The sequence below is a fragment of the Flavobacterium chuncheonense genome (assembly GCF_042686145.1).
In the GTDB taxonomy this organism is placed as follows: domain Bacteria; phylum Bacteroidota; class Bacteroidia; order Flavobacteriales; family Flavobacteriaceae; genus Flavobacterium; species Flavobacterium chuncheonense.
This window is the reverse complement of sequence record NZ_JBHUPC010000012.1, coordinates 115343-346028: the sequence shown is the minus strand read 5'-3', so window position 1 is coordinate 346028 and position 230686 is coordinate 115343. Positions and strand designations below refer to the sequence as shown.

The window sequence follows — 230686 nt, the reverse complement described above, 5'->3', positions numbered from 1 at the left end:
TGGTTTGTGTTAAGTGAAGCGCAACAAAAGGCATATGATGCTATTTTGGAACGTTTTGAGCAGTTTGATGTTACCTTGTTTCATGGTGTTACGGCTTCTGGTAAAACGGAAATCTATATCAAATTAATGGAGTCGTTTATTGCAACAAAAAAGCAAGTATTATTCTTATTGCCAGAGATTGCGCTTACGACGCAATTGGTACAGCGTTTAACAGCGTATTTTGGAAACCAAGTGGCAGTTTTTCATTCAAAATATACCAATGATGAGCGTGTTGAAGTTTGGAATCAGGTTTTGAATGCTTCTGAAAAGGCTAAAGTGGTAATTGGAGTGCGTAGTGCGTTGTTTTTACCGTTTTCCAATTTAGGTTTAATCGTGGTCGATGAGGAACACGAACAAACATTTAAACAACAAGATCCAGCGCCGCGTTATCATGCTCGTGATGCTGCAGTGGTTTTGGCTAATCAACATAAGGCTAAAGTTTTGTTGGGTAGCGCTACGCCAAGTTTGGAATCCTATTACAATGTAAAGGTTCAAAAATACGGTTTGGTGACGCTAAAGGAGCGATATGGGAATGTAGTTTTACCAGAAATTGAATTGGTTGATTTAAAAGATAAATATTTCCGAAAGAAAATGAAAGGTCATTTTTCGGATGTCCTTTTGGATAATATCAATGAGGTTTTGACTCAAGGCGACCAAGTGATTTTGTTTCAAAACAGAAGAGGATATTCGCCTTATATGGAGTGTATAACCTGTGGTCACGTTCCGCATTGCCCGAGTTGTGATGTGAGTTTGACATATTATAAATTTAAAAACCAGTTGCGCTGTCATTATTGTGCTTATACCATTGCGAGTCCAACACATTGTCACAGTTGTCAATCGGTTGATTTAACGACCAAAGGTTTTGGTACGGAGCAAATTGAAGCAGAATTAAAAGCGCTTTTTCCAGACAAGCGAATTGGTAGAATGGATCAAGATACAACTCGTGGTAAGTTTGGGTATGAAAAGATAATTGATGCGTTCAAAAATCACGAATATGATATTTTAGTGGGGACGCAAATGTTGGCTAAAGGCTTGCATTTTGATAAGGTTACGTTGGTTGGTATTCTGAATGCGGATAATTTATTGAATCAGCCAAATTTTAGGGCCTATGAACGTGCGTTTCAAATGATGACACAGGTAGCAGGAAGGGCAGGACGTAATGAAAAGAAAGGAAAGGTAATTATTCAGACCTATAATGTGTATCACAATACTATTCAGCAGGTTTTGGATAATGATTACGAAGCGATGTTTAAGGAGCAGATTTACGAACGAAAAAATTTCAATTATCCGCCATTTTATCGTTTGATAAAAGTAACGTTGAAACACCGAGAATTTGAAAAATTAAAAGAAGGCTCGTTGTGGTTGTACAATGTATTGAAGCAAAATTTAAATATACCGATTCTTGGACCAGAGGAACCGGCTATTAGTAGAATTCGAAACGAATACATTCGAACGATTTTGATTAAAATTCCAACAACAATGCATCTAGGAAATACTAAAACTACGATTCAAAAAATCATAACTAGTTTTGAAGCGGTTCCCAATTACAGAGCAATAAAAAGTGTAGTTAACGTAGATAATTACTAAAGCGCTTCGATTGCTTTTGTAATGGTATCTTTTTTGTTACGGCTTATAGGGATTTTTGTGGCTCCTATTTCGGCAAATTTACTATTGAATTTTTCTACTCTTTCAAGATTTACAATGAATGATTTGTGAACTCTTAGGAATTTTCCTTCGGGTAGTTCTTTTTCAAAGGCTTTCATAGTTGAAAGCACTAAGTGGTTGTCGTCTTCTGTGATTACTTTAATATAGTCGCCAAAGGCTTCTATCCATTTTATCTTTGAAGCGTAGATTTTTAATTTTTTCAGATTACTCTTGATGATAATTGCTTCTCCTAAATCTTCATGCGAGTCGTTTTTGAGTTGATAAAGGTCAATGGCTTTTTTTACGGCTTTTAAAAAACGATCTTTGGTGATGGGTTTTTGTAAAAAATCCGTTGCTTCATAGTCGAAAGCTTTTACGGCGTAGTCGGCTTTAGAAGTTATAAAAATAATCTGAGGTTTGTTTTTCAAACCATCCAACAAGTCAAAACCATTAATTAAAGGCATTTCAATATCTAAAAATATTAAATCTACCGTATTATGGTTAATGCTGTTTTTAGCTTCAAGTGCATTGGCAAAGTCGTTTATTAAATGAAGGTTAGGTGCTTCATTTACAAGCTTTGTGATTGTCATTCTTTGAATGGCACTATCATCCACTACAATACAGTTGAGTTTCATAGACAAATAAATTACTTGTTAAATATACATTAAAAAGTGGTCAAATGCAAGATTCAGCGTTAAAAAAATAAAATAACTAGTTTGTAGTTTGATGGTTTCGAATTTATTTGTAGTTTTGCACCCAATTTTAAATAATTTAAAACATTATTATTATGAATCATTATGAAACTGTTTTCATCTTGAATCCCGTTTTATCTGAACAACAGGTAAAGGAAACAGTAAGTAAGTTTGAAGATTTTCTTACTTCTAAAGGGGCTGAGATGGTATCTAAAGAGGATTGGGGCTTAAAAAAATTAGCTTACGAAATCCAACACAAAAAAAGTGGGTTTTATCACTTATTTGAATTCAAAGCACCAGGAGAAATCATCGCTGCTTTTGATACAGAATTCCGTCGTGATGAAAGAGTTATGCGTTTCTTAACAGTATCGTTAGATAAGCACGCTATTTCATGGGCAGAAAGAAGAAGAACTAAGTTAAAAGCTAAATCAAACTAATTATGTCAACTTTAGAGCAATCTGCAAAAGGGAAAAAAGAGGGAGATATCAGATATCTAACTCCATTAAATATCGAAACTAACAAGCAAAAGAAATATTGCCGTTTCAAAAAATCAGGTATCAAATATATCGATTATAAAGATGCTGATTTCTTATTGAAGTTTGTCAATGAGCAAGGTAAAATTTTACCTCGTCGTTTAACAGGTACTTCTTTAAAATATCAAAGAAAAGTGTCTGTAGCTGTTAAAAGAGCGCGTCACTTAGCTTTAATGCCATACGTGGCCGATTTATTAAAATAATCTAATAATCTAGTTGTTGGTTTTCAGTAAAATGAAACCTAACTTCTAATAAACAAGGACAACAACATGGAACTTATTTTAAAACAAGACGTTCAAAATTTAGGATTTAAAGATGATATCGTAACAGTTAAAAACGGATACGGTCGTAACTATTTAATTCCTCAAGGTTTTGCTACTTTAGCAACTCCATCAGCAAAAAAAGTTTTAGCTGAAAACTTAAAACAAAAAGCACACAAAGAGCAAAAATTAGTTGACGATGCAAACAAAATTGCTGAAGCGTTAAGAGCTCTTGAAGTGAAAATTTCTGCTAAAGCAGGTGGTGACAAATTATTTGGATCTGTTACTAATGCAAACATTGCTGAAGTTTTAGCGTCAAACGGTCATTCAATTGATAAAAAATTCATCACTAGTGGAATCGTTAAGCGTGTAGGTAAATATTCTGCATCTGTAAGATTACACAGAGAAGTAATTATTGAATTACCATACGAAATTATTGCTGAGAAAGCTTAATTTTCAATTAAATAAATACTAAAGCTCTGCATTTTTTGCGGAGCTTTTTTTTATATTTACACTTATGAAGTATACGCGTTTAACAAAAGAACAACTGGAAGAACTTCATCCAGAATTTGTAAATTTTTTAGCAACTCAATCCATTGATAAAAAGGAATGGGATGAGTTGAAGTTGAATAAACCCGAAGTAGCGGAGCAGGAAATTGATGTTTTTTCTGATCTTATTTGGGATAAAGCAATTTCAAACGTAAGTTATATTGATCATTTTTCGAAAAATTATATTTTCTTATTTAAGTGTGTTGATACAACGGTTTATTCTTATGTGATTAATTCTTCAAATAATAATGTGGATTTTTTAAGTACAGAAGGGATTAACTGGTTAAGTGAAAATATAGCCTCTCATGAGGTGGAAATTCAACGTGGAAAAAAGGATGTTTCGAGTGATCGCAACGGTTCGTTGTTTGAAATTATTAAGCAAGGTGGAATTATTAGCAAAGGAGAATTGTTTACCAAATTAGAATTACTGTTAAATCAATAATATTAAAAATGGATGTTTTGGCAATCATCACGGCTTTACGTGAAGAATTAAATCAACATAATTACAATTATTATGTTTTGGATAATCCTACAATATCAGATTTTGAATTTGATGTTAAATTAAAGGAATTACAAGATTTAGAAGTAAAACATCCTGAATATTTTGATGAAAATTCACCTACACAACGCGTAGGTGGTGCAATTACAAAAAACTTTGAAACGGTTCCGCACGAGTATCGTATGTTTTCTTTGGATAATTCCTATTCAAAAGAAGATTTATTAGACTGGGAAGTTCGTTGCCAGAAGATATTAGGGGATGTTCCTTTGGAGTTCACTTGTGAGTTAAAATACGATGGAGCGTCTATTAGTATTTTATATGAAAACGGCGTTTTAAAACGTGCGGTAACGCGTGGAGATGGTTTTCAAGGGGATGATGTAACCAATAATATAAAAACCATAAAATCGGTACCGATAAAGTTAAAAGGAGATTATCCAGATAAATTTGAGATAAGGGGAGAAATTATACTTCCTTTTGCAGGTTTTGAAAAGATGAATCAGGATTTAATTGAAATAGGGGAGACACCGTATTCAAATCCTCGAAATACAGCTTCTGGCAGCTTGAAATTACAAGATAGTTCAGAAGTTGCAAAAAGGCCACTTGAATGCTTGTTATATACTTTGGTAGGTAATAATTTGCCAATTCGGACACAGTTTGAAAGTTTGCAAAAAGCCAGGGATTGGGGGTTTAAAGTACCGAATCAATCTGTCTTGGCTAAGAATATCGATGAAGTTTTTGAATATATCAGTTATTGGGATACACATCGCCATACTTTACCTTATGAAACGGATGGAGTAGTGGTTAAGGTGAATCAAGTGCAATACCAAGAAGAATTAGGTTTTACAGCCAAATCGCCACGTTGGGCTATGGCTTATAAATTCAAAGCCGAACAAGTAAGTACGGTTTTGAATTCTATTTCGTATCAAGTAGGTCGTACAGGTGCGATTACCCCTGTAGCCAATTTGGAGCCTGTACAATTGGCTGGAACCATTGTAAAAAGAGCTTCATTGCATAATGCGGATCAAATTGAAAAATTAGACATACGAATAGGAGATACTGTTTTTGTTGAAAAAGGAGGGGAAATTATTCCTAAAATTGTTGGGGTTGATTTATCGGAACGTAACGGAGATTCTCAGCCAACAGCTTATATTACCGATTGCCCTGAATGTAATACGGAATTGGTGCGTTTGGAAGGTGAAGCCAATCATTATTGTCCAAATTTTTACGGTTGCCCTACTCAAATTATTGGAAGAATTCAGCATTTTATTACCCGCAAAGCAATGGATATTGAAGGGTTGGGCGGTGAAACGGTTGCGTTATTATTTCATGCCGGCTTAATAAAAAATTATGCGGATTTGTATGAACTTAAAAAGGAGCAAATTGTGCCTTTGGAGCGTATGGCAGAAAAATCGGCTGAAAACTTGGTCAATGGAGTTGAAAAATCGAAATCAGTTCCTTTTGAACGAGTTTTGTATGCTTTGGGTATTCGTTATGTGGGAGAAACTGTGGCTAAAAAGCTTGCTAAGCATTATAGAAATATAGATGCTTTAGCGAGTGCATCGTTGATGGATTTAGTTTTGGTTGATGAAATTGGTGAGAAAATTGCGCAAAGTGTTGTTCAATATTTTGAAAATCAAGAAAATATAACTATTATTGGACGATTAAAGGGATATGGTTTACAACTTGAAATTGTAGAATCGGAAAACCAATCCCAATCGAATAAATTGAAAAATCAGGTTTTTGTAGTTTCTGGAGTTTTTGAAACGTATTCTAGAGATGAATTAAAGAATGCTATAGAACAAAATGGTGGTAAAGTAGGAAGTTCTATTTCTGCGAAAACTAACTATGTTGTAGCTGGTGCTAATATGGGACCTGCAAAACTCGAAAAAGCTTCAAAATTAGGAATTCCTATTATTACAGAATATGATTTTAATACGATGCTAAATGATTGAGAATAAAGCTGCGCTTAATGTTTATTTGTTTTCAGGAATTCTGTTTTTGTTTTCAGTAGTTTTTGAAAGTGAAATGGTAGCTTTGATTTTCAAACCGATGATTATTCCTTCAATATTTTTTTATTACATCAAGGCGACTAGAAGAGGGGTAAGTATTCCTTTTTCAATATCGTTATTGTTGTTTTTTTTGGGCGATATGCTTTTTTTAATCAGTCAAAATGACTTTTACGAATTGGCAATGTTATTTTTTTTGGGGGCTTATATTTTTGTTAACTTCTTTATTTTTCAGGACTTATTCTATCTTTATAAAACAAAAGCATTTAAGAGAATAGACTATTCTTTTTTAATTATTTTCGGAGCATTAGTATTGTTAGTAGTGACAATTTTAGAATTGCTTGAAACTAGTTCTTTTTTTGAAGGTTTTGCTTTTTTGTTGTTTGGATTGGAGCTAGTTTTAATGGGAGTTATGTCGGCGATTTTGTATTTTAACTCTAAGCTTTTGTATAATAAAATGAGTTTGTTTTTGGTGCTCTCAGTAGCGGCTTTTATTACTTCTGACTTGTTTTTTATACTGGATAATAAATTTTATAGTCTTCCTGTTTTCGAATTGATTAATGCATCGGCTCAAGTAGGTTCATATTATTTATATGTGTGTTATTTTTTGGAGCGTTCACGGCAAATAGTGAGTTATGATTAAGGTTATTTTTAATTGCTGTTAATTGAGATGTTTTCGGAGATGATGTTGTTGTAATTGTTGGTGAAATAAAAATCTATTCTTCCTAGGTTAATTCCGTAGCACCCAACCTGATTTATTAATACAGGTTTACCTTCACTATTGGTTTCGGTAACGGGTTTGTCCAAAAAAGTGTGGGTATGGCCACCTATAATAAGGTCAATATCTTTGGTTTTTTGAGCTAAGATTACATCGCATACTTTGTTTGGAAGATTGCTGTATTTATAGCCTAGGTGCGACAAGCAAATAATCAGATCACATTTTTCTTGGTTCTTTAGTGTATTGGTAATGTCTTCTGCAATTTCAATGGGATTGTTGTATACGGTTTCCTTGTAAAGCTTTTTGTCTACCAAGCCATCAAGCTCTACTCCTAATCCAAAAATACCGATTTTAATACCATCTTTTTTAATGATTTTATAGGGTTTTACGATTTCATTAAGAATAGTGTTTGAAAAATCATAATTTGCAGATACAAAATCAAATTTTGCATGTGGTAATTGTTTGTGAAAACCTTCTAGACCATTGTCAAAATCGTGATTTCCCATAGTCGCGACATCATATTTGAGCATACTCATCAGTTTAAATTCTAACTCTCCTCCGTAATAATTAAAATAGGGAGTTCCTTGAAAAATATCTCCAGCATCAAGTAATAAAACATTTTTCTCTTGCTGTCTTATTTGATTGATAAGTGTAGCTCGTCTGGTTACTCCACCCATATTAGCATATTGAGGATGTTCTGCATCAAAGGGGTCAATGTGACTATGAGTATCGTTGGTATGTAGTATGGTGATTTTTTTGATGTTTGTATCAATAAAGTTTAAATTATCCAAAACTAAATTGCTGCCTAATGAAACTAAAGCGGTACTTTGTAAGGTTTTATTTAGGAAGTCTCTTCTTTTCATTATGCGGTTTATTTGATGATAATTTGTTGAGTGGTAATATTGGGAATAGTGTCTTTTTTACTGAAATAGTCCAAAAGTAACCGTCTAAGTTTGTAATCTAAATCATATCGAACGTCACTTTCTTTAAAAAAAGTCATATTATCGCCTCCATTTGCCAGATAATCGGAAGTAGCCACATAGTATGTTTTGTCTCTTTCTATTGGTTTATTGCCGATTTCAATATTTAGTACTTCAGTTTCATCTTTGTTGATGTAAATTTTTATGCCTGCTAAAGGATGTGGTTTTCTGTCAGCTAAAAGATAGCTTGTTAGTTTGTACACTTGATTGCCTGATAATCCTATTACTATAATACTGTTTTCGAAAGGCATAATGTTGTAAGCGGTTCGGGTAGTTACATTTCCTTTTGGGATTATGGCTCTAATTCCACCATGATTCAATAAGCAAAAATCGATATTTTTATTTGTTCTGCTATTGAAAATGGGATTGCATAGTTCGAGGGTGCTTGTTGCAAATAGATTGCCAATATTAGTTTGCCATTTACCAATACTTTTATCTTGAGTTATGGGGTTGTATGCCAAAATGCTATCCATATCTTTAGCGATATGATTTCGGTAAGGTGTTATGTAATGTTCTATTTCATTATCAGGATTATAGCTGTTATTTATGTTGAATAAAGCGGTGTCTGTTTGATTAATCTTTTTAAAATTTGAACTGCAGCCGGTAATACCTATAAATGTTAATAATATAACAAAATATAGGTAATTACTTTTTTTCTTTTTTACATTTACCATGCTTTTGGTAGATTTAAATACTTTAATTTTGTTCAATTACGTAAAATTACTATGTTTTATAAAACAACTAAGGATTTTTTCTTAAAAAAAACGGTTAACAAAAGGTTGCTAAATAGTCAATTAGGGCTATCTCAAGGAAAGATTAATTCGATAGGGATTGTTGTAGACGAAAAGTATTTTACGAACAGAATGGACTTGTTGCAAGCTATTGCAAGCAATGGGTTTTCAAAAGAGCATATAAGTGTTCTAGTTTTTAAGGATCGTATTAAGAAAAATGATGCAATTCCAGAACCTTTTTATAGTTATAGTGATGTGACGTTTTTTGGTGCTGTAAAAAAGCAAAGTGTTGTTGATTTTGTAGCACAACCATTTGATCTTTTAATCAGCTATTACGACATAGAAAGGCCTTCTTTGACTTATGTTACTACTTTTTCAAATGCAAAGTTTAAAGTTGGATTTGAAAGTGTGAATAATCAAATGAATCATTTGTTGATTGCAACAGAAACAAAAAACTATAAAACATTTGTAAGCGAGTTGTTTAAGTATTTGAATATATTAAATAAAATTTGAAAATGAATAAATTTGTAGGAACGGGAGTTGCTTTGGTTACCCCTTTTAAAAGTGATTTTTCTGTAGATGTTGAGGCATTAAGACGTATTGTTTCTTTTGTTACAGAAGGAGGAGTAGAGTATTTAGTAGTTTTGGGAACTACTGCAGAATCGGCAACGTTAACAAAAGAAGAGAAAGAATTAGTTATTTCAACTATTGTTGAAGCTAATAATGGAAAATTGCCTTTAGTTTTAGGTGTTGGAGGAAATAATACTGCAGAGGTAGTTAACGAGTTGAAAACGAGAGATTTTTCTGCATTTGATGCTATTTTGTCGGTGTCGCCTTATTATAATAAGCCAACTCAAGAGGGAATTTACCAACATTTCAAAGCTGTTGCAGAAGCGTCACCAATACCTGTAATTTTATACAACGTTCCAGGCCGTACTGCAAGTAATATGTTGCCTGCTACAGTTGCGCGTTTGGCAAATGATTTTTCAAATGTAATTGCAATCAAAGAAGCGGCTGGTGATATCGTTCAAGCGATGAAATTAATTGAAAGTACACCAAAAGACTTTTTAGTAATTTCTGGTGATGATATGATTACATTGCCAATGGTTTTAGCTGGAGGAGCTGGGGTGATTTCTGTTATTGGGGAAGGTTTTCCAAAAGAATTTTCTGAAATGGTTCGTTTAGGATTGAATAGAAAAGTAGATGAAGCTTATGCTTTACATTATAAATTAGCAGATGCTATTGATATGATTTTTGAACAAGGAAATCCTGCTGGAATTAAAGAAGTGTTCAAAGTGTTAGGTTTGTCTGAAAACACAGTGCGTTTACCATTGGTAGGTGTAAATGAAGATTTAGCAAAACGCCTTCAAGTGTTTACCGATAACTTGCGATAAAAAAATATTTTCGTAGTATATAAATTATGCCTAATTTTGCAGTTGCTTTTTTAGGTACGTTTTTGAATTTAAAAAAGAAATATAAAAAACAATGATGGGTAAAGTATTAAGTTTTCTTTTAATCGTGCTTTTTTTTGCTTCGTGTAGTGAATATCAAAAAGCTTTAAAAAGTGAGGATGTTGCTGTTAAAGCAAAAGTAGCAAACGAAATGTATGAAAATGGAAAATACAGTAAAGCCCTTCGTTTGTATGAGCAACTGGCACCTGCATATAAAGGAAAGCCTCAGGCAGAACGTATTTTTTATTTCTATTCAAAATCATACTACTTAACAAAACAATATTATTTGGCAGCATATCAGTTTGAAAACTTTGCTGCAAGTTATCCAAAAAGTGAAAAACGAGAAGAAGCTTCTTTTTTAGCAGCAGAGTGTTATTACCGTTTGTCACCACGTTTTAGTTTGGATCAAGTAGATACCGATAAGGCTTTAACAAAATTGCAAAAGTTTATCGATCTTTATCCTAATTCGGAATATTTGCCTAAAGCTAATGAGTATGTCAAAGAATTGACGGATAAGTTAGAAGAAAAAGCATTTAAAATAGCAAAACAGTATCATGATATTGCAGATTACCGTTTTGAATACGCAACTGCAATAAAGGCATTGGATAATTTTATTTTGGACTATCCAGGTACTAAGTATAAAGAGGAGGCAATGTATTATAAGTTCGATTCGGCTTACAAATTGGCTATGAATAGTATACCAAGTAAAAAAGAAGAGCGATTAAATGTTGCTAAAACTTATTACAATAGTTTAATGAAATTTAAAGCTGATTCAGCTTTCAAAGATAAAGCTGATGATAAATTGGCGATGATAGATAAAGAGTTACAACAATATTCTAAACAATAATTAAATCATGGATTTAAAAAAGACAACTGCTCCGGTTAATACAGTTACTTACAACAAAAGTAAAATTGAAGCACCTACAGGGAACATTTATGAAGCTATTACTATAATAGCTAAAAGAGCAGGTCAAATTAATAGTGAAATCAAAAAGGAACTTATCGAGAAGTTGGAAGAATTTGCTACTTATAACGATAGTTTAGAAGAAATTTTTGAGAACAAAGAACAAATCGAAGTGTCTAAATTTTACGAAAAATTACCAAAACCTCATGCATTAGCAGTACAAGAGTGGATGGAAGATAAAATTTATCACAGAGAAGCAAATTAATACATGACGATGTCTTCTGTTTTAAGCGGTAAAAAAATTTTACTAGGAGTTTCTGGCGGAATAGCAGCTTATAAAACAGCACATTTAGTTAGACTTTTTATAAAAGCAGGTGCTCAAGTACAAGTTGTAATGACACCTGCTTCTAAAGATTTTGTTACGCCCTTAACATTATCTACATTGTCCAAAAATCCTGTTTATTCTTCTTTTTTTGATGAAGATCAAGAAAATGGTGTTTGGAATAATCATGTGGAGTTAGCGCTTTGGGCGGATTATATGGTTATAGCGCCTGCTACTGCAAATACCTTGTCAAAAATGGCAAATGGTAATTGCGATAACCTCCTTATAGCTACCTATCTTTCTTCAAAATGTCCTGTTTACTTTGCACCAGCAATGGACTTGGATATGTACAAGCATCCTTCTACATTGGATAGCTTTTTCAAACTAAAGAAATTTGGTAATACCATAATTCCTGCTGAATCGGGTGAGCTTGCTAGTGGGCTTTCTGGTGAAGGAAGGATGGCAGAACCTGAGAATATTATAGCTTTCCTTGAAAATGATATTTCGGGCAAATTACCGTTGAATGGGAAAAAGATCATGATTACTGCGGGGCCTACTTACGAGGCTATTGATCCTGTGCGTTTTATTGGGAATCATTCTTCAGGAAAAATGGGTTATGATATCGCTAAATATGCTGCAGAAAATGGAGCGGAAGTAATTTTGGTTTCCGGGCCCTCTAATTGTATTATAAGCCATAGTAATGTTACTTTAATTAAAGTTGTATCAGCAGCAGAAATGTATGCTGCCTGTCATAAGTTTTATAATGACGTTGATGTGGTAGTTGCTGCAGCTGCAGTAGCAGACTATCGTCCAAAAAATGTAGCGAGTCAGAAAATAAAAAAGAATGATGCTGCGTTTACTATAGAACTGGAAAAGACAAAGGATATTTTATTGTCATTGGGTGAAATCAAAAAAAATCAGTTTTTAGTAGGTTTTGCGTTGGAGACGGAAAATGAAATTGAACACGCTAAGCAGAAAATTCAGAAAAAAAACTTAGATTTGATTGTTTTAAATTCATTGAATGATGTAGGTGCTGGTTTTGGTCATCCAACTAATAAAGTAACTTTTATAGATAGAAATGATGTAGTTGAACCTATGGATTTGAAAACGAAAGAGGAAGTAGCTCAAGATATCATTCTTAAAATAATTCAACATTATGGTGCGTAATTGGTTAGTAGTTTGTGTGTTTTTAATAACTGGTTTTTTGAGTTATGCTCAGGAACTTAATGCTACCGTTACGGTTAATGCGGATAGAATGACTGATGTCAATCCGCAAATTTTTAAAAACTTAGAGACTAAGGTTAAAGAGTTTTTAAATAATACCAAATGGACAAATGAAAATTACGATCAAAATCAACGAATTGAATGTAATTTTTTTATCAATGTTTCGGAATTTAATAGTAACAATATCAAAGCTACTTTACAAATTCAATCGACGCGTCCTGTTTTTAACTCAACATATTCATCACCTGTTTTAAATTTGAACGACAGAGAATTCGATTTTCGTTTTGTGGAATTTGAACAATTGGTGTACGATCCGAATAGTTTTAATTCAAATTTAATTTCTGTTTTAGCCTATTATGTCAATATTATTATAGCTGCAGATATGGATACTTTTAGTTCGTTATCAGGAACTAAATATTATGAAGTAGCTTCAAATATTGTTAATATAGCACAATCAAGTGGGTATAAAGGTTGGTCACAGTCAGAAGGAGGAAACAGTAACCGTTATTTTTTAATTTCAGATTTGTTGTCCAATACTTTTGTAGCGTATCGTAAAGCCATGTATGAATACCATTTTCAAGGGCTTGATATTATGAGTGAGGAACTTAAAACTGGAAAAGAAGGAGTGTCTAAAGCGATTGCGACTTTGTCAGGTATTCAGAAAGTGCGACCAAATGCTTTATTAACGCGTACTTTTTTTGATGCAAAAACAGATGAAATTGTTTCAATTTATACAGGAGGTCCTATGACAAATAATGCGGATTTGATTGAAACGCTAAACAGAATATCACCACTTAATTCTGTTAAATGGAATAAAATCCGTTAACTTTATCGCATAAAATTTCAATATGCTTTTATCGCTTACAATTAAAAATTACGCTTTAATTGAGTCGTTAGAAATTAACTTTTCGAACAAGTTCTCAATTATTACTGGTGAAACAGGTGCGGGTAAATCAATTTTATTAGGCGCCTTAGGTTTAGTATTAGGAAATAGAGCGGATCTAACCTCTTTAAAAGATAAAGAGCAGAAATGTATTATTGAGGCGCAGTTTTCGCTTTCCAATTATGATTTAAAACCCTTTTTTGCAGAAAACGATTTGGATTATGAAGATGATACAATCATCAGACGTGAAATTTTGCCTTCTGGAAAATCGAGAGCTTTTGTAAATGATAGTCCAGTAAATTTAACAGAACTTCAGTTGTTAGGGACTTATTTGATTGATATTCATTCTCAGCATGAAACACGTTCGCTTACCAATGAAGAGTATCAAATTGGAATTTTAGATATCGTAGCACAAAATAATGCTAATCTAATTACATTTCGTGAACATTTAAAAGCTTTAAAAGCCGCTCAAAAGGAATTGGATATTGCTATTGCGACTCGTGCTGCTTTGGCAAAAGAGCAAGAGTATAATTCTTTTTTATTACAGGAATTATTAACTGCGAATTTAAAAGAAGGTGAACAAGTTCAATTGGAAGAAGAGTTGGAACAATTGAGCAATGTTGAGCAAATACGTGAAAACTTAGATAAAGTTTTGGCTTTAGCGCATGAGGAAAATGTAGGGGTGCTAATCTCAATGAATGAAATACGTTTGGCTTTTCAAAAGTTGGCTAGTTTCTCAAAGGAAAATTTAGCATTATCAGACCGTTTTGAAAGTGTATGGATTGAGTTTAATGATATTGTAACCGAAAGTCATGAGCGTTCTGAAAAAGTAATTAAGGATCCAGAACGTTTAGAATATGTAAATGAAAAATTGCAAGTCATTTATAATTTGCAAAAAAAGCATCAGGTAGGAACAATTGAAGAGCTTTTAGTTATCCAAGCCGATTTAGATGCTAAAGTGGTTAAGGTTGATGATTTGCAACATGAAATTGAAAAACTCAATCAACAAGTAGAAAGTCTTCGTCAAAAAGTTGAAACTTCAGCTGCATTAATTGCTGAGAAACGTACTACTGCGGCCCCTGTATTGTCAAAGCAGATAATGGATATTATAGCGCAATTGGGAATGCCAGATGCGCAATTGATGTTTGAGATACAACGTTTGGATAGCTTTAATAAGTTTGGAAATACTTCGGTTAATTTACAATTTTCAGCTAATAAAGGCTTAGCACTTGGAGAAATTAAGAAAGTAGCCTCAGGTGGTGAAATGTCGCGTATTATGCTAGCGGTTAAAGCTGTTTTAGCAACGTATTCTAAATTGCCAAGTATAATTTTTGATGAAATTGATACGGGTGTTTCGGGTGAAATTGCCATCAAAATGGGCGAAATTATGAAGCAGATGAGTGATAATATGCAAGTTTTTGCCATCACACATTTACCGCAAATTGCTGCAAAAGGAGATCAACATTATAAAGTTTTTAAATACAACCAAGAAGGGACAACTATTTCAGAAATTAAACTACTTCCTACAGAAGATAGAATTGTAGAAATTGCCGAAATGTTATCGGGTAAGAGTATTACCGATTCGGCATTAATTCACGCAAAAGCTTTGTTGAACTAGTTATTTAATTTTATATTTGTGTGTAAATTTAACAAGTAGTTTTTACTATTGCTTAAAACAAACTAAAACAAGATAAAGATGATTATAGAACCTAGAATGAGAGGATTTATTTGTTTGACAGCTCACCCAAAAGGTTGCGAACAAAATGTAAAAAATCAAATAGAATATGTTAAATCAAAAGGGAAAATTGATGGTCCAAAACGTGTTTTGGTTATTGGTGCTTCTACAGGTTTTGGTTTAGCTTCAAGAATAACAAGTGCATTTGGTTCAGATGCATCAACAATAGGAGTATTTTTTGAAAAAGCACCGGCTGAAGGAAAAACGGCTTCACCAGGATGGTATAATTCAGCAGCTTTTGAACAAGAAGCACATAAAGCAAGATTATACGCAAAGAGTATCAATGGAGATGCGTTTTCAAATGAAGTAAAAGAACAAACAATCAACATGATTAAAGAAGATTTAGGTCAAGTTGATTTAATTATTTATAGTTTAGCATCTCCAGTACGTTTACATCCAGAAACTGGTGTTTTACACCGTTCGACTTTAAAACCTATTGGAAGTACTTTTACAAATAAAACGGTAGATTTTCATACAGGAAAAGTTTCTGAAGTTTCTATTGAGCCCGCTACAGCAGAAGATATTGCAAATACAGTTGTAGTAATGGGAGGTGAAGATTGGTCGATGTGGATGGATGCAATGAAGGCAGCAGGAGTTTTAGCAGATGGGGCTACTACAATTGCGTATTCGTATATCGGGCCAGAAGTAACAGAGGCTGTTTATAGAAAAGGTACAATAGGAAGAGCTAAAGATCATTTAGAGGCAACTGCTTTTGAAATTACAGAAAAGTTAAAAGATATTAATGGTAAAGGATATGTGTCTGTAAATAAAGCATTGGTAACACAAGCAAGTTCTGCAATTCCAGTAATTCCATTATACATTTCATTACTATATAAAATAATGAAGGCTGAAGGTATACATGAAGGTTGTATTGAACAAATTCAACGATTATATGCAGACAGACTTTATACGGGAAATGCTATACCTACAGATGACAAGGGAAGAATTCGTATTGATGATTGGGAAATGCGCGAAGATGTACAAAGTCAGATTGCTAAATTGTGGGGTGAGTCTACAACAGAATCATTGGTAGAATTAGGTGATCTTGCAGGCTACAAGCAAGATTTTTTAAATCTTTTTGGTTTCGGATTTGAAGGAGTTGATTATTTAGCTGATACTGACGAAATGGTAATGGTGCCAAGTATAAATTAAGAATTGAATCTAAATATTTTTTAAAAGCTCTATCCTCACAGGTAGAGCTTTTTTGTGTTAATTCTCTGATTTAGAATCAAATAATTTTGTTGTCGATTAGTGGTTCTGTAAATAATTTAATAAATTAGTAAAATATTAACTAATTAATAATTAAATTATGAAGAAAATTACTAAATTTTTATTTGTGTTTTTTCTTGTTGCTAGTTGGCATGTAGGAGCACAAATAAGTGTTGTAGAGAATTTCGATTCCGGGACCAGCCTGCCTATGGGATGGACGCAGGCAGGAGGAACAACAATTGCAGCAGCAGATGCTTGTTTTGGAAATTCAATTAGGGACAATCTTTACGGTTCGAGTACCACAGGTACATTAACCTCTCCCAATCAAGTTGCAGCTTCAAATGCAACAGATTTAACTTTCAGTTTTGATTATAAAATTGAAAACTGGAATTCTTCAACCGCAGCTCCTGCAGGTTGGGGGTCAACACAATTACAATATTCATTAGATGATGGTACTACGTGGACTACTTTTCATACTATAGATGATACAAATCATGTGGTATCTAATGTTTGTACTACTGTTACTCAAATTATTCCATTGGCGAGTTTACCCGCGGGTTCTGATTTTAAATTTAGATTCTCGCACACTTGGGCTTCAGGTGATTGGGATATTTATATAGATAATATCACTGTTAATCAGGTTTCTACTAATCCGCCAAGCTGTACAGCCTTGTCTGTTCCAGCTAATGGTGCAACAGGGATAACTAATACTGTTATTGCATGGCCAATAGCTTCGGGTATACCAACAGGTTATAAGTTGAGTATTGGAACGACTACTGGCGGTACTGATGTTTTGAATATGGTTGATGTAGGGAATGTTAATACATATGATATGGTGTCTTTAGGTAGCGGTACTACCTATTATGTTACTGTAGTGCCTTATAACGCATTAGGCGATGCAACGGGATGTACAGAATCGACTTTTACATCATGTGGGGCTCTTGTAGCTCCTTTTTCTGAAGGATTTGAAAATTCTGGTTCAATCCCAAATTGTTGGACTATGAGTGGAGGTGAAAATTGGCAGTTTTCAAATACGCCAGGGATAAATCATATTGGAAATAATGGTAATATGACTGGTTTTACACCTTCTGGAAATTATTTTGCTTGGGTTGATGATTCGGGAACACCACCCAATGATGTTACTTTAACGAGTCCTCCCATTGATATTTCTGCTTTAACAACTCCTAGAATTGTTTTTTATGAAATTAGTGATAATGAGGGATCAAATGAAAATGCAACATTAAATGTTGAAGTTTGGGATGGTGCAGCGTGGAATTTAATGGCTACATACAACACTAATACAATCGGATGGGAGAAAAAGATAATTAGTTTAAACTCCTTAACATTTACTGGGAATTTTATCCAAGTTAGATTTATCATTTTGGGTTCACCATCTCAATTCTATGATGATATTGCTATTGATGATGTAAGTGTTCAAGAAACGCCAAACTGTGTTGAACCATCTAGTTTTGCAGGTTCAAACATTACAGCTACAACTATTGATTTAAGTTGGACCGATCCAACAGGACAACAATTTGATTTTGAATATACAGTTCAAGCACAAGGTACAGGAGTGCCAACAGTAAGTGGTACACCAATAGATCAAGAAACCGTAACCGCTGGTGCTCTAACACCATTAATGCCAAATACTTTGTATGAAGCTTGGATACGTGCAGATTGTGGAACAGAATATAGTGATTGGGTAGGGCCTATTTATTTTAAAACGCTTTGTAGTGTATATACTGCGCCTTGGACTTATGATGTTGAAACGGCTGTAGCGACTACAAATGCATCAATTGAAGATTGTTGGTCAACTATTCCTACAGTTACGACAGCATTGTTTAGATGGAATGTTGATGCGTCAGGGTCAACTCCTACAACAGGAACAGGACCTTCGGGGGCTAATAGTGGAACTAATTATTTTTATACAGAAGGTTCAAGTGGAGCAACTGGTGCTGTAGCAGAATTGTATTCGCCTTTAGTAGATGTGTCTGGTTTAACAACTCCGTCATTACAATTTTATTACCATATGTTTGGTAATAACATGGGTGATTTACACGTTGATGTTTTTGATGGCACTACTTGGATAAATGATGTAGATGTAATAATAGGGCAGCAGCAAACTGCCGAAGCTGATATTTGGGCATTACGTATTGTTGATTTGTCTGCATATAATGGAACAATTCAAGTTCGCTTTCGTGGTATAAGAGGGAATGGAGGAAATTCAGATATGTCTTTGGATGATATTTCATTTGTTGAAGCGCCTACATGTTTTCCAGTTACAGATGTAACAGTTGATTTTGTTACCGATACAACAGTACAAATAGGATGGACTGATGGAACGGCAACCAATACTTGGAATATTGAATATGGTCCTGTAGGCTTTACACCTGGTACAGGTACTGTAGTGGCAGCTGGAGTTAATCCATATCTTTTGGGGTCTGTTACTCCATTAACACCCAATACGACCTATGAATTTTATGTACAAGCAAATTGTGGAGCCGGGGATTTAAGTTTGTTAACTGGACCAATAAGTTTTAGTACACTTTGCGCACCAGTTTCTGCACCATGGACTTATGATGTCGAGACAGGCTCGGCAACAACAAATTCTTCAATAGGGGATTGTTGGTCTTCAAATCCTTCAAGTATAAATAACGCTTACAGATGGGATTTGGATGATAATGGATCAACTCCAAGTGGCGGAACAGGTCCTTCAGGGGCTTACAGCGGTACAAAGTATTTTTATACTGAGGCATCATCTGGAGTTCAAGGTGATGTTGCTGAGTTATACACTCCTTTAGTTAACATTTCTGCATTAACTGCTCCTTCACTACAATTTTATTATCATATGTTTGGAGTAACTATGGGAGATTTGCATGTGGATGTTTTTGATGGAACAGCTTGGGTAAATGATGTTGATATAATTACAGGACAACAGCAGTTAGCTACTTCTGATCCATGGATATTAAAGGTTATTAGTTTAGCGTCCTATTCAGGAATCATTCAAGTAAGATTTAGAGCTGTGAGAGGAAATGGTTTAACAGGTGATATTTCATTAGACAATATAGCATTTGTTGAAGCACCTTCATGTTTACCTCCAACGTCTTTTGCGGCGAATAACATAACAGATATTTCGGTTGAATTGAGCTGGGCTGATATGTCGGCGGTAAGTCAATTTGATTTTGAATATGTTATTCAACCGCAAGGGACTGGTACTCCTTCAGCTGCAGGTATACCTATAAGTAACGCGACTTCTGTTGTTGATAATACTTTAACACCAGTTACTGCTTACGAAGCTTGGATAAGAGCTGACTGTGGCAATGGAACGTATAGTTCATGGGTAGGACCAGTGAATTTTGCAACAACTTGTGCGGTTTATTCGGTGCCTTCTGTGGAAGATTTTTCAATTTTTGTTCCTGATTGTTGGGAAAAAGGAGATAATGGCGATTTGGTTGCTGGGCCTGCGGCTTTTGGAGCAGGAAGTTGGTTTGCTGATGGATTTTCAAATAATGGGACTACTGGAGCGATTAAAGTTAACTTTTACAATCTTTCTTCAAATGAATGGATGATGACACCATTGTATAATATTCCGGCAACGGGTTATGAAATGAAATTTGATGCGGCATTAACGCAGTGGAATCAAACTTATGCACCTACTACGCCATGGGATGCAGGAGATAGAGTGGAGGTTTTGGTGTCTACAGGGTTCACTAATTGGACAGTGTTGTATACTTACGATAACACTAATCCACCACTTGCATCAGGTAGTACAAATATCATTGATTTGGATGCTTATGCTGGGTCAATTGTTCGTTTTGCGTTTAGGGTAATATCGGGTCCTACGGATGGATCAGATGATACCGACTTTTTTGTTGATAATTTTGAAATCAGATTAACCCCTACGACACCTCCTACTTGTGCAGCTAATGTTGTGGGTACACCAGATGCTACGTGTGGTAACTTTACATCTACGCTTACTTGGGATGCTGTTTCAGGCGCAGATGGATATCTTATCACATTGGGTACAACTTCAGGTGGTAACGATGTTTTGGATAACGTTGATTTAGGCGTAGCACTTAGTTATGATTATATCGGAACTTTAAATACAACATATTATTTTACAATTACTCCGTATAATGCTAATGGAAATGCGGCAGGTTGTACAGAAGCTACATTTACAACAAATGCAAATGGCTGTTATTGTACATCTGTGCCAACAAGTATAGATAATAATGGAGTTACTAATGTTCTTATTGGTACAACAAACTATCCAAACGGTGTAGTGGCATATGCAGATTATACAACTACTGGCACACCTCAGGATTTAGAAAGAGATGCTTTAGCAAACTTACAAGTTACTTTCGAAACAGGGTTTACATATGGTACAAATGTCTGGATTGATTTTAATGATGACTATAATTTTGATAGTTCTGAATTAGTTTCTTCCGGAACTTCTTTGAGTACAAATCCAACAACATTAGATGTATCATTTACTATGCCAGCTGATGCAGCACTTGGGAATCATAGAATGCGAATTGGGACGGCTGACTCAGGTCAAGTTCCGCCAAATCCATGTTATTCTGGTACTTGGGGAGTTACACTTGATTTTACAGTTAATATTATTGAAAATTTGAGTACTGCTACATTCATGAATAGCAGTTTTAAAGTATATCCAAATCCAGTAACAAACATTTTGAAATTGGAATATAATACTGAAATAACTAATGTTAAAGTTGCAAATATGCTAGGGCAAATTGTAATAGATGTCAATATGAATTCAACGAATACGCAAGTTAACATGTCACACTTAAATGCAGGTACTTATATGGTGAATGTTACCATAGGAGATAGTATTAAGACAGTTAAAGTTGTAAAACAATAGTTGTTAAGTATAGATTTATATTTTTAAACCCGCTAGTAATAGCGGGTTTTCTTTTTAAATTAAACACAGAAATTGATAACTATTTATTGGTATAAAAATTGTTTAATTTTTAATTTAAAAAAACAACGTTAAACTAATTGTTATATAAATGTTTTTTAGTTAAAATAATTAGGTTTACATTTATAGTGTTAAAAAGTTAAAACGTTAAAAAATTATCATGAAAAAAATTACTTATTTATTTATTGCATTTCTTTTGAGTTGGATGCTCTCAGCTCAAATTGAAGTCGATCAAAAGTTTACATCACTATCCACTCCTACAGGTTGGTTTAGAACGTCTGGTTCGAGTTATATATCTTCTGCAGACGCTTGTGATGGGTATTCATTACGATTTAATTTAAAGAGTACTGTAACTACAAATGAGCTTGTTTCTGCTAATTTTTCAGGAAGTTCAAACGGAACAGATGTAACATTTAAGTTTGACTATAAGATTGAAGATTACAATTCAACAAACGCAACTGCATTAGGTTTTGGAACTTCACAAATACAATATTCAACTGATAATGGAACCACTTGGGTAACTTTTTACACTATTGATGATAATACTCATGTGGTATCTAACCAATGTGTAACCATTACACAAACAATTCCAGGAACTTCAGTTCCTGCAGGTTCTGACTTTAAATTTAGGTTTTGGAATAATTATACTACTGGTAATTGGGATATTTATTTTGATAATATTTATATTCAGCAAGTTCCATCTGTCGTGCCCAACTGTGTGGCTTTAACAACACCAGCGGATGCCGCTACTTCAGTTTTAAATTCTGTTATTTCATGGCCAGCAGCAACTGGTTTAGCTGATGGTTATAAATTGAATGTTGGATCGACTAGTGGAGGTACTGATATTTTAAATTTATTTGATGTAGGAAATGTATTAACTTATGATTTGGGAACACTTGTTCCAGGAGCTACCTATTACGTGACTGTTGTGCCTTATAACGTAGCGGGTAATGCTGCAACTTGTACAGAGTCTAGTTTTTCAACATGCGGTGTTTATACAGCGCCTTATCTTGAGACTTTTGAAAATACTGGTCTTATTCCTAATTGTTGGTTGTTAACTGGAGTTGGATTATGGAAGTATAATAGCTCTCCAACAGGAACTCAGGTAGGTTTTCAGGGGTCAATTATTGGGTCAACCCCTTCAGGGGGATATTTTGCTTGGGTGGATGATTCAGGCTTTCCAACCAATAATGTATCCTTAACATCTCCTTTTATTAATGTTTCTTCTTTAGCGGTTCCACGTTTGGTATTTTACGAAATAAGCGATAACCAAGGAGTTGCTAATGCGACTTTAAATGTAGAAGTTTTTGATGGAGCGAATTGGAATACAATGGCAACCTATAATACTAATACGGTTGGTTGGTATAAGCGTGTTATTGATTTGAGTTCGTTGACTATTACAGGTAATATACAAGTTAGATTTACAGTGTTAGGTTCTACTTCTTCATATGATGATATTGCTATTGATGATGTTGCAATAGAAGAAACGCCAAGTTGTGTTGAACCTGATAATTTTGTGGTGACTGGTTTAACAACTACTACAGTTGATTTAAGTTGGAACGACCCAACAGGGGGGCAATTTGATTTTGAATATATTGTACAACAACAAGGATTAGGAGTTCCAACTGTTTCAGGCACTGCAATAAGTACAACAACTGTGACAGCAGGAATAGTAACGCCATTAACACCAGATACATTGTATGAAGCGTGGGTACGTGGAGATTGTGCAACTGATGGATATAGCTCTTGGGTAGGTCCAGTTTATTTTAGAACGGATTGTGTTTTAGCTGTTGCACCATACAGTTATGATGTTGAAAGTGCATTTGTTGCAGCAGAGATTGTAAACTGTTGGTCAGCTGCACCAGTGTTCAACTCTACATTTGTTTGGAATGTTGCTTATTCTGTAGCGGCGTCATCAACAGGACCTGCAGTCCCACATGGTGGAGCTAAATTTTTCTATGCAGAATCATCTTATGGGGCAAGTTCACAAGAAGCGGAATTGTTTATGCCAGAAGTTGATATAACAGGTTTAACTGATCCATCAATTGAGTTTTGGTATCATAAATATAGCGATATGGTTAATCAAATGGGTAATTTGTATGTGGATATTTTTGATGATATAAACTCTACTTGGGTTAATCTAGATGTTATAACAGGAGTAACACAATCTGCAAAAACTGATCCATGGTTGTTGCGTCAAATTAGTTTAGTAGGTTATACGGGTGTTGTTAAAATACGTTTTAGAGCTTCTAAAAATGGGACTAGATCGGATATTGCTATTGATGATATTGCAATAGTGAACAATCAAAATTTGAGTACTTCAACGTTTATTAATGATTCTTTTAAAATATATCCAAATCCTGTTGAGGATATTTTAAACCTAGAATATAATACAGAAATCAAAAATATTAAGGTGTTTAATTTACTAGGACAAGTTGTTATTGATGAAAATATTAATGCAGCTTCTACGCAATTTGATATTTCTGAACTTGAAACGGGGGCATATTTGGTAAATGTTACAATTGGAAATAGTGTTAAAACTGTTAAGTTTGTAAAGAAATAAAACTTTATTGTGAAATAGTTTTGTAAACCCGCTAAAGAGGCGGGTTTTTTTATTTTAATATTTTAAGGAGAACAAATAAAGCATTAAATTTAATGTGTTAATAACTTATTGATTTAACAATTAAATAACTTGATGATGAAAAAAATTACTTTTCTTCTTGCTTTTTTTATAGCAAGTTTAGGTTTTGCTCAAGCACCAGTTGGAAATGGTGTAGATGAGTTGCAAAGTCTACCATTTGACCCTTTTTTCGGGTACACCTATTCACAGAGCATTTATTATGCTTCAGAAATTAATGCCAATGGAAATATCACTAGTTTACAGTGGTATTTTAGTGGAGCTGCTGGTTCAACTATGCCAGATAATCAAAATATTACGGTTTATCTTGGGCATACTACAAAGACTAGTTTTGCAAGTACTACTGATTGGGAGCCTTTAGCAGGCTTAACAGCTGTTTATACTGGAGGTATTCCAGTAAATGGCCCAGGTTGGGTAACAATTACTTTTACAACGCCGTTTGCCTATAATGGAACGGATAATTTAGTAATTGCGGTAGATGAAAACATGGCTAATTATGATGCTTCGTCAGATGATTTTTACAATACCGCGGTTTCTTCACCGCGTTCTATATTCTTTAGAAGTGATAGTGTAAATCCAGACCCTGCAAATCCTCCGGTTACAGGATCTACTCTTGCTACGGTTTCTTTTGTGCCAAATGTTATCTTACAAGGAATTACACCTGCGTGTATAGCACCAACTAATGTTGCGGTTAGTAATATTTCGACTCAGAGTGTACAATTGGATTGGGATAATATGTCAAGTGTGAGTCAATTTGATTTTGAATATGTAATTCAACCAGTTGGAACAGGAGCGCCTACGACTACTGGTACTGCGGTTGTAGGTAATACAGTCACAGATAATACACTACAGCCTAATACAAGTTATGAGGTTTATGTTCGTGCAAATTGTGGAACTTCTGGATATAGTACTTGGTCTGGTCCAGTTTCATTTTTGACGCTTTGTCCTGCTTTTTATACTGCGCCTTGGACATACAATGTTGAAACAGCAGCAGCTACAACAAATGCAACAATAGAAGATTGTTGGACTACAGATCCGGCAGTAACAACTTCTGCGTTTAGATGGAATGTTGATGCTTTAGGATCGACACCTTCTGCAGGAACAGGGCCTTCAGGAGCAAAAAGTGGAACAAAATATTTTTATACCGAAGGGACTAGTGGAACTACAGGTGATGATGCAGAATTGTATTCACCTTTAGTTGATGTGACTAATTTAAATATGCCATCTTTACAATTTTACTACCATATGTATGGTGCTAATATGGGTGAACTGCATGTTGATGTTTATAATGGTACAACATGGGTAAATGATGTAGATTTAATTATCGGACAGCAGCAAACTGCAGAATCAGATCCATGGTTATTACGAATAGTTGATTTGTCAACCTATACAGGAACAATTCAAGTGCGTTTTAGAGGAGTTAGAGCAAATGGCGGTCTTTGTGATATGGCATTAGATGATATTTTTATCTCTGAAGCGCCTACATGTTTCCCAGTGACAAATGTGTTAGTTAATACTGTTACAGATGCAACTGTTGGTTTGTCTTGGACATATACGGGGCCTGCAACAGCTTGGAATATTGAATATGGTCCGGTTGGTTTTGTACCTGGTACTGGTACTGTTGTGTCTGCAACAACAAATCCATTTGTTGTTGGCTTGGTTACTCCCTTGTCGCCTAATACGGTTTATGAGTTTTATGTTCAAACGGATTGTGGTGCTGGAGATTTGAGTTTTATTACAGGTCCAGTTAGTGCAAAGACACTTTGTAGTGCTTTCACTGCGCCATGGACTTATGATGTTGAAACGGCAGTTGCTAACACATCAGCAACAATAGAAGATTGTTGGTCTACTAATCCGGCAATAACTACTTCTTTATTCAGATGGAATGTTGATGCAGCAGGTTCAACTCCTACTTCAGGAACAGGACCTTCAGGGGCTAATAGTGGAACTAACTACTTCTATACAGAAGGATCAAATGGAGCTACTGGTGATGTTGCAGAATTGTATTCTGCATCGGTTGATGTGTCTAACTTGAATACTCCATCATTACAGTTTTATTATCACATGTTTGGTAGTAATATGGGAGAATTACATGTTGATGTTTACAATGGTACCTCATGGACAAATGATGTTGATGTAATTATTGGGCAACAACAAACTGCAGAAGCAGACCCATGGGCGTTACGAATTGTTGATTTATCAACTTATACAGGAACAATACAAGTTCGTTTTAGAGCACTAAAAGGAAATGGTAGTAATTCAGATATGGCAATTGATGATATTTCTATCAAAGAGGCACCTACATGTTTTCCAGTGACAAATGTGTTAGTGGATATTGTTACAGATACGACAGTTGGTTTGGCTTGGACTTATTCTGGCCCAGCAACATCATGGAATATTGAATACGGTCCTGTTGGGTTTACGCCAGGCACGGGGACTGTAGTTGCAGCAGGTTCTAATCCATATGTATTAGGTTCAGTTAATCCTTTAACACCAGATACTTCTTATGAATTTTATGTACAAACGGATTGTGGCGCAGGTGATCTAAGTTTGTTAACCGGTCCAATAAGTTTTAAAACATTTTGTTCGCCATCTAATGCACCTTATGTGTATGATGTAGAAACAGCAATTGCTAATACTGCTTCATCTATGTCAGATTGTTGGTCTTCGAATCCTTCTTCAACTTCAAGTTTATTAAGATGGGATATTGATGGTAATGGTTCTACGCCATCATCAAGTACGGGTCCAGCAGGGGCAAATAGTGGTGCAAAATATTTTTATCTTGAGACAACTTCTGGACAAATAGGGGATGTGGCAGAATTATATTCACCATTAGTAAATATTACGCCTTTAACTGTACCTACATTACAATTTTACTATCATATGTATGGATCTTCAATAGGAGAGCTTCATGTTGATATTTTTAATGGAACATCTTGGGTGAATGATTTTTATATAATTTCAGGGCAGCAACAAACTGCGCAAAGTGATCCTTGGGCTTTACAGGTTTTAAGTTTAGATGCTTTTACGGGTGTCATTCAAGTTCGTTTTAGAGGGATTAAGGCAGGTACTCTTGGTGATATTTCGTTAGACGATATTTCAATTATTGAAGCGCCATCTTGTTTACCTACTACGAATGTAGTAGTAAGTAATGTTACGAATACACAAGCGGATGTTTCTTGGGATGATATGTCAGCTGTGAGTCAATTTGATTTTCAATATGTAATTCAAGCAAGTGGTACTGGTGAGCCAACAGCTGCAGGTATCGATGTGTTTGGTGCTAATTCTGTTACGGATAATACTTTAACACCAAATACTGATTATGAGGTGTGGGTTCGTGCAGATTGTGGAGCTGATTTTAGTACTTGGACAGGACCAGTATACTTCAAAACGGAATGTGATGCATTTACAGTTCCTTATTTTGAGAACTTTGATGCTTATATAGCAGGAGGTACTACAAATCCTAACGTGCCGGATTGTTGGACAAATTATGATGGTGGTGCTGGTTCTTGTTATATTAGTTCTTCTTTTGCTTATTCAGCACCTAGAAGTTACTACATGAATAACTCGTCTGATGCTAGTGGAGATTATATGTTAATTTCGCCAAATACAATTTCATTGTCAAGTGGTTTAAATAGAACACGTTTCTTTGCTAGATCAGGTACTAGTGGATACGAAGTACAAGTAGGGACTATGACTGATAAAACAGATCCAACTACTTTTACGTTAATTTCTACAGTTGCTTTAACAAATGTACATACTCAATATGTGGTAAATATTCCAGCAGGAACTAATCAATATTTAGTATTTAGACATGGATTAGGTGGAACATTCAGAACAATTTATTTAGATGATATTATTGTGGAAGCTATACCAACTACATCTCCAACTTGTTTGACAGCTATTACAGCAACTCCTGATGCAGCTTGTGGAAACTTTGCAACATCTTTAGCTTGGGATCACGTTACAGGAGCAGATGGATACAAATTAAATGTAGGAACTACTCCTGGAGGAACTGATGTTTATAATGCCTTAGATTTAGGTTTTGTGACAAATTATAGTTTTTCAGGTTCATACAACACAACTTATTATTACACTGTAGTGCCTTTCAATGCTAATGGAGATGCAACTGGTTGTGCTGAAATGACATTTACAACGGCTACTAATGGTTGTTATTGTACATCAGTTCCAACATCTAATGATGGTCTAGGAGTGTCTAATGTACTTATAGGAGCAACTAATTATCCTAATGGTGATGTAATGTATGCAGATTATACTACTACTGGTACACCTGAGAATTTAATGATAAATACTACGACAAACCTTCAAGTAACTTTTGCAACGGGATTTGTATATACAGCAAACATTTGGATTGACTTTAATGATGACTACAATTTTGATAGTTCTGAATTGGTTTCTTCAGGAACTTCTTTAAGTACAAATCCAACTACTTTGGATGTGTCATTTACAATGCCGGCTACAACAAATTTTGGAAATCACAGAATGAGAATTGGTACAGCTTGGACAGGTCAAAATACTCCGAATCCATGTTATTCAGGTTCTTATGGTATAACACTTGATTTTACAGTTAATGTAGTTGATAATTTAAGTACTTCTACTTTCGTTAATGATACTTTTAAAGTATATCCAAACCCAGTTCGAGATATCTTAAAATTAGAGTATAACTCAGAAATAACAAATGTAAAAGTTATCAGCTTATTAGGTCAAGTTGTAATTAATAGCGATATTAATGCAACAACAACACAAATTGATATGTCACAATTGAATGCAGGTACTTACTTGGTAAATGTAACTATTGGCGATATTGTTAAAACTGTTAAAGTTGTAAAACAATAAGTATTTGTTGTTATAAAATCATTAAAACCCGCTTTTTGAGCGGGTTTTTTTGTTTTAATGTATTTTTAATAAAAAAAACGAATCTATATTTATACTGTTAATTTATTAAAAATTTAAAAAATTAAAATGAGAAAATTTATTCTTTTCTTTTTTGCTCTCATTCTGAGTTGGCAATTAAAAGCCCAAGTTAATGTTGTGGAAAACTTTGATGCAGGAATCGTTTTACCATCTGGTTGGACGCAGTACGGAGGTAAAACAATTTCTTCCTTAGGTGCATGTGCTGGTAAATCAATACGTGATAATTTGTTTACTTCAAGTCCAAGTGGCACGCTTACTTCTCCTAATCAAGCAGGTATGGTTAACGCTACTGATTTGACCTTTAGTTTTGATTATAAAATTGTGAATTATAATTCACAGAATGCTACTAATCCTGGATGGGGGTTTGTGCAATTACAATATTCAACTGATAATGGAAATACATGGAATTTGTTTTATACTATTGATGATTCAAATCATGTAGTTTCAAATTTATGTACTAATTTCACGCATATCATCCCAGCTGCGAATATGCCTCCTGTTGGGTCAGATTTTAAATTTAGATTTCAGTTTGCGTGGACTTCTGGAAACTGGGATTTTTATATCGATAATGTATCAGTTACTCAAGTCGCAACAAATTCACCAGCTTGTGTAGCTTTGGCTGTACCCGCAAATGGAGCGGTTGGTGTTGATTCTCCTATTATAACATGGCCGAGTGCTTCGGGTATTGTAGATGGGTATAAACTTAATGTGGGAACTACATCAGGAGGAACTGATGTGTTGAATATGTTTGATGTAGGAAATGTAACCTTATATGATTTAGGGTCGCTAATAGGAGGTGCTACTTATTATGTAACGGTAGTGCCTTATAATGCAAGTGGTGATGCTGTGGGGCCTTGTCCTGAGTCTACATTTACAGCATGTGGAGTGTATAATGCTCCTTTTGTTGAAGGATTCGAAAATGGTGGTTTTATACCGTATTGTTGGACGATGAGTGGGAGTGAACCTTGGCAATTTAGTAATACTGCAGGTGTAAATTTCATTGGCGATAACGGAAATATTGTTGGGTCAACTCCTTCTGGTGGTTATTTTGCATGGGTAGATGATTCAGGTCCAGCAACAAATGATGTAGCTTTAACTTCACCTCCGATTAATGTATCAGCTTTAACAGTACCTCAATTGGTTTTTTATGAAATAAGTGATGGTGGAACAGGAGGAAATGCTACACTTCAGGTTGAGGTTTGGGATGGAGCAATATGGAATGTAGTTGCTTCTTATAATACTAATACATCTGGTTGGAAAAAAAGAATTGTAGATTTGACTAGTTTAACTATTACTGGAAATATAAAAGTTAGATTTACTATTTTAGGTTCAGTAGGTGATTATGATGATATTGCTATTGACGATGTTAGTGTTATAGAAATGCCTACATGTGCTGAACCTGTGAATTTAGCCAGTACAAATGTGACGGCTACGACAGTGGATTTAAGTTGGAATTATCCTTCAGGAACGCAGAGTAATTATGAATATATTGTACAGGCTTTAGGAACTGGTTTGCCAATTGGAACAGGTGTGTCAGTTTCCAGTGAAACAGTTACTGCAGGTTTAGTAACTCCACTTGTTCCGAATACGATGTATGAAGTATGGGTGCGTACCAATTGTGGAACTGAATTTAGTGAATGGGCGGGGCCATTTTATTTTAAAACGCTTTGCAGTGTTTATATGGCGCCTTGGACATATAATGTAGAAAATGCATTACCGACTACATCTGCTGAAATTGAAGATTGTTGGACAACAAATCCTGCAAATACAACTTTGCTATATCGTTGGAATGTAAATACTAATGCTACAACTCCATCGACGAGTACTGGTCCTGCTGGACCAAATAGTGGTGCTAGATATTTTTATACAGAAGGCAATAGTGGGGTGGTTAATGATGTAGCTGAGTTGTATTCTCCAAGTATTGATGTTTCAGGTTTAACAAGTCCGTCAGTTCAGTTTTATTATCATATGTTTGGGTCTTCAATGGGAGAGTTGCATATTGATGTTTTTAATGGGACTACATGGACGAATGATGTAGATGTAATCGTGGGGCAGCAACAAGCAGTTGGAGCTGATCCATGGCGTTTAAGAATAGTTGATTTGTCTGCTTATACAGGTGTTATACAAGTACGCTTTAGAAGTTTAAGAGGAGTTAGTACTTTATCAGATATGGCTATTGATGATATAAGTTTTGTGGAATTACCTACGTGTTTACCTGTAGTAGATGTAATGATGGACTATGTTGGGGATACTCAAGTTGGATTGTCTTGGACAGAAGTAGGTTCTGCAACAAATTGGAATATTGAGTACGGACCTTCTGGTTTTACGCCAGGAACAGGGACAGTAGTTGCGGCAAATTCAAATCCATATATTTTAGGGTCGGTTACGCCACTTTCTCCATCAACAGCATATGATTTTTATGTACAAGCAGATTGTGGTTCAGGGGATTTAAGTTATTGGAATGTAGTGTCTACTTTTACAACTGCATGTACTGCGCAAGCAGCACCATGGTTGTATGGTGTTGAAACACAATCAGGTACTGTAAATTCAACAATTGTGGATTGTTGGTCGTCAAACCCTACAGGTTCTGTAAGTGTTTTTAGATGGAACATTGATGATAATGGGTCTACACCTACAAGTGATACAGGGCCATTGGATGCTTATGCTGGTGATAGATATTTTTATGTAGAAGCTACAAGTGGATCAACAGGTGATGTTGCGGAGTTGTATTCACCAATTGTAAATATAACTACATTAACAGCTCCTTCATTACAATTTTATTACCATATGTATGGTGCAGAAACAGGTGAATTACATGTTGATGTTTTTAATGGAACAACTTGGGTAAACGATGTAGAAGTAATCATTGGACAACAACAAGCAAATCAAACAGATCCTTGGGGGTTAAAGATTATTAGCTTGGTTAATTATACTGGGAATGTTCAAATTCGTTTCAGAGCTATTAAAGGAGCTGGTCAGTTTGGTGATATTTCTTTAGATGATATTTCTTTAATTGAAACTCCTTCTTGTTTACCACCTAATAATATAGTGGTTTATGATGTTGCTAATACACAAGCTACTATTAGTTGGGATGATATGACTTCATCAAGTCAGTTTGATTTTCAATATGTAATTCAAAATGTAGGAATTGGGATGCCAACAGCGGCAGGTATTGATGTAGTAGATGATATATCGGTAACGGATACTACTTTGTTGTCAAATACACAATATGAAGTTTGGGTTAGAGCAAATTGTGGTGGAACTGACGGTTTTAGTATCTGGACTGGACCAGTATATTTTACAACTCAATGTAACCCATTTGTAATTCCATATTCAGAGAATTTCGATACTTATGCAGCAGGTTCAGCTAGTAATATTAATAATGCTGATTGTTGGGCGTTTATTGATGGAGGTGTAGGTTCTGGTTATATAACTTCTACTTATGCAAATTCTGGTACCAAAACCTTTGTGTTAAGTAATTCAAATGATACAACTTCAGATTATATGTTGGTATCGCCTTCAACAATTGGGTTGTCGAATGGATTGAATAGAGTAAATTTTTATGCAAAATCTTCGGTTTCAGGATATGATTTACAAGTGGGTACCATGACAGATGTTACTAATCCTTCTACTTTTACATTGCTTAGTACGTTTACCTTAACGGATGTTTTTACACAATATCTGGTGAATATACCATCGGGTACGGATAATTATGTTGTGTTTAGACATGGTTTGGGAGGTAATTATAGAAATTTATATATTGATGATATTAATATTGAAGAGAGTTCGTTAAGTACGAATGTATTTGTAAATAATGCTTTTAAAGTCTATCCAAACCCTGTTAAGGATGTTTTGAATTTGGAGCATGATAGTGAAATTTCAAGTGTTCAAGTATTTAATTTGTTAGGTCAATTGGTTATTGAGAATAATGTAAATGCTGCCACAACTCAAATTGATATGTCAAAATTAACTTCGGGGACTTATATGGTGAATATAAGGAGAGGGAGTGAAATGAAGATTATTAAGGTTATTAAAGAATAACTTTATGTTATAAAAACTTACAAAAACCCGCTTTTTTAGCGGGTTTTTTTATATATTCTTATTTAATTATAATTTATTAAAAAAATATATAATATAGTTATTGTGTTTTTTTATACATAATTAATTGAGTATTTTTTATTTATTGTTAAAAATGATTATATATTTTGTAATTATTATTTTTTTGTTAAATTCGATAAAAAATAACTAACAAATATTAAGTGAATGAAAAAAATTACATTATTTTTTGTTTTTCTTTTTTCGTGTTTGAGCTTTGCTCAAGTACCGATAGGAAATGGGACAGATGAATTGCAGCGAATGCCATTTGATCCCTATTTTGGCTATAGTTATACCCAGAGTATTTACTATGCAACTGAGATAAATGCAGCTGGAAATATCACTAGTTTAAAGTGGTATTTTAGTGGGGCTGCCGGCTCAACAATGCCGGATAACCAAAACATCACGGTTTATCTTGGGCATACTACAAAAACAAGTTTCTCTGGTAATACAGATTGGGAACCTTTAACAGGGTTAACGGCTGTCTACACTGGGGGTATTCCTGTAAATGGTCCAGGGTGGGTAACCATTACTTTTACAACGCCGTTTGCATATAACGGAACCGATAACTTATTAGTTGCTGTTGATGAAAATATGCCAAGTTATGATGCTTCTACTGATGATTTTTATAACACAGCAGTTGCTTCCGCACGATCGATATACTATTTTAGTGATCCCAATAATCCTGATCCTGCGGCTCCTCCAACAGCAAGTGGTTTAGCGTCATTTGTTCCTAATATTGTTTTGGAAGGAATCGCACCACCATGTGTTACGCCAAGTAATTTAGTAGCTTCAAATGTTATGGCTAATACGGTTGTGTTGACATGGAATGATCCTTCTGGTACGCAATCTGATTATGAATATGTAATTCAGCCTAATGGTGCTGGTATTCCTACTGCAAATGGAACTCCAGTTTTAGGAAGTACAACTGTGACAGATAATACAATTCAGCCCAATACAAACTATGAAGCTTATGTACGAGCAAATTGCGGTGTTGATGGCTATAGTACTTGGCATGGTCCAATAACATTTTTAACGCCTTGTGTTACAGCAAACGCGCCATGGACATATGATGTTGAAACAGCAGCAACTACAACGAATTCAAGTATATCAGATTGTTGGACTTCTAATCCAACCGCAACAACTGCTGGTTTTAGATGGGATGTTGATGGAAGTGGTTCAACTCCAACAACTTCTACAGGTCCTTCAGGAGCACACAGTGGGTCGAATTATTTTTACACAGAATCGTCAAGTGGAGTTCAAGGAGCTGTTGCGGAATTGTATACCCCTATGGTTAATATATCTGCATTAACAGTACCTGCATTAAAATTTTATTACCATATGTATGGAAATACTATGGGTGAATTACACGTGGATGTATATGATGGTACCGCTTGGGTTAATGATGTAGACGTTATTACTGATCAACAACAGACATCAGCCGGTGATCCTTGGACTTTAAAAGTAGTTAACTTAGCTTCTTACACAGGAACTATTCAAGTTCGTTTTAGAGCAATCAGAGGTTCTGGAGGTTTTGGAGATATGGCTCTCGATTCTATTGCTATAGTAGAGGCTCCATCATGTTTACCTCCAGGTAATATAACCGTTAGTAATATTTCAGCTCAAGGTGTTCAAATAAATTGGGATGATATGTCAAATGTGAGTCAATTTGATTTTGAATATGTTGTACAATTGCAAGGTATTGGTATGCCGACAACAAATGGTTCATTAGTTTCTGATTTTACTGTAATAAATAACACTTTAACATCTAATACTTCATACGAAATATTTGTAAGGGCTGATTGTGGTACGGAATACAGTGATTGGGTTGGGCCAGTTGGTTTTAAAACATTGTGTGATTCATTTACAGTTCCTTATACTGAAAATTTTGATGCGTATCCTTCAGGTTCATCAACGAATCTTGTTACTCCAGATTGTTGGTTTAATATTGATACTGGTGTAGGTTATGGTTATGTTTCATCAACGTATTCAAATTCAGCGCCAAGAAGTTATTACATGTATAATAGTAATGATACTGCAGGAGATTATATATTGGTTTCTCCACAAACAACTGCTTTGTCAAATGGCTTAAATAGAACACGCTTTTTTGCTAGAGGTGGAAGTTCAGGATATCTTTTAGAAGTTGGAACTTTAACAGATCCATCAAATCCAAGTACTTTTACATTAATTAGTACAATAACACTTACTAGTGTTTTAACAGAGTATACAGTATATATTCCTACTGGTGCAGATTTGCATCTTGGTTTTAGACATGGTTTAGGAGGAACACTCCGTTCGGTTTATTTAGATGATATCGTGGTTGAAGCAATACCATCATGTGTTGAGCCATCAACGTTTGAGTATTCAAGTTTAGGTAATTCATCAGTAGTTTTAACATGGGGTGATCCTTCTGGTGTGCAGTCAAATTACGAATATGTAATTCAAGCACCAGGTACAGGAGAGCCAACAACGAGCGGTGTTGCTGTTTCTGGCACTACAGTTACGGATAATACTTTAACAGCTAACACAGCCTATGAAGCTTATTTAAGAGCTGATTGTGGAGCTGGAGATTATAGTGTATGGGTAGGACCAATTACTTTTACCACATTATGTAATGCTTTTACAGTTCCTTATTCTGAAGATTTCGATGCTTATAGTGCAGGATCAACCGCAAATAACAATACACCTGATTGTTGGTCGTATCAAGAGCCATTTGGAGGTGTGGGTTATGGTTTTATTTCTTCTACAACTCCAAATTCTGGAAGCAGAAACTTTTATTTGTATAACAGTGGCGATTCAACAGGTGATTATATGTTAGTTTCTCCTCAAACAACAGGATTAAGTAATGGTTCAAATAGAACACGTTTCTATGCCAGAACGTCAAGTACTAGTCCAGGTTATACAGTTGAAGTGGGTACAATGTCAGATCTAACAGATCCTTCAACATTTACTTTAATAAGCTCAATTGGATTGACAAATGTTTACACGCAATATGTAGTAAGTATACCAACAGGTACAGATACATTTCTTGTTTTTAGGCATGGTTTAGGTGGAACATATCGTTCTATTTATCTAGATGATATTATAGTAGAAGCAATACCAATAACTCCACCTACGTGTGTGACTAATTTAGTTGCAACTCCAGATGTTACTTGTGGGAATTTTTCTACTTTAATTAATTGGGATCATGTTTCTGGTGCTGATGGTTATAAAATAACTATGGGTACTACTACTGGAGCTAATGATGTACTTAATGCGGTTGATTTAGGATATACTTCAACTTATTCACATATAGGAATGTATAATTCAACATTCTATTATACTATTGTTGCTTATAATGCAAATGGAGATGCAACAGGTTGTTCTGAAGGCACATTTACAACAGCAGCAACCGGGTGTTATTGTTCGTCTGTTCCAACGAGTAATGATGGGCAAGGAGTTTCTAATGTACTTTTAGGAGTAACTAATTTTCCTAATGGTGATGTGATGTATGCAGACTATACAGCTACGGGTACACCTGAGAATTTGCAAAAAAACGCACAAACTACACTACAAGTTACTTTTGCAACAGGTTATGTTTATACAGCAAATATTTGGATAGACTTTAATGATGACTATACTTTTGATAGTACTGAATTGGTGTCAACTGGAATTACTCCTTCAAATGTTAATCCAACAACATTAGATGTGTCATTTACTATGCCTGCAACGGCAAATTTAGGTAATCACAGAATGAGAATTGGTACAGCCTGGACGGGTCAAAATACGCCAAATCCATGTTATTCAGGATCATATGGTATAACGCTTGATTTTACTGTTAATGTTATAGAGAATTTAAGCACTTCAACTTTTGTTAACAATACTTTTAAAGCATATCCAAACCCAGTTAAGGATAACTTTAAAATAGAATATGATAACGCAATTTCGAATGTTAAAGTTATTAATTTGTTAGGTCAAGTTGTAATTGATAATTCGGTTAATGCAACAACTACTGAAATTGACATGTCACAATTAAATGCAGGAACTTATATGGTAAATGTTACTATAGGAGATGCAATAAAAACAATCAAAGTAATTAAAGAATAACAAATTGTTGTAATATAAATTAAAAACCCGCTTTTACAGCGGGTTTTTAATTTATATAAATTTTACATTTAATTTATATAAATTGTTTTTAATATTTGAATTATGTTTTTTTTATTCACTTTTAATGTGTAAACATTATTTTATGTTAAATATGTTTATATTTTTTTGTTTTTATATTTTTTGTTAAATTCGCAAAAATTAACTAACAAACATTAACTAAATGAAAAAAATTACATTATTTCTATTTTTCCTATTTTCGTGTTTGGGTTTTGCCCAAGTGCCAATAGGAAATGGAACAAATGAGCTCCAAAGTTTACCATTTGATCCTTTTTTCGGTTACACTTATTCGCAGAGCATTTATTATGCTTCAGAAATTAATGCCAATGGTAATATCACTAGTTTGCAGTGGTATTTTAGTGGTGCTGCTGGTTCAACCATTCCGGATAATCAAAATATTACGGTTTATCTTGGGCATACTACAAAGACTAGTTTTGCAAGTAACACTGATTGGGAACCTTTAGCAGGCTTAACAGCTGTTTATACTGGAGGAATTCCTGTAAATGGTCCAGGGTGGGTAACGATTACTTTTACAACTCCGTTTGCCTATAATGGAACAGATAATTTAGTAATTGCGGTAGATGAAAATATGTCAAGTTATGATGCTTCGTCGGATGATTTTTACAATACCGCGGTTTCTTCACCGCGTTCTATATTCTTTAGAAGTGATAGTATAAATCCAGATCCTGCTACTCCGCCAACTACAGGTACACTTCTTTCTACAGTATCTTTTGTGCCTAATGTTATTTTACAAGGAATTGCACCTCCTTGTGTTGCGCCAAATAACTTAGTGGCACAAACTGTTTTATCAAATTCGGTTGCTTTAACATGGAACGATCCTTCTGGAACACAATCTGATTATGAATATGTAATTCAGCCTGTTGGTACTGGTATTCCTACTGCAAATGGTACTGCTGTTTCAAGTAGTACTACTGTGACAGATAATACTGTTCAACCAAACACAAATTATGAGGTTTACGTACGTGCTAATTGCGGTACTGATGGTTATAGTACTTGGCATGGTCCAATAACTTTTTTAACACCTTGTGTTACATCAAACGCGCCATGGACATATGATGTTGAAACAGCTGCTACAACTACAAATTCAAGTATATCAGACTGTTGGACTTCGAATCCAACTGGAACAACAGCTAGTTTTAGATGGGATGTTGATGGGAATGGTTCTACTCCAACAACAACAACAGGTCCTTCAGGAGCACATAGTGGTGTGAATTATTTTTACACAGAGTCGTCAACCGGAGTTCAAGGTGCTGTTGCGGAATTGTATACACCTATGGTTAATATATCTGCGTTAACAGTCCCTGCATTGCAATTTTATTACCATATGTATGGAAATACTATGGGTGAATTACACGTAGATGTATACAATGGTACTGCTTGGGTAAATGATGTAGATGTTATTATAGGTCAACAACAAGCTGCAGAAACAGATCCATGGACATTAAAAATAGTAAACTTAGCGGCTTATACTGGTACAATTCAAGTGCGTTTTAGAGGTATTAGAGGTTCTGGAGGTTATAGTGATATGGCTCTTGATGATATTTCTATAGAAGAAGCACCTTCATGTTTACCTCCAAGTAACATTGTTGTAAGTAATATTGCTGCTCAAAGTGTTCAATTAGGCTGGGATGATATGTCAAACGTGAGTCAATTTGATTTTGAGTATGTTATTCAAGCACAAGGAACTGGAATACCAACTGCAAATGGAATTTTGGTTTCTGACTATTCTGTAACAGATAATACGTTAACCTCAAATACGTTTTATGAAGTATATTTAAGAGCAGATTGTGGAACTGAATACAGTTCGTGGGTAGGACCGGTAAGTTTTAAAACATTATGTGATCCATTTACAGTTCCTTATACTGAAAATTTTGATGCGTATCCATCGGGTTCATCAACGAATCTTGTAACTCCAGATTGTTGGTTTAATGTTGATACAGGCGTAGGATATGGTTATGTTTCTTCAACGTATTCAAATTCAGCGCCAAGAAGTTATTACATGTACAATGGTAATGATACTACAGGAGATTATATGTTAGTTTCTCCTCAAACAACTGCTTTGTCAAGTGGCTTGAATAGAACACACTTTTTTGCTAGAGGTGGAAGTTCAGGGTATCTTTTAGAAGTTGGAACATTAACTGATCCATCAAACCCAAGTAGTTTTAGTTTAATTACTTCAATTACGTTGACTAATACACAAACGGAGTATACAGTATATATACCAACAGGGACAAATTTACACCTTGCTTTTAGACATGGTTTAGGAGGAACATATCGTTCGGTTTATATAGATGATATCGTAGTAGAGGCAATTCCATCATGTGTTGAGCCAGCTGATTTTGAATTTTCAAATTTAAGTAATACATCGGTAAGTTTGACATGGAGCGATCCTTCTGGTGTACAGTCAAATTATGAATATGTAATTCAAGCTCCAGGGACAGGTGAGCCAACATCAAGTGGTCTTCCAGCTACTGGAACTTCAGTTACAGATAACACTTTAACGGCTAATACTACTTACGAAGCTTATGTAAGAGGTAATTGTGGAGCTGGAGATTATAGTGTATGGGTAGGGCCAATTACTTTTACTACATTATGTAATGCTTTCACTGTTCCTTATTCTGAAAATTTCGATGCTTACAGTACAGGATCAACAGCAAATAATAATACACCTGATTGTTGGTCATATTTAGAGCCTGCAGGAGGATTAGGATACGGTTATATTTCTTCAACAACACCAAATTCAGGTAATAGAAACTTTTATTTGTATAATAGTGGTGATTCAACAGGAGACTATATGTTAGTTTCTCCTCAGACAACTGATTTAAGTAACGGATTAAACAGGGCGCGTTTCTTTGCCAGAACGTCTAGTGCTAGTTCAGGTTTTACAATTGAAGTAGGTACAATGTCAGATGTGACAGACCCTTCGACATTTACGTTATTAAGTACTATTGCATTAACTAATGTTTACACGCAATATGTAGTAAATATACCAGCTGGAACAGATACATTCGTCGCTTTCAGACATGGTTTAGGAGGTACTTATCGTTCATTATATTTAGATGATATTACTGTAGAGGCAATACCATCAACACCGCCTACATGTGTAACTAATCTTGTAGCGACTCCAGATCCTGTTTGTGGTAATTATGCAACTGTAATTACATGGGATCCAGCTTCTGGTGCAGATGGTTATAAAGTAACTATGGGTACTACTCCAGGGGGTAATGATGTTCTTAATGCGGTTGATTTAGGTTATACTACAACTTATCCTCATATAGGTGCGTATAATAGTACTTTATATTATACAATTGTAGCTTACAATGGATTTGGTGATGCAACAGGATGTACGGAAGGTTCTTTTACTACAGCAGTAAATGGATGTTATTGTCCATCGGTTCCTACTTCAAATGATGTAAATGGTATAACGGGAGGTGTTATTGGAACAGCTTCTTTTACAAATCCAGATGTAACGTATACTGATAACACTACATTAGGTACTCCTCAAGTTTTTGAAAAAGGGACCTTAGCAAATGTTTCATTAACATTTGATACAGGTGCTTATACTTATGATGTGAATATTTGGATTGATTTTAATGATGATTTCAATTTTGATAGTTCGGAATTAGTTCAAACTGGAATCGCTTCTTCAAGCAGTAGCCCAAATACTTTAGATGCTTCATTTACTGTTCCTACAACAGGAATAATAGGAAATCATAGAATGCGTATTGGTACTGCTGATTTTGGTCAAGCAACTCCGAACCCGTGTTATTCAGGTTCTTTCGGTGTTACATTAGATTTTACTGTGAATGTAATTGAAAATTTAAGTACATCAACTTTTGTTAACAATACATTTAAAGCATATCCAAACCCAGTTAAAGATATTTTTAAAATAGAATATGATACTGAGATTTCGAATGTAACAGTTGTTAACTTATTAGGACAAGTTGTAATTAATAATTTGGTTAATGCGACAGCAACAGAAATTAATATGTCACATTTAAATGCAGGAACTTATATGGTAAATGTTACTATAGGAGATGCAATAAAAACAATCAAAGTAATTAAAGATTAAGTTTTTTAATAAAGTTTTTTAAACCCGCTTATTTAAGCGGGTTTTTTTATTTCTAGATATTGTGTGTTAGTTCTGTATTAAAATATATTGCAGTACTCTGGATATAAATGAAAGTTATAATTTGCTATTTATTATTTTGAATTAATAATAATTATTGTATTAATGATTGAAAATGATGTAATCTTATCAAAACAGAAAGTATAGTAACAAATGAGTGATTGATATCGTGACTAAAGTGAAAAAGTGTTAAATGTTATTTTTTTGCAATGTAAATGTTAAAAAAAAACTGTTTTTATAGGTTTGTTGCATGTTTTATTTTTAACAATTTTCAAAAAAATAGATTATTTTTTAGGGTGTATTGTGTTTTGATAGGTTTAATTATAGGTTTTTGTATTATTTATAAAAAAAATATACATATTTGTTAATTAAAAGTTTTTTTTATTAAATTCGTCGATAATTAACTAATTAACATAAACTTAATGAAAAAAATTACTTTACTTCTAGCTATGTTTATAGCTAGTTTGGGTTTTGCTCAAGTACCTATAGGTAATGGTACAAATGAAAACCAAAGTGCTCCATTTGAACCTTTTTACGGGTACACTTATTCTCAAACCATTTATTTAGCATCCGAAATTAATGCTAATGGTAGTATTACTGGACTTCAGTGGTATTTTAGTGGAACCAGTGCTTTACCTAACAGTCAGGATTTGACCATTTATGTAGGTCATACAACAAAAACAAGTTTTGCTGGTACATCAGATTGGGAACCAGTATCAGGATTAACAGCAGTTTACACTGGAGGAATTACGGTTAATGGTCCAGGATGGGTAACAATTAATTTTACAACTCCATTTGCATACAATGGTACAGATAACCTGTTGATAGCTGTAGATGAAAATATGGTTAATTATGATGCGTCTTCTGATGACTTTTATAATAGTGCTGTTTCTGCACCGCGTACTATTTATTTTTATAATGATAGTACCAATCCAGATCCTGCATCTCCGCCTACTTCTGGATTTACTTTAGGAACAGCTTCTTTTATCCCAAATGTTATTTTAAATGGTATTGCACCTGCGTGTGTTACTCCAAATAATTTTGTGTCTGGTCCAGTTTTAGCAAATTCAGCTACTTTAACATGGAATGATCCTTCAGGTTCTCAAACTGATTACGAATATGTAATTCAACCAGTAGGTACAGGTGTTCCTACAGCAAATGGAACTGCTGTTTTAGGAAGTACAACAGTTACAGATAATACTGTTCAACCTAATACCAATTATGAAGCTTATGTTCGTGCAAATTGTGGTACGGATGGATACAGTACATGGAATGGTCCAATTACATTTTTAACGCCTTGTGTTACATATACAGCACCATGGTCTTATGATGTTGAAACGGCCGCTGCAACTACAAATTCAAGTATATTTGATTGTTGGACATCAAATCCAACTGGTAATACAAGTAGTTTTAGATGGGATATAGATGATAATGGCTCAACACCAAGTTCGCCTACTGGTCCTTCTGGAGCAAATAGTGGTACAAAATATTTCTATACTGAAGCATCAAGTGGAACACAAGGTTCGGTAGCAGAATTGTATTCGCCAATGGTTGATATTACAGCTCTTGCGGTACCTTCATTGCAATTTTATTACCACATGTTTGGATCTACGATGGGAGAGTTGCATGTGGATGTTTATAATGGTTCGACATGGGTAAATGATGTGGATGTTATTGTTGGACAACAACAAACAGCAGAAACAGACCCATGGGCTTTAAAAGTGGTTAGTTTAGCGGCTTTTACAGGAACTATTCAAGTTCGTTTTAGAGGTATTAGAGGTTCAGATTTTTATGGAGATATTGCGCTTGACGATATTTCAATTGAAGAAGCACCTGCTTGTTTACCTCCTAGTAATATTGTTGTAAGTAATATTACTACACAAAGTGTACAATTGGATTGGGATGATATGTCAAATGTGAGTCAGTATGACTTTGAATACGTGATTCAAGCACAAGGATTAGGGGAGCCAACTACAAATGGTGTTGCAGCTTCTGATTTTTCTGTAACGGATAACACTTTGACATCAAATACAAATTATGAAGTCTATGTAAGATCAGATTGTGGAACTGAATACAGTTCGTGGGTTGGTCCAATTAGTTTTAAAACACTTTGTAATCCATTTACAATTCCTTACACAGAAAATTTCGATGCTTATAGTGGTGGTTCCACAACAAATCCAAATACTCCTGATTGTTGGTTTAATATTGATTCTGGTGCCGGATATAATTATGTATATCAATATAGTTCAAATTCAGCGCCAAATAGTTTTTATTTGTACAACAGTTCGGATAATGCTGGGAATTATATGTTAGTTTCTCCTGAAACAACAAGTTTGTCTTCTGGCTTAAACAGAACGCGTTTTTTCGCAAGAGGAGGTGCTGGTTATCTTTTAGAAGTTGGAACTTTGACAAATCCATCAGATCCAACTACATTTACATTAATCACAACAATTAATTTAACAGCAACATTTGCACAATATGCAGTTTCTATACCAACAGGTACAGATTTACATGTTGCTTTTAAACATGGATTAGGAGGTACTTATCGTTCGGTTTATATTGATGATATTATTGTGGAGCCAATTCCTACTACACCACCTTCATGTGTAACGAATGTTGTGGCAACACCTGATGCTGCATGTGGAAACTATGCAACTGCAATTACTTGGGATCACGCAACAGGTGCTGATGGTTATAAAATAACTATGGGTACAACTACAGGAGGTAATGATGTTTTGGATGCTGTTGATTTAGGGTATGTAGCTACGTATTCATATACAGGTATGTTTAATACAACGTTTTATTATACTATTGTTGCCTATAATGCAAATGGAGACGCGGTAAGTTGTACGGAGTCAAGTTTTACAACAAATGCTAATGGATGTTACTGTTCATCTGTTCCTTCAAGTTATGATGGAAATGGTATTACCAATGTTTTAGTTGGAACAACAAATACAGCAGTACCGCCTCAGTCTTATTATGATAACACTGCAGCAGCAGCTATTAATATGAATCAAGGTATTTCGAATACTGTTCAAATTAGTTTTGCTACAGGGTATACTTATGATACTCATATTTGGATTGATTTTAATGATGATTATAATTTTGATTCATCTGAATTGGTTTACTCAGGAGTTTCTACAAATGCAAATCCAACGACTCTTGATGCATCATTTATAATGCCTGCTACAGCAACAGTTGGACAACATAGAATGCGTATAGGTTCTGCAGATTCGGGACAATTTATACCTAATCCTTGTTATTCTGGTGCTTGGGGTGTTACGATCGATTTAAAAGTTAATATAATTGTACCATCATGTTCACCGGCAGTAGCAGCTTCTACAACGGTAGTTCCAGATTGTACAAATAATAATTACAGTATTGAAGTTGATGTAACGGCTTTAGGTAATGGTACTCCTGCCATTTCTGATGGTACTACATCATGGCCTATATCTGCTACAGGAGTAGTAACAGTTGGACCATTTACATTCGGAACGAATGTTACATTAACTTTATTACATGGTTCAGATACTGCATGTGATCTACCATTAGGAACTTTTGCTTATGCTACATGTCCTCCATCTAATGATGATTGTTCAGGAGCAACTGCTTTAACGGTTGGTGCTAATTTTGCAACGAATTCAATTGTAGGTACATTAGTAGGTGCTACAGATTCTTCTATAGCAGGTCCTGGTTGTGCATTCTATCAAGGAAGTGATGTGTGGTATGCAATTACAGTTCCTGCTTCGGGTAGTATTACTTTTGAAACAGATAGTAATAATAATACAATTGCGGACATGGGAATGGCAGTTTACTCAGGCAGTTGTGGTAGCTTAGTTATGGTAGAATGTGATGACGATGACGGTAATGGTAATTTTTCAATGATAAGTTTAACTGGAAGAACACCGGGTGAAGTATTGTATTTAAGAGTTTGGGAATATGGTGGTGATATAGAAGACTCTTTCTTGGTTTCGGCTTTTGATGCTTCTTTAAGTGCAAATGCATTTGAATTAGATGGTTTCAAAGCGTATCCAAACCCTGTAAAGGATGTTTTAAACTTGTCATACAATACTGATATTTCAAATGTTCAAGTTGTTAATGTATTGGGACAAGTTGTTATCAATAAATCATTGAATACAACAAATGCTCAAATTGATATGTCACAGTTGAATGCAGGTACTTATTTAGTTAACATTGAAATTAATGGTTCTGTTAAATCAATTAAGGTGATTAAACAATAATTGTTTGTTAAATTTAAAATATTAAAGCCCTACTTAGGTAGGGCTTTTTTTTTGTTAAAATTGTAATAATTTAAAAAAAAGCAGATAAGTTTTGAATCTACTAAATGTAATTATTTAATTTTTAATGTTAAATTATTGTTGTGTAAATCAGTTTTTATGTTTAAAATTTGATATTTTAAACTCTTACATCTTGTTTTGGTTTGATTTAGGTAGTTTTGTTAAAATTAATGGTTTATTGATGTTTTTGTTATAAATAAATTAATTTAGCGCTTATTTTACTAACAAACTAACTAATTAAAATGAGAAAAATTACGCTTTTTTTTACTTTTTTCTTAAGCTTATTGTTTAGTAGTTATTTAACTGCTCAACATACTTTTACAACTATTGCGGGACCGACACTGGTAGCCAATGGTACTCCCGTTACCTTGAGTATTAACGATATTGCTAATACTTCGGGTGTTACAATACCTTCAACTTTTACGTATTCGTCATTTACAATTTCTGCCAATTGGGAAAATGTGAGTGGTTCATGGTCAAGTGAAGCAGATTTAAAAGTAGTTACAGCTGCTGGAACTGTAACTATTGATCCTCCAACTAGTGGGAGTGGTTCATCTTCTGTAGCGACAACTTTGACTTTTGATGGTGATTTTGTGGCCCCCTATGATCCGGCTACAGATGGTTCTTTGGATATTGTTTTAAATCAATCGTGGTCAGGTTCATCTGCGAATTGGTCAAACATTATTGTAACAATTAATCCAACTCCAGCTTGCATCACTCCTACAGGATTATTGACTAGTAATATTACAGATACACAAGTTCAATTGGATTGGGATGATATGTCAGGTGTGAGTCAATTTGATTTTGAATATGCAATTCAATTGCAAGGAGTAGGGACGCCAACAATAAATGGTGTTTTGGTTTCTGATGACATTACAGCAACTGCTACAACTGATTTAAGTGGAAATCCTTTATTATCAAACACTGCTTATGAAGTATGGTTGCGTTCTGATTGTGGTGTAGGTGCTTATAGCGAATGGTTTGGGCCGGTTAATTTTACTACTGCTTGTTCAGTTTATTCAATTCCGACAACAGAAGATTTTACAACCTATGTTCCAGGTTGTTGGCAAGAAGCTGATAACGGTGATTTATTAGCAGGACCAGATGATTTTGGTTCAAGTGCTTGGATTTCTGATGGTTTTGCAAATAATGGTGATTCTGGAGCGGCTAAGATTAATATTTACTCAACGGGTAAAAACGATTGGATTCTTTCACCGCTTTACAATATAGCAGCGTCGGGATATGAATTAAAATTTGCAGCCGCTGCAACGCAGTATGCTTCTACTAATGCGCCAACAACAGCTTGGGAAGCGGATGATTTTGTAGAGGTGTTGGTTTCTACGGATTTTACCAATTGGACAGTTTTGTATACGTTCAATGATACAAATACTCCTTCAAATATGGGTTCAGTTGTTATTGTTGATTTGGAGGCTTATGCAGGTCAAAATGTGCGTTTTGCTTTTAGAGGGGTAGAAGGTTCTGTTGATGGAAGTGCTGATATTGATTTTAGTATTGATGATTTTGAAATTCGCTTAACGCCTACGGCTCCTCCGGCTTGTGTCTCTAATTTAGTTGCAACTCCAGATGTTGCTTGTGGAAATTTTGCTAGTGCAATTTCTTGGGATGCTGTTTCTGGAGCAGATGGATATAAAATTACAATGGGTACAACTTCAGGTGGTAACGATATTCTAAATAATGTTGACTTAGGAGATGTTTTAAATTACAGTTATGTTGGATTGATAAACACTTCTTATTATGTGACTGTTTTGTCCTATAATAGTTTTGGTAATGCTACAGCTTGTTCAGAAATTACATTTACAACAAATGCTAATGGTTGTTACTGTACTTCAAATCCGTCTTCTATAGATAATAATGGTGTCACAAATGTACAAATTGTGACAACGGATTTCCCAAATTCTACTGTTTCATATACTGATAATACAAGTTCACCTGTTGATGTTTATCAAGGTTTGTCTAACAATGTACAAATTACTTATGAGACAGGTTATACTTATGATACTCATATTTGGGTAGATTTAAATGATGATTTTGTGTTTGATGCAACAGAATTAATGTATTCTGGTACATCAACTAATGTGTCTCCAAGCAATTTAGATGCTTCTTTTGTGGTGCCTTCTACTTTGTCGTTAGGGCAACATAGAATGCGTATTGGTTCTGCGGATAGTGGACAAGCTACACCAAATCCATGTTATTCAGGTTCTTTTGGTGTAACAATAGATTTTGTGATTAATGTAGTAGCACCTCCATGTGTACCTACAGGAGTTTCATCTACAACAATTGTTGCAGACTGTGTAAACTCACAATATAGTATTGATGTGGCGGTTTCTTCTTTGGGTGATGGTACTCCTGTTATTACAGATGGAACGAATACATGGCCAGTGACAAGTACTGGTGTAGTTACTGTAGGTCCTTTTGTAAGTGGAGCAACTGTGAGTTTAACTTTGTTACATGGTTCTGAATCTGTATGTGATGTTGTTTTAGGAAGTTTCAATTATGGTTGTCCTCCTTCAAATGACGAATGTAATAACGCTATTGCTTTAACAGTTAATGCAGATTTAAATTGTGCTGTTGTTACTGCTGGAACTAATTTCTATGCTACGGCATCTTCTCAAGCTGATGATGTAACAGGTACACCAAATAATGATGTTTGGTTTAGTTTTGTGGCTGTTGAAGCGGCACATACAATTGTTATTTCAAATGTTGTGGCTGTAAGTGGTTCAAGTGTTGATATGGGAATGGGAGTTTATGATGCAATAACCGGATGTTCAGCTTTAAGTTTTGTTGCGGATAGTGATCCAAATACTTTAGCGTTAACAGGTTTAACAGTTGGTAATACTTATTTAGTTAGGGTTTATAATTGGAGTAGTATAGTTTCAAATGCTAATACTTTTGATATTTGTGTTGGTACGCCTCCAGCACCACCAGTAAATGATGATTGTGATAATGCTATTGCTTTAACAGTAAATACAGATTTAAATTGTGGTGTTGTTACTTCAGGAACAAATCAAAGTGCTACGGCATCATCACAAGCGGATGATGTAACAGGTACTCCTAATAATGACGTTTGGTTTAGTTTTGTAGCTGTTGAAACAGCACACACTATTGTTCTCTCGAATGTTGTGGCTGTTAGTGGTTCAAGTACAAATATGGGGATGGGGGTTTATGATGCAACAGGAGGATGTTCTGCTTTAACGTTTTTTAATGACAGTGACCCAAATACTTTAGCCTTAACAGGTTTAACAGTTGGTAATACTTATTTAGTTAGGGTTTATAACTGGAGTAGTACAGCTTCAAATGCTAATGCTTTCAATATCTGTGTTGGTACACCACCTCCACCACCTTCAAATGACGATTGTGATAATGCTATTGCTTTAACAGTAAATGCAGATTTAAACTGCGGTGTTGTAACTACTGGAACAAATCTAAGTGCTACGGCTTCTTCACAAGCTGATGATGTAACGGGTACACCAAATAATGATGTTTGGTTTAGTTTTGTTGCAACTGCAGAAGCGCATACAATTGCTTTGTCAAATGTAGTTGCTGTGAGTGGATCAAGTACAGATATGGGAATGGGAGTTTATGATGCAACAGGCGGATGTACTGCTTTAACATTCTTTGATGATAGTGATCCAAATACACTTGATTTAACAGGTTTAACCATTGGAAATACTTATTTAGTTAGGGTATATAACTGGACTACTGCAGCTTCAAATGGTAATACTTTTGATATCTGTATTGGAACAGATCCAAACTTATCATCAGCTACTTTTGATCAATCAAGTTTAAAAGTTTACCCTAATCCAATTAGTGATGTTTTAAACTTAGAGTTTTCAGAAGAAATAAAAGCAATTCAAGTTGTAAATTTGCTTGGCCAAATTGTAATAGATCAGAGTGTAAATAACACAACTTTAAAAATTGATATGACTCACTTAAATAGCGGAACTTATATTGTTAATATTTTAATTAATGATGTAATGCAAACAGTAAAAGTGATTAAGAACTAATATTGTTTTTGAATTTGTTAAAAAAAAGCCGCTAATTAGCGGCTTTTTTTATAGTTTAAATTTTTTAATACATTTTGTTTGTTTTTTATGGTTTTGATTTTTTTTTAGTTTTTTAATAGTAATTATAGGTATATTGGTGATTATTTAACTGTTAAATTGTAATAATGAAAAAAAAATTATCGGTACTTGTATTTTTATTAGGATTATTGAGTTATGCTCAAGCACCAGTAGGAAATGGTGATAATCAATTACAGCATGGTCCTTTAGAACCTTTCTATGATTATTCTTACACTCAGAGTATTTATTATGCTTCTGAAATTAATGCTGCAGGAACTATAACAGGGTTACAGTGGTATTTTAGTGGTAATTCTGGATCTACTTTGCTAAATAGTCAAACATTAACAATCTATTTGGGTCATACTACTCAAACTAGTTTTCAAACGGCACTTCCAACTTTTGAACCTTTGTCAGGATTAACTAGTGTTTATTCCGGAAACATTTCTGTGAATGGTCCAGGTTGGGTATCAATAGTTTTTGATACTCCTTTTGTGTATAATGGTTTGGATAATTTGGTAATTGCGGTAGATGAAAATACAGTAAATCATGATTCTGGTTCTGATGATTTTTATAACTCACCAGTTGCAACTCCAAGAACAGTATATTTTTATGGAAATGGTTTAGATCCAGATCCAGCTAATCCACCAACATCAGCTTCTTCAACGACATACTTGGGTACAAGTTCGTTTATCCCTAATGTGATTTTAGATGGTTTGTCACCATTGTGTACTAAACCTGAAAGTTTAAGTGTATCAAATATTACACCCAATGGAGTAGATTTGAGTTGGACGACATCTTCTGGAAGTCAAAATTTTGAATATGCAATTCAACCAATAGGATTAGGAGCACCTACAGGTTCAGGAATTGTTGTAACTGGAAATACTTCTGTTTCTAATTCAACACTTCTACCAAATACTGAGTATGATGTGTTTGTAAGAACGAATTGTGGTACAAATGGTTACAGTGCATGGTATGGGCCAGTCTCTTTCGTAACAATTTGTGAAACTAATATGGCGCCTTGGACGTATGATGTAGAAACAGCTGCAATTACAACTAATTCAACAATTGAAGATTGTTGGTCTTCAACTCCATCTGGGATTACATATAGTTATAGGTGGAATGTACACGGAGTAGGACCTACAACAAGTTCGAATACTGGACCTTATGGAGCTTATAGTGGTGATAATTATTTTTATACGGAAGCATCTAATGGCTCATTAGGTGCCGTTGCAGAATTATACACTCCTTTAATTGATTTATCTACAATGGTAGCGCCTTCATTGCAATTTTATTACCATATGTATGGAGGTAATATGGGGAGTTTACACGTCGATGTTTATGATGGAACTGCCTGGGTAAATGATGTTGAAGTAATTACAGGGCAACAACATTCGACTAAAAATTCTCCATGGAACTTGAAGTTAGTTTCTTTAGCTTCTTATACAGGAGTGGTTCAAGTACGATTTAGAGGAATTAGAGGCTCTGGTTCAACGAGTGATATGGCCATTGATAGTATTGGTTTTGTGGAAATGCCTTCTTGTTTGCCTCCTACAAATATCGTATTAAGTAATATTACAACAAATGGTGTATCGGCAAGTTGGGATGATATGACAAGTATGGGTCAGTATGATTTTGAATATGTTATACAGCCTCAAAATTCAGGATTGCCTACCACTCCTGGAATATTTCTTGATAGTCAAACAAGTTTATTGGAGGATACTTTAAATTCTAGTACGGCTTATGAACTTTATTTAAGAGCTTATTGTGATACATCCTATAGTGTATGGGTAGGTCCTTATGTATTCAATACGCTATGTGATTATTTTACTGTGCCTTACACTGAAAATTTTGATGCTTATACTCAAGGGACATTTTTAAATAATAATGTGCCAGATTGTTGGACTTATTTAGAAACGGTTAATGGTCCAGGGTATGGATATATTGCAAGTACGACACCAAATTCTTCTCCTAGAAATTATTATTTAATTAATGGATCAGATTTAAATGGAAATTATATGCTTGTTTCTCCAGAAACAACTAATTTAACTAATGGTTTAAATAGTGTCAAATTTTTTGCGAGAGGAGAGGATAATGGATATGTACTAGATGTAGGAACATTGTCAGATCCAACCAATTTTAACTCATTTACATTAATTAGTTCTATAACTTTGACTGCTACAAATGCAGAATACACTGTAAATATTCCTTCAGGAATTGATGAGTTTTTGGTTTTTAAGCACGGTTTAAGCGGAGCTTATAATGGTATTTATATTGACGATATTACGGTTGAAGTGAATTCAAATTTAGACACAAAAGGCTTTAATACAGTAGACTTTTTATATTACCCTAATCCCGTTAAAGATATCTTAAACTTAGTTTATAATGCAGAAATATCAACTGTGAAAGTTGTTAATGTGTTAGGTCAAGTAGTAATTAATCAGATTGTTAATACTTCGTCAACTCAAATTGATATGGCGAAATTGAATAGTGGTACATATGTTGTGATTGTAACTATAGAGGGCGTTGATAATATGGTGAAAATTGTAAAACAATAAGTTGAAAGGAAACTAGTTTAAACTTTAAAAATAAAATTCATTTGCAATTATTAAAAGTCCTGCAAAAGCAGGACTTTTATTTTTATAACGATTATCTTTGTTAAAAAATATTTGAGATGCATTTTTCCTTTATTATTCCTGTTTATAATAGGCCTGATGAAATTGATGAATTGTTGTTAAGTTTAACTAAGCAAAACTATGTGCATCCATTTGAAGTAGTGGTAGTTGAAGACGGTTCTATAATTGATTGCAAAGCTATAATTGAGAAATACCAAGAGCAGTTGGATATCAGTTATTTTTACAAAAAAAATTCAGGACCAGGGGATTCTAGAAACTTTGGTATGCGTAACGCAAAAGGGAATTACTTCATTATTTTAGATTCCGATTGTATCATACCTCCTAGTTATTTGAGTGAAGCTGAAAAAGCACTTCAAGAAGATTTTGTTGATTGTTATGGTGGGCCAGATGCTGCCTTAGATTCATTTTCCGATATTCAAAAGGCTATTAATTTTAGTATGACCTCTTTTTTGACAACAGGTGGGGTAAGAGGCGGAAGTGAGAAATTGGACAAATTCCAACCAAGAAGTTTTAATATGGGACTTTCCAAAAAAGCATTTGAAGCATCAAATGGATTTGGGAATATCCATCCCGGAGAAGATCCCGATTTGTCTATTCGTTTGTGGAAATTAGGTTTTAAAACAAGGTTGATAAAAAATGCTTTTGTATACCATAAAAGAAGAATTGATTGGAATAAATTTCAAATACAAGTAAATAAATTCGGGAAAGCCCGCCCAATTTTAAATTATTGGTATCCAGAATATTCAAAACTAACATTTTGGTTTCCTACACTTTTTTGTTTTGGGTTAATTGTGTCACTATTATTTGCAGCACTAACCAAAAACATGTTTTTACTTTCTGTTTATGGTATTTATTTTCTTACGCTATTTTTTGTGTCATGGTTTCAAAATAGAAATATTAAAATTGCGTTATACTCTTTAATTGCGGTAATGATTCAGTTTTATGGTTATGGTAGTGGTTTTTTTAAAGCATTTGTCAATATTTTTCTATTGAAGAAATTACCAGAAGAAGCACACCCAGAATTATTTTTTAAAAAATAAAACATGTCAAAAATAATTGGACTTACCGGAGGTATTGGTAGTGGTAAATCCACAGTTGCAAAATATATCGCTAGCAAAGGGATTCCTGTTTATATAGCCGATTATGAGGCAAAAATGTTAATGGAAGATCCTTTGGTAATTGAAGAAGTACAGCAATTATTTGACGAAAATGTAATTTTAGAAAATGGAAAACTGGATAGAGGAAAGATAGGTGAAATTGTTTTTAACAATAAGTACAAACTTGACCAGTTAAATGGTGTAATTCATCCGAAAGTAAAGCAACATTTTACAAAATGGCTACAAAAACATAAAGAATTTCCATTTGTTGTAAAAGAAGTAGCAATCTTATTTGAATCTGGAGGAGACAAAGAATGCGACAAAGTTATTTTGGTAACTGCTCCTTTGCAAGTGCGTCTAAAAAGGACGATGGAACGTGATAATATCTCAGAAGAACTAGTGTTGGCAAGGATGAATAATCAAATGTCTGAAGAAGATAAAATTTTAAAAAGCGATTTTGTTGTGCATAATTTGAGTTTAGAAGAAACTTATTTATCCGTTGATAGTATTCTGAAAAATTTAAATAATTCTTAAAAATAGGCTTGAATGTTAATCTTTGGTTAATGTATTTTAACAAGAAATGTTAAAAAGTTAAATTTGTAGTGATGAATAAGACAAGATTCCGACTATTAGTTTTTTTAATGAGTTTATCATTAATAGGAATTATAGTAGTACAAGTGTATTGGATTAACACTTCGTTGCAAAATAATGAGGAGCAGTTTAAGTACCATGTACAGCAAGTTATTGGTAATGTGGCTGATAAAATTAACAGTAAGGAGTTAAAAACATTCATCAAAGAATATAATAAAATTAAAGATAGTATAGGTAAAGAACCAGCAACAAACGTTCTGAAAGAAATTTTATTTGTAGAAAAAGATATTAAAACAAATGAAACAATTATCTATACAAATACCATAATTGCAGAAAATTACGGTATTAATGGTTCGTTCTTTGATAAAAACGCTGATACAATAAGTGTTGGTAATATTGTTTCCAATAGGAAAACAGAGGTTTATAATGGTTCATTAATAGACAACCCTAGTGTTCAAATGAACAAAAAGCCTGATGTAACAGTTCAAAAATCAGGAAGTTTGTCGGCTTATGATAAAGCTAATTTTGAAGTGTTATACAAGGATGTTGTTTCGCAAAGAAGTATTCAGGAGAGAATTTCTAATGAGGAACTAAACGATATGCTTCATGTAGAACTGGATAAGTACGGTGTTAAAACACCTTTTGAGTTTGGAATTTATAGTAATGGATTGGCAACAAAAATTCGTTCGGATAAATTTCGTTATGATAAAAAGTTGACCTATGGTATTCCTATTTTTCAAGATAACGAAGGAGGTTCGCAATACCAATTGTTGGTTTCGTTCCCTCAAAAAAGACAGTTTCTTTTCTCTTCTTTATTAGGAATTACAACATTATCATTACTATTTACACTTGTTATTGTATTAACGTATTCCAATGCATTGAATCAGTTGATAAAGCAAAAGCAGATTTCGGAGATTAAAACCGATTTTATAAACAACATGACGCATGAGTTTAAAACACCTATTGCTACAATTAATTTAGCTTTGGATGCAATTAAAAACCCAAAAGTTATTGAAGATAAGGATAAAGTTCAGCGTTATCTTCAAATGATTAAAGATGAAAACAAACGGATGCACGCACAGGTAGAAAATGTATTGCGTATTTCAAAGTTAGAACGAAATGAATTGGATATATCGAAAGAACCAGCTGATGTAAGTGTTGTTTTGGAAGATGCTATTGAGCACGTGAGTTTGATTGTAGAAGATAGAAATGGAGAAGTGAACACACATTTCAATGCAGAGCGAACAACTATTTTATTGAATGAAGTGCATTTTACGAATGTTTTAGTAAACATTTTGGACAATGCTATTAAATATTCTCTTGAAAAACCGATTATTGATGTTTATACAGAGAACATAAAAGATTTTATTGTTATTAAAATTAAAGACCAAGGAGCAGGGATGAGTAAAGTTGCCCAAAAGAGAGTTTTTGAAAAATTTTACAGAGAGCACACCGGTGATTTACATAATGTTAAAGGGCATGGTTTAGGACTAGCTTATGTAAAACAAATTGTAGACGATCACAACGGTGAGATTTTTGTAGAAAGTGAAAAAGGAAAGGGAAGTACATTTATACTCAAAATGCCATTAATAAATTAAAAAGATACAAATTAAGAATATGGAGGCTAGAAAAATTTTATTGGTTGAAGATGATCCAAATTTTGGAGCAATATTGAAAGATTATTTAGTGATAAATGATTTTGAGGTGACATTGGCTAAAAATGGAATGGAAGGCTTTGAGAAATTTAAGAAGGATACTTATGATTTGTGTATACTAGATGTAATGATGCCTTATAAGGATGGTTATACATTGGCTAGAGAAATCCGTGAAAAAAATCAAGAAATTCCTATTATCTTTTTAACAGCTAAGACGTTAAAAGAAGACGTTTTAAAAGGCTATAAAGTGGGTGCTGATGATTATTTGAATAAACCTTTTGATTCAGAAGTATTGTTGATGAAAATAAAAGCAATTATTCAAAGAAAAGCTTCTGAAGTTAAGCCGGATAATACAAAATTCGAGTTTATTATTGGAAAATTCCATTTGAATTCAAAGTTGCGTTTCTTGTCTTATGCAGGTGAAGAACCAGTAAAATTATCGCCAAAAGAGTGTGAGCTTTTAAAAATGCTTGCTCTTCATGAAAACGATTTAATGCCACGTGAATTGGCATTGACAAAAATATGGAGAGATGATAATTATTTTACATCTCGTAGTATGGATGTTTATATTGCGAAATTGAGGAAATATCTAAAAAAAGATGAGAATGTTGAAATTTTGAACATTCATGGAGAAGGATTTAGATTGGTAGTTAAAAAATAAAAAAAGCGCTAGAAATAGCGCTTTTTTATTTATTCTTTCTTCCACTCAATCTGTAAAGCATAGACGTTTTTATTATCTTTTGTTATGCTGTAGTTTGAATACTGATTATTCTCTTTTTTATAAATTTTGGCTTCATCACCTAAATTTAATTCTCGCATAAAATTGATATCTAGGCTTTTAATTTCTTGGTTTATCAAATGCTTTGGATTATCCAAATCAAAACACCACTCCATGTATTTTACATTGTTAACATGATTCACAATATCAAGATCTGATAAAACTACTTTTTGGTTAGCTAATAAAATGACATTTTCGTCAATTTCTATTTTGATAGTGGGTTGGTTTGTAGCATCTATTTGAAATTTCTCAAAATGTTCATGCGGTAAGGCTAAGTTTTCAGGTCGTCTGCTAATGGTATTGATGACAGCCCAATAGCTTTCACAGCCTACTATTTTTTCTTCATTGAGGTACATTTCCATGCAACGTACAGAACGAGAATTTTCCAAACTCTTAATCCAAGTTTTTACCGTAACAGTATCACGCCATTTGGGTAATCTCGATATTTCTAGTCGCATTCTACTCATTACCCATGCTTGATGGTGTGCTTGCATATCAGAAAAACTAATTCCTCCTAAATCGGCATGGTTTCCCGCTGTTATTTGTAGAAGATTACATAATTCCGTGTATTTCAAATATCCGTTTGGATAACAATGTAAAAAGTTAAGGGTATATTTTTCTTCTAAAATTGAAGTAAAATCTTTTGCAATTGGCATTTTATCTCTGAATTTGTGATTCTAAGGAATCAATTATTGTTTTTATATTAGTCTTGTAATCAAACCAATGCGCATTATCGTTTCTTTTGAACCAAGTAAGTTGGCGTTTTGCAAACCTTCTTGTATTTTTCTTAATTTCTTCAATGGCAAAATCAAGCGTTATTTTGTTGTCAAAATAATCAAAAAGTTCTCGGTAACCAACCGTTTGTAAAGCGTTGAGGTTTTTGTGTGGATACAATTTCTCCGCTTCATTTAACAAACCTTGGTCCATCATTATGTCAACACGTTGGTTAATTCTGTCATACATAATTTCACGATCGGCTTCCAAACCAATAACTATTGGAATGAAATTACGTTTGTTTTGACGTTTTCCAAGAAAGCTTGAATAGGGTTTTCCAGTACCCAAACAAACTTCTACAAAGCGTTTCATGCGTTGTGGGTTGACTAAAGTTTGTGGGTTTTCGGTTTCAAGTTTTTGATAATATTCATTATCTAAAAGTTCCAATTGTTCTTGTAAGAAATTAATACCTTTTTGATTGTATTCGGTATTAATGGTTTCTCTTATTGATGGATCTATATCCGGAAACTCGTCAAAACCTTTTAAAACAGCATCAACGTAGAGACCAGAACCACCAACCATGATTTGGACATTGTGCTGCTGGAATAATTCATTTAATTTCGATAAAGCCTCTGTTTCAAAATCTCCAACACTATAGTTTTCAAAAATGGATTTGTTTTGGATAAAATGATGCTTTGCCGCAGCTAACTCCTCTTGGTTTGGAACCGCTGTACCAATGGTCATTTCTTTAAAAAATTGACGACTATCACAGGAAATGATATCGCAGTTAAAATGTTGTGCAAGTTGAATGCTTAATGCAGTTTTACCAATAGCAGTAGGGCCAATTATGGTAATTAAATAATTATTCATTGGATAAATTGTTTCCGCAATTGTAACAGAATATAGCTTTTGCAGTATGATCTTCTGTTCCACAATGCGAACATGGATTCTTGGTGCTTTTTTTCTTTGAACTATCGCTTTTAGCAAGTTCTGCCGTAACAATTCCGGTAGGAACTGCAATTATTCCGTAACCCAATACCATGACAAAGGAAGCTACAAACTGTCCTAAAGGTGTCGATGGGGAAATATCACCGTAACCAACAGTTGTTAACGTAACAATAGTCCAATAGATACTGGTAGGGATACTTGTAAAGCCATTTTCAGGGCCTTCAATTACATACATTATGGAACCTATAAAAACGGTACTGATGAGCACAAAATATATAAAAACAACAATTTTACTTCGGCTGGCCAGTAAGGCGTCTTTTAAGTGTAAGGATTGTCCTGTAAATTGTGGATGGTTTAGTATTTTAAAAAGGCGGATTAATCGAAATGCTCTTACAATTGTCAATACACTTGTTCCGGTTATAAAAAGAGATAAGTACATGGGTAAAACCGCAATTAAGTCGATAATACCGTAGAAACTAAAGATGTATTGCAATGGCTTTTTGATACTTATAATCCGAAGTATATATTCTATAGTGAAGAAAATGGTAATTAGCCATTCTAAGAAAACGACTTGAGTGTGGTATTTCGTATCAAAACCTTGTACGGTTTCAAGCATGACTAATACAACACTCAATAGGATAATACCCAAAAGGAACAAATCGAAAAGTCTGCCAGCAGCAGTATTAGTGCCGTAAATGATGACAAATGTTTGTTGTCTTAATTTCTCAAATGTTGATTTGTTAATTCCCATTACACAAATATACAATTATTAAAACTTCAATACTTTTTGGACTTTGTGTTTTCGTAGGTAACGTTGAATTATATTTTTAGTATCTCGATTACTTTGCATCGGAATAATAATGTTCCTTAAGATGTCAATGTTATTAACTTGAAAGTTTAAAGAATAAAAGCAATAGCCTTTGTAAATACCATTTTCAATTAGTGTTGCACTTCTTTCGTCATGTGAACGCCCTTTATCAATAATTACCATATTATTGTTAGCAAAACTGTTTTCGGTGATAAAGTTATCAACCCTTTTGTTATAATCTTCTGGCGATTCTTTTTCAATACAAGCACCATAACATTGTTTTGTGTCATACTGAAAACAACTTTTTTTAGTGTTGTATAGACCGTTTATTTTTTGACATAAATGATATTGCTCCGTCATTTTGAAAAGGATTTTTTTCCCTTCTTCAAGCGAAGTGAACGAAGTGATTTCTTTTTTTCTACCATCGGCTTTCTCTATTTTTAAACTGATATAGCCATTAGGTGTTTTTTGAGTGTACAAAGCCCATCCAAAAAGAGTTTTACGTTGTGCTCTGTTGTAAATGGGTTTGTTAATTTTAATTTCTTCACTTTCTTTTAAAAGAGCAATGAGTTCGCTACCGGTTTCTTCAAAAGTAACAGTGTAGACCTCGTTTTGTATTTTTTTGCTTTTACGTGACGTGCCGGTAAAATGTTGGTTGACTCTTTTTTTGATATTTTTACTCTTACCTATGTAAATAATATCTCCTTTTTCATTGTGAATGTAGTAAATACCTGTTTTTGAAGGCAATGACTCCACAATGTCCAATAATTTTGGTAATAAGCCCGACTTTACTTCAGTTTTGACGAAACTTTTTACAATTTCCTTTTCAACGTCTTTTGCAAGTAACAATTTAAAAAGTTTAACAGTAGCCATAGCATCCCCACTAGCACGGTGTCTGTCTGCAATGGGTATTCCTAATGAACGCACTAGTTTACCTAAACTATAAGATGGTTGTTCTGGTATAAGTTTTTTAGAAAGTTCAACGGTACAAAGTGTAGATTTTTTGTAATCAAAGCCCAATCGTCTGAATTCCATACGCAGAATTCGATAATCAAAAGAAGCATTGTGAGCAACCAAAATACAACCATCGGTAATTTCTACGATGCGTTTTGCAACCTCATAAAACTTTGGGGCAGAGCGTAACATGGCATTATTTATCCCAGTTAGATTAACAACAAAGGGCTGTATAGGTTTTTCTGGATTTACCAGACTGATAAATTGGTCAACAACTTCATGACCATCAAATTTATAAATGGCAATTTCTGTAATACCTTCTTCGTTGTATTGCCCCCCTGTAGTTTCTATGTCGAGTATTGCGTACAATTTTTGAAATACCTTGTTTAAATAGTGTTCAAAAAGAATTTGAACGTACTGTTATTATTTTCTTGAGCCAAAGATACTACTTCCTATTCGAACCATAGTACTTCCATTTTCAATTGCAATTTGATAATCTCCCGACATTCCCATTGATAATATGGATATTTGACAATTTTCAGCGGTATGTTGTTTTGTATTATCGAATATTTTTTTCAGGTTTGAAAACTCCTTGTTGATTTGCGCTTCGCTTTCCGTGAAAGTAGCCATTCCCATCAAACCGACAATTTTGATATTCTTCAGTTCCTTGAATTCATCAGAACCTAAAATGTCGTTTAATTCTTTTTCATCAAGACCAAATTTACTTTCTTCTTCAGCAATGTAAATTTGTAGTAAACAGTCAATAACGCGATTGTTTTTAGCGGCCTGTTTGTTGATTTCTTTTAGCAGTTTAAAGCTATCTACACCATGTATTAAACTTACATAGGGTGCCATGTATTTTACCTTATTGGTTTGTACATGACCAATCATGTGCCATTGAATATCTTTTGGCATTTGTTCCCATTTGTCGGTCATTTCTTGGATTTTGTTTTCTCCAAAAATGCGTTGACCTGCTTCATAAGCTTCCATCAAATCATGAACAGGCTTGGTTTTGGAAACTGCTACTAGAGTAACTTGTGGAGGAAGCGTTTTCTTTATTTCGGTAAGATTTTTAGCTATTGGCATGCGTTTAAGTGTCTTTATTTTAAATGTTTAACTAAAATATGGTAAACCTTTTATAATTCGTATACGACTAAGCCACTTCTAAACTTTGGTTCAATATAAGTGCTTTTTGGAGGCATGATTAAATCGTTGTCTGCAAAGGCTTTGATTTCCTCGATATTAGAAGGGAAAAGCATAAAACCAACAGCAAATTCTCCTTCATCAACTTTTTCTTTGATTGAAATAATAGATTGTTTACCAGAAATATACGCAATTCTTTCGTCATTTCGTAAATCGCCAATTTCTAATATAGGTTGAAGTACCGTATCATAAAGTATTTGCGCGTCTAATTGCTGTTTGATTGAAGTGTTATCAATTTCTTTTTTATACTTTAAAGTATAAAATATACCATCTAAATACATTCCAAATTCCCCTTTATTTTGTGGTTTCCATAGTTCTTGTTCTTTGGAAATAATTTCAAAATTTTCAGCAATTTTTTCTAGAAAATCTTCTTTTGAAAAACCATTTAAATCACGGATGATTCGGTTGAATTCATAAATTTTTACATTGCTTTCTGGAATCAAAAAGCTCATGAAATAATTTAAGTTGGGATTGTTTAAATCTTTGTCTTGTTCGAATAATAACTCTGCAGAAGCCGAACGATGATGGCCATCGGCGATATATAAATTTGGAATGGTTTCAAAATGATCTTCTAGCCAATCAATATCATTTTGAGTATCAATTCTCCAAAGCGTATGTTTTTCTTTATTGGTTGTTGAAAATTGATTTAAAGGGCGGTTTTTCTTTTTAATTTGAATCCAAGTGTTCAGTTCGTTACTGTCTGGATAAGTAATCAAAACAGGCTCTGTATTAAAACGAGTTTGATGTAAATAATCTTTAAACATTTCAACACGATATTGTAAAGTGTCTTCGTGTTTTTTTATGCGATTTGCTTGGTAATCTTCTACAGATGTTCCTGCAATGATTCCTGTAAAGCTTTGTGTTTTGGTTTGAATTTCATACAAGTAGAAAACGGCTTCCTCTTCCTGAATAAAAATATTTTCGTTTTTAAAATCTTTGTATTTTAAGGCAACACCTTTGAAACGTTTGTCCCAACTGATACTTTGAACATTAGCGTATGCTGGGTTGATAATGTGTAGAAAAGAGTAGGGGTTAAAATTTAACCAAGCGGCAAGTTCTGCTGCACTATAATCTTCATAGTTTCTACAAGTGACAAGGCCAACCTTATCCTGCGTGGGACGAACCGCTTTAAATGGAATTATTTTTGCCATTTTCGAATGATAAGAGAAAGTAATTGGCAAACAAATTTGTTTGCCAATTACCAATTACACTCTACTATTTACTAAATTGTTTTGAAACTTTTTCTGCTTTTTTGCTTTCAGAATAATCGTAGAAACCTTCTCCAGATTTAACGCCTAATTTTCCAGCCATTACCATATTTACTAATAAAGGACAAGGGGCATATTTAGGGTTTTTGAAACCATCGTACATTACGTTTAAGATTGATAAACAAACGTCTAATCCGATGAAATCTGCTAATTGTAATGGTCCCATTGGGTGTGCCATACCTAATTTCATAACCGTGTCAATTTCATATACACCACCTACACCGTTGTAAAGAGTTTCGATAGCTTCGTTAATCATCGGCATTAAAATACGGTTGGCAACGAAACCAGGATAATCGTTTACTTCTGTTGGAGTTTTACCAAGTTTAACTGATAAATCCATGATGATTTGTGTCACTTCATCTGAAGTGTTATAACCACGAATGATTTCAACTAACTTCATAATTGGCACTGGATTCATAAAGTGCATTCCAATTACACGCTCAGGATGTACCACATTCGCAGCAATTTGTGTAATAGAAATAGATGAAGTATTAGTGGCTAAAATAACATTGTGTGCACATACTTCACTCAATTGTTTGAAGATGTTGAATTTTAATTGCACATTTTCAGTAGCAGCTTCTACAACTAAATCACACCCTACAACACCATCTTTAATATCTGTGTAAGTAATGATGTTACTAATTGTTTTATGTTTGTCTTCTTCAGAAATAGTTCCTTTTGTAACCATACGATCAAGGTTAGCTGCTATAGTAGCCATACCTTTTTCTAAAGATTTTTCAGAGATATCGATTAATTTTACAGTGAATCCAGATTGAGCAAATGTATGAGCAATTCCGTTACCCATCGTTCCTGCTCCAATTACAGCTATTTGTTTCATTATGTATTTTTTGTATTTATTATTTCTTAAAACAGTCAATTATTTGGTAAGCAACACGTAATGCTTCAGTACCGTCTTCCAAAGTTACTATTGGAGTTGTGTTATTGTTGATAGCATCTGCAAAAGCATTCAACTCATCTAAAATGGCATTGTTTGCATGTACATCAGGGTTTTCAAAGTAAATTTGTTTTTTTACCCCTTCAGCATTTTGAAGAATCATATCAAAATCACCCGGAACTTCTGGAGCATCTTTCATTTTTACTACTTCACATACTTTGTCTAAGTAGTCAACAGAAATGTAGGCGTCTTTTTGGAAGAAGCGCGATTTACGCATATTCTTCATAGAGATACGACTAGAGGTTACATTGGCAACACAACCGTTTTCAAACTCAATACGGGCATTGGCAATATCTGGAGAATCTGAAATTACAGCTACACCACTAGCATTTACAGATTTCACTTTTGATTGTACCACACTTAGAATGGCATCAATATCATGTATCATTAAATCCAATACTACTGGAACATCTGTACCACGAGGATTAAACTCTGCCAAACGATGCGTTTCAATAAACATAGGATTTTGAATTTGATTTTTCACTGCAGTAAAAGCAGGATTAAATCGTTCTACATGTCCTACTTGTCCTTTAATATTATATTCTTTTGCTAAAGCAATGATTTCTTCAGCTTCAGCAACAGTATTTGAAATAGGCTTTTCTAAGAAAATATGTTTTCCAGCTTTGATGGCTTCAACAGCACAATCGTGGTGTGATAAAGTAGGTGTTACAATGTCGACAACATCTACAGCAGCGATTAACTCAGAAATGGAATCAAATTTTGTGTAACCAAATTCTGCAGCTACTTTATTTGCATTTTCTTCAAAAGGGTCGTAAAAGCCTACTAATTGATATTTTTCAGATTGATTTAATAAACGAAGATGTATTTTTCCTAAATGTCCAGCACCTAGAACGCCAACTTTTAACATAATTGAGTATTTTCAACAAAAATAGCAATTAATTGATAAAATTTGATTGATAATTGCCATTTTGTTTTCTATTTTTACGCAAAACAAAACAATCCAAAATTGAAAGATACATCAAAGCACCAAGGACTTAGAAATCAGTTGGCTAAGCAGCTCGAAGAAAAAGGAATTAAGGATAAAAATGTTTTAGATGCTATTAAAAAAATCCCACGACATCTATTTTTAAATTCCAGTTTTGAAAATTTTGCTTATCAAGACAAACCTTTTCCAATAGGTGCTGGACAAACCATTTCTCAACCTTATACAGTAGCTTTTCAAACGCAATTGCTTGAGGTGAAGAAAGATGATAAAGTTTTAGAGATTGGAACAGGTAGTGGTTACCAAACAGCTGTTTTGTGTACTATGGGGGCCAAGGTGTTTTCTGTAGAAAGACAAAATGAGCTTTTTAAAACCACTTCATTATTGTTGCCAAAATTAGGGATTCGACCGAAGCATCTTTCTTTTGGGGATGGATATAAAGGATTACCTAATTATGCTCCTTTTGATAGTATTATAGTTACTGCTGGTGCACCATTTATTCCACAACCATTATTAGCCCAGCTGAAAATAGGAGGAAGGTTGGTTATCCCTGTTGGGGAAAATGTTCAAATAATGACTTTGTTAATTCGTAAAAACGAAACCCAATTTGAAAAACATGAATTTGGTGAGTTTCGTTTTGTGCCGCTTTTAGAAGACAAAAATTAACTATCTCAAGTTAGTTAATTTTTGTTTTAAGAGTTCAATCTCGTCTAAGATTTCTGCAATTTGATTTTCTTTTTTACTATTACTTACATCTACACCTTTTTCTTGTAGAATTTCGGTAATGGCTTGTATAGCAAATGTATTAAAATCAAACACATGGTCGAGTTTTACTTTGTACCAGGCGACTAAAAGTGAGCGTAAATCAATTTTAAGAAGAGTCGCAAGGGTTTGAATTTGCTTTTTCGTGGGTATACGATATCCATTTTCAAATTTACTTATCAAGGCTTGGTCAATGTCGGCCATTTCCGCAAGCTTGCGTGTTGAAAGCCCTTGGTCCAACCTTCCTTTTTTAAGTAAATCTTTCATCATACTAATAGAATTGAAATATTAGAAACGTTTTTTTAAACGGTCTATGTCTCTTTTGGTGTCTTGCTCTTTTAAAGATTCTCTTTTGTCGTAGTTTTTCTTACCACGGCATAATGCAATGTCTAGTTTGGCTAGACCTTTTTCATTGGTAAACAAACGCAAAGGAATAATTGTTAATCCTTTGTTCTGACTATCTTTTTCAAGTTTGCGAAGTTCCTTTTTATTTAAAAGTAGTTTGCGCTCGCTTTTTGCACGATGGTTATAATGTGTTCCGTATAGATACTCTTCTATAGTAGCGTTAATTACAAAAAGTTCATTATTATGAAATTCACAGAAGCTTTCAGCAATGGATGCCTTTCCTAAACGGATGGATTTTATTTCAGTCCCCGTTAGAACAATTCCTGCAGAATATCTATCGATTATTTCGTAATCGAACTTAGCCCTTTTGTTTAATATATTAACTGTTTTTTGCATAGGAAGGCAAATTTAGAATAAAATGCGCAACGATAAAAAGTATTATATGAAATTAAATGAAATATTATGCCTTTCGCTATTAGTTTATGAATATGTATTAATTTTTTGTGGTTTCAGTTTGTGATTTTTTTTGTTGTAAAGTTTAAATGATAAAATATGGTTAAAAGAAAATTTTTTTATAAATTTTTTCTTAACTTTAAGAGGAATTAACCTAACTAATTTTATATGACATTAGATTATCAAGTTATAGATAAAGAAATGATAAGCTCTTTATCTTTTCCACATGACGAAGTTCTAGAGGAAATTCAGGATATTAAACAGAGACAACAAGACTTAGAAAGGGCACTTTCCTTGGGGAATTTGGAACATTTAAAAATGAAGATTTATTTTGAAGATGAAGAAGGAAAAAAGATGGTTGAAACTACCGTATGGGGGATTACCGATAGTCGGATTATTTTGAAACAAGGTGTTGTAATTCCTGTCAATCGAATTTTTAAAATTATATAATAAAAAAAGCCGAGTGAAACTCGGCTTTTTTTATTGTTTTATTTTATAAAGTCCTATTGCTTTTTATTTGTTACGAATAGTATAGTTTTTGTTTTGACTTTTTAAGATTTATGAAATGGATATCAACCATAAAAAATTATCGAGATTGATTTTAGGACTGTTTTTGCGTTGTATTTTAACATTTAAAGTAACTTAAAGGTGTTGTATTTGATTTTGACTGTTAAAGCTTACCAAACGTATAATTAATAACATGATTTTAACATATTGTAGGTTACTTATTAACACCTTTTTGGTTTTGAAATTAATACCTTTGGGTATCAAAAATAAAATTTGCAACTCATGTGTTTAAAAGCCAAATGTAAAATTGGGAATGAAATAATTTATTTTTAACAAAAAGGGGAAGTAAATGAAAGCCTTGTTTTAAATGTTTGATTCGTGATTTTATTTGTTATTGAGTATTAATTTTAAAACAAACAGTATGAAAACATGTATTTTATTTTTGTTTTTATGTATTTCAACTTTTTCGTATTCACAGTCACAAACGTCAAGCACGAGTGACGCTACTAAAGCAAATCTTGAACTCGAAATGTTACCTGAAATCGTTCTTACAAAAATAGGCGAGGATTTCTCGGTTTATTTACCAGACAAAAATCCAGATTTGAGTGTGCAACAATTACAAAAGTATTTTATTGCTTATAACCTAGGAAAAGACTATGAAGGATACGATAATTACTTAGTGATGATGAAAAATGAGAAAGGAACTTTAACGGCTACTTACAATAATGACGGAAAATTAGTAAGAGTTGTTGAAAAGTATGACGATGTAACCCTACCTAATGAAGTGATTTATTCTGTACTTAAAGCTAATCCAGGATGGGGTATTGTAGATGATAAATACCATTATACACAGGCGGACGGCGACATTAAAAAGAAAGTCTATTACGTAACTATAAAAAATGGAAAACAAACTAAAAAACTAAAAGTAACGCCAGCAGGTGAAATATTATAATGTGATAACTCATGCAAAATATTATGATTTAAAAAAGGCTTAATTATTAATAATTAAGCCTTTTTTTGTGTTACACGATATTGTATTATTGTTGATTTCTAAATACTAGTTTACCATCAAAGCTGTCTAATAAAATAACACTATCCGTTGTAATTTTACCTGAAAGAATTTCTTTTGACAATTGGTTTAAAACATCTCTTTGAATTACTCTTTTCACAGGTCGTGCACCAAACTCAGCATCGAAACCTTTTTGTGCTAAGTAGTCAATTGCTTCTAGAGTAGCATCCATTGTGACGTGTTGGTGTGCCAACATTTTAGCAACACTTTTTAACTGCAATTGAACTATTTGACGAATGTTATCTTGCGTAAGTGGTGTAAACATTACAATTTCATCGATACGATTTATAAATTCTGGTCGAACAGTCTGTTTCAATATTCCTAAAACTTCCACTTTTGCTGCTTCTGTAGCTGCTTCAACACTTCCTTTTAGGTTTTCAAATTTCTCTTGAATAATATGACTTCCCATATTTGAGGTCATTATTATTATGGTGTTTTTGAAATCTGCTAAGCGTCCTTTGTTATCAGTTAAACGTCCTTCGTCTAGCACTTGAAGTAAAATGTTGAAGGTGTCTGGATGTGCTTTTTCAATTTCATCCAATAATACAACAGAATAAGGTCTTCTACGTACCGCTTCGGTTAATTGTCCGCCTTCATCATACCCAACGTATCCTGGAGGTGCTCCTACTAAACGACTCACACTATGACGCTCTTGGTATTCACTCATGTCAATTCGGGTAATAGCATTTTCATCATCGAATAAATATTCGGCTAAAGCTTTTGCTAATTCAGTTTTACCAACTCCCGTTGTTCCTAAAAATAAGAATGACCCCAGCGGTTTTTTTACATCTTGTAAACCAGCGCGACTTCTTCTTACTGCATCTGAAATGGCTTCAATAGCTTCTTCTTGACCAACTACTCGTTTGTGTAGCTCTGCTTCAAGATTAAGTAGTTTTTCCCTATCACTTTGGAGCATTTTGGTAACAGGAATTCCTGTCCATTTTGCCACAACTTCAGCAATATCTTCGCTAGTTACTTCCTCTTTAATCAAGGAAACACCAGCTTGGTTTTCTTGAAGTTGTTTTTGAAGTGTATCAAGTTTTTCTTGTGCTTCTTTAATTTTACCATATCGTATTTCGGCTACTTTTCCATAATCACCATCGCGTTCAGCACGTTCTGCCTCGCCTTTAAAATCTTCAATTTCTTGTTTTATGGTTTGAATGTTATCTACTACATCTTTTTCTGACTTCCATTTAGTGAAAATTTCATTACGATCTTCTTTTAAGTTTGCCAATTCTAAACCTAAAGCTTTTAATTTGGTTTCATCGTTTTCACGTTTAATAGCTTCAATTTCAATTTCCAATTGCATGATTTTTCGATCCAAAACATCTAACTCTTCTGGTTTTGAGTTAATCTCCATACGTAATTTTGAAGCAGCTTCATCCATTAAGTCAATAGCTTTGTCGGGTAAAAAGCGATTGGTGATATAACGTTGTGACAATTCAACAGCAGAAATAATAGCATCATCTTTAATGCGTACTTTATGATGCGCTTCGTATTTTTCTTTAATTCCACGAAGAATCGAAATGGCACTTTCAGTATCAGGTTCATCAATATTTACTTTTTGAAAACGACGTTCTAAAGCCTTATCTTTTTCAAAGTACTTTTGATATTCATCTAAAGTCGTTGCTCCGATAGCTCTTAATTCACCACGAGCCAAAGCTGGTTTTAAAATGTTTGCAGCATCCATTGCACCTTCACCACCACCAGCACCAACTAACGTATGTATTTCATCAATGAATAGTACAATATCCCCTTCAGCAGAAGTTACTTCTTTTACTACCGATTTTAAACGCTCTTCAAACTCACCTTTGTATTTAGCACCAGCAATTAATGCTCCCATATCCAAAGAATAGATGATTTTATCTTTAAGGTTTTCGGGAACGTCACCATCTACAATTCGATGTGCTAAACCTTCTGCAATTGCAGTTTTTCCCACACCCGGCTCTCCAATTAGCATTGGGTTATTTTTAGTTCTACGTGTTAGGATTTGCAAAACACGTCTGATTTCTTCATCACGTCCAATTACTGGATCTAATTTTCCATTTCTGGCTAAATCGCAGAGGTTTTTAGCGTATTTATTCAATGCGTTATAAGTTTCTTCAGCTGAAGCTGAAGTAACGCGTTCACCTTTTCTGATTTCATTTATTGCAGCTTCTAGACCTTTTTCGGTTACGCCTTGGTCCTTAAGAATTTGTGCAACTTTACTTTTTGATTTGAAAATTGCTAAAATTAAATGTTCGATAGAAACGTATTCATCGTTCATTTTTTTTGCAATGATTGAAGCTTCATTTAAGCTACTACTTGCTTCTCTTGAGAGCATGAGGTCTGCGCCTGAAACCTTTGCAAAACTTTCTAATGTGCTGTTTAAAACCTTTTTGAAAAGGTCGATATTTACATTGAGTTTTTTTAGAATAAAAGGGGTGACATTTTCATCAACTTCTAAAATACCTTTAAAAATGTGTTCGTTTTCTATTTGTTGATGACCAAAACTTTGTGCAATTTGTTGCGCATGCTGTATGGCTTCTTGAGATTTAATTGTAAAATTATTTAAGTTCATGTTTTTAAAGTTGTGTTCGTTAATTTAAAGTTTAAGTTGATTAACTTTGTCGGACTTAGGACAATTTATGTTCCAAGGTTTAAAACAAGACAAATTGACTGGTTTTTAAGGGTTTATGAATTAAATTCAAGTCATAATGTCGTAAAATCTGACAGTAATGAGTTTTTTTGATCGATTATTAGGAAGTAATTCTGAGGAAGGAAATACTTCAAATATAGAATGGAAGTTTTTAGAAGAGGTAAATGAGCTAGATACAGTAATTGCTGATTCTTTTACGAAACCCGTTATTATATTCAAGCATAGTACAAGATGTAGTATCAGTAGGTTTGCTTTGAAACAATTTGAGCGTGAATTTTCATTTGAAGGAAAGTTGATTCCTTATTTTTTAGATTTGTTAAACTACAGGCAAATCTCGAATCAAATAGCAGAACTTTTTCAAGTTGAGCATCAATCACCGCAATTAATTGTAATTAAAGACGGAGTAGTAGTGTTTCATGAATCACACGGAGGGATTCAGGCTTCAGATTTAAAACGATTTGTATAAAAAAATCCCTATCATATTGATAAGGATTTTTAAATTTATTACTATTGAATTACATCAATTTGTTTAATAAACCGGGTAGCTTTTTATTTTGGATTTCATATATTGCTTTAATCCATAATGGAAACAACATTGGAATTACAATAAAACTTAATTTGTTGTATTCCCAAGCTTTTGTGAAATCAAAATGAATAAAGTGCATTGTAGCTCTTGTCATGCCACATGCATAGCATTCTATACCTGCTAAAGATTTCGAAAGGCAAATGCTATCACCTTTATCAAAAAAATCTACGGGTAGTAATAATAATACAAAAGGCGCAATAATAGTTATGATATTCCGGGTGTAAAAAACTACTTTTTTAACCATAATTACAGGGTTTTACTGTAAGAACCGTTCTTTGGTTGTAAGTCACCTGTAATAATTCTGATTAAGTCAATTAATGACCAAATACCACAAGCACCTAAAGTTAATAATTGTACAATACCTTGCCAAGTGTACCCTAAATAAAATCTGTGGATACCAATACCTCCAACGAAGATACATAATAACAATGCAGTTAATTGACTTTTTCCAGAAGCTGCTGCTGCAGGAGAAGATAAATCTTCATTTGTAGTTTCAACTACTGTAGTGTTGTTTGTTGTTGTTCTTTCAACTGGGAAAGAAGCGTAAGTTGCAGTAAGAGTTACAAAGAACAATGCAACTAGCGTGAAAATAAATTTTAATTTCATAGTAAAAAGATTAATTTCGCCAAATGTAATATTTTTTTTATAATTTGAAAACATGTTAAAATTAAAATTTGTCCTCTTTTTTATTACGTTTTGCAACTTTGTTAATTCGCAAACTAATTATGAATTTTTTGGAGTTATTAAATTGAATGGAGATGAAAAATCAATGATATCATATCGATTGGTTTTTGAGGAGAAAAATGGAAATGTTCAAGGATATTCCATCACGGATTTAGATGGAGTACATGAGACTAAGAATGTAATAGAAGGAACTTATAATTCAAAGAAAAATGAGTTAAATTTCAGAGAGAAAGAAATATTGTATACGAAATCTAAGATAAGTCCAACTTCTTTTTGCTTTATAAATTTTTTAGGAAAAGTTAAATTGGATAATGCAAACAGTAAGATTGATGGTGATTTTAAGGGCTTGTTTAAAAATAAGCAAAAGTGTATTGACGGAACTTTAACTTTGGCAGGTATTGTGAAAATTGAAAAGGCAGTACAAAAGCTTACAAATAAAATAGAAAAAACAAATAGAATTGATCAACAAACTAAAGAACGAGTTAATCCCATGAGAATGTTAGATAGTTTGAAAATTAATAAATTGAATAAAGGAGAGAATTTAAATGTTTTTTGGGATTCAGATGAGTTAAAATTAAGTGTTTGGGATGCGGGTAGATATGATGGTGATATAATTAATTTGTACCACAATGATATAAAAATACTTAATGATTATAAAATTTCTAGTAAAAAGGATGTTTTAAATGTTAAGTTAAATAAAGGAATTAATGTCTTTAAAATAGAAGCTTTAAATGAAGGTGATGTAGCGCCAAACACCTCTCATATTCGTTTAGAAGGTAATAGTCGAGTATTTGATTTAATGGCTAATATTAAAAAAGGAGAAACGACACAAATATCGATACTAAAAAAGGAGCATTAATGCTCCTTTTTTTATATCCTAAATTTATTTTTGGTGATTATAGTTTTCAATTTTGATTTCAAATCTTCGCCAGTATCATAAATCATTTGTTCATTAGTTGGAAATGGAACGGCTTTACGTTCAAAATATTGATAGTATTCTTCTTCACAAGCTCTCTTGTCTCCGTTGTAATTTGCATAAATGTAATCAAAAACAAACTCACTGGTGACTGGGAAAGCATTGATTAATTGGTTTGATCTAAAATCGATATAATCTACTTTAGCAGTAACTTGGCATGCTTTGAACTGAGTGTATTCATAAATGCTTACCGAAACAGTTTTGTAATTATCTACTTGTATAGCGTTGCCAAGACTATCTTTAACTGCATTTCCATTGCTGTCAAGAAGTGTTTTTGTACCATCTTTGATTTGTTTTTCTTTGATGAACTGCTTTTCTTTGATTTGTTCTGGTGAAATACTGATTTGACGAAAATTAACCATCATTCCAAAATCATAAGCAATGTTTTTTTGTTTGTTATTATGGTAAACGGTCCATTTATCATTAATTCCATAAGTGCTAAAATTTAATAAATCGTCTTGTAAACGTTGCGGTATCACCATTCCGGTTTCGTTTTTAGTATATACGTGTACAAAATCGGTACCTTTTAACTGAGCTTCATCCATTAAAGCCCTCACATCTTTAAAATTAGGATTCAATTGATCCAAATAGCGTAAATCATCATAGGCCTGACGGAAATCCATCTTGTTTTTAGAAGTCATCAATTTTTTTGCGTTGGAATACAAATAACCGGACAGACTATTTTTACTGCTAATAATTTCGTCGGAATAGTCATCCATTGGAAAAATAGCATTTCTATTTTCATAAATTAGTGGAAGCGGTAAAAGTGGTTTTATGCGCTCTTGTCTGTTGTTTAAGGTGTTGTATAAAGTAAAGACACGTTCGTAATTAGACGGATTGTTTTCTTTTATTAAAAGGTTTAAAGTCGATAAATCGCGCTCTTTGACTTTAGCAAAAGCTTCTTCTAATAAATAAATGTATTCTTGTTTGTTTTTAGATGTTTTATTGGTTCTAAGTGCATTAATTGCTTTATCAATTGCCGCATCATAGTTACCAGTGCTTAAAAGTGATTGTGTTTTTTTAACACCACTGCAAGAAACGATAAAAAGGAAAAGAAATAGTAAAGTAATTTTTCTCATAAATTATTGGGTTTAGGCAAAGATAAAATTTTTTAGAAGTCATGATTATTGATCTAGTATTATTTTAAGTAAAACAAATAAGATACCATAATCTCAAAAAAAAACTCCAAAATCAATTTTGGAGTTTTTCAGCGATTTATATAATTTATTTTATCTCAAGCGCAGGAAGAAGTTTACTTGAACATTCTCCAAAGCCTAATCTTGTTTCACCATTATCACAGTAACCTCTGATAATTACAGTATCATTATCATTAATGAATTTACGCTCGCTACCATCGTTCATTGGAATTGGATTTTTACCGCCCCAAGTTAATTCAAGCATTGAGCCAAAACTATCTTTTGTAGGTCCAGAAATAGTACCACTACCCATCATGTCACCAGAATTTACACGACATCCGTTTATGGTGTGATGTGCTAATTGTTGCGACATAGTCCAATACATGTATTTGAAGTTTGAATTTGAAACAACCGTTTCTTCTGATTCTTCGGGTTTTATAGCTACTTGAAGGTTGATATCAAAAGCATGATTTCCAGTTTGCTGTAAATATGGTAATGGCTTAGGGGTTTGTTCAGGACTTTTAACTCTAAATGGCTCTAGTGCATCTAGGGTTACAATCCATGGTGAAATTGACGACGCAAAGTTTTTAGCTAAGAAAGGTCCTAGAGGTACATATTCCCATTTTTGAATATCACGCGCACTCCAGTCGTTGAATAAAACCATACCGAAAATATAATCTTCAGCTTCATTGACAGGAACTGGTTCTCCCATTAAATTGGTGTCTGTTGTAATGAATGCCGTTTCCAATTCGAAATCTACCAATCGAGAAGGTCCAAATACTGGTACAGTTTCGTTAGCAGGAAGTGTTTGACCATTCGGTCTTCTTACAGGAACACCACTAGGAACAATTGTAGAACTTCTTCCGTGGTAACCTACTGGAATATGAAGCCAGTTTGGTAATAAAGCATTGTTAGGGTCACGGAACATCATACCAACGTTTGTTGCGTGCTCTTTGCTGCTGTAAAAATCGGTGTAGTCACCAATTTGAACAGGTAATTGCATTTCAATTTCCGAAACATCAAACAAAATAATGTCGCGGTGTTCTGCGTTATCTCTTAATTTTGGATTTTCAGCGTCAAAAAGTTCTGCAATTCTATTACGCACTAAACGCCATGTTTTTTTTCCGTCCGATATGAAGTCGTTCAAAGTATCTTGCATGAACATATCGTCAGTCAATTCAATACCTTCAAAATATCCAAGACGCTGTAAAGCGCCCATATCAATAGCAGTGTCACCTATTCTAGAACCAATTGTAATGTCGTCATTTTTGGTAATAAATACTCCAAAAGGGATATTTTGTATCGGAAAATCTGAATTTTTTGCTACAGTTATCCAGGATTTTCTTGTTGGGTCATTTGCTATATTTGGCATAAGATTTTGAATAATTAAGTGTTGAAAAAATATGAACCAAATATAAACTTTACTGCTTATTTAAAAAACCTTTTTCGTAATTTTGAACAAATTTTAACGAATTACTAAAGAAATGCAACGCGACGAACAAATTTTTGACCTGATTCTTGACGAACAAGACAGACAAATTCACGGAATAGAATTAATTGCTTCTGAAAACTTCGTAAGCGACCAAGTTATGGAAGCTGCAGGTTCAGTATTAACCAATAAATATGCAGAAGGATACCCTGGAAAGCGTTATTATGGTGGTTGTGAAGTAGTAGATATTGTTGAACAAATTGCAATTGACAGAGCCAAAGCTTTATTTGGTGCTGAATATGTAAATGTGCAACCGCATTCAGGTTCTCAAGCTAATACGGCTGTTTTTGCTGCGTGTTTACAACCTGGCGATAAAATTTTAGGATTTGATTTATCTCATGGTGGACATTTAACGCATGGTTCGCCAGTGAATTTCTCAGGAAAATTATACAACCCTGTTTTTTATGGTGTTGACCAAGAAACGGGACGTTTAAATTATGATAAAATTCAAGAAATAGCATTAGCTGAAAAACCAAAGTTGATTATTGCTGGAGCTTCTGCTTATTCTCGTGATATGGATTTTGCTCGTTTTAGAGCAATTGCTGATAGTGTTGGAGCTATTTTATTAGCAGATATTTCACACCCAGCAGGTTTAATTGCAAAAGGATTGTTAAGTGACCCAATTCCTCACTGTCATATTGTAACTACTACTACACACAAGACTTTACGTGGCCCACGTGGTGGTATGATTATGATGGGTAAAGATTTTGAAAATCCTTGGGGATTAAAAACACCAAAAGGCGATATTAGAATGATGTCTCATGTATTGGATATGTCAGTTTTTCCTGGTAATCAAGGAGGACCTTTAATGCATATTATTGCATCTAAGGCTGTGGCTTTTGGTGAAGCATTAACAGATGAGTTTTTCCGTTATGCTGTACAGGTACAGAAAAATGCACAAGCTATGGCAACTGCGTTTGTAGCTAGAGGGTATAACATTATTTCAGGAGGAACGGATAACCATATGATGTTGATTGATCTTCGTAATAAGAATATTACGGGTAAAGAAGCGGAAAATGCCTTGGTAAAAGCTGAAATTACAGTAAATAAAAATATGGTTCCATTTGATGATAAATCACCATTTGTAACTTCAGGTATCCGTGTTGGAACACCTGCTATTACTACAAGAGGTTTGGTTGAAGAGGATATGGAAACAGTTGTTGCTTTAATTGATAAAGTATTAATGAATCACACGGATGAAGCTGTTTTAGAACAAGTTGCTGAGGAAGTTAATGATTTAATGGGTGAAAGAGCAATGTTTGTTTTTTAATTGAATTATGCTCCAAGAATACTTCTTTAAATAAATAAAACTCCTAGTAACAACTAGGAGTTTTTTTATTTATATAGAATAAATTTATTTGCCGTCTCGGTCTACTTTTATTCTTTCAGGACGATTAGCAATTTCCCAAGCTAAGGCAAAAGCCAAACGCGCTCTTTTTGTTAAAGCATCATATTCAATTTTATCAGGAGTATCTGTAGGCATGTGATAGTCTTCATGTACACCATTGAAAAAGAAAATTGAAGGAATTCCTTTTTTAGCAAAATTGTAATGGTCAGAACGGTAATAAATACGTTCAGGATCATTTCTGTCATTGTATTTGTAATCCAATTCTATTTGCGTGTATTTTGCGTTCATTTCTTCGTTGATTTGGTGTAATTCCGTGCTCAATCGATCTGAACCAATTACGTAAATATAGTTGCTTGTGTCTGGATGAAGTGTATCACGACGACCAATCATATCAATATTAATGTCTACAACGGTATTTGCAATAGGGAAGAGTGGATGTTCTGAATAATAGCGCGATCCGTGTAAACCATGTTCTTCACCAGTTACATGTAAAAATAGAATAGAACGTTTAGGGCCATTGCCGTCTTTTTTTGCTTTTTGAAAAGCTTTGGCTATTTCAAGTACTGCAACAGTACCTGATCCATCATCATCAGCACCATTGTAAACTTCTTGGTTTTTCATTCCTACATGGTCGTAATGTGCTGAGATCACTAAAACTTCATCCGGTTTTTCAGATCCTTCAATATAAGCCCAAATGTTCTCAGAATCGGGTAATTTTGGTGCAAAACCACGCGCCATGAATTCAGCAGGAACTTTTTGATACCATCCGTCAGCTTTTGGAGGGTAAGAGATTCCACTTTCTTCGTATTGTTCAATTAAATATTTTCCTGCTCTTTTTTGACCTTCAGATCCAGTATCTCTACCTTCATTTTCATCAGATGCTATGAAATATAAATTTTTCTCTAAATCACCAGTTGAGATATAATCAATGTAAGGTTTTATATCAGAATTGCTTGATTTTTGATTTGAATTTGAAGTAGTGCTTTTTGTAGAAGAGCAACTACTTAAAATAAACAGCATTAAAGCTCCACTTAAAATAATTTTTTTCATGTATATACGTTATTTGAGCAAATATATTAATATGTAGTCTTATTTAGTATTTTGATACAATAATAGTGTTTTTTTAACATTTTTGAATATATGAAATTTCATAATTTTGAAAGATATTTTAAACTGTACTAACAGTTTGTCTTTTATTACTTAAATTTGAATTTAAAACCAAAAAAGAGTAGTGGCATATATTGATAACTGCTGACCATTTTATGATAAAACAGATAAAACTACTTTTCTTTTTGTTTTTCTTGTTTAATGCTTTTGCACAAAGTGATTTTAATCAAAAGGCATTATATAAAGGAATTGAAGAAAATATTTATAAGAACCCAGATCAATCTTTAAAAGTAGCCTCATATCTTGCTGAACGTCAAAATTTAACAGATGAAGAAAAAGACGTTCTAAACGTTTTGATGGCTAAAGCTTATATTATAAAAGGCGATTATGGTAATGCTTTATTGTGTCTATATTCCGATAAGAATCAACGCGGTTATGATGTTGTAGAAAACTATTATTTAAGAATTTTTATTCTCAAAAAGTTACAGTTGGAACAGCAGCAACTTGTTTACTTTGATGAACTTAAAAAGTTGTCAGAAACCGCTGGGAGTTCAGCTTTAAAGGAGTATACTACTTTAATTGATCTGGAGACTTTACTTGAGAAAGCGAAAAAGGATTACACTACAGAATCACTTAGAATGCATCAATTGACATTGGAAACTTCTGATTTTGTAGCATATGAGATTGATTATTTTTTGGAGTTTATCCGTTTGGATATTCGCAATAAACGATATGATTTAGCCGCTGAAAAAACCAATCATATTACTAATCTTGAATCGATTAAAACTCAGAATTATACTTATTATGAAATTCAATTATTGCTTTTAAAGGCGCGATTGGCGTTTTATAGTAAGCAATACATTCAGGCTTTAGAGTTTTTGAGTGAAGCAGCTACTAAAAATACATTTTTGGGAAATAAATATTTTATGGATGTGATTTTTAATCAACAAACTGTTAATTATTTAGCGGTTAATAATGTTGACGGTTATAAAGAATCCAATAAAAATTTTCAAAGCAATCATAATAATGTTCAACAGTTAGAACAAAAAGCGGTTAATACCGTTTATAATTTAATTATAGACGATAACAACAGGAAAGCATCAAAGCAAGAAACTATATATTTTAGACGTATTAAATTCATCTCGATTTTAGTTTTGATTGGTTTTATACTTTTTGCGAGTGTTTGGTTTAAGAATTACTTGAAGAATACTAATTTAAAGGAGATTATTAGTTATCTAAAAATAACAAAAGCGAATTTGGTTTCTTTTTATAAAGAAGATGCAAAGAAAAATTATTCTTCTAAAATTTTAATTCCGCAAAAAACAGAAGAATTGATTTTGAATAAACTCCAAAAATTTGAAAAATCAACAAAATATACCAGTAAAGATTTGTCATTAGCAGTCCTGGCCGGTCAATTTGATACTAATACAAAGTATTTGTCTGAAATTATCAATTCTAATTATAATGTAAACTACAACACCTATATTAATCAGTTGCGAATAAATTATATAGTAGATAAATTAAAAACAGATTCAAACTATATGAATTACAAAATTAGCTACTTAGCTGATGAGTGTGGATTTGCATCGCATAGTAGTTTTGCTACAGTTTTTAAGTCAATTACAGGAATTTCGCCTGTTAAATTTATAAATTTACTTAAGGCAGAACAAAATAAAGAAGAATAAGGAATTTATGAAAAGAGTAGTTGTTTTTTATATGATTTTGTTCTCTGTTTTATACGTTAATGTTTTAGGGCAAAAGACAAATAGCTTGAACGAATTATTGGATCAAAGTGCTTTGCTGATTTATGATAATCCAGATTTAGCTATTGCAAATGGTTTGAAAATTATAGAAGAGTCTAATAAAATTGATGAGCAAATAACCGCATACCGAATAATATCGGATGCCTATTCTTCTAAAAGAGATTATGTTAAATCTTTGGAGTATGTGATAAAGGCAAATCAATTATTACCGAAATCTAAAAATGCATTACTAAAGATAAGTGTGGTCATAAAAACAGCCATGCAATATCACCAATTGAAAATATACGATAAAGCATTACAATATCTTGACGAAGGAGAAAAACTTGCGTTGGAATATCCATCACCAAAAGCAGTTGCTCACGATCTAGGTATTTGTTATGCTGTTAGAGGTTTTATATATAAGGAGGAATTAAATTGTGATATTGCAATTGATCATTTTATTAAAAGCATTACTGTTTTTGAAAATATTAAAGTATCTGGAAATATATCGAACAGGAGTTTAGCCAATATAAGTATTGTACATTATAATATGGGGAATTGCTATCTAATGTCAAATGATATTGAAATGGCTAAGATGAATTTTGAGAAATCCGTATCAGAAGCTTCAAAAATTAAAGCAAACAGTTTGGAAGCATTTGCATTAAAAGGTTTAGCACAAGCTTATACATTAGAGGCAAGATATAAGGATGCGATACAAGAATTAGAAAACGCTTTAAAGATTTCATCAGATGTAAATGATTTAATCTTGAATCAAGAAATTTATAAAGGGTTGTCTGAAAATTATTTGGCGCTCAATCATGAAATTGAATTTAATAACTACCACATAAAATATTTAGATACACAAAATCAGATAAGATTAAACGAAAGAAAATCTGTAAGTGATTCTCTAATTGAGAAAAATCAAATTTTAAATTCTCAATTAGAACGTGTAAAGATTAAGTATATTTTTGTAACTTTAGCTTTAGTATTAATTTTTATTGGAGGGATGTTTGGGTTTTTAGTAATATTTAAAAAACAAAAAAAAGAAGCAATTTTCTTAAAAAGTAGTATTGAAACTCTCCAAAAACAGTAATTCAACTATTATAATAATTTTTCAATATAAGATAGTTTAATACCCTTAAAATCAGCCATTTTAACTTTTTCATAGCCTTTTGAAATTCGGTAAATTAGAAAGACAAGTCTATATATAATAGGTTTATTATATTTTATTTTACAATTCTAACCAATTTAATCAAATGAGATGAAAATGCTTAAAAAATTACAACTAAGCAATCTGGTTGATCTGGATTTGCTGATGATTAGTTTTCGACATTTTCTTTGTACCAAAGAGAAACAATATCTCACAAAGAAATTAAGTAAAACGTTTTTTGCATCTGTTTTGATGCTTTTATCCTTTAATGCTTTTGGTCAGTTACCAACCGAATCTTTTGAGAGTGGAGTTCCAAGTACTTGGACATTATTTCAAAATAGTTTTGGGGTGACCACTTGGGGGCCGACAACAGATGGTTACTCAGGAACAAATGCTGTTATGGTAAATCCAGCTCTGGATAATATCGGAGCAGGGAATACTGCACAGTATTTTTTAGTAACACCACAAGTGGCCGTTCCGGCAAACGGACAGATCCGTTTCTGGACGAAGCAAGGTAACCTTGCGGATTTAGGAACAACATACGAATTAAGAGTTTCTACGGCAAGTCAACCTGATATTAGTGGATTTACAATTGTGTTGAACTCTTGGACTGAGACAACTTTAAATGCCGTTGGAACAATTTATGAAGAGAAAGTAGTTACAATTCCTTCTAGTATTGCGCCTGGATTAAATGTTTATTTTGCTTTCGTCGCAGTTAATAATCAATCTGGAACTACTCCAGAAGGGGATAGTTGGTTTGTAGATGATGTTGAAGTGATAGAATCTTGTCCAAATGTTCTAACGGCTAATGTTACTTTTAGTAATTTGGCAATTGATGGAGCAGATGTTTCATGGACACATCCTACAGCGACTTCTTTTGAAGTACAATATGTAGCTCAAGGAGCTCCTCCTGCAGCAACTGGTGGGATTGTAAATGGTTTTACAACTTCTTTTTCAAGTTTGTCAGCTGATACAACTTATGATGTTTATATTAAAGCAACTTGTCCAAATTCAGAAGTGAGTGATTGGGCAGGGCCTTTTAGTTTTACAACTTTAGCACCTGGTGGGGCTTGTGCTACCGCTACTGATATTGGAGATTTATCAACTCCTTATACTACTACTGATAATTTAAATAATTATAATAATGGTGTGGTATTGACTACGCCAGGAACGGGATGTACTACTTATACAAATAATTATGCCAATGGTGGTAAAGCATTTTACAGTTATACTCCAACGACTTCAGGAGTAATCAAAATTACTTTGACACCAACAGCAAATTATTCGGGACTTTTTGTTTATGAAGGCTGTACAAATGTTGGAGTAACTTGTGTTGGTGGTGTTGCAAATTCAAACAGTACACCAAGGATAATTGATTTAACAGTAAATGCTGGTACGGAGTATATTATTTTAGTTTCTTCAAATTATGGGCCTACAACTAGTGTTCCTTATACTTTAACAGTTGAATCACCAAATTGTCCTGTTCCTTCAGGAATTATGGCTTCAAGTATATTAGATACTTCTGCAGTTTTATCATGGGGTAACTTAGGAAGTTTTGCAACTTCTTGGGAAGTGGCTGTTCAGCCAGCAGGTACTGGAGTGCCTACAGGAGCTGGTGTGGCAGCAAGTACTAACTCAGGTACTTTATTTACATCAACTTTAGGAGGTGCTGCTTTTGTTGCGGGTACAAATTATGAAGTTTATGTTCGTGCTAATTGTGGTACAGGTTTTGGAGCTTGGAGTAATGTTTATAATTTCAAAACTCAATGTACTGTTTTTAGTACACCTTATTTGGAAGACTTTACTGGGACATCGGCTTCTGCTCCTGAGCCTTGTTGGACTTCTTTAGATATTAATAATGATGGAGTAGTATGGAGTTATTTATCTAGTGCTGCATCTATCTTTACAGGTAATACATTAAATAATAATCATGATATGATTGTGTCACCTATGATTGATTTAGGTAACACTACTCAAAAACGTTTGCGATTTAAATATAGAAATAACTCTGGTAATATACATTTTGCAGTTGTTTTGTCAACAACAGGTATAGGTAATGATAATTTTACCACTGTTTTATTGCCAAATGCCGTATACAACTCAACGGCATATCAAGAAATAATTATTAATATTCCAACTTCAATTACTGGAGTGGTTAATATTGGTTGGTTAATCGATTTATCTGGTACTGATACTTCTTCTAGATTGTCAATTGATGATGTTATTGTTGAAGATAAGCCAGCATGTCCAGACCCATTAAATATTCAAGTGTCAAATATAACAGCTACTGATGCTGATTTTACATGGGTTGCGGGTGATACGGAGACACAATGGGAGGTAGTAGTTCAACCTCAAGGTACTGGAGTGCCAACTTCAGGAAATTTAGTGAATTCAAATTCAATATCTTACAGTTCAGTACAGCAATTAGACCCTGCAACTTATTATGAGTTTTATGTAAGAGCTTATTGTAATGCTTCTGAACAAAGTAACTGGATAGGGCCGTTAAATTTCACAACTTTATGTGGAACGTTTACTGTTCCATTCTATGAAAGCTTTGATGATACAGATCCAAACAATCATAAATTTTGTTGGGAGACTTTAAATGCAAATGGAGATAATGGACAATGGCAGATTTCTCCAACTGAAGTACGATTTAATAAACCTTTCTTTGGGACTATTAATTCATTTGACGATTGGGTAATTTCACCATCTATAGAAGTAATTGGAACAAAAGAATTGAAATTTAAGTATAAAGCGCAAACAACTCTTTTCTTCCCTAATCCTAGATTCGGTATAGAAGTATTAATGTCTACTACAGATAATAATCCGTCTAGTTTTAGTGTTGTGATGCCTTTAATGGAATTTACTAATACAGATTACATTGAAAAATCAATCTATATTAATGCAAATGGGCCAGTTTATATTGCTTTTAGAATTCCTCCAACATTCAGCCCAAATCCATTTACATCATTATTGTATTTAGATGATGTTAGAATTGATGAAGCGCCTGCTTGTCCAAACCCTAGTGCATTAGAAGTAGCTAATATTAGTCAAACTACTGCTGACTTATCTTGGACAGCTGGATTTATTGAAACACAATGGGAAGTTGCCGTTCAACCAGCTAACTCTGGAGTACCTACTTCAGGTCAATTGGTTTCTGCACCTAACTATAATGCAATTAATTTAATTGCAGATACTCAGTATGAATATTATGTAAGAGCGGTATGTAATTCAACTGATCAAAGTGATTGGATTGGACCTCTTGCTTTTAAAACATTATGTAACGCATTTGCTTCTCCTTTCTTTGAATCTTTTGATTCAGAATCAGCAACTGAGGGATGTTGGATTGTAAATGATTTCAATGCAGATGCAAATTCTTGGAATTTAAATTCATCTACTTTTGCATTTGAAGGTGATCAAGCTGCAGCTATGTTTACTGGAACAAATGGTGCAAATGACGATTATTTAATTTCTCCAACTATTACGGTAACGGCAAACCAACGTTTGCGTTTTTATTATAGAGTTAATAGTGCTGATTTCCAAGATGATTTGAGAGTATTGTTGTCGACTACAGGTATTACTCCTGCTGACTTTACAACGGTTCTTTTTTCAACTGATGATTCTGGTGTGCTTACAAATACTCAGTATAAGGAGATGATTATCAATCTTCCAGTTACTGGAGATATAAATATTGCTTTCCAAATACCAACTTATCCACCAAATCCATGGGGATATAGAGGTCAATTGTTGGCAATTGATAATTTTATTATTGAAGATATTCCTTCATGTCCACAGCCTTATAATTTAGTAGTAAACAATATTACAGATATTGAGGCACAATTATCATGGGATATTGCAGGAGCAGAAACACAATGGGAAGTTTATGTTGTACCTGTTGGTGTTAGTGATCCGAATGTAAGTGTTGATACTCAATATTTAACAACAGTTTCTACTAATCCATTCACTATTTCAGGATTAGACCCTGCAATTAAATATGAGTTTTATGTGCGTGCAGTTTGTGGTACTTCAGAATCAAGTGAGTGGTCAGGACCAATTGAATTTACAACTAAGTGTAGTTTTGCTAACTTATGTGAGTATACAATTACTTTAGACAATGGTGCGCCAAATAAACCGGTTACTTCAATAGATCTGATTCAAAATGGAGAAATTGTTCAACAGTTAGTATTCCCAACTGTGACATCTCCTGGAGTTACGCCTCCACCAGCTACATATACAGTGTTTTTATGTGATGGAGTAGAGTTTTCATTATTCTGGAATTCATTAGGATCTGCTCCTAATCAATATCCTAATGCTCAAGTTACAGTAACAAATGCTTCTAATGTTGTGGTATATCAAAGTCCATTAGGAATAGGTGATACTCAATCTACTATTTTTACAGGAGTTACATCATGTAGTACGGTAACTTGTCCTCAACCAACTGATTTAGCAGTCAACGAAGATGGTTCTTTAACTTGGACAGCTGGCGGATCAGAAACACAATGGGAAGTATTTATTCAACCATTAGGTAATGGAACACTTCCACAAACGGGTATTGTAGTAAGTACAAATTCTTATGTGCCTGTTGATGCAGATTTTAATGACTTACAAGCGGGGACTTATGAGTTTTTTGTAAGAGCTATTTGTGGTACTGATGATGAAAGTTTCTGGTCGGGTCCACAAGAGTTTGTAAGAAATGATAGTTCAGCTAATGCAATAGTATTAACAGTAAATGAAACTGAAGTTTGTGACAGTACTGGAATGAATGTTTCGTTCTATGGAGCAACAGCATCTTCGGAGGCTTCAACTTGTGCAGGAAGTAACAATGGTGATGTATGGTTTGAATTTGTAGCTACGCAAACAGCCCATATTATTGAATTGAATAATTTTTCTGGAAGTTATTATACAGGTTCAGGAGCACCAGCGCATCCGTTAATCACAATAACTTTATACAAAGATAATAATGGAATTTTAGAACAATTATCATGTTCAGATAAAAATGCGCTTTTAGCAGCTTATTCATCAGCTACAGAAATTGACGCAACTTATAAAGTTAGATTAACTTTAAATAGTGCAGCTCATAATGGGTATACATTTAATATTTGTATTAAAACACCTAATGATTTATGTACACTAGGTACACTAAATCCTGGGTTTGAAGCACCGGTTGCAGAATTTGGATTACTAAATAATTTTTATAGAGAAAATGTAGTTCCAACATGGAGATATAATTATCCTGGACATGACAGAGTATTTTATATTGATGCTTTAAGTGGTAGTACAGTTCCTTACGAAGGTAATCAATGTGTTCAAGTGTTGTCTCCTGCGGATCCTTATGATCCGACGGATTTTGTTAATGTCTACGGTTTGTATCAAGATTTTGATAGTTCTGAAACAGTTCAGTTTGACTATAGTTATGCGCAAAAAGGGCGTTTTACAAATTTAGAACTAGAATTATTGGTAGGGCCTCCAGCTGGACCATTTGTATTACTTGAAGATCACTTGAGTTTGAGTAATTGGCAATTAATATCAGGAACGTACGATGTTCCTGCAGGACAAGATGTTACACGTTTTATTTTTAGAGCAAAAAATAATACAATTGGAAACTTAGTTGATGCCGTAAGAATAGTTTCAAATAACAAGTTGCTTACAGAAGATCAAGTTCTGGATTGTACTCAAAATAGTGTAACAGTTGAAGCAATGGGTTACGGAGAGTGGTCTGCAGATGAAAACAATCCTGCTACAGTAACTATTGTTGATCCAACAGCAAATAGCACCGAAATAAATGGATTTACTGCTTCAGGTGATTACATTTTCTACTGGACTACGCGTTACTGCCAAGAAATTATCGTAGTGACTTATTCTGCGAATGAAGAGGTTCCATCGGTTATGAGTCCTGTTAATTACTGTACAAGTGAAACGCCAATGCCTTTAACAGCTTCTGTACCTGCAGGATACACTACAATGTGGTATACTACTGCAACAGGTGGTGTAGGTAGTACAGCAGCACCAACTCCTGATGCTACTGTTACTGGTACTTCATCTTATTATGTAAGTTCTATCAATCCTAATGGATGTGAGAGTGCTAGAGCTTTAATAGAAGTTAATATTGAATACGTATTCTGTAATAAAATTCCAAGAGGTATTTCGCCAAATGGAGATGGTTCAAACGAAGCATTTGATTTGACAGGGTTAGACGTTACAGAATTGAAAATATACAACCGTTACGGAAGAGAAGTATATTCTTTCTCTGGAAATTATACCAACCAATGGAATGGTTTAACGGATGGTGGTGAAGAATTGCCAGACGGAACATATTTCTACAACATTGTTACAGTTGATGGAAAATCAACAACAGGTTGGGTTTATATTATTCGATAATTAATAAAAAAAACAGTCTACTTGTTTAGGCAAGTAGACTGTAATACTAACAATAGCAATTAGAGCTTACAATGAAAAAATTATATATAACATCTTTATTCTTGATTGTTGCAGCATTTAGTTCGCATGCACAACAAGATCCGCATTATACACAGTATATGTATAATATGAATGTAATGAACCCTGCTTATGCTGGTTCAAAGGAAAGTTTGTCATTGGGTCTACTATACAGACAACAATGGGTAAATGTAGATGGGGCTCCTAAAACAGCTACTTTTTCTGGACATAGTCCTGTAGGAAAAAATGTCGGTTTAGGGTTGTCTGTTATTTCAGATAAAATAGGACCTGTTGAAGAAAATAATATTTATGCAGATTTCTCTTACACATTAAACTTGGGTGGTGAACACCGTTTGGCAATGGGGATAAAATCTGGATTGACTTTACACAAAGTTGGTTTATATAGTGATATTGGTAATGGGTTTGTACCAGACGGAAATGACGTAGCTTTTAGTGAAAACGTTAACAATACTTATTTTAATATAGGTTCTGGACTTTTCTATTATACTCAAAAATACTATTTAGCATTTTCGGTTCCGAACATGTTAAAAAGTAAGCATCTTGATGTAAAAGCAAATGATAATGGGTATGAATTTGGTTCTGAAACACAACATTATTTCTTAACAGGAGGGTATGTTTTTAATATTTCGGAGAATATGAAATTTAAACCATCTTTCATGTTGAAATCGGCATTTAAAGTATCACCATCATTGGATCTTTCTGCAAATGCTTTGTTCTTTGATAAATTTGAAATTGGAGCTACTTACCGTTTAGATGACTCTTTTGGTGGTATGGTAAACTACGCTATTTCACCTAGTATAAGAGTGGGGTATGCATACGATCATATTGTTTCAGATTTAAAAGTAACTACACCTGCTTCGCATGAGTTTTTACTTTTGTTTGATTTGAACTTCTCGAAAAAGACATCGATATCGCCTAGATATTTTTAATTTAAAAGCAATTACGTAATGAAAAGAAATTTTATAAAAATAGGATTGTTGTTAGCAATATCAACCTCCTTTGCTCAAAATAAAACTACTGAAAAGGCAGATCGTTTATTTGACAGCTATCAATATGTTAATGCTATCGAGGAGTATCTAGCTATTGTAGATAAAGATGCAGATAATGTATATGTAGCGCAACAGTTAGCAGATAGTTACTACAATTTAAATAATTACACGGATGCTTCAATGTGGTATGCTAAAGCTGTTAAAGGAAATAGTGTTGATGCTGAAACGTATTACCACTATGCGCAAACTTTAAAAGCTCAAGGTAAATACAAAGAAGCAAATGCTCAAATGGATGTTTTTGCAGTTATGATGCCGAATGATTCAAGAGCTATTGAACATAAAAATAATCCGAACTATATTCCAAGTTTAGCGAATAAATCAAAGATGTTTGAAGTTGCTGAAACTGCGATGAGTTCTAATGGAGCAAGTGATTTTGGAGCATTTTTAACAAATGATAATTCACTTTATTTTGCGAGTACTCGTAATTCTGGTGGAAAAACAGATAAATGGGATAACCAACCTTATTTGGATGTTTTTAAAGCAACTAGAAATGCTGATGGTTCTTTATCGGATGCGGCTGCAGTTAAAGAATTGAATACAGCTTTCCATGATGGACCTGTTACAGTTTCTGCAGATGGAAATACAATGTTTTTTGCTCGTGATAGCCACAGTGAAGGTAAATATGAAAAAAACAAAAAGAACAAAGTAAAAGTTGGTCAACAAGGATTATACAAAGCTACTTTAGTGGATGGTAAATGGTCAAATATTGAAGCGTTACCGTTCAATAGTACTACATATTCTGTGAGTAGTCCAAGTTTAAGCCAAGATGGTAAAACATTATATTTTGCTTCAAACATGCCTGGAGGTATGGGAGAGTCAGATATTTGGAAAGTTGCGGTTAATGAAAATGGTTATGGTGAGCCAGTAAATTTAGGAAGTGCTGTAAATACTCCAGATAAAGAGAATTTCCCATTTATAACCGATGAGAATGTGTTGTATTTTGCTTCAGCAGGAAGACAAGGTTTTGGAGGTTTAGATGTTTTTAAATTGGATTTAAACAAAGGACAAGAGGCTGTAAACGTTGGTAAACCAGTAAATACTGAAAAAGATGATTTTTCTTTAAGCTATAATGTGAAGCAAAAAGTAGGTTATTTTTCTTCAAACAGAAACGGTTCAGATGCTATCTATCAAGCAAAAGCAGTTTGTAATGCACAAGCTATTGTAAAAGTTACGGATAGTAAATCTGGAAATGTATTACCAAATGCGTCAGTTGCAATTTTGGATTCAAAATCAAATGTTATTGCTACACAAAAATCAGATGCACAAGGAAATGTAGTTTATGATGTAGTTTGTGGTGAGAATTATAATTTTAAAGTACTTTTGCAAAATTATGAAACAGCAGAAAGTGCTCTAAATAATGTAATAGAAGGCAATAATAATGTAAGTATTGAGTTAGTAGCAGAGGAAGTTATTATAACAGAAAAAGAAGTAATTCTTAATGATGTTTATTTTGATTTCAACAAGAGCAATATTACAGATCGTGGTGCTGCTGAATTAGACAAGCTTGTTCGTGTAATGCAAAAATATCCTGCAATGGAAATCTTTGTAAAATCGCATACCGATTCAAAAGGTAAAGCAGATTACAACAAGAAGCTTTCTGAAAGAAGAGCACAATCAACAGTTCAGTACATTATTTCCAAAGGAATTGCTAAAGAAAGAATTTCAGGTAAAGGATTTGGAGAATCTGAGTTGAAAGTAAATTGCACAACGTGTTCTGAAGAGGAGAATGCACAAAACAGGAGATCTGAATTTATAATTGTAAAAAAATAAGCATTTATAAAAATAGATTTTCATAATAGAGAATAACTGTACAATGGCTAATCCTTTTTTTAGGATTAGCTATTTGTCATAAATAATGATAATGAAATGAGAAGTATTTTAACCTTATTAATAGTGTTAATTTCAACAAACATGCTATTTTCACAGGAACCCAATGATTGTGTTGATGCTGTAGTAGTGTGTGGTAATGGTAGTTTTAGTTCAAATGCTACAGGTATTGGTGATATTCAAGAAGTATCCGGTTGTAGTGGATTTGAACATAATTCAATTTGGTTAAAAGTTAACATCGTGCAATCAGGTACTTTAGGGTTTGATTTAATTCCAGATGATCCGAGCATTCAAGTAGATTACGATTTTTGGGTTTTTGGTCCAAACAAAGATTGTTCAAATCTAGGGAGTCCTATTCGTTGTGCTACTACCAATCCTCAACAAGCTGGATTGACAAGTAATCTTACGGGAATGAATGGGTCTACTACTTTAACAACGACTGGTCCTGGAGCAAATGGTAATGGATATGTTAGGTGGTTAACAGTGACTGCTGGACAGTATTACTATATTGCAATTGATAGACCTGTTGGTGGAGGAGGTTTTCAAATAAATTGGATAGGTAGCGCTACAACTGGTACAGGAGCTTTTCCTACACCACCAGTGGCCAATCAAATTCCAGAATATGTAACATGTAGTAATACACCAGATGTTGGAATCTTTGATTTAAATTCTATCCGTGATGATATTAACCCTGATTTGACGAATAATACAGTATCATTTTATAATACATTAGCTGATGCAATTGATGGAAGTAATGCGCTTCCAAATATAATTAGCAACACAACAAACCCACAAACAATCTATGCAAAAGTGGTTAATAATGTATCGGGATGTTACAGTTTAACTGAGGTGGTTTTAAGAGTATATCAAGTTCCAGATGCAACAATTGCAATTTCTAATACTGATGTTTGTGAAGGGGAAACTGTTACGGTAACTTTTACAGGTACACCAGATGTAACCGTTGATTACTCTGTTGATGGAGGAGCAATGCAATCTGCTGTTTTAGATGCAACTGGTAATTTTACGATTACAACAGCAGTAACAGCTACTACAACTTATACTTTACACAATGTAAAAAGATTGGCAAGTGATAATGTAACGGTAATTTGTAATCAAGCAAAAAACGAATCGGTTACTGTAAATGTACAAGCATTGCCAACTGTTACAATTTTGAGCAATGTTACGATATGTGAAAATACTTCTACTACAATTTCATTCAATGGAACTCCTAATGCTGAAGTAACTTATACAGTTGATGGTGGATCCAATCAAACTATTACTTTAGATGCTTCAGGTAATGCAAGTTTGACTACACCAATTTTAACTACAACAAGTGTTTATGCTTTGGTAAGTGTTGCTTCTACCGGAACTTTAGTTTGTTCTCAGACCCAATCTGGTTCTGCAACAATTACTGTTGAACCTCTTCCAACAGCTACAATTGCTGGAGATACGGTTTGTAGTAATGCTTCTGGGACGGTAACTTTTACGGGAACGCCAAATGCTGTTGTTACTTATAGTATTGATGGAGGAGCAAATCAGACAGTAACATTAGATGCTAGTGGAAATGCTTCAGTAGCTACCCCAGCTTTAACAACCGATAGTGTTTATACTTTAGTTAGTGTAGTTATAGGGACATGTAATCAAGCGTTAAATAGTAGTGCTATAGTTAATGTTGTAGGTTTACCTACAGCAAGTATTGCAACGAGTACAGCGACAATCTGTAGTAATACATCAGGAATTGTTGATTTTACAGGAACTTCAAATGCTGTTGTAACGTATACAGTTGATGGAGGTGCTAACCAAACAATAACATTGGATGCAACAGGAAATGCATCATTAACAACACCAGTTTTAACTTCTAACAGTGTTTATACATTGATAAAAGTTGAGCTTGGAACATGTGACCAAACCTTAACGGAAAGTGTAACAATTTCAGTTTTAGCTTTACCTACTGTAACGATTTCAAATGATGTTACAATTTGTGAAAATACATCTACTACTGTAACATTTACTGGAACTCCTAATGCAGAAGTAACCTATACAGTTGATGGAGGAGTTAATCAAACTATAACTTTAGATGCTTCAGGAAATGCAAGTTTAACGACACCTATTCTGACATCAACGAGTGTTTATACTTTAGTGAGCGTTGCAACAACATCAGCTCCAATTTGTAGTCAAACACAAACAGGTTCAATGACAATTAGTGTGCAAACGTTGCCTACAGCAACTATAACTGGAGATACAATTTGTAGTAACTCGACAGGAACGGTTACTTTTACAGGTACTCCTAATGGCATAGTAACATATACAGTTGATGGAGGAGCCAATCAAACTATAACATTAGATGCTTCAGGAAATGCGAGTTTAACAACTTCAGTTTTAACGTCAGATAGTATATACACATTGGTTGATATTACAACAACATCAGCTCCAATTTGTAGTCAAGTATTAATTGATTCAGCAACTGTAAGTATTGTAGCTTTACCAACGGCAAATATTGCAACAAGTACGCCTACTATTTGTGCTAATTCAACAGGGATTATTGAGTTTTCAGGAACACCTGATGCATTTGTTACTTATACAGTAAATGGAGGAGCTAATCAAACTATAACATTAGATGCTTCAGGAAATGCAAGTTTAACAACACCAATTTTAAATACCAATACTGTATTTACACTTGTATCAGTTGCTTTTGGTAATTGTAGTCAAAACCTTTCTGAAAGTGTTACGATTATGATTGAAACTTTACCAGTAGCCTCAATAACAGGAGATATGATTTGTGTTAATAGTTCAGGAACTGTTACGTTCAATGGTACACCAAATGCAACTGTAGTATATACAGTTGATGGAGGAGCCAATCAATCAATTGTTTTGGATGCTTCAGGAAGTGCAAGTTTAACTACTCCTGTATTAACAGCGAATAGTACCTATACTTTAGTGAGTGTAACTAGTGCTAGTACTTTGTCTTGTTCTCAAAATGTTTCAGGTTCTGCTACTGTTGTGGTGAATCCTAAACCGATAGTAACATTTGTTGATAATTTTGGAGGAACTATTTGTTCTAACACTCCAACATCGATTGAGTTATTCAGTGATGTTGCAGGTTCTACTTTTTCATGGACGGTTGTTCAAGCTGTTAATGTTTCAGGAGCAACTGCAGGAGGAGGAAGCTCAATGATTACACAGTCACTTGCTTTAATTAATACTACAATTTCAGGACAAGTTGAATATAGTGTTACAGCTACAGCAAATGGATGTATTAGTGATCCTATTTCAATTGTTGTGAATGTTGTTGGGCGACCTATTATAACAGCAACGTATACTAGTACAATTTGTGATGGTGAAACAACAGATATTGCAATTAATAGTGATACTCCAGGAACAACATACACTTGGGATGCAACGATTACCAATATTGATAGTGCTATTTATAATGTTTCAGGAGATGAAACAAACATCAACCAAGCTGTTGATTTAGTTAATAGCATGTTGGTAGGTACAATCACTATGAATGTTACTCCAGTTTCAAATGGATGTTTGGGTGATCCTATTATGTTCATGATAACAATTCGTCCAATTCCAGTAATTTCGGATATAGTAATTTCAGAAACGACTATATGTACAGGTGAGAATGTACATGTTGAAATTTCAGGCGATCCAACAGGTACAACATACCAATGGGTAGCAGTTTTAAATGGTGTGAGTGTTGTAAGTGGTGGTACATCTGGTACAACAACCGGAGCAATAGATGTGGTTGTTGCTACAACAAGTGATACAAATCCTGGGACAATTTATTTTGAGGTAACACCTTTAAATGGAATTTGCACAGGTTCAATGGTTGCAAGTACAACTGTTACAGTTAATCCATTGCCAGGTACACCAATACCTTCACCTGATGTTACAATTTGTAGTGGAGAATCACCAAATATTATTATTTCGGTTACCGATCCTTCTATACCAGGAACAGAAGTAGAGTGGTTTGTATATGATGTAAATGGTGTTGCTGGAGCTAATGCTGGATCTGGTGTAGCACCATTACAAATTGATGAAGTGCTTACAACTACAGGTACAACTCAGGGATATGTCATTTACCGCGTTCGCGCAAAATTAGGTGATTGCCTAGGTGGATATACCGATTATACTGTTTTTGTAGACCCATTACCAATTCCAGTGTTAGAAGACGGCGCAATTTGTGTAGATAGTACAGATACGGTTTACCAAACATATTGGTTGAATGCAGGCGACTTTGGAACAGGATATGAATTTTCTTGGTATGAAACGACTAATCCAACAACGGCAATTGCAGTTACAAGTGAACCAACATTAGAAATTAGTCAAGCAGGAACTTATTATGTGGTGGTTGAAAATATTGCAACTAATTGTACTGGAACGTCAAATACAGTTACAGTTGTTGCAACCATACCAGCAACAAATATTAGTTATACTGTTACTGATGCGTTTAATGATAATGCAACCGTTACCATTGAAATAGATGAAGAGAACGGTACTTACCAATACCAAATGGATGATGATGCCCCTCAAGATAGTAATGAATTTACTGGAGTAAGTTCAGGTTCACATATCGTAACTGTTGTAGATACGCAAGGATGTACTTATTTGACAATTGAGGTAATGATAATTGATTATCCAAAATATTTCACTCCAAACGGAGATGGTATTAACGATACTTGGAATATCAATGGCTTAAACCAAGCGAATGCTAAGTTGTATATCTTTGATCGTTATGGTAAATTGATTAAACAAATTAGTACACTAGAGGAGAGTGAAGGATGGAATGGTACTTTTAATGGTCAACCTTTACCGGCAACAGATTATTGGTTTACTTTGGAATATGTTGAAGATAATGAACCAAAAGTATTCAAATCGCACTTTACTTTAAAGCGATAATTATAAATTAAAAAAAGCCACTCAATTGAGTGGCTTTTTTTATTTAATTATTTTTTTTAAGATCGTGGCTTATTCAAACCTCTATCGTACATCACAATACTTCCGGCAATAGAAACATTTATACTTTTTTCCGATTTAAACTTTACCAAGTAATGGCACTTTTCTATAGCCTTTTTGGACAAACCATGGTCTTCTGCACCAAGTAAATATACACAACGTCTAGGGTGTTCAAAAACTTCTAATTCTGTTGCACTCTCGTCTAATTCCACTCCAACTAATCGAGTGCCCTTGGGCATATTGTTATAGAATTCTTCAAAAGTTTCATAATGATAATAAGGCATAGATTTTACTGCATTATGAGTATCACAGGCTTGTTTAGCATATCGATTTCCAATTGTAAATATAAAGCTCGCACCCATATTTTGAGCCGAACGCCATAGCATACCTAAGTTTTCTGGAGTTTTTCCATTCTGAATACCAATGCCAAAAAACTCTGTTATAAAATTATCATTCATACTGCAAAAATACGAACTTGTAGCTAGAGGAGGTAAATTTTATTCTAAATGGTTAGATAAAACTTTTAAGAGTTCCTAAAACGTCCCCTAAAAATAACAAACCCTGTAAAATCAATTTTTTACAGGGTTTTTTGTGGAGTCGCCGAGAATATAACCAACCTCGAAACTTCATATTTTATAGGGGTTAAGAGCGACTACTTTTTTAGGGTAACCGATTTTATCACCTAATTTTTATTCAAATAAGTATATCAAATCGTATTGAACAAAATTAATGATAATTTATTGAATATTAAAACAATAAGACTAATAATTGAACTGGTTTTTGTACTGCTTGAGGGGTTAAATAATGACAATAAGAACTTTTATTATTTCTATCCAAAGATTAGAGGCTTTACATGTTCAATTTTTAAGCTTGTGTAATCACAGAATTCTTCGATTGATACAAGCTCGTTTTCTCCCTTTTTAAGGTCGGTTCGTAATTTCTGATATATTCTTGCACTTTGTCTATAACTCTTTCCTGTAACACGCTGTATATCCTTTGGATAGATACAGACTCTCTTTTTTTCAATATTCATACTTTATCCATGCCTTTGACTAGGCTTTGAGATACCTCATCCTAGTGGTTATTTTTCAATTTCACTTTTTAAAAATAACAAATAATTTCACTGATTCAGAAAGGATAAATGAACTAGTTGTGCTGCCATTTGTGTCGTTTTTGGACAAATGTGTCGATTTGTGCCATTTCAAACTGATGCAGCTTGTAAAACTTTAAACTTTGTGCGTGAAGCTTCAAAAAGGAATTATTAACGCTAATTTTTGAAAGTTATGGCTAGACAGAAGGGCATAATTAAACTGAAAGGTACTATAGGGGATATTACTTTTTACAAAACGCAAGATGGTCATTTGGCTCGTGAGAAGGGTGGTATTGATGCCAATAGAATTGCAAATGATCCTGCGTTTCAAAGAACTCGTGAGAACGGTTCTGAGTTTGGTAGAGCAGGGAAGGCGGGTAAGTTGTTACGAACGGCTTTGCGACCGCTGTTGTTGAACTCTGCGGATAGTAGAATGGTGAGTAGACTTACGCAAAACATGGTTAAGGTTATCCAGGCGGATGCGGTGAGTGAAAGAGGATTGCGTAATGTGATTGACGGAGAAATTGAATTGGTATTTGGTTTCGAGTTTAATGCACGTGGTAAGCTGGGTACTTCGTTGTTTGCTCCCTTTACCTCAGCGATTGATAGAGCTGCAGGAACCTTGGATGTATCGATTCCTTCATTTGTGCCGACGAATATGATTGCAGCTCCTAGTGGAACGACGCATTTCAAAGTGATTTCTGGTGGTGCTGAAATTGACTTTACTGCCGAAACGTATGTTGTGGCAACTAGTGAATCTGGGATTTTGCCGTGGGATGCTACCGCAACAGCTGTGATTGACTTGAGTAATGCGGTTACAGCTAACTCGACTCATCCTTTGGTATTGGCTTTAGGAATTGAGTTTTACCAAGAGCTTAATGGGCAAATGTACCCGTTGAAAAATGGCGCGTATAACCCATTATCGATTGTGAAAGTAGATGGCGGAGTGTAATGGTACTATGGCTCACTAGAACTTATTTCCCTGATGGAACCAATGGAAAACTTGAATGTGAAGGAAAGTTGATTTGCCATACTATTGAATTGCCTTGGCAACAGAATGCGAAAAGGGTTTCCTGTATACCGGAGGGGAAATATTTTATACAAAAGCGGTACAGCTCGAAGTATCAATGGCATTTGGAGGTAATGGATGTTGCGAATAGAAGTTTAATACTTTTTCATCCTGCTAATCATGCATTACGAGAATTGCAAGGCTGTATTGCCCCGGTTACGAAACTTTCTGGACCAGGATTGGGTTTGTACTCCCGAAAAGCTTTTGAGAAGCTTAAACGAGCTGTTTACAAAGCTTTGGACCAAGAAGAAAGTGTCGTGTTAATTGTTCATTCTTAATTTTTAGAAAATGAAAAAGATTGTAAATAGAGTTACGGCTCCCACGCCAAAGTTTTTTAAAGTGCTTCGAACTGTTGGTTTGGCTTTAGCGGCTGTAGGAGGAACTATATTGGCGGCACCTGTTGCTTTGCCTTTGATGGTAACGACTATAGGAGGCTATGTAGTAGTGGCAGGCAGCGTATTGACTGCGGTTAGTCAACTTACCACAACCGATGCTTCCGAATAATCAAACATTGGTGGGTACTGCTGGCGGTACATTTTTAAGCATTTTACCGAATCTGACTTCTGAAGATATCATGAAAACAGTTGTGTTGGCAGCTGTGGGTGCAGTAGTAAGTTTTATGATTTCGTTGGTGCTTAAAAGCCTTCATAAGAAGCACAAAAAATAGTTTAACCTTAGTTGTGGTGACCTTTGGGTTAAACAAAATGAAAGCCTAGTCGCAAGACCAGGCTTTTTTTGTATGAACTCTCATTTTAAGCATTTGATTATAACCTTTATTCAAGTTATTTTAGTTGTTTATTCATCTCACTTGGTAATATTGTTTGCGTTAATTTTGAATTTTCATAATAATTTTTTGTTGAATCAAGACCAAATGTTTTAAACAATTCATCCTTTATTTCTTTGTTTCTAGGGTTTCGTAAATCCCATTTTGCTTTGTAGTGTGTTGATTGGTCAAAATCATAAACTCCTTCATTTTGTACCGTTTTTAGTATATCAATACCATTGTAAGCTGGTCTGAATCCAATTCTATTATAAGAATAAGGATTTTGTCCTATCTGCATTTCATTAGTATAGATATATTTATTGTAGCTTTCTTTTGGGATTACTTGATGTATCAAACCCCATTGTAAAAATACTTTTCTACTTTGGTCAAAACTAACTCTATATGAAATTGGAAAATCAAATTCGTTATCATTAATTTCTCTATGACCAATTATTTCGTATTCACCATATAAAAATAAATTGTCCATCATGATGTCTGATGGCAGTTTAGGCTTTTTGTCTAGAGAAGCAATATCTATATTTTTTGAATTTGAAGTAAAAGCAAATAATTCAATCAAAACAGGTAAACTCATTATAAAATTTAGACCGTGTTTTTCATTAATAAGCTTCTTTTTTTTGATTTTGCCAATATCAAGAAGAATACGTCCAAAACCATAATTTATTCTATCAATTTTGAATGAGAAATAATCACCCGATTTGAATTTTATGTTTTTTCTTTTTAATCCTTTGAATTGTTCAATTTCAGTAAAATGATTTTGAGGTGAGGATATGATGAAATCATTTAAGATTTCAGATATTGATTTGTTTGACGGTTCTTCATTGTGCCAAATACTTGAATAGAAAGTTGTTTGAGAATTGTAATTTCCAATTGTCAAATATCCAAAACTTACATTTAAATAAATACCGGTAGGCTGTCTTTGTTCTAAAACTGAAGGAGTTAACTTTTTCTCTTTTCCTTTACTTGTTTTGGGTAAAAGTATAGCTCTGTTTTTTGTTAGTTCGTTGTAATGTTTTTCTATGTATTGGTTTTCAGTAGAAACTATATGTCTTTTAATAGTATCCTTTTCAAAATACAATATACTTTCAGGGCGGTATTTATCGCCTTTTAATACAACTTTATCCCAATGATTTTCAATAGGGTCAAGCCCAAAATATTTTCTTTGCTCGTTTGTCATTTTCGCATTGGTGCTAACGGTCTCGGCTATGAGTAGTTGCGTGGTTTAGCGGTTAACTTTTTCAAGTACACACCAAACTGAAAATTCGCGAGGATTTTCATAGGTAGGCGAGAACAAGCAATTACTTATAGCCAATGTTGGCAAATCGTTTTTTTATTTCAGTTTATATTTATTCAATTCATTTTTCAATTCCACGAGTGAATTCGGTTCGATAATTTGAGTGTCAATCACAAACTCATTTTTGTCCGTAATGAGTTTTAGGTCACCGGCAAATTCTCTTATCGACTTTACTTGGTTGAGTTTTATTTTTTTTGGGAATAGCGTGTTTTTTGTCAACTCTCCATTTACCATTGTCAAATATTGTTTTCTGTTTTCGAAATAATACAGAATGAGCATAAAAATTCCGGCTCCAAATTGACCAATACCAACTGATTGAATTGATATTTCTTTCCATTCTCCAATTACAAAAGAGAGTAAAACAAGAATAATTCCGATTGATATAAAGAACATTCCCATTCTTAAATTATTTCTTAATCGTTCTTTAGAATATCTGATTTTCTTCATTTTTTCTTAAATGTTTGCCAACTAGTAAATATGTTCAAATATATATAACTTTTGTTGATTTATATTTACTATTATTTAAATGTTATTATCTTACCTGTACGTTTTTTGTTGAAGATTTAATCTTATTAGATTTTTTTTTAAAAGGAAGTATTTTGAAATACATATTTAAAATTCCTAGGATTAAAGCGGTTCCAATTCCGACAAATAAACTTGAAAAAACAGCCTTACCAATGGAGTATGTTTCCTTGAATACAATTTCCGTAAATAGGTTATGCAGTAATAACCCAACTGTTAGACTAGTTCCAATGAATATAAAAGTAATTTTAAAATAATCGAATCGTTTCATGTTTTGTTTTATGTTTTTCTTTACTTTATTTAAAAAGTAGATATTCTCTACTTTTAACGGTCGGCGGCTATAAGTAGTGGCGTCAAACCAAAACCAAGCTATATCGAATATAACGCAAACTTTTGAATTTTTGGAAACCCGAGCACAAAGTGCGAACTTGCGCAGCAAAATTCGGAAGGTTGTCATAACCCGCCATAGCATAAACCCGCTTTTATGCGGGGTTGCGACTTACAAAGTGGGCAAGATTTGTTTTCGGCAACAATTTGGTAAAATATTTTCTATTAATTAAAAGTTGGGTTTTCCAATTTCTACACACAATTTTAAACTGTCAAAATCAAAATTCGCTACTTCTCAATTTTTTTGGTTTCTGTTTTTTGCTGATTTTCTTTAGAAGATTCATTTTTTTTTAAAGGTATATTTAGATATTAACGTCATAAAAAAACCAAAAAATGAAGCTCTAAAAATGAAATCCCACAATCTAAAACCTATTCCTTGTGAATAATCATAACCAGCCATTAATCCTGCAAAACCTAGTCCTGAAATTAAAAAGTCTATTATTGTTATTTTTATGATAGGTTTCATTTTTATTTTGATTGTGTTTTTTGATTTTTTTTGGAGTAATTACGTATAACGTTCCGGCGCTTGGCGAGGTTGCGAACTTCGGAACCGATTATTTTCTATCAAAGAAAAAATTTTTTGCGAAATGTAAACGTGAATTTACTACAAAATTCGCAATCTTGCCAAACGCCTGTTGTAGGCAGTATTATATTTGTTTTCTATATTTTAAGAAATCATATAGACAAATTAATTTTCGAACTTGTGTTTTTAAATCCTCTGTTTTCAGATTTTTATTTTTTAAATAATTTAACAGCTCATCTGAATTTATATTTTCAATATCAAGCATTGGGATATAAAGCATTGCATGTTCTTCTGTTTCCCCAGCGATTAAATTGTTTACAGAATTATATTTTTGATTTATACTTTCCTTTTTTGATAAGTATTGACTAACAGGATAAAAATCCTCTATTTTAATAGCATTAATTTTATCGATTAAGGCTGGTGATAATTCATTTGTTTCGTCGTTTATAGGAATATTACCATTTTCATCTAATAAATTAGCTAATCTTAAATATTTAAAATAAGGTAGGTATTTTCCTTGAATCGTGGGTAATGCAGCCTTACATAAAGCACCATGATCTATTTGTAAATCTTGATTTATGACATCCAATAGTAAATCTCGTGAACTCACACCTTTAATACCTAATGAGGAAAGATTTTCTTTAATTCCAAAACCATAAACAAATTGAACTTTTTCTATATCTAATAACCCAATATTCGTTTCATCTGCCAAATATACTTTACTTTTAGATTTTGTATTTTTCACAAAATCATAAACCATATGTTTCATATGTCGTAAAATTTTTATCGGTAACTTTCTATTATTGTTGGCTAAAATTTTATATACATCTTCTAAACTTTTATATCTAATTCTTTTAATAGGAAGATTAAGTTCATTAATTAAATAATTCCCATCATTTATTGTTGTTTCGGTTACTGACTCATCTCTTTCGCAAAAAATTAGTCGGTCTTTTAGCTTTTCTATAGTATGCTTATCTAAAATTTTAATTATTGAATTAAGGATTGAATGAATGTTAGTGTCGCCTATATTATATCCTAAAAATATAATTGGATGTTCCATAAAAATGGTAAGTAGTTTTGCAGCTAAATAGGGATTTTTCAAATGAAATTGTTCATAGTCTTTACTCGTAACAACTAAACTATTTGGCCTCGAAACGCATCCATGAATTTTGTAAATTTCTCCTACGTCTATAGAATTATTGAAAATTAATTTATCTTGCCCAATAAATGTGTTGAATTCAGGAAATGTTTTTTCCAATAACAAGTCCCAATTAGTGGTGATAATTCCTTCTACATTTATTTTTTTTAAAAGACGATATTCTTTTTCCATTTCAGCATTTATGATGCCTTCATTTTTTGATAAATATTGACATATTTCGAACTTTAATGGACTTTCCGGGTCTTTAACGTGCTGTTCAAATGACGCTCTACTATCAATAAATCTATCATCTTTCCACCAATCTTCAAATAAATCGTTTGCCATTAAACTTGCTACAGCGGTTAAATCGTTTGATGATTTTGAATTATAATAATGAAAGTTTGATTTTAATTTCAATTCCAAGCATACTTTAGACAAAAGTGTTCCCCAACCTTCAGTGTTAATATAACGAGAAGAAAGTCCAGAGCCAATAAACATAAATGGCGCAGTATTAAATTTTTTTAAATGTGATTCAAAATCTGTTTCAAAACTCATATTTGTTCTTTTTTAACGGATGGTTGTTAAATATTGCCTACAACTAGTAAATATCTTCAAATATATATAACTTTTTTTGATTTAAACTATCTAACTTTAAGATGACTAAAAGACTAATAATAAGGCTAAGCCTTATGTTTTTATACTGTTTATTTGGTGTTTATTATTAATTGGAAAGTACAAGTTCCATGGCTAAAGGCGAATATTTATTTTTATACCTTTTTAAATTAAGATCTTTTAGTTTACTTGTTTTACTCCATTTACCCATATAGTTTACCCAATTGGTATCTAAGGTATCACTCGCTATTGTGCCAAATAAAGGTTCATATCTCTTAGCTTTTCTTTTTTGATTTGAATTACTTAGGTGGTATTCAAATTCATATTTATTGTCTTCTATTAATAGTCCCTCAAGCGCGACAAAAAAGCCGGTTTTGGGATATTCAATGTTCAAATCCGCAATATCAATAGTAGTTTTATGACCTCCTTTTTTAGCAGTAACGATTATATTTTTATGGTATAGATAGCCTTCTGGTTCTCCTTTCTCATTTACACCATATAAACGTACATTAAACTTAGCATTTTCAATGGAACTATCGGTGTATACAATTATTTTTTTTACATAAGGTGTGCTTTCATACTCTTCTTGAAATGCGAAATAGCGTGCGTGCATCCATGGTACACTATGCAAACTGTAGAAATAATGAATTTTAGAGGGTTTAAATTTTCCTATACTTTTTTTTAGTTTCTTTTTACTGGACGAAACGACAACCTCATTTAAGTCTGTTACGAGTTGTTTTAGTGCTACTTTTCCAAAAATGGAATCGGAGTGTATTTTTACTGTTTCATAACCAATTGCAGAGAAAACTACATTCTTGGGTTGGTCCACTTCAAGTTCAAATTCTCCATTGGCATTTGAAGAGGTTCCTTTTTTTTCATTTTCGATACTGATGTTGACATACGGGATAGTTAGACCCGAATGTGAATCGATTACTATTGATTTTATTTGACTGAAGCAAGTGCAACTTATCAATGTTAAAAATGCAGTGAGGAGGGTTTTCATTTCTAAAGGAGATTTATTTTCAGATAATATATAATAAAATACCGATATGTTGATTTAGTTGATGTGCTTAACGTTATTAACGTATTCTAATGATATTTTTTTATTGAATATGTACTTTCATTCTTTCGAGACAACTAAGCCAATTGCAAGATTAAAATTTCTTTCTTTATATTTTTTAAAAGTTTTAGACAATGCGTCATTAATAATATTGATGCTTACGAATTCTGATGGCTTATTGTCAAATGTTCTTTTACTATAGCTATAGGCTATATAGTCATTTGAAGTTTCAGAAGTTATTCTAGGTCTTAAGTGAGCTTTATCAGTATATATATATCCATTATCATCAATATTACCAATCATTTCCAGGCTTACGTATATTCCTTTAGGATCGAGTTTTATTGATTCATTCCTTACATCTAAAAGAATTTGATCTCTTTCAGACATTAAAAATTTAATAATATCACTTTGATAAATCATTTCTAATTCATTGTTTGGTATTTCTTTATATATATTTACCCTGCAAATGCCTGTTTTTGGATTGTTTTCTAGTCCTTTTTTAAATAATTCATGACTACTATATAGCGGAATGAAAATTTCATCAACCTTTAAATTGTAATTAGCGGTATTTGGTATAATTTTAATTATCAATTCATGGTTTGGGGTAACAGGCTTGCTACCACAAAATTTGTCTCTTTTTAAATATCCTATTTTCATTGGTATTCTATCAGAAGTTACAATCACTTCTTTCAGTTCGGTAATTTTCGGATTTAAAAAAATAGTATCTAACGCTTTTGGGTTTATAATTTGTTTTGTGTAGTAATTGACATGAGTTATAGTTATTTTTTTGATAGTATCAGCATAATATATATTACCATTACCGTCAGAATATTGTCCAACTTCATCCATTAAAACATTGGCAAAACGTATCGGGGATTTTGTTAGGGAATCACAAACGGTTACATTTTGAGCCTGTGTTTGAATAGAAAATAATACAAAAATGATGGTTATTAAGTGTTTCATATATTATTATAAAGTTTATGTTTTCCAGAATTTCAAATTTACAATAACAATTATAATGATTATAATAATTATAACGTTTGGAGTGTTGTTTTTTTAAGATTAATTTAAGTTATTTGACCTTTAAATAAATCTATATGAATAAAATATTGTTTTTACTTGTTGTCGTTCTTTTTAGTTCATGTCACTTCTTTGGTCCAATTGATAGTAGTATTCAAACTAAGAATGTGAATTTAAAACAAGAAGATCTTGTTGGAAAATGGAAGCTGGATAAATTTTCATATGATTACTTAAAAAAGAAAGAAAATTTAGATTCCATATACATAACATTCAATGATGATAATACTTTTATTTTGAATAATTCAATTGATTTATTTAAAAACAAATATACTTCTCCTGGTCTTTATGATGTAAAAGAAATAGGAATATTAGACAACATTATTTCTAAGGGTAGATGGACAATTAAATATAATGATATTTCTAAACAATCAGAACTTGATTTAAATTTTGAAATTGGAGGTTTTATGTCAAATTTTCAAGTTTATAAAAAAGAAAATGATTATCAATTATGGTTTTTTCAAAGTGATCCAGATACAGGTGAGCGATTACTTTTCCTAAAGAAAAATTAAGTTATTGTATAAAGCCTCCTTATGGGAGGTTTTTTTTGAATATTGAAGGTTATATGAATGTATTAATCAAACAATTTTAATCCCTTTTGATTAGTATCTCTCTATAACTTTTATTAACCAACAATAAAGATACTTTTATGTTATAATTACATAACGTACTAAAGCTTGTTTTTATGATTTGTAATATTATTTTTGCGGCTTCTTAACTGGAAGAAATGTAATTTTTTTCGTTAAGTTATGTTATTAGTTATAAGCCTCCTTATGGGAGGCTTTTTTTGTTTGATTTAGTTTGTTTTAATTCTTCTTTAAGTTTATCATAAAAATTATCTAAGTCTTTGAAAAATAAATTGCTAATATTTTGATCGAAATCAAAAACATAATTTTTAGAATGCTCTATAGATTCTCTGGATTTCTTAAAATAGTCATCTAAATATTGTCCATTTAATATTATTCGATTAAATTCTTCACAATCAAAATCATAATTGAATAAATGACTATATCTCAAACTAAAAGAGTGTAAAAAGTCATAGAAATCCACAAAGTAATCATATTTCTGACATATTTCATTTTTAATATTTTCTAATTCATTTTCGCTTATACCTCTAAGCGTAAGAGCCGTCATTCGTTTATGAAGTCGTGAAATTTCATAAATAAATTTTTTAAGTCCTGGAGCATGGTTAGCTAAAGAATCATAAGCGTCTAATTTTCTTAACCAAATATTCATTCTTTCATTTTCTTCTATAGACTGCTTTCCAACTAAATAAGTCAAATATCCTAATACAATTAAACTTATCAAAGAAATTAATATGTTTAGCATACCACCGAAAAAGTCACCAAAAGTCCCCCAATCTGCAATATTATTTGAAATACTTTGATCTCTAAAGTAGTAAATAAATAGAAAAAGTGGAATCAAAGTAGAGATTAAGCACAATACAATAAATGCTATTAGTATTTTTGATATCAAGGGAATAGTTAAAGAAGATTTATTCATTTATATATTTTATATTTATTTAATACATTTTTTCAAATGTAACTAAAAGGAGTATTTAATTAAACTTTAGTTATAAACAAGCATTTTTTAAAAATAATCATAGTTTATTTGTGTTTCCAAATATGAAATACATTATCAAAATTTACTACATTTTAATAAGTTTACATTGTAAATGGCAATACTTTATTTATAAGCTAAGGACATCATTTTGAGACCTATTACATTAGAAAAGAAGATGTAACAGATTTTGAAATAAAAGGTTTTCCAACTACTGTTGTTGTAAACAATAATACGATTACTTTCAAAGGGACTGTAGAAACTTTAGATTTGCTAGCGTCGTTTATTTTAAAATGATTTTTGGATGTAAATGGATACATTATAAATGAATAAATTAATTATATATATGAAAAAAATCTCTTTTTTTATTTTAGCTTTTTTGCTGCCTTTTTTTGGTTTTTCACAAGAAGACGAAGGTATGGATATGGAACAAAATCTAAAAGAGCTTATTGATGGTATTGTAAAAGACAATACCGTTTTTCAAAATCATAAGCTGACCTTTTATTTGAATGGTGAAGAGCTGAAAGAAGTTTCAGATACGAAGATTAATCTTAATGATTTACGTATTACGGTTAAGAAAAAGGAAATTGAAAAAGATGGAAAAAAAGAGGATGAATTTGAAATCAACATTAAAACCAAGCCTTTCACTTATATGTAAGGTATTCTTAATCTTAAATTTTAAGGCTGTGTTTGTCAAAACCAGCCTTTTTTATTTGTCGCGTCTTAAAAACTCTTTATTTTTATTGTCATTATTTTCTGTGTTGTAAGCATTAGTTGATTAACGTTACTATATTTACAATAACTTTTAGCGTATTTATATTATGTTATATGTAAGTTTGAATTATATTTGTGATTGAATAACTATTATAATTAAAACTACATGACAGCTAGCAAAAACATTGTCTATAAAATTGTTTTAGCCTTTTTTTTAATCTTTAATTACAACCTTTTTTTTATTGAAAACCAAGAATTATTTGGTAAGATCTTTTACATTGTTCTATTATTATTTTTGGGGTTTGATTTGTTAGCGTACATATTTAACAATATTAAACGAAAAGCAGTAAAAGCGAAATAATTAAAGTTCTACTCGATTACATTTAGTCTTCTATCTATCATTTTATTTCTCTTTTAATTACTACCCTTCGTGTTGGTAACAATACCCGTTGGCATTTGTGGTATTGCGTTTGCAGCGTGTTCCTTTTTTAGTACGGCCGGAGCATTGTACCGAAGTGGCTCTTGAACCGGTAGCGGATGCGCTGGTTTGTTTTGATGGTATGTATAAGCTATTTGCAGTAGTTGTTTCGGAGGCAATTGTTGCAGGTTTGCAAACACTGCAAGGGGTATAGTCTCTGCTATTTGCTTCCTTAACTGTTAGGCTTGAAGCTGTAGCAGAAACGTAGCGGCAAGTTGCCTCGTGGTATTTTTTGCCTGATTTGGTTACGTATACGGTTTGTGCATAGGTAAGTGAGGTTACTAGTAAAAAGCAAAATAGCAGTAGTTGTTTTTTCATTATTTAACCGATTGATTAACAGTTTCAATATACATTAATATTGCTTATAATTATTACGCTTTATCAATTGATTCAATTGAAAATTGTGGAGCATTTCGGATAACAGGCTTTAGGATCAAATAGGATATTGGAAGAAAGAAGCCTCCGAAAATAAGTATTGACCAAATTAAGGAGCTTGAAAAACTGGAATTACCCTCTACGTCACTTACGCTTTCAGGGAAACTGAAATACGATTGGTACATACCCCAATAATTAATCAAAGCGTGTAGTGTTATTACAATAAAAATGTTTTTGAAGCGCAACAATAGTGATTGAAGTATTAACCCGATGCCTATAGCAAATATCACTTGAATTATTACACTGTATGAAGTAATTTTGAATAGATTGATAAAGTGTACTATTCCGAAAAGGAAACTGGTTAGAATCACTGATTTAAAAAGATTTTCTTTTTTATTGTTGAAATAGCTGAATACTAATGAAAAAGCTAAGACTCGAAAAAGCAATTCTTCATATACACCGACAGAAAAAGTACTCATACAATACAATATATTTTCAAAAAGACTAACGGACAAAATTGCATTATTTATTTCATCTTGAACATGTTGAATTGAAATGTACACTAATGGAACCAATATTATAGTTGTGATTAATGTATTTTTATATTGTTTTAAGAAAGTTCCGTAACCCCATTTGAAGATTAAGAACAAGACGATTCCAGTAAGAGCACTTCTAATTAAAATTTTGGAAATTAAATCATCATTTAAATTTTCTTCATTGAGTCCAAAAAATAGTAAAAGCTTTTTTAGGAGTAAGCCAATAAAGGGAATAGTTAACAGTAGTAGTATTCGTGTTATTTCTTTATTCATAATCAAATAGATTAAATATAAAATAGAGTATATTTTATTTCTTGTCCTTATAGAAAAATTTCTTTACCAAGTATGGACCTAATGCACCACCAATAATGGTTGAAACAATTATAATTAGAATATTTTCGGTCGATAGTATCATTAAGTTTTTTACTTTAAATTTTAAATGGTATTACATTTAGTTAATAAAGTTTCAAATATATATAAAAAGTATATAAACGTTATTGTTTAAATTTAATTAAAAAGCCTAGTCTTGCGACCAGGCTTTTGCTTTATTTGTTGCGATAGCTCAACATGATAGTGTTGCGGAGTTCGTTTATTAAGTGAATGTTTTTCTTGTGGTGGTCTTCTTGTTGGAGCAGTAGTTTCAACGCTTTGATGTTTTTTTGGTGTTGTTCGTAATCTTCCATTGCTCGAATTACTTTTGGGAAGAATTCTTTTTTGAATTCGGATAGGGCTATAAATGGAATCACAGAACCTCTTAAACAAGGGATCCAGAATTTTGATTTCCATAAACTGGAGGCTATACACATGACATCTTCTTTATCGGTTTCGTTTTGGAAGATGACCACAAAGGAATTGGTAAAAGGTTCGTCTTGTGGTTTGCCACTGTTTAGTCCTTTGTTTAACACAAAGAAGTGTGGGTTGGTGTAGGATTTTCCGGCTGCATGGCATTTAATGATAAAATTTTTCATAACTAAAGGATTAAAGGTTATACTTCCTTTTTCCTTTTTCTGCATGTCGTTTAGTACAACTTTGTTTTTCGCTTAATGTTATTGTTTCATTGGTTGCGAAGTACTTTGTTTCAAAAGAAAAAGGAAAAAAAGAAAGCCGACTCCTCCTGTGGAAGGTTTTAAAAAAGCAAGTTTTTCAAAGAAACCTGAAAGGCTTGAGCTTGCTTTTTTGAATACCTGGAACAAAACTTTGCTTTCTTTTTTTCTTTTTTTGAAATCATCATTTTTTGTGCTAGGACAAACACCCCCAAGCACCGCAAGCCGAAGGCAAAAGCGATAGCCGTAACAGTATGTAAAAAGCTTTTGCCTGAAGCGAGGAGCGCAGTGGCGGGGTTGCGGCAATTGCACAGCCACACTAGACCGGGAACGTAATGACGAAGGGCAATGGAGAGTAGGGCTAGTAGCGTGTAACGGCGGGCGAATTATAAGTACCGCATAGCGGTTACCTTAATGCCGGGCACAGCGACCGAACGAGTAGAGTGGTGATGCAATAATGGAGTTTACCGTGGGAGTAGGTTAATAATACAAAGGGAGCTCGCCAAGCCCGATGGCTGTGCGAAGGAGCAACCGCCCAAAACACCAAGGGCGGCAGCCACAAAATAGGGCTGGAATGTAGTGATGTGCTTTACCGAGCACTTCGACTCTGCACAGTGACCGATATAGCAACAGATTTACTATTAGTAATTATAGTTGTGAAGCACAGCGCGTAATGAAGCGCTATTGTGGCTGCAGTAGCCCTGACGAACGCAGTGAGCGCGCGTGTGAAGACGAGGACAAAGGAGGGGAGTGGCAGCTTGCCTGAAGAGGCGGGCTGACGCTACACTACTGCGTGGACTGTGGAATGGAAGGTGGTAGGGTTTGGGAATGGTGTTATGGTAATGAATAGTACGGGCACTTCGACTCCGCTCAGTGACCGCTAAACTTCAACCCGACCACCGACTGGAGCAGCCGAGCGGAACAAAGCAAGCGACCGGAGAGAGACCGCTTGATTGCTCGTAAAAAAACTAAATTTTATTATTTCGATAACGTATAGGATACTAAATAGTAAAATTCGTAGTTTTTATTTGTAGTTATATACTGTAATCAAATTGGAACTTATTTTTATGGATGAAATTAAAACTAAACGCGGTAAGGCAGAATTAAAACTTCGGCATCAAGGGATAGACAAAATTTTATTACGTAATCAATGTATTATCGATTGGAACCCGAATTCGAAAGGTCATTTACTGGTGTTGATGTTTAAGGATGGTAGGGAAACGATATATAAGCAATTTAGGAAAAAGCCTTATAACATTTATAAAAAGGTTCATCTGTTTTATGATTTTATAGAGGAAACATTTGCAAAAAGAACAGAGTAATTTTTACTTTATATATTTATAATTAAGTTCACTTATTTTTCTATCGAATTGAATTTTCTGAAGAAACGGGTACTTGATTTGTAATCATAGTGACTAGTCAAATAGACTTGGATGGATATTATCCAGATTGTGTGCTATTAAATTGGCTTGGTAAGGAAAAGCAAATTTTTGAATGGGTTCGTGTTGCAGCCATTTTCGTTCATCTTCGGGATGTAGGACAACCGGCATACGCTTTTTGTTATTGTGTATTTCAGCCATTAGTGGATTGGCTTCAGTAGTTAGAATGGCATAGGTATTACGAATTTCACCAGTGTAGGTATCGGTCCATTGGGAATAGATACCAGCAAAAGCGAATAAGTCTTCATTTGGTATACCGATTTCATATTTTGTTTTGGACTTTCCTTTAGCATCGTTCCAATGCCATTCGTAAAAACCATTGGCTATAACCAAGCATCTTTTGTTGATTGAATTTCTGAAAGAAGGTTTTTCGTCTACTGTTTCAATTTTGGCATTGAGTGTCATTTTACGTATTTCTTCATCTTTTGCCCAAGAAGGGATTAATCCCCAATTGAAATGGGTTATAACTTCAGGTGCTTCATCTATAATTATTGGGGTTTGAGGAAAATCAAAACCATTAATGTGAGTAGTAGGTTTAAAATTTTCAATATGGTCAATTTTAGCCTTAAATCGCTTTTCGACTTCTAATGCTAATTTTGTTTGTTTGGAATGAAAACACATAGCTAACAATTTACAAATTCAAGATGTATAAAGTTAATCAATTCCTTTTATTAATGTTCTTAATTTATTGGTTCGTATTGTTTTATGTTGTGTGAGACCTAAGAATTTCTAATGTTTTTTCGTCTTGTTGAGCATCAAAGAATTTACCTAATACTTGTTTGAATATTGGATCTGCATTTGGAATTTGCATGAATAAGGTCATGCATGCTTTTAGTTTTTTAATGTCCGGTTTGGGTAAAATATCTTCAATGCTTTTATTGTGTTGCACCAAAGCTTCACTTATGATAATAAGTCGTTGACCTAAAATCTTATCCTTGTAATATGCTTCAACCTCTTTTGTTGAATTGAGGGCATACAAAATGTTAAACGAAGTAGGGCTAAATCTGTCATGTATAGTAGGAAATATAAACCACATCCAATGGGATTGTTTTTGGCCGTTTTGAATTTCCTGTAGTGCAGTTGTAAAAGTGTTTTCCTGCGCGATATGATATCGGTTTAAAGCCTCCATTATTTTGCTACAATAATTATACGATTGCTACTATTTTAGAAACTAAATTTCTATTGTAAAATATTCTTGATTTTCTAACTTTATGTAATTATCTAACCAACTTTGGCGATTTAAAAGTGTTTTATTACTAAAATCATCTTTGATGCAATAGATGGTTTTGATACCCAATTTTTGTAATTCAGAAAGTGCTGTTTTCAAGTAAGGATTGTGTTCAATAGTGTTTTGATTTTTATGTTCCAGTACCTCATCATAATACAAATCGTAAGGTAGCTGGAGTTCTATGATATCATTGTAGAATACTTTTGCTTCTTCACCCATTTCTAATACAAACTGACTATAGGATGTTTCAATTTTAGCAGTATCATAAAGGGTGTTTTGAACATTGCTATCATTAACCTTTATCGTACCTAATTTTGAATATTGTTGGTTCTCATTCAACAATTTGAATTGGCCGTACTCAATATTTTGATTTAAACGAGTGGCTATGTCTTTGGCAAGATTTTCTAGACTGGTAGTGTCAAGATTATGCTTTACGATTATTTTAAGTTCAGCTTCCATTCTTATTTTTTTCTAACAGATAGGGTGAAGTTAGTAAAAAATATTAAGCAAAACTAGTGCTTTATAGTTTGGTTTTTAATGCTTTATAGAGACGTTGTGTTACAACTATTAAACTTTAATTGTTATAATTTCGTTTATGTTTGTTGTATATCGTGGCGAACGTTTTTCCTGGCGCATTTTCCATTGGCGTCCTAAGGATTGATTGCCAAATTTAATTTTATTTGTCCCATATGCTTGATTGAGTTTATCAATTACTGCCATTAAGGGTTGGTGTTTTGGGTTGGAGATGTTGAACAAACTCAATTGGGTTTTATCATTTGGGGTAATCCCCATAACAATAACTCCTGCTTTTTTATACTGGTATCCTTCTTGAAATATAGCTTTTAGGCCAATTTGTGCATAATGGTTGATTTCAATTGATGAATTGGTTGGGAAATCGGTTTTGATGACAATATTTTTTGAATACTGTGGTTGGTCTTTTCGAAAATAGTTGGTGTGCACAAAGACCATGATCATGTTGCAATGGCTGTTTTGTTTGCGTAATTTTTCGGCGCAAGAAGCTGAGAATGTTGCTATTCTTTCTGCAATATCTTTGTGTTCGGAGTACATTTTTTCAAAGGAGCGTGTAGTAGCAATACTTTTTTTGTTTTTTACTTCTTCCATTGCTAAACAGGGCTTTCCTTCTAATTCATGTTTGAGTCTTAGTCCAACAACCGCCATTTCTTTACGCACCCATTCGTCTGCCAATAGGGTAAATTGGTAAGCATTGGTAATGTTTCGATTTTTAAGTCTTTTAGCATGTTGACGACCAATACCCCAAACGTCTTCAATTTTTGTCCATTTTAGTGCTTTGATTCTTTTTTCTTCAGAGTCTATCGTATATACACCTTTTGTTCTCTCAGGGTATTTTTTGGCGATTTTATTGGCCACTTTTGCAAGGGCTTTAGTAGGAGCGAAGCCTATACTAATAGGGATACCGGTTCCTTTGGTAACGGTATATCTCATTTTGTTTCCTAATTCATCTAGATTGCAATAGTCGAATCCCTCAAATTTAAGAAACGCTTCGTCGATGCTGTAGATCTCGATTTCTGGCGTATAGCTTCGGAGTAAGTTCATTACCCGTGAACTCATGTCACCATATAGTGCATAATTGGAAGAGTACACAAAGACATTGTTATTTTCGAATAGTTTTTTGTATTCAAATGCAGGAGCTCCCTTGGGAATTCCTAATGCTTTGGCTTCATTTGAGCGTGCAATAACACAACCATCATTGTTGGATAGAACCACAACTGGTTTACCCATTAAATGGGGTTCAAAGACTCTTTGACAAGAGGCATAGAAGTTATTGCAATCGACTAAAGCGTACATGTTGACCGTGATTTACTAGAATGATTTGATACAATGTATAACGATGCCCCAAATAATAAGATTGTTTTCTGGCGTTACTTTTATAGGCTCGTAATCTTCATTTTCAGCAATTAGCCAGACTATGTCTTTTTCTATCTTAATTCGCTTTACTGTGAATTCTCCATCAATTTGGCAAATGGCAATTTTATTGTTTTGCGGTTCCAATGATTTGTCGATGATTAATAAATCACCGTCATTGATGCCTACATTTTTCATGGAATGCCCTTTGACTTTAGCAAAGTAGGTTGTTTCCTTATGTTTGATAAGGAAATTGTTGAGGTCGATACGTAATTCAATGAAGTCATCCGCTGGTGATGGAAAGCCAGCACTAATTCCAACATCAAAAAAGGGAATTTCCATCTCTGAAGTATATTCAGGGATGAAGAATTCTAATAAAGGGGTTGTATGCAGGCTTCTTAATTTCATTATCGTTTAATAGACTACAAAGTTAAGAAGCCTTGAGGAATGATTTGAGTAAAGTGAAAGGAAAAGTTTTGATTGCGTTATATATTATATATGCTTGGGGGTATAAAGCTTGTATTATACTTTTGAAACTGCTTGCAAATTCCAATGTGTTTTGAACGTGATTTGTTTTGAAATTATGCATCTTCACTTTTGTTAATTGTATCCATATATAGCTGCAATTCATATAATTCAATTAATTCTTCAGTAGCATTTGGTTGTTGCGGTAGTTGGATGAAGTTTAGGTTTTGGGATAATGGTTTTTCACCCAATAGGTCGTGTAGGATGATGTATAGGACTTGGTGCCATGTTTGGGTATTGCAACTGATGGTATAGTTTTTTAAGTAAACGACTATATCAATTTTATCCTCTGCGCTTAATGGCAGGAATTTGATTTCATTGGTTTTGATTGTTATTTCTGGGATGATATAGTGATCTGATAGTTCTTTTGTTACTTTTTTAATTTTTGTAGTGGGTTGGATGAAGGCTGTAAATTTCCAATGTCTTAATGCTGGCGCTTTGTCTATTAAATCGATTACTTGGTTGGAGTTTTCTGGATTTGCATTTGCTGTAATAATGAGTTCTGTTTTTTGTTTTTCATCTTTTGGGAATAGGATTATGAAATCTAAATCTTTAGAGTAATAGCCTAGATGTTTGGTAAACCAATAGGTAATATTTATTTGATTTGCTAGGGTTTCTTTTAATAGGTTTTTGATGGTTTGGTTGTTGTCTTGGAACCAGTTCCAGAAGGTGTTGATTTTTCTCATTTTGGTAGTGATTAATGAATGTTATATTTACTGTTCTTTTTGATGCACCAAAAAGAACCAAAAAGTGCTTTTACTTTTATGAGGTGTTTTTTGAAAAATCCAAAAGGTATTTTCAAAAACCGAAAAGTGATTTCCTAAAATCGCTACAAGGATTCGCGATTTCTTGACGCAAATCATTTTCTACACTGCATAAAAGTGGTGTATCTTGAATACAAGTATTTCTGCTTCTAATGCCGGAAACTTTTTTGCAATTGAAAGTCATTTGCATTTGTTTGATTTACTTTACTATTTCGTTATCATTGATTAGCTATTTTTTTATTAATGAGTATAAGGTCTCGACTCCGCTCGATCTGACAAGAATGGCTTGTCAGCGTTTGTCTGGGGTGGTTTTGTCGAAGGCGATGAGGTTGAGCATGGCTCGTAATCTGGAGCGGACTCGGTTGCCGTACATGGTTTCGATTTCTGAAGCGGATAGGTTGGTGGTGATATGGGTGATTACTTTTTTGGAGATGAATAGGTCGTATCGTGATAGGATTATTTCGGCCATTACATTGCATTCGTTGCCGTAATATTTTAAGTTGCTTTCAACTCCTAAATCGTCAAAGCAATAGTTTTTACAATCGGTTTGTGTATAACTACCACGACTGTATTTGTGGATTATTTCGTATCCTTCTTTGATGAATTCAAAACTGATGTCGCGGCAGGTTCGCATGTAGAATTTGTTGTCTTTGTGGTTGATGTATTTCATAATTGCCATTAAGGTTGTTTTGCCAGAACCTACGGGCCCAGAAAGTAGGATTCCTTTTGATAAGTCGATACCGAATTGATTTGCAGTTGCTTCATCCTTTAGGAAATATGCCATGAGCTTTGTTATGTTGGTTTTGTCTTCTTCTATGAATTGAAAACTGGAACCATACTCTTGTTTGGCTTTTTGCTCTAACCATGTTAGGATTTCTGGATAGTTGTAGTGTACGCTCATAATTTAGATTTGAGTTGTAAAAAACAGAGATCCTGAAACAAGTTCAGGATGACAAAAATGTCATAATGGTTCTGCATAATTTTTATCTTCGGAAACTTGTAATTGCTTGGCTCGTGGTTGTTCTTTTGGTATTGGATTTTGTGGTTGTTTGATTGTGAATTTGGCGGTATTCAATATCCAACTGCGTGCTGCAGCTTGCCAATCGATCATCTTTGTTTTTCCTCCAATGAGCCAACCGTTGCTGGTGTAATAATTGTAAAATCGTTCTGCTTCAAATTCTGAATATTCTTCTTGTTTGAAGTATTCTTTGATTTGTTCGATTGATGGATTTTCTATGTCTCTTTTTTTTGCGCAACTTTTTTTTGATTGATTTTCGACTTCTAAAAAATCATTTTTTTCAAAAAAAATGGAATCATTATCTATAGATATGTTTTTAATGTTTTTAGATGTTTTAGTATTATTATATATATTGGGTTCATTAACCTGTTCGGTAGGCTTACCATTGGCTTGGCTATTTATTGGTTGGGTTGGGGCAATAATTGAACGGGTTTGATTTTTAAAAACACTTTTTCTATCTGATAAATCGTGTAGGATTACTTCGGAACCGGTATAAGGATTATAGGATGGGATATAGTCTATGAATCCAAGGTTGTGTAATTCCTTAATGCATTTGTGATAGGTTGCTTTTGAAGCGATTCTGCTGGCTTTCATCATCTCATCTCGCGATATTGCAATTGGATTTTTAAAGCGGTTGATGTTCCAGCTTTGGAATAAGGCTAGGTAGAGGCTGATGTGTGTGGGGTAGATGGTTTCTTCTGTTGCGATGCGAATGAAGAAGCCGGTGAGGTGTTTGATGTAGTTCATATTTCATATATTATTTATTTATTCTTTTTTAAGGCACCAAAATGAATCAAAAAGTGCTTTTACTTTTATGAGGTGTTTTTTCGAAAATACCTCTTCGGAATTTTCAAAAAACCGAAAAGTGATTTCCTAAAATCCCTACAAGGATTCGGGATTTCTTTACGGAAATCATTTTCTACACTGCATAAAAGTTGGGAATTACTGCGAACTCTATGTCGCTTTTTTAGGTGTTATACAATTTTTAATTATTTTCCTGTTAGGAGTTTTTGGATGTCGGAGTGGTTGTAGTATAGGATGCCTCCGATTTTGGTGTATGATAGGGTTCCGTTGATGCGGAGGTTTTGAAGGGTACCAGGTGAGATGTTGAGGAGTTTGCGTACTTCGGCTGATTTGAGCCACTGTTTGGTTTGTATGGATTGGGTTTGGGTAGCAGACTGGATTTCGTTTAATAAGGCATTACCAAAATTTAAAAGGTCTTTTTTGGTTACCATTTGATGGTGTAGCAATTCGAAATTGTCGATTTCTGGGAATAGTTGTTTGGGATTTAAGTTCATTTTGTCTCTTTTTAAAAGGTTATGAGACAAAATTGTGGGTTTTGGTTTAGTTTGTTTCAGAAGTGAATCAGAAGTTCTGAAAGAAAAATAGCTTTGTAATTCTTTTTGAGGTCTAAATAGGGGATTATTCAGGTCATTTTTTTGCTTTTACAACTCGGTGTTTAATAATGTTTTATTAATCCTAGGTATTCAATGATACCAAAAGTGTATTTATATAAAACAACCATAAACACACCTGATACTATCACACTTATCAATATACTATTTGAAATTGCTTGTGTAATTGGTTGGTTTATAATTTTTAATATCATTCCTAAAACAAATGGAATCAAAATCATAAAAAATGGAAACATAAAAAAGGTTCCTAAGGCATAGGCGTTTTCACTGGATTTATAATTCAAGAAAATCATTGCGTAAATAGCGATTGTAATACTTGTTCCCAAAAGAAAGTTTTTTGGTTTGATTTCTTTCTTAACTAAGGGTTTATAAAGGAATATAATAGCAACAATGAATGCAATTAAAGTGATGAATAGAAAAGGTACAATTATAATTCCCATAGTACTTTGGCTTATTTTATATTTGTATTGTATAGTTTATTTTTTTTGGAACAAAACTAATTAATAACGGTCTCGTATAAGAATAGTAGCGGATTTAAACTCACTAACCTTTCAGATATACACACAGACCTTTCTTATATTACTTACTTTGGCTTTAGTAATTAAACCGCTATTATTTTTATACATTGTTGTGTGCTGCCTTTTATTTTTAATATTCTAATCTTCGTCTTTCAGCTTCATCATCCATTCTTTTGGCATCGAATAGATAACCATCAGATAGTCTTTTAAATATTTCAGCTACGTTAGGATATTTATTTTTAAAGTTTTTTTCTAACTTTTCAAAATAGGTAGCTTTCTCCCTTTCAATGTCTCCACCATCAAAAGCTCCTCTTGAAGAAGAGCCTCTTTTGTTAAACAATGCTGAAGAATAATTACTTTTTATGCTATCTGAATTTATCTCTTCTATTATCTTAAATATTGTTTCCTGTGGCCATTCAGGTATATTCTCAGGATATTGAGCTAACACCTTTCCAATTTGCATATCAGCAACTTCTAATCTGCTTACATTTTCAGCAAGTTCACGTACTTTATCTATCCAGCTTTTTAATTCCACTTCATTAATAGAATTATCGTCTTTCATTCCTGGTATTTTTTTCCAAGAGTTAAGCAGGTGATATGATTGTTTCGCTCTACTTTCAATGACTTCATCTGTAATTCCTTTTCTTTCCTCTTCTAATAAAGTTTTATCCTTAGGAAGATAAATCCACTTTAATACATCAATGAAAAAATCAGGATTGTTTGCTAATTCTTCTTCAAGGTTTATGGGGGTTCTTCTTGTGCCATATGAATCTAAAATAGGGAGATACAACCATTCTAACTTAATAAGAGTAGATTTCTCAATATCTTCTCGGTTATCTAATTCCTCAAATATTCTTTCAATTTCATAGCCCTTAAAGCGTATGGTCTCACTTGACTCTTCAGTTCCTGCTCTTAGGAGCATATCAGCAAGAAGGTTTGTTGGAATAACTTTAGGGAAATGTGAAGCAATATCAATTGCAGAAAAAAATCTTTTATGAATTAAAAGCATTTCTACCCCAAAAACTTTTTCAGCATCAGAAATATGATAAAAATGAGGCCTTACATTTTGCCAATATAGATTCTGAATTTCTCCATTTAAAGTGGAGATGAAATCCCAAAGTTCCCGATTTTGATTGATAGGAATTAAAATATTGGAGAGTGCTTGATGACTATAACCCTTTTCTTGCAAATCACTAAACAAAACTTTAACCCAATCAAAACCCACTTTAATTGATTTACGGTAAATAAAACTATGAACAAAGGTTATTTTACTTCCTTCATCATATAGACATTTACTGATGGTGAAAATATCTTCTTGTTTAGAAATCACATCTGCCAAAGCATAGCCAAAAGCCCATAATTGAGATATTTCATTTCTGAGTTCTAAGGTTTTGTCTAAACCTAATTCAGAAATAAAATTTATAACGGCATCCTTTCTTGCATCATCAACTCTTTTTTGCTGCTGTTCGTGACGTTTTTCAAACTCATTATCCTTATATACAAATCCTTCAGGAAATTCAGGCCAATGGTCATTAAACAACCAAATGTATTTCTCTAAAGTAGAAGTTGGTTTAAGTTTATTGTACAAGTCTTCCAACCTTTTCAATTCTGATTCAGGTAATGCCCAATCTGTATCGGGATGGGACCTATGATGATTTAATATTTTTCTTAAGGTAGCCCAAGTTGTGAAACTCTTTTGCTCCACTTTTAAGCAAACCTCATCTGCCCAAGTCAAAATCCTATTTCTGTCTTTAGGGCTCAGATTTGTAACATCATTTATTAACTGGGAGAACTTATTTTCATCATAATCAAAAAGCTCAATAAGCATTTCAATTATCGTTGAATGCGTATCCCAAATTTCCTGATACGTATATTTTAGATTGGTATTTTTATCAAACATTCTCCAACGCATTTTATGCGTAGGATGAGCAACACCGTGATGTTCGGGGAGCATACGAATAAGCAATGACCAACCTGTTTCTTGTTCTCGCTCTGTAATATATTTTAAGACAGCTATTCTTTCATCATAAGAAGCGAGAGTTTGATAATGCCACGGTTTAAAAATTTCCGTAATACTATTTAATGGTCTGTTCCATAAATTACCACCAGGGTCAAGTCTTGAGAGTTGTAATAAAATTAAACTTGTGTCTCTAAGGTACTCTGGTAGCCAAGCTAAATTTTCAAAAGCCCAAAGAAAACCTGTATGGTGACTTGTTTTGTGAAGAAAACCATCTTCTTCTTCAAACATTTCTATTATTTCAGGTTTTTCCTTCGCTAAGGAATTATTCACTGATTTTAGAAAACTATCTGGAGATGCTTCAGAGATAAGCGGTAACTCGTGATTTACGGAAACCCAAGTTTCTCCAGTTGCATTGTATAATAAATCAAGCACAATGCTATCTATCCAATTTTGAGGTTTATTAAGATTCGGTATTTTAATGCTATCGCCTAAGCGACCAACAAGAATTAATGATTGAGTTAAGCCTTCTCTTGACCAATTTGAATACTTTCTCTTTTTATTGAAACTGGCTGCAAAATCATTTTTATCCTTTGGTTCAATAATAGGATTTCCGTTTTTAAATGCTTGTAAAAAACATTCCTGAAGGTTTTTAAAATCATTTTCAGTAAGTTGAGCAGATAGATTTGTCCATAAATCTAAGGGAGAGGTTAAACGCCAATTTTCTCCAATTTGAATAATTGGTGATTCTTCAAAATTTTTCCATTTATTGAGAGTGATTAAATAATCGGCATATTTTTGATTTGATAGTTGTTCTATTAGCTCAACATCACCAACAAAAGTTTCATTCCATCTACCTAATAATAGTGCTGGTATGATTTCTCGAATATCCTCCTTAAAAAACCATTTTGCTTTATTATAAGGAAACCCAAGAAGTTTTTTAAGAATAGTAATATTTCTTCCTGATTCTCTTGAAAATTTCTCTGCTTCATCTTTTGAAACTCCACTTTTAATAAGTGAATTAATTTGACCGTCTCTATCAATTGTCGGAAGGGTGATTGTTTCTTGATTAAAATCATCATCTGCACCTAACGGAACTAAAACGTGATGCCCTCTAGATACAGCAGCGTAAAGTGGCTGTGCTTCATCAAATCTTGGTATGAGGTTTAAAGAAGTGTTTGTATTTATCCTAACACCTCTAAAATTCCCTTCGGTATCTATTATGAGAGCTTTAGAGAAAAACCTATCAGAGTCATCATCAGGGAAAGTTTTTGCAGCTGCTATAATAAAGGCAATTGCTTCATTTTTAGTAGATGCCTTTATTCCTTTAATTGTTGGCTCTCCTTGCAATGTTGTTAGTAATTGATTCTTTTCGTACTCCCTTCCTGCAATGATGCTTTCAGGTAAAAGAACCAAGCCTTTAGCTCCAATAGACCATTCTTCCCAGAATTCATCTGCTGTCATTATCCCATCAAAAGGATAAGTGCCTACACCATCTTGTGCTGCAAACCAACGAGAAACGGATAAAGCAATATCGAGCCATTGTTCAATATCTACAGAATCATATACAATTACATCTTTCCAGTGGTTTTCGGCTTTTTTCTCTTTAACCCAATCATCCTTTTTTGACCAAAGTCTCGGAGTAACAAATATGAATACAGAGTCCTTTGGAGTGAAGCCAATTGGATTACCCTTTCTTTTATTGTAATCGCCATCTGCCTTTCCTTTAATATCTGAATTTGTACCAAACTCCCATAAAGAAGTTCCTTTTGGTACGTAAGCCGTTTCAGACTCACAGTTAACGATACCATCCCACCCACCAATGTATGTTGCACTCCCTGAAGGTAAGTTAGCTTTTGTACTTGCAGGCGTAGTTGCCCTAACTAACCTTGAAATTAGATAAGGTAATGCAGCTTTTGAAAATGTAGTGACTGCCCAACTTTCTATATTGTCTCTGGTTACTAGTTTCATTAAATTTTATTGGTCTGTCATTTTTTAGGTTGCACTCAACTAGTAAATATATTCAAATATATGTAACTTTTCGTAATTTATATTAATTGAATTGCTTACATAACTTGAGCTTTACAGTTATTCAATTCTTGAATGAAATTTGAGGGTGAGCTATTTGTTTTGTTTTTGAAAGCTCGTGTGAAGTTTTGAGTGGAACCGAAGCCCGCTTCTTCAGCTAAGGCTTTAATGGTATAGTTGCGGTATTTGTTTTCGTTTTTTAATAGCTCTATAATGTGTTCGACTTTTAAGTCGTTGATGTAATCGATTGTTTTTTTGCCTCTGTGTTTTAAAATTGTTTTGGCTGCATATTTGGTGTTGGTTTTTAAGTATGAAGCAATTTTTGGCAATGTCATATCTTTTTGTAAATAGCGTTTTTGTACCTCAAATTTTTCGAGATTTTTGAGTATTGCTTCTTCTAATACGGGATTTATCTCGGTTTCTTCTTTATTGCTTTTTTGTTCTAAGGTTCTAGCATTTGTTGGATTGTTTGCTTTTATTATTAGGTGAGACACTTCTTTGTTTATGTATAGTTTTTTTTTGTATTTGATTCCTAAAAGTATAATAAAAGTTGTTAAAACAAGCGCTATTAAGAGCATGAATATGTTCTTTAGTTTTCCCTGTTTTTCTAATTCTGCTTTTGCTTGATAGAGTTTTTTAGTGTCGTATACTTTGAATATTTTATTGGACAGGTATTTGTAATTTGAATTGAGGATGCTATCTGCTTTCAGTAATTTGTTTGTATATATTAATTGCTTTTTCACCTCTTTTTTTATTTCGTAGTATTTGATGAGTAATTCGAAATTCTCTCTTAGATCGGGGCGTATGTAATTGTTTGTGCTAAAGGTATTGTCTACTTTTAGTAGGTAAGGCAATGCTTCTTCTTTTTGGTTGGTTTGCCAATAACTTTTTGCGATATAGAAATTGGCCACTGCTTCATTTGCGAAGTCGTTTTTTTGTTTTAAGAAGGGGATTACTTTTTGTAATTCGTTAATTGTAACTGAGTAGTTTTTTTTAAAATATTGATTGATGGCTTCTGAATGTTTGAAGTATGGTTCCATTTCTGAATTTCTCAATCGTTGACCTTCTTTGATACCTTTGGTGTTGTATAGCGTACAGGTTTCAAAGTCGTTACTTTTATTATAACAAAGCCCCAAGTGATGCAATACATTTAGATAGGCTCTATCATTTTCCGTTTCAAAATATAGTAGGCATTGCTTAAAGCTTTTTATTGCTTCTTCATAAAAACCTAAATAATATTTTGTTTGCGCTATTGCATATTCTATTTTGTGAATGGTATAGTAGTCGTCTGAATATTCAAAGTATTCATAGGCTATTAAGTAATTGTCTAAAGCTTTTTTTAACTCTTTTTTTTGGTAATGCTTTATTCCTGATGCTAAATATTGTTTACCCTTTTCAATTGCTTCTTTTGTTTCTGTAGTATTTTTTGTTGAAACTGAAGATTGAATTATAGTTGTCGTTAAATTGTTACTTGCTTGGGTTGCATCAGCACCAATTGTAATTAGTAATAGTAGGAAAAGAAAGCGTTTGCTCATTGTGTTTTTTGGGGGCTAATGTTTGGATTATCGTATCATATTTTATTTTTTAAAAGGTTATATAACAGTACGTAAACAAATTTAATAGAAAAGTATATTACTTTTACTTTGTCGTAATTTTTTTATAAAATTTTAGCCATCTGCCTGGTCCATTTTGTAGTTCAACTTATCTGATAGGGTATTTAAGAAGTTGGTTTTTTGAATTGTTTTACGACTTCTGATTTCATAAAAGATACGGCTGTGTTGGCTCAATTCGATATCGAAAACTTGTTCCATTTTTTGTGCGAGTTCGTTTAAGCTTATTTTACCATTATTGATTACCCCTTCTGCATGTAGTGCATATATCAGTTCTACAAATGCTACTTTTGGTGCTGTCCATTTCACTTTCTTTTTACTTTCATTTGTTTTTGCATTAGGATTACTTTTTGCTGAAAGGTATTGTAAGAGGGTTTCATAGGCTATTATTTTGGCAATGGTATAATCGTGGGTGGTATTAAAATTATCATCGTAGCAACTCTGTATGTTTTCAATTGTTAGTGTAATGTCGAATTTTTTGCGGATAAAAAAATTTTTGTCCAAACTGGTTTCACCTGTGCGGTAGTATTTATAGGATTCTTTATTTTGAATGAAGAATTTTTCTATTTTTTTTATTTCTTTTTTGTAGTATTTGGTCTGATGTTTAGTTGTTGATGGTTTATTCACTTCAATATTAAACATTTCATTGTAGTAAATGAGTTTGCTAATGAACTGTGGTTTTATGTTCTTAAAAAAATCTATTTCTTCTGATTTACTCGAAAATTCATAGGTTTCGCAATATTTTTTTAGTTCCAAAATTGTCTTTTGGGTTGTTATGATTGCTTGTTTTGCAAGTTGTAATTCACAGCTGTTTTGGTTGTGAATTTGTTTTAATTTTTTGTTTAGTTCTTGGTTCAGTTTTAAGGCAAAGTTTTTCATTTTTTTTGGGGGGTTTTCGGCCTTAAAAGTATTTGGTACCTTGTTATGAGACAAAGTGTTGTGGTTTTGATTCTTGAATTGAATGGTGTAATTCTTGAATTGGTAGGTTTGTTGATTAGGATATTATTTTGTTGGGTATGGAGTAGGAGATTTGTTGTAGTATAATGTATTTTTTTTAAGCTTAAATGCGAAGCATTCATGAATACAAATGAAAAACAATAAATAGGAATGAATAAAAATGCACCAAAACAGGCTTTGCTTTTACGAGGTGTTTCCCTAAAAAGGTGTTTTTAGGGAACCGCCCTTTTTTTACCGAAACTTTGTTTCTCCTCTTAATTTCAAATGCTCAGGATCCGGTTTTGATTTTCTAAAATCCTTACAAGGATTCGGGATTTCTTAACACAAATTATTTGCTACACTTTGTAAAAGGGATTTAGTAGTGAATGGGGAGTGTTTTTATTAATTTGGATTTGGAGGAGTAAGTTGATTGTGGAATAGTGTTTTGTACTTTGTCTTGCCACAAAGTACCAAAAGGCACAGCCTGATTCCTCAACGGTCAATCTACTTTTCATAACCTAAAAGAAAAGAACTCGGCTTTCAGCCTCAAACAGCTTTTCTTTCTTAACGGTTATTTCAAAGGATTGACACTCGTTTGCGGAATCTAAGGCTGGTTGAAAATTGTACTGAATAGAGACGATTGTGCTTTAAAAGGATATCATTTGCTACACTGCGTAAAAGTGATTTAGTAGTGAATAGATGAATTGAATTATTATGAGCTGATGCTCGACTGCGGAATCTAAGGCTGGTTGAGAATTGTGGTGAATAAAGTATCTTTTAAGGAACTGCTATAAATTATAAAAGGCCTCTTTTTTTAATTTCGATTATTAAATCGGTATCATTTCCATTGTTTGTGAGTAGCTGTTTTTTTATAGTAGCTTTTCTTTTTTCGATTGCGCTTAAACTTAGGGGTATATACTTTGTTAGATTTTTAGTTTTCTCTCCAGCAACTAATAGTTCTACTATTTTATAATCGTATTCATCCCAATCTAAAATATTAGCTGTAATTGTTTTTTCAGCTTTTACAATGCTACTGCTCCTGTATTTTCCATTTTGAATGAATATTGTATTGATTATTTCTTTAAAGGATTCGAAATTGACATCCGATTTTGAAATTAATCCATCTGGGTTTATTGCCTGTACTATACTTGAAATTATAGCAGGCTCGTTGTGCATTGTAATAAATACTATTTTACAGTCTTTAAATTTTTTCTTTAGAAATATTGAAAGGTCTAGACCATTGAATATTTTTTTATCTGAGTATGATGGTAAATTGTAATCTATAAAAGCATAATCGATTTTATCTTTATTCAAATTTTTAAATTTGATTACGTTGTAAGCTTCTTCACATGATGTGGCTTCTATAAAATTGAATTCTTTACCTTCTAAATTATGCTTCGTTAGGTTTTTATACGCATCAATATTTAATGGATGATCATCTATGATTAAAATATTGATATTAACTGAAGGTTTCATAATTGAAGGGGTATGGTAAAAAATTGAAAGTGATTAAAAAATACCGTTAGACTATACTATTCATAGTGTTGGCAACAAATATATAAAGAAATAGTAAAATGCTATAGTATGGTGGTATTTGGATACATTTCTCACAAACGGCGTTCTAGAACAATACTAGCTATTAATTGAGGACATCTTCATGTTTGTAGATAAAGAAAAGCATTTTAATTAGGTTGCTTTTTATATTTTTGGGCTCATGAAATACTATTTTATTTTATTGATTGTTCTTCTATTGTTTTCATGTACTAAAAGAGTTGAGGATAATAGCATTGAGGGTTATTTTATTTCCAAAGAATATACATCATTGGAAGCGGTACAGAAAAAGCAGAGTCTGGATTCTATATTTGAATTTGTTAAAACTCAAAAGAGGGATTCCATTGCTAACCATAATTTATTAGCGCTTTCAACAGCGTATTACTATATATCAGATTTTGCCTTTTCGAGAAAAGCAGCTAGGGAGTCTTATGAACTTTCACTTGATTTAAAAGATTCTGTTAATATGGCAAAAGCAAATTATTACATAGCTGAAACCTTTGACATTGACTCCAAAGATAGTATTTACTATTATTTCTCAATTGCCAAAAAAATTTATTCAAAGTTAAAAATGGATACTGAAGTAGCCAAAACGGAGTTTAAAAAAGCCTATTTGCTATTTTATGAGGGTAATTACATTGATTGTGAAACGAAAATGGTTGAAGCCATTAGGTTGTCTGAGCAGAGTACTGATTATATCTTTAGGTTTAGTTACTTTACTTTAATGGGTAATTGTCAAGAAAAACTAGGAAATTATGACTTGGCTTTACAATACCATCTCAAAGCAAAAGATGTGCTACCTAAAATTAGCGATATGGAAACACAACGTAGCTATAAGGTGACTTCAATTGTAAATATTGCTAATCTTTATGAAATATGGGGGGATTATGATACGGTAATTAAGAATTTGACAAGCGTAATTGATAATAAAGCGATTGAACCTATTTCTGATAGACTATACGCCTTAATTTTAAGCAATATTGCTTATGCTAAAATGAAAAAGGGAGATTTTAATGGCATTGAAAGCGATTTTCTTGAATCCTTAAGAATTACAGAAGCGATTAATAATAACACTGAATTACTGTATAGAAACGTTAGTTTAGGCGAGTATTATTTAACTGTTGGTAATTTTGAAAAATCTGAATTTTATTTAAAATCAGCATTACGTCTTTCCAAAACAATTGGGAACTATAATGAATATTTAAAGTCTTTAAAGTTCTTAAGTAAAGTAGATTTTCAAAATAAAGATTTTTACAATGACGAATATGTTCGCGTTAAAGATAGTTTAACAAACGTTCAATTGACCAATAGAGAAAAGTATTCCAGAATAGAATATGAAACTTCAAAATTGGAGGAGGAGAATAAAAAATTAACGGATCAAAACTTTATTTTGTTGATTGCCTTTGTATCGGGTGTCTTATTACTGACCATTTTGTTTCTTATTTATAGTTTGAAATCGCAACGTAAGAAAGTACAGTTGTTACTTCAAAAGCAGCATGCTGAAGCAGAAGTTTTTAAATTGCTAGAAGAGCATCAAAAGAGTGTTATGGATGCTAAGTTTACTGAACAGAATCGAATATCCAAAGAACTACATGATGGCATTATGAATAAGTTGTATGGTGTGCGTTTGAATTTAAGTTTTTTTAATGCTAGTACTACAGATGAAGCACTTGCAAAACGGAAGGATTATATTGATGAACTGTCGGTTATAGAAAATGAAGTGCGTACTATTTCTCATGATTTGAATACTGATTTTACTGCAGAAAAGTATGAACTTGATGCCTTGATTATCGCATTGGTTGACAATCAAAACAAGCTTGGAACTACTATTTTTAAAGCGACTATTGATACCTCTATTCAATGGGAATTGCTTGATACTGTTGTAAAATTCAACATTTACCGAATTATACAAGAAGCAATGCATAATGTAACGAAGTATGCTAGTGCAAGCTATTGTACCATCGATTTACATTTTATAGATGGTGTATTGCAGCTTCAAATAAAAGACGATGGAGTAGGTTGTGATTTGAAGACTATTAAAAGGGGTATTGGTTTGAAGAATATAAAGGATAGGGTTAGGGAATTAAAAGGTAAGCTTGATATAACAACAGCTCCTGGTGATGGTTTTGTATTGGATATAGTTTTTGGGGTTGCTGGTTGAGGATTGTTTTTGTAACGGAAATTGGTGATAGAGTAGTGTTATGTACTTTGTCTTGCCACAAAGTACCAAAAGGCACAGCCTGATTCCTCAACGGTCAATCTACTTTTCATAACCTAAAAAAAAAGAACTCGGCTTTCAGCCTCAAACAGCTTTTCTTTCTTAACGGTTATTTCAAAGGATTGACACTCGTTTGCAGAATCTAAGGCTGGTACAGGATTGTGCTGGATAGACGAATTGAATTATTGAGGGGTGATGCTCGATTGTTGAATTTAAGATTGGTTGATGAGTGTGCTGGATAGATGCTTTAATTTTTAATGATTTTTTGGGATAGTTTTTCTCCGTTAGTTGTTTCTATGAGAATGGTATAGATGCCATCGCTTATATTTTCAATGTTTATGTAATCACTAAATTTTGAAGTCCCTTTTTTTACATTTCTACCTGTAACATCAATAATATTATACTTGAAGTTTTCTGTAGTTGCTTTATGTTTTTTTATGGTTAGTGTGTTTTTTGTAGGGTTTGGGTAAACTGTAATTGTATTGTTTTCATTGAAGTTTTCACTTGAAAGTGGGTTGGGTTCAAAATGGGCAATAAAAATCGTGTAAGCACTTTGAAATGAGTTGTTAACTGTATCAAAAACTTGTTTTGTTTGCTGTAAACCATTTGTAGTTGCTATTTGTGTTAAACTCTGTGTTGTACCCACAATATAAAATCTATTTCCATTATCATATGGATGAAAATCAATGTCTTTTTCATCTAATTCACCTCCATAATATGTGCCCCAGGATTTAGTGTTTTGGTTTGTAAATTTGCAGACAAATGCATCTCCGCTATAGCTGTTGTTAGTGTTACTTAAGTAACCATCAGTAGTTGTAATACCTAATGACATCCCAGTAGAACCATAATTGTAAAAATTGGTTGAATTTTTATCAATAATAATATTAGATATTATAGGGACACTATTAGATAAATTGATGTTGTAATTTCCATTATAAGTACCCCAATCACGTGTACCAGTTTGATTAAATTGAACTATAATATTTGAATTGCTATTGCAATTACTTTGATAAGAGCCATAAGTTGCTATTTCTTGATTGGTATAATTTGGAGCACCTCCTGTAAAAAGTATTGCATTATCTTTAACATCAATACAATTTTTTTCTGTAACCCCTTCGTTTAGATTGCCTCCATAGTAGGTACTCCAATCGCGTTGTCCGTTAACGTTGAATTTTGTTAAAAATATCTCTCGGCAATTTTCTGGTAAAGGTTTGTGTGTATTAGGTGTTCCAAAATATGTATTATAGGAGAAATTAGGAGGGCAATCCATTGTGTGGCTCAAAGTGTAAACACCTTGTGTACTGGACTTTATATTCCATAAAGGTATGTTTTTACCATAGTATGTGGTCCATATTCTATTACCGTTTAAATCAAATTTTGAAATTTGATAACTTGAATCATTTTTATTTTGTTGAAAAACTCCTGGTGTAGCCATATTTGGGCTGAACATTGTGGTAGATATGTAAATATTATTTAACCCATCAAAAGAAATGTTTTCAGGATTTGGTGCATAATCATTTTCAGAACCACCAAAGTACGTACTCCATACTATAGTTCCACTTGCATTGAATTTAGAAATGAAAAAATCGCCACCACCATTTAAGGTCTCTTGGTGTGCTCCTGTAGTTGTAATGTTTGAACTACTTTGAGTGGAGCCAATAATGTAAATATTATCATTATTGTCGATATCAATTGCATTAATTTTATCGTTACTAAGACCTCCGAAGAAAGTGCCCCATAAGATTTGACCAGCATTATTAAATTTAATGATAAAACCATCATAATTTCCACCTGCGTAATATTGTTGATGTGAGGAAGCATTTGTAAAAGAGGTTAGATTCGTTAAATCAGTTCCTTTAACTGCACCCACAAGGTATATGTTTCCTTGGCTGTCAATTTTACTACTTTTTAATTCAAATCTCTCATCACCGAAATAGGTGCCCCAGTTGCGTTGGTAATTGAATTGCGCTTCAATAGTTTTTGCAAATAAGATAGTTGTTATAGCCAAAAGTAATTTCAATGTTTTCATAATTGGAGCTTGTTTTGAAATTTATACACTTTATACTAATAGTATTTTGAATCGTTTTTTATTTTCTTTACTAGATTTTCAAATGTATAACTTTTTGAGGATTATTTTTGTTATTTTAAAGAACTTTTATTTTCAACGCTTGTTCATTTCGCTCGTGTCCAATAATTGACGCTCGACTACGGAAGCTAAGGACGAGTTAGAGATGAGCTAGTTAGACGATTTGAGCTGTGAATTCGTAATGTATGTACTTTTTTAAAGCTTAAATGCGAAGCATTCATGAATACAAATGAAAAACAATAAATAGGAATGAATAAAAAAGTATCCAAAATGGCTTTTCTTTTACGAGGTGTTTCCCTAAAAAAGTGTTTTTAGTGAACCGCCCTTTTTTTACCGAAACTTTGTTTCTCCTCTTAATCTCAAATGCTCAGGGTCCAGTTTTGATTTTCTAAAATCCCTACAGGGATTCGGGATTTCTTTACGAAAATCATTTCCTACACTGCGTAAAAGTGATTTAGTAGTGAATGGGGAGTGTTTTTATTAATTTGGAATTGGAGGAGTAAGTTAATTGTAGAATAGTTTCTTCTTCTTCTTCTTTTGTCTTGATACAAAAGAAGCAAAAGATCAAGTCCCTGCTTCCTCGTCGGTCAATTTCTATTTTTAAAGGCTAAAATAAAAGAACTCACTTCGTTCAAACAACTTTTATTTTTACGCCTTTTTCAAATAATTGACGCTCGACTGCGGAAGCTAAGGACGAGTGAAAGGTGTGCTGAAAATGCGAATTGAATTCTTAAAGGGTTACGCTCGATTGCGGAGCGCTAAGCCGTTTTTAGAATTGTGCTGAATAGATGATTGTGTTTTTAATAAATATCATTTGCTACACTGCGTAAAAGAGCTTTGGTATTTAGTTTTTTAAAATTATGTTATTTTTTTAAAATTACTGTTTTTATCATTTTCTTGGGGTTGAAGAATGTTTTTAAAATAAGCTAGTATGCGTTATGTGTTGTGGTGGCTTGTTTTGCGTGTATTTTTATAATTGGATTGAATTGAATATTCTTGTATTATTGTTTCACACTGGTATTGTTTTTTGTTTTAAAAATATTTTTTTAACATATATTACGGTAAAACCGTAATATATTAGATTGTTGGTTGGTTATATTTGGTTCAATTTAAAATTAAGTTTATGAAACGAATTTTACTTATAGTAAGCCTTATTAGTGGTTTATGGTTACAAGGGCAGTGTTATGAAAGTGTACATTTGGGTGGTGGTCATACGGTAGCGCTTAAAAGTGATGGTACATTATGGGGCTGGGGAAGAGCGGTTGACGGACAATTGCATTCCAGTGTAACTCGTGAATATGTACCCAAGCAGCTGGGTGCTGATAATGATTGGGCCAATGTTTTTTGTGGTGGATTTAATACTTTTGCGATTAAGAACAATGGCACTTTGTGGGGAACAGGAGGTAATATTTATGGTTCTTTAGGAGTTAATTCAACGAATCAAACATTTTCGTCATTTCAACAAGTTGGAACGGCCAATAATTGGTTAAAAGTTGCGGGTAGTTCCGGTTTTACAATAGCATTAAAAACCGATGGTACAATCTGGGGCTGGGGGCAAAATGATTATTTTCAATTGGGACAAGGGAGTTCTTCGGCACAACAGCTTTCACCTTTACAGGTTGGTACCGCAACGGATTGGATGGATATTGCTGTGAGTACTAACAGGACTGCATTTGCTTTGAAGAGTGATGGTACATTGTGGGGGTGGGGGTTTAATCCTTCTTCTTTGCTTAGTTATGGCAATTCTAACATTAGCGAGGTTGTCCCAATTCAGGTTACCACAGTGAATACGTGGGTGAAAATGCGTGTAGGTGGTTCTCATATTTTAGCTCAAAAGGCTGATGGCACCCTTTGGGCTTGGGGGGGTGGTGAGCATGCAATAGGCCAAGGCGGTTCAGTAATTGTGACCAATACTCCTCAACCATTAGGAACTGATACTTGGAAAGATTTTGGTGCTGGCCCTGCAGAATCTATAGGCATTAAAAGTGATGGTACGTTATGGGTATGGGGAATAAATGATTTAGGACAATTAGGGGATGGTACTACTACAAATAGAAATGTGCCTACGCAAATCGGTACGGATAACAATTGGGAAACGGTACAGTATAGTTTGTCGTTTCATGCCATGTTAACGAAGACGGATGGTACGGTTTGGTACTGGGGACCTAATAATTATTATGCTACTTATGGTGGGAATACAACGGTTTCTACAGTAGCGGTGCAAATGCCAAATGTGTGTGTAGGGCCTACTTTGAGTAGTGAAGATTTTACGGCTGCAAGTACCATTGCGTTGTATCCTAATCCTTCTAAAGGGATGGTTACACTGGATTACCAATTGGAAACAGCTGCGCAGTTGCAGGTTATTGATGTTTCGGGGCGTGTAGTTTTGGAGCGAGAATTGGTTACAGCGGAGACTTCTTTGCAATTTGAGACTACTGCTATGGCAAGTGGGGTGTATGCGGTTCAGGTTTTGGATAAGAATGGTGGGGTTTGGAGGAGTAAATTGGTGATTGAGTAATGTAAGGTACTTTGTCTTGCCACAAAGTACCAAAAGGCACAGCCTGATTCCTCAACGGTCAATCTACTTTTCATAACCTAAAAGAAAAGAACTCGCTACGCTCAGACAGCTTTTCTTTCTTAACGGTTATTTCAAAGGATTGACACTCGTTTGCGGAATCTAAGGCTGGTTTAAATTGTGCTGAATAGACGAATTGAATTCTTATGGGGGGATGCTCGACTGCGGATTCCTAGGCCGTTTTTAGAAATGTGGTGAATAGACAAATTGTGCTAATATCGAATTCATTTGCTATACTTTGTAAAAGTGATTTAGTAGTGAATAGACGAGTTGCGTTGTTAATAGATATGTTATTTAAATATAAGAATATATGAAACGAATTTTACTTATAGTAAGCCTTATTAGTGGTTTGTGGTTACAAGGTCAATGTTATGAAAGTGTACATTTGGGTGGTGGTCATACCGTTGCGACTAAAAGTGATGGCACTTTGTGGGGTTGGGGACGAGCTGATGGAGGGCAGTTGATTTCGAATGTAACTCGTGAATATGTACCCAAGCAGCTGGGTGCTGATACTGATTGGGCCAATGTTTTTTGTGGTGGCTTGAATACGTTTGCGATTAAAAACAATGGTACGTTATGGGCGTCAGGAGGTAATAATTATGGGTGTTTGGGGGTTAATTCAACTATTCAAGCCTTTTCGACATTTCAGCAAATCGGAACGGATACTAATTGGACAAAAGTTGCAGCTAGTGCTTATTTCACAATTGGATTAAAAGCTGATGGGACACTATGGGGCTGGGGGCAAAATGATTATTTTCAATTGGGGCAAGGGAGTTCTTCGGCTCAACAGCTTTTACCTCTACAAATTGGTACCGCAACTGATTGGGTGGATATTGCAGTGAGTACTGATGCAACTGGTTTTGCTTTGAAAAGTGACGGAACGCTATGGGGCTGGGGGTTTAATATTAACGCGCTTATCATGCCTAATAGTAGCGCCAACATAAGTGTTGTTAGCCCTACTCAAGTTTCTACTGTATCTACTTGGGTAAAAATGCGTTTGGGAGGTGGTCATATCTTAGCTCAAAAAGCTGATGGTACCCTCTGGGCCTGGGGTGGGGGGGAAAACCCTATTGGACAAGGCGGTATTGTAAGTTATACGAATACTCCACAATCATTAGGTACTGAAACTTGGAAGGATTTTGGTGCTGGTAGTGGTTATTCTGTGGCTATTAAAAGTGATGGTACATTATGGGCATGGGGGAATAACCCAAATGGTCAAATTGGTGATGGTACGACTACTAGTACCAATGTTCCTATTCAAATCGGTACGGATAGTGATTGGGAAACTGTTCAAGTTAGTTTGTCAAGTCATACCATGTTAACGAAAACGGATGGTACGGTTTGGTATTGGGGACACAATAATTATTATGCCACTTATGGTGGGAATACAACGGTTTCTACAGTAGCGGTGCAAACGCCAAATGTGTGTGTAGGTCCTACTTTGAGTAGTGAAGATTTTACGACAGCCAATACTATAGCGTTGTATCCTAATCCTTCTAAAGGAATGGTTACGCTGGATTATCAGTTGGAGACTGCTGCGCAGTTGCAGGTTATTGATGTTTCGGGGCGTGTAGTTTTGGAGCGAGAATTAGTGGCTGCTGAAACTTCGTTGCAATTTGATACTACTGCTATGGCGAGTGGGGTGTATGCGGTTCAGGTTTTGGGGAATAGTGGAGGTGTTTGGAGGAGTAAGTTGATTGTAGAATAGTTTTTCTTTTTTGCCTTGATGCAAAAAAGAAACAAAAAAGATCAAGGCTGGAATCTTCGTCGGTCAAATATGTTCTCGCAAGCTAAAAGAAAAGAACTCGGCTTTCAGCCTCAAACAGCTTTTCTTTTTTACGCTTTCTTCGAACATTTGACGCTCGACTACGGATTCCTAGGCCGTTTTTACAAATGTGGTGAATAGACAAATTGTGCTAATATCGAATTCATTTGCTATACTTTGTAAAAGTGATTTAGTAGTGAATAGACGAGTTGCGTTGTTAATAGATATGATATTTAAATATAAGAATATATGAAACGAATTTTACTTATAGTAGGCCTTATTAGTGGTTTGTGGTTACAAGGACAATGTTATGAAAGTGTGCATTTGGGGGGTGGTCATACCGTAGCGCTTAAAAGTGATGGCACGTTATGGGGTTGGGGAAGAGCCGATGCTGGACAGTTGCACTCCAGCGTAACCCGTGAGTATATACCGAAACAATTGGGTACTGCAAGTGATTGGTATAGCGTTTTTTGTGGGGGCTTGAATACGTTTGCGATAAAAAATAATGGCACTTTGTGGGGAACAGGAAGTAATAATTATGGATGTTTGGGGGGTAATTCAACAACTCAAGTCTTTTCCACATTTCAACAAATCGGTACGGATACTAATTGGACAAAAGTAGCAGCTAGTGCTAATTTTACAATTGGATTAAAAACTGATGGGACTGTATGGGGGTGGGGACAAAATGATTATTTTCAATTGGGACAAGGGAGTTCTTCGGCTCAACAGCTTTTTCCGTTGCAGATTGGTACCGCAACGGATTGGGTGGATATTGCTGTTAGTACTGATGCAACTGGTTTTGCTTTGAAAAGTGATGGTACGCTATGGGGTTGGGGCTTTAATCCTTCTTCTTTGCTTAGTTATGGCAATTCTAACATTAGTGAGGTTGTGCCAATTCAGATTACCACAGTGAATACTTGGGTGAAAATGCGTGTAGGTGGTTCTCATATCTTAGCTCAAAAGGCTGATGGCACCCTATGGGCCTGGGGGGGTGGTGAGCATGCAATAGGCCAAGGCGGTGCGGTAATTGTGACCAATACTCCTCAGCCATTAGGAACTGGAATTTGGAAAGATTTTGCAGCTGGTCCTGCTGAATCTATTGGAATTAAAAGTGATGGAACGTTATGGGTATGGGGAATAAATGATTTAGGACAACTAGGGGATGGTACTACTACAAATAGAAATGTGCCTACGCAAATTGGTACTGCAAATGATTGGGAAACGGTGCAGTATAGTTTGTCGTTTCATACTATGTTAACCAAGACGGATGGTACGATTTGGTATTGGGGACCTAATAATTATTACGCTACTTATGGTGGGAATACTGTAGTGTCTACAGTAGCGGTGCAAATGCCTAATGTATGTGTGGGGCCTACTTTGAGTAGTGAAGATTTTACTGCTGCCAATTCTATAGCGTTGTATCCTAATCCTTCTAAATGGATGGTTACTCTTGATTATCAGTTGGAAACTGCTGCGCAGTTGCAGGTTATTGATGTTTCGGGGCGTGTGGTTTTGGAGCGAGAATTGGCTGCGGCTGAGACTTCTTTTCAATTTGAGACTACTGCTATGGCGAGTGGGGTGTATGCGGTGCAGGTTTTAGGTAAGGATGGTGGGGTTTGGAGGAGTAAATTGATTGTAGAATAGTTTTTCTTTTTTGCCTTGATGCAAAAAAGAAACAAAAAAGATCAAGGCTGGAATCTTCGTCGGTCAAATATGTTCTCGCAAGCTAAAAGAAAAGAACTCGGCTTTCAGCCTCAAACAGCTTTTCTTTTTTACGCTTTCTTCGAACATTTGACGCTCGACTACGGATTCCTAGGCCGTTTTTACAAATGTGGTGAATAGACAAATTGTGCTAATATCGAATTCATTTGCTATACTTTGTAAAAGTGATTTAGTAGTGAATAGACGAGTTGCGTTGTTAATAGATATGTTATTTAAATATAAGAATATATGAAACGAATTTTACTTATACTAAGCCTTATTAGTGGTTTGTGGTTACAAGGGCAGTGTTATGAAAGTGTGCATTTGGGTGGTGGTCATACCGTAGCGATTAAAAGTGATGGAACGTTGTGGGGTTGGGGAAGAGCTGATGGAGGACAATTACATTCCAATGTAACTCGTGAATATGTGCCCAAACAGTTGGGGACTGCAAGTGATTGGTCTAGCGTTTTTTGTGGCAGCTTGAATACGTTTGCGATAAAAAATAATGGAACTTTATGGGCTACAGGAGGTAATAATTATGGATGTTTGGGTGTTAATTCAACTATCCAAGCCTTTTCGACATTTCAGCAAATCGGAACGGATACTAATTGGACAAAAGTAGCAGCTAGTGCTAATTTTACAATTGGATTAAAAGCTGATGGGACACTATGGGGGTGGGGGCAAAACGATTATTTTCAATTGGGACAAGGGAGTTCTTCGGCTCAACAGCTTTCACCTTTACAGGTTGGTACCGCAACGGATTGGGTTGATATTGCTGTGAGCACTAACAGAACTGCATTTGCTTTGAAAAGTGATGGTACGCTATGGGGTTGGGGGTTTAATCCTTCTTCTTTGCTTAGTTATGGAAATTCGAATATTAGTGAGGTTGTCCCTATTCAGGTTACTACAGTGAATACATGGGTAAAGATTCGAGTAGGAGCTCAACATATTTTAGCCCAAAAGGCTGATGGTACCCTCTGGATTTGGGGGGGAGGGGTAGATACTCTTGGGCAGAATGGTACAGTGACAGTTACCAATACACCACAACCTATAGCAGGCAGTTGGAAGGATTTTGATGCAGGATCTAGTTACTCTGTAGCTATAAAAAGTGACGGAACATTATGGTCTTGGGGGGTTAACCCAGATGGGGAATTAGGTGATGGTACTACTACTAATAAAAATGTACCTACCCAAGTTGGTACATCAAATGATTGGGAAACGGTTCAAGTTAGTTTGTCGTATCATACTATGTTAACCAAGACGGATGGTACAGTATGGTACTGGGGACCTAATAATTACTATGCTACTTATGGTGGGAATACAACGGTTTCTACAGTAGCGGTGCAAATGACAAATGTATGTGTGGGGCCTACTTTGAGTAGTGAAGATTTTACGGCTGCAAGTACCATTGCGTTGTATCCTAATCCATCCAAAGGGATGGTTACGCTGGATTATCAATTGGAAACTGCTGCGCAGTTGCAGGTTATTGATGTTTCGGGGCGTGTGGTTTTGGAGCATGAATTGGTTGCCGCTGAGACTTCGTTGCAATTTGATACTACTGCTATGGCGCCTGGGGTGTATGCAGTGCAGGTTTTGGGTAATGATGGTGGTGTTTGGAGGAGTAAATTGGTGATAGAATAGTGTACTTTTTGAAGCCCAAAAAAGTACCAAAAAATGCTTTTATTTTACGAGGTGTTTCCCTAAAAAGGTGTTTTTAGGGAACCGCCCTTCGACTCCGCTCAGGGACCGGTTTTGATTTTCTAAAATCCCTACAGGGATTCGGGATTTCTTAACGCAAATCATTTGCTACACTGCGTAAAAGTGATTTAGTGCAGAATAGATGAGTTGAGTTGTAAGGGACTGATGCTCGATTGCGGAGCGCTAGGCCGTTTTTAGAAATGTGGTGAATAGTCGAATTGTGCTAGTAACGAAAATCATTTGCTACACAACGTAAAAGTGATTTAGTTGTGAATGGGGAATGTATTTATTAATTTCGGTTTGGAGGAGTAAGTTGATTGTAGAATAGTTTTTCTTTTTTGCCTTGATGCAAAAAAGAAACAAAAAAGATCAAGGCTGGAATCTTCGTCGGTCAAATAAGCTCTCGAAAGCTAAAAGAAAAGAACTTGCTTCGCTTCGAACAGCTTTTCTTTTTTGCTTCGCCAGTTCGCTTCGCTCGTGTTACGCTTTCTTCGAACATTTGACGCTCGACTGTGGATTCCTAGGCCTTTTTTAGAATTGTGCTAAACAGATGAGTTTAGTTTTTATACGACTGCGGAATCTAAGGCTGGTTGAGAATTGTGTTGAATAGACGATTTGAATTCTTAAGGGGGGATGCTCGACTGCGGAGCGCTAGGCCGTTTTTAATAGTGTGCAAAATAGACGAATTGTGTTTTAACGGAAATACTGTGTAAAGGGTTAGTAGATGGTTGGTATTTAGTAGTTTGTTGTTGTGATGTGAATAGAATTTTTAGCTTTGTTGCGATTTTAATTTTCTATTTACCTTGCACTTTATGAAAAGATACCTTTTATTACTTCTTTTTGCTTTTACTTTTACTGTAAATGGGCAGACTTATTTGTCTGCTAGAGTTGTTGCTATTAAGGATGGTGATACCGTTGTTGTTTTGGATAGTTTAAGAACGCAGACTACGTTACGGTTGGCTGAGGTGGATTGCCCAGAAAAGAGTCAAGCTTTTGGAGCGAGGGCTAAGGAATTTACTTCTGATGCGATTTTTAATACTACTATTGAGTATGTAGTTATTGATATCGACCGGTATGGTAGGGCCATTGCTATGGTTTATTATGGTGCTGACCGTAAGTATTTATCGGCTGAAATTATACGAGCTGGGATGGGCTGGCATTATAAACGTTATTCTAATTCTGAGGAGTTGGCTCAACTTGAAGAAGAGGCTAGGGCAGCACGCCGTGGTTTGTGGATTGATGATAATCCAATACCGCCTTATGAATGGCGCAAAAACTAATATAAGAATTGTAGTTGTGTATTAAAGTGCTATTCGTAAATAGTAACTTTATAAATCCATTAGTTTGAAAAATTCAGCCAACTTTAAATTTCTAGCTTCACATATTCTCATAATAGTAATTAAACTAATTTTATAATCACTATCATCTTTAATTCTTCTAACAGTTTTTTCGTCTAAGTTGTGTTCTGTTGCGAATAGGCTATTGTTGTTAGTTGGAACTACCCAATTATCACGTATATATTCAACTATTTTTTTATTTGCCTTGTCCATATATAGCAAATAAACCTCTTAAAGTTAAAAAACTTTCGGATTATAATCCGAATTAATAATTTTTTTATATATTTGTAAAGAGTTATATAAAATATATAATTTTGCGATTCTTCATATACAATATTGAAGCATTCGCTTTGAATCTCGTTTCAGAAAACTGGTAATTTTTAACACACGAGATGATAAGTTAAATGCTCACGTCTATAGGCGTGGGCTCACTTATTCGTGTGTAGGGTATACCAGTACCTCTGAAACGTATAAGCTGAGTTCCATGCCTTTTTTTATGCCAAAAGGAACTACGTTTGATTCTAAGCCTACTTCAGCATTATTTTACGATTCGCGGATTAAGTTAGTTAGTTAAATTAATGAGAAAGCACCGTTTATATGGTGTATTCCTTTGAATGGTGTTTTTCTTTTATCATTAAAAACTTTATTGCCTATGGTGTGAAAAAGACATAAAGGAGTAAGACGCTTTTGAGAGCAAAAGTGTGTTACTTACAATAGTAGACCCCCTAAACTTCTTGGCGGACGAGTAGAGGGTCAAGTCAATAAAACAATGTTTCATTTAACAAAACAAAATTATGAATAATATCTTGTTTGGCAAGTGTAGGAACGGTATTCCTGCTTATTTTGCTATTATGTGCTGTTATTTGTTGTCCCTTACTACTACATATGGTACAACGAGCACCAATTTTCTAAAGTCTGATGGACTTTTTACAGGTATGGTTAACGATTTTCCATCTCCTACGACACGATTGCAGGAGATGGTAACGGGGGTAGTTAAGGATTCTGAGGGACCTATGGCTGGCGTTTCGGTTTCTGTAAAAGGAGCCAACCGTGGTACGATTACAGATTTTGATGGGCGCTATATTATTACGGCAGCGCAATCGGATACTTTGGTTTTTTCTTATATGGGTTACCATACTGTAGCGGTAAAAGTTGTACAAAGTGTGCTAGACGTTAGGATGGAAGTATCTGCCCAACAATTGAAGGAAGTAGTTGTAAATGCGGGGTATTATACAGTAAAAGATAAAGAACGTACCGGTAGTATCGCCCGAGTAACCGCTTCAACCATAGAAAAGCAACCGGTAGCCAATGTTTTAGCCGCTATGCAAGGACAAATGGCCGGTGTTGCGATTACACAGGCTACGGGAGTACCAGGAGGTGGTTTTTCCATACAAATACGAGGTGTTAATAGTTTGCGCGCAGAAGGGAATCAACCTTTGTATATCGTAGATGGATTGCCATTTTCTACTGAGAGTTTGGGTAATATTGCTCTATCAGGTTCTATAATGGGTGGGGTTTTAAATCCGTTGAATAGTATTAACCCGAGTGATATTGAGAGCATAGAGGTGTTGAAGGATGCTGATGCTACTGCTATTTATGGTTCCAGAGGTGCCAATGGAGTAGTGCTGATTACTACTAAAAAGGGTAAACAAGGCAAAACACAATTTCATTTTGATAGCTATACAGGTGTTGGTCAAGTTACTCGAAAATTGGATTTGTTGAATACCGAGCAGTATATAGCAGTTCGTGAGGAGGCTTTTGCCAATGATGGTATTTCTCCGTTACCAAGTTGGGCTTATGATGTCAACGGCACTTGGGATCGTACACGATATACCGATTGGCAAAAAGAATTGATAGGAGGGAATGCTTTTATACGCAATGTCAGTATGGGTGTTTCTGGTGGAACAGGATTGACCCAGTTTATGTTGAAAGGTACACACTATAATGAAACTACGGTATTTCCTGGCGATTTTAAATATCGCAAATCTGCGGTTCATTTTTCTGTTACTCATAGTTCTGCTGATAAAAAGTTCAACGTTAACTTTTCGAGCAATTATGTAGGCGATTCCAATAATTTGTTGAGTACTGATTTGACCCGAACTGCAACCGTATTGGCACCTAATGCCCCAGCCTTGTATACTGAGGATGGGGAGTTGAACTGGGAGAACTCTACTTGGGATAATCCATTACGTTTGTTAGAGGGTACTTATGAAACCAAAGTTAAGAGTTTGTATAGTGGTGGCTTGTTATCGTATGCTTTATTACCTTCTCTTACCGTTAAGACTGCTTTTGGTTATAGTGCTACCAACGTGCATGAATTTAGTACTACACCTTCGACAATATACAATCCTGCTTACGGTTTAACGAGTGCCGTGTCTTCAAGTATGGTGAATACATCGGAACAGCAATCTTGGAATATAGAGCCCCAAATCCAATGGCAACAAGCAGTAGGCAAGGGGAAATTTGATGTACTGGTGGGCGGAACGTTTCAAGCTCGTGATGCTTCGCAATTGGCATTATATGGAATGGGGTATACTAGTAATAGCTTGTTGCATAATATTGCTGCAGCATCTTACACTCAGGTTTTGAATAATAGTAGTTTGCAGTATCGTTACAGTGCACTGTTTGGTCGTTTTAATTATAGTTTGAACGATAAGTATTTTATTAATGTAACGGGAAGACGTGATGGTTCTAGTCGATTTGGACCAGGAAATCGCTTTGCTAATTTTGGAGCCGTAGGTGTTGCATGGTTATTTGGCAATGAATTGGCAGTACAAAATGCGCTTTCTTTTTTAAGTTTTGGGAAATTACGTGCTAGTTATGGTAGTACAGGAAGTGACCAAATAGGGGATTATCAGTTTTTGAATACGTATACCCCTTCGGGAGTTCCGTATAATGGCGTAGTAGGTTTATCGCCAGTACGCTTGTTTAATCCTGATTTTAGTTGGGAAGTGAATAAAAAATTTGAAGTAGCCCTAGAGACTGGATATTTTAAGAATCGCATTTTATTGACGGCAGCATATTTTAAGAATCGTTCTTCTAATCAATTGGTGGGGATACCTTTGCCGGGAACAACAGGTTTTACTTCGGTACAAGCTAACTTAGATGCTACGGTGGAGAATAGGGGAGTAGAGCTTGAGCTGCGTACCGTAAATGTATCTCGACCTAATTTTAAATGGGTGAGTACGGTTAATTTGACGGTACCTCAAAATGAATTGATTTCCTTTCCTGATTTAGAAGGTTCTGTTTATGCTAATCAATTTGTAATTGGAGAATCGTTGAGTATTCGTAAGGTATATGAATTTACCGGAGTGGACCCAACCACTGGGATTTATACTTTTAAAGATTTCAACGGCGATGGATTGTTAACCGACAAAGAAGACCGTCAAAAAATAGTTGATACAAGTCCTGAATATTATGGAGGGTTTACCAATTCGTTGACCTATAAAAATATAGGTTTGGATTTTATGTTTCAGTTTGTGAAACAGGTTGGTGTTAATAGTAATTCTGTTACTGATTTACCGGGTACTGCCAGTAATATGCCTACTAGTATTTTGGACCATTGGGAAACTGCTGGCGATATTGCTCCAACGCAGGTTTATACTGCAGGCTTTAATGGCGATGCTGTGAATGCTTTTTATACTAATTTCATTCGAAGTGATGCCGCTTATAGTGATGCTTCCTATGTACGCTTGAAGAACGTTTCCTTATCCTATGCCTTACCGAAATCGGTATTGCCGATGCTTCATTGTAAACTTTATTTGCAAGGACAGAATTTGTTGACTATTACCAAGTTTCAGGGTGCAGATCCTGAAAATCAAATGCGCGGTCAACTCCCAACTTTACGTGTTTTAACAGCTGGTGTACAGCTTACTTTTTAATTCCAAATTACAACATTATGAAAACTATTATTATCACTTTGAATAAGAAAATAGCCTTATTTGTTTTGTTGACATCGGTGAGTATACTGTCGCAAAGTTGTGAAGATTTTGTGGCGGTAGATTTGCCGACAAATCAATTGACAGGGGCGACCGTTTTTGAGGACGTTACTACAGCTGATGCTGCGATGACACATGTATATTCCAGAATGCGTGATGTGGTTTTGGTTACTGGTACTTCTGATGGATTGAGCTGTTTGCTGGGAAATTATTCCGATGAGTTTGACTATTATAGCACAGGCGGTTTGAGTGCGGAGTATTTTTATCAGAATAATTTATTGCCTACCACTCCAAGTATTACAACGCTTTGGAATTCGACATATGAGTTGATTTATGCTGTAAATTCGGTAATTGAGGGTGTGACTACTTCTGGAGGTATAAGTGTAGCCGATAAAGAGCGTTTGCTAGGTGAGGCTTATTTTGTTAGGGCTTATTTGCATTTTTACTTGGTTAATCTTTACGGAGAAATACCTTATGTCCTTACGACCGATTATGAAATTAATACTAACATATCTAAGCTAAGTATTCCGGATGTTTATGCTGCTATGACAACTGATTTGCAACAGGCTGTAAGTTTAATGCCAGAAGCCTATAGTAGTTTTGACCGCATTCGACCTAATCGCAGTGTTGGGTATGCTTTATTGTCGCGTATTAAATTGTATAGTGAGCATTGGAATGAAGCCTTATTGTATGCTGATATGGTGCTTGCTAATTCCGCATTGTATCAAATGGAGAGTGATTTGAATCAAGTGTTTTTGAATAGCAGTACCGGTACTTTATGGCAGCTTTTGCCCCAATTTAGTGGTTCTAATACCCTTGAAGCACAATCGTTTATTTTTTCAAGTGGACCGCCACCGAGTTTTGCTTTAACTGATGCTTTTATTAATTCTTTTGCGATAGGTGATATGAGAAAAAACTTATGGATTGGTACTGTTACGGATGGTAGTCAAAATTGGTATTATCCGAATAAATACAAAGAACAAGCACCAACTGGTAGTTCTGTGGAGTATTCTATATTATTTCGTATTGAAGAGCTGTATTTGATTCGCGCTGAAGCAAAGGCGCAGTTGGGTGATTTGGATGGCGCTAAGCAAGATTTGAATTTGTTGCGCAATAGGGCAGGGTTGGCCGATACAGCTGCACTTACTACTACTGCACTTTTAGCTGCGATTCAAGATGAACGACGCTTTGAATTTTTTACCGAACTGGGACATCGCTGGTTTGATTTGAAACGTACCGGAACTGCTACTAGTGTTTTAGGCGTATTGAAACCGGGGTGGGATAGTAAGGATTTATTATTGCCATTACCATCCGGAGAATTGTTGTTGAACCCTAATTTGTTGCCCCAAAATGCAGGGTACTAGGATAATTTTAAATGAAAAAGCTATGCGGTATTTTATATTATTTTTAATTTTTATTGTTGAGGTTGGCTATGGGCAAATGACAGCCAAGCGTCAATTGACACCTGATGATTATAGGAAATGGAGTAGTTTTGAACAATCCATCATGAGTAAAGATGGTCAATGGGTTAGCTATAGCTTAAAGTGGGAGCAAAACGATACTTTGTATTTGTATTCAACCGTTACAAAAGAGCGGTTGCAGTTTGCGCATGCTCGATGGAATAGTTTTTCACCAAAGAGTGATTGGTTTTCTTATTATCAAAATGACAGTTTACGGTTACGTGATTTGAAACGTAAGAAAGAACTGTTTGTGAGTAAAGGAGTAGTGGATTATGGTTTTGTGGCTGGCGGGAATTATTTGTACTATGTTACCGCTATTGAAGGGACTAAAGTATTGCATTTGCGAAATATGAAATCGGGTAGCGCAACGCAAATCTCTTCTGTGGAGTCGTATCAATTTAGTCCAGACCAAAGCAAAATAGCGTATGTTACACGAGCAAATGGCCGTTCCACGGTTGCACTGTTGCAAATTGGAATTTCTGAACCCATTGTCCTCGTAAAAGGCAAGGAGGAAAGTACTTTTAAAGATTATACATGGGATGCTGCGAATGATGTGTTGACTTTTTTTGAATATGACACCGTTCCTTCCCAATATCCAAAACGATTGTATTGGTGTACAGGATTTGATAATAGGGTATTAGTAAAGCAGTTGGATTCTACTTTTGAGGGGATTCCTTCTGGATATAGAATGACCTATAATTTTTTGTATTTGCCTGAAGTTAAAGGAAAAGTATTGCTTTCATTAGAAGCTCTTCCGTCACCATCTGAGTTGGATAAGAAGGCAGTACAAATTTGGAAATCTACTGATTTGACGGTTCCTCCAAAAGCTTATAAAAAGCATAAGGGGCGTTCGTTATTTTGGTATTCGTGGGATGTTTATCAAAATACTCTTTTGGCAGTAGCAGATTCGGAACACGACAATGCAATTTTGACTTCCGATACGCAATATGCTTTGGTTTCCAATAATGATGAACTGGCACCATTGTACAAGTCGAGTGGAGAGATTATGGCATATTATGTAAAGGAGATGGCTACAGGTAAGAAAGTGTTGTTATCGGACAAGCAAAAGGCTTTTGAAAATCAAGTAATGCTTTCACCAAAGGGGAATTGTATAGCTTACTTTAGAGATGGTGAATGGTGGGTTTATGATATTGTGAAGCAAGAGCATCGCTGTTTGACTAAAGGAATGGAAGTGTCATTTGAAAGAAAGGATTATGATCAACTCGATATAGTACCACCAGCTTCATCTCCTTTTTGGCTAACTGATGGAAGTGGGCTTGTTATTAGTGATCACTATGATTTATGGTTGATTACAATAGATGGGCAAACTAAGCGGCGTTTGACTAATGGTGCTAAGCATAAAACAATCTATAGAATATATGAATCACTCCTAACTTCAGCACCCAATCCCTCTTATTATGGATTAAGAACAAAGGTTGTAGATTTTAGAAAATCACTTCTATTAACTATTGAAAACGAAGCTACTTTGTCTCATGGAATTTGTGTTTTAATGCCAAATGGTAAAATGAATACTTTAATCAATAGAGAGCGGACTATTCATGTAATTCAAGCAACTGATGATTTGAATCATTTTTTGATTTTGGAGTTTGATTTTGCGATGCCTCCACGCTTGTTGTATGTTTCTTCAAAAGGAGAAGAAGCAATAGTATGTCAAAGTAATCCACAACAAGCGCAATTTAAATGGGGGAAATCTAAATTGATTACTTATCAAAATAAGGATGGTAAATTATTGAAAGGTGCATTGTTTTATCCTGATGATTATGATGCACAAAAAGAATATCCACTATTAGTTTCTATTTATGAAAAGAAGTCGGGTGAGGTTTTTGATTATACAGCACCTAGCCAAGAAAATAACAATGGTTTTAATATAACTAATTTTGTTACAAATGGTTATTTTGTTTTGTATCCTGATATTACTTATGGGGTTAATACTCCGGGGGATGATGCCTTGGATTGTGTTACCGCTGCGGTTACAAGTGTACTAAAAGATTATCCTATTGCTAAACATTCGATAGGTTTAATTGGACACTCTTTTGGAGGTTATGAAACGTCTTATATCATGACCCAGAGTTCTTTTTTTAAAACGGCTGTTATTGGTGCTCCTTCTATTGATTTGACCAGTGGCTATTTGACGATGGATGGACATGGCGTATCGAATATGTGGCGCTATGAATTTGGGCAATATCGTACTACGGCACCTTTTTATGAGAAAACATTTTATCGTAATTCTCCTTTGTTGCATGTACAAAATGTGACATCACCTGTACTCATATGGACAGGAACAGAAGATTTGCAACTTGATTGGTTACACAGTGTGAAATTATACAATGCTTTATGGCGCTTGGGTAAAAAAAGTACTTTGTTGGTATACCCAGGAGAGGGACATGTTTTTGCAGATACTAAGAATCAACGGGACTTGACCCACAAAATAGAAGATTGGTTTGATTATTATTTGAAAGGGAAACTGAATGCGGAATGGATGGAGTGATTTTGATTTAGTTACAAGGTGTCGCCGAAGCGGCACCTTTTTTGGTTTTATTTGAAACTATGAATGTATCTTGTTTTTGAGTGGGCTGTTCTTTGTACTGAAACTTTGTTTTTCCTTGTATTATCAAATGTTCAAGAGCCAATTTTGATTTTGTAAATCTGCTGAAACGTCATTGGAATTTGATACTAGGGCTATGGCAAGTGGGGTGTATGCGGTGCAGGTTTTGGGTAAGAATGGTGGGGTTTGGAGGAGTAAATTGGTGATAGAATAGTGTACTTTTTTGAAGCCCAAAAAAGTACCAAAAAAGGCTTTTCTTTTACGAGGTGTTTCCCTAAAAAAGTGTTTTTAGGGAACCGCAAAGTGATTTTCTAAAATCCCTACAGGGATTCGGGATTTCTTAACGAAAATCATTTGCTACACTGCGCAAAAGAGGGTAGTAGTGAATAGGTGAATTGTGTTTTTATGGGCTGATGCTAAACTGCGGAATCTAAGGCTGGTTTAGTATTGTGCTGAATAGACGATTATGTTTTAAAGGGATATCATTTGTTACACTGCGTAAAAGTGATTTAGTAGGGAATGGGGAATGTATTTATTAATTTCGGTTTGGAGGAGTAAATTGGTTATAGAGTAAATTTTCTTTTTTGCCTTGATGCAAAAAAGAAACAAAAAAGATCAAGGCTGGAATCTTCGTCGGTCAAATAAGCTCTCGATAGCTAAAAGAAAAGAACTTGCTTCGCTTCGAACAGCTTTTCTTTTTTTACGCTTTCTTCGAACATTTGACAATCGACTGTGGATTCCTAGGCCGTTTTTAGAAATGTGGTGAATAGACGAGTTGTTTTTTTATACAACTGCGGAAGCTAAGGACGATTGAGAAGTGTGCAATAAAAGATATTATTTGCTATACTTTGTAAGGAGTAATCTTTTCGTTATTGAAGATTAAAGCTTTTGAATTTTTGATTTTAGGCGAAAGACTAGCGCAATTTTATTTTTTCTACACCAAGTGTAAGTTTGAAATGTTTTCGAAATGGGGTTTTCAACCAATTTTGGTTATTGCTATTTTTACTGATATAATAGGAGCAAGCCTCATCGTTATCGTTGTAACGTACATAGATATTGTCTTCCTTACCATCTGAGGTACTGAGCACTTCGAATCCTATAAAAATATCTGTGCATTGTAAATTTAGGGGAGTTAAATCAATACGGAATTTGCCATCATGTTCTTTTGTAACAATGAATTTAATTTGATTTTCACTAATTGCTTTACCAGGTTTACCATCTTCACCTATTTCATATATTAAAAGTCCAAGTTGGGTATCTTTATAGTTTATATTTAATTTTTTTTTAAAAAGATTTACAAGTCCAGTATTGAAATAAAAGTCTACATAAGATAAGCGGCCTTTGGGTATGTTTCTTATTGCACTGACCTCTTTTTTGACATAGTTTAATCCATTAAAAGCAGGAATTCCTTTCAGTTCTACTTTTGAAATGTATTTCTTTACTTTTTTATTATTCTTTATAATAACCTCCTCAAGATGAATAAGAGTGTCTTTTGGTAATTCATATTGTGCCTTACCAGACAGACTGAAGAGTAGTATTGTAAGTAGAAAAATTAATTTTTGATGCATATTTAATTAATTTTTAATTGCTTTACAGTTTAGCTTTTAGTTGGGTTAATACTTTTTCAAGTGAGCTTAGTCCATTTGTAATTTTTGTAATTTCATTACCATCATTGTCTACTAAAATAAGACAGGGTAAAGCATTTGATTGGTATTTGTTTTTGAAATGGGTGTACTCTTGCATGATTTTAGAGTTGTAATCATGGTATTTGGGTATGTTGATTTCATACGTAACATAATTTTGTTGTGCGAATCTTTTGTATTCGTTTGTACTTATAACGTTTCGTTCCATTTTAACACAAGGCTTGCACCATTCAGCTCCTGTTAAAATTATCAATATTGGTTTGTTTTCCTTTTTTGCTACGGATACCGCTTGGTTCCAGTCGGTGTATTTTTCGATTTCTTGAGCGATACTGATTTGGAAAAGGAATAAGCAGCATAGGGTATGGAATAGTTTCATGTTTTGGTAAATAAGAAAGGTTGTAAACATAATTTACAACCTTGGTTTTTAATTTGTTTAAGCGGTTTATGCTAAAGCAACAATAATTGCAATTATCATCATAGTTGAAATATCATCATCATTTTCATAATCCATAATGACTCTTTTATCGAATTTACCCATGCTAAGCATTATTAAATTCTCGGTTACTTCATTGGATTCGTCAATTTTTAATGTTATGTCGTATTCTTTTGCTTCTTTATTGAATGTATAATTGATTTCTAATATTTTCTCTTCGTTTGAAAAATAGGCCCAACCGTTTTTTGTTTTCTTTTCTGTAATACTGATATCTTTTGACGGGAAGTAGATTTTTTTATTTTTAAAAAAGGCAACAGTTTCACCGCTTTCATCAACCAATGTTTTACGATTTACAAGCTTGTAATTGCTGGTTCCTTGTTTAATTTCTTTTTCGCTATGATTGCGATTGAATGAAATGATACTGTCTTTTTCATTGTTGAATAATACAAATTCCTTTGCGTTACTATACTTGACGGGAATTTTAGCGAATAATTGTTTTTCTTGAGCAGATACTTTGAACATCGCTATTAAAGCTAATACAACTAAGGTTTTTAATTTCATGCTTAATAAATTTAAATTCGTTAATATTAAAATGATTTATTAGTGTTTTCAATATGAAAATATTAGTTCCAGCATGTTTTCCGTTACTTCTTCTTTAGGTTTCGCTATTATTTTGTTTTCTTTTTCATTAATTGTAAAGACTATATTTTTTTTACCGCTACTAAGCGTATAATATTTTTTTTGTTGGTCAACCTCTTCGTGCCCTTGAATTACATACTTTGACTTTTTTTTTTAATCGGAAATAATAATCAATGAATCGGTAATAGTTATTCTGGTTTTGCCTTTTGCAATATTGCCATATTGTGGTGATTCGATTTTTTTAATTTTATATTCTTGAGCGTATATTAAGCTTGTAAATAATAAGGCTATGGTTAAAATGATTTTATGCATTGAATTTTTATTGATATGAGTAGTGGTCTAAGTTAAGATAAAAGATATCGACTTCTGTTTTGCTTTTATTTATAAGTTGTTTGTTTAAATAATATAAGTATTTTGTATACTTAACATTCGCTTTATTTTTTGCCCATAAAATTATTATACAAGGTTTGTTTTCTTTGAAAGGGAAAATTGAATTTCCTTCATAATCAATTAAGTTATCTTTTATTAGTTCTAATGAACATACTTGATTATCTGGACCTTTTGTGATTAATTTGTTTTCGTTAAAAATTTCTGTATAATAATCACGTTCATTAAATATAGTACGATCAATATAACATCCTCCCAATGCATTTTCGTCAATCATTTGGCCGTTTGCATTGAATAGATATACGTCTGGCCTTAATAATTTATTTAATTTCTTTCTTTTAACATTATACTTTCTAAAAAAAGCAACTTCTTCAAAATCATCAAAGTTTTTTAGAAAAAGTGATTTTTTTAGTGGAATAGGAAGTTCTTCTTTTTCGATGTACTGTTTAAGGGAAGTATAGTTTTCCATTTTAGTTTCCTTTGTAACTTTATTAATAGTAGTAAAAGACATTATGAAAATAGCTAGTAGAAAAGAAGCGAAAATTTTAAGTTTCATTTAATTAATTTATATAATTTATGATAATAATTTCAAATACTATTTATTTTGACATCTTGTCTACAATAGCAATTAAAATAAAATTTTATTGAAATGAATAGTTATCAACATTAAGATAAAAGATATCGACTTCTGTCTTGCTATTTTTTATGAGGTACTTATTGTATTCAATTAGGAATTTTGTAGTTTTTACATTCGCTTTATTTTTTGCCCATAAAATGAGAATACAAGGAGTGTTTTCTTTGAATGGAAAAACTGAATTTCCTTGATAATCAGTTAAGTTATCTTTAATGAGTTCTAATGAACAAGTTTGTTTATCTGGACCTTTCGTTATTAGATCGTTTTCGTTAAGGATTGCTGTATAATAATCACGATTGTTGAATTCAGATCTATCGATATAACATCCTCCTAAAGCATTATCGTCAATAAGTTGCCAACTGGAATTGAAAAGATATACATCGGGTTTGAAAAGTTTGTTTATGCTTTTTCTTTTAACATTATACTTTCTAAAAAAAGCAAATTGTTCAAAGTCAATAAGATTTTTCAAGAAAAGTGATTTTTCTAATGGAACAGGAAGTTCTTCTTTTTCTATGTACTGTTTAAGGGAAGTATAGTTTTCGATTTTAGGTTCTTTTGCTTCATTATTGATTGTAGCAAAAGACATTATGAAAATAGCTAGTAGAAGAGAAGTGATAATTGTGGCTTTCATTAAGATGTAATTTGTTTTAAAAATATTACATTTTGTTTGTATACTACAGTATTTAACTTTTTTTTAAATAGTATAAAAGAAGATAGAACTCGTTTTAGGTTGTATAACTTTCTATGAATTATTATCCAATACCATATGTCCATTTAGCCAATCTTCATGTTTGATATGATTATTCCAATTGAGTTCGATTGTATCAAATTCAAATGTCCAATCGATCCAGCATACAATGTCATTATATTCGAAATATCCTCCTAATATACAGGTTTTATTGTTTTCGTCAATTTTATTTTCTGCAATGACATCCCAATATTCGAATAAGTTTTCGAAATATTGAATGTAATCGGGTTTCTTATTTTTGAAATTTGCTGTACCGGAGTAATTGATTCTGAATTTTTCATTCTTATATCCTTTTACTTTCATTTTTGTTTTTCCTAAAACGATACCTTCTTCAATACCTTTTTCATGATGATTTTTTAGAAATCCCCAATCGAATTCTATGATAGTGTGTTCTTCTGTTTCGTAAATATAGTCAATACCAGAATCGTGTAAACTGAGTCTGTGAAAGTCATTTGTTATACTGAACTCTGAATTCATAATCGTTTTTAATTTTAAATATTATTGATGAATTCAGCAAACTTAGTTGATTATAGTATTAAAAAATTACGGTTTATTGTAGGCAAAATTACGGTTTTGAATTTTAAAGGTTACTACCATTTGAACTCCTTGTTTTGAAGGCTACAATCTAGATAATTTTATAGATAAGTCAATTTGTTAAATTAATCATTTACGAGCCAATCAACTACATCTTTAAAAACGTTATCCCAATGAAAACTTTCACCTATAGGATTTCCTTCTTTATCAAATTCTTTTTTTAAAAAATTATGATTCAAATCTGGATAAATTTTTAATTCCAAATTATTTTTGTTTAATAGTAGTGGTAGAAGGTTATTATTATATGCCCTTACATCATCTGTTCCGTAGCAAATTAAAATAGGTTTTTTAATTTTTTTAAAACTTTCTATTGGTTGATTTTCGTTATAGGAAATAAAATTATTCATATCATAATCCTGCTTATTGAAATTTTGTAAGTTTTTATAATCTTTTAATTCTTTGTAAATTTTAGAAACACGGATGGAGTCATTATGCAAGGATGTGTTATCTATTTGAAGCCTAATAATATTTTCACTAATACGATTAATAGGGTCTGCAGATAAGCAAGCTATTTTTTTTATCAGTGTATTTTTTTCTGCGACTTTAGCAGTTACTCGGTAACCCTCAGAATGCCCAACAAGAAATATATTTTTTTTGTCTACCCAATTCTGTTTTTTTAGATATTTAATAACTTCTTCAGTTTGGAATACTCTATAATATAAATTATCATTTTTAAGGTAATCTAACGAAGGTTCTTTTTGTACGAATTCATATTCGTTAAATTCACAAATCAAAGATGCACCTTTCCGATTTATAATTACCAGATTAACATCCTTTATAAATTTAGAATAATCAAAAGGAAAGTTTACCCATAAATAGTCTTTTTCTTTTAGAATAACTGGATTGGGTAAGGAGCCTTGAAGAAAAATTATTGTTGGCTTTGGAGATTCATTAAAGGTTGAATGTAAGAATTGAATAGTGTCTTTTTTGGTTTTAATTTCAACTTTATTAAAATATTTTAATCCACTAATGTTTTGAGATATAGCAATCGTTGAAAGAAATAATAAACTAAATGTAATTAAAAGCTTTAGTTTTTTCATAGTATAATTTTTGGTTTTGTAAATTATCATGGATTTTATTCTGGAGTTACAAATCAACAGTATTAGTCAGTCTAATTTTTTTATAGAAACGAATTTATATTTTAAAAAAATATAGGATATAAAGAGCAAAAATAAATTATTATAATTATAATGATTACGGTTTTTTTATAGCGGTATTACGGTTTTTACCTTATGTTCCCGTGGTTTGTTTTGAATTGAAGCTAAATTTTTCCTTTAGGATTTTCATATCCTCACTTACTTTTCTATAAAGGACAATAGTGCTCTAATAATTATTTGCTCATTTCTAGGTACTCCATATATGTAATTTTTATATCATAAAACAAAACAGATAAACCGTAATATTTTAGCTTTATAACCGTAATTGTAAAGAAAAATATTATTGTAAAATTGCAGGAATAAAGTTTTATGTTTGATTTATGAAAAATATATTAATTGCATTTTTAGTTGTAATTATTGTTTCATGTGGAAACGATAAATTCTCAAATAATTGGAAAACATTCTATAAAGTAGATTCAATTCCAAGTCCATTAATTAAAAAAATGTCAGAATTAGAAAAAATTAATTTTGTTATTGCTAATCCAGGTGAGAATATTATTACTGGAGATATATATTCAGATTCACTACCAAATAAAGAGTTAATTTTTGTTTCTAACTCTAATAAAAAATGGAGATTAGTATATACTCAATTTGGTTTTATTAAACATAATGTTTTAGTTGAGTGCAACATTGAGAATGATTCTATTATCGAACTATTAAAGTTTAAAACGAAATTTAATATCTCAAATAACACTATAATAGACAGTTTAATACATCATAAAAAAATTCTATTTGAACAAAATAAATAAATTGTACGAGATTAACTTTTCAATATATCCTATACTTAATAGCAATAATTTTTTAAATTTTTAAGTATATCGATACAATAATAAATAACAATGATGAATTTAAAAAAGAACACTATTTTAATACTTTTTATTTTTATTTCAATACATTCATTTAGTCAATTACAGGTATATGACATTGTTAATAAATCACCAGTTGAAAACGTTTTAATTATTCAAGACCATTTACTCCGAGCGACATCTGATAAAAATGGTCGTTTTATAATTGATTTAACTAACAAAAAGGATTCAGTCAGATTTTATCATATGGGATACAAAGTTTTAAATGTATCAGTCAATGATTTGCATTATCAAAAAGATTTTTTTTTGGAGCCTATAGAAAATGAACTTAATGAAGTTACCGTTACTCAAAATTATAAGAGATTAGAAGTTTATCCGGTAAAAAGGAATATTAATTTTTTAATGATTAATCAACCAGCTAAAATTTGGTATTCATCACAAATTGCGTTATACGTTCCTCATACAATGGAGTTCAGTGAATATTTTATTGACAAAATTTTCATTCACACAATGAAAGGATATTGGGATAAAGATGATAGTTCTAAATACGCCCCCTTTAAAGTTAATATTTATGATGTTGATTCAATAACAAAACTGCCAGGGAAAAAGCTTTTTAAAGATAATTATGTTATTCAACGAAGCTTAGATGAAGATCGAATTGAAGTATCATTATTTGAGAGATTAGATTTTCCAATTGAAGGTATATTTATTGTTATTGAAACGTATAATCAAGATCAGAGTGACGTTAGACCGGCTTTTCGAAGAATTAAAAAAGTAAAAAAGAGTAAGTATGAATCATATTTTAAATCATTATTAGTTAAAGAAGGAAAATATAGTGAATGGACAAGTCATAGTGATATGAGTATTGAGGCAAACTATTATTTTGGTTTAGAATTGATAAAATTTGATAATTAATCCCTTATACTATATTATGAAAAAGATTGAAACATGTACTTTTTTACTGTTGTTTTTGATTAGTTTTAATTTTTATGCTCAGAGGAAAATACAATTTTTAGATAGTATTTCTAATGATCGAATTGGTTATGTATCCATTGACTTGTTAAACGGTAATGGGTACTATGGAAATTCAGAAGGTGTTACATACTTAGATACTGTAAATTTTAAATCAGTAAAATTCACTCATATATCTTATTATGATAAATTAGAATTAATCAGTACCATGAAAGATACTGTTTATTTAAAACCAAAAGAGATTGCTTTAGACGAGGTTGTATTAACTAAGTATTTTACTGGGAAAAAGGTTGAAATTACTAAATCAATTTCAAAAGGGAAAGATTCTATTTTTTGTGCATTTGGAACATATGGTTATCAAATTGCCCAATTTATTAAGTTCGATGATGCTAAAACGTATTATATCGATGAATTTTCGATTCCAATTAAACAGGACGATTTATATATGAAAATTAATAATATTAAAGAATTTTCTACATTTTTAGTTAAGTTATCTTTTCATGAAAATTATAACGGATTACCATCGGATAATACCATAACTGAATCAGAATATATATCAGTAGGAAAAAGTGAAATTAAAAAAGGTGTCATTACTTATAAGCTTGTGAAGCCTATTAAATTTGCTAAAAATGGAATATTTAGTATTATCACATTTTTGGGTCAAACAGATAATAATGGAGATTTATTATTAGAAAGTCCTCATAGAGTTTTAAAAGATAAAAAAGGAAAAGAAATTTTATTTGTCAAATATTTACCTATCAAAATTCCTTTGAAAGAAAGCAAAAGTGATACAGTCAATACTTTTTCAAAATTATTTTTTTCGAAAGAAAATATTTATACCAGAATAACTCCCCCAATATCAATACCTATGAATTTAGTAGGAGTTGACAAGAAAGAATATATAGAAAATTTAAAAAGAGATATGCCTATTTATTACATTGATTTCGGTTTTAAATATTTTTATTATGAATAAAAAAAACTATTTATTATGTTCTATTCCTATAAAAAAGCTGTTCTAATTATAAGTAATTATTATGTTTAACTTTTGTAAGATAGACTTTTAGAAGCTCTAACTTTTTTTTATATTACATTGGAGCATAGAACATTGTTTGCTATATTTCTTATGTTCCAGTAGTTTTCTTTGGGAGTATTGTAAACTTATCTTTTAGGATTTTCATATCCTCACTAACTTTTCTATCCAGGACTTTAGCATAATGCTGGGTAGTTCTTAGATTCTTGTGCCCAAGCATTTTACTTACACTTTCAATTGGGACACCATTAGTTAGTGTTACCGTCGTAGCGAAAGTATGTCGGGCAATATGAAAGGTTAGTTCTTTATTGATGTTGCATACAGCTGCAATTTCTTTTAAGTAGGCATTCATTTTTTGATTGGATAGAATAGGGAGTAGGCGATTTTCATTTGAACATTGTGGATGGTTTTCATATTTATCGATTATCATTTGTGTAACGGGAAGGATTGGTATTTTAGAAGCGCTTTCGGTTTTTTGACGGTGTGTAAATATCCATTTCTCACCATCAATACCATGGCTTATATGGGACTTTGTTAGGTTTTTGACATCTATGTAGGCTAGGCCGGTAAAGCAGGAAAACACAAACATATCCCTTACGATTTCTAGGCGCTTTATTTTAAACTCTATATTTAATAAAGATTCAATTTCTGTTTCACTTAAAAAAGTTCGTTCAATTTCTTTTACTTTACCTTTATAATTAAGGAATGGATCTTTTTCAATCCAACCATTTGCGTAGCATTGTTTTACTATTTTTCCGAAGTTTCGTATGTATTTTATAGTTGAATTGTTATTGCAGTTTTTTACATTTCTTAAAAAGTAATCAAAGTCGTTGATAAATGCCAGGTCAATTTGTTTGATTGAAATATCTGTAGTTGAATATTGGCTTTTTAAAAACTCTTTTGTGTGGTTTAGTGCTGTTTCATATTTTTTGTAGGTATTAATGGAGAACTCTTTACCAATTAATTCTTTCATACGTTTGTTATGATTCTCGAAAATTTGAATCAATTTTCTTTGATTTTCTTCGATACCTAAAAGTTTATTTTTGAAGGAATGGGCAGTTATTTCATGTTCATTATTGACCATCCATTTTTCTGTTTCATATACTTTTAATTTTAAGATATCGAGGTAACTATTGATTAGTCTGGCTTCTTCAGAACTGCCCTTTAATTTTCCTGCAGCAGCATTCCATTTTGATTTTACTACAAATTTTGAGGTACTTAATTCTATTCGTGTTCCGTTGATTGTTATCCTTTGATAAATGGGAAGTAGGCCGTTTTTTGAAGCTTTAGCACTTTTTACATAAAAAAGTATGGATATTTTGTGTTTCATTTTGTGGTGACTTTATAGTTATTCAAATTATATTATTTATTGTTTTTAGACAAGATGTTCATCTTCTGAACAGCTTGCTATCATTGGCTTAAGGAGAAATTCGGTTACCCTAATTTTGCTTTTTTTCGGGTAACCGATTTTACTACCTATATTTTGTGATTTAATAGATAATTTGAATAGTCAGAAAAACAAAAGTGCCTGTAAATCATACGATTTACAGGCACTTAGTTGATTTTGAAATTGTTTTAGTGGAGTCGCCGAGAATCGAACTCGGGTCCAAACAAGCAATCAAGAAGCTTTCTACACGCTTAGTTTTCATTTGGATTTTCGACTAAAAGCGAGGCTGAAAACAACCACTTTTAGCTTAGCTTTATTAATTTCAGAAAGGATTTAAAGCGTTACCTTTCCTAGGTTTACTTTTACGGTTCCCCTTGGCCAAACGCTATAAACCAAAGCTTTTGAGGAGAATCTAGCTTTCCAACCTTGTTGGAACTAGGCAAATCTTACTATAATTCAGATTAAGCAGCTAAAGCGTAATTATTTTCGCCGTTTATAAGTTTAGAACCTTTTATTAACGAGAATTGTCCCAGTTCTCGACGTGCTTACTTTTCAATTCCACTCGCTGTCAAAGCCAGTCGACCCCATTATTGGGTAGATAATTATTTAGTAATCAAAATCTAGGCCAAAAATAATAAAATTATATTATAAATACACCCTATTTCAAACAAATTCAAGCTAATTTTAAAATCACTATTAGATATTAAAATTCAGAAGTTATACATCAAAAATGATGGGTTGAATGCTAAAATTAATATTGCAAATAGCACGATCAAAGTGTATATTTGTGAGGAATATAACAACAAACTAACCTAACAAAATGAAATTCGGAATTATTAAAGAACGTAAGTGTCCTCCTGATCGAAGGGCTGTGTTTTCCCCTGATGAATTAGTAAATTTTAAAGCAAAATTTCCTCAAGCTGAAATAGTTGTGGAATCTTCAGATATCCGAGTTTTTACAGATGATCAGTATAAAGAAAAAGGAATTGAAGTAACTAATGATGTTTCAGACTGCGATGTTTTGATAGGTGTAAAAGAAGTACCCATTGACGCTTTAATCCCGAATAAAAAGTATTTTTTCTTTTCACATACCATAAAGAAGCAAGCGTATAATAGAAATTTATTGAAGACAATTCTGGAAAAAAATATTGAATTGTACGATCACGAAACAGTAGTAAATAAAGATAATCATCGTTTAATTGGATTCGGGCGTTATGCTGGAATTGTTGGTGCATATAATGGAATTCGTGCTTTTGGTTTAAAATATGAGTTGTTTAATATCGCAAAAGCAGAGACTTTACCAGATCAAAAAGCATTAATTGAGCGTTTGCGAAAAAATAGACTACCTAATATTAAAATTGTACTTACGGGTAGAGGCAAGGTGGCTTATGGAGCAAAAGAAATGCTGGATGGTATGAAAATTAAAGAAGTTTCCGTTGAAAATTATTTGAGCAAAACGTATGACCAGCCAGTTTATACTTTTATAGACGTTAATGATTATAATATGCGAGTTGATGGTAAACCGTTTAGCAGAGAAGAATTTTTTACCAATCCTATAGATTATGTGTCTAATTTTGAGCGATTTGCTGAAATGTCAGATATTTTCATTGCAGGACATTTTTATGGTAATGGAGCGCCTGTAATTTTGACAAATGAAATGTTACGTTCGCCAAAATGCAGATTAAAAGTTGTAGCTGATATTTCTTGTGACATTGACGGCCCTATTGCTTGTACAATACGACCAAGTACTATAGCAGATCCTATTTACGGTTATTTGCCAAGTGAGCAAAAAGAAGTAGCATTGTCACACCCTAGTGCAATTTGGGTAATGGCGGTAGATAATTTACCATGTGAACTTCCAAAAGACGCTACTGAAGGATTTGGTAAAGTCTTTTTAGACAACGTAATCCCAGCGTTTTACAATGGTGATGTTGATGGAATATTAAGCCGAGCAAAAATTACTGAAGCTGGTAAATTGACTTCGCGATTTGCTTATTTGCAAGATTATGTACAAGGAAGTTAGAAGATAGTTGTGAAAAAAACAATTTGAAGCAGAATGAATTATAAAATTAGAATATTGTTATTTAAAAATTAATTGTTTTAGTTGTCAAAAAATAAGAAACCGCAAATCAATATTTGAATTTGCGGTTTCTTATTTTTCGGTTTTAATTTCCAGCAAAAGGAGTTCCAAATATACCTACTGCAAGTTCTATCCAAATGAGTAAAAAGAAGAATATGATGACTAGTAATGCCATGAGTTTATGTTTTTTTGTTTTGACTATTCTTAAAGTAAATTCTATAGAAAAACTCAACCCCCATAATAAGATTGCACCAATAATGAAGTCAAAAGCTGTCCATTTTACTTCATTTGTAAACACCATAGCAATAAGAGGAATGAGTAATAGACTTGTTGTAGTTATTAATATACCGAAAAGGCGTTTGTTCTGTTTGGATTTGATTTCACTTTTCATGTTATTTGTTTTAAGTTAATAATTTAAAAAGGTAATAATTTTGTATATATTTTATTTTCTAATAAAAATTTATTAGAAAATGGAATATTGTAACGATCAATTATTCCAGTCAATTTTTCTTGAAAAATACATTATACTACCAAGTATAAGGAATAGCCCAATGCTTCCAACTAATAAAGCATAATCTTCTAACTGAATGATGATATAAATAAAGCTATATAGGAGCGTTAAGGAAGCTGTAATGAACAATGGAAATTTTTTGTTTTTTAGAATTGAAATAGAGTAGAGTAGCAGCATGATGATAACTGCACTTGCCGCTATAGCATAGGCAATACTAAAACTAGAATGTTCGGTTATGGAAATAAGTAGAGTATAAAACATGATTAGCGCTAAACCTATCATGGTGTATTGAAAAATGTGGATGTGAATTTTACTGATGGTTTGAATTAAAAAGAAAATCAAAAATGTCAAACCGATTACTAGAAATCCATATTTAGATGCTCTTTCATTTTGTTGATATTCATCAACAGTTTCAATTAGTTTTACACCATATTGATAATTCTTTAAAGCAGGTATTTTTGCTTTGAATTGTTGCGGAAACGGTCGGTTTACATGGATAATTTTCCAATCGGCATGAAAATTTTTAGTTGTGATTTTTTTTGTTGTGTCATTGGTTGCAAAATTTCCGATAAAAGATGGAGAGTTCCAGTCAGCATCCACTGTTGTTGCAGTTGTTTTTCCAATTGGAATAAATTGTACACTATTGCTGCCATTGTAACTTATTGAAAAATTAAAGTTTAAATCTTCCACGGGGTTATAGGTGAAAGTATTGGTCTCTAAAGTATCAAATCTCGATTCGTCATCAGATTTTGCTTCAAGGTTTAAAAATTTGTTATTTAACTTTATTCTTAAATCACTTTTTATGCTTTTCAAGTTTGTTGTTTTTATGATGATGCTCGCTTTGTCCCAAAGAATATTCTCAGGATGAAGGTCAAGTTTTGATATATCAACAGTACCAAAAGTACCATCTGATGTAATAGTAGCTTTGAACACTATAGGTTTGTATAATCCTAGTTGGATATTATCTATTTTGTTTATTGCTGTATTGTGGTTCAATTGATCCGGGAAAAAGTATGCATTTTCAGTATAGCTATATTTTTGAATGGTTTTCTGCTTTGTTTTTTCATCTATCACTTCAGTTTCTGTGATTACTTTATAAGGAATTTTTAAAATAGGCCCCATTAATTCGATGTCTTTACCCCATTTTTGAGTGACGATATCAGTAACTTCTTGCTTTCTATTTGAGCGCTCTGTTATTAAATCTTGAACAAGCGCCAACGGAATTAATAAAACTAAGATTAAAAAGCCTACCATTATCATTTTGGCAGTATTGCTTTGGAAAAATGATGTTTTATTAGGAATGTTCGGATGTTGTGTTTGATTTTCCATGATTGATTTTATTATTTATTATGTTCTTAAAGTACTTTGTATTTCAAAGTGAATGGTTAAAAAAAAGTCTTATGATTTTGAAATTAATTTTTCCAGGGCTTCAATATGTTCTTGAAAAGCTATTTTTCCTGTCTTAGTCGCTCTATAACTCGTATTGGGTCTTCTGCCTATAAATTGCTTTTCAACCGTAATATAGTTTTCGTTTTCTAAAGCTTTAGCATGACTGGCAAGATTACCGTCTGTTACCCCCAGAAGTTCTTTAAGAGTAGAAAAATCAGCACTTTCGTTCACCATTAATACCGACATGATACCTAAACGAATTCGGTGATCAAAGGCTTTATTGATATTTTGAATAATGTTTTTCACGATTGCTTTCGGTTTAAATTATTGCTGAATTAAAGTGCAAATGTAAAGGCCTTAGTTTCTATCGTATTTAAAATACATCATACTTCCATATACAATATGACAAACTCCAAAACCTAAAGCCCAAAACACTAAACCAAAATTGATAAACCAAGTAGCAATTAATCCTAGTAATATCATTGTTATTCCTAAATAACGTACGTCACGCAGAGTATATTTACTCGCATTTACACAAGCTAGTCCATAAAAAATTAAGGTAAGAGGAGCAACTAGGTTAAGTATTTCTTTTTCAATTAAAAAAAGAATAAAAACACCGCCACTTATTAATGGTATTGCAAAGTTTATAAGTAAACGTTTAGATGCGGCATTCCAAATCGTTTCATTTTGTTTTTTTGCCTTTCGTACACTAAATGTAATACCTGTAAGTATGGAAGCAACTAATACAGAGCCAGCTATTATGCATAGTTTTATGACAACAGATTGTGGAATAGAAATAGCGCTATGCGATGTATTTATTTTATATTCAACATAAATGGTTTTAAAGGCTAACCAAGCTCCTACCAAAGCATATATACCTGCTAAAACACCACTTAATCCGCTTAAAGAAAGGCATTGAGATGATTTGTTCATCAAATCTTTAATGTCTTGAATATCTTTTAAATATTTTGCGTTTTCCATTTTTAAAGTACTTTGAAAAACAAAGTAAATAATAAAATTTTATCTGAACAAGTTTTTTAGATTATTTTTATAGTATGAATCCAGTTAATGAATATATCTTAAAGCAACCAAAGCATTATCAAATAATGCTATTGGATGTTATTTCTATTATTGAAAAGGAGTTGGGAGAATCTCAATTGCTTCTAAAGTGGGGAATACCTTATTTTTATTTCAAAAAGAAACCATTCGTTTATTTAGCGCCAAATCATAAAAAGGAATTTTTAGATATTGGATTTGCAAGAGGTTTTCAATTAAAAGCACATCAAGATTATTTAATTGGTGAGAATCGTAATACTGTAAAATCATTGCGATATAAATCGCTCAAAGCGATTCAACCAGAAGTTTTAATAGCTGTCATTAAAGAAGCTGAATTACTGTATAAATAAAAAGATCGAGCCTAAACTCGATCCTTCATTTTGTTTGTATTTAGTTTTAGTTATAGTCGAAATATTCCTCCAATAGTAATGACACGTTGTAAAAACCAAAAATCTTGTGATGCTCTATCTGCACTATCTTCAGTGGTTCTAATGTCATTCATATTAATATAACCTCCTTTAAGTTCGGTTTGAATAAAGAAATGTTTAAAAAAGGTAAAATTCAAACCAGCTTTTGCAGATAAACCGTAACCAGAAATATGAAATTCGTCGTAGCGATCTTTACCTAAAAGTGTAGTATTTGTTCTTGGATATAAAAATCCAGCTCCTAAACCTTCGGTAATGTTGATTTGAAATTTGTCGGTATTCGGTAAGCCAAACCAATTTGAAATATCATCAACTCTTGAAAATTCCGTATTAATATAATTTAAACCATCAGTATGTTCGAATAATAAAAAGTTTTTATCCAAAGTTAATTCATCCTCTGTTGGATTTTCACTGTAAATACCTGGATTTGGGTAGTACCCGCTATAATTTACGGTTCTCTCGTTGTACATTACATATTTCATATGATCAAATCCAATCGAAATATTGTAATGATCTGATATAAAGTATCCCACTCTAAAGTTGGTTTGTGGAATGGTCATTCTTGCAGGATTGATATAATCAACATGCCATCCTTTTGGTTTGTCATGTGCTTCTACATTGTGAAGAGTAAAATCGTAATCATTACCTTTAAAGTGAATGTCAGATTTAGAGTATGTTCCTCTATTTCCACCCCAGTAGATATAGAATTTACCTTTGTTATGAGCCGTGTATTTTTCAGGATTTTCAACTGTTTCTTGCGAAAAGGTGTACTGTGAAAAAACACAAAAAGTTAGTACAACCATTAAAAATGATTGTTTCATTATAGAAAAATGGAAAAAAATTAAAATTGATTTATGGTTTTTCTAATGGCTACAAGTTTAGTCATTAAATCTTCAAAATAATCCAAGTGAAGCATGTTTGCACCATCGCTTTTTGCATTAGCTGGATCAAAATGTGTTTCTATAAAAATACCATCAACACCTACGGCAATACCTGCTTTAGCAATGGTTTCAATCATATCAGGACGACCACCCGTTACACCTATTGTTTGGTTTGGTTGTTGTAAAGAGTGTGTTACATCTAGTACTGTAGTAGCCTGTTGTTGCATGGTAGGAATACCACGAAAATCCACAATCATATCTTGGTAGCCAAACATTGTTCCTCTATCAGTTACCATAACATTTTCGTTATTGCTATCTAAAACTTTTTGAACAGCATGTTTCATACTTTCAGGACTCATAAATTGTCCTTTTTTCAAGTTGACTGTTTTACCAGTTTTTGCGGCAGCTACAACTAAATCCGTTTGACGTACCAAAAAAGCAGGAATCTGAAGCACATCAACATATGCAGCAGCCATTGCAGCGTCTTCATTGGTATGAATGTCAGTAACTGTTGGTATACCAAATTCTTTACTTACTTTTTCTAATATTTTCAATGCTTTCTCATCACCAATTCCTGTAAAACTATCTACTCTAGAGCGGTTTGCTTTTTTAAACGAACCTTTGAAAACAAAAGGAATTTCTAATCGATTGGTAACGGTTACCAAACGCTCAGCAATTTTCATGGCCATTTCTTCTCCTTCAATGGCACAAGGGCCTGCTAAAAGGAAAAAATTGTCGCTAGCTAAATGTTTGATTTGAGGTATATTTTTTAAATCCATTATATCTTGATTTTAAGGTGCAAAGATAAAAAGAAAAACCTTTTAAATCGATGTTTAAAAGGTTACTTACGTTACAAATACGTTAAAAGTTTTTAAGTATTAAAGGTCTTTTTTTATGGTAAAACCTTTCGGACACATGATTTGTCCTTTCTCGTAGATATTAAAATAAAGTATTTCTTTTTGGTTGCTACCATTAAAGGTTACTTCATATAAAACTAATGTTCCAGCCCCCATAGTGTTGTGTGCTGTAGGAAATGGACAACAAGTGTCAATCTTCTTATATTGAATAATTTCTCCATTCGGGCCTTCTAATCCGTTGAAAAAGTAACCGATGTAGATTTCTTCTTGGGGTTCTAAAATAAGACCAATATTAATAGGATAATCAGGTTCATAGCCATATTTTCTGTCTTTGGCTGTTTCGGTAATTACAAACGCTTTGTTCGTGATTTTTGGTTTTACAGCTGAATTGTCAACGTTTTTAATCGTTGATTTTGTACTAGTACAGCTATAAATAGCGACTAATAAAACCAAATAAAACAGTTTGTTCATTTTAAACTTTTTTAGATTTAGTGAAAAGGGAAACAATTGCAGCAGTAACAATTCCAGAAGAAAGTGCCGAAAAAGTACTACTGTAGATATAATTGTTAATATTGAAATAGTTTTGAGCAGCTTCCAACGTCATTTTTTTGTTTGCAACTGTTAATGCAATTAATTTATCAAAATATTCTGGAGAAATTACTGTAAATGTTATGTATTGCGTTAGCGGAATCATTAAAGCGACAAACAAGGATAATATTGAACCCGAAAGAAACCCTTGTTTCCAATCCATTATTCCGTTAAAAAAGTTTTTCTTTTTATCTAAAAGGGCTAAAACGTAAAGTATAATTGCTACTATACCAAAAAGCATAGTGTAAATTTGCTGCATTTCAATTTTTCCATCATGCCATCCCATTTGTTTTTCAAATATGGTCCATGCAAGTGAAGTGATGATAAATATCACGGCCCATTTGAATTCAATAGCAAACTTTTTCATTGAGTATAAATTTTTTATTCAAATTTATACATCCCAAATTACATATAAAAATAAATGAATGGCTACTTTTGTAAAAAAATAAAGAATATGGAATTATTATACGGAACTTGGCATTGGGCCATTTCGGGCTTTTTAATTGGTATTATCATGCTATTGTTGATTTTTTTTGGAAAATCATTTGGAATGTCATCAAATTTACGAACACTTTGTACTATTGCAGGAGCAGGAAAACATGCAGACTTTTTTAAATTCGATTGGCGCGAGCAAAAATGGAATTTGGCTGTAGTATGGGGGGCAATTTTAGGAGGTTTTGTAGCGTATAATTTTTTGAGTAATGGTACAGGTGTTAATTTGAATCCTAATACAATTGAACATTTGGCAGCGATGCATATTGATGCTCCGAATGGAAAATTGGTGCCGGATGCAATTTTTAGTATGGAAACATTGACAACGCCAAAAGGCTTTTTAATTTTATTAGTAGGAGGACTTTTGATTGGCTTCGGAACACGTTATGCTGGTGGATGTACGTCAGGACATGCGATTTCCGGATTAAGTAACTTACAAGTTCCATCATTAATTGCTGTAATTGGATTTTTTATTGGCGGATTGATTATGACGCATTTTTTATTACCCTTAATTTTTTAAGTATTAAACATGAAATTTTTAAGATTTATATTAGTAGGTTTTGTTTTCGGAATTGTTTTAACCAAAGCCGAAGCGGTATCATGGTATCGTATTTATGAAATGTTCCGATTTGAATCGTTTCATATGTTTGGAATTATTATGGTTGCTATAGCAACAGGAGTTATAGGAATTCAAATGATTAAACGTTCAAAAATAAAAGATATTAAAGGTCAAGAAATTGAAATTGTACCAAAAGAAAGAGGTTTTACACGCTACATTGTAGGTGGTACTTTATTCGGTTTAGGTTGGGGATTGGTAGGTTCTTGCCCAGGACCAATCTTTATTTTACTAGGAACAGGAATCTATGGTGTTGCTGTAGTTCTTGTAGGAGCTTTATTAGGAACATACATATATGGTTTATTAAAAGATAAATTACCACATTGATTGGAGATAAATAAATAATAAAAAAATCCCGAGTTTTAACTCGGGATTTTTTTTATTGTATTTCAGCACTTAAACCGGCATCAAGTAAACTTGAGCAAAGGGGTTTAAGTTCGTCATAGCTACCTGTTTTTACTGCGCATTTTCCTTTGTAATGTACTAAAATTGCACACTGTTCTGCTTGTATAGGTTCGTGATTGCAAACACGAATTAGCGTGTCGATAACATGATCAAATGTATTTACATCATCATTAAATAATATAATTTCATTGTTTAATCCAATTAATTCTTCAACTAAAACATCTTCTTGAAATTGTTCTATCGTACTCATCTTTAGTTCTTTAATTTTTTTGATAAAAGTAATTATTGTTTTAAATATTTCAAAGCAACCCAATTGTTTCTTTCAAATTTTTTAACATACTGTAAACCTTTCTCGGTACATGAAGCGTCTATGAAAGGTATATCTTCAGTATAGAATCCACTTAAAAATAAAATTCCATTTTCGTTCAAACAATCAACATATTGTTGCATGTCATTTAAAAGAATATTACGGTTAATGTTTGCAATGATTACATCATATTTTTTACCTGCTAGAAGAGCTGCATCACCTTCATAAACGGTAATGTGTTTACAGTTATTGCGTTCAGCATTTTCAATAGAGTTTAAGTAACACCAATTGTCAATATCAATAGCATCAATAGGTTGAGCACCTTTCATTTCAGCTAAGATTGCTAAAATAGCGGTACCGCAGCCCATATCTAGTGTTTTCTTATTGGTAACATCAGTTTCCAAAAGATGTTGAATCATCATGTGAGTAGTCTCGTGGTGTCCTGTACCAAAACTCATTTTTGGTTCTATCACAATGTCGTATGCTGCATCAGTTTTTTCATGAAAAGGAGCACGAACATAACATTTACCGTCAACTTCAATAGGTTCAAAGTTTTTTTCCCATTCTTCATTCCAGTTTACTTGTTCAATCTCTTCAAAAGAATAATCGATTTTGAATTCTGGATTGTCCAAAATAAAAAGGTCGGCTAAAATGTTTTCATGCCATAAATTTTTCTGAATAAAAGCAGAAAAACCGTTTTCTGTTTCAATAAAACTTTCAAAAGGAAGTTCACCTAATTCAGCAATTAATATTTCAGAACCTAATTCTTTTGGTTCAATAGTAAAATGATACCCTATATATACGTTTGACATTGTCTGTTTTTTTGCAAAGGTAAAGGTTTTCTAAATTAAGATTTAAATATATAGTAAAATAATGTTATGGTTTTTAGCTACCTTTGTGACCAATTTATTTCATTATGTTACATATAGGACAATACAATACTTTAAAAATTTTAAGAGAGACTAAAGTTGGTTTATTTTTAGGAAGTGAAGAAACACAAGAAGATGATGTTTTATTACCAAATAAATATGTACCAAAAGACTTTGCTATCGGCGATGATTTAACAGTATTTGTATATCTTGATCATGAAGAGCGTCCTGTGGCAACTACACTGAAGCCGTATGTGAAATTGAATGAGTTTGCGCATTTAAAAGTGAATTATATCAATAAGTTTGGTGCTTTTTTAAATTGGGGATTGGAAAAAGATTTGTTTGTTCCTTTTAAAGAACAAGCCCGCCCAATGGAGGAAGGGAAACGCTATTTGATTTACTGTTTTATGGACGAGAAAACCAATAGAATGGTTGCGTCAAGTAAAACCCAACAGTTTTTAAATAACGATGAAGTAACTGTAGAAAATGGTGAAGAGGTTGATTTAATAGTTTCGCATATAACCGACGCTGGAATAAATGTTATCATTAACGAGCAGCATAAAGGTTTGGCTTACAAAAACGAAGTTTACGACGATATTAAACCAGGGATGCGCATGAAAGGTTATATCAAAAATGTTCGTCCTGATGGGAAAATTGATGTTTCTCTTCGTAAACTAGGAGTAGAGGCTATTGAGCCGTCTTCACAAGTAATTCTAGATGAATTAAAAGCCAATAGAGGTTTTCTAGGATTAAATGATAATTCACATCCCGAAGATATTCGTACGGTTTTAAAAATGAGTAAAAAAGTATTTAAAAAAGCAGTTGGAAATTTATACCGTCAAAAGTTGATAGAAATAAAAGATAACGGTATTTACCTTATAAAATAATAGTACATATTCTATATTTAGTGATAAATAGATGTAAGTAAAAATGGCCTCGAAAGTTTTTTCGAAGGCCATTTTTCTTAACTTTGTATAGTACCCAATCGTGTAGTTGTAATTCCAAACATTATTTACGAATAGTTATGCCTTTTATCCAAGATTCTGCATACAATGATTTTGTACCTTTTGTTCATAAAAACAATCATGTTTCCACTATTTATGCTGGAAAATTTAAAAAATTCCCTGTTCCTGTTTATAAAAGAGAAAAAATTGAGTTGGCCGATGGTGATTTTTTAGCCGTTGACTACAATGTAAAGAATACCGATAAGGCTATTATTTTATGCCACGGATTAGAAGGTAATTCACAAAGAACTTACATAAATAGTTGCGCCGACTATTTTTTACAACGTAATTTTTCTGTTTTTGCTTGGAATAACCGCAGTTGTAGTGGTGAAATGAATCGTTTACCGCGTTTGTACCATCATGCTACTATAGATGATTTGGACACCGTTATACACTTTGCTTTAAAAAAAGTGAAAGAGGTTTATCTTATTGGGTATTCTATGGGGGGAGCACAAGTGCTGAATTATTTTGGACGTATGGATAATATTTCTGAAAACATTAAAGCTGGAGTAGCGGTTTCTGTTCCCATAGAAGTAAAGTCAAGTGCTGAGTCTTTAAAAAAAGGATTCAATAAGGTTTACATGAAAAATTTCACCATAGATTTATCTCGTAAACTTAAAGTTAAGGCGCAACAATTCCCTGAACTATTGGATTGGGCTAGAATTGATGATATTAAATCTTTTGATGATTTAGATAATAATTTTACAGCTCCTTTACACGGTTTTATTGATAAAGAGGATTATTATTATAGTGTTTCTCCAGCCCGAAGTATTAATAGTATTGCCAAACCAGTATTGATTATAAATGCTTTAGATGACCCTTTTTTAGGTGATGGATGTTATCCAATAGCTTTGGCAGAGGATAATCCCTTTATCCATTTGGAAACCCCTAAGTATGGTGGGCATTGTGCGTATCCGATGAAAAATTCTCCGTATTCTTATGCAGAAGTGAGATCTTATACCTTTATTCAGTCTTTATTTCCGGCTCATTAGTATTTTAAGCATTAAAAATAAGTTAAATATGAAGCTATTATTTGCAATTAATTGTACATTTGTATATACAACTGTTTGAATATGCAGCGTAGTGATTTTATCAAAATAATAGCTAGTGGTGTGGTGATGGGAAATATAAATCCGTTTTACAATTGGTCGAAAGACTTAAAAGAAGGAGATCTTAAATACCCCGTTTTGTTTATAGGTCACGGTTCGCCAATGAATGCAATTGAAGATAATGAGTTTTCAAAGCGATGGAAAAAGCTCGGGCAAGAAATACCAAAACCCAAAGCGGTTGTAGTGGTTTCAGCTCATTGGTTAACCAAAGGAACACACGTTACCGCTATGCCGAACCCTAAAACAATTCATGATTTTGGAGGGTTCCCAAAACCACTTTATGAAGTGCAATATAAAGCACCAGGAGCGCCGCAACTTGCAGATGAAATTAAACAAATGGTTTCATATCCAGTAATAGGATTGGACCATGAATGGGGGTTGGATCACGGAACTTGGTCGGTGGTAAAACATATGTACCCCAATGCAGATATTCCAATTATGCAGTTGAGTATAGATTATTCAAAACCTACAGCTTATCATTATGAAGTAGCTAAACAGCTATTGGCTTTGCGTAAAAAAGGAGTTTTAATAATTGGCAGTGGTAATATGGTGCATAACCTTAGGATGGTAGCTTGGGATAAATTGCTTGAGCCAGAATATGGTTTTGATTGGGCTTTGGAAATGAATGCTGTTTTCAAGCAAAAGATACTACTAGGGAATCACGATGAATTGATTAATTATGAAAGGTTGCACAGAGAGGCTTTAAAAGCTATTCCATCCCCTGATCACTATTTGCCTTTAATTTATTCGTTGGCTTTGCAAGATCAAAATGATGAAATAAGCTTTTTTAACGATAAAGCCGTTGGCGGATCCTTGACAATGACTTCTGTAAAAATAGGGTAATTCTGCCTTAGTAAATCAGATTCATTATGTCTAAACTATTAATTTATTTATAAGAATTTGAAATCATGAGAATTAGTCGTTTTCTATTTCAAAAGGATATTCACCAAATACAGATGATAACTTTTTTAGTTGGTAAACTTTTTTGTTGTAATTGTTTGATAAAGCAATCATTGTTACGGTGTCTTTTTTCAACGTGATATATGATGTTGTGCTTCCATGCCACCAACCATTATGGTAGCATAAAGTATTGTAATTGTCCCACTCGTTAAGTCGGATACCCAATCCATAATTTTTTACACCAGGTCTTTCGTAGCTGTAGCCTTTGAATATTTCTTCTTTTAGTTTCTTTGAAAAAAAGTTTTCAGAATAAGAGGCTAAATCAAATTTTAGTAAATCTTGCGGTGTAGAATAAATATTTTTATCTCCATATACTGCATCAAATTGATCAAAAGGGATAGTATGCCAATTGCTTTTGTAGGATAAACTAACAGTGTCTTTCTGTTGTTCATACTCAAATACAAACGTATTTTGCATTTTTAGAGGTTCAAATAAAAGTTGTTTCATGGCTTCTGGGTAGGGCAACTTGGTGACTTTTTCAATGATTAATGCTAGAAGGGCATAATTGGTATTACAATAGCTAAACCTTGTGTCAGGACGATATTCCATAGGAATATTTTTGGTGCACAATAAATCGATTATATCTTCATTGTGTAATATTTTTTTTCGACCCCAAATGTTATCCGGTTCTGTAAAATAAGCATAGTTGGGTATTCCACTTCGATGGTTCAAAAGTGTTTTTATTGTAATGCCATCGTGTGGGAAATTTGGAAAGTAAGTTTTAATATTTTGATTAATATCAAGTTTTTTCTCATCATATAATCGCATAACTACAGCAGCAGTTAATACTTTACTGACAGAAGCTAAATGCAAAGGTGTTGTTGCTGTTACTTCTTTTTTTGTTTTATAATTTGCAAAACCATTATAGTTTTCAAATAAAATTTCTCCGTTTTTAGCCACTAAAAAACCTCCACTAAATTTATTCTTTTTAATGGTTTCATTGTAAAAATTTGAAATTTCAGCCTGCTTTTCCTTTTTATATTTTTTAGAAACTTTAGAAAACTCAACTTCAAAAGGTTCTTTTATTACTATTTCTTTTTTTGGAGCAGGAGTAGTAGTCGATTCTTTACAAGATACAATGATTAAGACAAGTAAAATGGAAAAATAGCGGATACTCATGATTTTGGCAATGGAATTATTTGGATGTTGGGGTTTATGATTAATAGTTTTTCTAAAAATAGGGTTTCATTTTCTGGAGAAATGTAAATATCATCATAATTGTTGTAGGTAATAATTAATCCGATATGACTTAAAGCGGGTTTCCATATCACAGGAACATAAATTCCTTTATGGTGTTCGATTTTCTTTATTGTTTTAATGTCAATTTTACTAAAAAAAGGCCCTGATTTACAAAGGAGAAGATGATTATCAACGCTGTAATAAGTTTTAAAATAAATCCAAATTAATAAAGTCAAAGTAAGCCCATTTATGGAGAGCAGAACAGCTCCTGCAACAAGTCCTTCACTTCCAAAAACAGGAATTGTGGTGCCTATCAAGACAAGGCACACCATTCCAATTAAATATTTATTTAATGTACTTATAGCGGATTTAAATATCATCTTATAAATTTAGGTTCTTTTTTGTTTTTTTATTCAAACCATCTTTGTGTACGAGAACAGAAATTGCTTTTAATTTCATGTATGGAACACTCATATAAATATAACCTCCGTTCGAAACTCTTTTCTCATCGGTCCCCCAAGAATTTTTTACTTTGTAATAGATATTCCCTTTTTGGTCTTTTACTTTTCCAACAATATGCATTAAGTGATCGTCTGTAGTATTGAAGTTTTCAAACTCCTGTAAACGGAACTCTGGAGTGATCTTTTTTTCTGTAATAATTTCAGCTAAACCAGTTTTTGCATCTGCATCATTTTCGGGGATAAAGGCTACTCCATATTTTGCAGAAAAAGTAGGTTCCGAAACATCTGCATCTAGTGCTAAAGAAAAGCCACTTTCTAATGCATTGTCAATAACAGCGATAAATTCTTCTAAAGGGACATTGTACATGCTTCCATTTGAAAAGTTGTCGGGAATGTTTAATACAAAAGGGAGGTAATTTTTTTGATTGGCAAAGCTGGTAATCGTCACATAATTTTCAGCTTTTATCTTCGTCATGTCACGGAAGCCAGACGGAGTATAACTTTTGCCATCGAATTTAAATTCAGTTGGAATTTCACCTAAATATGCATCTAATACATTATTTACAGCAGCTTTCCATTTTGTTGATAATTGTTTTCCGGGATTGTCAACATAAGTTTTTACCATAGCTTCGAGAACAGCTACTAACTCTGCGTGGTTGTGAATCTTTTCATTCTCAGTAAGTCCTGTGTAAGCACTTAATGGAACCAATCCATATTCAGCAACGCTATTAATTACATCATGGTTTAATCCCCCTTCGCTAAATTGAGCTTTCCCTTGACGCATAATGTAATTAGCTGCTTTTTTGGGGTAAGTTGTACGCACTTGGTACATTTCAGACAAATCAATATGTTTACCAGTTAGGCGTATTATTTCCGATTCTAAAAAAGAAGAAGTGGAATAACTCCAACAAGTTCCGGTTCTATCTTGTGAAATAACGGGTAAACATTCTATATTAGTAACTTCTTGAAATTCATAATTTTGAGCATTTAGGGATACCATTCCAAAAGCCAAAAGTATTCCTGTATAGGTAATTTTCATGCTAGTAATTGATTTAAACTTGCAATATAATCTAAAAAAATGCTTTATTTTTACTGAAATTTAATTTTAACAAAATTTAGAAATCAACGAATAAAAACATATTGAACATGAGTGCGATTGACTGGGTAACCGTAAGAGAGTTTGAAGATATAACCTATAAAAAATGCAATGGTGTAGCACGTATTGCATTTAACCGTCCGGATGTACGTAATGCATTTCGTCCAAAAACAACTGCAGAATTAATTCAAGCGTTTTATGATGCACAAGAAGATACCTCTATTGGAGTAGTTTTACTTTCGGCAGAAGGTCCTTCTTCAAAAGATGGAATATGGAGTTTTTGTAGCGGAGGTGATCAAAAGGCTCGTGGTCATCAAGGTTACGTAGGTGATGATGGTTACCACAGATTGAATATTTTGGAAGTACAACGTATGATTCGTTTTATGCCGAAAGCAGTAATTTGTGTAGTACCAGGTTGGGCAGTAGGTGGTGGGCACAGCTTACACGTGGTTTGTGATTTAACTTTGGCAAGTAAAGAGCATGCAATCTTCAAACAAACTGATGCGGATGTAACAAGTTTTGATGGTGGTTACGGCTCGGCTTATTTGGCTAAAATGGTTGGACAAAAGAAAGCACGTGAGATTTTCTTTTTAGGAAGAAATTACTCGGCGCAAGAAGCTTTTGAAATGGGAATGGTAAATGCGGTTATTCCCCATGCAGAATTAGAAGACACAGCTTATGAATGGGCTCAGGAAATATTAGCAAAATCACCAACATCAATTAAAATGCTAAAATTCGCTATGAATTTGACAGATGATGGAATGGTAGGGCAACAGGTTTTTGCTGGAGAAGCAACACGTTTAGCGTATATGACCGATGAGGCTAAAGAAGGTAGAGATGCCTTTTTGGAAAAGCGTAAGCCTAATTTTGAAAAGAAATATTTACCATAATTAAAGCGCTGAATTATTCATATATGAAAATAATTAAAAGTTTAATTTTTCTTTTCGCATCAATTACAGTTTTTGCACAAGATAATATTGTTGACGATAATACTAAACCATCAAGATTTCAAATAGGTGTGCATTATGTTGGTAATTTGAGGGATAAAAACAACGTAGTAAGTGATGGTTTTAATGGAATTGTTGGCTTAGATGCACAATATGCTTTTTATAGCAATTCAACAATTAAAATTTCAGGGGGATTATCAGTTGATTATTTACAGTCTCGTGAAGTGTTTTTAACGGATGATACCTTTGTTTGGAACCCTAAAGCGAGTATTGAAGTAGATGCTTTCAATGCAAAATTAAAACCCTTTTGTGCTATTGGTTATGCTTTTTTTACCAATAATTTTGATCTTACACCAATTGATTATGTAGGAAATGAACCTATTTATTTTTCAAACCGAAATGTTAAGTTTAATTACAATGGTATTACCCTTCAGCCGGGTTTACGTTACCATTTGTCTAAGTTACTTTATTTGGAAGGAAGTTATAAATTCTATGCAGCTAAATCAGATGGTTTTGATGCCAATTTCCATTTTATTAATTTAGGTTTTGGATTTAAAGTATAGGTATGCAACATTTTTCAAATCAAGAAATTAATCTTTCAAGTTTGCCACAATTTGAAACGGTTGTTTTAAATAGAATAGAATCGAAGTATTACAAAGTAATCCTGATCAATATCGGGATTATTTTGCTTTTATTAGGTTTAGGATTAGGAACTCTTTGGACTATAAATGCTAAATTGTTTCCTGATATTATTTGGGTAATTATTGGTATTGTTTACGTTTTAGTTACGCTTACAAGTTTTATTTTTTCAAGATTGAGCTTTGAGCGCAGAGGGTTTGCTTTTCGTGAGCACGATGCGATTTATAAATCGGGTGTAATTGCACAAACTACGACTATTGTGCCTTATAAAAGAGTACAACACGTTGCGTTGCACCAAGGATTGTTTTCGCGTTATTTTGGGTTGGCTTCCTTAGAATTGTTTACTGCTGGTGGTAGTACTACTGATTTAGAGATTAAAGGGTTGAAACTGGAAGAAGCCCAACAATATAAACATTGGATTATTAAAAAAATTGATGATTTAGCTGAGGAAACAGAGGAAGAAACTGCAGAGTCAATTGTAGAAATAAAACCAAACTTGGATAATGAAGCTTGATTTTTCCATTCCACAACGCCAGTCGAAACTTGGGATTTCCATTTTATTTTTGGATTCCGTGCAGCGCTTATTACGAGCGTCTATCGGATTGTTTGTAGTTTTTGCTTTTAATTTTCAAAAATATAGTGGAAAATTAATCTGGATGGGGTTCATCATTTTGGCTTTGTCTATTTTAGGAACTTTTATACGTTATTGGTATTTTACTTTTCAAATTGATTTTTCGTCTAAGGAATTGATTATTCAAAAAGGATTTTTGAAAAAATCACGGATTAGTATCCAACTGCATAAAATCCAACAAATTAATTTGAATCAAAGTTTGTTGCATAAAATCTTCCAATTGTATGAAGTGAAAGTTGATACAGCTGGAAGTGGAAAAAAAGAAGTTGAAATTAAGGCAATTTCAAGTGCAGTTGCCAACCAATTGAAAGAAGTAATTGAAGTCTTAAATGAACAAGAAACTAGTGTAGTTACTGAAACCATTCAAACGGAAACGATACCTTCAAAATCAATAAAAATTGATTTTTTAACCTTAGTTAAAACTGGAATTACTTCAAAGTATGTCGAAACTTTTGGTTGGTTGTTTTTGGTATTAAATACGCTTTGGGAAAACGGGAAGCAAATACATCTTGAGGATAAAATTGACACCAACGCCGTTGAACGTTATTTTGATTACAATTCGGTATTGTTGTCAGTAATTACAGGTTTTATTTTTATTTTTATCTTGATTATTACTATAAATTTGGTTAGAACCATAGTCCGTTATTTTAATTTTGAGATTTCAAAAACCAAGCATTCATTGCTACTTTCTTTCGGACTTTTTACTACTCGAAAAACGATTATTAATCCGATAAAAGTTCAAGTTTTTAAAATTTCACAAAACTATTTTCAAGAGAAGTTAGATATCAACAATATCAGAATAGAACAGGCTTCAAGTGACGAAAATAACAAGCAAAAAAGAAAAGATAGAATAGAAATACCGGGTTGTTCAGAAGCTGTAAAAAAGCAGCTTTTTGACTTTATTTACAATAAGAGTATTTCAAACGAAGCGGTTTATTTTCCGAGTATTCGCAAATTTTGGGTACGTTCTATTTTTATGGTTCTTTTACCGATTCTATCAGTGCTATTGGGAAATTATTTTACCGATTTTTTAATATGGAATAAACTCTTAATTTTAGTTCTTTTGTATGGAATTATTGGAGTTTTTAGCTGTTGGCGATTGTATAAAAATTACAAGTTAATGGTTACTTCTCAGTTTATTATGGTGCAATCTGGATTTTGGGATATTGATACCGCAATTATTGAACCATATAAAATACAAGCCATTACAACTAGTCAATTGTTTTGGCAAAAGCGAATGAATATAGGAAGTGTGTATTTACATACTGCAGGAGGGCATATTTCGTTCACAACAGGTTTTTACAGTGAAATTACAACTTTGTGTAATCAATGGTTGTATCAGGTAGAAACGAGTACTAAAAAGTGGATGTGATGTTGTTTGGTGAAATATTTTTGAAATTGTTCGCCAAAAAGAAATAAACAAAAATTAAAGAATATTAATTTTATAATTACAAGATATATGGAAGGTATAAATTTTAAATTATTGGGAATAGTGACATTTTTCGTGTCCTGTATAGTAGGCCTTTATTGGTTTTTGGTAAATGTTGTAAATGTTTACAAAACTATTGTCACTGGGGCAGTAGCAGAGCTTTTTTGGTTTCCAATGTTGATTTTACTTTTTGTACTTCCCATTCTTACTATTTTTGTAATACTGCTACAAAAAGGAAAAGCGTCTAAACTTTGGTATTTAAGTTTAGTGCTTCAAATAATAACTTTAACGCTACGATTTTTAATCTAATATGAATATTAAACCCTGGATTCAAGCTGCTCGATTACGTACATTGCCGTTATCTATTTCTGGAATTATTGTAGGTAGTGCTTACGCATATTTTCAAGGCTATTCCGACTGGAGAATTGTTGTTTTGGCTTTATTAACCACTTTGGGATTGCAAATTTTATCCAATTACGCCAACGATTATGGTGATGGTGTAAAAGGTACAGATGCAAACCGAATAGGGGAGAAGCGTTTGGTGGCTGCTGGAGTAATTACAGCTAAACAAATGAAAAAAGCAGTATTGCTAACAGCAGGTTTAACTTTTGCTATAGCAATGTTACTCATTTACATTGCTTTTGGTAAAGAAAACTTTGCAATGAGTTTGATTTTTATTCTACTTGGAATTGGTTCAATAGGAGCGGCAATCAAATATACAGTTGGTAAAAATGCTTACGGTTATAGTGGTTTTGGAGATTTGTTTGTTTTTATCTTTTTCGGATTGGTAAGTGTTGTAGGTTCCAACTTTTTGTTTACACATTTTGTTGATTGGAAGATATTTCTACCGGCTACTGCTATCGGAATGTTGAGCATGGCAGTGCTAAATTTGAACAACATGCGCGATATTGAAAACGACCGTGTAGCAGATAAAAATACTTTGGTAGTTAAAATGGGCTTGAAATGGGCTAAAAATTACCAACATTTTTTAGTCATAGTACCATTTGTTTTGTTATTTGTGTTTTCATTAATGATACATACCCGACTTTCATTGAGTTATTTGGTGTTTGTTTTTTTATTGTTACATTTAGGAAGAGTAAGGGCAGCTAAAAAGTACGAAGATTTTGATCCCGAATTAAAAAAAGTAGCATTAAGCACCTTTGTATTGAGTCTTATTTTTTGGTTAGCTATATTGATTAAAGATTTAAATTTTTAAAAGATGAAAATTACATTTTACGGTCACGCTTGTTTAGGAATTCAAGTTAATGATGTTCATATATTGGTTGATCCTTTTATTTCTGGAAATCCCAAAGCAGCTCATGTTGATATTAAGACTATTAAAGCGGATTTTATTTTATTGACACATGCTCATCAGGATCATATTTTAGATGTCGAAGCTATTGTAAAAAGAACCGATGCGGTTATTGTTTCCAATTATGAAATTGCGTCACACTATGGAGCTAAAGGTTTTCAATTTCACCCGATGAATCATGGTGGAAGCTGGGATTTTGAATTTGGAACTGTAAAATATGTGAATGCAATTCATACTTCTTCTTTTCCAGACGGAAGTTACGGTGGACAACCTGGAGGTTTTGTAATTGAAAGCGAACATAAAAACATTTACATTGCTGGTGATACAGCTTTAACGATGGATATGAAATTAATTCCAATGCGTACCAAATTGGATTTAGCGATTTTACCAATAGGAAGCAATTTCACAATGGATGTTGATGATGCCATCATTGCATCTGATTTTGTACAATGTGATAAAGTTTTAGGGTATCATTTTGATACATTTGGGTATATTGAAATTAATCACGAGGAAGCAAAACGTAAATTCTTCGATGCCAATAAAGATTTAATGTTATTGGAAATAGGAGAATCAATAGAATTGTAATTTGAAAGCAACGTACAAAAAATACATTTTAAAATTTAAGCGACCAAGTGGTACTTCTAGAGGTGTAATGACTGAGAAGGAAACTTGGTTACTTTTTTTAGAAAACAATGGAAAGAAAGGAATAGGGGAGTGTGGAATTCTGCGTACACTTTCCATAGATGACCGTCCTAATTATGAAGATAAACTAAAATGGGTTTGTGCTAATATTCATTTGGGTAAAGATAAACTTTGGGATGAGCTGATTGAATTCCCATCGATTCAGTTTGGAGTGGAAATGGCTTTCTTATCATTGGAATCTCAAACACCATTCGAATTGTTTCCTTCTGCTTTTACAGAAGGCACAGATGCAATATCTATTAATGGTTTGGTATGGATGGGGGATCAAGCTTTTATGAAATCCCAAATTGAAGAAAAATTAGCTCAAGGTTTTAACTGTATTAAACTGAAAATAGGAGCCATCGATTTTGATAAAGAATTAGAGTTGTTAGCTGCTATTCGTGAAAATTTTGATGCTGATACGATAGAAATTCGAGTAGATGCCAATGGCGCTTTTAAGCCAGAAGAGGCTTTGGGAAAATTAAAGCAATTATCAGTTTTTCAATTGCACAGCATTGAACAGCCTATAAAAGCAAATCAAATTGAAGCGATGCATTTGCTTTGTAGTGCTACGCCTTTCCCTATCGCATTAGACGAGGAGTTGATAGGTGTTTTCGGAAAGGATAATAAAGAAGCACTTTTAAAAGCTATTCAACCTCAATATATTATATTAAAACCAAGCTTAGTTGGTGGTTTTAAAGGTACTTTGGAGTGGATTACTATTGCAGAACAACTGAATATAGGTTGGTGGATTACTTCTGCATTAGAGAGTAATGTAGGTTTAAATGCCATTACACAGTTTACGTATACACTTGGTAATAAAATGCCACAAGGGTTAGGTACAGGAGGATTGTATACTAATAATTTTGATTGTCCTTTGTATATAAAAGAGGGGCAAATAGGGTATGATAAAAATGCCAGTTGGACTGGTTTAGAAAGGATATAAAAAAACCTGCATAATTGCAGGTTTTTTGTTTTTATTCTTGTTTTACTTCAGCGCCATCTTTTGAAATTTCAACTTCTGTATTCTCATCCGAATATTCTACACCATCTTCACTGATACTTATGGTAGTAGCTTCTTCTTCAGTTGCTTCTGGAGCTATTTCTACTTCTTCCATTGTTGGTTCAGTTGTTGGTTCTTCTTTAGTTTCTTTACAAGATACCATAAAGGTTAAAGCTAATACTCCTAATGCCAAACTTAGTTTTTTCATAATAATAGATTTAAGGTTATAAATTCGTAAGATTTGTTATTATAAAACGCAACTATTTAAGAAATAGTATGTTTAAAATTAAAATTATGAAATAAATGTAAGTTTTTAAATAAATTTGCTAATATAAAATCATAATAGGCTTAGGTAGACTACTATTTTAAGGATTAATTTAAAAAATGTAATTTTGCATTTCTAAAAGTCAAAACATGTTCCGATTAAAACTTCCTACCGACCCTCGTTGGGCAAATATTGCAGAAGGTAATTTAGAAGAAATACTTACAGATCACGCTTGGTGCGAGTTAAAAGCGGCTTCCAATGCTATGATGTTAATCAATCTATTACCTGAGTTTACTGAAATTACTACGGAATTAACCAGTATTGCAAAGGAAGAAATGGATCACTTTGAGCAAGTACACGAAATTATCAAAGCCCGTGGATGGGTTTTAGGACGTGAGCGTAAAGACAGCTACGTAAACGATTTGTTCAAGTTTATGAAACCTGGAAGTCGTAAAAACTTAATTGTAGAGCGTATGCTTTTTGCCGCAATGATTGAAGCCAGAAGTTGCGAACGTTTTAAAGTACTATCGGAGAACATCAAAGACGAAGAATTAGCAAAGTTTTATCGTGAACTCATGATTTCCGAAGCCAATCATTATACTTCTTTTTTACAATTTGCACATGAACTTGCAGAAGAAGGTTATGATGTTAAACAACGTTGGGAAGAATGGCTAGAATTTGAAGCAAAAGTAATTGCTAGTTACGGTAAATCGGAAACCATACACGGTTAGTTGTTTTTATTTTTCAATTCAATCCATCTGCTCATGAATTTGGTGCTTTGTAAGGTTTGATGTTGAAAAATTTGGCCTATGAAATTCTTATTTCTGTGTACTTTTAAATCGGTCTGTAAAAGAGCTATATTATTGATAAAATCATTTTCAAAAAGTTTTTTATCAAAACGCTGCTGCAGTAATCCAACCCCATTTTGTTGTGCTTGTGACCACCGGTTTTCATCTTTGTAGAGTGTAATAGCTTTTGTTATAAAATCTTCATCAGTATTGGTTATAAAGCCATTCCAGTCTTGGTTTCCATGCATGGCTTCTGCCCCCATAGGGGTGGTTACATTGGGTAGACCAAATTGCATACTTTCCAAAAGTTTGCCTTTTAAGCCCGCTCCATAAGGAATTGGAGCCAGTAATACCTTTGCATTAGTAAAAACATCAGCTACATTTTCAGCTCGTCCTTTTATTATAAAACCTTCTTTTTCATTATGCAATTGTTTTGCTTTTTCCGAAACATAAGCGCCATAAACATGCAATTCGGCTTCCGGAAGCTCTTTTTTAATAGATTTCCAGACCTTTTTTAATTGTAAAACAGTTTGCCAATTCGGTTCGTGTAAAAAGTTACCTATGCTTATAAAATGGTTACGTTGTTTAAAATCGGGGAGTACATTTATTGTTTCTTCTGAAATAGGAGCTACTAGAAAAGGTAAATAGTACAAAATGGAAGAATCAACTTTAAACGTTTCGGTAAGAAGTTGCATTTCAAATTCCGAAACTATTAAGCTGAGGTCACAGCGGTATATTGCTGCAAGTTCGCGTTTAAAAACATCTGAAATATAATCTTCAAAAAGTAATTCTTTTTTTTGTTTGAAAGCTGTTTCTCTTGCTTTTCGTAAAAAATGAAGGTCTTCTGTGTCTAAAATGCGTAAAGTATTCGGACAATTTTCAGCGATGCGCCAGCCATATTGCTCTTCCATCATAAAACGATCGAATAGGACAATATCTGGGTTTAAATTTGTAATTAGTTCATCAAAACTACTGTCATTTAGTTGAATTGAATGGATTTTGATGTTTTGGCTTTCTAAATCAAATGAATAGTCGCTTTTCCCTGCAGATGAAAGAAAAGTAATGCTATAGTTTTGCTTTTGAAATAAAGTAATCAGTTGAAGCATTCTACTTCCTGCAGCGGTTGAGTTCGGTTCCGGCCAAACGGCTCCTATGATGACTAAATGATTTTGCATGGCACAAAAATACTAGAATCATTCTTTTTTAGTAACTAGTTTCGTTATTTTTGTTCATCAATCTTAAGACTTTATGACTACTTTTTTCAAATATTGCCCTAATTGTCAATCGACAAATTTTGATTTTCCAAACAATGTTCGTTTTCATTGTAATGATTGTGATTTTACCTATTATCATAACATTGCAGCGGCAGTGGCAATAGTTTTTACTTTTGAAGATAAAATATTGTTTACAGTTCGAAATGTTGACCCTGACAAAGGGAAATGGGATTTGCCAGGAGGGTTTATCGATCCTGGAGAGAATGCTGAAACAGCGGCTTGTAGAGAGATTAAAGAAGAATTGGGAATTGATGTGTTTTCTGAAGATTTAAAATATATAACAACTTCACCAAATAATTATTTGTACAAAAATGTTCCTTATCGAACGATGGATGTTTTTTATGAATGCGAACTTCAAACCGATGTGATTTCGATACGAGCTGAGGATGAGATACAAGATTTAATCTGGGTAAAGCGAAGTGAAATTGATACCGATAACATTGGATTTGTATCCATTCGTAAAGTAATTGCTGAGCAGTATATTAAATAATTAAACGCACTCCACCCAATTGCTCAATTTTATAAGGAAACCGATTACCAGGTGAACCAATAAACATAAAGTTAACCGGTATTTTCCATTCTTTAGAAAGGTCGTTTATTAATTTAGGTCCAAACTGTGCCTGCATTTGTATGAATTCGATTTTAATATTAGGATATTCTCTGTCTAAAACGTCTAAATCAGAAAGAAATTGAGGTGTTGCACTTTCTCCTTTTTTAAAAGCGGCTACTATTTTAAGTTTCTTGGTGTGCTCGTTATTTTGAATGTAAAGCATGACACGATTTAAAGTAGCTACATCATCATCTTTTGTAAAATAAACAAATTCCTGAGAGTTTATTAGGTCAATCAGTTTCAGTATTTCGTCATTTGATTTTTTTAATAGATTCTGAATAGGGGATAAAAAATACTTGATAATTTTTAAAATTAATTTTAAAAGTGATGTCCTATTAAGCATAATGGTTACCACCAATATCGTTGGGATAAAATATTGTAAAAATACTCCAAAATAGGCGGGATTAAGTATCGTATTGCCAATTATTGCAATAATTACAGCTATAATAGCGATAATTAATGCTATCCAAGAAGATTTTTCAGGACGTGGTAAATGTTCCCTTCTTACTTTTAATAAAATATTACCGATACCGAATAAAACCATAACCGACAAAAAAGCAATGGTGTATACACCAGCAAGCGCACTAAGCTTACCTTTGGTGATTAATAGAATGGAAACACAAAGTAAAAAGAATACTATAGCAATTCGGTAGGAACTTCCTCTTTTGTTTTTTTTCAATAGGAATGGCGGTAATACACGATCTAAAGTCATACGCTCTACTAGTCCACTAACACCAACAAATGAGGTTAAAACGGCACCACTAAGCACTAGGGCTGCATCTATAGAAATTAGAATAGATAACCAAGAGCCTCCAGCCACATTTCCCATGTAAGATAATAAAGCTTCTTGGTTGTTTTCAATAGTTCCTATTGGAATAACGGCCAAAGCTAAAAAAGCCATTAACGGATTAAAAATGGTTACAACAATCCACATATTGCGTAAAGTTTTTGGAAAAACACCACGTTGCTGTTCTTCAACAAAATTGGCAGAACTTTCAAAACCGCTTATACCTAACATAGCAGCGGAAAAACCAAAAAATAGTGCAGTAGTAATGTTTCCTCCTTTGATTGGAGATTGGTGGTTTTCTATAAAGGTATCAAATCCATTATTGAGGAGATAAAAACCCGTAAAAGAAGCTAAAATAACTAATGAAGTCAGGTGAAATATAAAGATGAAAATAGCTACTTTTGATGATTCTCCAATGCCAATGATACTCAAACCCATGAAAACTGCAAGTAAGATAATGGTTGCTATGATGATTGGTAGTTGGTCAAAAACAATATGGGCATAGTGCATGGCTTCATTAGCTGAAATTACAGCGGTAGCCATATAGGAAAGTAAAGTCAGTGTGGCAGCTAATGATGCTATTGATTTACTAGTAGTATTTAATAGTGCATTATAAGCGCCTCCATTCAAGGGTAGAGCGCCAACTACTTCTCCATAAACCTTTCGAAACAAATAAAGCACTGCGCCTACAACTAATAATGCTAGCCACGCATATTGACCTGAATACAGTATAGCTAAAGCGGAAACATATAAACATGAAGAGCTAATATCATTTCCTGAAATAGCAGTAGAAGCAAGTTCGTTTAGTTTTTTGTGCGTTTTACTTTCCATAATTTACCTAAAATTTGCTTTTAGTAGAGAAATAGTATATAAATTTAAGATTAATTTTCTTATAATGAAATAGTTGTGTTGATATCTATGATGTTTTGTTAGCTTATTTTTGATACATTTTAAATTATAGGTTTCAATTTAGGAGAGAATTTGTTGAAGAAGAATTTTTATTACATGAAAAAGAGAAGTATTGGATTGCATCTTTTTTATATGTAAATTATTTATTTCTGTAACTTTTTCAAATACATTCAGTATATTGGTAGAAATCTTTTAAACTTTAATTGTTATTCTATTTTTTTAGAAGAAATATTAGGAATATTGTTCTGAAAATTTTAACGTTTTAATAACGTTTATAGCATTGCTTTTGTGTTAAAAAAAAATAAATTTGTATAACTAGTGATTTAGAAAATAATTTTTTTCATCATTAAGTTATTAACAACTGAAAACCTCCTTAGTGGAGGTTTTTCTATTATTTAAAGTATTGAATTAAAGAAATGTGGTGCTGCCACATTTGATAATTTGATTTGCCGAATAGTAAAGACATTGCTTCCAAAATTCTATAATTATTCAGGCAGTATATATCTTTTTACTCTTTGCTAACAACTAAGCCAATTGCAATATTAAAGTTTCTTTCTGTATAATTTTTATATATTTTAGTAAAGTATTCATTCATAATATTGCTGATGCTTGCTAATTTTGATGGCTTATTGTCAAAAGCTCTTTTACTATAGGTAGAGGCCATATAGTCCTTTGAAGTTTCAGAAGTTAATCCAGGTCTAATGTGAGCGTGAACTGTATTTATGATTCCATAATCATCAATACTACCAATCATTTCCACGCTTATATATAATCCTTCAGGATCTAGTTTTATAGTTTCGTTTCTTAAATCCAAAAGAATTTGATCTCTTTCAGACATTAAAAACTTAATGATATCACTTTGATAAATCATTTCTAATTCATCGTTTGCTATTTCTTTATATATATTTACCCTGCAAATACCTGTTTTTGGATTGTTTTCCATTCCTTTTTTAAATAATTCGTGACTACTATATAGCGGAATGAAAATTTCATCAATCTTTAAATTGTAATTCGCTGTATTTGGGGTAATTTTAATTATCAATTCATATTTTGGGGTAACAGGAAGATTACGTAGGTATTTATCTTTTTTTAAAAAACCTATTTTCATTGGTATTCTATCAGAAGTTACAATTACTTCTTTAAGTTCGGTAATTTTCGGATTTAAAAAAATAGTATCTAACGCTTTTGGGTTTATAATTTGTTTTGTGTAGTAATTTACATGAGTTATATTTATTTTTTTGATAGTATCAGCATAATAAATATTACCATTACCGTCAGAATATTGTCCAGCTTCGTCAATTATAACATTAGCAAAACTTATAGGAGATTTAGTCAAAGAATCGCAAATGGTTACATTTTGAGCTTGTGTTTGAATTGAAAATAATACAAAAATGATGGTTATTAAGTGTTTCATATATTATTATAAAGTTTATGTTTTTTCCAAAATTTCAAATTTACAATAACAATTATAATGATTATAACGTTTAGAGTGTTGTTTTTTTAAGATTAATTTAAGTCATTTGACCTTTAAATAAATCTATATGAATAAAATATTGTTTTTACTTGTTGTTGTTCTTTTTAGTTCATGTCACTTCTTTGGCCCAATTGATAGTAGTATTCAAACTAAAAATGTGAAATTAAAACAAGAAGATCTTGTTGGAAAATGGAAACTAGATAAATTTTCATATAAATATTTAACTAAAAAAGTACATCTAGATAGTATAGCAATCACTTTTAATACTGACAGTACTTTTGTTTTAAATAATTCAAAAAATTTATTTAGAATAAGACAAAGTTCTTTCAGTCATGATGATGTTACAGAAATAGGAGTTTTAGATAATTTGGTTTCTAAAGGAAAGTGGGATATATATGAATATGGAAATAACACTTCTTCAAGCATAAACTTAAATTTCCAAAATGAGGGAACTAATATAAATTTAAATGTGTTTAAAAAAGATGAAGATTATCAATTATGGTTTTTTCAAAGTGATCCAGATACAGGGTATAGATTAAGATTTCTTAAGCATAATTAATATAATGTTTATGCTATAGTTTAAAGCCACAGTGTTCGGAATTTTATCCAAAAATTCCGCGAGGAGTTTTGTACTTGATAACTTTTAATATAAATTTACGCAACTACAATAAGCGGCTGACCGTTAGTAGATATTATTGACAAAGAATCCAAGATATACAAACTAATGAAAACAAAAATTCTTCTTATTATTCTAGCTTTTACAACATTTTGTAAAGCTCAAATTGTTAACATCCCTGACAATAATTTAAAAACGGCATTGTTAAATCATATTCCTATGATTGATTTAAATTCAAATGGGGAAATAGAAACAATTGAAGCACAGTCTATAACGGATGAATTAATTTTAAATGGAAAATCTATATCCGATTTTACTGGGATTGAAACTTTTATTAATGTTAAAAAAATAAATTTGTCCGATAATAACCTAGCTTCAACAGTAAGTACACCATTAGATTTTAATTCTTTATTATTACTTGAAGAGCTTGATTTATCGGATAATAATCAAATTCTTGCTGTCAATTGTAATCAAGTTATTCCTTTGAAAGGATTGTTTTTAGATAGATATGTTTCAAGTGTTTTATTAAATTCTCAAACGCAATTACTAGAATTAAAATGCGCCTCAGCAACCTTTCAATCTTTAAGTGCTTATAACAAGATGCTTATTCAAAAACTAAATATTTATATAATTGAAACAGGTTATCCTGATTTGCCATTAGGAACATTGAATAATTTGACAGAATTATATTTAGATAGCTATTTTAATGGAGTATATTTAAATACTTTCACAGGGTTGGTTCCAAATTTATATAAAATATCATTTAATAATATTTCAATTTCTAGTTCGATTAGTTTTGCTTTTTTAAGTAACATACGAGAATTTAGTTTGACGGGATCTAGTAGTGATATGTATTTATATGACAAGATATATACTCTAGCTAATTTGAAAAAATTGACATTAAATCCTTCTTGGTCTACTTCTGCTCCACCAAGTAATGTATTAAACTTTTCAAACAATCCTCAATTAGAATACATTTATATTTATTTAAGCCCTTCCACAGCATTATATCTTCCGATAAATTTGACAAATAATCTAAATTTAAATCATCTCGAACTGTATAATTATAATTCAAATGCAATTTCATTAAATAACAATATTCAATTAGAAAATTTAAATATTTCAACTAGTAGATTTACAAGTCCAATAGACTTAACAAATAATATAAATCTCAAAAAATTAAGACTAAACAGTGTTGCTTCATCTACAATTCCTGGACCTTATACATTAAATTTATCTCAAAATCAACTATTAGAGGAAGTAAGTATTTTTGATGAGTATTTAAACAATATAAATTTTGGAAATGTTTATACTATCAATAAATTAGAAATTTTACAATCTAAACTTGAAACAATTGATTTTTCCTCATTTTTTAGTTTGATTGATCTAAACTTTAATTCAACAAAAGATATTTTAGAAATAGATTTGAATAATTGTACAAATCTTGATAATGTAATAATAAAATTAGCTACATCTTCAGGAAATAACATTTATCCTTCTAATTTTATAAAACTTAAAAATGGATCAATAGAGTCCTTAGTTAATATTGAAAAATATGATTCCGATTTAAAATTATGTACTGACGATGATGATACTACATCAAATTGGATATTTTCAACAAGTTATAATGCTACTAATTTTTTTAGCACTTATTGTAATTTTACGCCTGGAGGCTTTTATAATACCATTTCAGGAAAAATAAGTCTTGACTCGGATTCAAATGGTTGTGATATTAATGATATTACTGTTAATAATATTAAAGTAGTAATTGATGATACAACAGAATCAGGCTATACTTTTACAAATTCTAATGGTGAATATGAATTTTATACCCAAAGTAATACTGTAACGATTACTCCATATCCAAATATAAATTATTACATTCAATCACCTCAATTTTCTTCAGTTACTTTTTTAAATCAAGAGCAGCAGCAAGATTTTTGTGTTGTTTCTAATGGAATTCATAATGATTTAGAAATAAATATTATTCCAATAAATCCTGCAAGACCGGGTTTTGATGCAAAATATAAAATTATATATGTAAATAAAGGTACTCAAACTCAGTCAGGAACAATAGATTTAACATATGATGATAGTGTAATGGATTTTGTTTCAGCTATTTTAGCTCCAGATAGTCAATCTACAAACTCATTAAGTTGGAATTTTTTGAACTTATTACCATTTGAAAGTAGAGAAATTGAGGTAGTTTTTAATCTTAATACTCCAATAGAAAATCCTCCTTTGAATAGTGGAGATATTTTAATTTATTCAGCTTCGATTTTAGGATTAACAGATGAAAATCCAATTGACAATCAAGCAATTTTAAATCAAACTGTAGTAAATTCATACGACCCAAATGATAAAACTTGTATAGAAGGAACAACCATTGCACAAAATCAGGTTGGTGAATATGTTCATTATTTAATAAGATTTGAAAATACAGGAACTTTTGCGGCACAAAATATTGTCGTAAAAGATATTATTGATCAATCAAAATTTGAAATAAATTCGTTACAACCAATTTCTTCAAGTCATCCTTTAACAGTTAAAGCTGTAAATAATGTAGTAGAATTTATTTTTGAAGACATTAATCTTCCATTTGATGATGCTAATAATGATGGTTATGTAGCCTTTAAAATTAAAACAAAACCAGATTTAGTTATTGGAAGTACATTTAGTAATTCGGCAAGTATATATTTCGATTATAATTTCCCAATAATAACAAACAATTACACAACAGTAGTTCAAAATACATTAGGGTTACAAGAAAATAATTTTATTAGTGATATTACTATATACCCAAATCCTGTTAAAAATATTTTACAATTTAAAACTGAAAAGAAAATAACTAAAGTTGAAATTTACGATGTTTTAGGAAGAATTATAAGTTCAAATTGGGTTACTGAAAATAAAATTGATTTGAGAGAATTAAGAACGGGAAATTATATTCTAAAACTTTATACTGAAAAAGAGATGTTAAACGTTAAAATAATTAAGGAATAATGATTTGCCAACATATTTTGAAATAAAGAAAAATTTACTGAGCAATCTTTTAAAGTGTTTATATGATATAGTAACGTATATAACTTCTTAGTGAAAAGTTTATTCATTATGTGACTTTTTATATTAATAAAACAATCTAAAAGTAAATAGGTTGCAAATAAAAAAATAATAAGCGGACTGTTCAAAAGAATAGTCCGCTTATTTGATTAAAAACGATTTGTTAATAGAAATCGAATTTCTTCAGCTCTAGTTTCTGGTATAAGTTCTGAAATCATATTGAATAAAGCATAAGGACTAACATACTTAATGTTAAGATTCTCAAATTCTACCATTTCCCAAACAATCGGATTTAATGATACAATATGAACACTGTCAAGTTCCATATATTGTTTAAAATCAAAACCAACATAAAGTAGTAAAATGATATGTTTATCATCATTTTTTAATTCAATGTGGTAAGGATAAGGAGTAACTACAAATTCTTCATAGAATGTAAAAGTGATCATGTAGTCCAAAACTGCAGCAAAACGTTTGTCTTTTAAAAATTCCAGTATAAAGTTAGGTTCTAATTTTTCGTAATAAAATTGCATAATACTATTTTTAAGTTAATTATGCTTTAGGTTTTCAGACATCAAAAACGGCATGATGTTTTAAGAAATTTAAGTGATTTATTTTATTGATTCATTAAACTTTTGAGTACAAAAGAAAGTAACTTTAATTAAGAACAAAATAGATGGTTATTCTGTAGGAGTGATTTTGCGGGCTAAATGTAGGCTAGGTATTAGAATAAAAAAAACGCAATCAATTGATATTCAATATGATTGCGTTTTTAAGTAGTGACCTCGACAGGATTCAAACCTGTAACCTTCTGAGCCGTAATCAGATGCGCTATTCAGTTGCGCCACGAGGCCGTTTTGTAATCAATCAGTAATTGTGTTCCTGATTACGGGTGCAAATATAGGCATAAATGCGTAACTTGCAAATCATAATTATAAAAAAAACAAATAAAAATGAATGTAGAAAGTTATGTTCGTGATATTCAGGATTTTCCAAAAAAAGGAATTTCGTTTAAAGATATTACACCGCTATTAAATGATGCTGAAGCAAGGGCATTTTGTCTGACAACTTTGAAGAATTCGCTCTCAAATGTGAAAATAGATAAGGTGGTTGGTGTGGAAAGTCGTGGATTTTTCTTTGGAATTTTATTAGCACAAGAGTTCAATGCAGGTTTTGTACCCGTTCGAAAACCAAAAAAATTACCTTTTGATACTTTATCGGCTTCTTATGAATTGGAATATGGTTATGATACTTTAGAAATACATACGGATGCTATTCAAAAAGGCGACAAGGTGTTGATACATGACGATGTTTTGGCAACGGGAGGAACTGCTAAAGCTGTTTGTGAATTGGTAGAACAATTAGGAGGAGAGATTGTTCAAGTGAATTTCCTGATGGAGTTAACTTTTTTAAATGGGAAGGATAAGCTTGAAGGGAAGAATATCTTCTCGGTCTTAAAATATTAATCAAGACTCTTTATTGTAACGTAGTAGCGATAGGATAAAATTGCTTTTTGCCATTTTTTAGCTTTTGTAACATCCAAGCGTTGTTTGGTAAAGCTAGGTAAAAGCAGTTTGTTTAGTTTTGCTAATATTTTATACATTACTCAAAGTTTAGAGCAAATATAGATAAAAAAACAGCCCACTTTTGCGGGCTGCTTTTTTTATTTCGTTTTAACATCAATACGTTTTCCTTTTTTACTGTTGTTTTCCAGAGTTTCTTTATCAACAACTTTCATATAGTATATTTTTGAATGGTCCATTGTTAAAAAATCTTCAGGATTTGATAGTTTTTTACCGTTAACATAAATATCGAGTTTACCGTTTTCAATTTTTGTAGTTGGTTCACCTGGAATTTTAAGCATGTTGCCACCGAAAAGGATATTATGGTTACCATCTTCAGTAATAATCATTATTGGTTCCTTTTTTTGAGGAGAAAGACTGATAAAAGGTTTGCCTTTTTGCATTCCAATCAAAACATCTTCAATTCCGGTATTTTTTTCAATTACTTTTTCAACTTCCTCATCATTATTATCTAGTTTCAAATGAATTTGAGTAATTTCTCCTTTAGTGTTTCTTTTGATATTAAAATAAGTCATATTGAATCCACTTTTTTTAAGAATAGATTGGTAAAAATTTAAATCTTCGTTACTAGAATTTTTTGTAATAACAAAACTTTCATTTTCTCCATTTAGTTTAAAATCAACATCTTTATTGTCTGATAAAGTTTCAGATTTTTCCGATTTCTTATGTTCATTATCTTCAATGATGATTACACCATTCGAAGCTTTTTCACCATACTTTTTAATTACTTTTTCTGTTGGTGACAGTGTAATTATTGTAGCAATAGAATTAAAAATTATTTTATCAATTTCTTTACTATTGATTTCTTTATCATTAAAAATAATTAATGCCTTTTTATAGTCAATAGATTTATCTTCTTTAATTCTTTTTATATTATCTTCTGAGCTATGTGTTTCGTATGTTACTCCGTAACTAATGTTTTCATTAGTTTGTTTTTTGTTTTTAGTTTTGGTTGTATCGTTTTTAGGACTATGTGTTTCGTAAGTTACAGCAAAACCATTTTTTTGACTATTATTGGTAGCATTACTATTTTCGTATTCAGAATTTTTAACGGTTCCTGATTCTGAAATTTCCTTTTTTTGATTTATTTCATTGTTTACTACTACTGCATTAGTGGTAAGGTTGTCTTTTTTGACTTGTGCAATTGTTTTTACTTGAAATAGTAAAACATAAGTTACTACTGCAGGAATAATTAATGAAAATTTCCAAACATTTTTTTTGTTTGATGGATTGGTGTTTAACATAACGATTCGTTTTTTGATTAATGATTGATAAAATTGATTTGTAAAACTTAAGCTGTGTTGATGAGTCACAACTTTTAGTAAGGTTTTTTGATATTCATATAATTTGTTTGAGATTTTTGATGTTTCATAATCAGCGATATATTCTAAGTTCTCTAAGACTGCTTTTCGGTATAACCATACTATTGGATTAATCCAAAGCATCATACAGAGTAGTTTTGCTACCAATACGTCAATCGAGTGTTTTTGTTCAATATGTACTTTTTCATGTATAACGATTAGCTCTAATTCTTCAGTTGTGAAGTTGTCTTTATTAAAAATGAGGTAGTTGAAAAAGGAAAATGGATTTTGATTTTCTTTAGTTTCAACTAGAATTATATTTTCGTTTTTTGTTTTTGTGCTGTTTTTTATGATTTTAAAAAAGGATAACAACTCAATAGTTAATCGGAACAAGAATACAATTGATACACCAAAATAGCACCACATCAAGATTGTTTCCCAATTAAAGTTTGAAGGTTGTAAAGTAGTAGTAACTTCGACTGATTGTGTAATTAAAGGGAGATTCTCATAAACTAAAGTTTCTTGTTCTATCCAAACAGTTTCTGTAAAAGTTATTAAGGGTAAAATAAAGGAACTAGCTACCCCCATAAGCAAAAACCATCTGTTACCTTGAAAAAAGGTTTCTTTACGAAGTAAAAAGTGGTAGGATAGGAAAAAGAGGATTAGCAATCCGTTTACTTTTAAGAAATAGACTAGGTATTGTTCCATGTTATTTTTTTTTTTCGATTATTGCTAATATTTCACGTAGGTCATCTGCCGATATTTTCTCTTCTTCAGCAAAAAATGAAACCAAACTTTTATACGAACTATTGAAATAATTTTCAATAGCGGTATTCATGAATTTTTTACGATATTCTTCAATTGAAACTATAGGGAAGTATTGATGTGTTTTGCCATAGGCTTTATAAGTAACATATCCTTTTTCTTCTAGATTGCGAACTATAGTAGATAGCGTATTGTAATGCGGTTTGTCTTCTGTTATTTCTTCTAGAATATCTTTTACAAAAGCTTTTTTAAGCTTCCATAAAATTTGCATAATCTCTTCTTCTTTATTGGTAAGTTTTTGCATGACATTAAATATTATAATGTCAAACTTAAAACTATTTTTCTAGTTACACAACTATTTTTATAGTTATTTAACTAAAAAACAAGTTATGATGGTTTGTGGTTGCTTTTAAAAGTTTTGAAATATCTGTTTTCGGAAAGCTGTTAGTTTTTTATAGTACGGGTTTCCTTTTGCAGTAAATAATATACCAAATACCCAAATCCTGCTCCCATTAGACCAAGCGTCCCCATAAAAAGCCAGTTGAATTGATAACCGTACAGTTCAATGTTTTCCATACCAGTTTTAGCCGATAAAATATGAGCCAAACTATAACTCATGGTAAATATGGCCATGTATCTTCCTTCATGTCCTTTTGGAGCGCGACTCATAGCAAATGAGTTTGCAAAAGGGAACGCAAGCATTTCTCCGAAAGTCATGCAAAACATCATAATCCATAAAACAAATTCCCATTGGTTAAATAGTAGCATATACATGCAAATTGCCATTATAAAACATCCCAAAGTCACAAGCTTTACATGGTTGATTTTACGCTTTTCAATGTAGGTTACTAATGGCATTTCCATGAAAAAAATAAGTAAACCATTGAAGGTAAGTAGAAGTCCTGTTCTAAATTCGGTTAAATTAAATTGTTCTTTATGATATAGTGGAAGTGTAGTAAACAATTGAAAGAAAATGATGCCGGTAATTAAGCATGTAATTAAAAAAATCCAAAAAGGAATGTCTTTAAATACAGAAGCGGTTAAAATATCACCAGGGTTTTCTTTGTTGAGGTATTTTGATTTTTCTTTTTCTTTTACTTTCCACCAGAAAATTAAAATTGCCAATACACAAGTGGCACCATCAATCCAGAATAAACCTTTGTAGCCAATATTCATAATAATTAAACCGCCTAAAGCTGGACCAGCAGCAAAGCCCAAGTTAATTGCCAAACGAACTAAAGTTAAAGCTCTTGTTCTGTTTTCGGGTTTTGCATAAGCGGCTAAGGATACAAACATTGCCGGTCGAAACATGTCAGCAATAACCATAATTAAAAAGATGGCTACCAATAATCCGATATAAGAGGTTATGTGTTGTAAGCCAAAAAACATCAGTCCACTAGTCAGTAAACTAAATATCATGACTTTGTAAAAACCTATTTTGTCCGAAAGTTTTCCTCCTAGCCATGATCCTAACATGGAACCACAACCAAAACTTACCATAATCCAACCAACTTGACTATAGGAAAAGCCTAAATCTTCCTTCAAGTATTTTGAAAGAAACGGTAAAACCATTGTTCCTGCCCGGTTTATAAAGGTCACTAAGGTAAGTATCCAAATTTCTCTAGAAAAACCTTTGAAGTTGTTGATATATTTGAAAAAAGCGGTTTTTAACATTAGAATAGGTTGAAAAACAAAGTTAAGAAACACTGTAGGAAAATAATGTAAATCAAATTATATATTTTTGCTAAAATTTCAGTTATGTACAAACTATTATTTGTGTTGTTTTTTACACTTTCATTTTTTGGTCAAGAATCGGAAATTAAAATAGCAGAAACATTTCAAAATCATTTAAATAAAGAATATGCTGACTCACTTACTAGTCCTTTAATGGCTGAAGATTTGGTACATTTTAAAGGTTTGGATTTTTATCCTATAACATCAGATTATGTGGTTTCAGCCAAATTTGTAATCACTAAGAAAGAAAAGCCTTTTAAAATGAAAACCTCCACGGCTAGAACTCCTATGTATAAGAAGTACGGGACGCTTTATTTTGAATTAGAAGGGAAGCAATTGCAATTAAATGTTTACCAAAATATCGAATTATCAAAAAAGCCAGGTTTTAAAGATTATCTGTTTTTACCTTTTTCTGATTTAACTAATGGTAAAGAGAGTTACATTGGCGGTCGATATATTGATTTTCGTATCCCAAAAAGTGATACCGTTATATTGAATTTCAATTTAGCCTACAATCCGTATTGTGCTTACAATTACAAATATTCGTGTCCGATAGTTCCTCTGGAAAATGATTTGGATGTAGCAATTAAGTCAGGAGTTAAAAAATTTCACGATTAATGCAATTTATCAATTTACATACACACTCTTTTTCAAATGATGCATCAGTTTTAGAAGTAGTCAATCAATATCCTTGGGAGTTTGATGCTTCGATACCCAATTATTCCATGGGAATACATCCGTGGTATATTGAACAAAAACGACTGCAAGATGATTTAAATACAATTCAAGAAAAACTGAAATTAGAGGAATGTTTAGCGCTAGGTGAATGTGGTTTGGATAAACGAATTGCAACTCCATTAGCCAGTCAAGTAGAAGTTTTTCAGCAACAATTAGAGTTGGTACAGCAATGTCAGAAACCAATTATTCTGCATTGTGTTTCGGCTTATCAACAAGTGATAGGTATAAAAAAGGAGATGAATATTAAAAATCCGATGATCATTCATGGTTTTTCCAAAAATACACAAGTAGCCAAGTCGTTATTGGATAATGGGTTTATGTTATCTTTTGGAAAATATCTTTTACGAAACGAAGATTTAGAAAAGGTTTTTAACTTTGTACCCAATGATTTATTGTTTTTAGAAACCGATACTATTGACGAAACAATTGTAGAGGTGTATCAAAAAGCATCACAGGTAAAGGGACTATCTGTTGAGGAATTAAAACAGCAAATAGGGATTAATTTTAAAAAGAATTTTAAAGAATAAAGCGTTTTAGATATGGCACAGTGGCAAGAACGAGCAGTTCTATTATTTAAAGAAGAAGGAATGGATAGATTGACCAATGCTAATGTTTTGGTAGTTGGTTTAGGTGGTGTTGGTAGTTTTGCTGCCGAATTTTTAGCTAGAGCAGGTGTGGGAAGTATGACTATTGTAGATGGTGATACAGTGGATATTACGAACATCAACAGACAGTTGCCGGCATTACATTCTACGGTTGGACAGCCTAAAGTTAAAGTTGTAGGTGATCGTTTAATGGATATTAATCCTGAGTTGAAGTTGACACGTGTTGAGGAGTTTTTATCACCAGAACGCGCTTTTGAGTTGGTTTCTCCTGAGTTTGATTATGTGTTGGATTGTATTGATAGTCTTACGCCAAAATTAAACTTAATTCTTGCAGCAAAACGCAAAAAGGTAAGAGTAATTAGTAATATGGGAGCAGGGGGAAAGTATGATGCAGGAAAAGTACGTGTGCGTGATATCAGTAAAACAGAAGTTTGTCCTCTTGCTAAGAATATGAGAAAACGTTTGAAGGCAGAAGGAATCAATAAAGGAGTAAAAGCGGTTTATTCAGTTGAACAACCGGATACTACAAGTATCAAATTAACAGATGGAACGAATTTTAAAAAATCGTTTTATGGTACCAATAGTTGGATGCCAGCTTTATTCGGGTTGCATGCGGCTGAGACTGTTGTAAAACATTTATTGAAGAAATAAGAAGAAATAAATTGATAGAAATAAGAATAAAAAAATCCGAAGTTTTAACTTCGGATTTTTTTATTGTAAAGTATCAGGTGAGGCTTCTGTAGTAACTTCTTCAGTACTATTTTCTTCAGCTACCAGTTTTCGAACTGGGATATAAATTTCGGTTTGAATATCGGAAGGCTTTGCAACATTTATAGCCTTGTAAACTTCTATATAGGCTCCTTCTTCGTTTTGGGTATATTGTTCTTTTAGTATGTGGTCAAATGCTTTATCCCAAGCATTTTTTCTGAACTCTAAGCTTCCATTAAGTGTTGTTTTTAAAGCTAGGAACGATTCAAGTGTTCCTCCTTTTATTTCATTGTTTGATGAGGTTACAATTTCAAAGTTGATAGGAACACAAACTGAGAAAACTGTAAAATTATCTTTTTCATTCCATTTTTTAAAAATGGTAAAACTCGAACCCGATGGTTTGATTTGGTTTTCCTTTGCAAATGATAATAAACTCAATAAATCCTTCTGACGCACTTTGTCAAAATCCTTTATTGAACAAGAATCAGTAATATGGATATAGTTGGTGCCGTGTTTGGTGACAAATCCGTTTATTACGATTTGGTGTTTTGAATAATCATTGGATAAATTTTGTGCTATTTTATCCAAATTTTTATTCATTTGAGAACCAAATAAGGCTTCAAGACCACCAAAGAAAAAAGAACTGAATTTTTCCTTTAAAGAAAGATTTCCAGCTACTTTCCAAGTGATTAAAGTACTGTCTTTTTCGGATTTAAATTTCCAAGACAATTGGTTTTTAGTATCATTTAATTTAAACTCTTGATTGATACTATCATTAAGCACAAGATGTATGTTTTTTAAGGAAAAAGAATCTGTTTTCGTTTGCCATTGTATGCCTAAATTGGCATTATCTTTAATCGTAATGTTTAACGAATCTTCGTTCAAATATAAAAACCATTCTTTCCAATTTTCATAATTTGAAATATATTGATAAGCATTTTGTGGAGTTGCTGCTACTTTTCTCTCTTTACTTATTTGAAAATAACTGGGTTGCGTTGCTATGAATACTGTTAGAGCAACACCGAATAAAAGAATAAGTAAAAGAATGTATTTTGCAATTTTCATCAATAAAAGAGTTTGAGGCTCATCAAATATAGGTGTAATATTTTTTTTAACAAAATGTTGGGAATTATTCTTTCATGTATTGTTTAATTATGAACAATATACAGATGAAAAGTAGAAAACTAAATAAAATCCAATACGTTCCTTTGTAGTGTTTTTTTAACTGTTTCAAATCTTTTCGATATACAATTACCAAAGTAATTATGAAAGCAATAACAAAAAATAATGCAAAATATAATTGACCTGTTGAAAACATCATGATATTTTTTTTACAAAAATAGCAAATGAATTTAGCAAATGGATATTTTTATAACCTTAAAATAGTAAATATGAAAAAACAAATAGAAGCAGTAACTTTATTTCATAAGACATATGGGTTGGGTGTAAGTGAAGAGATGAAAGGAGATTTAGGTGTCTCAAAAAACAATTTGCGTTTTGAATTGATGAAAGAGGAAAATGAAGAGTACTTAACTGCAGTGCAGAATGATGATATGGTAGAAATTGCTGACGCTTTAGGTGATATGCTGTATATTTTGTGTGGGACTATTATTGAGCATGGTTTACAAGATAAAATAGAAGCGGTATTTGATGAAATTCAGCGCAGTAATATGAGTAAACTTGGGGAAGATGGAAAGCCGATTTATCGTGAAGATGGAAAAGTTATGAAAGGACCAAATTATTTTAAGCCCAATTTTGAAGCAATTTTAAAAGAAGAAGTATAAAAAAAGAGATTTCCTATGGAAATCTCTTTTTTGTTGTGTTGAATTATATTTTAACGGTCCAGCCAAAAGTATCGTCAGCTAGTTTGGTTTGAATTTTTGTCAATTTATCTTTCAAGTCCATTGCAATTGAATCTTCAACGTTTGGTAATTCAAAGTATTCCTCTTTATAGGCAAAACCTGAAATTGGACTTATTACAGCTGCGGTGCCTGCTCCAAAAATTTCTTTCAAGCTTCCGTCTTTTGCAGCATTTACCAGTTCATCTACTAATACTGAACGCACTTCTACTTTGATGTTTTCTCTTTTCGCTAAATCGATAAGGCTTTTACGCGTAATACCATCCAAAATTCGCTCACTAGTAGGTGCTGTATATAAGGTATCATTAATTCTGAAGAAAACGTTCATAGTTCCAGCTTCTTCTAGTTTTGTATGAGTTGCATCATCTGTCCAAATAATTTGTTGGTATCCTTTTTCATTGGCTAATTTAGTAGGATAAAATTGTCCAGAATAATTACCTGCAGCTTTAGCAGCTCCAATACCACCATTTGCCGCTCGGCTGAAATGTTCAGCAACCACAACTTTAACCGCTCCAGAATAGTAGGATTTTGCAGGAGAAAGTATGATCATAAAACGGTAAAACATTGCAGGTGCTGCTACAACTCCTGGGCCAGTAGCAATCATAAAAGGACGGATGTATAATGAACTACCATTTCCTTTTTTTACCCAATCTTTCTCTAATTCTAATAATTTTTTAAGTCCTCCTAAAAAAACTTCTTCTGGTACTTCAGGCATTGCCATACGTACAGCACTTTTATTAAAACGCATGAAGTTTTCTTCCGGACGAAACAACCATACATCGTCTTGCTCATCCTTGTAGGCTTTCATACCTTCAAAAATTGCTTGTCCATAGTGAAATACTTTTGCAGATGGATCAATTGTGAATGGTGCATATGGTTGGATGATTGGTTTTTGCCATTCGCCATTTGCATAATCACAAATTAACATATGATCAGTGAACGTATTGCCAAACGAAATGTTGTCAAAATCCACTTCATTTATTTTTGTTGTACTTGATTTTACAATATCAATATTTTCAATTGTTTTTAGTTCCATTGCTTGGTTTTTAAAAGGTTGGTAGGGTAATTTTTACTGTAAATTGTACCCCTTTTAATTTACGGTGCAAAATTAGCAAATTTTACACTTGATTTTTAGTAAACTTTTAAAAATATTAAATGGATTATTAACAAAATAAAAAGGTGTTAATTGGATAAAAAAATTATTTTTGTATCAAATCAAACAAATAAATTTAAAATATGAAAAAAATAGTAGGTTTTGCTGCATTATCTATGATTTTATTTAGTTGCGGTGATAAAAAAGTTGAAAACAATACAGAAGTGTCAGATATTCAAAATGTTAAGGAGTATGTTGTGTTTGGAGATTCTATTTCTTCTGAAGGAGCATTGTCAAGTGCAGAAATGATGGATAAATTTTCAACTTTAAAAGAAGGTGATACTATTGCAGTAAAATTTAAATCTTCGATAAATGATGTTTGTCAGAAAAAAGGATGTTGGATGACATTGAGTCTTGGAGAAGAGCAGCAATCATTTGTGAAATTTAAAGATTACGCTTTTTTTGTTCCTAAAAATGCTCAAGAAAAAGAAGCTATTGTAAATGGTAAAGCTTACGTGAGTGTTGTAAGTGTTGATGAGCTAAAGCATTATGCGAAAGACGAAGGGAAATCACAAGAAGCAATCGATAGCATTACAGCTCCAAAAGTAACTTATGCATTCATGGCTGATGGTGTTTTAATTTCAAAATAATGAAAAAAGCATTATTGTTTATAACGGTTTTAGGGTTGTTTAGTTGTAAAAATCAGTCTGAAGCAGATTGCAATACTGAAACAGCTGCAAAAAATGAGGAAGGGTTTGAGATGTACGAAATGTCAGAAATGGCCGCTTTAATGGAGCAAATGTATGTCGATAATCAGCGTTTAAAAGAGCGTATTATTAAAGGAGATACTATTGGACAGTTTCCGCAACATTTCATGCGTATTCACAGTGCTGTGCTAACCGATGAGACGGATAAAGATGATTTCTTTAAGACACAAGCGGCTGTCTTTATTAAATCACAAGAGATGATTTATAATGACCCAGAAAATGCAAAGGAGCATTTTAATAATGGAATTAAAGCTTGTATTGCTTGTCATGAGGTGAAGTGCGGTGGTCCTATTCCTAAGATTAAAAAATTATATATCAATCAATAATTAAATCAACTCTTTTGAAAAGAGAAATTATTATTACTCAAGATGGTTCTACAACCATTCATTTACCGGAATGGAATGAAAGTTATCATTCTAAACACGGTGCTATTCAAGAGGCAAAACATGTATTTATAAAAAATGGTCTTTCGTTATTTAATGGGAAGCAAGTTTCTATTTTAGAAATTGGATTTGGAACAGGTTTAAATTGCTTTATTACTTTTTTAGAAGCACAAAAAAAGAATCAATCTGTGCATTATGTTGGAGTAGAGGCATATCCAATTGCAAAAGAGGAAGTGCAATTATTGAATTATGTAAATGAATTAGAAGCGGTTGAATTCAGTTCAGTTTTTGATGTAATGCATACTTTAGATTGGGATATACAATCAAAGTTAACGCCTACTTTTGAACTTACTAAACGAAAGCAGTTTTTCAATGAAATTGATGATAGAGAACAGTTTGATTTTATTTATTTTGATGCTTTCGGATTTACAGTTCAGCCTGAGTTATGGGAAGAAGCAATTTTTAGAAAGATGCATACAGCACTTAAGCCTAATGGTGTTTTGGTTACTTACGCTTGTCGTACTGTAATTAAAAAAGCTATGGAAGCAGTAGGTTTTACGACCGAAAAATTGCCTGGTGCACCAGGAAAACGTGAAATGTTGAGGGCGGTAAAAATGTAATCGAGAGTCTTTTTTAATTATAAATAAAATGATTAAGTGTTTTATTTTTAAAATTTTAATAAATTTTTAGCAATTTCTTTAACATAAATAAAATTTTAGCGATTAAAAAAAATTGTATATTTACATCACGTTCTTATCCCAATGTCTAACCAATTTTTGTATGAGCATGTCTAGAACAATGTTTTCCTATACAAAAGCTATACTTGAAAGAGTAAGTTTTGACCCTAAATTATTTTGTAAAGAACTTGAAAAAGCAATTAAAGTGTTATTGCCTTATGAAATTGACCAATTAAGAAATTGGCTATTACAATTCACTGAAGAGAAACCAGAATTAAGGCAGTGCTTAATTTATATTAATTAATAAAAGGTATGCGAAAGCATACCTTTTTTATTTTTGTAATTTAGGGCTTATAATTTCAACATCACTAAAAGCAATTGCTCCTCTTACAACCCCCGATATGGTGTCACGTAAAGCATTGATGATTTGAATTTTTAATTCATTTTTAGGGTATATAAGGCTTACTTCTCGAGCTGGTTTAGGATTTGCAAATGGACGAAGTTTGTGTTTGTTGCTTTCATTTAAATCCAAAGTGTGTAAGTAAGGTAAAAGGGTAGTGCCTAATCCTTCATCAGCCAGTTTTATAAGGGTTTCGAAACTTCCGCTTTCAATTTGGAAGTGGCTTTCTGCTATAAATTTGTTGTTTTTGCAAAGATTCAGAATTCCATTTCGAAAACAATGTCCATCTTGTAACAAAAGAATATGATCAAGCTCCAGATCATCTATAGTAATTTCAGTTTTATCGGCACCTTTATGATTTTCTGGGATGTAAGCAACAAATGGTTCGTAATATAGAACCACTTCTTTTAGGTTGTCAATTTCGAGTGGAGTTGCAGCAATTGCGCAATCAAGATGTCCATTTTTTAATTTGGTAATAATTTCTTCAGTAGTAAATTCTTCAATAATCAAATTTACTTTTGGGTATTTATTGATGAAATTATTTAAAAACATTGGCAAAAGGGTAGGAGTAATAGTAGGAATAATACCTACTTTAAATTCTCCTCCTATGTATCCTTTTTGCTGGTCTACAATATCTTTAATACGCCCAGCTTCATTAACAATATTTTTAGCTTGTGTTACTATTTTTTCTCCAATTTCTGTTAGAAAAATAGGCTTTTTACTTCTGTCGAATATTAAAACACCTAATTCTTCTTCAAGTTTTTGAATCTGCATGCTTAAGGTTGGTTGGGTAACAAAGCATTTTTCAGCAGCAAGAGTAAAGTTTTTATGTTCTGCAACAGCTAAAACATAGTGTAGTTGCGTTATGGTCATTGTATCAATTTTTTTGATAAAAATATAAAAACTATCAATTTGATTTATAAATAGAGCGGTTAATTTTTCCTTAAATTTGTTTAAGAAATTTAAAAAACTACTATAATTATGAAAATGAACACATTAGGATTACCTGTTGTAGAGACAAAAGAATTGGTAAACGATTTGAATATTTTACTGGCTAATTTTCAAATTTATTACCAGAATTTGAGAGGTTTACATTGGAATATTAGAGGAAAACGTTTTTTTGATCTTCATGTTAAATTTGAAGAATTTTACAATGATTCCCAATTGAAAATTGATTTGATTGCAGAGCGTGTTTTAACACTTGGCGGTTCTCCTTTGCACACATTTGCAGATTATATTGAACATAATAGATTAACAATTGGAAAGAATATTTCCAGAGACGAAGAAGCTATTCAACTTATAATAGATTCATTGAGTGATTTATTGGGTATTGAGCGTAAAATTTTGGAAGCTTCTGGTAATATTAATGATGAAGGAACTAATTCTATGATGAGTGATTTTATTGCAGAGCAAGAAAAAACCATTTGGATGCTTAAAGCTTGGATGGAAGACGAAATATAAGTTGCTGCCTGATTTATTTATAAAAATTAAGGAAAGTAAATTTTAAAATTGGTACATTTGATCTATGCAATTGCGAGTAAAAATAGTATTAATTTTATTTCTATCTTTTTTGGCTACCCCTACCTTATTGAGTAGTATTGATAGCGATATTGACACGTCTTATTTTTACAATTTAGCAGAAGAGGAAGAAAATCATGTTTCATTTAATGAAATAAAAATGCTTCCCATACTTTTCTCTATACCAGAGGCTTTAAAATTTACTTTTCTTAAAAAAGACAACTTTAGTATATGTAATGTTTTGAAGTTTACCAATTGGACAAATAATATTTTCTTACCTCCTCCTGAACGTGTATAATATTTTCCATTTAGTATGGGGGTGTCCCCATAAAGTATTAATATTATATATCGTTTTATGAATAATCTTTTTTCTAACGTAAGAGGTGATTTAGCTTCTGGTTTAGTAGTTTTTTTAGTAGCATTACCATTGTGTTTGGGTATTGCATTGGCATCTGGGGCTCCCCTGTTTTCGGGGATTATAGCTGGAATTATTGGAGGAATAGTTGTTGGTTTTTTTAGTAATTCTAATTTAAGTGTTTCAGGACCAGCAGCTGGTTTAACAGCTATTATTTTAACAGCTATTACAGATTTAGGGTCATTCGAAATTTTCTTGGTTGCTGTAATACTTGCTGGTGTTATACAAGTAGTTTTGGGGTTTTTACAAGCCGGAGCTTTGTCAAATTATATTCCAACTTCTGTTATCGAAGGGATGTTAGCAGCAATTGGAATCATTATTATTTTGAAGCAAATTCCTCACGCTTTTGGTCACGATGTTGACAATGAAGGAGATTTCTTTTTCATTGAAAAATCAGGGCATAACACTTTTGACACATTAATAGAATCAATAAACTATATTCATTTAGGAGCTTTATTAATTGCATTGTTATCGTTGGGAATTTTAATTGTATGGGAAAAGGTACCTGTTTTGAAACGCTTAAAATTACTTCCAGGTGCACTTGTTGTTGTTATAGTGAGTATCCTTGCAAATGAATTGTTTATTCAAACCGGTTCTAATTTGGCCATAATTTCAAAATCACATTTGGTAAACTTACCTAGTTTTGATGAGATTCAAAGTGGTTTTTCTTTGCCAGCAGTAAGTGCCTTTACTAATGTAAAAGTATGGACAGTAGCTGTTACTTTGGCAATTGTAGCTTCAATTGAAACCTTATTGTGTATAGAGGCTACTGATAAATTAGATCCTTGGAAACGCTTTACGAATACGAATAGAGAATTGAAAGCTCAAGGAATTGGAAATATTATCAGCGGATTACTTGGAGGATTACCGATGACTTCAGTTGTGGTACGTTCTTCTGCAAATATAAATTCTGGTGGAAAAACCAAGTTGGCAACAATTTTTCATGGTATTTTACTTTTATTATGTGTATTAGCGTTACCTTTTCTTTTAAATAAGATTCCATTATCTGCATTAGCGGCAGTACTTTTAATGATTGGTTATAAATTGGCTAAACCAGCTAGTTTTATTCACTTATTTAATAATGGTATGGCTCGATTTGTTCCTTTTATCGTAACAGTATTAGCTGTAGTTTTTATTGATTTGTTAAAAGGAGTAGCAATTGGATTTGTCGTAAGTATCTTATTTTTATTGTACGAAAATCTTAAAATAGCGTACCATTTTAATAAAGAAAAGTATCATAAAGGAGATCTTATTGAAATTCACTTAGCACAAGAAGTATCATTTTTGAATAAAGCTGCAATAAAGAAAACTTTAAGTGAAATTCCTAGAAAATCAAAAGTAATAATCGACGCTTCTTTGACCAATTATATTGATTATGATGTTTTAGAAGTAATTAAAGATTTTAGAGATGTTACGGTAGATACTAAAGATATTGATTTAACGTTGATAGGTTTCAAAGACAAGTACAACATAGAAAACTCACAGGATGATAGAATTGAATACATAAGTGAGGCTAAAAATGAAGACAAAAACATAATTAATGAAATAAATGAGTAATTTTTACGAGAAAATTTTAGACAATAATAAAAAATGGGTTGAGGATAAGTTGAAAATCAGCCCTGATTATTTTAACAACTTAGCAGAAGGACAACAGCCACCTTTGTTGTGGATAGGATGTTCTGATAGCCGTGTACCGGCAAATGAAATTATAGGAGCAGAGCCAGGTGAAGTTTTTGTACATCGTAATATTGCTAATATGGTTATTCATTCTGATATGAACATGTTAAGCGTATTGGATTATGCGGTTAATGCATTAAAAGTGAAACACGTAATAGTTTGTGGTCACTATGGTTGTGGAGGAGTTAAAGCTGCTATGGGGAATAGTTCAATAGGTATTATTGACAACTGGATTCGTCATATAAAAGATGTTTACCGTTTAAATCAAGCAGAATTGGATGGTATTGCGGATGAGAATGCTCGATTTAACCGATTTGTAGAACTAAACGTTAAAGAACAGGTTTATGATTTAGCGAAAACATCAATTGTTCAAGCTGCTTGGAACAAAAAGCAAGATTTAACAATTCACGGGTGGGTTTACGGATTGAACTCTGGGTATGTAACAGATTTAGGCTTAAACTTTAGTTCGGATAAAGATTTAGATAACGTTTACCAGTTGAAATTCTAATCGTCTAGATTTTCATTAAAAGCTGAAGGTAATAATTGTGGAATGTATTTTATCAAAATTGGTAATAAAATTCCACCTCCTGGAAGTAAAAAAATAGTTAACGATGGTATGGTTTTACAGATATCAAGTAGCTGTTTTTTTACTTTCTTTTTTTCCTCTGCACTCAACTCTTTATTTGTTGATTTGGCTAACAAATACATCAATTCTTTACTTTCTTTAATTTCTTTTGTTAGCCTTTTTTTATTTCGGGTAATTAATTTGGTTACCGTACGATTGGTTTGATCGTAAAAATGCTTTACAGGATGCGAGTAGTTGAAATAAGGTATTTCATTTTTATAATTTGAAATAAACCAATTAATGGTACTTAAACTCTCGTGTAGTTTATCGTCTGATAATTTTGTTTTTCGAATGATATCATTTAAAAATTCTAACTCGGTATATTCCAGAGTTGCATCACTCCATATTGCCATTTCTGTAACATCTAACAAATAGAGTTTTTCAATATCGTATTTAAAATGATCAAAATTGATATTGTTTAATGTTGGATGTTCAATGGTAGCAAACTTGGTGTAACGAATTGAATTTTCAAATAACTTTACCAAATGAACATCATATTTGCTTTTGTTGGTCTTTATGTGAAAAGCAAGCGTAATTATTTTGATGCACGTAAGTTCTAAATCTTTTAAGTATTTTGGCGATAAAGTATTGTTTTCCAAAAAAGAATTAAAAGCCAAAACATCAATAAAAAGTAACGCATTGGTAAGGATATGTGAAAAACTTTTGCTGAAAAAATTATCATTCGTTTGGATACGATTGGCAAAAATAGACTCTAACTTACTTGTAGTACTACCACTAGGTAAAAAAGCTTTCAAAAAAGCATAATTGTCCAGTAAAATGGTATTATAAAATTGCTCCACTGTTTTCAAAAAAGCCTCTTTTGTAGGCTCTTTTTTAGCAATTCTGTAAATAGAATATAAAGCGTTAAGTAATGCCAATTTGGTAACTTCATCATTAGACAAACCTTCTAACGAAAATGGCTCTTTTAAATTTAAAGTAAGTGTGTGGCCATACACAAACCCCGATTTTCTGATGTCAAAGTAGAAGGAATCGTACTGATGATTATAATCAATAAAATTAGTTTTATTTTCTTGAAAAAACTTATCAATCCAGCCGTTTGCAGAAGGGTTTATCATGCTTCAAAAGTTGGAACAAATTTAAAAAAATATGAGTTCATTAATGTTAAATTACTAAAACTATTTCTATCTTGCCTAAAATATTTTTTATATGAATTTTGCTATAATTGTTACAATTTGCGTATTGCTTTTATTGGCATATGCGTTTACCATCACTTCTTCTAAAACCAAAATACCATCGGTAATTTTACTGTTGTTATTGGGCTGGGTGGTAAAACAAGTGACGGAAATTATTCATATAAAAATCCCTGATTTGAATCCGTTATTGCCTTTTTTCGGAACGCTAGGATTGGTATTAATTGTATTGGAAGGGTCATTAGAACTAGAATTGAACAAACGAAAATTACCCTTTGTTACCAAAACTTTAGTTACTGCAATTGTACCGTTAATCGTTACTGCTTTTGCAATCGGACACTTCTTTTATTATTTTCTAGATGCGAGTTATAAAGATGGATTGGTTAATGCTATTCCTTTGTGTATCATTAGTAGTGCTATTGCAATTTCAAGTGTTGGAAACCTTAGTTTATTCAACAAAGAGTTTGCCATTTACGAGAGTAGCTTGTCTGATATTGTGGGGGTGTTACTTTTTAATTTCATCGCTTTAAATTCAGTTATCAATTTTGAAACGGTTGGACATTTTGGGTTACAAATTTTGATAATGTTGTTGATTTCCTTTGTAGCGACAGCTTTTTTAGCTTTTTTATTAGGTAGAATTGACCACCACGTAAAGTTTGCTCCAATAGTACTTTTAATCATATTGATTTTTGCTGTTTCTGAAATTTATCATTTACCAGCATTAATTTTCATTATGCTTTTCGGTTTACTAATGGGGAATTTTGATGAATTATCCCGTTTTAAATTGATAAAGCAATTGAAGCCAATTACTTTGGAAAAAGAAGTTCACAAGTTTAAAGAACTTATTGCAGAAGCAGCCTTTTTGGTTCGTTCGTTGTTCTTTTTATTGTTTGGTTTTTTGATGAAAACAGAGGATATTTTAAACCCTCATACCTTTGAATTAGCGGTTGGAATTATGGTTGTTATCTATTTAGTTCGCGCCATTCAATTAAAAGTGTTTAAGGTTAAATTAATGCCTTTACTTTTCATTGCACCTAGAGGCTTGATTACTATTTTATTATTTTTAAGAATACCTGAAGATAGTAAAATTCCACTTGTAAACAGAGCCTTAATTATTCAAGTTATTGCTTTGTCTGCACTTTTTATGATGATAGGACTTATATTTAATAAAACAGATAAAAACGAACGTAAAACAAAGAAGGTTGAGGAAGAAAATGAAAATAATAACGATTTCTTCCCTGTTTAAATACTTTAAGTTAAAAATACAAAAAACCCACTCAAAGAGTGGGTTTTTTCAAACAAACTAAACCAAAACCTTGCTGTAAATTAGAAACAATATTTATTCTCGCTAATTAATTTAGCAGCAATTTTTTCTCTTAAGCCTACTACATTAGGCATATTAGTATATTTCGTAAATCGTTTTAATCCCATTAACATCATGCGTTGTTCATCACCTTCTGCAAATGAAACGATTCCTTCTTTTCCTTTTTGATTAATTGTATCAACAGCGTGGTATAAATACAACTGAGCCATAGCAATTTGTTCTTGAACGTTATCAGCTCCTTCTTTCTTCGCTAATTTTTCAGTTCTCAAAATAGTACTTTCAGCCATGTAAATTTCAATTAAAATATCAGCAGCAGCCATTAATAATTGTTGGTGCGATTCCAATTCTGGTCCATATTTTTGTACCGCAGCACCAGCAACCATTAAGAATACTTTTTTCAATTTGCCAATCATTTCTTTTTCTTCAGCAAAAAGCTCTGTATAATCAGGAATGTCAAAAGAAGGAATACCCATTAACTCTTCGGCTACAGCCATCGCTGGACCTAATAAGTCAACGTGACCTTTCATTGCTTTCTTAACAAGCATACCTACAGATAACATTCTGTTGATTTCATTAGTACCTTCATAAATTCTAGCAATACGAGCATCTCTCCAAGCACTTTCCATTGGTGCGTCTTCAGAGAATCCCATACCACCAAAAATTTGGATACCTTCATCCGTACAGTTTTGTACATCTTCAGAAACCGCTACTTTTAAGATTGAACATTCGATAGCAAATTCTTCAACCCCTTTTAATTCAGCTTCTTGATGTGAATTACCTTCTTGTGTTCTGATGTTGATGCGTGTTTCAATATCATTTGCAGCTCTATAAGTGGCACTTTCACCTGCATAGGCACTTGCCGCCATTTCAGCTAATTTAGCTTGAATAGCTCCAAAGCTTGAAATTGGAGTTTTAAACTGTACTCTTTCGTTGGCATATTTAACAGCACCAGAAATTGTTCTTCTTTGTGCTTCTAAACAAGCAGCTGCTAATTTGATACGTCCAACATTTAGGGCGTTCATGGCAATTTTAAAACCTTCGCCACGACCTGCCAACATGTTTTCTACAGGTACTTTCGTTTCGTTGAAGAAAACCTGACGTGTTGAAGAGGAACGAATACCTAATTTGTGTTCTTCATCACCTAATGAAATTCCGTTTGATGGATCATTTTCTACAATAAAACCTGTAATATTTTTGTCATCCTCAATACGAGCAAATACGATGAATAGCTTACAGAATCCTGCATTTGAAATCCACATCTTACCCCCTGTAATGCTGTAATACGTACCATCTTCCGATAAAACGGCTTTTGTTTTTCCTGAGTTAGCATCAGATCCAGCTCCAGGCTCTGTTAAACAGTATGCGCCAAACCACTCACCAGAGGCTAATTTTGGAACGTATTTTTGTTTTTGTGCTTCTGTACCGTATAAGGTAATTGGCATAGTTCCTATCCCTGTATGTGCTCCAAATGCAGTAGAAAAAGATCCTGTTGCACCAGAAATATAATCACACACTAAAACAGTGTTTGTAAAGCCCATTTCCATACCACCATAAGCAGCAGGTACGGCAACACTTAGATAACCCAAATCACCAGCTTTACGCATTACTTCTTCGGTAAGTGCGTAATCTTTCTTTTCAAAACGTTCTTTGTTTGGCCATAACTCTTTGTCTACGAATTCGATTACCGAATCACGCATCATAATTTGCTCTTCTGAAAAATCTTCAGGTGTGAAGATATCTTCACATTTTGTTTCCTTAACAAGGAATTGACCTCCTCTGATAATATCTGCCATGATTGTATTTTTATATTGTTATTTTAAAAATTCATAAATTCCTGCAGTACCTTGACCAGTACCAACACACATGGTTACCATACCATATTTTGCATTTCCACGTTTGCGCATTTCGTCAAATAACTGAACTGATAGTTTTGCTCCTGTACAACCTAGAGGGTGACCTAATGCAATAGCTCCACCATTTACGTTAACGATTTCAGGATTCAAATCTAATTCACGCATTACAGCTAAGGATTGTGATGCAAAAGCCTCATTAAGCTCAATTAAATCAATGTCTGATTGTTTTAAACCCGCTTGTTGTAAAGCTTTTGGAATTGCTTTTACTGGTCCAATACCCATGATACGAGGTTCAACACCCGCAGAAGCGAAGTTTACCAAACGTGCAATAGGCTCAAGGTTTAATTCTTTTACCATTGCTTCGCTCATTACCAATACAAATGCTGCGCCATCACTCATTTGTGAAGAGTTACCTGCCGTAACACTACCGTCTGCAGCAAATACAGGACGTAATTTTGCAAGAGCCTCTACAGATGTACCAGCTCTCGGCCCTTCATCTTTACTAACTACATATGAACGGGTTTCTTTTTTGCCATTTTCGTTTACGAAAGTTTCTTCAACTGTAATAGGTACAATTTGGCTATCAAAACGGCCTTCAGCTTGTGCTTTTAAGGCTTTCATGTGTGAGTTATAAGCAAATTCATCTTGATCTTCACGCGATACTTTAAATTGGTTGGCTACGGCCTCTGCAGTAAGTCCCATTCCCCAATAGTAATCTTCATGTCCTTCTTTGGCTACACGATAATCTGGTGTTGGTTTATAACCTCCCATAGGAATGTAACTCATACTTTCAGCACCACCTGCAATAATACAATCAGCCATACCGGCTTGAATTTTTGCTGTTGCCATACCGATAGTTTCAATCCCAGATGCGCAATAGCGGTTTACGGTTACACCTGGAACATCTGTTACTTTTAATCCCATTAAAGAGATTAAACGTCCCATATTTAATCCTTGTTCTGCTTCTGGCATGGCATTACCTACCATTACATCGTCAATACGAGCTTTATCAAGATTTGGAACTTCCTTCATGATATGCTCAATGGTTTCAGCAGCTAACTCATCGGGTCTTTTGAATCGAAAAACACCTTTTGGAGCTTTACCAACTGCTGTTCTGTATGCTTTTACTATATATGCTGTTTTCATAATTTTTTTAGTTTCTTAATGGTTTCCCTTTTGTTAACATATATTGAATTCTTTCCAATGATTTTCGCTCACCTGTAAGGGATAAAAAGGCTTCTCTTTCTAAATCCAATAAATATTGCTCTGTTACTAATGTAGGTTCTGATAAATCACCACCCGCCATTACATAAGCTAGTTTGTTGGCAATTTTTTTATCGTGCTCTGAAATGTATTTTCCAGCTTCCATACTATCAGTTCCTACCAAGAACATGCCTAAAGCTTGTTTTCCTAATACTTTAATATCTTTTCTTCTAGGTGCTTGTGTATAGCCTTGCTCTGCCATTTGTAATGCCACTTGTTTAGCTGTAGCAATTTGACGGTCTTTATTAACCACAACGATATCTCTTCCTTTTTGTAATACACCCGTATCAAAAGCTTCATAAGCAGATGTAGCCACTTTTGCCATACCTACTGTTAAGAAGTACTCTTGTAATACATTCAATTCTACATCGTTTTTACGGAATAAATCGGCAGCTCTTAAGGCCATTTCTTTTGAACCTCCACCACCAGGGATAACACCAACTCCAAATTCTACTAAACCAATATACGTCTCAGCAGCAGCAACTGCTCGGTCTGCATGCATGGTTAACTCACAGCCACCACCTAATGTCATTCCATGTGGAGCGGCAATTACTGGAATTGCTGAATAACGACAGCGCATCATGGTATCTTGGAACATTTTGATAGCCATGTTTAATTCGTCATACTCTTGTTCAACAGCCATCATGAAAATCATTCCCAAATTTGCTCCTACTGAGAAATTTGCACCTTGATTTCCGATAACCAATCCGTTGTATTCTTTTTCAGCAATGTCAATTGCTTTGTTGATTCCTTGCAATACTCCAGCTCCTATAGAATTCATTTTTGAAGTAAACTCTAAGTTGATGATACCATCTCCTAAATCGGTAATTACAGCATCGCTGTTATTCCATATTTTTTTGCTTTCGCGAATATTGTTTAAAATAATAAATGCATCCTGACCTGGAACTTTTTCAGCTTTTTTAGAAGCAGTAGAGTAGAAGTAAGTTGCACCATCTTTTACACTATAAAAAGAAGTGTTACCTGAAGTAATCATTTCAATAACCCAAGAAGCTGGTGTATATCCTTCTGCTTTCATCAATTCGATTCCTTTTTCAACACCAATAGCATCCCAAATTTCGAATGGACCGTTTTCCCAGCCAAACCCCGCTTTCATCGCATCGTCAATTTTGTAGAAATCTTCTGTGATTTCAGGAATACGGTTTGAACAATATTGGAACATGGAAGCAAAATTCTTTCTATAAAAGTCACCTGCTTTATCTTTTCCTTTTACGAGAACTTTAAAACGGTCAATCGGTTTATCGATAGTTTTTGTTAATTCTAAAGTAGCAAAAGAAACTTTTTTGCTTGGTCTGTATTCTAACGTGTCTAAATCTAAAGCAAGAATGTCTTTACCTTCTTTTTTGTAAAAACCTTGCCCCGTTTTACTACCTAGCCAGTTGTTTTCCATCATTTTGTTGATGAAATCTGGTAATTTGAATAAATCATGCGATTCATCATTTGGGCAATTTTCAAAAATTCCGTTTGCAACGTGTACTAAGGTATCCAAACCTACAACGTCAACAGTCCTGAAAGTAGCTGATTTTGGACGTCCAATTACAGGTCCTGTTAATTTATCAACCTCTTCAACCGTTAATCCCATTTCTTTTACCTGATGGAATAAACTTTGAATTCCGAAGATTCCGATTCTATTTCCAATGAATGCTGGAGTGTCTTTGGCAACAACTGAAGTTTTACCTAAGAATTTTTCACCATAACCGTTTAGGAAATTTAAAACTTCTTGTGATGTTTGTGGACCAGGAATAATTTCAAATAATTTCAGGTAACGCGCAGGGTTGAAGAAGTGCGTACCACAAAAATGTTTTTGGAAATCTTCACTTCTGTCTTCACTCATAAATTGAATAGGAATTCCAGAGGTGTTTGATGTAATTAAAGTTCCTGGTTTTCTATATTTTTCAACTTGTTCAAAGACAAGTTTTTTTATGTCTAAGCGTTCTACTACAACTTCAATAATCCAATCGACATTGGCAATTTTTGCCATATCATCTGTTGTATTACCTGTTGTAATTCTGTTGGCAAAACTTTGATGATAAATAGGAGAAGGTTTTGATTTTAAAGCATGGACTAAATGATCATTTACAATACGATTTCTAACTACTTTGCTCTCTAATTTTAACCCTTTTTTTTGTTCAGCTTCTGTTAATTCTCGCGGTACAATGTCTAAAAGTAAAACTTCTACACCGATGTTGGCAAAGTGGCATGCAATTCCACTTCCCATAATTCCTGAACCAATAACAGCAACTTTTTTAATATTTCGTTTCATCTGTTTGATTATTTATTTTCTAATGCGTTGTCGTTAAATATTTTTTTATCTGAAATTAAATCGTTGATTACTTCTGCAACCTCCATAAAGTGGAGTAATTTTTCATCGGAAACATGCTCACGTATGGTCTCGTTAAACTTTAAAACCGTGTTTTTTGATAGTTCTCTTTTTTCCTTGCCATCCGCGGTTAGATGAATTAAAACACCTCTACCGTCTGCTGGGTTTTTTTTTCGAACAATTAAACCTTTATCTTCCATTGATTTTAATGTACGTGTCAAACTAGTAGGTTCCATTCCCATTTTAGGTCCTAGAGCTGTGGAAGGTGTTCCTTTTTCTCTATCGATGCTAAGAAGGGCAAAACCTGTTGCCATAGTAGCACCATATTTAGATGCTTCTTCGTTATACATCCTAGCGACAGCTTGCCAAGTTGCTCGAAGGATATAATCAATTGTTTTGTCTTTCATGTTTGGTTTGTGTTGTTTGATAAATCAAATATAAAAAAAAATACTATGCACGCATAGTATTTTTTAAATTTTTTAATATTTTTTTTAAAAGATATCCAAATCTTATTCTAAAATTATTTCGGCAACTATAGAAATTTCACCAACTACTACATCAATGTCAGTAACAGTAACAGGTAAGAAAGGCTCTTCTGGAGTAATTGTTACAGAATAAGTATCTGCAGGTAAACCTAAAATTTTAAAAGTACCATCATCTTTTACGTTAGTGTAATATGTTTCACCTGTAGAAGAAGTAACTTCAACTGTTGCCATTGTACCTACTGGAGAAATAGTTCCTTCAATTGTTCCAGTTGTACTTAAATCGATTGTGCGTAAAACTGGTTTAAGGCTGTAGGTGCCATTTCCGTTTACAACGATTGATTTATTTGCATCAAAGTCAATAAGAATGCTGTTTTGTGCTCCAGGTTCTAAAGTTTGATTTACTAATAGTTTTAATCCAGATTGTTGTGCACTAGGTGTTTCAAGAGGGTAGGTTACTCCGTCTATTACAACTGTGTTTTCAGTTCCTAAGATTAAACGTACTTGATTAATTTTTGAACTAAATAAAGTGTCATTTGAGATAGTTGTTTCAACACCACTTGAAAGTTCAAGTAAATCGTAAATTCCTGTTGTAGTAGAAAGCATAACATTTCCACCATTACCTATAATTTCGACACCTTGAATATCGATATTAACTTCATCATAAGGGCCTGGGGCATCTGTTAAACGAACACTGTAAGGATAGCTTTTTTGTGTGTCATCGTTATCGTCGCAGGAAACAACAGCGATGGAAAAAGAAAATAATACAGCTAATAATAAAATTGCTTTTTTCATAATATTGGGGTTTAAATTAAAATTCTTTGTTAATACAAAGGTAATGTTTTAATAGTAAACGTATTATTAGCTGTATTATTGTTATTTAGTTGTTGTAAATTTTATCGTATAAATCGCTATACATTTCTTTAATTACTTTTCTTTTTAGCTTTAAGGTTGGGGTAAGTTGTCCGGCATCAATTGACCAAACGTCTGCAGTAAGTTCAAAACGTTTTACCTTTTCCCAATTTCCAAATTTTTCATTTGCACTGTCTATTTCTTCTTGTATACGTGCAATTACATCTTTGTTAGCAACTATTTCTTCATTGGTTGAGCCAATGTTTATTTTTTTAAGGTTCGCCCATTCTTTTACAAATTCAAAATTAGGTTGAATGAAAGCGGCAGGCATTTTTTGCCCTTCGCCAATAACCATAATTTGCTCTATAAAGCGAGATTGTTTAAAGGTGTTTTCTAAAAGTTGAGGTGCTATATATTTACCACCAGAAGTTTTGAACATTTCTTTTTTTCGGTCTGTAATTTTTAAAAAGCCTTCTGCGTCTATTTCACCAATATCACCTGTATGGAAATACCCTCCATTTAGCGCTTCGTTAGTTTTTTCTTCATCTTTGTAGTAGCCAATCATAACATTTGGACCTTTGCAAAGGATTTCACCATCTTCTGCAATTTTAACTTCAACACCGTCTAAAACTTTACCAACAGTTCCGATTTTGAATCCTCTATTGCGCATGTCGTTTACTGATATAACGGGAGAAGTTTCTGTTAGTCCATAGCCTTCCATAACGGGAATACCAGCAGCAGTAAATACTTTTGTAAGGCGTGGTTGTAAAGCGGCACTTCCAGTAACTAAAAGTTTTAATTCGCCTCCTAAAGCTTCCTGCCATTTTGAAAAAATGAGTTTTCGTGCAATCCCCAATTGTTTTTCATACCACCATCCATTTTCTTCATAAGGTTTGTATTGCATTCCTAAGTCGATAGCCCAAAAGAATAGTTTCTTTTTAATACCCGTTAATTCTGTACCTTTTGCATAAATTTTGTCGTAAACTTTTTCCAATAAACGTGGTACTACAGTCATTACATTTGGATGTACTTCTTTTAAATTATCGGAAATTTTCTCAATGCTTTCTGCAAAATAAATCGATACTCCATAATATTGATACAAATAGGTTAGCATTCGTTCAAAAATATGGCAAATCGGTAAGAAACTCATGGCTCTAAATTGTCCTGGTTCAAAAGGAACTCTTACAGCACTCATTAATACGTTTGAAACTATGTTTTCATGTGTCAGCATTACACCTTTAGGTCTTCCAGTAGTTCCTGATGTATAAATGATTGTGGCTAAATCATCTGATTTTATCGTTTCTTTTCTAGCAGTAACATCATCTTGATTGGATGTGTCTACTCCTAATGCTAAAACTTCATTCCAATTTTTACACCCTTCAATATCAACATAAGAATATATTTCTTTTAAGGAAGGTACATTGTGTTTTATAGCCTTTAATTTTTGAAAAATTTCTTCATCAGAAATAAAGCAGTAAGTTGATTCGGAATGATTTAAAATATATTCGTAATCTTCCGCTGAAATGGTTGGATAAATTGGAACTGTTTGTGCACCTGTCTGTAAAATACCGGTATCACAAATATGCCATTCTGTTCGGTTATTGGAAGAGATAATAGCAATTTTTTGATTTTTTTCAACTCCCATTCGGAGTAGTGCTCTGGATAATTTATTGGCTTCATCTACATATTTTTGAGTTGAAGTTTTAATCCATTGGCCATCATATTTTGTTACTAAAGCATCTTTTAAATTGTATTTTTCGAGCTGGTAGTAGGGAAAGTCAAATAAGCGTGTTATTTCGTTCATTGGTTTATTATTTTCGGTACTGCAAAATAATGATTTTGCAATTTAAACCAAAATAATTTAAAGAAATATAAAAATAATTAACGTTTTTTTTATTGTAATATCAATATACTGCTGTTGCTGTTGAATATATAAAATCTACAAAAATTAATTGTTGTAGATTTTATCATATAATTCGTTATAAAGTGCCAAAATTTGTTTTCGTTTGAGTTTTAAAGTAGGGGTAAGTTGTCCGCCTTCAATTGACCAAACATCTGGAGTGAGTTCAAACTTTTTAATTTGTTCCCATTTTCCAAATTTGGGATTAATAGTATCTAAAACTTGCTGAATGCGATCTTTTATATTTTGATTTTGTGCGATTTCTGCATTCGTGTTACCGATATTGATGTTTTTGCGTTTTGCCCATTCCTTAACATAATCAAAGTCAAGTTGAATTAATGCAGCTGGCATTTTTTGTCCTTCACCGACAACCATGATTTGTTCAATAAAACGTGATTGTTTAAAGCTGTTTTCTAAAAGTTGCGGCGCTACATATTTACCTCCAGAAGTTTTAAACATTTCCTTTTTTCGATCGGTGATTTTCAAAAAGCCATCAGCATCAATTTCTCCAATATCTTCGGTGTGGAAATAACCGTTTTTGATAATTTCGGCTGTTTTTGCCTCGTCTTTGTAATAGCCCATCATCACAATAGGACCTTTACAAAGGATTTCACCATCTTCTGCAATTTTTATTTCAATATTATCTAAAGGTTTTCCAACAGTTCCAATTTTAAAACCTTTATTTCTCATGTCGTTTACAGAGATTACAGGCGATGTCTCTGTTAATCCATAACCTTCAACTACGGTCATTTGACTAGCGGTAAACAAACGAATCAAACGGTGTTGTAATGGAGCACTACCTGAAACGATAACTTCTAATTTTCCTCCTAAACCTTCTTTCCATTTACTTAAAACAAGTTTGTTTGCGATACTCAATTGCAATCTGTACCACCATCCGTTAGCCTCATAAGGTTCGTATTTTTCGCCCAAGCTGACAGCCCAAAAGAACAAGGCTTTTTTAATGCCGCTAAGTTGTGTGCCTTTTTCAATAATTTTATCGTATACCTTTTCCAATAGACGTGGCACAACTGACATTACTGTTGGTTTAACCTCTTTAATGTTATCGGCAATTTTATCAATCGATTCAGCGTAATAGATAGAAATTCCAGAATATTGATAGATGTAAGTAAGTACGCGTTCAAATACGTGACAAATTGGTAAAAAACTTAATGCTTTACTTTCTCCAAGTTTTATTGGAACTCTTTTAAAACAAGCTAAAGTGTCGCTTACTAAATTATTGTGGGAAAGCATTACGCCTTTTGGTTTTCCTGTAGTACCAGAAGTGTAAATAATAGTTGCTAAATCTTCTGCTGCTACAGTTGCTTTAACGTTTTCTAATTCGTCATCGTTATGTAGTGATTTTCCAAAATCAATTAATTCTGACCAATTTTTACAACCTGAAACGGTATCAAAAGAATAAATCGTTTTTAGAAAGGAGAGTTTTCCTTTTAATGCGTCTATTTTTTGAAATAATGCATCATCCGAAACCAAACATAGTTCTGCTTCAGAATGATTGAAAATGTATTCAAATTCTTCCGAAGAAATTGTTGGATATATAGGAACAGAAACAGCGCCAAGTTGTGAAATACCGATATCCATAATGTTCCATTCGGTTCTATTGTTTGAAGATATTAATGCTATTTTACTGCCTTTTTTTATACCCAAATGAAGTAAAGCTTTAGAAACTGCATTAGCTTTTTCAATATATTCGGCTGTAGAAGTTTTAATCCAATTACCATTTACTTTTGTTACAAAAGCATCTGTAAGATTGTACGTTTCCAATTGATAATATGGAAAATCAAAAATCCTAGTAATTTTTTTCATTTTTAGAAAATTAGTGGATGCAAATTAAAAAAAATATAGAGATTTAATGGTTTTTTTAAGGTTTTCTTAATGGATATGTTTGGTTTTCAGTGTATTGAATTGATTAGCAATGTATTATGCGTGCATATAAAAAAATCCCTGCATTTAATTGCAGGGATTTTGATGTGTTAAAGAAGATTTTATTAATTGTTTTTCTCTTCAATCCATTTTCTAGCGTTAACAAAAGCTTCAACCCAAGGTGTAACTTCATCTTTTTGACCTCTTTCTGGGTAATTTGCCCAGTTCCAAGGGAAAATTGAACGCTCAATGTGAGGCATTGTTACCAAATGTCTACCTGTTGCATCACACATCATAGCAGTATTGAAGTCAGAACCATTAGGATTTGCAGGATAACCTTCATAAGCATATTTACCTACAATGTTGTATTGATCTTCGCTGTATGGTAGTTTAAATTTACCTTCTCCGTGAGAAATCCAAACTCCCATAGTAGTACCTTCTAAAGTAGAAAGCATTACTGAGTTGTTTTTCTGGATAGTTACCGATGTAAAACCACTTTCGTGTTTTTGAGAATTGTTATGGTGCATTTTACCATGAACTTCATGCTCAGGGTTAATTACTTCTAATTCCATAAACAATTGACATCCGTTACAAATACCAACTGATAAAGTATCTTCACGCTTGAAGAAGTTTTTCAATGCTGTATTTGCTTTTTCGTTGTATAAGAAAGCTCCAGCCCAACCTTTAGCAGAACCTAAAACGTCAGAGTTTGAGAAACCACCTACAGCTCCAATGAATTGGATATCTTCTAAAGTCTCACGACCTGAAATCAAATCCGTCATGTGAACGTCTTTCACGTCAAATCCAGCCAAGTACATTGCATTTGCCATTTCACGTTCCGAATTACTTCCTTTTTCACGGATAATAGCTGCTTTTGGACGTGGTTTAGAGTTGTCGATTACAGGTGCTTTACCATCAAAATCTGTTGGAAAAGTAAACTGTAACGCTTGGTTTTTATAATTATCGTAACGCTCTTGAGCTGTTCCGTTTTTAGATTGTTTGCTGTCTAATAAGAAAGATGTTTTGTACCAAGTGTCTCTAGTTGCTGTAACATCAAAAGTAAAAGTATCGGCATTATTTGTTACCGTTACCATATTACCTTCCACTACGTTACCAATGTTGAAAATTTCAACACCATTTGCTTTGAAAGTAGCTTCAACTTCTGCATCAGCTTGGAAAACAACAGCGATGTTTTCATTGAATAACGTTTTAACAGTATCTGTTTCGCCTAAAACTGATAAGTCATAGTTTGCTCCTAAGTTTACATCAGCAAATGACATTTCTAATAAAGTCGTAATTAAACCTCCAGAACCAATATCGTGTCCCGCTTTAATTTTACGTTCTTTGATTAAGTCTTGTAAAGTGTTGAATGCTGTTTTGAAATAAGCAGCATCCTTAATTGTAGGAACTTCAGAACCTATTTTATTTAAAATTTGCGCAAAAGAAGAACCTCCTAATTTAAACGAATCTTGTGATAAGTTTAAATAGTAAATGTTTCCGCCATTACGTTTTAAAACAGGCTCAACTACTTTAGTAATATTTGAACAGTTTCCAGCAGCTGAAATAATTACAGTACCTGGTGCAATTACTTCATCATTTGGATATTTTTGTTTCATCGATAACGAATCTTTTCCTGTAGGGATGTTGATTCCTAATTCGATTGCGAAATCTGAACAAGCTTGTACTGCTTCGTATAAACGTGCATCTTCACCTTCGTTTTTACAAGCCCACATCCAGTTTGCTGATAAAGAAACTGACTTTAAATTGTCTTTTAATGGCGCCCAAACAATGTTTGATAAAGCCTCTGCAATAGCGTTACGTGAACCAGCAGCAGGATCTACTAAAGCTGAAACAGGTGAGTGTCCAACAGTAGTAGCAATACCTTCTTTACCTTTGAAATCCAAAGCCATAACTCCAACATTATTTAAAGGTAATTGTAATGGTCCAGCACATTGTTGTTTTGCAACACGTCCACCTACACAGCGGTCTACTTTGTTTGTTAACCAGTCTTTACACGCTACAGCTTCTAATTGTAAAACTTGGTTCAAGTAGTTTGGAACTTCTTTAGTTGTATACGTTAAATCAGCATAGTTTGTCGTAACTGATTTATCTGTCATTATAGTTTTTGGAGAGCTTCCGAAGAAATCTTCTAAAGCATAATCCATAGGTTTTGCACCTGTAGTTTTTGATTCAAATGTAAAACGATGATCTGCTGTTACATCACCCACTTCATACATTGGAGAACGCTCTCTATCAGCAATACGTTGTAAAGTATCGATGTCTTTTTGACCGATAACCAATCCCATTCTTTCTTGCGATTCGTTACCAATGATTTCTTTAGCCGATAGGGTAGGGTCACCCACAGGTAATTTATCTAAATCGATTAAACCTCCCGTTTCTTCTACTAATTCAGAAAGACAGTTCAAGTGTCCACCTGCACCATGATCGTGAATCGAAACGATTGGGTTTTCATCGCTTTCCACTAAACCACGAATAGCATTAGCTGCACGTTTTTGCATTTCAGGGTTCGAACGTTGAATTGCGTTTAACTCAATTCCTGAACCGAAAGCACCAGTATCTGCAGATGATACCGCAGCACCACCCATACCAATTCTATAGTTTTCACCACCCAAAATAACGATTTTATCACCTTCTTTTGGTTTGTGTTTGATAGCTTGATCTAATTTTCCGTAACCAATACCACCTGCTTGCATGATTACTTTATCGTAACCAATTTTACGGTTGTTTTCTTCGTGTTCGAAAGTTAAAACAGAACCTGTAATAAGTGGTTGACCAAATTTGTTACCAAAATCAGAAGCTCCATTTGAAGCTTTGATTAAAATATCCATTGGTGTTTGGTACAACCATGGTCTAGCTTGCATCGCTTTTTCCCATTCTCTGTTTTCTTCTAAACGCGAATAAGCGGTCATGTAGATTGCCGTTCCGGCTAAAGGCAATGAACCTTGTCCACCTGCTAAACGGTCACGGATTTCTCCTCCAGAACCCGTTGCAGCTCCGTTAAAAGGTTCAACAGTAGTAGGGAAGTTGTGCGTTTCTGCTTTTAATGAAAGTACAGAATCAAATTCTTTCTCTTGGTAGAAATCTGGTTTGTCAGCACTTTTAGGTGCAAACTGCGTAACCTTTGGTCCTTTTAAGAACGCAACGTTGTCTTTATAAGCTGAAACAATATCGTTTGGATTTTCTTGAGACGTTTTTTTGATTAATTTGAATAAAGACGTTTCTTTTTCTTCTCCATCAATTACAAACGTTCCGTTGAAAATTTTGTGACGACAGTGCTCAGAATTGGCTTGAGAGAAAGCAAAAATTTCAGAATCTGTTAATTTACGCTCTAATTTTACTGCTAAGTTATTTAAGTATTCTACTTCTTCAGGACTTAAGGCTAAGCCTTCAGATTGATTGTACGCTTCAATATCATCGATGTCTAAGATAGGCTCCGGTTTAACATTGATGGTGTATATGTCTTGGTTTAATTCCGTGTATTTTTGAGAAAGCATTGGGTCAAAATCAGTAAAGTTTTCCAATACTTTTTCAAATTCTTCGATTCTAATGATTCCTGAAATTCCCATATTTTGGGTGATTTCAACAGCATTAGTACTCCAAGGTGTAATCATAGCCGCTCGCGGTCCAACAAAAAAATCCGCAAGAACGGATTTATCTATTTTATGAGCATTTCCAAAAAGCCAGTTTAATTTACTAACATCTTCTGTCGATAATTCGTTTTGCGATTGAACTGCAAAAACTTTGCTGGATTGGTTTCCGAAGAAATGAATCATTGTATGTGATTGTTTTATTCCGCTGCGTTCCAAACAGTTCGGTACGCTCCGGATGTGTTGTTGTTTTTAAAGTGCAAATTTATTCTAAAAAGTTAGAAGTTCAAAACATAAAATTAACTTGTTAAACAAAAAAAAGCTGCCATTTTGTTTTAGCAGCTTTTTTAGTGTTATTTTCTTCTTTTGGAAAGGATTTCCATGGTTTTAAATTCGGTGCCATTGTCTTTCAAATCGTACATTTCCATTTTTTGATGGTCTTCATCAATATAGGTAATTACTTCTTTGACTTTTTTCTCTTTTTTGGTTACAGGGTCGACCATGTTGCCGTGCATGGTCAGGGTTTTACTGTTTTCATCATATGCACCTCTTGTCACTAGAAGGCCTGTTCCAAAATTGTCAATCCAAGTTGCAATGTATTCTTGAGCGGCATTATCAAAGGCAGTTAATCCACGACCTTCAAAATCCATTCCCCACATTTTTCCTGTAAATTTACCTTCTTGGTATTTACCATCTAAAATCATTTTGTATTCCGCTTGTGAAGTTGCTTTTTGTGGTTCTGGGTTATTAGGATCCCAAAAAGTCATATCAGCATCCCAAATCCCAGTATCTTTTGCAAGCATTTCGTGAGCTTTGGAAGGTGTCATGTAATCGTTCCAAGCTTTCATGACAGCTGCTGAGTCTGGAGGTGTTTCATTAACTACTTCTTCTGCAACAACAAGGTCTTCCGTTACTACAGGAGTTTCTTCTGTTTTTGGTTCTTCTTTTTTACAAGCAACTAAACTAATAGCAGCTAAAAAAACAGGTAAAAAATGTCTTTTCATAATATTTTAGTTAAGTGATTTACTCAAAGATAATAAAATTATAGGCACCAATATCAGAAGGGTTTGTTCTTGAATTGTTTAAAATGTCAAAAGTTCCAGATGAATAATTGAAATTAGCTGCTCCTTTTGCAGCAGAATCTTCACCTATAATTAATTCGTTGTTATCCGCGTCTTTGAAATCAGGATTGTTGATTGAATTATTGGTAGCAATCAAGCAGTTTAGGTAATGATTACTATCATCAAAGTCATATAGCGGATCGTTAGTAAATTGGTTGCTGAAATCGGCAAACTTGATTAAACAATTTTCAAATTGGTAATTGAAACTTGTGTTTACTTGATTCAGCTTTAAGCCAAAGTTTGTTGATCCATAAATGATACAGTTTTTAAAATTAGCTTGTACTAGTTCATAAGTAGCAGAACCATCATAATCGTCAAGTTGTACACTATTTTGGTTGGGTTTTGCCCAATAATTAGCAAAAGTACAATGTGTAAAATCGTAGCTACCACCAAATGAGCCGGCAAATGAAGCTTGCCCACAGTTGTTAACTACCACATTTTGCCCTGTCATAAAACCGGTTGTAGCATAAATACCGTAATTGGTGCAATTGTAAATTTGAACGTTATCCAATGTTGTGGTTGTAGTATTACTGCCATCGTTTCCGTTTACATACAAACCGATAACCGCATTTTTTAGGGTTAAATTTTTAAGCGAGTTTGAATGACTGCCTTGTGTTAACCAAACAGTTCCCCATTGTCCAGGAACTTCACTGTATTCTGTTTCCAAACGATCTCCTTCAAAGATGACTTCGTTTTCTAAAGCTTCGGTTTGGGAAGGTTCCCCGTTAACGACTAGTGAAGCATTATTCGCTACAATTAAACCCGATTCGGCATGAAAATGAATACGTGCACCTGCTTCAACTGTTAAAGTTTTGGTAGGAGGTACCACAGCATAGCCATAGACAACATAGGGTTTGGTATTGTTCCATACTAATTCATTGCCATTTATGGGGTCATTTTCGTCGAGTTCCATTCCATAAATGGTAATTGGGTTTCCCTCTTCATCAACACCTAGGTTAATGCCTTCATAGGTGTATGAGTTGTCTGGATTTTGCGTGCGTTTTGGGTAAATAAAATAAGCATCTTGTATGAGTGTTACCAATTCCACTTTTTGTGTTGCGACTCCTGTACCGAATAGAATGCGATCGGTATATAGGAAATCAGTAGGGTTTGCTTGTGCTACGTCACTGGTTACCTCAATAAATACAAACAAACTATCTTTTGCTAATAATTCTACGTTTTGAAACACTTTACCCGGCATTCCATCTACCATCAGGCGATAATTTGATGCTTCACCTTTTTCGAGTTGTAAACTAGGAATCGAAATGTTTTTGTTACTCTTGTTGTATACTTTTAAAGTATAAGTGCTTGAACTAGTGTTGGTGAAAACGGTGTCCAAATAAACCGTATCTCTTGAAAAACGAAGTTCTCCTGTGCTGGTTTCAAAGTTAAAATCATTGCGGCAAGAAGTTAGCGTAAGTGTGATTATTGAAGCGATAATTAAGATGTATCGTAGCATGGTATAAGGATATTTTGGTAAAAATAAATATTTATTTATTATAAACGAATATAGTTAAGAAATAGTCTGTTGCTTTTTTAAAGCGAAAATATATAGTAATTTTACCAAAAAAAGATATGTCGTTTGATAAAGATAAAGTTTTAGCACAATTTCATAAAATGTGTCAAAACACCTTGATGGAAACCTTGGAAATTGAATTTATTGATGCAGGAGAAGATTTTTTAACGGCAAAAATGCCAGTTAATCCAAGAGTGCACCAACCAATGGGTTTGTTGCATGGAGGAGCAAGTGTAGCCCTTGCAGAGAGTGTAGGTAGCGCCGCTTCTTTAATGTTTGTAAATCCAGAATTACAAGAGGTAAGAGGTATCGAGATTAGTGCCAATCATTTAAAAAGTAAACGCGAAGGGACAGTTTATGCAACTGCAAGAATTCTTCACAAAGGAAGAAGTATACATCTTTGGGAAATTCGAATTGTTGATGAAAACGACAGTTTGATTTCACTATGTAAATTATCGAATATGGTTTTGCCAAGACGACGCTAAAATGACTGAATTGTTTTTAAAATTAAATACACATTTAAAGCAGCAATTGCCTTTTGTGATTTATTCAAAACCCATCGCTGATGAAACCATCGGGATATTTCAGCGTAACGATCATTTGTACTTTGTTGAAAAGTACAACGAGAGCGGTTTTGTGTTTAATTCATTTGATAATTCCACAAAAGCAATCATTCCACTTGAATTTTCTGAAGTTATTAAAGAACTAAATTCAATAGATAAAACAGCATTTATTTCTAACCCAATAGCAAACAATTATTCTGCTGCAGTGAAAAGTGATTTTGAAGCTTTAGTAGCCAAGGCTGTCTATGAAATTGAATTGGGGAGTTGTAGTAAAATTGTAGTTTCTAGGAAAGAGGAAGTTACTTTAACAAGTTTTGATGTGGAACTCAGTTTTAAAAAATTACTTCATTATTATCCGAATGCTTTTAAATATTGTTTTTACCATCCCAAAATAGGAATGTGGATGGGTGCAACGCCAGAGCAGTTGTTAAAAGCAGATGGTAATGTTATTCATACTGTTGCGCTTGCTGGAACCAAGACAAAAGATAAACTTTCGGAAGAGTGGGGTGAAAAAGAAAAAGTGGAGCAACAACTCGTTACTGATTTTATATTGGATAACATAAAAAAATACGTATCTGAAGAAACGGTGTCAAGTCCGTATTCGTATACTGCGGGTAATTTGGTACACATAAAGACGGATATTTCAGCAAAATTGGAAGATGAGTCTCGTTTTAAAGATATATTGGAAGTATTACATCCAACTCCAGCGGTGTGTGGTTTTCCAAAAGTTTTAGCAAAAGATTTTATATTGGGAAATGAAAATTACAATCGGGAATTTTATGCAGGCTTTTTAGGAGAATTAAATTATAACTTAGATGGTTTAGCAACTACTATGTCTGATTTGTTTGTAAACTTGCGTTGTATGAAAGTAGAAAAGAACATTGCTAGTATTTTTGTTGGTTGTGGTATAACGGCAGCTAGTAATCCAGAGAGCGAGTTTTTTGAAACGGTGAACAAATCGGAAACAATTAAAAGAGTAATATGATGAAATTAGATATATTGGCTTTTGGAGCGCATCCTGATGATGTGGAATTGGGGTGTAGTGGTACATTGGCAAAAGAAATAAGTTTAGGAAAAAAGGTTGGAATAGTTGATTTGACACGTGGCGAATTGGGTACACGTGGTTCGGCCGAAATACGCGATACAGAAGCAGCAAAGGCAGCAGCTATATTAGGAGTTGCTGTACGTGAAAATCTTCGATTTAGAGACGGTTTCTTTGCGAATGATGAAAAACATCAAATGGAGATTATAAAGATGATTCGTAAGTACCAGCCCGAAATAGTGTTATGCAATGCTGTTACCGATCGTCATATTGATCACGGTAAAGGGAGCAAGCTGGTAAGTGATGCTTGCTTTTTATCCGGTTTATCCAAAATTGAAACGGAACTTGATGGACAGGTTCAAACACATTGGCGTCCTAAGGTTGTGTATCATTACATACAATGGCAAAACATAGAACCTGATTTTGTAGTGGATATTTCGGGATTTATGGATAAAAAGATGGAATCGGTATTGGCGTATGGTACGCAATTTTACGACCCAAGTTCAGATGAACCTGTGACTCCAATTACCTCCAAAAACTTTTTAGATAGCATTCAATACCGTGCTCAGGACCTTGGAAGGCTTGTTGGTGTGGATTTTGCTGAAGGTTTTACTACAGAAAGATATTTGGCTGTCAGTAGTTTAGAAAATTTATTGTAAAAAAGTAAAAAAAACTTTTGCAAGATTGTAATAAACGTCTATATTTGCACTCGCAAAACAGGATTAACGAAGGCGGTTTCGCAAAGAGTTTAAAAATGTTTTGTTTAAAATCAAATGGTGATTGTAGCTCAGTTGGTTAGAGCGTCGGATTGTGGTTCCGAAGGTCGCGGGTTCGAGACCCGTCTTTCACCCTTATTACTTTTAAAAGGCTCAGATGTATCTGAGCCTTTTTTTATGCGTTTATTTTATTCTTGTTTTTTTAATTAATTTATTATCAGTGTGTTTTTTAAATTTATTTATTTTTAATAAGTTGTATGACGTTATTTTTTATAAAAAATGATTAATATTACAGAATTATAAAAACAATTAAAATTCTTGTGTGAAACAAAAAGTTAGGAAAATTAAGTTACTCTTATTATTTGCAATGTTTGGAATTTTAAGTTGTCAACTCGAAGAAGAAATAATTTCAAAAAGTAATTATCAAAAATCTTTTGAAGTACAACGAATTTCCGAAAGTCAATTTAAAATGAAAGCGCCAAAAGCTTATGGTGATTTGGAACTTCACAGCATACTCCTAACATACTATATCATACAAGTTTAAAAGCTGTTGCTCATAATCATTTGAAGAACTCAATTTACAAACATATAGGTACTTTTGCACCTAATGATATTACTGCATTAGAAGATATAATTACATTAAGTAAGCAACAAAACTCATTAGTTAAAAATAATGAATTCGCATATTACTTAGTATGTGATGAAGGAAATTATGCGATAAAATTGACTGATTTAATGAAATTACAAGTATTTACATTGGTCTATAAAACAAATATACCTTACAGAGAAAAAGTCAATAAATTTTACTTGGATAATAATATGGCACATGGGAAACCAAAAAATGAACAAAACATTGGTTTTTTAAAATTTTTGAAAAATTTCCAACTTGGTATTGAATATTATGAAGCCGATGAAAATTTTGAAAATTGGAAAAAATTAGAATTAAATTCTTCTGAAAACGATATAAATAAAACTCCTTGTTAAAAATCTAAAAAAAAATAATTATGAAAAATACAATTTACATTTTAATAACTACGCTTGTCTATTCTTTCTCTTCCGCCCAAACTATTGTTGATATGGCTGGAAATAGACAAAATGAACATTACAAAAATGGTCAATATTATATTAAAGATATTAATAATTATATGTTGTCTTACATTGGCACATGGAGGTATGTTGATGGCAATAAAGAATTTAGAATTACTTTAACTAAAGTCACTAAATACCATGACGTTTTTGCGCTTACTAATGATAACCATTTTATAGATGCATTATATATAACCTACCAAAAATATGAAAATGGACAGCTAGTTTATAATTCTCCACAAGATGAATACCCAACAGGTATAATCAAAGAATTTGGAAAATTAAACATGTCTTTTACTGATTATGAAAGAAATAATGAAACATTTCCTGTAGATTTAATTTTAATGCCTATTGGTAACAATCAATACAATCTAAAATTTAGGTTAGATATGTTTGAAAAAAGAAATACTTATTTTGAACAGCATCCTAACGAACCTTACTTTAGTGTTCCAAATAATATTGTAATGAATAAGTTGTAAAAATTATTTATAATGTAATTATATTTAATGCATTGTAAATTAATGTTTTGTAAAATATTAAAAGAATACTATTTTGAATACTTTTTGCTAAAAAATGTATTTTAATGTATTGTAAACCAGCTTTGAAATTGTTGTTTTTCGTGCTTAATAAAATTGTGGTTCCGAAGGTCGCGGGTTCGAGACCCGTCTTTCACCCTTATTACTTTTAAAGGCTCAGATGTATCTGAGCCTTTTTTTATTCTTATAATAATGTGTACATTTAATTCTAAACATTTAAATGTTATGTGTTTAAATTTTTTAAGACTGTTATTTGTATCACTATTGGCGTTTATGAGTAAAACTATTTTTCAATTAATACTTGAATGGTTTAATGTTTTTCCTTTGCGCTATAAAGTTCATGTGTGGAATAAGTTTATAATTTCGTACAGATACATTTGTTTAGATTTTTTGTTCCACTTTTGGGTATATATTCTTATTTCCATTTTAATGTACTTTGTATTAAAAAGTAAAAATATTAATAAATGGGTTTCTAGTTTATTTTTCGTTATTATTGTA

The 230686-nt window shown here is 33.1% G+C and carries 187 protein-coding genes, 2 tRNA genes and 1 other RNA gene (2 of these 190 cut by a window edge); 99 read left to right on the top strand and 91 right to left on the bottom strand.

Features of this window, described 5'->3' with window-relative positions:
* On the top strand, positions 1-1626 hold the 3' portion of the coding sequence (gene priA, locus ACFS5J_RS05450; RefSeq protein WP_379811046.1) for a replication restart helicase PriA. 825 nt of this gene lie to the left of the window's left edge; 1626 of the gene's 2451 nt are visible here — the last part of the coding sequence; its start codon lies off the left edge, out of view; its stop codon occupies positions 1624-1626.
* On the opposite strand, the gene ACFS5J_RS05445 is transcribed toward priA, so the two are convergent.
* Entirely contained in the window at positions 1623-2318 is a 696-nt protein-coding gene (locus ACFS5J_RS05445) for a LytR/AlgR family response regulator transcription factor (protein ID WP_379811045.1), read from the bottom strand. The genes priA and ACFS5J_RS05445 overlap by 4 nt on opposite strands.
* Positions 2319-2470: 152 nt before the next feature.
* Here ACFS5J_RS05445 and rpsF point away from each other — a divergent pair, with 152 nt between their 5' ends.
* From rpsF to ACFS5J_RS05415, 6 genes are all read left to right on the top strand, one after another.
* Positions 2471-2812, top strand: a complete 342-nt coding sequence (gene rpsF, locus ACFS5J_RS05440) for a 30S ribosomal protein S6 (protein WP_379811044.1) — start codon at positions 2471-2473, stop codon at positions 2810-2812.
* 2 nt (positions 2813-2814) lie between these two features.
* Positions 2815-3111 (top strand): 30S ribosomal protein S18, encoded by a 297-nt coding sequence (gene rpsR / locus ACFS5J_RS05435; protein ID WP_045971798.1) that lies wholly within the window; start codon positions 2815-2817, stop codon positions 3109-3111.
* Between the two features lie 66 nt (positions 3112-3177).
* Positions 3178-3621 carry a 50S ribosomal protein L9 gene (rplI, locus tag ACFS5J_RS05430; RefSeq protein ID WP_379811043.1) on the top strand — a complete coding sequence of 148 codons (444 nt, stop codon included), beginning with the start codon at positions 3178-3180 and terminating at the stop codon, positions 3619-3621.
* A 64-nt stretch (positions 3622-3685) separates the two neighbouring features.
* Positions 3686-4159 (top strand): DUF6495 family protein, encoded by a 474-nt coding sequence (locus tag ACFS5J_RS05425; RefSeq protein ID WP_379811042.1) that lies wholly within the window; start codon positions 3686-3688, stop codon positions 4157-4159.
* A gap of 8 nt (positions 4160-4167) precedes the next feature.
* On the top strand, positions 4168-6168 hold the full coding sequence (gene ligA, locus ACFS5J_RS05420; protein WP_379811041.1) for an NAD-dependent DNA ligase LigA: 2001 nt from the start codon (positions 4168-4170) through the stop codon (positions 6166-6168).
* Positions 6161-6865, top strand: a complete 705-nt coding sequence (locus ACFS5J_RS05415; RefSeq protein ID WP_379811040.1) for a hypothetical protein — start codon at positions 6161-6163, stop codon at positions 6863-6865. The genes ligA and ACFS5J_RS05415 overlap by 8 nt, the downstream gene beginning before the upstream one ends.
* 8 nt (positions 6866-6873) lie before the next feature.
* On the opposite strand, the gene ACFS5J_RS05410 is transcribed toward ACFS5J_RS05415, so the two are convergent.
* Both ACFS5J_RS05410 and ACFS5J_RS05405 read right to left on the bottom strand, forming a co-directional pair.
* Positions 6874-7803: a bifunctional metallophosphatase/5'-nucleotidase gene (locus tag ACFS5J_RS05410; RefSeq protein WP_379811039.1), complete on the bottom strand. Its 930-nt coding sequence runs from the start codon at positions 7801-7803 to the stop codon at positions 6874-6876.
* Between the two features lie 8 nt (positions 7804-7811).
* Positions 7812-8594: a 5'-nucleotidase C-terminal domain-containing protein gene (locus ACFS5J_RS05405; RefSeq protein WP_379811038.1), complete on the bottom strand. Its 783-nt coding sequence runs from the start codon at positions 8592-8594 to the stop codon at positions 7812-7814.
* A 51-nt stretch (positions 8595-8645) separates the two neighbouring features.
* On the opposite strand from ACFS5J_RS05405, the gene ACFS5J_RS05400 reads away from it, so the two are divergent.
* The 21 genes from ACFS5J_RS05400 (at position 8646) to ACFS5J_RS05300 (ending at position 56296) form a co-directional block, all read left to right on the top strand.
* Complete coding sequence (locus tag ACFS5J_RS05400) at positions 8646-9164, top strand: DUF6913 domain-containing protein (protein ID WP_379811037.1); 519 nt, start codon at positions 8646-8648, stop codon at positions 9162-9164.
* A gap of 2 nt (positions 9165-9166) precedes the next feature.
* Positions 9167-10045 carry a 4-hydroxy-tetrahydrodipicolinate synthase gene (dapA, locus tag ACFS5J_RS05395; RefSeq protein ID WP_379811036.1) on the top strand — a complete coding sequence of 293 codons (879 nt, stop codon included), beginning with the start codon at positions 9167-9169 and terminating at the stop codon, positions 10043-10045.
* Positions 10046-10139: 94 nt separating this feature from the next.
* Positions 10140-10949: an outer membrane protein assembly factor BamD gene (locus ACFS5J_RS05390; RefSeq protein WP_379811475.1), complete on the top strand. Its 810-nt coding sequence runs from the start codon at positions 10140-10142 to the stop codon at positions 10947-10949.
* Between the two features lie 7 nt (positions 10950-10956).
* Positions 10957-11271, top strand: coding sequence for a DNA-directed RNA polymerase subunit omega (locus ACFS5J_RS05385; protein WP_379811035.1), 315 nt, complete (start codon positions 10957-10959; stop codon positions 11269-11271).
* Between the two features lie 9 nt (positions 11272-11280).
* Positions 11281-12495, top strand: coding sequence for a bifunctional phosphopantothenoylcysteine decarboxylase/phosphopantothenate--cysteine ligase CoaBC (gene coaBC / locus ACFS5J_RS05380; RefSeq protein ID WP_379811034.1), 1215 nt, complete (start codon positions 11281-11283; stop codon positions 12493-12495).
* On the top strand, positions 12485-13378 hold the full coding sequence (gene porD, locus ACFS5J_RS05375; RefSeq protein ID WP_379811033.1) for a type IX secretion system protein PorD: 894 nt from the start codon (positions 12485-12487) through the stop codon (positions 13376-13378). Before coaBC ends, porD begins: the two co-directional genes overlap by 11 nt.
* Before the next feature lie 22 nt (positions 13379-13400).
* Complete coding sequence (gene recN / locus ACFS5J_RS05370; protein ID WP_379811032.1) at positions 13401-15053, top strand: DNA repair protein RecN; 1653 nt, start codon at positions 13401-13403, stop codon at positions 15051-15053.
* 78 nt (positions 15054-15131) lie between these two features.
* Positions 15132-16322 carry an enoyl-ACP reductase FabV gene (gene fabV / locus ACFS5J_RS05365; protein ID WP_379811031.1) on the top strand — a complete coding sequence of 397 codons (1191 nt, stop codon included), beginning with the start codon at positions 15132-15134 and terminating at the stop codon, positions 16320-16322.
* A gap of 157 nt (positions 16323-16479) precedes the next feature.
* Positions 16480-21261 carry a fibronectin type III domain-containing protein gene (locus ACFS5J_RS05360; protein ID WP_379811030.1) on the top strand — a complete coding sequence of 1594 codons (4782 nt, stop codon included), beginning with the start codon at positions 16480-16482 and terminating at the stop codon, positions 21259-21261.
* A 217-nt stretch (positions 21262-21478) separates the two neighbouring features.
* The gene (locus tag ACFS5J_RS05355) at positions 21479-23881 is read left to right on the top strand and encodes a T9SS type A sorting domain-containing protein (protein WP_379811029.1); all 2403 of its coding nucleotides are present in this window, start codon (positions 21479-21481) and stop codon (positions 23879-23881) included.
* Positions 23882-24016: 135 nt separating this feature from the next.
* Positions 24017-28813 (top strand): fibronectin type III domain-containing protein, encoded by a 4797-nt coding sequence (locus ACFS5J_RS05350; RefSeq protein ID WP_379811028.1) that lies wholly within the window; start codon positions 24017-24019, stop codon positions 28811-28813.
* Between the two features lie 126 nt (positions 28814-28939).
* Complete coding sequence (locus ACFS5J_RS05345) at positions 28940-32932, top strand: fibronectin type III domain-containing protein (RefSeq protein ID WP_379811027.1); 3993 nt, start codon at positions 28940-28942, stop codon at positions 32930-32932.
* Between the two features lie 222 nt (positions 32933-33154).
* Positions 33155-37072, top strand: a complete 3918-nt coding sequence (locus ACFS5J_RS05340; RefSeq protein WP_379811026.1) for a fibronectin type III domain-containing protein — start codon at positions 33155-33157, stop codon at positions 37070-37072.
* Positions 37073-37292: 220 nt separating this feature from the next.
* Positions 37293-41222: a fibronectin type III domain-containing protein gene (locus tag ACFS5J_RS05335; RefSeq protein WP_379811025.1), complete on the top strand. Its 3930-nt coding sequence runs from the start codon at positions 37293-37295 to the stop codon at positions 41220-41222.
* 479 nt (positions 41223-41701) lie between these two features.
* On the top strand, positions 41702-45520 hold the full coding sequence (locus ACFS5J_RS05330; protein WP_379811023.1) for a GEVED domain-containing protein: 3819 nt from the start codon (positions 41702-41704) through the stop codon (positions 45518-45520).
* 299 nt (positions 45521-45819) lie between these two features.
* On the top strand, positions 45820-49602 hold the full coding sequence (locus ACFS5J_RS05325; protein ID WP_379811022.1) for a GEVED domain-containing protein: 3783 nt from the start codon (positions 45820-45822) through the stop codon (positions 49600-49602).
* 164 nt (positions 49603-49766) lie between these two features.
* Positions 49767-52214 (top strand): T9SS type A sorting domain-containing protein, encoded by a 2448-nt coding sequence (locus tag ACFS5J_RS05320; protein ID WP_379811021.1) that lies wholly within the window; start codon positions 49767-49769, stop codon positions 52212-52214.
* A gap of 116 nt (positions 52215-52330) precedes the next feature.
* The gene (locus ACFS5J_RS05315) at positions 52331-53332 is read left to right on the top strand and encodes a glycosyltransferase (RefSeq protein ID WP_379811020.1); all 1002 of its coding nucleotides are present in this window, start codon (positions 52331-52333) and stop codon (positions 53330-53332) included.
* Between the two features lie 3 nt (positions 53333-53335).
* Entirely contained in the window at positions 53336-53923 is a 588-nt protein-coding gene (gene coaE, locus ACFS5J_RS05310; RefSeq protein WP_379811019.1) for a dephospho-CoA kinase, read from the top strand.
* Between the two features lie 71 nt (positions 53924-53994).
* Positions 53995-55578: a sensor histidine kinase gene (locus ACFS5J_RS05305; protein WP_379811018.1), complete on the top strand. Its 1584-nt coding sequence runs from the start codon at positions 53995-53997 to the stop codon at positions 55576-55578.
* Between the two features lie 19 nt (positions 55579-55597).
* A complete protein-coding gene (locus tag ACFS5J_RS05300) occupies positions 55598-56296 on the top strand; it encodes a response regulator transcription factor (RefSeq protein WP_379811017.1) in 699 nt (232 codons plus the stop codon).
* 29 nt (positions 56297-56325) lie between these two features.
* Here the strand turns inward: ACFS5J_RS05300 and ACFS5J_RS05295 are convergent, their stop codons facing one another.
* The 8 genes from ACFS5J_RS05295 to ACFS5J_RS05260 all read right to left on the bottom strand — a co-directional run bounded on the left by ACFS5J_RS05295 (position 56326) and on the right by ACFS5J_RS05260 (position 64131).
* Positions 56326-57069 (bottom strand): acyl-[acyl-carrier-protein] thioesterase, encoded by a 744-nt coding sequence (locus ACFS5J_RS05295; RefSeq protein WP_379811016.1) that lies wholly within the window; start codon positions 57067-57069, stop codon positions 56326-56328.
* A 1-nt stretch (position 57070) separates the two neighbouring features.
* Positions 57071-57997, bottom strand: coding sequence for a tRNA (adenosine(37)-N6)-dimethylallyltransferase MiaA (gene miaA / locus ACFS5J_RS05290; RefSeq protein ID WP_379811015.1), 927 nt, complete (start codon positions 57995-57997; stop codon positions 57071-57073).
* Entirely contained in the window at positions 57990-58826 is an 837-nt protein-coding gene (locus tag ACFS5J_RS05285) for an ion transporter (protein WP_379811014.1), read from the bottom strand. Before ACFS5J_RS05285 ends, miaA begins: the two co-directional genes overlap by 8 nt.
* 18 nt (positions 58827-58844) lie before the next feature.
* Entirely contained in the window at positions 58845-60206 is a 1362-nt protein-coding gene (locus tag ACFS5J_RS05280) for an exonuclease domain-containing protein (RefSeq protein ID WP_379811013.1), read from the bottom strand.
* A 54-nt stretch (positions 60207-60260) separates the two neighbouring features.
* The gene (locus ACFS5J_RS05275; RefSeq protein WP_379811012.1) at positions 60261-60923 is read right to left on the bottom strand and encodes a YggS family pyridoxal phosphate-dependent enzyme; all 663 of its coding nucleotides are present in this window, start codon (positions 60921-60923) and stop codon (positions 60261-60263) included.
* Between the two features lie 50 nt (positions 60924-60973).
* Positions 60974-62191 carry a DUF1015 domain-containing protein gene (locus ACFS5J_RS05270; RefSeq protein ID WP_379811010.1) on the bottom strand — a complete coding sequence of 406 codons (1218 nt, stop codon included), beginning with the start codon at positions 62189-62191 and terminating at the stop codon, positions 60974-60976.
* A gap of 64 nt (positions 62192-62255) precedes the next feature.
* Entirely contained in the window at positions 62256-63146 is an 891-nt protein-coding gene (locus ACFS5J_RS05265) for a 3-hydroxyacyl-CoA dehydrogenase family protein (RefSeq protein WP_379811009.1), read from the bottom strand.
* 19 nt (positions 63147-63165) lie between these two features.
* Positions 63166-64131, bottom strand: a complete 966-nt coding sequence (locus ACFS5J_RS05260) for a Gfo/Idh/MocA family protein (RefSeq protein WP_379811008.1) — start codon at positions 64129-64131, stop codon at positions 63166-63168.
* A gap of 99 nt (positions 64132-64230) precedes the next feature.
* On the opposite strand from ACFS5J_RS05260, the gene ACFS5J_RS05255 reads away from it, so the two are divergent.
* Entirely contained in the window at positions 64231-64872 is a 642-nt protein-coding gene (locus ACFS5J_RS05255) for a protein-L-isoaspartate(D-aspartate) O-methyltransferase (protein WP_379811007.1), read from the top strand.
* Here the strand turns inward: ACFS5J_RS05255 and ACFS5J_RS05250 are convergent, their stop codons facing one another.
* Together ACFS5J_RS05250 and smpB are read right to left on the bottom strand one after the other, a co-directional pair.
* Entirely contained in the window at positions 64873-65238 is a 366-nt protein-coding gene (locus tag ACFS5J_RS05250; RefSeq protein WP_379811006.1) for a helix-turn-helix domain-containing protein, read from the bottom strand. It lies immediately after the preceding gene.
* An 18-nt stretch (positions 65239-65256) separates the two neighbouring features.
* Entirely contained in the window at positions 65257-65709 is a 453-nt protein-coding gene (smpB, locus tag ACFS5J_RS05245) for an SsrA-binding protein SmpB (RefSeq protein WP_379811005.1), read from the bottom strand.
* A gap of 225 nt (positions 65710-65934) precedes the next feature.
* Between smpB and ACFS5J_RS05240 the strand changes: the two genes are divergently transcribed.
* Together ACFS5J_RS05240 and ACFS5J_RS05235 are read left to right on the top strand one after the other, a co-directional pair.
* Entirely contained in the window at positions 65935-66216 is a 282-nt protein-coding gene (locus ACFS5J_RS05240) for a hypothetical protein (RefSeq protein WP_379811004.1), read from the top strand.
* Between the two features lie 478 nt (positions 66217-66694).
* The gene (locus ACFS5J_RS05235) at positions 66695-67225 is read left to right on the top strand and encodes a hypothetical protein (RefSeq protein WP_379811002.1); all 531 of its coding nucleotides are present in this window, start codon (positions 66695-66697) and stop codon (positions 67223-67225) included.
* 85 nt (positions 67226-67310) lie between these two features.
* On the opposite strand, the gene clpB is transcribed toward ACFS5J_RS05235, so the two are convergent.
* The gene (clpB, locus tag ACFS5J_RS05230) at positions 67311-69902 is read right to left on the bottom strand and encodes an ATP-dependent chaperone ClpB (protein WP_379811001.1); all 2592 of its coding nucleotides are present in this window, start codon (positions 69900-69902) and stop codon (positions 67311-67313) included.
* Positions 69903-70059: 157 nt separating this feature from the next.
* Here clpB and ytxJ point away from each other — a divergent pair, with 157 nt between their 5' ends.
* A complete protein-coding gene (ytxJ, locus tag ACFS5J_RS05225; RefSeq protein WP_379811000.1) occupies positions 70060-70446 on the top strand; it encodes a bacillithiol system redox-active protein YtxJ in 387 nt (128 codons plus the stop codon).
* 49 nt (positions 70447-70495) lie between these two features.
* On the opposite strand, the gene ACFS5J_RS05220 is transcribed toward ytxJ, so the two are convergent.
* Together ACFS5J_RS05220 and ACFS5J_RS05215 are read right to left on the bottom strand one after the other, a co-directional pair.
* Positions 70496-70810: a DUF2752 domain-containing protein gene (locus tag ACFS5J_RS05220; RefSeq protein WP_379810999.1), complete on the bottom strand. Its 315-nt coding sequence runs from the start codon at positions 70808-70810 to the stop codon at positions 70496-70498.
* Between the two features lie 2 nt (positions 70811-70812).
* The gene (locus tag ACFS5J_RS05215; protein WP_379810998.1) at positions 70813-71172 is read right to left on the bottom strand and encodes a TM2 domain-containing protein; all 360 of its coding nucleotides are present in this window, start codon (positions 71170-71172) and stop codon (positions 70813-70815) included.
* Positions 71173-71224: 52 nt separating this feature from the next.
* On the opposite strand from ACFS5J_RS05215, the gene ACFS5J_RS05210 reads away from it, so the two are divergent.
* Positions 71225-72109, top strand: coding sequence for a hypothetical protein (locus tag ACFS5J_RS05210; protein WP_379810997.1), 885 nt, complete (start codon positions 71225-71227; stop codon positions 72107-72109).
* Positions 72110-72120: 11 nt separating this feature from the next.
* On the opposite strand, the gene ACFS5J_RS05205 is transcribed toward ACFS5J_RS05210, so the two are convergent.
* Both ACFS5J_RS05205 and fahA read right to left on the bottom strand, forming a co-directional pair.
* Positions 72121-73305, bottom strand: coding sequence for a hypothetical protein (locus ACFS5J_RS05205; RefSeq protein WP_379810996.1), 1185 nt, complete (start codon positions 73303-73305; stop codon positions 72121-72123).
* A gap of 145 nt (positions 73306-73450) precedes the next feature.
* Entirely contained in the window at positions 73451-74734 is a 1284-nt protein-coding gene (fahA, locus tag ACFS5J_RS05200) for a fumarylacetoacetase (protein WP_379810995.1), read from the bottom strand.
* Positions 74735-74846: 112 nt separating this feature from the next.
* Here fahA and glyA point away from each other — a divergent pair, with 112 nt between their 5' ends.
* Positions 74847-76121, top strand: coding sequence for a serine hydroxymethyltransferase (gene glyA, locus ACFS5J_RS05195; RefSeq protein WP_379810994.1), 1275 nt, complete (start codon positions 74847-74849; stop codon positions 76119-76121).
* An 84-nt stretch (positions 76122-76205) separates the two neighbouring features.
* Here the strand turns inward: glyA and ACFS5J_RS05190 are convergent, their stop codons facing one another.
* Positions 76206-77249 carry a M28 family metallopeptidase gene (locus ACFS5J_RS05190; protein ID WP_379810992.1) on the bottom strand — a complete coding sequence of 348 codons (1044 nt, stop codon included), beginning with the start codon at positions 77247-77249 and terminating at the stop codon, positions 76206-76208.
* A 212-nt stretch (positions 77250-77461) separates the two neighbouring features.
* Here ACFS5J_RS05190 and ACFS5J_RS05185 point away from each other — a divergent pair, with 212 nt between their 5' ends.
* The 6 genes from ACFS5J_RS05185 (at position 77462) to ACFS5J_RS05160 (ending at position 94435) form a co-directional block, all read left to right on the top strand.
* Positions 77462-78991 carry a helix-turn-helix domain-containing protein gene (locus tag ACFS5J_RS05185; protein ID WP_379810991.1) on the top strand — a complete coding sequence of 510 codons (1530 nt, stop codon included), beginning with the start codon at positions 77462-77464 and terminating at the stop codon, positions 78989-78991.
* Positions 78992-78998: 7 nt separating this feature from the next.
* The gene (locus ACFS5J_RS05180; RefSeq protein WP_379810989.1) at positions 78999-80141 is read left to right on the top strand and encodes a tetratricopeptide repeat protein; all 1143 of its coding nucleotides are present in this window, start codon (positions 78999-79001) and stop codon (positions 80139-80141) included.
* Positions 80142-80315: 174 nt separating this feature from the next.
* Entirely contained in the window at positions 80316-86576 is a 6261-nt protein-coding gene (locus ACFS5J_RS05175) for a choice-of-anchor J domain-containing protein (RefSeq protein ID WP_379810988.1), read from the top strand.
* A gap of 71 nt (positions 86577-86647) precedes the next feature.
* The gene (locus ACFS5J_RS05170) at positions 86648-87583 is read left to right on the top strand and encodes a PorP/SprF family type IX secretion system membrane protein (RefSeq protein ID WP_379810987.1); all 936 of its coding nucleotides are present in this window, start codon (positions 86648-86650) and stop codon (positions 87581-87583) included.
* 18 nt (positions 87584-87601) lie between these two features.
* Positions 87602-89473, top strand: a complete 1872-nt coding sequence (locus tag ACFS5J_RS05165; RefSeq protein WP_379810986.1) for an OmpA family protein — start codon at positions 87602-87604, stop codon at positions 89471-89473.
* 96 nt (positions 89474-89569) lie between these two features.
* Positions 89570-94435 carry a T9SS type B sorting domain-containing protein gene (locus ACFS5J_RS05160; protein WP_379810984.1) on the top strand — a complete coding sequence of 1622 codons (4866 nt, stop codon included), beginning with the start codon at positions 89570-89572 and terminating at the stop codon, positions 94433-94435.
* Positions 94436-94491: 56 nt separating this feature from the next.
* Here the strand turns inward: ACFS5J_RS05160 and ACFS5J_RS05155 are convergent, their stop codons facing one another.
* The gene (locus tag ACFS5J_RS05155) at positions 94492-94950 is read right to left on the bottom strand and encodes an RNA methyltransferase (protein WP_379810983.1); all 459 of its coding nucleotides are present in this window, start codon (positions 94948-94950) and stop codon (positions 94492-94494) included.
* Between the two features lie 825 nt (positions 94951-95775).
* Here ACFS5J_RS05155 and ACFS5J_RS05150 point away from each other — a divergent pair.
* From ACFS5J_RS05150 to ACFS5J_RS05135, 4 genes are read left to right on the top strand one after another with little or no spacing between them, the layout of a single operon-like run.
* Entirely contained in the window at positions 95776-96534 is a 759-nt protein-coding gene (locus ACFS5J_RS05150; protein WP_379810981.1) for a hypothetical protein, read from the top strand.
* Positions 96534-96929 (top strand): DUF5675 family protein, encoded by a 396-nt coding sequence (locus ACFS5J_RS05145; RefSeq protein WP_379810980.1) that lies wholly within the window; start codon positions 96534-96536, stop codon positions 96927-96929. Before ACFS5J_RS05150 ends, ACFS5J_RS05145 begins: the two co-directional genes overlap by 1 nt.
* Before the next feature lie 10 nt (positions 96930-96939).
* A complete protein-coding gene (locus ACFS5J_RS05140) occupies positions 96940-97155 on the top strand; it encodes a hypothetical protein (RefSeq protein WP_379810979.1) in 216 nt (71 codons plus the stop codon).
* Positions 97142-97318: a hypothetical protein gene (locus ACFS5J_RS05135; RefSeq protein ID WP_379810977.1), complete on the top strand. Its 177-nt coding sequence runs from the start codon at positions 97142-97144 to the stop codon at positions 97316-97318. The genes ACFS5J_RS05140 and ACFS5J_RS05135 overlap by 14 nt, the downstream gene beginning before the upstream one ends.
* Before the next feature lie 115 nt (positions 97319-97433).
* Here ACFS5J_RS05135 and ACFS5J_RS05130 read toward each other — a convergent pair whose 3' ends face one another.
* The 6 genes from ACFS5J_RS05130 to ACFS5J_RS05105 all read right to left on the bottom strand — a co-directional run bounded on the left by ACFS5J_RS05130 (position 97434) and on the right by ACFS5J_RS05105 (position 103931).
* A complete protein-coding gene (locus ACFS5J_RS05130) occupies positions 97434-98609 on the bottom strand; it encodes an immunity 26/phosphotriesterase HocA family protein (RefSeq protein ID WP_379810976.1) in 1176 nt (391 codons plus the stop codon).
* A 153-nt stretch (positions 98610-98762) separates the two neighbouring features.
* The gene (locus tag ACFS5J_RS05125) at positions 98763-99173 is read right to left on the bottom strand and encodes a hypothetical protein (RefSeq protein WP_379810974.1); all 411 of its coding nucleotides are present in this window, start codon (positions 99171-99173) and stop codon (positions 98763-98765) included.
* Positions 99174-99915: 742 nt separating this feature from the next.
* The gene (locus ACFS5J_RS05120; protein ID WP_379810973.1) at positions 99916-100101 is read right to left on the bottom strand and encodes a hypothetical protein; all 186 of its coding nucleotides are present in this window, start codon (positions 100099-100101) and stop codon (positions 99916-99918) included.
* Positions 100102-100282: 181 nt separating this feature from the next.
* Positions 100283-101851, bottom strand: a complete 1569-nt coding sequence (locus ACFS5J_RS05115; RefSeq protein WP_379810971.1) for an SIR2 family protein — start codon at positions 101849-101851, stop codon at positions 100283-100285.
* Positions 101852-102017: 166 nt separating this feature from the next.
* A complete protein-coding gene (locus ACFS5J_RS05110; protein WP_379810970.1) occupies positions 102018-102911 on the bottom strand; it encodes a carboxypeptidase-like regulatory domain-containing protein in 894 nt (297 codons plus the stop codon).
* 117 nt (positions 102912-103028) lie between these two features.
* Positions 103029-103931 (bottom strand): hypothetical protein, encoded by a 903-nt coding sequence (locus tag ACFS5J_RS05105; RefSeq protein ID WP_379810969.1) that lies wholly within the window; start codon positions 103929-103931, stop codon positions 103029-103031.
* Between the two features lie 134 nt (positions 103932-104065).
* Here ACFS5J_RS05105 and ACFS5J_RS05100 point away from each other — a divergent pair, with 134 nt between their 5' ends.
* Positions 104066-104557, top strand: coding sequence for a hypothetical protein (locus ACFS5J_RS05100; protein ID WP_379810968.1), 492 nt, complete (start codon positions 104066-104068; stop codon positions 104555-104557).
* 259 nt (positions 104558-104816) lie between these two features.
* Here ACFS5J_RS05100 and ACFS5J_RS05095 read toward each other — a convergent pair whose 3' ends face one another.
* Positions 104817-105548, bottom strand: coding sequence for a hypothetical protein (locus ACFS5J_RS05095; protein ID WP_379810967.1), 732 nt, complete (start codon positions 105546-105548; stop codon positions 104817-104819).
* 403 nt (positions 105549-105951) lie between these two features.
* Here ACFS5J_RS05095 and ACFS5J_RS05090 point away from each other — a divergent pair, with 403 nt between their 5' ends.
* Entirely contained in the window at positions 105952-106263 is a 312-nt protein-coding gene (locus ACFS5J_RS05090; protein ID WP_379810966.1) for a hypothetical protein, read from the top strand.
* 905 nt (positions 106264-107168) lie between these two features.
* Here ACFS5J_RS05090 and ACFS5J_RS05085 read toward each other — a convergent pair.
* Positions 107169-107981, bottom strand: coding sequence for a CPBP family intramembrane glutamic endopeptidase (locus tag ACFS5J_RS05085; protein ID WP_379810965.1), 813 nt, complete (start codon positions 107979-107981; stop codon positions 107169-107171).
* A 272-nt stretch (positions 107982-108253) separates the two neighbouring features.
* Entirely contained in the window at positions 108254-108721 is a 468-nt protein-coding gene (locus tag ACFS5J_RS05080; RefSeq protein WP_379810964.1) for a DUF6943 family protein, read from the bottom strand.
* A gap of 1097 nt (positions 108722-109818) precedes the next feature.
* On the opposite strand from ACFS5J_RS05080, the gene ACFS5J_RS05075 reads away from it, so the two are divergent.
* On the top strand, positions 109819-110073 hold the full coding sequence (locus ACFS5J_RS05075) for a hypothetical protein (protein ID WP_379810963.1): 255 nt from the start codon (positions 109819-109821) through the stop codon (positions 110071-110073).
* Between the two features lie 93 nt (positions 110074-110166).
* On the opposite strand, the gene ACFS5J_RS05070 is transcribed toward ACFS5J_RS05075, so the two are convergent.
* The 14 genes from ACFS5J_RS05070 to ACFS5J_RS05005 form a co-directional block, all read right to left on the bottom strand.
* The gene (locus ACFS5J_RS05070) at positions 110167-110811 is read right to left on the bottom strand and encodes an SOS response-associated peptidase (protein WP_379810962.1); all 645 of its coding nucleotides are present in this window, start codon (positions 110809-110811) and stop codon (positions 110167-110169) included.
* An 82-nt stretch (positions 110812-110893) separates the two neighbouring features.
* Positions 110894-111319 (bottom strand): DUF1810 domain-containing protein, encoded by a 426-nt coding sequence (locus ACFS5J_RS05065; protein WP_379810961.1) that lies wholly within the window; start codon positions 111317-111319, stop codon positions 110894-110896.
* A 42-nt stretch (positions 111320-111361) separates the two neighbouring features.
* Positions 111362-111877, bottom strand: a complete 516-nt coding sequence (locus ACFS5J_RS05060; protein WP_379810960.1) for a hypothetical protein — start codon at positions 111875-111877, stop codon at positions 111362-111364.
* Positions 111878-111985: 108 nt separating this feature from the next.
* Positions 111986-113245, bottom strand: a complete 1260-nt coding sequence (locus tag ACFS5J_RS05055) for a Y-family DNA polymerase (RefSeq protein WP_379810958.1) — start codon at positions 113243-113245, stop codon at positions 111986-111988.
* 15 nt (positions 113246-113260) lie between these two features.
* Positions 113261-113710 carry a LexA family protein gene (locus ACFS5J_RS05050; protein WP_379810957.1) on the bottom strand — a complete coding sequence of 150 codons (450 nt, stop codon included), beginning with the start codon at positions 113708-113710 and terminating at the stop codon, positions 113261-113263.
* Positions 113711-113883: 173 nt separating this feature from the next.
* Complete coding sequence (locus ACFS5J_RS05045) at positions 113884-114513, bottom strand: hypothetical protein (RefSeq protein ID WP_379810956.1); 630 nt, start codon at positions 114511-114513, stop codon at positions 113884-113886.
* A 367-nt stretch (positions 114514-114880) separates the two neighbouring features.
* The gene (locus ACFS5J_RS05040) at positions 114881-115492 is read right to left on the bottom strand and encodes an ATPase (protein ID WP_379810955.1); all 612 of its coding nucleotides are present in this window, start codon (positions 115490-115492) and stop codon (positions 114881-114883) included.
* 60 nt (positions 115493-115552) lie between these two features.
* Positions 115553-116356, bottom strand: coding sequence for a transcriptional regulator (locus ACFS5J_RS05035; RefSeq protein WP_379810954.1), 804 nt, complete (start codon positions 116354-116356; stop codon positions 115553-115555).
* Between the two features lie 242 nt (positions 116357-116598).
* Positions 116599-116907, bottom strand: a complete 309-nt coding sequence (locus ACFS5J_RS05030; RefSeq protein WP_379810953.1) for a helix-turn-helix domain-containing protein — start codon at positions 116905-116907, stop codon at positions 116599-116601.
* A gap of 161 nt (positions 116908-117068) precedes the next feature.
* Positions 117069-117464 (bottom strand): hypothetical protein, encoded by a 396-nt coding sequence (locus tag ACFS5J_RS05025; protein WP_379810952.1) that lies wholly within the window; start codon positions 117462-117464, stop codon positions 117069-117071.
* Between the two features lie 208 nt (positions 117465-117672).
* Positions 117673-121470, bottom strand: a complete 3798-nt coding sequence (locus tag ACFS5J_RS05020) for a hypothetical protein (RefSeq protein WP_379810951.1) — start codon at positions 121468-121470, stop codon at positions 117673-117675.
* A gap of 95 nt (positions 121471-121565) precedes the next feature.
* Positions 121566-123062, bottom strand: a complete 1497-nt coding sequence (locus ACFS5J_RS05015) for a helix-turn-helix domain-containing protein (RefSeq protein WP_379810950.1) — start codon at positions 123060-123062, stop codon at positions 121566-121568.
* Positions 123063-123194: 132 nt separating this feature from the next.
* Positions 123195-124016, bottom strand: coding sequence for an RteC domain-containing protein (locus ACFS5J_RS05010; protein ID WP_379810948.1), 822 nt, complete (start codon positions 124014-124016; stop codon positions 123195-123197).
* 852 nt (positions 124017-124868) lie between these two features.
* Positions 124869-125549: a response regulator gene (locus tag ACFS5J_RS05005; RefSeq protein WP_379810946.1), complete on the bottom strand. Its 681-nt coding sequence runs from the start codon at positions 125547-125549 to the stop codon at positions 124869-124871.
* Between the two features lie 238 nt (positions 125550-125787).
* Here ACFS5J_RS05005 and ACFS5J_RS05000 point away from each other — a divergent pair, with 238 nt between their 5' ends.
* Entirely contained in the window at positions 125788-127785 is a 1998-nt protein-coding gene (locus tag ACFS5J_RS05000; protein ID WP_379810945.1) for a tetratricopeptide repeat-containing sensor histidine kinase, read from the top strand.
* A 304-nt stretch (positions 127786-128089) separates the two neighbouring features.
* Here ACFS5J_RS05000 and ACFS5J_RS04995 read toward each other — a convergent pair whose 3' ends face one another.
* Positions 128090-129871: a T9SS type A sorting domain-containing protein gene (locus ACFS5J_RS04995; protein WP_379810944.1), complete on the bottom strand. Its 1782-nt coding sequence runs from the start codon at positions 129869-129871 to the stop codon at positions 128090-128092.
* Positions 129872-131051: 1180 nt separating this feature from the next.
* Here ACFS5J_RS04995 and ACFS5J_RS04990 point away from each other — a divergent pair.
* The 8 genes from ACFS5J_RS04990 to ACFS5J_RS04955 all read left to right on the top strand — a co-directional run bounded on the left by ACFS5J_RS04990 (position 131052) and on the right by ACFS5J_RS04955 (position 146911).
* Positions 131052-132446 carry a T9SS type A sorting domain-containing protein gene (locus ACFS5J_RS04990; protein ID WP_379810943.1) on the top strand — a complete coding sequence of 465 codons (1395 nt, stop codon included), beginning with the start codon at positions 131052-131054 and terminating at the stop codon, positions 132444-132446.
* A gap of 367 nt (positions 132447-132813) precedes the next feature.
* Complete coding sequence (locus tag ACFS5J_RS04985) at positions 132814-134211, top strand: T9SS type A sorting domain-containing protein (RefSeq protein ID WP_379810942.1); 1398 nt, start codon at positions 132814-132816, stop codon at positions 134209-134211.
* 306 nt (positions 134212-134517) lie between these two features.
* Positions 134518-135912, top strand: coding sequence for a T9SS type A sorting domain-containing protein (locus ACFS5J_RS04980; RefSeq protein ID WP_379810941.1), 1395 nt, complete (start codon positions 134518-134520; stop codon positions 135910-135912).
* A gap of 306 nt (positions 135913-136218) precedes the next feature.
* Positions 136219-137610 (top strand): T9SS type A sorting domain-containing protein, encoded by a 1392-nt coding sequence (locus ACFS5J_RS04975; protein ID WP_379810940.1) that lies wholly within the window; start codon positions 136219-136221, stop codon positions 137608-137610.
* Between the two features lie 869 nt (positions 137611-138479).
* Positions 138480-138947, top strand: a complete 468-nt coding sequence (locus tag ACFS5J_RS04970; protein WP_379810939.1) for a thermonuclease family protein — start codon at positions 138480-138482, stop codon at positions 138945-138947.
* Between the two features lie 851 nt (positions 138948-139798).
* Entirely contained in the window at positions 139799-142885 is a 3087-nt protein-coding gene (locus tag ACFS5J_RS04965; RefSeq protein ID WP_379810938.1) for a SusC/RagA family TonB-linked outer membrane protein, read from the top strand.
* A 17-nt stretch (positions 142886-142902) separates the two neighbouring features.
* The gene (locus ACFS5J_RS04960) at positions 142903-144306 is read left to right on the top strand and encodes a RagB/SusD family nutrient uptake outer membrane protein (RefSeq protein WP_379810937.1); all 1404 of its coding nucleotides are present in this window, start codon (positions 142903-142905) and stop codon (positions 144304-144306) included.
* A 22-nt stretch (positions 144307-144328) separates the two neighbouring features.
* Positions 144329-146911: a S9 family peptidase gene (locus ACFS5J_RS04955; protein ID WP_379810936.1), complete on the top strand. Its 2583-nt coding sequence runs from the start codon at positions 144329-144331 to the stop codon at positions 146909-146911.
* Between the two features lie 971 nt (positions 146912-147882).
* Here the strand turns inward: ACFS5J_RS04955 and ACFS5J_RS04950 are convergent.
* The 8 genes from ACFS5J_RS04950 to ACFS5J_RS04915 form a co-directional block, all read right to left on the bottom strand.
* A complete protein-coding gene (locus ACFS5J_RS04950; protein ID WP_379810935.1) occupies positions 147883-148536 on the bottom strand; it encodes a hypothetical protein in 654 nt (217 codons plus the stop codon).
* Positions 148537-148558: 22 nt separating this feature from the next.
* The gene (locus tag ACFS5J_RS04945; protein WP_379810934.1) at positions 148559-148987 is read right to left on the bottom strand and encodes a thioredoxin family protein; all 429 of its coding nucleotides are present in this window, start codon (positions 148985-148987) and stop codon (positions 148559-148561) included.
* Between the two features lie 66 nt (positions 148988-149053).
* A complete protein-coding gene (locus tag ACFS5J_RS04940) occupies positions 149054-149605 on the bottom strand; it encodes a hypothetical protein (protein ID WP_379810932.1) in 552 nt (183 codons plus the stop codon).
* A gap of 231 nt (positions 149606-149836) precedes the next feature.
* Positions 149837-149995 carry a hypothetical protein gene (locus tag ACFS5J_RS04935; RefSeq protein ID WP_379810931.1) on the bottom strand — a complete coding sequence of 53 codons (159 nt, stop codon included), beginning with the start codon at positions 149993-149995 and terminating at the stop codon, positions 149837-149839.
* Positions 149996-150002: 7 nt separating this feature from the next.
* On the bottom strand, positions 150003-150626 hold the full coding sequence (locus tag ACFS5J_RS04930) for a hypothetical protein (protein ID WP_379810930.1): 624 nt from the start codon (positions 150624-150626) through the stop codon (positions 150003-150005).
* A gap of 85 nt (positions 150627-150711) precedes the next feature.
* Positions 150712-151335, bottom strand: a complete 624-nt coding sequence (locus ACFS5J_RS04925) for a hypothetical protein (RefSeq protein ID WP_379810929.1) — start codon at positions 151333-151335, stop codon at positions 150712-150714.
* A 111-nt stretch (positions 151336-151446) separates the two neighbouring features.
* On the bottom strand, positions 151447-151929 hold the full coding sequence (locus ACFS5J_RS04920; protein WP_379810928.1) for a hypothetical protein: 483 nt from the start codon (positions 151927-151929) through the stop codon (positions 151447-151449).
* Positions 151930-152111: 182 nt separating this feature from the next.
* Entirely contained in the window at positions 152112-153086 is a 975-nt protein-coding gene (locus ACFS5J_RS04915; protein ID WP_379810927.1) for an alpha/beta hydrolase family protein, read from the bottom strand.
* A gap of 437 nt (positions 153087-153523) precedes the next feature.
* On the opposite strand from ACFS5J_RS04915, the gene ACFS5J_RS04910 reads away from it, so the two are divergent.
* The 3 genes from ACFS5J_RS04910 to ACFS5J_RS04900 all read left to right on the top strand — a co-directional run bounded on the left by ACFS5J_RS04910 (position 153524) and on the right by ACFS5J_RS04900 (position 155954).
* Complete coding sequence (locus ACFS5J_RS04910) at positions 153524-153952, top strand: hypothetical protein (protein ID WP_379810926.1); 429 nt, start codon at positions 153524-153526, stop codon at positions 153950-153952.
* Positions 153953-154042: 90 nt separating this feature from the next.
* Positions 154043-154924 carry a hypothetical protein gene (locus ACFS5J_RS04905; RefSeq protein ID WP_379810924.1) on the top strand — a complete coding sequence of 294 codons (882 nt, stop codon included), beginning with the start codon at positions 154043-154045 and terminating at the stop codon, positions 154922-154924.
* 16 nt (positions 154925-154940) lie between these two features.
* Positions 154941-155954: a hypothetical protein gene (locus ACFS5J_RS04900; RefSeq protein ID WP_379810923.1), complete on the top strand. Its 1014-nt coding sequence runs from the start codon at positions 154941-154943 to the stop codon at positions 155952-155954.
* 148 nt (positions 155955-156102) lie between these two features.
* Here ACFS5J_RS04900 and ACFS5J_RS04895 read toward each other — a convergent pair whose 3' ends face one another.
* Both ACFS5J_RS04895 and ssrA read right to left on the bottom strand, forming a co-directional pair.
* Entirely contained in the window at positions 156103-157341 is a 1239-nt protein-coding gene (locus ACFS5J_RS04895; protein WP_379810922.1) for a site-specific integrase, read from the bottom strand.
* Positions 157342-157587: 246 nt separating this feature from the next.
* Positions 157588-157984, bottom strand: a transfer-messenger RNA (tmRNA) gene (gene ssrA, locus ACFS5J_RS04890).
* Positions 157985-158218: 234 nt separating this feature from the next.
* Between ssrA and ACFS5J_RS04885 the strand changes: the two genes are divergently transcribed.
* The gene (locus ACFS5J_RS04885; protein ID WP_379810921.1) at positions 158219-159421 is read left to right on the top strand and encodes an NAD(P)-dependent oxidoreductase; all 1203 of its coding nucleotides are present in this window, start codon (positions 158219-158221) and stop codon (positions 159419-159421) included.
* 142 nt (positions 159422-159563) lie between these two features.
* On the opposite strand, the gene ACFS5J_RS04880 is transcribed toward ACFS5J_RS04885, so the two are convergent.
* From ACFS5J_RS04880 to ACFS5J_RS04865, 4 genes are all read right to left on the bottom strand, one after another.
* The gene (locus ACFS5J_RS04880; RefSeq protein WP_379810920.1) at positions 159564-159869 is read right to left on the bottom strand and encodes a hypothetical protein; all 306 of its coding nucleotides are present in this window, start codon (positions 159867-159869) and stop codon (positions 159564-159566) included.
* Positions 159870-159965: 96 nt separating this feature from the next.
* Positions 159966-161318, bottom strand: coding sequence for a cell envelope integrity protein CreD (gene creD / locus ACFS5J_RS04875; RefSeq protein ID WP_379810919.1), 1353 nt, complete (start codon positions 161316-161318; stop codon positions 159966-159968).
* Positions 161319-161387: 69 nt separating this feature from the next.
* Positions 161388-161684: a winged helix-turn-helix domain-containing protein gene (locus ACFS5J_RS04870; protein WP_379810918.1), complete on the bottom strand. Its 297-nt coding sequence runs from the start codon at positions 161682-161684 to the stop codon at positions 161388-161390.
* 51 nt (positions 161685-161735) lie between these two features.
* On the bottom strand, positions 161736-162359 hold the full coding sequence (locus ACFS5J_RS04865; RefSeq protein WP_379810917.1) for a hypothetical protein: 624 nt from the start codon (positions 162357-162359) through the stop codon (positions 161736-161738).
* Positions 162360-162433: 74 nt separating this feature from the next.
* On the opposite strand from ACFS5J_RS04865, the gene ACFS5J_RS04860 reads away from it, so the two are divergent.
* Complete coding sequence (locus ACFS5J_RS04860; protein ID WP_379810916.1) at positions 162434-162784, top strand: DUF1801 domain-containing protein; 351 nt, start codon at positions 162434-162436, stop codon at positions 162782-162784.
* A 50-nt stretch (positions 162785-162834) separates the two neighbouring features.
* On the opposite strand, the gene ACFS5J_RS04855 is transcribed toward ACFS5J_RS04860, so the two are convergent.
* The 4 genes from ACFS5J_RS04855 to ACFS5J_RS04840 form a co-directional block, all read right to left on the bottom strand.
* Complete coding sequence (locus tag ACFS5J_RS04855) at positions 162835-163680, bottom strand: hypothetical protein (RefSeq protein ID WP_379810914.1); 846 nt, start codon at positions 163678-163680, stop codon at positions 162835-162837.
* Positions 163681-163700: 20 nt separating this feature from the next.
* Positions 163701-164519, bottom strand: coding sequence for a 3-deoxy-8-phosphooctulonate synthase (gene kdsA, locus ACFS5J_RS04850; RefSeq protein WP_379810913.1), 819 nt, complete (start codon positions 164517-164519; stop codon positions 163701-163703).
* Positions 164520-164618: 99 nt separating this feature from the next.
* On the bottom strand, positions 164619-165068 hold the full coding sequence (locus ACFS5J_RS04845) for a 2-dehydro-3-deoxyphosphooctonate aldolase (protein ID WP_379810912.1): 450 nt from the start codon (positions 165066-165068) through the stop codon (positions 164619-164621).
* 1 nt (position 165069) lies between these two features.
* Positions 165070-165552, bottom strand: coding sequence for a DUF4199 domain-containing protein (locus ACFS5J_RS04840; protein ID WP_379810911.1), 483 nt, complete (start codon positions 165550-165552; stop codon positions 165070-165072).
* 87 nt (positions 165553-165639) lie between these two features.
* Here ACFS5J_RS04840 and ACFS5J_RS04835 point away from each other — a divergent pair, with 87 nt between their 5' ends.
* A complete protein-coding gene (locus tag ACFS5J_RS04835; RefSeq protein WP_379810910.1) occupies positions 165640-166197 on the top strand; it encodes a YeeE/YedE family protein in 558 nt (185 codons plus the stop codon).
* A 9-nt stretch (positions 166198-166206) separates the two neighbouring features.
* On the top strand, positions 166207-166620 hold the full coding sequence (locus tag ACFS5J_RS04830) for a DUF6691 family protein (protein WP_379810909.1): 414 nt from the start codon (positions 166207-166209) through the stop codon (positions 166618-166620).
* 52 nt (positions 166621-166672) lie between these two features.
* Here the strand turns inward: ACFS5J_RS04830 and ACFS5J_RS04825 are convergent, their stop codons facing one another.
* Positions 166673-166948, bottom strand: coding sequence for an ATP-dependent Clp protease adaptor ClpS (locus ACFS5J_RS04825; protein WP_379810908.1), 276 nt, complete (start codon positions 166946-166948; stop codon positions 166673-166675).
* 32 nt (positions 166949-166980) lie between these two features.
* Entirely contained in the window at positions 166981-167817 is an 837-nt protein-coding gene (gene prmA / locus ACFS5J_RS04820) for a 50S ribosomal protein L11 methyltransferase (protein WP_379810907.1), read from the bottom strand.
* A 104-nt stretch (positions 167818-167921) separates the two neighbouring features.
* Here prmA and ACFS5J_RS04815 point away from each other — a divergent pair, with 104 nt between their 5' ends.
* The 3 genes from ACFS5J_RS04815 to ygiD all read left to right on the top strand — a co-directional run bounded on the left by ACFS5J_RS04815 (position 167922) and on the right by ygiD (position 170830).
* Entirely contained in the window at positions 167922-168761 is an 840-nt protein-coding gene (locus ACFS5J_RS04815) for a CvfB family protein (protein ID WP_379810906.1), read from the top strand.
* A gap of 137 nt (positions 168762-168898) precedes the next feature.
* Positions 168899-169870, top strand: a complete 972-nt coding sequence (locus ACFS5J_RS04810; RefSeq protein ID WP_379810905.1) for a YheT family hydrolase — start codon at positions 168899-168901, stop codon at positions 169868-169870.
* Positions 169871-169951: 81 nt separating this feature from the next.
* On the top strand, positions 169952-170830 hold the full coding sequence (gene ygiD, locus ACFS5J_RS04805) for a 4,5-DOPA-extradiol-dioxygenase (RefSeq protein WP_379810904.1): 879 nt from the start codon (positions 169952-169954) through the stop codon (positions 170828-170830).
* A 72-nt stretch (positions 170831-170902) separates the two neighbouring features.
* Here ygiD and ACFS5J_RS04800 read toward each other — a convergent pair whose 3' ends face one another.
* The 3 genes from ACFS5J_RS04800 to ACFS5J_RS04790 are packed head-to-tail and all read right to left on the bottom strand — an operon-like array spanning position 170903 to position 173626.
* Positions 170903-172066: a serine hydrolase domain-containing protein gene (locus ACFS5J_RS04800; RefSeq protein WP_379810903.1), complete on the bottom strand. Its 1164-nt coding sequence runs from the start codon at positions 172064-172066 to the stop codon at positions 170903-170905.
* The gene (locus ACFS5J_RS04795; RefSeq protein ID WP_379810902.1) at positions 172063-172506 is read right to left on the bottom strand and encodes a PH domain-containing protein; all 444 of its coding nucleotides are present in this window, start codon (positions 172504-172506) and stop codon (positions 172063-172065) included. Before ACFS5J_RS04795 ends, ACFS5J_RS04800 begins: the two co-directional genes overlap by 4 nt.
* Position 172507: 1 nt before the next feature.
* On the bottom strand, positions 172508-173626 hold the full coding sequence (locus tag ACFS5J_RS04790; protein ID WP_379810901.1) for a C1 family peptidase: 1119 nt from the start codon (positions 173624-173626) through the stop codon (positions 172508-172510).
* Between the two features lie 107 nt (positions 173627-173733).
* Between ACFS5J_RS04790 and ACFS5J_RS04785 the strand changes: the two genes are divergently transcribed.
* The 7 genes from ACFS5J_RS04785 to ACFS5J_RS04755 all read left to right on the top strand — a co-directional run bounded on the left by ACFS5J_RS04785 (position 173734) and on the right by ACFS5J_RS04755 (position 180268).
* The gene (locus ACFS5J_RS04785) at positions 173734-174573 is read left to right on the top strand and encodes a 1,4-dihydroxy-2-naphthoyl-CoA synthase (protein ID WP_379810900.1); all 840 of its coding nucleotides are present in this window, start codon (positions 173734-173736) and stop codon (positions 174571-174573) included.
* Positions 174574-174596: 23 nt separating this feature from the next.
* Positions 174597-175193 carry an outer membrane beta-barrel protein gene (locus ACFS5J_RS04780; RefSeq protein ID WP_379810899.1) on the top strand — a complete coding sequence of 199 codons (597 nt, stop codon included), beginning with the start codon at positions 174597-174599 and terminating at the stop codon, positions 175191-175193.
* Between the two features lie 2 nt (positions 175194-175195).
* The gene (locus ACFS5J_RS04775; protein ID WP_379810897.1) at positions 175196-175783 is read left to right on the top strand and encodes a PH domain-containing protein; all 588 of its coding nucleotides are present in this window, start codon (positions 175196-175198) and stop codon (positions 175781-175783) included.
* Complete coding sequence (locus tag ACFS5J_RS04770; protein WP_379810895.1) at positions 175773-177272, top strand: PH domain-containing protein; 1500 nt, start codon at positions 175773-175775, stop codon at positions 177270-177272. The genes ACFS5J_RS04775 and ACFS5J_RS04770 overlap by 11 nt, the downstream gene beginning before the upstream one ends.
* Positions 177273-177639: 367 nt before the next feature.
* Entirely contained in the window at positions 177640-178545 is a 906-nt protein-coding gene (gene menA / locus ACFS5J_RS04765) for a 1,4-dihydroxy-2-naphthoate octaprenyltransferase (protein ID WP_379810894.1), read from the top strand.
* A 3-nt stretch (positions 178546-178548) separates the two neighbouring features.
* The gene (locus tag ACFS5J_RS04760; RefSeq protein ID WP_379810893.1) at positions 178549-179226 is read left to right on the top strand and encodes a metal-dependent hydrolase; all 678 of its coding nucleotides are present in this window, start codon (positions 178549-178551) and stop codon (positions 179224-179226) included.
* A 1-nt stretch (position 179227) separates the two neighbouring features.
* A complete protein-coding gene (locus tag ACFS5J_RS04755; RefSeq protein ID WP_379810892.1) occupies positions 179228-180268 on the top strand; it encodes an o-succinylbenzoate synthase in 1041 nt (346 codons plus the stop codon).
* Between the two features lie 31 nt (positions 180269-180299).
* Here ACFS5J_RS04755 and ACFS5J_RS04750 read toward each other — a convergent pair whose 3' ends face one another.
* The gene (locus ACFS5J_RS04750; protein WP_379810891.1) at positions 180300-180533 is read right to left on the bottom strand and encodes a hypothetical protein; all 234 of its coding nucleotides are present in this window, start codon (positions 180531-180533) and stop codon (positions 180300-180302) included.
* Positions 180534-180739: 206 nt separating this feature from the next.
* Here ACFS5J_RS04750 and miaE point away from each other — a divergent pair, with 206 nt between their 5' ends.
* A complete protein-coding gene (gene miaE / locus ACFS5J_RS04745; protein WP_379810890.1) occupies positions 180740-181321 on the top strand; it encodes a tRNA-(ms[2]io[6]A)-hydroxylase in 582 nt (193 codons plus the stop codon).
* Here miaE and ACFS5J_RS04740 read toward each other — a convergent pair.
* Positions 181318-182553, bottom strand: coding sequence for a glycosyltransferase family 4 protein (locus ACFS5J_RS04740; protein ID WP_379810889.1), 1236 nt, complete (start codon positions 182551-182553; stop codon positions 181318-181320). The two genes, miaE and ACFS5J_RS04740, sit on opposite strands and share 4 nt — an antisense overlap.
* A gap of 73 nt (positions 182554-182626) precedes the next feature.
* Here ACFS5J_RS04740 and ACFS5J_RS04735 point away from each other — a divergent pair, with 73 nt between their 5' ends.
* Positions 182627-183142, top strand: a complete 516-nt coding sequence (locus tag ACFS5J_RS04735; protein ID WP_379810887.1) for an NUDIX hydrolase — start codon at positions 182627-182629, stop codon at positions 183140-183142.
* Here the strand turns inward: ACFS5J_RS04735 and ACFS5J_RS04730 are convergent.
* Both ACFS5J_RS04730 and ACFS5J_RS04725 read right to left on the bottom strand, forming a co-directional pair.
* Positions 183135-184880, bottom strand: coding sequence for an APC family permease (locus ACFS5J_RS04730; RefSeq protein ID WP_379810886.1), 1746 nt, complete (start codon positions 184878-184880; stop codon positions 183135-183137). The genes ACFS5J_RS04735 and ACFS5J_RS04730 overlap by 8 nt on opposite strands.
* 586 nt (positions 184881-185466) lie before the next feature.
* Positions 185467-186372 carry a hypothetical protein gene (locus ACFS5J_RS04725; protein ID WP_379810885.1) on the bottom strand — a complete coding sequence of 302 codons (906 nt, stop codon included), beginning with the start codon at positions 186370-186372 and terminating at the stop codon, positions 185467-185469.
* 127 nt (positions 186373-186499) lie between these two features.
* Between ACFS5J_RS04725 and ACFS5J_RS04720 the strand changes: the two genes are divergently transcribed.
* Together ACFS5J_RS04720 and ACFS5J_RS04715 are read left to right on the top strand one after the other, a co-directional pair.
* Entirely contained in the window at positions 186500-186991 is a 492-nt protein-coding gene (locus ACFS5J_RS04720; protein ID WP_379810884.1) for a hypothetical protein, read from the top strand.
* A 165-nt stretch (positions 186992-187156) separates the two neighbouring features.
* Positions 187157-190051, top strand: a complete 2895-nt coding sequence (locus ACFS5J_RS04715; RefSeq protein ID WP_379810883.1) for a T9SS type A sorting domain-containing protein — start codon at positions 187157-187159, stop codon at positions 190049-190051.
* A 206-nt stretch (positions 190052-190257) separates the two neighbouring features.
* On the opposite strand, the gene ACFS5J_RS04710 is transcribed toward ACFS5J_RS04715, so the two are convergent.
* Both ACFS5J_RS04710 and ACFS5J_RS04705 read right to left on the bottom strand, forming a co-directional pair.
* Positions 190258-190641 (bottom strand): hypothetical protein, encoded by a 384-nt coding sequence (locus ACFS5J_RS04710; protein WP_379810882.1) that lies wholly within the window; start codon positions 190639-190641, stop codon positions 190258-190260.
* A 247-nt stretch (positions 190642-190888) separates the two neighbouring features.
* Positions 190889-190962: transfer RNA gene (locus ACFS5J_RS04705), tRNA-Arg, on the bottom strand.
* A 99-nt stretch (positions 190963-191061) separates the two neighbouring features.
* Between ACFS5J_RS04705 and ACFS5J_RS04700 the strand changes: the two genes are divergently transcribed.
* Entirely contained in the window at positions 191062-191574 is a 513-nt protein-coding gene (locus ACFS5J_RS04700) for an adenine phosphoribosyltransferase (protein WP_379810881.1), read from the top strand.
* Here ACFS5J_RS04700 and ACFS5J_RS04695 read toward each other — a convergent pair.
* The 4 genes from ACFS5J_RS04695 to ACFS5J_RS04680 all read right to left on the bottom strand — a co-directional run bounded on the left by ACFS5J_RS04695 (position 191571) and on the right by ACFS5J_RS04680 (position 195431).
* The gene (locus tag ACFS5J_RS04695; RefSeq protein ID WP_379810879.1) at positions 191571-191711 is read right to left on the bottom strand and encodes an SsrA-binding protein; all 141 of its coding nucleotides are present in this window, start codon (positions 191709-191711) and stop codon (positions 191571-191573) included. The genes ACFS5J_RS04700 and ACFS5J_RS04695 overlap by 4 nt on opposite strands.
* A gap of 60 nt (positions 191712-191771) precedes the next feature.
* Positions 191772-193700 carry a M56 family metallopeptidase gene (locus ACFS5J_RS04690; RefSeq protein WP_379810877.1) on the bottom strand — a complete coding sequence of 643 codons (1929 nt, stop codon included), beginning with the start codon at positions 193698-193700 and terminating at the stop codon, positions 191772-191774.
* A gap of 1 nt (position 193701) precedes the next feature.
* Positions 193702-194061, bottom strand: a complete 360-nt coding sequence (locus tag ACFS5J_RS04685) for a BlaI/MecI/CopY family transcriptional regulator (RefSeq protein ID WP_379810876.1) — start codon at positions 194059-194061, stop codon at positions 193702-193704.
* A gap of 140 nt (positions 194062-194201) precedes the next feature.
* Positions 194202-195431 (bottom strand): MDR family MFS transporter, encoded by a 1230-nt coding sequence (locus tag ACFS5J_RS04680; protein ID WP_379810875.1) that lies wholly within the window; start codon positions 195429-195431, stop codon positions 194202-194204.
* Between the two features lie 84 nt (positions 195432-195515).
* Here ACFS5J_RS04680 and ACFS5J_RS04675 point away from each other — a divergent pair, with 84 nt between their 5' ends.
* From ACFS5J_RS04675 to ACFS5J_RS04665, 3 genes are read left to right on the top strand one after another with little or no spacing between them, the layout of a single operon-like run.
* The gene (locus ACFS5J_RS04675) at positions 195516-196109 is read left to right on the top strand and encodes a DUF1684 domain-containing protein (RefSeq protein WP_379810874.1); all 594 of its coding nucleotides are present in this window, start codon (positions 195516-195518) and stop codon (positions 196107-196109) included.
* On the top strand, positions 196109-196756 hold the full coding sequence (locus ACFS5J_RS04670; RefSeq protein WP_379810872.1) for a TatD family hydrolase: 648 nt from the start codon (positions 196109-196111) through the stop codon (positions 196754-196756). The genes ACFS5J_RS04675 and ACFS5J_RS04670 overlap by 1 nt, the downstream gene beginning before the upstream one ends.
* A 12-nt stretch (positions 196757-196768) precedes the next feature.
* On the top strand, positions 196769-197485 hold the full coding sequence (locus ACFS5J_RS04665; protein WP_379810871.1) for a tRNA threonylcarbamoyladenosine dehydratase: 717 nt from the start codon (positions 196769-196771) through the stop codon (positions 197483-197485).
* A gap of 60 nt (positions 197486-197545) precedes the next feature.
* On the opposite strand, the gene ACFS5J_RS04660 is transcribed toward ACFS5J_RS04665, so the two are convergent.
* Complete coding sequence (locus ACFS5J_RS04660; RefSeq protein WP_379810870.1) at positions 197546-198607, bottom strand: hypothetical protein; 1062 nt, start codon at positions 198605-198607, stop codon at positions 197546-197548.
* 326 nt (positions 198608-198933) lie between these two features.
* On the opposite strand from ACFS5J_RS04660, the gene ACFS5J_RS04655 reads away from it, so the two are divergent.
* Entirely contained in the window at positions 198934-199326 is a 393-nt protein-coding gene (locus tag ACFS5J_RS04655; protein WP_379810869.1) for a pyrophosphohydrolase domain-containing protein, read from the top strand.
* Positions 199327-199369: 43 nt separating this feature from the next.
* Here the strand turns inward: ACFS5J_RS04655 and ACFS5J_RS04650 are convergent, their stop codons facing one another.
* The gene (locus ACFS5J_RS04650; protein ID WP_379810868.1) at positions 199370-200437 is read right to left on the bottom strand and encodes a branched-chain amino acid aminotransferase; all 1068 of its coding nucleotides are present in this window, start codon (positions 200435-200437) and stop codon (positions 199370-199372) included.
* 200 nt (positions 200438-200637) lie between these two features.
* On the opposite strand from ACFS5J_RS04650, the gene ACFS5J_RS04645 reads away from it, so the two are divergent.
* The 4 genes from ACFS5J_RS04645 to ACFS5J_RS04630 all read left to right on the top strand — a co-directional run bounded on the left by ACFS5J_RS04645 (position 200638) and on the right by ACFS5J_RS04630 (position 202625).
* Positions 200638-201144 (top strand): DUF4920 domain-containing protein, encoded by a 507-nt coding sequence (locus ACFS5J_RS04645; protein ID WP_379810867.1) that lies wholly within the window; start codon positions 200638-200640, stop codon positions 201142-201144.
* Positions 201144-201587 carry a hypothetical protein gene (locus tag ACFS5J_RS04640; protein ID WP_379810866.1) on the top strand — a complete coding sequence of 148 codons (444 nt, stop codon included), beginning with the start codon at positions 201144-201146 and terminating at the stop codon, positions 201585-201587. The genes ACFS5J_RS04645 and ACFS5J_RS04640 overlap by 1 nt, the downstream gene beginning before the upstream one ends.
* 14 nt (positions 201588-201601) lie before the next feature.
* Positions 201602-202264, top strand: a complete 663-nt coding sequence (gene mnmD / locus ACFS5J_RS04635) for a tRNA (5-methylaminomethyl-2-thiouridine)(34)-methyltransferase MnmD (protein ID WP_379810865.1) — start codon at positions 201602-201604, stop codon at positions 202262-202264.
* A 166-nt stretch (positions 202265-202430) separates the two neighbouring features.
* Positions 202431-202625: a hypothetical protein gene (locus ACFS5J_RS04630; protein WP_379811474.1), complete on the top strand. Its 195-nt coding sequence runs from the start codon at positions 202431-202433 to the stop codon at positions 202623-202625.
* A 27-nt stretch (positions 202626-202652) separates the two neighbouring features.
* Here ACFS5J_RS04630 and ACFS5J_RS04625 read toward each other — a convergent pair whose 3' ends face one another.
* Entirely contained in the window at positions 202653-203594 is a 942-nt protein-coding gene (locus ACFS5J_RS04625; RefSeq protein ID WP_379810864.1) for a LysR substrate-binding domain-containing protein, read from the bottom strand.
* 108 nt (positions 203595-203702) lie between these two features.
* Here ACFS5J_RS04625 and ACFS5J_RS04620 point away from each other — a divergent pair, with 108 nt between their 5' ends.
* The 4 genes from ACFS5J_RS04620 (at position 203703) to can (ending at position 206839) form a co-directional block, all read left to right on the top strand.
* On the top strand, positions 203703-204182 hold the full coding sequence (locus tag ACFS5J_RS04620; RefSeq protein ID WP_379810862.1) for a Dps family protein: 480 nt from the start codon (positions 203703-203705) through the stop codon (positions 204180-204182).
* A 109-nt stretch (positions 204183-204291) separates the two neighbouring features.
* The gene (locus ACFS5J_RS04615) at positions 204292-204537 is read left to right on the top strand and encodes a hypothetical protein (protein ID WP_379810861.1); all 246 of its coding nucleotides are present in this window, start codon (positions 204292-204294) and stop codon (positions 204535-204537) included.
* Between the two features lie 57 nt (positions 204538-204594).
* Positions 204595-206211, top strand: coding sequence for a SulP family inorganic anion transporter (locus ACFS5J_RS04610; protein WP_379810860.1), 1617 nt, complete (start codon positions 204595-204597; stop codon positions 206209-206211).
* Positions 206204-206839, top strand: a complete 636-nt coding sequence (gene can, locus ACFS5J_RS04605) for a carbonate dehydratase (RefSeq protein WP_379810859.1) — start codon at positions 206204-206206, stop codon at positions 206837-206839. The genes ACFS5J_RS04610 and can overlap by 8 nt, the downstream gene beginning before the upstream one ends.
* Here can and ACFS5J_RS04600 read toward each other — a convergent pair.
* On the bottom strand, positions 206836-208032 hold the full coding sequence (locus tag ACFS5J_RS04600) for an LETM1-related biofilm-associated protein (protein ID WP_379810858.1): 1197 nt from the start codon (positions 208030-208032) through the stop codon (positions 206836-206838). The two genes, can and ACFS5J_RS04600, sit on opposite strands and share 4 nt — an antisense overlap.
* 91 nt (positions 208033-208123) lie before the next feature.
* On the opposite strand from ACFS5J_RS04600, the gene ACFS5J_RS04595 reads away from it, so the two are divergent.
* Positions 208124-209353 carry a sodium:proton antiporter gene (locus ACFS5J_RS04595; protein WP_379810857.1) on the top strand — a complete coding sequence of 410 codons (1230 nt, stop codon included), beginning with the start codon at positions 208124-208126 and terminating at the stop codon, positions 209351-209353.
* Positions 209354-209433: 80 nt separating this feature from the next.
* Here the strand turns inward: ACFS5J_RS04595 and ACFS5J_RS04590 are convergent, their stop codons facing one another.
* From ACFS5J_RS04590 to ACFS5J_RS04545, 10 genes are all read right to left on the bottom strand, one after another.
* Complete coding sequence (locus tag ACFS5J_RS04590) at positions 209434-211224, bottom strand: acyl-CoA dehydrogenase family protein (protein ID WP_379810856.1); 1791 nt, start codon at positions 211222-211224, stop codon at positions 209434-209436.
* Positions 211225-211242: 18 nt separating this feature from the next.
* Positions 211243-212430: an acetyl-CoA C-acyltransferase gene (locus tag ACFS5J_RS04585; protein ID WP_379810855.1), complete on the bottom strand. Its 1188-nt coding sequence runs from the start codon at positions 212428-212430 to the stop codon at positions 211243-211245.
* A 7-nt stretch (positions 212431-212437) separates the two neighbouring features.
* Positions 212438-214828, bottom strand: coding sequence for a 3-hydroxyacyl-CoA dehydrogenase/enoyl-CoA hydratase family protein (locus ACFS5J_RS04580; protein ID WP_379810854.1), 2391 nt, complete (start codon positions 214826-214828; stop codon positions 212438-212440).
* An 8-nt stretch (positions 214829-214836) separates the two neighbouring features.
* Positions 214837-215292 carry a MarR family winged helix-turn-helix transcriptional regulator gene (locus ACFS5J_RS04575; protein WP_379810853.1) on the bottom strand — a complete coding sequence of 152 codons (456 nt, stop codon included), beginning with the start codon at positions 215290-215292 and terminating at the stop codon, positions 214837-214839.
* A gap of 102 nt (positions 215293-215394) precedes the next feature.
* Positions 215395-216162 (bottom strand): DUF4382 domain-containing protein, encoded by a 768-nt coding sequence (locus ACFS5J_RS04570; protein WP_379810852.1) that lies wholly within the window; start codon positions 216160-216162, stop codon positions 215395-215397.
* An 85-nt stretch (positions 216163-216247) separates the two neighbouring features.
* Positions 216248-218023: an AMP-dependent synthetase/ligase gene (locus ACFS5J_RS04565; protein WP_379810851.1), complete on the bottom strand. Its 1776-nt coding sequence runs from the start codon at positions 218021-218023 to the stop codon at positions 216248-216250.
* Positions 218024-218167: 144 nt separating this feature from the next.
* Positions 218168-219943 (bottom strand): AMP-dependent synthetase/ligase, encoded by a 1776-nt coding sequence (locus tag ACFS5J_RS04560; RefSeq protein WP_379810850.1) that lies wholly within the window; start codon positions 219941-219943, stop codon positions 218168-218170.
* A gap of 182 nt (positions 219944-220125) precedes the next feature.
* Positions 220126-223794 carry a phosphoribosylformylglycinamidine synthase gene (gene purL, locus ACFS5J_RS04555; protein ID WP_379810849.1) on the bottom strand — a complete coding sequence of 1223 codons (3669 nt, stop codon included), beginning with the start codon at positions 223792-223794 and terminating at the stop codon, positions 220126-220128.
* A gap of 167 nt (positions 223795-223961) precedes the next feature.
* On the bottom strand, positions 223962-224612 hold the full coding sequence (locus ACFS5J_RS04550; protein ID WP_379810848.1) for a DUF1579 domain-containing protein: 651 nt from the start codon (positions 224610-224612) through the stop codon (positions 223962-223964).
* 19 nt (positions 224613-224631) lie between these two features.
* Positions 224632-226188, bottom strand: coding sequence for a hypothetical protein (locus tag ACFS5J_RS04545; protein WP_379810846.1), 1557 nt, complete (start codon positions 226186-226188; stop codon positions 224632-224634).
* A gap of 116 nt (positions 226189-226304) precedes the next feature.
* Here ACFS5J_RS04545 and ACFS5J_RS04540 point away from each other — a divergent pair, with 116 nt between their 5' ends.
* From ACFS5J_RS04540 to ACFS5J_RS04505, 8 genes are all read left to right on the top strand, one after another.
* The gene (locus ACFS5J_RS04540; RefSeq protein ID WP_379810843.1) at positions 226305-226730 is read left to right on the top strand and encodes a PaaI family thioesterase; all 426 of its coding nucleotides are present in this window, start codon (positions 226305-226307) and stop codon (positions 226728-226730) included.
* Between the two features lies 1 nt (position 226731).
* Positions 226732-227793: a chorismate-binding protein gene (locus ACFS5J_RS04535; protein WP_379810842.1), complete on the top strand. Its 1062-nt coding sequence runs from the start codon at positions 226732-226734 to the stop codon at positions 227791-227793.
* A complete protein-coding gene (bshB1, locus tag ACFS5J_RS04530; protein ID WP_379811473.1) occupies positions 227793-228509 on the top strand; it encodes a bacillithiol biosynthesis deacetylase BshB1 in 717 nt (238 codons plus the stop codon). Before ACFS5J_RS04535 ends, bshB1 begins: the two co-directional genes overlap by 1 nt.
* Before the next feature lie 116 nt (positions 228510-228625).
* Positions 228626-228701, top strand: a tRNA-His gene (locus ACFS5J_RS04525).
* Between the two features lie 187 nt (positions 228702-228888).
* The gene (locus tag ACFS5J_RS04520) at positions 228889-229110 is read left to right on the top strand and encodes a hypothetical protein (RefSeq protein WP_379810841.1); all 222 of its coding nucleotides are present in this window, start codon (positions 228889-228891) and stop codon (positions 229108-229110) included.
* 20 nt (positions 229111-229130) lie between these two features.
* Positions 229131-229550, top strand: coding sequence for a hypothetical protein (locus tag ACFS5J_RS04515; RefSeq protein WP_379810840.1), 420 nt, complete (start codon positions 229131-229133; stop codon positions 229548-229550).
* A 20-nt stretch (positions 229551-229570) separates the two neighbouring features.
* Positions 229571-230131, top strand: coding sequence for a DUF6705 family protein (locus tag ACFS5J_RS04510; protein ID WP_379810839.1), 561 nt, complete (start codon positions 229571-229573; stop codon positions 230129-230131).
* 486 nt (positions 230132-230617) lie between these two features.
* Positions 230618-230686: the beginning of a hypothetical protein gene (locus ACFS5J_RS04505; RefSeq protein WP_379810838.1), read on the top strand. Its footprint extends 162 nt past the window's final position; the window shows 69 of its 231 coding nt (coding positions 1-69); the start codon lies at positions 230618-230620; the stop codon falls past the right edge of the window.

Bases quoted from the DNA above. Each gene is read 5' to 3' on its own strand.
- ACFS5J_RS05445 (WP_379811045.1), bottom strand. From the start codon at position 2,318: ATGAAACTCAACTGTATTGTAGTGGATGATAGTGCCATTCAAAGAATG.
- rpsF (WP_379811044.1), top strand. From the start codon at position 2,471: ATGAATCATTATGAAACTGTTTTCATCTTGAATCCCGTTTTATCTGAA.
- rpsR (WP_045971798.1), top strand. From the start codon at position 2,815: ATGTCAACTTTAGAGCAATCTGCAAAAGGGAAAAAAGAGGGAGATATC.
- rplI (WP_379811043.1), top strand. From the start codon at position 3,178: ATGGAACTTATTTTAAAACAAGACGTTCAAAATTTAGGATTTAAAGAT.
- ACFS5J_RS05425 (WP_379811042.1), top strand. From the start codon at position 3,686: ATGAAGTATACGCGTTTAACAAAAGAACAACTGGAAGAACTTCATCCA.
- ligA (WP_379811041.1), top strand. From the start codon at position 4,168: ATGGATGTTTTGGCAATCATCACGGCTTTACGTGAAGAATTAAATCAA.
- ACFS5J_RS05415 (WP_379811040.1), top strand. From the start codon at position 6,161: ATGATTGAGAATAAAGCTGCGCTTAATGTTTATTTGTTTTCAGGAATT.
- ACFS5J_RS05410 (WP_379811039.1), bottom strand. From the start codon at position 7,803: ATGAAAAGAAGAGACTTCCTAAATAAAACCTTACAAAGTACCGCTTTA.
- ACFS5J_RS05405 (WP_379811038.1), bottom strand. From the start codon at position 8,594: ATGGTAAATGTAAAAAAGAAAAAAAGTAATTACCTATATTTTGTTATA.
- ACFS5J_RS05400 (WP_379811037.1), top strand. From the start codon at position 8,646: ATGTTTTATAAAACAACTAAGGATTTTTTCTTAAAAAAAACGGTTAAC.
- dapA (WP_379811036.1), top strand. From the start codon at position 9,167: ATGAATAAATTTGTAGGAACGGGAGTTGCTTTGGTTACCCCTTTTAAA.
- ACFS5J_RS05390 (WP_379811475.1), top strand. From the start codon at position 10,140: ATGGGTAAAGTATTAAGTTTTCTTTTAATCGTGCTTTTTTTTGCTTCG.
- ACFS5J_RS05385 (WP_379811035.1), top strand. From the start codon at position 10,957: ATGGATTTAAAAAAGACAACTGCTCCGGTTAATACAGTTACTTACAAC.
- coaBC (WP_379811034.1), top strand. From the start codon at position 11,281: ATGTCTTCTGTTTTAAGCGGTAAAAAAATTTTACTAGGAGTTTCTGGC.
- porD (WP_379811033.1), top strand. From the start codon at position 12,485: ATGGTGCGTAATTGGTTAGTAGTTTGTGTGTTTTTAATAACTGGTTTT.
- recN (WP_379811032.1), top strand. From the start codon at position 13,401: ATGCTTTTATCGCTTACAATTAAAAATTACGCTTTAATTGAGTCGTTA.
- fabV (WP_379811031.1), top strand. From the start codon at position 15,132: ATGATTATAGAACCTAGAATGAGAGGATTTATTTGTTTGACAGCTCAC.
- ACFS5J_RS05360 (WP_379811030.1), top strand. From the start codon at position 16,480: ATGAAGAAAATTACTAAATTTTTATTTGTGTTTTTTCTTGTTGCTAGT.
- ACFS5J_RS05355 (WP_379811029.1), top strand. From the start codon at position 21,479: ATGAAAAAAATTACTTATTTATTTATTGCATTTCTTTTGAGTTGGATG.
- ACFS5J_RS05350 (WP_379811028.1), top strand. From the start codon at position 24,017: ATGAAAAAAATTACTTTTCTTCTTGCTTTTTTTATAGCAAGTTTAGGT.
- ACFS5J_RS05345 (WP_379811027.1), top strand. From the start codon at position 28,940: ATGAGAAAATTTATTCTTTTCTTTTTTGCTCTCATTCTGAGTTGGCAA.
- ACFS5J_RS05340 (WP_379811026.1), top strand. From the start codon at position 33,155: ATGAAAAAAATTACATTATTTTTTGTTTTTCTTTTTTCGTGTTTGAGC.
- ACFS5J_RS05335 (WP_379811025.1), top strand. From the start codon at position 37,293: ATGAAAAAAATTACATTATTTCTATTTTTCCTATTTTCGTGTTTGGGT.
- ACFS5J_RS05330 (WP_379811023.1), top strand. From the start codon at position 41,702: ATGAAAAAAATTACTTTACTTCTAGCTATGTTTATAGCTAGTTTGGGT.
- ACFS5J_RS05325 (WP_379811022.1), top strand. From the start codon at position 45,820: ATGAGAAAAATTACGCTTTTTTTTACTTTTTTCTTAAGCTTATTGTTT.
- ACFS5J_RS05320 (WP_379811021.1), top strand. From the start codon at position 49,767: ATGAAAAAAAAATTATCGGTACTTGTATTTTTATTAGGATTATTGAGT.
- ACFS5J_RS05315 (WP_379811020.1), top strand. From the start codon at position 52,331: ATGCATTTTTCCTTTATTATTCCTGTTTATAATAGGCCTGATGAAATT.
- coaE (WP_379811019.1), top strand. From the start codon at position 53,336: ATGTCAAAAATAATTGGACTTACCGGAGGTATTGGTAGTGGTAAATCC.
- ACFS5J_RS05305 (WP_379811018.1), top strand. From the start codon at position 53,995: ATGAATAAGACAAGATTCCGACTATTAGTTTTTTTAATGAGTTTATCA.
- ACFS5J_RS05300 (WP_379811017.1), top strand. From the start codon at position 55,598: ATGGAGGCTAGAAAAATTTTATTGGTTGAAGATGATCCAAATTTTGGA.
- ACFS5J_RS05295 (WP_379811016.1), bottom strand. From the start codon at position 57,069: ATGCCAATTGCAAAAGATTTTACTTCAATTTTAGAAGAAAAATATACC.
- miaA (WP_379811015.1), bottom strand. From the start codon at position 57,997: ATGAATAATTATTTAATTACCATAATTGGCCCTACTGCTATTGGTAAA.
- ACFS5J_RS05285 (WP_379811014.1), bottom strand. From the start codon at position 58,826: ATGGGAATTAACAAATCAACATTTGAGAAATTAAGACAACAAACATTT.
- ACFS5J_RS05275 (WP_379811012.1), bottom strand. From the start codon at position 60,923: ATGCCAATAGCTAAAAATCTTACCGAAATAAAGAAAACGCTTCCTCCA.
- ACFS5J_RS05270 (WP_379811010.1), bottom strand. From the start codon at position 62,191: ATGGCAAAAATAATTCCATTTAAAGCGGTTCGTCCCACGCAGGATAAG.
- ACFS5J_RS05265 (WP_379811009.1), bottom strand. From the start codon at position 63,146: ATGAAACAAATAGCTGTAATTGGAGCAGGAACGATGGGTAACGGAATT.
- ACFS5J_RS05260 (WP_379811008.1), bottom strand. From the start codon at position 64,131: ATGTTAAAAGTTGGCGTTCTAGGTGCTGGACATTTAGGAAAAATACAT.
- ACFS5J_RS05250 (WP_379811006.1), bottom strand. From the start codon at position 65,238: ATGATGAAAGATTTACTTAAAAAAGGAAGGTTGGACCAAGGGCTTTCA.
- smpB (WP_379811005.1), bottom strand. From the start codon at position 65,709: ATGCAAAAAACAGTTAATATATTAAACAAAAGGGCTAAGTTCGATTAC.
- ACFS5J_RS05240 (WP_379811004.1), top strand. From the start codon at position 65,935: ATGACATTAGATTATCAAGTTATAGATAAAGAAATGATAAGCTCTTTA.
- ACFS5J_RS05235 (WP_379811002.1), top strand. From the start codon at position 66,695: ATGAAAACATGTATTTTATTTTTGTTTTTATGTATTTCAACTTTTTCG.
- clpB (WP_379811001.1), bottom strand. From the start codon at position 69,902: ATGAACTTAAATAATTTTACAATTAAATCTCAAGAAGCCATACAGCAT.
- ytxJ (WP_379811000.1), top strand. From the start codon at position 70,060: ATGAGTTTTTTTGATCGATTATTAGGAAGTAATTCTGAGGAAGGAAAT.
- ACFS5J_RS05220 (WP_379810999.1), bottom strand. From the start codon at position 70,810: ATGGTTAAAAAAGTAGTTTTTTACACCCGGAATATCATAACTATTATT.
- ACFS5J_RS05215 (WP_379810998.1), bottom strand. From the start codon at position 71,172: ATGAAATTAAAATTTATTTTCACGCTAGTTGCATTGTTCTTTGTAACT.
- ACFS5J_RS05210 (WP_379810997.1), top strand. From the start codon at position 71,225: ATGTTAAAATTAAAATTTGTCCTCTTTTTTATTACGTTTTGCAACTTT.
- ACFS5J_RS05205 (WP_379810996.1), bottom strand. From the start codon at position 73,305: ATGAGAAAAATTACTTTACTATTTCTTTTCCTTTTTATCGTTTCTTGC.
- fahA (WP_379810995.1), bottom strand. From the start codon at position 74,734: ATGCCAAATATAGCAAATGACCCAACAAGAAAATCCTGGATAACTGTA.
- glyA (WP_379810994.1), top strand. From the start codon at position 74,847: ATGCAACGCGACGAACAAATTTTTGACCTGATTCTTGACGAACAAGAC.
- ACFS5J_RS05190 (WP_379810992.1), bottom strand. From the start codon at position 77,249: ATGAAAAAAATTATTTTAAGTGGAGCTTTAATGCTGTTTATTTTAAGT.
- ACFS5J_RS05185 (WP_379810991.1), top strand. From the start codon at position 77,462: ATGATAAAACAGATAAAACTACTTTTCTTTTTGTTTTTCTTGTTTAAT.
- ACFS5J_RS05180 (WP_379810989.1), top strand. From the start codon at position 78,999: ATGAAAAGAGTAGTTGTTTTTTATATGATTTTGTTCTCTGTTTTATAC.
- ACFS5J_RS05175 (WP_379810988.1), top strand. From the start codon at position 80,316: ATGCTTAAAAAATTACAACTAAGCAATCTGGTTGATCTGGATTTGCTG.
- ACFS5J_RS05170 (WP_379810987.1), top strand. From the start codon at position 86,648: ATGAAAAAATTATATATAACATCTTTATTCTTGATTGTTGCAGCATTT.
- ACFS5J_RS05165 (WP_379810986.1), top strand. From the start codon at position 87,602: ATGAAAAGAAATTTTATAAAAATAGGATTGTTGTTAGCAATATCAACC.
- ACFS5J_RS05160 (WP_379810984.1), top strand. From the start codon at position 89,570: ATGAGAAGTATTTTAACCTTATTAATAGTGTTAATTTCAACAAACATG.
- ACFS5J_RS05155 (WP_379810983.1), bottom strand. From the start codon at position 94,950: ATGAATGATAATTTTATAACAGAGTTTTTTGGCATTGGTATTCAGAAT.
- ACFS5J_RS05150 (WP_379810981.1), top strand. From the start codon at position 95,776: ATGGCTAGACAGAAGGGCATAATTAAACTGAAAGGTACTATAGGGGAT.
- ACFS5J_RS05145 (WP_379810980.1), top strand. From the start codon at position 96,534: ATGGTACTATGGCTCACTAGAACTTATTTCCCTGATGGAACCAATGGA.
- ACFS5J_RS05140 (WP_379810979.1), top strand. From the start codon at position 96,940: ATGAAAAAGATTGTAAATAGAGTTACGGCTCCCACGCCAAAGTTTTTT.
- ACFS5J_RS05135 (WP_379810977.1), top strand. From the start codon at position 97,142: ATGCTTCCGAATAATCAAACATTGGTGGGTACTGCTGGCGGTACATTT.
- ACFS5J_RS05130 (WP_379810976.1), bottom strand. From the start codon at position 98,609: ATGACAAACGAGCAAAGAAAATATTTTGGGCTTGACCCTATTGAAAAT.
- ACFS5J_RS05125 (WP_379810974.1), bottom strand. From the start codon at position 99,173: ATGAAGAAAATCAGATATTCTAAAGAACGATTAAGAAATAATTTAAGA.
- ACFS5J_RS05120 (WP_379810973.1), bottom strand. From the start codon at position 100,101: ATGAAACCTATCATAAAAATAACAATAATAGACTTTTTAATTTCAGGA.
- ACFS5J_RS05115 (WP_379810971.1), bottom strand. From the start codon at position 101,851: ATGAGTTTTGAAACAGATTTTGAATCACATTTAAAAAAATTTAATACT.
- ACFS5J_RS05110 (WP_379810970.1), bottom strand. From the start codon at position 102,911: ATGAAAACCCTCCTCACTGCATTTTTAACATTGATAAGTTGCACTTGC.
- ACFS5J_RS05105 (WP_379810969.1), bottom strand. From the start codon at position 103,931: ATGAAACACTTAATAACCATCATTTTTGTATTATTTTCTATTCAAACA.
- ACFS5J_RS05100 (WP_379810968.1), top strand. From the start codon at position 104,066: ATGAATAAAATATTGTTTTTACTTGTTGTCGTTCTTTTTAGTTCATGT.
- ACFS5J_RS05095 (WP_379810967.1), bottom strand. From the start codon at position 105,548: ATGAATAAATCTTCTTTAACTATTCCCTTGATATCAAAAATACTAATA.
- ACFS5J_RS05090 (WP_379810966.1), top strand. From the start codon at position 105,952: ATGAAAAAAATCTCTTTTTTTATTTTAGCTTTTTTGCTGCCTTTTTTT.
- ACFS5J_RS05085 (WP_379810965.1), bottom strand. From the start codon at position 107,981: ATGAATAAAGAAATAACACGAATACTACTACTGTTAACTATTCCCTTT.
- ACFS5J_RS05080 (WP_379810964.1), bottom strand. From the start codon at position 108,721: ATGCAGAAAAAGGAAAAAGGAAGTATAACCTTTAATCCTTTAGTTATG.
- ACFS5J_RS05075 (WP_379810963.1), top strand. From the start codon at position 109,819: ATGGATGAAATTAAAACTAAACGCGGTAAGGCAGAATTAAAACTTCGG.
- ACFS5J_RS05070 (WP_379810962.1), bottom strand. From the start codon at position 110,811: ATGTGTTTTCATTCCAAACAAACAAAATTAGCATTAGAAGTCGAAAAG.
- ACFS5J_RS05065 (WP_379810961.1), bottom strand. From the start codon at position 111,319: ATGGAGGCTTTAAACCGATATCATATCGCGCAGGAAAACACTTTTACA.
- ACFS5J_RS05060 (WP_379810960.1), bottom strand. From the start codon at position 111,877: ATGGAAGCTGAACTTAAAATAATCGTAAAGCATAATCTTGACACTACC.
- ACFS5J_RS05055 (WP_379810958.1), bottom strand. From the start codon at position 113,245: ATGTACGCTTTAGTCGATTGCAATAACTTCTATGCCTCTTGTCAAAGA.
- ACFS5J_RS05050 (WP_379810957.1), bottom strand. From the start codon at position 113,710: ATGAAATTAAGAAGCCTGCATACAACCCCTTTATTAGAATTCTTCATC.
- ACFS5J_RS05045 (WP_379810956.1), bottom strand. From the start codon at position 114,513: ATGAGAAAAATCAACACCTTCTGGAACTGGTTCCAAGACAACAACCAA.
- ACFS5J_RS05040 (WP_379810955.1), bottom strand. From the start codon at position 115,492: ATGAGCGTACACTACAACTATCCAGAAATCCTAACATGGTTAGAGCAA.
- ACFS5J_RS05035 (WP_379810954.1), bottom strand. From the start codon at position 116,356: ATGAACTACATCAAACACCTCACCGGCTTCTTCATTCGCATCGCAACA.
- ACFS5J_RS05030 (WP_379810953.1), bottom strand. From the start codon at position 116,907: ATGAACTTAAATCCCAAACAACTATTCCCAGAAATCGACAATTTCGAA.
- ACFS5J_RS05025 (WP_379810952.1), bottom strand. From the start codon at position 117,464: ATGGGAATTATAATTGTACCTTTTCTATTCATCACTTTAATTGCATTC.
- ACFS5J_RS05020 (WP_379810951.1), bottom strand. From the start codon at position 121,470: ATGAAACTAGTAACCAGAGACAATATAGAAAGTTGGGCAGTCACTACA.
- ACFS5J_RS05015 (WP_379810950.1), bottom strand. From the start codon at position 123,062: ATGAGCAAACGCTTTCTTTTCCTACTATTACTAATTACAATTGGTGCT.
- ACFS5J_RS05010 (WP_379810948.1), bottom strand. From the start codon at position 124,016: ATGAAAAACTTTGCCTTAAAACTGAACCAAGAACTAAACAAAAAATTA.
- ACFS5J_RS05005 (WP_379810946.1), bottom strand. From the start codon at position 125,549: ATGAAACCTTCAGTTAATATCAATATTTTAATCATAGATGATCATCCA.
- ACFS5J_RS05000 (WP_379810945.1), top strand. From the start codon at position 125,788: ATGAAATACTATTTTATTTTATTGATTGTTCTTCTATTGTTTTCATGT.
- ACFS5J_RS04995 (WP_379810944.1), bottom strand. From the start codon at position 129,871: ATGAAAACATTGAAATTACTTTTGGCTATAACAACTATCTTATTTGCA.
- ACFS5J_RS04990 (WP_379810943.1), top strand. From the start codon at position 131,052: ATGAAACGAATTTTACTTATAGTAAGCCTTATTAGTGGTTTATGGTTA.
- ACFS5J_RS04985 (WP_379810942.1), top strand. From the start codon at position 132,814: ATGAAACGAATTTTACTTATAGTAAGCCTTATTAGTGGTTTGTGGTTA.
- ACFS5J_RS04980 (WP_379810941.1), top strand. From the start codon at position 134,518: ATGAAACGAATTTTACTTATAGTAGGCCTTATTAGTGGTTTGTGGTTA.
- ACFS5J_RS04975 (WP_379810940.1), top strand. From the start codon at position 136,219: ATGAAACGAATTTTACTTATACTAAGCCTTATTAGTGGTTTGTGGTTA.
- ACFS5J_RS04970 (WP_379810939.1), top strand. From the start codon at position 138,480: ATGAAAAGATACCTTTTATTACTTCTTTTTGCTTTTACTTTTACTGTA.
- ACFS5J_RS04965 (WP_379810938.1), top strand. From the start codon at position 139,799: ATGAATAATATCTTGTTTGGCAAGTGTAGGAACGGTATTCCTGCTTAT.
- ACFS5J_RS04960 (WP_379810937.1), top strand. From the start codon at position 142,903: ATGAAAACTATTATTATCACTTTGAATAAGAAAATAGCCTTATTTGTT.
- ACFS5J_RS04955 (WP_379810936.1), top strand. From the start codon at position 144,329: ATGCGGTATTTTATATTATTTTTAATTTTTATTGTTGAGGTTGGCTAT.
- ACFS5J_RS04950 (WP_379810935.1), bottom strand. From the start codon at position 148,536: ATGCATCAAAAATTAATTTTTCTACTTACAATACTACTCTTCAGTCTG.
- ACFS5J_RS04945 (WP_379810934.1), bottom strand. From the start codon at position 148,987: ATGAAACTATTCCATACCCTATGCTGCTTATTCCTTTTCCAAATCAGT.
- ACFS5J_RS04940 (WP_379810932.1), bottom strand. From the start codon at position 149,605: ATGAAATTAAAAACCTTAGTTGTATTAGCTTTAATAGCGATGTTCAAA.
- ACFS5J_RS04935 (WP_379810931.1), bottom strand. From the start codon at position 149,995: ATGCATAAAATCATTTTAACCATAGCCTTATTATTTACAAGCTTAATA.
- ACFS5J_RS04930 (WP_379810930.1), bottom strand. From the start codon at position 150,626: ATGAAACTTAAAATTTTCGCTTCTTTTCTACTAGCTATTTTCATAATG.
- ACFS5J_RS04925 (WP_379810929.1), bottom strand. From the start codon at position 151,335: ATGAAAGCCACAATTATCACTTCTCTTCTACTAGCTATTTTCATAATG.
- ACFS5J_RS04920 (WP_379810928.1), bottom strand. From the start codon at position 151,929: ATGAATTCAGAGTTCAGTATAACAAATGACTTTCACAGACTCAGTTTA.
- ACFS5J_RS04915 (WP_379810927.1), bottom strand. From the start codon at position 153,086: ATGAAAAAACTAAAGCTTTTAATTACATTTAGTTTATTATTTCTTTCA.
- ACFS5J_RS04910 (WP_379810926.1), top strand. From the start codon at position 153,524: ATGAAAAATATATTAATTGCATTTTTAGTTGTAATTATTGTTTCATGT.
- ACFS5J_RS04905 (WP_379810924.1), top strand. From the start codon at position 154,043: ATGATGAATTTAAAAAAGAACACTATTTTAATACTTTTTATTTTTATT.
- ACFS5J_RS04900 (WP_379810923.1), top strand. From the start codon at position 154,941: ATGAAAAAGATTGAAACATGTACTTTTTTACTGTTGTTTTTGATTAGT.
- ACFS5J_RS04895 (WP_379810922.1), bottom strand. From the start codon at position 157,341: ATGAAACACAAAATATCCATACTTTTTTATGTAAAAAGTGCTAAAGCT.
- ACFS5J_RS04885 (WP_379810921.1), top strand. From the start codon at position 158,219: ATGAAATTCGGAATTATTAAAGAACGTAAGTGTCCTCCTGATCGAAGG.
- ACFS5J_RS04880 (WP_379810920.1), bottom strand. From the start codon at position 159,869: ATGAAAAGTGAAATCAAATCCAAACAGAACAAACGCCTTTTCGGTATA.
- creD (WP_379810919.1), bottom strand. From the start codon at position 161,318: ATGGAAAATCAAACACAACATCCGAACATTCCTAATAAAACATCATTT.
- ACFS5J_RS04865 (WP_379810917.1), bottom strand. From the start codon at position 162,359: ATGGAAAACGCAAAATATTTAAAAGATATTCAAGACATTAAAGATTTG.
- ACFS5J_RS04860 (WP_379810916.1), top strand. From the start codon at position 162,434: ATGAATCCAGTTAATGAATATATCTTAAAGCAACCAAAGCATTATCAA.
- ACFS5J_RS04855 (WP_379810914.1), bottom strand. From the start codon at position 163,680: ATGAAACAATCATTTTTAATGGTTGTACTAACTTTTTGTGTTTTTTCA.
- kdsA (WP_379810913.1), bottom strand. From the start codon at position 164,519: ATGGATTTAAAAAATATACCTCAAATCAAACATTTAGCTAGCGACAAT.
- ACFS5J_RS04845 (WP_379810912.1), bottom strand. From the start codon at position 165,068: ATGAACAAACTGTTTTATTTGGTTTTATTAGTCGCTATTTATAGCTGT.
- ACFS5J_RS04840 (WP_379810911.1), bottom strand. From the start codon at position 165,552: ATGAAAAAGTTTGCTATTGAATTCAAATGGGCCGTGATATTTATCATC.
- ACFS5J_RS04835 (WP_379810910.1), top strand. From the start codon at position 165,640: ATGGAATTATTATACGGAACTTGGCATTGGGCCATTTCGGGCTTTTTA.
- ACFS5J_RS04830 (WP_379810909.1), top strand. From the start codon at position 166,207: ATGAAATTTTTAAGATTTATATTAGTAGGTTTTGTTTTCGGAATTGTT.
- ACFS5J_RS04825 (WP_379810908.1), bottom strand. From the start codon at position 166,948: ATGAGTACGATAGAACAATTTCAAGAAGATGTTTTAGTTGAAGAATTA.
- prmA (WP_379810907.1), bottom strand. From the start codon at position 167,817: ATGTCAAACGTATATATAGGGTATCATTTTACTATTGAACCAAAAGAA.
- ACFS5J_RS04815 (WP_379810906.1), top strand. From the start codon at position 167,922: ATGTTACATATAGGACAATACAATACTTTAAAAATTTTAAGAGAGACT.
- ACFS5J_RS04810 (WP_379810905.1), top strand. From the start codon at position 168,899: ATGCCTTTTATCCAAGATTCTGCATACAATGATTTTGTACCTTTTGTT.
- ygiD (WP_379810904.1), top strand. From the start codon at position 169,952: ATGCAGCGTAGTGATTTTATCAAAATAATAGCTAGTGGTGTGGTGATG.
- ACFS5J_RS04800 (WP_379810903.1), bottom strand. From the start codon at position 172,066: ATGAGTATCCGCTATTTTTCCATTTTACTTGTCTTAATCATTGTATCT.
- ACFS5J_RS04795 (WP_379810902.1), bottom strand. From the start codon at position 172,506: ATGATATTTAAATCCGCTATAAGTACATTAAATAAATATTTAATTGGA.
- ACFS5J_RS04790 (WP_379810901.1), bottom strand. From the start codon at position 173,626: ATGAAAATTACCTATACAGGAATACTTTTGGCTTTTGGAATGGTATCC.
- ACFS5J_RS04785 (WP_379810900.1), top strand. From the start codon at position 173,734: ATGAGTGCGATTGACTGGGTAACCGTAAGAGAGTTTGAAGATATAACC.
- ACFS5J_RS04780 (WP_379810899.1), top strand. From the start codon at position 174,597: ATGAAAATAATTAAAAGTTTAATTTTTCTTTTCGCATCAATTACAGTT.
- ACFS5J_RS04775 (WP_379810897.1), top strand. From the start codon at position 175,196: ATGCAACATTTTTCAAATCAAGAAATTAATCTTTCAAGTTTGCCACAA.
- ACFS5J_RS04770 (WP_379810895.1), top strand. From the start codon at position 175,773: ATGAAGCTTGATTTTTCCATTCCACAACGCCAGTCGAAACTTGGGATT.
- menA (WP_379810894.1), top strand. From the start codon at position 177,640: ATGAATATTAAACCCTGGATTCAAGCTGCTCGATTACGTACATTGCCG.
- ACFS5J_RS04760 (WP_379810893.1), top strand. From the start codon at position 178,549: ATGAAAATTACATTTTACGGTCACGCTTGTTTAGGAATTCAAGTTAAT.
- ACFS5J_RS04750 (WP_379810891.1), bottom strand. From the start codon at position 180,533: ATGAAAAAACTAAGTTTGGCATTAGGAGTATTAGCTTTAACCTTTATG.
- miaE (WP_379810890.1), top strand. From the start codon at position 180,740: ATGTTCCGATTAAAACTTCCTACCGACCCTCGTTGGGCAAATATTGCA.
- ACFS5J_RS04740 (WP_379810889.1), bottom strand. From the start codon at position 182,553: ATGCAAAATCATTTAGTCATCATAGGAGCCGTTTGGCCGGAACCGAAC.
- ACFS5J_RS04735 (WP_379810887.1), top strand. From the start codon at position 182,627: ATGACTACTTTTTTCAAATATTGCCCTAATTGTCAATCGACAAATTTT.
- ACFS5J_RS04730 (WP_379810886.1), bottom strand. From the start codon at position 184,880: ATGGAAAGTAAAACGCACAAAAAACTAAACGAACTTGCTTCTACTGCT.
- ACFS5J_RS04725 (WP_379810885.1), bottom strand. From the start codon at position 186,372: ATGAAACACTTAATAACCATCATTTTTGTATTATTTTCAATTCAAACA.
- ACFS5J_RS04720 (WP_379810884.1), top strand. From the start codon at position 186,500: ATGAATAAAATATTGTTTTTACTTGTTGTTGTTCTTTTTAGTTCATGT.
- ACFS5J_RS04715 (WP_379810883.1), top strand. From the start codon at position 187,157: ATGAAAACAAAAATTCTTCTTATTATTCTAGCTTTTACAACATTTTGT.
- ACFS5J_RS04710 (WP_379810882.1), bottom strand. From the start codon at position 190,641: ATGCAATTTTATTACGAAAAATTAGAACCTAACTTTATACTGGAATTT.
- ACFS5J_RS04700 (WP_379810881.1), top strand. From the start codon at position 191,062: ATGAATGTAGAAAGTTATGTTCGTGATATTCAGGATTTTCCAAAAAAA.
- ACFS5J_RS04695 (WP_379810879.1), bottom strand. From the start codon at position 191,711: ATGTATAAAATATTAGCAAAACTAAACAAACTGCTTTTACCTAGCTTT.
- ACFS5J_RS04690 (WP_379810877.1), bottom strand. From the start codon at position 193,700: ATGGAACAATACCTAGTCTATTTCTTAAAAGTAAACGGATTGCTAATC.
- ACFS5J_RS04685 (WP_379810876.1), bottom strand. From the start codon at position 194,061: ATGCAAAAACTTACCAATAAAGAAGAAGAGATTATGCAAATTTTATGG.
- ACFS5J_RS04680 (WP_379810875.1), bottom strand. From the start codon at position 195,431: ATGTTAAAAACCGCTTTTTTCAAATATATCAACAACTTCAAAGGTTTT.
- ACFS5J_RS04675 (WP_379810874.1), top strand. From the start codon at position 195,516: ATGTACAAACTATTATTTGTGTTGTTTTTTACACTTTCATTTTTTGGT.
- ACFS5J_RS04670 (WP_379810872.1), top strand. From the start codon at position 196,109: ATGCAATTTATCAATTTACATACACACTCTTTTTCAAATGATGCATCA.
- ACFS5J_RS04665 (WP_379810871.1), top strand. From the start codon at position 196,769: ATGGCACAGTGGCAAGAACGAGCAGTTCTATTATTTAAAGAAGAAGGA.
- ACFS5J_RS04660 (WP_379810870.1), bottom strand. From the start codon at position 198,607: ATGAAAATTGCAAAATACATTCTTTTACTTATTCTTTTATTCGGTGTT.
- ACFS5J_RS04655 (WP_379810869.1), top strand. From the start codon at position 198,934: ATGAAAAAACAAATAGAAGCAGTAACTTTATTTCATAAGACATATGGG.
- ACFS5J_RS04650 (WP_379810868.1), bottom strand. From the start codon at position 200,437: ATGGAACTAAAAACAATTGAAAATATTGATATTGTAAAATCAAGTACA.
- ACFS5J_RS04645 (WP_379810867.1), top strand. From the start codon at position 200,638: ATGAAAAAAATAGTAGGTTTTGCTGCATTATCTATGATTTTATTTAGT.
- ACFS5J_RS04640 (WP_379810866.1), top strand. From the start codon at position 201,144: ATGAAAAAAGCATTATTGTTTATAACGGTTTTAGGGTTGTTTAGTTGT.
- ACFS5J_RS04630 (WP_379811474.1), top strand. From the start codon at position 202,431: ATGTCTAGAACAATGTTTTCCTATACAAAAGCTATACTTGAAAGAGTA.
- ACFS5J_RS04625 (WP_379810864.1), bottom strand. From the start codon at position 203,594: ATGACCATAACGCAACTACACTATGTTTTAGCTGTTGCAGAACATAAA.
- ACFS5J_RS04620 (WP_379810862.1), top strand. From the start codon at position 203,703: ATGAAAATGAACACATTAGGATTACCTGTTGTAGAGACAAAAGAATTG.
- ACFS5J_RS04610 (WP_379810860.1), top strand. From the start codon at position 204,595: ATGAATAATCTTTTTTCTAACGTAAGAGGTGATTTAGCTTCTGGTTTA.
- can (WP_379810859.1), top strand. From the start codon at position 206,204: ATGAGTAATTTTTACGAGAAAATTTTAGACAATAATAAAAAATGGGTT.
- ACFS5J_RS04600 (WP_379810858.1), bottom strand. From the start codon at position 208,032: ATGATAAACCCTTCTGCAAACGGCTGGATTGATAAGTTTTTTCAAGAA.
- ACFS5J_RS04595 (WP_379810857.1), top strand. From the start codon at position 208,124: ATGAATTTTGCTATAATTGTTACAATTTGCGTATTGCTTTTATTGGCA.
- ACFS5J_RS04590 (WP_379810856.1), bottom strand. From the start codon at position 211,224: ATGGCAGATATTATCAGAGGAGGTCAATTCCTTGTTAAGGAAACAAAA.
- ACFS5J_RS04585 (WP_379810855.1), bottom strand. From the start codon at position 212,430: ATGAAAACAGCATATATAGTAAAAGCATACAGAACAGCAGTTGGTAAA.
- ACFS5J_RS04580 (WP_379810854.1), bottom strand. From the start codon at position 214,828: ATGAAACGAAATATTAAAAAAGTTGCTGTTATTGGTTCAGGAATTATG.
- ACFS5J_RS04575 (WP_379810853.1), bottom strand. From the start codon at position 215,292: ATGAAAGACAAAACAATTGATTATATCCTTCGAGCAACTTGGCAAGCT.
- ACFS5J_RS04570 (WP_379810852.1), bottom strand. From the start codon at position 216,162: ATGAAAAAAGCAATTTTATTATTAGCTGTATTATTTTCTTTTTCCATC.
- ACFS5J_RS04565 (WP_379810851.1), bottom strand. From the start codon at position 218,023: ATGAACGAAATAACACGCTTATTTGACTTTCCCTACTACCAGCTCGAA.
- ACFS5J_RS04560 (WP_379810850.1), bottom strand. From the start codon at position 219,943: ATGAAAAAAATTACTAGGATTTTTGATTTTCCATATTATCAATTGGAA.
- purL (WP_379810849.1), bottom strand. From the start codon at position 223,794: ATGATTCATTTCTTCGGAAACCAATCCAGCAAAGTTTTTGCAGTTCAA.
- ACFS5J_RS04550 (WP_379810848.1), bottom strand. From the start codon at position 224,612: ATGAAAAGACATTTTTTACCTGTTTTTTTAGCTGCTATTAGTTTAGTT.
- ACFS5J_RS04545 (WP_379810846.1), bottom strand. From the start codon at position 226,188: ATGCTACGATACATCTTAATTATCGCTTCAATAATCACACTTACGCTA.
- ACFS5J_RS04540 (WP_379810843.1), top strand. From the start codon at position 226,305: ATGTCGTTTGATAAAGATAAAGTTTTAGCACAATTTCATAAAATGTGT.
- ACFS5J_RS04535 (WP_379810842.1), top strand. From the start codon at position 226,732: ATGACTGAATTGTTTTTAAAATTAAATACACATTTAAAGCAGCAATTG.
- bshB1 (WP_379811473.1), top strand. From the start codon at position 227,793: ATGAAATTAGATATATTGGCTTTTGGAGCGCATCCTGATGATGTGGAA.
- ACFS5J_RS04510 (WP_379810839.1), top strand. From the start codon at position 229,571: ATGAAAAATACAATTTACATTTTAATAACTACGCTTGTCTATTCTTTC.